Source organism: Microbacterium sp. APC 3901 (assembly GCF_030407765.1).
GTDB lineage: Bacteria > Actinomycetota > Actinomycetes > Actinomycetales > Microbacteriaceae > Microbacterium.
The window spans coordinates 54,307-244,690 of the sequence record NZ_JASDCU010000004.1 but is presented as its reverse complement, the minus strand read 5'-3'; the positions used below and the strand labels follow the sequence as shown (position 1 = coordinate 244,690).

At 67.9% G+C, this 190,384-nt stretch carries 185 protein-coding genes, 2 tRNA genes and 1 riboswitch (1 of these 188 cut by a window edge); of the genes, 66 read left to right on the top strand and 121 right to left on the bottom strand.

Features of this window, described 5'->3' with window-relative positions:
• The first annotated feature begins 413 nt into the window (after window positions 1–413).
• Window positions 414–1,742, top strand: coding sequence for a CoA transferase (locus tag QMA07_RS05690; RefSeq protein WP_290160522.1), 1,329 nt, complete (start codon window positions 414–416; stop codon window positions 1,740–1,742).
• On the opposite strand, the gene QMA07_RS05685 is transcribed toward QMA07_RS05690, so the two are convergent.
• The 4 genes from QMA07_RS05685 to QMA07_RS05670 form a co-directional block, all read right to left on the bottom strand.
• Window positions 1,727–2,524, bottom strand: coding sequence for a DUF4184 family protein (locus tag QMA07_RS05685; RefSeq protein WP_290160521.1), 798 nt, complete (start codon window positions 2,522–2,524; stop codon window positions 1,727–1,729). The two genes, QMA07_RS05690 and QMA07_RS05685, sit on opposite strands and share 16 nt — an antisense overlap.
• Before the next feature lie 93 nt (window positions 2,525–2,617).
• A complete protein-coding gene (tyrS, locus tag QMA07_RS05680) occupies window positions 2,618–3,919 on the bottom strand; it encodes a tyrosine--tRNA ligase (RefSeq protein WP_290160520.1) in 1,302 nt (433 codons plus the stop codon).
• Between the two features lie 53 nt (window positions 3,920–3,972).
• Entirely contained in the window at window positions 3,973–4,863 is an 891-nt protein-coding gene (locus QMA07_RS05675) for a hypothetical protein (protein ID WP_290160519.1), read from the bottom strand.
• The gene (locus QMA07_RS05670; RefSeq protein WP_290160518.1) at window positions 4,860–5,504 is read right to left on the bottom strand and encodes a SatD family protein; all 645 of its coding nucleotides are present in this window, start codon (window positions 5,502–5,504) and stop codon (window positions 4,860–4,862) included. The genes QMA07_RS05675 and QMA07_RS05670 overlap by 4 nt, the downstream gene beginning before the upstream one ends.
• 59 nt (window positions 5,505–5,563) lie before the next feature.
• Between QMA07_RS05670 and QMA07_RS05665 the strand changes: the two genes are divergently transcribed.
• Entirely contained in the window at window positions 5,564–6,151 is a 588-nt protein-coding gene (locus tag QMA07_RS05665) for a DUF1349 domain-containing protein (RefSeq protein ID WP_290160517.1), read from the top strand.
• Window positions 6,152–6,349: 198 nt separating this feature from the next.
• Entirely contained in the window at window positions 6,350–7,183 is an 834-nt protein-coding gene (locus QMA07_RS05660; RefSeq protein ID WP_290160516.1) for a type IV toxin-antitoxin system AbiEi family antitoxin domain-containing protein, read from the top strand.
• Window positions 7,184–7,344: 161 nt separating this feature from the next.
• Here QMA07_RS05660 and argH read toward each other — a convergent pair whose 3' ends face one another.
• The 23 genes from argH to infC form a co-directional block, all read right to left on the bottom strand.
• The gene (argH, locus tag QMA07_RS05655; protein ID WP_290160534.1) at window positions 7,345–8,775 is read right to left on the bottom strand and encodes an argininosuccinate lyase; all 1,431 of its coding nucleotides are present in this window, start codon (window positions 8,773–8,775) and stop codon (window positions 7,345–7,347) included.
• Entirely contained in the window at window positions 8,775–9,704 is a 930-nt protein-coding gene (argF, locus tag QMA07_RS05650; protein ID WP_290160514.1) for an ornithine carbamoyltransferase, read from the bottom strand. Before argF ends, argH begins: the two co-directional genes overlap by 1 nt.
• Window positions 9,701–10,912, bottom strand: coding sequence for an acetylornithine transaminase (locus tag QMA07_RS05645; protein WP_290160513.1), 1,212 nt, complete (start codon window positions 10,910–10,912; stop codon window positions 9,701–9,703). The genes argF and QMA07_RS05645 overlap by 4 nt, the downstream gene beginning before the upstream one ends.
• Window positions 10,909–11,826 (bottom strand): acetylglutamate kinase, encoded by a 918-nt coding sequence (argB, locus tag QMA07_RS05640; RefSeq protein ID WP_290160512.1) that lies wholly within the window; start codon window positions 11,824–11,826, stop codon window positions 10,909–10,911. Before argB ends, QMA07_RS05645 begins: the two co-directional genes overlap by 4 nt.
• Entirely contained in the window at window positions 11,823–12,980 is a 1,158-nt protein-coding gene (gene argJ / locus QMA07_RS05635) for a bifunctional glutamate N-acetyltransferase/amino-acid acetyltransferase ArgJ (RefSeq protein WP_290160511.1), read from the bottom strand. Before argJ ends, argB begins: the two co-directional genes overlap by 4 nt.
• A complete protein-coding gene (argC, locus tag QMA07_RS05630; protein WP_290160510.1) occupies window positions 12,977–14,029 on the bottom strand; it encodes an N-acetyl-gamma-glutamyl-phosphate reductase in 1,053 nt (350 codons plus the stop codon). Before argC ends, argJ begins: the two co-directional genes overlap by 4 nt.
• Before the next feature lie 244 nt (window positions 14,030–14,273).
• On the bottom strand, window positions 14,274–16,424 hold the full coding sequence (locus tag QMA07_RS05625; protein ID WP_290160509.1) for a bifunctional hydroxymethylpyrimidine kinase/phosphomethylpyrimidine kinase: 2,151 nt from the start codon (window positions 16,422–16,424) through the stop codon (window positions 14,274–14,276).
• Window positions 16,421–17,269 carry a hydroxyethylthiazole kinase gene (gene thiM / locus QMA07_RS05620; RefSeq protein ID WP_290160508.1) on the bottom strand — a complete coding sequence of 283 codons (849 nt, stop codon included), beginning with the start codon at window positions 17,267–17,269 and terminating at the stop codon, window positions 16,421–16,423. The genes QMA07_RS05625 and thiM overlap by 4 nt, the downstream gene beginning before the upstream one ends.
• Window positions 17,260–17,353: riboswitch (TPP riboswitch) on the bottom strand. Its footprint overlaps the gene before it by 10 nt.
• 21 nt (window positions 17,354–17,374) lie before the next feature.
• Window positions 17,375–18,340, bottom strand: a complete 966-nt coding sequence (locus QMA07_RS05615) for a reductase (RefSeq protein WP_290160507.1) — start codon at window positions 18,338–18,340, stop codon at window positions 17,375–17,377.
• Window positions 18,341–18,403: 63 nt separating this feature from the next.
• Window positions 18,404–19,120: a DUF402 domain-containing protein gene (locus QMA07_RS05610; protein WP_290160506.1), complete on the bottom strand. Its 717-nt coding sequence runs from the start codon at window positions 19,118–19,120 to the stop codon at window positions 18,404–18,406.
• A 134-nt stretch (window positions 19,121–19,254) separates the two neighbouring features.
• Window positions 19,255–21,759, bottom strand: coding sequence for a phenylalanine--tRNA ligase subunit beta (gene pheT, locus QMA07_RS05605; protein ID WP_290160505.1), 2,505 nt, complete (start codon window positions 21,757–21,759; stop codon window positions 19,255–19,257).
• Window positions 21,759–22,799 (bottom strand): phenylalanine--tRNA ligase subunit alpha, encoded by a 1,041-nt coding sequence (gene pheS / locus QMA07_RS05600; protein ID WP_290160504.1) that lies wholly within the window; start codon window positions 22,797–22,799, stop codon window positions 21,759–21,761. The genes pheT and pheS overlap by 1 nt, the downstream gene beginning before the upstream one ends.
• A gap of 72 nt (window positions 22,800–22,871) precedes the next feature.
• A complete protein-coding gene (locus tag QMA07_RS05595; RefSeq protein ID WP_290160503.1) occupies window positions 22,872–23,831 on the bottom strand; it encodes an amino acid ABC transporter permease in 960 nt (319 codons plus the stop codon).
• The gene (locus QMA07_RS05590; RefSeq protein WP_140037507.1) at window positions 23,828–24,484 is read right to left on the bottom strand and encodes an amino acid ABC transporter permease; all 657 of its coding nucleotides are present in this window, start codon (window positions 24,482–24,484) and stop codon (window positions 23,828–23,830) included. The genes QMA07_RS05595 and QMA07_RS05590 overlap by 4 nt, the downstream gene beginning before the upstream one ends.
• A gap of 59 nt (window positions 24,485–24,543) precedes the next feature.
• On the bottom strand, window positions 24,544–25,452 hold the full coding sequence (locus QMA07_RS05585; RefSeq protein WP_290160501.1) for a glutamate ABC transporter substrate-binding protein: 909 nt from the start codon (window positions 25,450–25,452) through the stop codon (window positions 24,544–24,546).
• 47 nt (window positions 25,453–25,499) lie between these two features.
• Window positions 25,500–26,246 carry an amino acid ABC transporter ATP-binding protein gene (locus tag QMA07_RS05580; RefSeq protein WP_290160533.1) on the bottom strand — a complete coding sequence of 249 codons (747 nt, stop codon included), beginning with the start codon at window positions 26,244–26,246 and terminating at the stop codon, window positions 25,500–25,502.
• A 355-nt stretch (window positions 26,247–26,601) separates the two neighbouring features.
• Entirely contained in the window at window positions 26,602–27,582 is a 981-nt protein-coding gene (locus QMA07_RS05575) for a TAXI family TRAP transporter solute-binding subunit (RefSeq protein WP_290160500.1), read from the bottom strand.
• The gene (locus QMA07_RS05570; RefSeq protein ID WP_290160499.1) at window positions 27,579–28,955 is read right to left on the bottom strand and encodes a HAMP domain-containing sensor histidine kinase; all 1,377 of its coding nucleotides are present in this window, start codon (window positions 28,953–28,955) and stop codon (window positions 27,579–27,581) included. The genes QMA07_RS05575 and QMA07_RS05570 overlap by 4 nt, the downstream gene beginning before the upstream one ends.
• 6 nt (window positions 28,956–28,961) lie before the next feature.
• Window positions 28,962–29,630: a response regulator transcription factor gene (locus tag QMA07_RS05565; protein ID WP_290160498.1), complete on the bottom strand. Its 669-nt coding sequence runs from the start codon at window positions 29,628–29,630 to the stop codon at window positions 28,962–28,964.
• Window positions 29,631–29,706: 76 nt separating this feature from the next.
• Window positions 29,707–30,519, bottom strand: coding sequence for an RNA methyltransferase (locus tag QMA07_RS05560; RefSeq protein ID WP_290160497.1), 813 nt, complete (start codon window positions 30,517–30,519; stop codon window positions 29,707–29,709).
• 102 nt (window positions 30,520–30,621) lie between these two features.
• The gene (gene rplT / locus QMA07_RS05555) at window positions 30,622–31,008 is read right to left on the bottom strand and encodes a 50S ribosomal protein L20 (RefSeq protein ID WP_029262486.1); all 387 of its coding nucleotides are present in this window, start codon (window positions 31,006–31,008) and stop codon (window positions 30,622–30,624) included.
• A gap of 32 nt (window positions 31,009–31,040) precedes the next feature.
• A complete protein-coding gene (gene rpmI, locus QMA07_RS05550) occupies window positions 31,041–31,235 on the bottom strand; it encodes a 50S ribosomal protein L35 (protein WP_036278714.1) in 195 nt (64 codons plus the stop codon).
• Window positions 31,236–31,307: 72 nt separating this feature from the next.
• Window positions 31,308–31,958, bottom strand: coding sequence for a translation initiation factor IF-3 (gene infC / locus QMA07_RS05545; RefSeq protein ID WP_079113185.1), 651 nt, complete (start codon window positions 31,956–31,958; stop codon window positions 31,308–31,310).
• A gap of 232 nt (window positions 31,959–32,190) precedes the next feature.
• On the opposite strand from infC, the gene QMA07_RS05540 reads away from it, so the two are divergent.
• Window positions 32,191–32,589 carry a DUF1844 domain-containing protein gene (locus QMA07_RS05540; protein ID WP_042536542.1) on the top strand — a complete coding sequence of 133 codons (399 nt, stop codon included), beginning with the start codon at window positions 32,191–32,193 and terminating at the stop codon, window positions 32,587–32,589.
• Window positions 32,590–32,637: 48 nt separating this feature from the next.
• Here the strand turns inward: QMA07_RS05540 and QMA07_RS05535 are convergent, their stop codons facing one another.
• Both QMA07_RS05535 and priA read right to left on the bottom strand, forming a co-directional pair.
• The gene (locus tag QMA07_RS05535; protein ID WP_290160496.1) at window positions 32,638–33,477 is read right to left on the bottom strand and encodes an SseB family protein; all 840 of its coding nucleotides are present in this window, start codon (window positions 33,475–33,477) and stop codon (window positions 32,638–32,640) included.
• Window positions 33,461–34,207, bottom strand: coding sequence for a bifunctional 1-(5-phosphoribosyl)-5-((5-phosphoribosylamino)methylideneamino)imidazole-4-carboxamide isomerase/phosphoribosylanthranilate isomerase PriA (priA, locus tag QMA07_RS05530; RefSeq protein WP_290160495.1), 747 nt, complete (start codon window positions 34,205–34,207; stop codon window positions 33,461–33,463). Before priA ends, QMA07_RS05535 begins: the two co-directional genes overlap by 17 nt.
• Window positions 34,208–34,958: 751 nt before the next feature.
• On the opposite strand from priA, the gene QMA07_RS05525 reads away from it, so the two are divergent.
• The gene (locus QMA07_RS05525; RefSeq protein WP_290160494.1) at window positions 34,959–35,876 is read left to right on the top strand and encodes an AAA family ATPase; all 918 of its coding nucleotides are present in this window, start codon (window positions 34,959–34,961) and stop codon (window positions 35,874–35,876) included.
• A gap of 13 nt (window positions 35,877–35,889) precedes the next feature.
• Here QMA07_RS05525 and hisH read toward each other — a convergent pair whose 3' ends face one another.
• From hisH to QMA07_RS05505, 4 genes are all read right to left on the bottom strand, one after another.
• Complete coding sequence (gene hisH / locus QMA07_RS05520) at window positions 35,890–36,531, bottom strand: imidazole glycerol phosphate synthase subunit HisH (protein ID WP_290160493.1); 642 nt, start codon at window positions 36,529–36,531, stop codon at window positions 35,890–35,892.
• Window positions 36,528–37,145 (bottom strand): imidazoleglycerol-phosphate dehydratase HisB, encoded by a 618-nt coding sequence (gene hisB / locus QMA07_RS05515; RefSeq protein ID WP_290160492.1) that lies wholly within the window; start codon window positions 37,143–37,145, stop codon window positions 36,528–36,530. Before hisB ends, hisH begins: the two co-directional genes overlap by 4 nt.
• The gene (locus QMA07_RS05510; RefSeq protein WP_290160491.1) at window positions 37,142–38,236 is read right to left on the bottom strand and encodes a histidinol-phosphate transaminase; all 1,095 of its coding nucleotides are present in this window, start codon (window positions 38,234–38,236) and stop codon (window positions 37,142–37,144) included. The genes hisB and QMA07_RS05510 overlap by 4 nt, the downstream gene beginning before the upstream one ends.
• 90 nt (window positions 38,237–38,326) lie before the next feature.
• Window positions 38,327–38,689, bottom strand: a complete 363-nt coding sequence (locus QMA07_RS05505) for a LysM peptidoglycan-binding domain-containing protein (protein ID WP_290160490.1) — start codon at window positions 38,687–38,689, stop codon at window positions 38,327–38,329.
• A 281-nt stretch (window positions 38,690–38,970) separates the two neighbouring features.
• Between QMA07_RS05505 and lexA the strand changes: the two genes are divergently transcribed.
• Window positions 38,971–39,657, top strand: coding sequence for a transcriptional repressor LexA (gene lexA / locus QMA07_RS05500; protein ID WP_290160489.1), 687 nt, complete (start codon window positions 38,971–38,973; stop codon window positions 39,655–39,657).
• 107 nt (window positions 39,658–39,764) lie between these two features.
• A complete protein-coding gene (locus QMA07_RS05495) occupies window positions 39,765–41,624 on the top strand; it encodes a prolyl oligopeptidase family serine peptidase (RefSeq protein WP_290160488.1) in 1,860 nt (619 codons plus the stop codon).
• Here the strand turns inward: QMA07_RS05495 and smpB are convergent, their stop codons facing one another.
• The 3 genes from smpB to ftsE form a co-directional block, all read right to left on the bottom strand.
• Window positions 41,625–42,101, bottom strand: a complete 477-nt coding sequence (gene smpB / locus QMA07_RS05490) for an SsrA-binding protein SmpB (protein WP_042536531.1) — start codon at window positions 42,099–42,101, stop codon at window positions 41,625–41,627.
• An 85-nt stretch (window positions 42,102–42,186) separates the two neighbouring features.
• On the bottom strand, window positions 42,187–43,101 hold the full coding sequence (ftsX, locus tag QMA07_RS05485; RefSeq protein ID WP_290160487.1) for a permease-like cell division protein FtsX: 915 nt from the start codon (window positions 43,099–43,101) through the stop codon (window positions 42,187–42,189).
• Entirely contained in the window at window positions 43,098–44,159 is a 1,062-nt protein-coding gene (gene ftsE, locus QMA07_RS05480; protein ID WP_290160486.1) for a cell division ATP-binding protein FtsE, read from the bottom strand. Before ftsE ends, ftsX begins: the two co-directional genes overlap by 4 nt.
• A gap of 138 nt (window positions 44,160–44,297) precedes the next feature.
• On the opposite strand from ftsE, the gene QMA07_RS05475 reads away from it, so the two are divergent.
• Window positions 44,298–45,713 (top strand): DUF2510 domain-containing protein, encoded by a 1,416-nt coding sequence (locus tag QMA07_RS05475; RefSeq protein WP_290160485.1) that lies wholly within the window; start codon window positions 44,298–44,300, stop codon window positions 45,711–45,713.
• Window positions 45,714–45,873: 160 nt separating this feature from the next.
• Here the strand turns inward: QMA07_RS05475 and prfB are convergent, their stop codons facing one another.
• Window positions 45,874–46,983, bottom strand: a complete 1,110-nt coding sequence (prfB, locus tag QMA07_RS05470; RefSeq protein WP_290160484.1) for a peptide chain release factor 2 — start codon at window positions 46,981–46,983, stop codon at window positions 45,874–45,876.
• 107 nt (window positions 46,984–47,090) lie between these two features.
• On the opposite strand from prfB, the gene QMA07_RS05465 reads away from it, so the two are divergent.
• Together QMA07_RS05465 and QMA07_RS05460 are read left to right on the top strand one after the other, a co-directional pair.
• The gene (locus tag QMA07_RS05465) at window positions 47,091–48,323 is read left to right on the top strand and encodes an MFS transporter (RefSeq protein ID WP_290160532.1); all 1,233 of its coding nucleotides are present in this window, start codon (window positions 47,091–47,093) and stop codon (window positions 48,321–48,323) included.
• Window positions 48,320–48,874, top strand: coding sequence for an NUDIX domain-containing protein (locus QMA07_RS05460; RefSeq protein ID WP_290160483.1), 555 nt, complete (start codon window positions 48,320–48,322; stop codon window positions 48,872–48,874). Before QMA07_RS05465 ends, QMA07_RS05460 begins: the two co-directional genes overlap by 4 nt.
• 24 nt (window positions 48,875–48,898) lie before the next feature.
• Here QMA07_RS05460 and QMA07_RS05455 read toward each other — a convergent pair whose 3' ends face one another.
• From QMA07_RS05455 to QMA07_RS05440, 4 genes are read right to left on the bottom strand one after another with little or no spacing between them, the layout of a single operon-like run.
• Window positions 48,899–49,309, bottom strand: a complete 411-nt coding sequence (locus QMA07_RS05455; protein ID WP_290160482.1) for a hypothetical protein — start codon at window positions 49,307–49,309, stop codon at window positions 48,899–48,901.
• Window positions 49,306–49,740: a TadE family protein gene (locus QMA07_RS05450; RefSeq protein WP_290160481.1), complete on the bottom strand. Its 435-nt coding sequence runs from the start codon at window positions 49,738–49,740 to the stop codon at window positions 49,306–49,308. Before QMA07_RS05450 ends, QMA07_RS05455 begins: the two co-directional genes overlap by 4 nt.
• Window positions 49,730–50,140, bottom strand: coding sequence for a TadE/TadG family type IV pilus assembly protein (locus tag QMA07_RS05445; RefSeq protein WP_290160480.1), 411 nt, complete (start codon window positions 50,138–50,140; stop codon window positions 49,730–49,732). Before QMA07_RS05445 ends, QMA07_RS05450 begins: the two co-directional genes overlap by 11 nt.
• Before the next feature lie 13 nt (window positions 50,141–50,153).
• Window positions 50,154–50,366, bottom strand: coding sequence for a hypothetical protein (locus QMA07_RS05440; RefSeq protein WP_290160479.1), 213 nt, complete (start codon window positions 50,364–50,366; stop codon window positions 50,154–50,156).
• A 145-nt stretch (window positions 50,367–50,511) separates the two neighbouring features.
• Here QMA07_RS05440 and QMA07_RS05435 point away from each other — a divergent pair, with 145 nt between their 5' ends.
• The 8 genes from QMA07_RS05435 (at window position 50,512) to QMA07_RS05400 (ending at window position 54,885) form a co-directional block, all read left to right on the top strand.
• Window positions 50,512–51,981 (top strand): recombinase family protein, encoded by a 1,470-nt coding sequence (locus QMA07_RS05435; protein WP_290160478.1) that lies wholly within the window; start codon window positions 50,512–50,514, stop codon window positions 51,979–51,981.
• The gene (locus QMA07_RS05430; RefSeq protein WP_290160477.1) at window positions 51,978–52,295 is read left to right on the top strand and encodes a hypothetical protein; all 318 of its coding nucleotides are present in this window, start codon (window positions 51,978–51,980) and stop codon (window positions 52,293–52,295) included. The genes QMA07_RS05435 and QMA07_RS05430 overlap by 4 nt, the downstream gene beginning before the upstream one ends.
• Window positions 52,296–52,433: 138 nt before the next feature.
• The gene (locus tag QMA07_RS05425) at window positions 52,434–52,664 is read left to right on the top strand and encodes a hypothetical protein (protein WP_290160476.1); all 231 of its coding nucleotides are present in this window, start codon (window positions 52,434–52,436) and stop codon (window positions 52,662–52,664) included.
• Between the two features lie 140 nt (window positions 52,665–52,804).
• Window positions 52,805–53,224 carry a hypothetical protein gene (locus QMA07_RS05420; RefSeq protein ID WP_290160475.1) on the top strand — a complete coding sequence of 140 codons (420 nt, stop codon included), beginning with the start codon at window positions 52,805–52,807 and terminating at the stop codon, window positions 53,222–53,224.
• Between the two features lie 535 nt (window positions 53,225–53,759).
• Window positions 53,760–54,062 (top strand): hypothetical protein, encoded by a 303-nt coding sequence (locus QMA07_RS05415; protein WP_290160474.1) that lies wholly within the window; start codon window positions 53,760–53,762, stop codon window positions 54,060–54,062.
• A gap of 156 nt (window positions 54,063–54,218) precedes the next feature.
• Window positions 54,219–54,527 carry a hypothetical protein gene (locus tag QMA07_RS05410; protein ID WP_290160473.1) on the top strand — a complete coding sequence of 103 codons (309 nt, stop codon included), beginning with the start codon at window positions 54,219–54,221 and terminating at the stop codon, window positions 54,525–54,527.
• Window positions 54,514–54,675 carry a hypothetical protein gene (locus QMA07_RS05405; protein ID WP_290160472.1) on the top strand — a complete coding sequence of 54 codons (162 nt, stop codon included), beginning with the start codon at window positions 54,514–54,516 and terminating at the stop codon, window positions 54,673–54,675. The genes QMA07_RS05410 and QMA07_RS05405 overlap by 14 nt, the downstream gene beginning before the upstream one ends.
• 42 nt (window positions 54,676–54,717) lie before the next feature.
• The gene (locus tag QMA07_RS05400) at window positions 54,718–54,885 is read left to right on the top strand and encodes a hypothetical protein (RefSeq protein WP_290160471.1); all 168 of its coding nucleotides are present in this window, start codon (window positions 54,718–54,720) and stop codon (window positions 54,883–54,885) included.
• Between the two features lie 197 nt (window positions 54,886–55,082).
• Here QMA07_RS05400 and QMA07_RS05395 read toward each other — a convergent pair whose 3' ends face one another.
• From QMA07_RS05395 to QMA07_RS05380, 4 genes are all read right to left on the bottom strand, one after another.
• Window positions 55,083–55,739 carry a DUF3800 domain-containing protein gene (locus tag QMA07_RS05395; RefSeq protein WP_290160470.1) on the bottom strand — a complete coding sequence of 219 codons (657 nt, stop codon included), beginning with the start codon at window positions 55,737–55,739 and terminating at the stop codon, window positions 55,083–55,085.
• Between the two features lie 192 nt (window positions 55,740–55,931).
• On the bottom strand, window positions 55,932–56,177 hold the full coding sequence (locus QMA07_RS05390) for a hypothetical protein (protein ID WP_290160469.1): 246 nt from the start codon (window positions 56,175–56,177) through the stop codon (window positions 55,932–55,934).
• A gap of 398 nt (window positions 56,178–56,575) precedes the next feature.
• Window positions 56,576–56,887, bottom strand: coding sequence for a hypothetical protein (locus tag QMA07_RS05385; RefSeq protein WP_290160468.1), 312 nt, complete (start codon window positions 56,885–56,887; stop codon window positions 56,576–56,578).
• A gap of 174 nt (window positions 56,888–57,061) precedes the next feature.
• Window positions 57,062–58,168 (bottom strand): phage major capsid protein, encoded by a 1,107-nt coding sequence (locus tag QMA07_RS05380; protein WP_290160467.1) that lies wholly within the window; start codon window positions 58,166–58,168, stop codon window positions 57,062–57,064.
• Window positions 58,169–58,469: 301 nt separating this feature from the next.
• Here QMA07_RS05380 and QMA07_RS05375 point away from each other — a divergent pair, with 301 nt between their 5' ends.
• Window positions 58,470–59,156 carry a hypothetical protein gene (locus QMA07_RS05375; protein ID WP_290160466.1) on the top strand — a complete coding sequence of 229 codons (687 nt, stop codon included), beginning with the start codon at window positions 58,470–58,472 and terminating at the stop codon, window positions 59,154–59,156.
• Window positions 59,157–59,164: 8 nt separating this feature from the next.
• On the opposite strand, the gene QMA07_RS05370 is transcribed toward QMA07_RS05375, so the two are convergent.
• Genes QMA07_RS05370 through QMA07_RS05360 form a run of 3 tightly spaced genes read right to left on the bottom strand, consistent with a single transcriptional unit; the run spans window position 59,165 to window position 62,084 of the window.
• On the bottom strand, window positions 59,165–60,037 hold the full coding sequence (locus QMA07_RS05370) for a type II secretion system F family protein (RefSeq protein WP_290160465.1): 873 nt from the start codon (window positions 60,035–60,037) through the stop codon (window positions 59,165–59,167).
• Window positions 60,034–60,891, bottom strand: coding sequence for a type II secretion system F family protein (locus QMA07_RS05365; protein WP_290160464.1), 858 nt, complete (start codon window positions 60,889–60,891; stop codon window positions 60,034–60,036). The genes QMA07_RS05370 and QMA07_RS05365 overlap by 4 nt, the downstream gene beginning before the upstream one ends.
• A complete protein-coding gene (locus QMA07_RS05360) occupies window positions 60,888–62,084 on the bottom strand; it encodes an ATPase, T2SS/T4P/T4SS family (RefSeq protein ID WP_290160531.1) in 1,197 nt (398 codons plus the stop codon). Before QMA07_RS05360 ends, QMA07_RS05365 begins: the two co-directional genes overlap by 4 nt.
• Window positions 62,085–62,207: 123 nt before the next feature.
• On the opposite strand from QMA07_RS05360, the gene QMA07_RS05355 reads away from it, so the two are divergent.
• Together QMA07_RS05355 and QMA07_RS05350 are read left to right on the top strand one after the other, a co-directional pair.
• Window positions 62,208–62,289: transfer RNA gene (locus tag QMA07_RS05355), tRNA-Leu, on the top strand.
• 66 nt (window positions 62,290–62,355) lie between these two features.
• The gene (locus QMA07_RS05350; RefSeq protein ID WP_290160463.1) at window positions 62,356–63,126 is read left to right on the top strand and encodes a VTT domain-containing protein; all 771 of its coding nucleotides are present in this window, start codon (window positions 62,356–62,358) and stop codon (window positions 63,124–63,126) included.
• A 32-nt stretch (window positions 63,127–63,158) separates the two neighbouring features.
• Here QMA07_RS05350 and QMA07_RS05345 read toward each other — a convergent pair whose 3' ends face one another.
• A complete protein-coding gene (locus QMA07_RS05345) occupies window positions 63,159–64,013 on the bottom strand; it encodes a Ku protein (protein WP_290160462.1) in 855 nt (284 codons plus the stop codon).
• A 58-nt stretch (window positions 64,014–64,071) separates the two neighbouring features.
• On the opposite strand from QMA07_RS05345, the gene ligD reads away from it, so the two are divergent.
• Entirely contained in the window at window positions 64,072–66,060 is a 1,989-nt protein-coding gene (ligD, locus tag QMA07_RS05340; RefSeq protein WP_290160461.1) for a non-homologous end-joining DNA ligase, read from the top strand.
• A gap of 4 nt (window positions 66,061–66,064) precedes the next feature.
• Here the strand turns inward: ligD and QMA07_RS05335 are convergent, their stop codons facing one another.
• Entirely contained in the window at window positions 66,065–66,985 is a 921-nt protein-coding gene (locus tag QMA07_RS05335) for a cation diffusion facilitator family transporter (protein WP_290160460.1), read from the bottom strand.
• A 191-nt stretch (window positions 66,986–67,176) separates the two neighbouring features.
• On the opposite strand from QMA07_RS05335, the gene QMA07_RS05330 reads away from it, so the two are divergent.
• The 4 genes from QMA07_RS05330 to QMA07_RS05315 all read left to right on the top strand — a co-directional run bounded on the left by QMA07_RS05330 (window position 67,177) and on the right by QMA07_RS05315 (window position 70,759).
• On the top strand, window positions 67,177–68,247 hold the full coding sequence (locus tag QMA07_RS05330; protein ID WP_290160459.1) for a tyrosine-type recombinase/integrase: 1,071 nt from the start codon (window positions 67,177–67,179) through the stop codon (window positions 68,245–68,247).
• Window positions 68,244–68,594, top strand: a complete 351-nt coding sequence (locus QMA07_RS05325) for a hypothetical protein (protein WP_290160458.1) — start codon at window positions 68,244–68,246, stop codon at window positions 68,592–68,594. Before QMA07_RS05330 ends, QMA07_RS05325 begins: the two co-directional genes overlap by 4 nt.
• Before the next feature lie 159 nt (window positions 68,595–68,753).
• On the top strand, window positions 68,754–69,599 hold the full coding sequence (locus QMA07_RS05320; protein ID WP_290160457.1) for a serine/threonine-protein kinase: 846 nt from the start codon (window positions 68,754–68,756) through the stop codon (window positions 69,597–69,599).
• Complete coding sequence (locus tag QMA07_RS05315; RefSeq protein WP_290160456.1) at window positions 69,596–70,759, top strand: hypothetical protein; 1,164 nt, start codon at window positions 69,596–69,598, stop codon at window positions 70,757–70,759. Before QMA07_RS05320 ends, QMA07_RS05315 begins: the two co-directional genes overlap by 4 nt.
• A 757-nt stretch (window positions 70,760–71,516) precedes the next feature.
• Here the strand turns inward: QMA07_RS05315 and QMA07_RS05310 are convergent.
• From QMA07_RS05310 to murI, 11 genes are all read right to left on the bottom strand, one after another.
• Entirely contained in the window at window positions 71,517–72,188 is a 672-nt protein-coding gene (locus QMA07_RS05310; protein ID WP_290160455.1) for a recombinase family protein, read from the bottom strand.
• Between the two features lie 51 nt (window positions 72,189–72,239).
• On the bottom strand, window positions 72,240–72,698 hold the full coding sequence (locus QMA07_RS05305) for a hypothetical protein (RefSeq protein WP_290160454.1): 459 nt from the start codon (window positions 72,696–72,698) through the stop codon (window positions 72,240–72,242).
• On the bottom strand, window positions 72,695–73,171 hold the full coding sequence (locus tag QMA07_RS05300; RefSeq protein ID WP_290160453.1) for a hypothetical protein: 477 nt from the start codon (window positions 73,169–73,171) through the stop codon (window positions 72,695–72,697). The genes QMA07_RS05305 and QMA07_RS05300 overlap by 4 nt, the downstream gene beginning before the upstream one ends.
• 381 nt (window positions 73,172–73,552) lie before the next feature.
• Entirely contained in the window at window positions 73,553–73,924 is a 372-nt protein-coding gene (locus QMA07_RS05295; RefSeq protein WP_290160452.1) for a hypothetical protein, read from the bottom strand.
• Window positions 73,921–74,529 carry a hypothetical protein gene (locus QMA07_RS05290; protein WP_290160451.1) on the bottom strand — a complete coding sequence of 203 codons (609 nt, stop codon included), beginning with the start codon at window positions 74,527–74,529 and terminating at the stop codon, window positions 73,921–73,923. Before QMA07_RS05290 ends, QMA07_RS05295 begins: the two co-directional genes overlap by 4 nt.
• The gene (locus QMA07_RS05285) at window positions 74,526–74,861 is read right to left on the bottom strand and encodes a hypothetical protein (RefSeq protein WP_290160450.1); all 336 of its coding nucleotides are present in this window, start codon (window positions 74,859–74,861) and stop codon (window positions 74,526–74,528) included. Before QMA07_RS05285 ends, QMA07_RS05290 begins: the two co-directional genes overlap by 4 nt.
• A 351-nt stretch (window positions 74,862–75,212) precedes the next feature.
• Entirely contained in the window at window positions 75,213–75,518 is a 306-nt protein-coding gene (locus tag QMA07_RS05280; RefSeq protein ID WP_290160449.1) for a hypothetical protein, read from the bottom strand.
• 865 nt (window positions 75,519–76,383) lie between these two features.
• The gene (locus QMA07_RS05275; RefSeq protein WP_290160448.1) at window positions 76,384–76,983 is read right to left on the bottom strand and encodes a dihydrofolate reductase family protein; all 600 of its coding nucleotides are present in this window, start codon (window positions 76,981–76,983) and stop codon (window positions 76,384–76,386) included.
• A 37-nt stretch (window positions 76,984–77,020) separates the two neighbouring features.
• The gene (gene rdgB / locus QMA07_RS05270) at window positions 77,021–77,614 is read right to left on the bottom strand and encodes an RdgB/HAM1 family non-canonical purine NTP pyrophosphatase (RefSeq protein WP_290160447.1); all 594 of its coding nucleotides are present in this window, start codon (window positions 77,612–77,614) and stop codon (window positions 77,021–77,023) included.
• A complete protein-coding gene (gene rph, locus QMA07_RS05265) occupies window positions 77,614–78,348 on the bottom strand; it encodes a ribonuclease PH (protein ID WP_290160446.1) in 735 nt (244 codons plus the stop codon). Before rph ends, rdgB begins: the two co-directional genes overlap by 1 nt.
• 51 nt (window positions 78,349–78,399) lie before the next feature.
• Entirely contained in the window at window positions 78,400–79,233 is an 834-nt protein-coding gene (murI, locus tag QMA07_RS05260) for a glutamate racemase (protein ID WP_140037544.1), read from the bottom strand.
• A 74-nt stretch (window positions 79,234–79,307) separates the two neighbouring features.
• Between murI and QMA07_RS05255 the strand changes: the two genes are divergently transcribed.
• The gene (locus QMA07_RS05255; protein WP_290160445.1) at window positions 79,308–80,633 is read left to right on the top strand and encodes a nicotinate phosphoribosyltransferase; all 1,326 of its coding nucleotides are present in this window, start codon (window positions 79,308–79,310) and stop codon (window positions 80,631–80,633) included.
• A 22-nt stretch (window positions 80,634–80,655) separates the two neighbouring features.
• Here the strand turns inward: QMA07_RS05255 and QMA07_RS05250 are convergent, their stop codons facing one another.
• Genes QMA07_RS05250 through QMA07_RS16945 form a run of 3 tightly spaced genes read right to left on the bottom strand, consistent with a single transcriptional unit; the run spans window position 80,656 to window position 84,318 of the window.
• Window positions 80,656–80,922, bottom strand: a complete 267-nt coding sequence (locus QMA07_RS05250; RefSeq protein ID WP_042536500.1) for a DUF3039 domain-containing protein — start codon at window positions 80,920–80,922, stop codon at window positions 80,656–80,658.
• Between the two features lie 40 nt (window positions 80,923–80,962).
• A complete protein-coding gene (locus QMA07_RS05245) occupies window positions 80,963–82,528 on the bottom strand; it encodes a hypothetical protein (protein ID WP_290160444.1) in 1,566 nt (521 codons plus the stop codon).
• Window positions 82,504–84,318 (bottom strand): ABC transporter ATP-binding protein, encoded by a 1,815-nt coding sequence (locus QMA07_RS16945; RefSeq protein ID WP_356762377.1) that lies wholly within the window; start codon window positions 84,316–84,318, stop codon window positions 82,504–82,506. Before QMA07_RS16945 ends, QMA07_RS05245 begins: the two co-directional genes overlap by 25 nt.
• 252 nt (window positions 84,319–84,570) lie before the next feature.
• On the opposite strand from QMA07_RS16945, the gene QMA07_RS05235 reads away from it, so the two are divergent.
• The 4 genes from QMA07_RS05235 to QMA07_RS05220 all read left to right on the top strand — a co-directional run bounded on the left by QMA07_RS05235 (window position 84,571) and on the right by QMA07_RS05220 (window position 88,280).
• On the top strand, window positions 84,571–85,263 hold the full coding sequence (locus QMA07_RS05235; protein ID WP_290160443.1) for an NTP transferase domain-containing protein: 693 nt from the start codon (window positions 84,571–84,573) through the stop codon (window positions 85,261–85,263).
• Window positions 85,264–85,344: 81 nt separating this feature from the next.
• Complete coding sequence (locus QMA07_RS05230) at window positions 85,345–86,331, top strand: hypothetical protein (RefSeq protein ID WP_290160442.1); 987 nt, start codon at window positions 85,345–85,347, stop codon at window positions 86,329–86,331.
• 108 nt (window positions 86,332–86,439) lie between these two features.
• Complete coding sequence (locus tag QMA07_RS05225) at window positions 86,440–88,038, top strand: acyl-CoA carboxylase subunit beta (RefSeq protein WP_290160441.1); 1,599 nt, start codon at window positions 86,440–86,442, stop codon at window positions 88,036–88,038.
• Window positions 88,039–88,040: 2 nt separating this feature from the next.
• Window positions 88,041–88,280: an acyl-CoA carboxylase subunit epsilon gene (locus QMA07_RS05220; RefSeq protein WP_290160529.1), complete on the top strand. Its 240-nt coding sequence runs from the start codon at window positions 88,041–88,043 to the stop codon at window positions 88,278–88,280.
• A 197-nt stretch (window positions 88,281–88,477) separates the two neighbouring features.
• Here QMA07_RS05220 and QMA07_RS05215 read toward each other — a convergent pair whose 3' ends face one another.
• The 5 genes from QMA07_RS05215 to QMA07_RS05195 all read right to left on the bottom strand — a co-directional run bounded on the left by QMA07_RS05215 (window position 88,478) and on the right by QMA07_RS05195 (window position 94,146).
• Window positions 88,478–89,677, bottom strand: coding sequence for an ROK family transcriptional regulator (locus QMA07_RS05215; RefSeq protein ID WP_290160440.1), 1,200 nt, complete (start codon window positions 89,675–89,677; stop codon window positions 88,478–88,480).
• Between the two features lie 306 nt (window positions 89,678–89,983).
• Complete coding sequence (locus QMA07_RS05210; RefSeq protein ID WP_290160439.1) at window positions 89,984–90,994, bottom strand: hypothetical protein; 1,011 nt, start codon at window positions 90,992–90,994, stop codon at window positions 89,984–89,986.
• Complete coding sequence (locus QMA07_RS05205) at window positions 90,991–92,223, bottom strand: ATP-binding protein (protein ID WP_290160438.1); 1,233 nt, start codon at window positions 92,221–92,223, stop codon at window positions 90,991–90,993. Before QMA07_RS05205 ends, QMA07_RS05210 begins: the two co-directional genes overlap by 4 nt.
• The gene (locus tag QMA07_RS05200; protein ID WP_290160437.1) at window positions 92,213–92,875 is read right to left on the bottom strand and encodes a response regulator transcription factor; all 663 of its coding nucleotides are present in this window, start codon (window positions 92,873–92,875) and stop codon (window positions 92,213–92,215) included. The genes QMA07_RS05205 and QMA07_RS05200 overlap by 11 nt, the downstream gene beginning before the upstream one ends.
• 41 nt (window positions 92,876–92,916) lie before the next feature.
• The gene (locus QMA07_RS05195; protein WP_290160436.1) at window positions 92,917–94,146 is read right to left on the bottom strand and encodes a TRAM domain-containing protein; all 1,230 of its coding nucleotides are present in this window, start codon (window positions 94,144–94,146) and stop codon (window positions 92,917–92,919) included.
• A 23-nt stretch (window positions 94,147–94,169) separates the two neighbouring features.
• On the opposite strand from QMA07_RS05195, the gene QMA07_RS05190 reads away from it, so the two are divergent.
• Entirely contained in the window at window positions 94,170–94,808 is a 639-nt protein-coding gene (locus QMA07_RS05190; RefSeq protein WP_290160528.1) for a nucleoside triphosphate pyrophosphatase, read from the top strand.
• A 78-nt stretch (window positions 94,809–94,886) separates the two neighbouring features.
• A complete protein-coding gene (locus tag QMA07_RS05185; protein ID WP_290160435.1) occupies window positions 94,887–96,653 on the top strand; it encodes a biotin carboxylase N-terminal domain-containing protein in 1,767 nt (588 codons plus the stop codon).
• Window positions 96,654–96,728: 75 nt separating this feature from the next.
• Here the strand turns inward: QMA07_RS05185 and QMA07_RS05180 are convergent, their stop codons facing one another.
• A complete protein-coding gene (locus QMA07_RS05180; protein WP_290160434.1) occupies window positions 96,729–98,183 on the bottom strand; it encodes an NAD(P)H-quinone dehydrogenase in 1,455 nt (484 codons plus the stop codon).
• A gap of 48 nt (window positions 98,184–98,231) precedes the next feature.
• Here QMA07_RS05180 and QMA07_RS05175 point away from each other — a divergent pair, with 48 nt between their 5' ends.
• The 3 genes from QMA07_RS05175 to QMA07_RS05165 are packed head-to-tail and all read left to right on the top strand — an operon-like array spanning window position 98,232 to window position 101,001.
• Window positions 98,232–99,065, top strand: coding sequence for a purine-nucleoside phosphorylase (locus tag QMA07_RS05175; RefSeq protein WP_290160433.1), 834 nt, complete (start codon window positions 98,232–98,234; stop codon window positions 99,063–99,065).
• A complete protein-coding gene (locus QMA07_RS05170; RefSeq protein WP_290160432.1) occupies window positions 99,062–100,732 on the top strand; it encodes a phospho-sugar mutase in 1,671 nt (556 codons plus the stop codon). The genes QMA07_RS05175 and QMA07_RS05170 overlap by 4 nt, the downstream gene beginning before the upstream one ends.
• Before the next feature lie 5 nt (window positions 100,733–100,737).
• Window positions 100,738–101,001, top strand: coding sequence for an HPr family phosphocarrier protein (locus QMA07_RS05165; RefSeq protein WP_290160431.1), 264 nt, complete (start codon window positions 100,738–100,740; stop codon window positions 100,999–101,001).
• Window positions 101,002–101,009: 8 nt separating this feature from the next.
• Here the strand turns inward: QMA07_RS05165 and QMA07_RS05160 are convergent, their stop codons facing one another.
• Window positions 101,010–102,932, bottom strand: a complete 1,923-nt coding sequence (locus tag QMA07_RS05160; protein ID WP_290160430.1) for a PRD domain-containing protein — start codon at window positions 102,930–102,932, stop codon at window positions 101,010–101,012.
• 165 nt (window positions 102,933–103,097) lie between these two features.
• Between QMA07_RS05160 and QMA07_RS05155 the strand changes: the two genes are divergently transcribed.
• From QMA07_RS05155 to QMA07_RS05120, 8 genes are all read left to right on the top strand, one after another.
• On the top strand, window positions 103,098–103,415 hold the full coding sequence (locus tag QMA07_RS05155) for a hypothetical protein (RefSeq protein ID WP_290160429.1): 318 nt from the start codon (window positions 103,098–103,100) through the stop codon (window positions 103,413–103,415).
• The gene (locus QMA07_RS05150; protein WP_290160428.1) at window positions 103,412–103,693 is read left to right on the top strand and encodes an HPr family phosphocarrier protein; all 282 of its coding nucleotides are present in this window, start codon (window positions 103,412–103,414) and stop codon (window positions 103,691–103,693) included. Before QMA07_RS05155 ends, QMA07_RS05150 begins: the two co-directional genes overlap by 4 nt.
• Complete coding sequence (ptsP, locus tag QMA07_RS05145) at window positions 103,690–105,375, top strand: phosphoenolpyruvate--protein phosphotransferase (protein ID WP_290160427.1); 1,686 nt, start codon at window positions 103,690–103,692, stop codon at window positions 105,373–105,375. Before QMA07_RS05150 ends, ptsP begins: the two co-directional genes overlap by 4 nt.
• Window positions 105,372–107,000, top strand: coding sequence for a PTS mannitol transporter subunit IICB (locus QMA07_RS05140; RefSeq protein WP_290160426.1), 1,629 nt, complete (start codon window positions 105,372–105,374; stop codon window positions 106,998–107,000). Before ptsP ends, QMA07_RS05140 begins: the two co-directional genes overlap by 4 nt.
• Before the next feature lie 67 nt (window positions 107,001–107,067).
• Window positions 107,068–107,499, top strand: coding sequence for a PTS sugar transporter subunit IIA (locus tag QMA07_RS05135; protein ID WP_140037562.1), 432 nt, complete (start codon window positions 107,068–107,070; stop codon window positions 107,497–107,499).
• A complete protein-coding gene (locus QMA07_RS05130; RefSeq protein ID WP_290160425.1) occupies window positions 107,499–108,656 on the top strand; it encodes a mannitol-1-phosphate 5-dehydrogenase in 1,158 nt (385 codons plus the stop codon). Before QMA07_RS05135 ends, QMA07_RS05130 begins: the two co-directional genes overlap by 1 nt.
• A gap of 105 nt (window positions 108,657–108,761) precedes the next feature.
• Window positions 108,762–110,066 (top strand): NAD(P)/FAD-dependent oxidoreductase, encoded by a 1,305-nt coding sequence (locus QMA07_RS05125; protein WP_290160424.1) that lies wholly within the window; start codon window positions 108,762–108,764, stop codon window positions 110,064–110,066.
• A gap of 48 nt (window positions 110,067–110,114) precedes the next feature.
• The gene (locus QMA07_RS05120) at window positions 110,115–110,864 is read left to right on the top strand and encodes an alpha/beta hydrolase (protein ID WP_290160423.1); all 750 of its coding nucleotides are present in this window, start codon (window positions 110,115–110,117) and stop codon (window positions 110,862–110,864) included.
• Here the strand turns inward: QMA07_RS05120 and QMA07_RS05115 are convergent.
• From QMA07_RS05115 to QMA07_RS05070, 10 genes are all read right to left on the bottom strand, one after another.
• Window positions 110,839–111,756 carry a carbohydrate kinase family protein gene (locus QMA07_RS05115; RefSeq protein WP_290160422.1) on the bottom strand — a complete coding sequence of 306 codons (918 nt, stop codon included), beginning with the start codon at window positions 111,754–111,756 and terminating at the stop codon, window positions 110,839–110,841. The genes QMA07_RS05120 and QMA07_RS05115 overlap by 26 nt on opposite strands.
• A gap of 30 nt (window positions 111,757–111,786) precedes the next feature.
• Entirely contained in the window at window positions 111,787–112,890 is a 1,104-nt protein-coding gene (locus QMA07_RS05110; protein ID WP_290160421.1) for a polysaccharide deacetylase family protein, read from the bottom strand.
• A 3-nt stretch (window positions 112,891–112,893) separates the two neighbouring features.
• Entirely contained in the window at window positions 112,894–114,009 is a 1,116-nt protein-coding gene (locus QMA07_RS05105) for an adenosine deaminase (protein ID WP_290160420.1), read from the bottom strand.
• 52 nt (window positions 114,010–114,061) lie between these two features.
• Window positions 114,062–115,354 carry a thymidine phosphorylase gene (locus QMA07_RS05100; protein WP_290160419.1) on the bottom strand — a complete coding sequence of 431 codons (1,293 nt, stop codon included), beginning with the start codon at window positions 115,352–115,354 and terminating at the stop codon, window positions 114,062–114,064.
• A complete protein-coding gene (locus QMA07_RS05095; protein ID WP_042536471.1) occupies window positions 115,351–115,749 on the bottom strand; it encodes a cytidine deaminase in 399 nt (132 codons plus the stop codon). Before QMA07_RS05095 ends, QMA07_RS05100 begins: the two co-directional genes overlap by 4 nt.
• A 7-nt stretch (window positions 115,750–115,756) precedes the next feature.
• Window positions 115,757–117,043, bottom strand: coding sequence for an ABC transporter permease (locus QMA07_RS05090; protein ID WP_290160418.1), 1,287 nt, complete (start codon window positions 117,041–117,043; stop codon window positions 115,757–115,759).
• On the bottom strand, window positions 117,040–118,359 hold the full coding sequence (locus QMA07_RS05085; protein ID WP_290160417.1) for an ABC transporter permease: 1,320 nt from the start codon (window positions 118,357–118,359) through the stop codon (window positions 117,040–117,042). Before QMA07_RS05085 ends, QMA07_RS05090 begins: the two co-directional genes overlap by 4 nt.
• The gene (locus tag QMA07_RS05080) at window positions 118,356–119,870 is read right to left on the bottom strand and encodes an ABC transporter ATP-binding protein (RefSeq protein ID WP_290160416.1); all 1,515 of its coding nucleotides are present in this window, start codon (window positions 119,868–119,870) and stop codon (window positions 118,356–118,358) included. Before QMA07_RS05080 ends, QMA07_RS05085 begins: the two co-directional genes overlap by 4 nt.
• A gap of 161 nt (window positions 119,871–120,031) precedes the next feature.
• Window positions 120,032–121,144: a BMP family ABC transporter substrate-binding protein gene (locus QMA07_RS05075; RefSeq protein WP_290160415.1), complete on the bottom strand. Its 1,113-nt coding sequence runs from the start codon at window positions 121,142–121,144 to the stop codon at window positions 120,032–120,034.
• A 147-nt stretch (window positions 121,145–121,291) separates the two neighbouring features.
• Window positions 121,292–122,407: a mannose-1-phosphate guanylyltransferase gene (locus QMA07_RS05070; protein WP_140037574.1), complete on the bottom strand. Its 1,116-nt coding sequence runs from the start codon at window positions 122,405–122,407 to the stop codon at window positions 121,292–121,294.
• A 179-nt stretch (window positions 122,408–122,586) separates the two neighbouring features.
• Between QMA07_RS05070 and sdhC the strand changes: the two genes are divergently transcribed.
• From sdhC to QMA07_RS05030, 8 genes are all read left to right on the top strand, one after another.
• On the top strand, window positions 122,587–123,021 hold the full coding sequence (gene sdhC / locus QMA07_RS05065; RefSeq protein WP_072591539.1) for a succinate dehydrogenase, cytochrome b556 subunit: 435 nt from the start codon (window positions 122,587–122,589) through the stop codon (window positions 123,019–123,021).
• Entirely contained in the window at window positions 123,021–123,464 is a 444-nt protein-coding gene (locus QMA07_RS05060) for a succinate dehydrogenase hydrophobic membrane anchor subunit (RefSeq protein ID WP_290160414.1), read from the top strand. The genes sdhC and QMA07_RS05060 overlap by 1 nt, the downstream gene beginning before the upstream one ends.
• A gap of 19 nt (window positions 123,465–123,483) precedes the next feature.
• The gene (sdhA, locus tag QMA07_RS05055) at window positions 123,484–125,310 is read left to right on the top strand and encodes a succinate dehydrogenase flavoprotein subunit (RefSeq protein WP_140037576.1); all 1,827 of its coding nucleotides are present in this window, start codon (window positions 123,484–123,486) and stop codon (window positions 125,308–125,310) included.
• Window positions 125,311–125,312: 2 nt separating this feature from the next.
• Window positions 125,313–126,080, top strand: a complete 768-nt coding sequence (locus tag QMA07_RS05050; RefSeq protein WP_140037577.1) for a succinate dehydrogenase iron-sulfur subunit — start codon at window positions 125,313–125,315, stop codon at window positions 126,078–126,080.
• Between the two features lie 76 nt (window positions 126,081–126,156).
• Window positions 126,157–127,362 carry a YihY/virulence factor BrkB family protein gene (locus QMA07_RS05045; RefSeq protein ID WP_290160413.1) on the top strand — a complete coding sequence of 402 codons (1,206 nt, stop codon included), beginning with the start codon at window positions 126,157–126,159 and terminating at the stop codon, window positions 127,360–127,362.
• 10 nt (window positions 127,363–127,372) lie between these two features.
• Window positions 127,373–128,215 (top strand): exodeoxyribonuclease III, encoded by an 843-nt coding sequence (locus QMA07_RS05040; protein ID WP_290160412.1) that lies wholly within the window; start codon window positions 127,373–127,375, stop codon window positions 128,213–128,215.
• 96 nt (window positions 128,216–128,311) lie between these two features.
• Window positions 128,312–129,316, top strand: coding sequence for a tryptophan--tRNA ligase (gene trpS / locus QMA07_RS05035; protein ID WP_290160411.1), 1,005 nt, complete (start codon window positions 128,312–128,314; stop codon window positions 129,314–129,316).
• A 24-nt stretch (window positions 129,317–129,340) separates the two neighbouring features.
• A complete protein-coding gene (locus tag QMA07_RS05030; RefSeq protein WP_290160410.1) occupies window positions 129,341–130,195 on the top strand; it encodes a hypothetical protein in 855 nt (284 codons plus the stop codon).
• A gap of 30 nt (window positions 130,196–130,225) precedes the next feature.
• Here the strand turns inward: QMA07_RS05030 and pth are convergent, their stop codons facing one another.
• Together pth and QMA07_RS05020 are read right to left on the bottom strand one after the other, a co-directional pair.
• Window positions 130,226–130,807, bottom strand: coding sequence for an aminoacyl-tRNA hydrolase (gene pth, locus QMA07_RS05025; RefSeq protein WP_290160409.1), 582 nt, complete (start codon window positions 130,805–130,807; stop codon window positions 130,226–130,228).
• 119 nt (window positions 130,808–130,926) lie between these two features.
• Window positions 130,927–131,535 (bottom strand): 50S ribosomal protein L25/general stress protein Ctc, encoded by a 609-nt coding sequence (locus QMA07_RS05020; RefSeq protein ID WP_290160408.1) that lies wholly within the window; start codon window positions 131,533–131,535, stop codon window positions 130,927–130,929.
• A 221-nt stretch (window positions 131,536–131,756) separates the two neighbouring features.
• Here QMA07_RS05020 and QMA07_RS05015 point away from each other — a divergent pair, with 221 nt between their 5' ends.
• Window positions 131,757–131,882 carry a hypothetical protein gene (locus tag QMA07_RS05015; protein ID WP_258184237.1) on the top strand — a complete coding sequence of 42 codons (126 nt, stop codon included), beginning with the start codon at window positions 131,757–131,759 and terminating at the stop codon, window positions 131,880–131,882.
• A 97-nt stretch (window positions 131,883–131,979) separates the two neighbouring features.
• The gene (gene gndA / locus QMA07_RS05010; protein ID WP_290160407.1) at window positions 131,980–133,428 is read left to right on the top strand and encodes an NADP-dependent phosphogluconate dehydrogenase; all 1,449 of its coding nucleotides are present in this window, start codon (window positions 131,980–131,982) and stop codon (window positions 133,426–133,428) included.
• A gap of 55 nt (window positions 133,429–133,483) precedes the next feature.
• Here the strand turns inward: gndA and QMA07_RS05005 are convergent, their stop codons facing one another.
• Together QMA07_RS05005 and QMA07_RS05000 are read right to left on the bottom strand one after the other, a co-directional pair.
• A complete protein-coding gene (locus QMA07_RS05005) occupies window positions 133,484–134,209 on the bottom strand; it encodes an ABC transporter ATP-binding protein (RefSeq protein ID WP_290160406.1) in 726 nt (241 codons plus the stop codon).
• A gap of 37 nt (window positions 134,210–134,246) precedes the next feature.
• Window positions 134,247–135,707, bottom strand: a complete 1,461-nt coding sequence (locus QMA07_RS05000; RefSeq protein WP_290160404.1) for an FtsX-like permease family protein — start codon at window positions 135,705–135,707, stop codon at window positions 134,247–134,249.
• Between the two features lie 164 nt (window positions 135,708–135,871).
• Between QMA07_RS05000 and QMA07_RS04995 the strand changes: the two genes are divergently transcribed.
• The gene (locus QMA07_RS04995) at window positions 135,872–136,600 is read left to right on the top strand and encodes a response regulator transcription factor (protein ID WP_140037585.1); all 729 of its coding nucleotides are present in this window, start codon (window positions 135,872–135,874) and stop codon (window positions 136,598–136,600) included.
• 47 nt (window positions 136,601–136,647) lie between these two features.
• On the top strand, window positions 136,648–138,093 hold the full coding sequence (locus tag QMA07_RS04990; RefSeq protein ID WP_290160401.1) for an ATP-binding protein: 1,446 nt from the start codon (window positions 136,648–136,650) through the stop codon (window positions 138,091–138,093).
• A gap of 116 nt (window positions 138,094–138,209) precedes the next feature.
• Here QMA07_RS04990 and QMA07_RS04985 read toward each other — a convergent pair whose 3' ends face one another.
• The 6 genes from QMA07_RS04985 to QMA07_RS04960 form a co-directional block, all read right to left on the bottom strand.
• Window positions 138,210–139,784, bottom strand: a complete 1,575-nt coding sequence (locus tag QMA07_RS04985; protein WP_290160399.1) for a flavodoxin reductase — start codon at window positions 139,782–139,784, stop codon at window positions 138,210–138,212.
• Window positions 139,785–139,811: 27 nt separating this feature from the next.
• Entirely contained in the window at window positions 139,812–140,669 is an 858-nt protein-coding gene (locus tag QMA07_RS04980) for an FAD:protein FMN transferase (RefSeq protein ID WP_290160397.1), read from the bottom strand.
• Window positions 140,670–140,684: 15 nt separating this feature from the next.
• Window positions 140,685–141,155, bottom strand: a complete 471-nt coding sequence (locus QMA07_RS04975) for an FMN-binding protein (protein WP_290160395.1) — start codon at window positions 141,153–141,155, stop codon at window positions 140,685–140,687.
• Window positions 141,156–141,240: 85 nt separating this feature from the next.
• Window positions 141,241–142,275 carry a ribose-phosphate diphosphokinase gene (locus QMA07_RS04970; protein ID WP_140037590.1) on the bottom strand — a complete coding sequence of 345 codons (1,035 nt, stop codon included), beginning with the start codon at window positions 142,273–142,275 and terminating at the stop codon, window positions 141,241–141,243.
• An 8-nt stretch (window positions 142,276–142,283) separates the two neighbouring features.
• A complete protein-coding gene (gene glmU / locus QMA07_RS04965; protein WP_290160392.1) occupies window positions 142,284–143,714 on the bottom strand; it encodes a bifunctional UDP-N-acetylglucosamine diphosphorylase/glucosamine-1-phosphate N-acetyltransferase GlmU in 1,431 nt (476 codons plus the stop codon).
• A 1-nt stretch (window position 143,715) separates the two neighbouring features.
• Window positions 143,716–143,787: transfer RNA gene (locus QMA07_RS04960), tRNA-Gln, on the bottom strand.
• Between the two features lie 71 nt (window positions 143,788–143,858).
• Between QMA07_RS04960 and QMA07_RS04955 the strand changes: the two genes are divergently transcribed.
• On the top strand, window positions 143,859–144,353 hold the full coding sequence (locus QMA07_RS04955) for a MarR family transcriptional regulator (RefSeq protein ID WP_042537429.1): 495 nt from the start codon (window positions 143,859–143,861) through the stop codon (window positions 144,351–144,353).
• Between the two features lie 18 nt (window positions 144,354–144,371).
• A complete protein-coding gene (locus QMA07_RS04950; protein WP_290160527.1) occupies window positions 144,372–145,295 on the top strand; it encodes a pseudouridine synthase in 924 nt (307 codons plus the stop codon).
• Here the strand turns inward: QMA07_RS04950 and QMA07_RS04945 are convergent.
• The 6 genes from QMA07_RS04945 to QMA07_RS04920 form a co-directional block, all read right to left on the bottom strand.
• A complete protein-coding gene (locus tag QMA07_RS04945) occupies window positions 145,282–145,941 on the bottom strand; it encodes a methionine ABC transporter permease (RefSeq protein WP_290160389.1) in 660 nt (219 codons plus the stop codon). The genes QMA07_RS04950 and QMA07_RS04945 overlap by 14 nt on opposite strands.
• Window positions 145,941–146,984 carry a methionine ABC transporter ATP-binding protein gene (locus QMA07_RS04940; RefSeq protein ID WP_290160387.1) on the bottom strand — a complete coding sequence of 348 codons (1,044 nt, stop codon included), beginning with the start codon at window positions 146,982–146,984 and terminating at the stop codon, window positions 145,941–145,943. Before QMA07_RS04940 ends, QMA07_RS04945 begins: the two co-directional genes overlap by 1 nt.
• A 101-nt stretch (window positions 146,985–147,085) precedes the next feature.
• Window positions 147,086–148,000: a MetQ/NlpA family ABC transporter substrate-binding protein gene (locus QMA07_RS04935; protein WP_290160385.1), complete on the bottom strand. Its 915-nt coding sequence runs from the start codon at window positions 147,998–148,000 to the stop codon at window positions 147,086–147,088.
• 91 nt (window positions 148,001–148,091) lie between these two features.
• Window positions 148,092–149,897 (bottom strand): Na+/H+ antiporter, encoded by a 1,806-nt coding sequence (locus QMA07_RS04930; protein WP_290160383.1) that lies wholly within the window; start codon window positions 149,895–149,897, stop codon window positions 148,092–148,094.
• A gap of 123 nt (window positions 149,898–150,020) precedes the next feature.
• Window positions 150,021–151,832, bottom strand: a complete 1,812-nt coding sequence (locus tag QMA07_RS04925; protein ID WP_290160381.1) for an ABC-F family ATP-binding cassette domain-containing protein — start codon at window positions 151,830–151,832, stop codon at window positions 150,021–150,023.
• 44 nt (window positions 151,833–151,876) lie between these two features.
• Complete coding sequence (locus tag QMA07_RS04920; protein WP_290160379.1) at window positions 151,877–152,659, bottom strand: alpha/beta fold hydrolase; 783 nt, start codon at window positions 152,657–152,659, stop codon at window positions 151,877–151,879.
• 103 nt (window positions 152,660–152,762) lie between these two features.
• Between QMA07_RS04920 and QMA07_RS04915 the strand changes: the two genes are divergently transcribed.
• The 4 genes from QMA07_RS04915 (at window position 152,763) to QMA07_RS04900 (ending at window position 156,581) form a co-directional block, all read left to right on the top strand.
• Entirely contained in the window at window positions 152,763–154,100 is a 1,338-nt protein-coding gene (locus QMA07_RS04915) for an HNH endonuclease signature motif containing protein (protein ID WP_290160377.1), read from the top strand.
• A gap of 138 nt (window positions 154,101–154,238) precedes the next feature.
• The gene (locus QMA07_RS04910; RefSeq protein WP_290160375.1) at window positions 154,239–154,748 is read left to right on the top strand and encodes a hypothetical protein; all 510 of its coding nucleotides are present in this window, start codon (window positions 154,239–154,241) and stop codon (window positions 154,746–154,748) included.
• 95 nt (window positions 154,749–154,843) lie between these two features.
• Window positions 154,844–155,578 (top strand): hypothetical protein, encoded by a 735-nt coding sequence (locus tag QMA07_RS04905; RefSeq protein ID WP_290160373.1) that lies wholly within the window; start codon window positions 154,844–154,846, stop codon window positions 155,576–155,578.
• Window positions 155,579–155,750: 172 nt separating this feature from the next.
• Complete coding sequence (locus tag QMA07_RS04900) at window positions 155,751–156,581, top strand: hypothetical protein (RefSeq protein WP_290160371.1); 831 nt, start codon at window positions 155,751–155,753, stop codon at window positions 156,579–156,581.
• Window positions 156,582–156,667: 86 nt separating this feature from the next.
• Here QMA07_RS04900 and QMA07_RS04895 read toward each other — a convergent pair whose 3' ends face one another.
• The 7 genes from QMA07_RS04895 to rsmA form a co-directional block, all read right to left on the bottom strand.
• A complete protein-coding gene (locus QMA07_RS04895) occupies window positions 156,668–157,789 on the bottom strand; it encodes a sugar-binding protein (protein ID WP_290160370.1) in 1,122 nt (373 codons plus the stop codon).
• 60 nt (window positions 157,790–157,849) lie between these two features.
• Entirely contained in the window at window positions 157,850–159,205 is a 1,356-nt protein-coding gene (gene mmsB, locus QMA07_RS04890; RefSeq protein WP_290160368.1) for a multiple monosaccharide ABC transporter permease, read from the bottom strand.
• Window positions 159,202–160,722: a multiple monosaccharide ABC transporter ATP-binding protein gene (mmsA, locus tag QMA07_RS04885; protein ID WP_290160526.1), complete on the bottom strand. Its 1,521-nt coding sequence runs from the start codon at window positions 160,720–160,722 to the stop codon at window positions 159,202–159,204. The genes mmsB and mmsA overlap by 4 nt, the downstream gene beginning before the upstream one ends.
• Before the next feature lie 155 nt (window positions 160,723–160,877).
• Entirely contained in the window at window positions 160,878–161,891 is a 1,014-nt protein-coding gene (locus QMA07_RS04880) for a LacI family DNA-binding transcriptional regulator (protein WP_290160366.1), read from the bottom strand.
• A 100-nt stretch (window positions 161,892–161,991) separates the two neighbouring features.
• Window positions 161,992–162,924, bottom strand: a complete 933-nt coding sequence (locus QMA07_RS04875; protein WP_290160364.1) for a 4-(cytidine 5'-diphospho)-2-C-methyl-D-erythritol kinase — start codon at window positions 162,922–162,924, stop codon at window positions 161,992–161,994.
• A gap of 13 nt (window positions 162,925–162,937) precedes the next feature.
• The gene (gene mgrA / locus QMA07_RS04870) at window positions 162,938–164,005 is read right to left on the bottom strand and encodes an L-glyceraldehyde 3-phosphate reductase (protein WP_290160362.1); all 1,068 of its coding nucleotides are present in this window, start codon (window positions 164,003–164,005) and stop codon (window positions 162,938–162,940) included.
• A 9-nt stretch (window positions 164,006–164,014) separates the two neighbouring features.
• Window positions 164,015–164,884 carry a 16S rRNA (adenine(1518)-N(6)/adenine(1519)-N(6))-dimethyltransferase RsmA gene (gene rsmA, locus QMA07_RS04865; protein WP_290160360.1) on the bottom strand — a complete coding sequence of 290 codons (870 nt, stop codon included), beginning with the start codon at window positions 164,882–164,884 and terminating at the stop codon, window positions 164,015–164,017.
• Window positions 164,885–164,939: 55 nt separating this feature from the next.
• On the opposite strand from rsmA, the gene QMA07_RS04860 reads away from it, so the two are divergent.
• Window positions 164,940–166,226, top strand: coding sequence for an MFS transporter (locus tag QMA07_RS04860; RefSeq protein WP_290160358.1), 1,287 nt, complete (start codon window positions 164,940–164,942; stop codon window positions 166,224–166,226).
• Here QMA07_RS04860 and QMA07_RS04855 read toward each other — a convergent pair.
• From QMA07_RS04855 to QMA07_RS04815, 9 genes are all read right to left on the bottom strand, one after another.
• Complete coding sequence (locus QMA07_RS04855) at window positions 166,208–167,077, bottom strand: TatD family hydrolase (RefSeq protein ID WP_290160356.1); 870 nt, start codon at window positions 167,075–167,077, stop codon at window positions 166,208–166,210. The genes QMA07_RS04860 and QMA07_RS04855 overlap by 19 nt on opposite strands.
• A gap of 2 nt (window positions 167,078–167,079) precedes the next feature.
• Entirely contained in the window at window positions 167,080–168,657 is a 1,578-nt protein-coding gene (gene metG / locus QMA07_RS04850; protein WP_290160354.1) for a methionine--tRNA ligase, read from the bottom strand.
• 38 nt (window positions 168,658–168,695) lie between these two features.
• Window positions 168,696–170,237 carry a molybdopterin-dependent oxidoreductase gene (locus QMA07_RS04845; RefSeq protein ID WP_290160352.1) on the bottom strand — a complete coding sequence of 514 codons (1,542 nt, stop codon included), beginning with the start codon at window positions 170,235–170,237 and terminating at the stop codon, window positions 168,696–168,698.
• Between the two features lie 43 nt (window positions 170,238–170,280).
• Window positions 170,281–171,450: a family 1 glycosylhydrolase gene (locus QMA07_RS04840; protein WP_290160350.1), complete on the bottom strand. Its 1,170-nt coding sequence runs from the start codon at window positions 171,448–171,450 to the stop codon at window positions 170,281–170,283.
• Window positions 171,451–171,464: 14 nt separating this feature from the next.
• On the bottom strand, window positions 171,465–173,177 hold the full coding sequence (locus QMA07_RS04835; RefSeq protein WP_290160348.1) for an ABC transporter ATP-binding protein: 1,713 nt from the start codon (window positions 173,175–173,177) through the stop codon (window positions 171,465–171,467).
• On the bottom strand, window positions 173,174–174,088 hold the full coding sequence (locus tag QMA07_RS04830; protein WP_042537384.1) for an ABC transporter permease: 915 nt from the start codon (window positions 174,086–174,088) through the stop codon (window positions 173,174–173,176). The genes QMA07_RS04835 and QMA07_RS04830 overlap by 4 nt, the downstream gene beginning before the upstream one ends.
• Window positions 174,085–175,065, bottom strand: a complete 981-nt coding sequence (locus QMA07_RS04825) for an ABC transporter permease (RefSeq protein ID WP_290160346.1) — start codon at window positions 175,063–175,065, stop codon at window positions 174,085–174,087. The genes QMA07_RS04830 and QMA07_RS04825 overlap by 4 nt, the downstream gene beginning before the upstream one ends.
• Window positions 175,062–176,726 carry an ABC transporter substrate-binding protein gene (locus tag QMA07_RS04820; RefSeq protein WP_290160344.1) on the bottom strand — a complete coding sequence of 555 codons (1,665 nt, stop codon included), beginning with the start codon at window positions 176,724–176,726 and terminating at the stop codon, window positions 175,062–175,064. Before QMA07_RS04820 ends, QMA07_RS04825 begins: the two co-directional genes overlap by 4 nt.
• Window positions 176,727–176,904: 178 nt before the next feature.
• Window positions 176,905–177,357 (bottom strand): MarR family transcriptional regulator, encoded by a 453-nt coding sequence (locus QMA07_RS04815; protein ID WP_290160342.1) that lies wholly within the window; start codon window positions 177,355–177,357, stop codon window positions 176,905–176,907.
• 62 nt (window positions 177,358–177,419) lie between these two features.
• Here QMA07_RS04815 and QMA07_RS04810 point away from each other — a divergent pair, with 62 nt between their 5' ends.
• Window positions 177,420–177,788 carry a VOC family protein gene (locus QMA07_RS04810; protein ID WP_290160340.1) on the top strand — a complete coding sequence of 123 codons (369 nt, stop codon included), beginning with the start codon at window positions 177,420–177,422 and terminating at the stop codon, window positions 177,786–177,788.
• 17 nt (window positions 177,789–177,805) lie between these two features.
• Here QMA07_RS04810 and QMA07_RS04805 read toward each other — a convergent pair whose 3' ends face one another.
• The 3 genes from QMA07_RS04805 to rsmI form a co-directional block, all read right to left on the bottom strand.
• Window positions 177,806–178,912, bottom strand: a complete 1,107-nt coding sequence (locus QMA07_RS04805) for a LacI family DNA-binding transcriptional regulator (RefSeq protein ID WP_290160339.1) — start codon at window positions 178,910–178,912, stop codon at window positions 177,806–177,808.
• A gap of 69 nt (window positions 178,913–178,981) precedes the next feature.
• A complete protein-coding gene (locus QMA07_RS04800; RefSeq protein WP_290160338.1) occupies window positions 178,982–179,599 on the bottom strand; it encodes a class I SAM-dependent methyltransferase in 618 nt (205 codons plus the stop codon).
• Entirely contained in the window at window positions 179,599–180,417 is an 819-nt protein-coding gene (rsmI, locus tag QMA07_RS04795; protein ID WP_290160336.1) for a 16S rRNA (cytidine(1402)-2'-O)-methyltransferase, read from the bottom strand. Before rsmI ends, QMA07_RS04800 begins: the two co-directional genes overlap by 1 nt.
• A 48-nt stretch (window positions 180,418–180,465) precedes the next feature.
• Here rsmI and QMA07_RS04790 point away from each other — a divergent pair, with 48 nt between their 5' ends.
• Window positions 180,466–182,019 (top strand): phospholipid carrier-dependent glycosyltransferase, encoded by a 1,554-nt coding sequence (locus tag QMA07_RS04790; protein ID WP_290160334.1) that lies wholly within the window; start codon window positions 180,466–180,468, stop codon window positions 182,017–182,019.
• A gap of 4 nt (window positions 182,020–182,023) precedes the next feature.
• On the opposite strand, the gene QMA07_RS04785 is transcribed toward QMA07_RS04790, so the two are convergent.
• The 5 genes from QMA07_RS04785 to QMA07_RS04765 all read right to left on the bottom strand — a co-directional run bounded on the left by QMA07_RS04785 (window position 182,024) and on the right by QMA07_RS04765 (window position 187,992).
• A complete protein-coding gene (locus tag QMA07_RS04785) occupies window positions 182,024–183,394 on the bottom strand; it encodes an amino acid permease (protein ID WP_290160333.1) in 1,371 nt (456 codons plus the stop codon).
• 94 nt (window positions 183,395–183,488) lie between these two features.
• A complete protein-coding gene (locus QMA07_RS04780) occupies window positions 183,489–185,288 on the bottom strand; it encodes a DUF255 domain-containing protein (RefSeq protein WP_290160332.1) in 1,800 nt (599 codons plus the stop codon).
• A gap of 37 nt (window positions 185,289–185,325) precedes the next feature.
• On the bottom strand, window positions 185,326–185,895 hold the full coding sequence (gene msuE, locus QMA07_RS04775) for an FMN reductase (protein WP_290160330.1): 570 nt from the start codon (window positions 185,893–185,895) through the stop codon (window positions 185,326–185,328).
• Between the two features lie 76 nt (window positions 185,896–185,971).
• On the bottom strand, window positions 185,972–186,808 hold the full coding sequence (locus tag QMA07_RS04770) for an aldo/keto reductase (protein WP_290160329.1): 837 nt from the start codon (window positions 186,806–186,808) through the stop codon (window positions 185,972–185,974).
• The gene (locus QMA07_RS04765; protein ID WP_290160327.1) at window positions 186,805–187,992 is read right to left on the bottom strand and encodes a heparan-alpha-glucosaminide N-acetyltransferase domain-containing protein; all 1,188 of its coding nucleotides are present in this window, start codon (window positions 187,990–187,992) and stop codon (window positions 186,805–186,807) included. The genes QMA07_RS04770 and QMA07_RS04765 overlap by 4 nt, the downstream gene beginning before the upstream one ends.
• Before the next feature lie 25 nt (window positions 187,993–188,017).
• On the opposite strand from QMA07_RS04765, the gene hrpA reads away from it, so the two are divergent.
• On the top strand, window positions 188,018–190,384 hold the 5' portion of the coding sequence (gene hrpA, locus QMA07_RS04760) for an ATP-dependent RNA helicase HrpA (RefSeq protein WP_290160326.1). Its footprint extends 1,539 nt past the window's final position; 2,367 of the gene's 3,906 nt are visible here — the first part of the coding sequence; its start codon is at window positions 188,018–188,020; its stop codon lies off the right edge, out of view.

The window sequence follows — 190,384 nt, the reverse complement described above, 5'->3', positions numbered from 1 at the left end:
TGTTGAGTTCTCAAGGATCGGATGCTCCCACGACCCAGTCATCACAACCAGGCCCGAAGGGCAACTTCTCTATCTTAGCCATCCCGCCCCGCTTGTCAAATCAGCGCGCCGTGCGGATCTTGGATCCGGTGCGCAGCCTGTGACAGCCGCAGAGGGGGTGGATCTCCCATCCTAGACGCAGGCGTCTGTTCTCACAAGTGAGTGGATTGGGAGGTGGTTCTCCGCTTGAGGGGGGTGAAGCTCTCGGCCTCTCCGCTTCCCTGTGGGGCGAACAAGTAATAAGTTACGGGGATTCTGGGTTTCTGGCAAATCGGGCCACCACCCCCGGGCGTGTCGTCGCCCCCCTCGCCGGTGCTTTTCCCAGTCCAGCGCCAATATTCATCTCGGATCGCCGCCAGGAGTACGATCGCAGCGTGAACGAGCCCTCGAATCACGGCCCTGCAGCCGCACTGCTGGACCGAGTGTGGGCAGACCTCGGCATCGACGTGCGGTTCGCCGACGACGACACTCCACCCCGTCATGCCGTGCCGCTTCCGTCACGACTTGCGACGGGTGAGCTGGCGTGGGCGAGCGTCCGAGCCGCGTGCCTGGCATCCGGTATCGGCACCCTCCCCGACCCCGACCGCGTAGCCGTCGCCTACCGGAGTGATCGTGCGCTCACCGTCGAAGGCGCCTCCCCCGATGTCTGGTCGCCGTACTCGGGTTTCTTCCGCGCATCCGACGGGTGGATCCGCACTCATGGGAACTACCCGCACCACGCGACGCGCCTGCACGCCGGACTGGATCTGGCCCCCGGCGCCGATGCCGACGATGTGCGCGAGGCGATCCTGCCGTTGAGTGCTGCCGACGCGGTCGATCGCATCACGGCGGAGCGCGGGCTTGCCGTGCGCGTCCAGCAGGAGAACCCGGAGCACGACGCAACGCTGCGCGCCACTCCCCTGCTCCACGTCGAGCGGATCGACCTCCCCTCCCGCGGTGGACGACATGACGCGGGCACTCGGGACGATCGCGCGCCACTCGCCGGCGTCCGGGTGCTCGACCTCACCAGAGTGATCGCCGGTCCCGTGTGCACTCGCACCCTCGCGCTTCTGGGCGCCGACGTGCTCCGCATCGATCCACCGCATCTGGCCGAACCCGAGTGGCAGCACCTCGACACCGGCCATGGCAAGAGGTCAGCGCTGCTCGACGCTCGTACCGATCGGTTCGAGGAACTGCTGGCGTCGGCTCATGTCGTCGTTCTGGGATATCGGCCGGAGTCCCTTGACCGTCTCGGACTGTCGGCAGCCGCACTGCTCGAACGACATCCCGGTCTGCTGGTCGCCCAGCTCAGCGCCTGGGGCATCGAGGAACCGTCCCGTGCCGGGTTCGACAGTCTCGTGCAGGCCGAGTCCGGGATATCCATGATCGAGACCCTCGACGGTGATCGCCCTGGCGTTCTGCCTGCACAGGCTCTCGACCACAGCGCGGGGTACCTTCTGGCGACCGCGGTCATCTCGCTACTCCGACGACGTCGGCGAGAGGGCGGCGGCTGGGTGGTGCGAACCTCCCTGCGCCGGGTCGCGGCCGAACTCCTCGGGATGCCGCGATCCTCCCGACCGGAAGCGGGACGGGAGCCGGCACTCGCCACCCATACGTCCGCATTCGAGGTCGCAGGGCAGACCGTCATCACCGCCGCATCGGTGCTTCCCGGCCTCGAGTTCACAGCTCCCCATCGCTGGGGATCCGATCAGCCGCGCTGGTGACGACGGCGGAACATCGGCAGCGAGAGGCAGAGCGCGAGTGTGAGGACGCCCCACAACGCGCACGCTGACGGCAGCACCCGGTAGGCCAGGTGCTGAGAGGTGAACCCGTCGGTGAACGGCCCGTATGCCGCGTATCCCGCGATCCACGCGATGATCAGCACTGCGGGAAGGGACAGCGACCACGCGAGTCGGAGGGATCCTGGCACCGAGCGCTCGACCTCTTCGCGCGGATCGGCGCGGCGCAGCCTCAGGATGGCCCAGATGCCGATGACGATGAGCCCGATCACGCTCGATCCGTGCTGCAGCCACTTGTACCCGGTCAACGGACCCCACATCGCGTCGAGCGCGGGAAGCGCATCCACTCCCCATCGACCCTCGTGCGTGAAGAGATCCCAGACGATGTGCGTCAGGACGCCCAGCACGAGCGACGCCGCGAGCATGACCGGATACAGCCGATTCCGCATCCCGATGCCGACGGCCGCTCGCGCGGCCTCGATGCCGGACTCCGACCAGTCGGCGGGCAGTCGGCGAGCCAACCAGAGCGGTGAGAGCTCGCCGACCGCCGGGCGCAGCACCACGCGCCAGAGCAGGAACAGCACGAAGGCGACCAGCGCTGTCCAGAGCACGTTGCCGAACGCATGGGTGAACGAGTACGGGAGGCCTATGCCCCGAAGGAACAGAGGAAGGTCCGGCGTCATGGCGCCGATAGCGATCGCGGCCGGCACGAGCGGGGTGCGGATGAAGGGCAGGGCGACCAGTGCGTGACTCGGCGTGAACGGCATCTGCTCTCCTGACGAGCTGGACGGTGAGACGCGTGACGGCGGTCACCCGAGGGATGCTCAGGTGACCGCCGTCACACGATCTGAGACGGATCTTCAGGCGAAGAAGACTCCTGCGAGGGTCTTCTTGCCGCGGCGGAGCACAGAGACCCCGCCCGGCAGAGTGCCCTGCACGGTGGCCGAGTCGTCCTCGACGCGCGCGCCGTCGAGCGACACCCCGCCCTGACTGATCGCGCGGCGTGCTTCGGACAGGCTGGAGACCAGCCCCGTGGCGACGAGCGCATCCACGACCGATGAACCGGCCTCGACTGTCGCGTGCGGGAGCTCTTCCAGAGCGGTGCGCAGTGTCGACGCGTCGAGAGCGGTCAGGTCCCCCTGACCGAACAGCGCTTCGGATGCCGCGATCACGGCCGCCGTCGCATCGACCCCGTGCACGGTCGCCACGACCTCGAGCGCCAGACGCTTCTGGGCAGCGCGACGGAAGGGTTCGGACTCGACGAGCGCCTCGTACTCCTCGATCTCGGCGCGGGTCAGGAACGTGAACACCTTGAGCCGCTCGATCACGTCGGCGTCCGCCGTGCTGAGCCAGAACTGGTACATCCGGTAGGGGCTGCACATCTCGGCATCGAGCCAGATCGCATTGCCCTCGCTCTTGCCGAACTTTGTCCCGTCGCTGTTGGTGATCAGCGGTGTGCCGATCGCGTGCGCGGACACCCCCTCAGCACGACGGATGAGGTCGGTGCCGCTGGTCAGGTTGCCCCACTGATCCGAGCCGCCCGTCTGCAGAACGCAGTCGTACTGCCGGTAGAGCTCGAGGAAGTCCATCCCCTGCAGGATCTGGTAGCTGAACTCGGTGTAACTGATGCCCTCATCCGAGTTCAGACGCGCGGCGACAGCATCCTTCTTGAGCATCGTGCCGACGCGGTAGTACTTGCCGATCTCGCGCAGGAAGTCGATCGCCGACAGCGGCGCCGTCCAGTCGAGGTTGTTGACGATGCGCGCGGCGTTGTCACCTTCGAAGCTCAGGTAGCGCTCGACCTGCGTCCGCAGGCGCCCTACCCACTCCTCGACCGTCTCGCGGGTGTTGAGCGTGCGCTCGGCCGTGGGCCGAGGGTCGCCGATCAGGCCGGTGGAGCCGCCGACGAGACCGAGTGGCTTGTGACCGGCGAGCTGGATGCGACGCAGCGTCAGCAACTGCACGAGATTTCCGAGGTGCAGACTGGGAGCTGTCGGGTCGAAGCCGCAGTAATACGTGATCGGATCCCCGGCGAGAAGGGCGCGCAGCGCCTCCTGGTCAGTGGACACGTGGACGAGGCCGCGCCACAGCAGTTCGTCCCACACGTTCTCGAACGTGGGGTCGATCGCCGGCGGGGCGGTCGTCAGAGCGGAATTCGACACGCGCCCCAGGCTATCAGCGGTCTGGGCACGCGAAACGCCGTGACGGCAGCCGATCAGCTGTGCGCCGCCCACCACACGAGGAAGGCCGCACCCAACCCGATGACCCAGCTCACGAGGCTGCCGACGAGGAAGTACTCCGCGCGGGCCCCGGTCTCACCGTCGCGCGAGATCTCGGGGAAGCGGACGATTCCCTTGGCGGCCAGCATCGCAGCGAGGATCGGGTACGCGGCGGCCAGGGTGAGGAGCATCACGAGGATGCGTTCGAGCGGACCGATCAGTCGCCCGCCCTTGAACCCTGCACGGGGATCACGTGCGGGTGCGGTGTCGGGTTCGTCGCTCTGCCCGGCCTGCTCCGGGGCCGCCGTGTCGGAAACACCCACGCCGACGAGCCCGATCACGCCGTCATCCGCCTGAGCGCCGGCGGCCACCGGATGCGCGGCTACGGCGTCTGACGCGCCCGGCGGCGCGTCTGCGGCGTCGAGTACCGTGGGCCGCCGCAACTCAGCGGGACGCCATGTGTGCTCGCCGTCGAGCGCGGCGCGGACCACGAGATTCGCGGACTCCAAGAGGAACACACCCGTGCCCACGGTGAGGATCGCGAGATCGAACGGAACCTCTCCGAACGGCGAGCGTATGCTCCACACGGAGCCGATCAGACCGGCATCCGCGCGGGCGCCCAGCCACACGACCGAGCCGATGCTCAGCACACCGAGCAGCGCGGCGGGCCAGAACCCGAGTGGCGCGGGCCTCTCTGACGGCATGCACCACACCCAGAGCGCGCCCACCACGAGCCCGAGCATCATGGGCAGCAGCGCGTCGCTCACGCTGCCGAGGAGAAGGAGGATCACTGCCACCGTGAGGTAGCCGACCCACCGATGCGGGGCGAACTGGCGGACGAGATCGGCCGAGCCCACGGCCAGCAGGATGAATCCGGCGACGATCATGCGCTCATCCTCCTCAGCGTGGTCACGCCTTCGATGAGGGCGGCGCTGCCGGCGTTGCGCAGCGACTTCGACACGCTGGGCTGGGAGATGCCCTCCTCGGCGGCGAGGTCATGCTGCGATCTGCCGACCAGGCGGCCATAGGTCAGCCGGCGTTCACGCTCGTTCATCGCCCCGACCAGCTCGTCGCGGACGAGGAGGTAGGCGTTCGACGCGGCGATCGTGCTGTCCATGACATCATCCTGCCCCGGGGCTCCGACAATCCACGTGCGCGTGCGCGGCACGGTGCGACTCTCCCTCGCATGCACGGTCTCGATCGCTGCACGCGCCGCGTACCACCCCGGTCCGTCGGCGAGTACGCCGTGCACGGAGTCGACAGAGCGCACGTCTCCGATACCGATCCCGAAGCGGAAGGCTATGCCGTCGGGAAGGGCGAGCTGGATCATCAGCAGCGAGACGAGAGCGTCCTCGAGTTCGAGGTAGACGCCCTGCTGCTCATCCCCTACCGTGGGCGTCAGTGCGTGGTGCGCGAGGGGCAGATGCGTCTCGACACGAGCGATGGTGTCGTCGAGGATGCGCTGCGCCGCCGAACGATCGTCGAGCTTGCGAGAGCCCACGATGTCGGCGAGTACGGCGATGACCATGTGATAACCGTATCACGAATAACTTCCTTTTATGCCCTATTTGGCTATAGTCTGGGAACATGCCTGAATCAGACATCATCCCCTGGTCCGACGGGTCCTGGACCCACGCTCCCGCTCACCTCGCCCCCGGTGACGACCATCTGGACGTGACCGCCGCAGAAGGCAGCGACGCCTGGCGGCACACCGCCTATGGGTTCGTGCACGACACCGAGCATGCGCTGCTCGCTCCCCTGGCCGTGGGCGAGGCGATGGATGTATCGTTCCGTGCCCCCTGGGACGGACAGTTCGACCAGGCCGGAGTCTTCGTGCGCATCGACGACGAGCACTGGATCAAGGCGGGCGTCGAGTACGCCGACGACCATCTCGGACTCGGCGCCGTCGTCACCGACATCCGCTCGGACTGGTCGGTCGGCCACGTCGACGACTGGCACGGCAGCGAGATCACGGTCCGCGTGAGCCGCTGGCCGGATGCCGTGATCGTGCGTGCACGTGCCGACGACGGCGAATGGCGCCTGGTGCGGGTGGCGCCGTTCGACGGTGAGGCCACAGCATCCGCCGGTCCGTTCCTCGCCGGACCCACCCGCTCCGGACTCGTCGTCCGCTTCACCCGTTGGACGCGCTCGGCCGCCGACGTCGCGCTGCACTGAGTCGCGCGGCTTCACGTGACGGTTGACGGAGGGCCGGACGAATCACGGAGGATCTGTCGAAGATCTTCCGCTCATCGTCCGGCCCTCGGTTGATCGTCACGCGGGGTTCTCGCCTCCACGACCGAGGGCGGATCGAACTCATCCACATTTCCCGCGTCACATTCGACGCACGGTCTGGCGCTGCGGCACGGTGGTCGGATGCTCTCTCCGAAAGACACCATCTCGAGCCTCGGCGGCATCGCCCGGGGCACCCGACTTCAGCAGTTCGGGATCAGCCGCCAAACGCTCGCGAATCAGGTGAGGGCCGGCGCGATCGTCAGGCTGCGTCCCGGCGTCTTCGCCGTCCCTCCGGTTGCTCCGTCGCTTCGGGAGGCGATCGCGCACGGAGGTGCTCCGACCTGCGCGAGCGTCCTCAGAGCACACGGAGTCTGGGTTCTCCCTCCGGCCGACGGACTTCACGTGTGGCTCGCCCCGGGACAGCATGCGCTCTCGCACCGTGGGTGCACCTGCACCTCCCACTACTACTCCGGCGCTCCTCCCCTCGGTGAGGCGAGCATCGAGATCGCACTGGTGCACCTGTACAAGTGCGCTGGCGCCGAGGCCTTCTTCGCCGCATTCGAGTCCGCCTGGAATCTCGGCATGCTCTCGACGCGGAGCCGAATGAGGGTGAGCGCCGCGCTGCCGAATCGGGCTCGTTGGCTCGTCGATCTCGCGCAACCGGATGCCGACAGCGGCCTGGAATCGCTGTTGCGGCTGCGGCTGCACCTACTCGGCATCCGACTCGACTGCCAGATCACGATCCACGGTGTCGGAAGAGTCGACTTCGTCATCGCCGGACGGCTGATCATCGAGGCGGACGGCAAAGGCAACCACGAGGGCGAACTCCGACACAAGGACCTCGTGCGGGATGCTGCCGCGTCACGCCTCGGCTACGAGACGCTGCGGTTCGACTATGCCCAGATCGTCCATGACTGGGCGACGGTGCAAGCCGCGATCCTCGGCGCTCTGGTCCGCCTCGAGGTGCCGTGGTGACGACGGGCGACGGACGACGGATCACGGACCCACGGACGGATCACGGAGAATCTTGCTCAGAACCTCCGCGATGCGTCCGTTCGTTCGTGAATCGTGCCCCACCCGAGGTCGGGTGTCAGAGATCCGGACGGCTGTCACCCGACATCCGCTGCGGCGTCCGGCTAGAGCCCCAGAGCGTGTGCGGCCGCCTGAGCTCTGGTGACCAGTTCAGCACGCTGCTCGGCGACCCGGACAGGCGCTGTTCCGCCGACGCCCGTGCGGGAGGCCACGGATCCTTCGATGGTGAGCACCTCGCGCACCTCGGGCACGAGATGGGTCGACACCGAGATCAGCAGCTGGTCGGATGCATCCTCGAGGCCGATGCCCTGCTCTTCGCAGGCACGCACCAGCGCGCCGGAGATCTCGTGCGCATCTCGGAACGGCACGCGGCGCTTCACGAGCCATTCGGCGACGTCGGTCGCGAGCGAGAACCCCTGGGGCGCGAGGGCGGCCATGCGCTCAGTGTCGAAGCGCAGCGTCGCGATCATCCCGGCGAAGGCCGGCAGCACGACCTCGAGGGTCTGCACCGAGTCGAAGACCGGCTCCTTGTCTTCCTGCAGGTCACGGTTGTAGGCGAGCGGAAGCCCCTTGAGCGTCGCCATCAGCCCTGACAGGTTGCCGATCAGCCGACCCGACTTGCCGCGAGCGAGTTCAGCGATGTCCGGATTCTTCTTCTGCGGCATGATGCTCGATCCCGTCGAGTACCCGTCATGCAGAGTGACGAAGCCGAACTCGCGAGTGTTCCAGAGGATGATCTCCTCGCTCAGACGCGAGATGTCGACCCCGATCATCGCCGCGATGAAGGCGAACTCGGCGACGACGTCACGGGCCGCGGTTCCATCGAGCGAGTTCTCGGCCGGACGATCGAGTCCGAGCTCGGATGCGACCAGCGCGGGGTCGAGTCCGAGCGTAGATCCCGCGAGGGCTCCCCCTCCGTAGGGCGAGACGCCGGCACGGCGGCGCCAGTCGACCAGACGCTCGAGCTCGCGCACGAGCGGCCACCCGTGGGCCTGCAGGTGGTGGGCGAGGAGCACCGGCTGCGCGTGCTGCAGATGCGTGCGCCCGGGGAGGATCGCGTCGGGGTGAGCTTCTGCCTGTGCGACGAGGGCGTCGATGACCCGCAGAAGGTCGCGCGCGATCACTCGGGCGTGGTCGATCAGATACATGCGCACGAGCGTGGCGATCTGATCGTTGCGGCTGCGGCCGGCACGAAGACGCCCGCCGAGCTCAGGACCGAGTTCGGCGATCAGCGCCTGCTCGAGAGCACCGTGCACATCCTCGTCCGAGGGGACGGGCTGCAGCGTGCCGTCGGCGACCCTGCGCGCCACGGCGTCGAGACCCTCGTGCATCCTCACCGCCTCGTCGGACTCGAGGTATCCAGCAGCCTCGAGCGCCTTCGCGTGCGCGTGCGATCCCGCGATGTCGTACGGCGCGAGGATCCAGTCGAAATGCGTCGACCTGCTCAACTCGACCAGCTCGGGAGACGGTCCGCTCGCGAAGCGGGCCCCCCACAGCGCGCCTTCGTTGGTGCCGTCGTTCTTCGCGTCGACCATCATGCGTCCTTCTTGTCGAGCAGCCAGACGAGCAGGGCCTTCTGCGCGTGGAGGCGGTTCTCCGCCTCGTCCCAGACGACGCTCTGGGGTCCGTCGATGACCTCGGAGTCGACCTCGTAGCCTCGGTCGGCGGGGAGGCAGTGGATGAAGATCGCCCCAGAGTCGGCGAGCTCCATCGTCTCGGGCGTCACCTTGTAGCCACCGAGATCGCGGATGCGCGCGAGCTTCTCCTCTTCCTTACCCATCGACACCCAGGTGTCGGTGACCACGACGTCGGCGCCGGCCGCTGCCTCGACCGCGTCGGTGAACAGCGTGATCGAGCCGCCGGTCTCCGCGGCGCGGCGGTCGGCCGCCTCGACGACGTCCGCACGAGGCGCGTAGTCGGCGGGTGAGGCGATACGCACATGCATTCCCGCGGTGACCCCGGCCAACGCGTACGAATGCGCCATGTTGCTCTGGCCGTCACCGAAGAACGTCAGGGTGAGACCCTTCAGATCGCCCTTGTGCTCGCGGATCGTGAGCAGGTCGGCGAGCAGCTGGCACGGGTGGAAGTCGTCGGAGAGAGCGTTGACGACGGGCACCGTGGTGCCGGCGGCCATCTCCTCGAGCCCTGCCTGCGCGTAGGTGCGCCAGACGATCGCCGCAACCTGTCGTTCGAGCACCCGAGCGGTGTCTGACGGGGTCTCCTTGCCGCCCAGCTGACTGCTGGCGGTCGAGATGATCAGCGGCGAGCCGCCGAGGTCGGCGATGCCGACGGCGAACGAGACGCGGGTGCGGGTGGAGGACTTGTCGAAGATCACCGCGACCGTCTGGGGACCCTCGAGGGCCTTGTTCGCCCAGCGGTCCTTCTTCAGCTCGATGGCGAGATCGAGGATCTCCGCCTGCTCAGCGGGGGTCAGATCGTCGTCGCGCAGCAGGTGGCGGGTCATGCGAGGGCCTTTCCGGATTCGGCGAGGGTTGTCTGGACGTCGGAGAGCGATGCGGCGAACAGCTCGCGGAACTCGGCGAGCTCGGCGTCTCCGATGGTGAGGGCCGGCGCGATGCGCACGGTCTCGGGGTTGGCTGCGTTCACGATGAGTCCGCGCTCCTGAGCAGCGGCGACCACCTCGTTCGCCACGGGGGCGCCCAGAGCCACCCCGATCAGGAGTCCACGGCCACGCACTCCCGTGACGAGAGGCGAGTCGATGTCGGCGATGATCGCACGGATCTCCTCGCCGCGACGCGCGGCGTTGTCGACGAGGCCCGCGCTCTCGATCTCGGTGAGCACCGCGTCGGCGACGGCCGTCGCGAGCGGGTTGCCACCGAACGTGGAGCCGTGCGAGCCGGGCGTGAAGAGCGAGCTCGCCGCGCCGTAGGTGACGAGCGCGCCGATCGGGAAGCCACCGCCGATGCCCTTCGCGAGCGTGATGGCGTCAGGCGTGATGCCTTCATGACTGAAGCCGAACCAGGCACCCGTGCGCCCCGCGCCGGTCTGGATCTCGTCGACGATGAGAAGCGCCCCGTGCGTCAGGGTGAGCGACCGAGCCGCCTGGAGGTACCCCTCAGGAAGCTCGACGACGCCGGCCTCGCCCTGGATCGGTTCGACGATCACGGCGGCGACACGGTCGTCGATCGCGGCCTCCAGCGCCTCGATCGTCGCCGGGATGTGCTCGACTCCCCCGGGCATCGGCTCGAAGGGCGCGCGCATCGCCGCTTTCGCCGTGAGTGCGAGGGATCCCATGGTGCGGCCGTGGAATCCGTTCTCGAGTGCGAGGATGCGGGGCTTCTCGGTGCCGCCGTGCAGGCGGGCGAGCTTGAACGCGGCCTCGTTCGCCTCGGCGCCGGAGTTCGAGAAGAACACGCGCCCGTCGATCCCGGCGCCGGCGAGACGCTTCATCCGTGCGGCGAGCGCGAGCTGCGACGGCGTCGCGAAGTAGTTCGACACATGCGCGAGAGTCGCGGCCTGCGTCGACACGGCTTCGACGAACACCGGATGCGCGTGCCCGAGCGAGGTCACCGCGATGCCGGCGAGGAAGTCGAGGTGGCGCTTACCCTCGGAGTCCCAGAGGTACGAGCCCTCCCCGCGGGTGAGCATCGCCAGGCGGGGCCCTGCGTTGAGGACCAGATCGCTCGCTGCGTCGTCCTGCCAGTTGCTCATGCCTTCACTCCTGTGCTTCCCATGACCACTTCTGTTCCGATTCCCTTGCTGGTGAAGAGTTCGACGAGCACCGAGTGCGGCACACGTCCGTCGATGATGGCGGCGGCGTCCACGCCGCCCTCGATCGCGTCCAGGCAGGCCTTCATCTTCGGGATCATGCCTGACTCGAGGGTCGGCAGCATCTCGATGAGGGCTTCCGACGTGAGGTGCGACACGAGAGAGTCGCGGTTGGGCCAGTCGGCGTACAGTCCGGGGACATCCGTGAGGATGACGAGCTTGCGCGCCTTGAGAGCCACTGCGAGCGCGGCCGCCGCGGCATCCGCGTTCACGTTCAGCGACTGACCGGGGTGGTCGAGGTCGGGGGCGATGCTCGAGACCACGGGAACGCGTCCCGCCGCGAGATGATCGAGAACCGGCGTCGGGTCGACCTCCACCACGTCGCCGACGCGACCGAGGTCGATCTCCTCACCGTCGATCACGACGCCGCGGCGACGCCCGCCGAACAGCCCGGCGTCCTCGCCGCTGAGCCCGGTGGCGATCGGGCCGTGCGAGTTGATCTTCGAGACGAGCTGCGGGTTCACCTGGCCGGTGAGGACCATGCGCACGACGCTGATCGCCTCGGTGTTGGTGACCCGGTAGCCGCCCTTGAACTCGCTCGGGATCTCGAGCCGCTGCAGCATGTCGGAGATCTGCGGTCCACCGCCGTGCACGACGACCGGCAGCACGCCGACGTACCTCAGGTACGCGATGTCCTGCGCGAAGGCCTCCTGCAGCTCGTCCGAGACCATCGCGTTGCCGCCGTACTTGACGACGACGATCTGGTCGCGGAACTTCTTCAGCCACGGGAGCGACTCGATGAGCGTCGCGGCCTTGACGGCGGCGACGTCAGGCGTGGTGTCCTGGATGTCGGTCATGAGGCGTAGGCGCTGTTCTCGTGCACGTAGTCGTGGGTCAGGTCGTTGGTGAGGATCGTCGCCGTGGCCTCGCCGACCTTGAGGTCGATCACGAGGTGCGTGGCGCGAGGGGCGAGGTCGACCTCTTCGCGCGGACGGTCGGGGCCGCCCTCGCTGCACACGCGGACGCCGTTCATCCAGACGTCGACGTCGTACGGGTCGAACTGCGCGCTGGTCGTGCCGATCGCTGCCAGCACCCGGCCCCAGTTGGGATCGTTGCCGAAGATCGCCGCCTTGAAGAGGTTGTTGCGCGCGACGGAGCGGCCGACCTCGACGGCCTCTCCCTCGGTCGCGGCGTTCGTCACCTCGATGGTGATGTCGTGGCTCGCACCTTCGGCGTCGCCCTGCAGCTTCACCGCGAGCACGCGGCACAGCTCCGCGAGTGCCGCCGAGAAGTCCTTGAGGTCGGGTGCCACCCCGGAGGCGCCGTTGGCGAGCAGGGTCACCTGGTCGTTGGTCGACATGCAGCCGTCTGAGTCGAGGCGGTCGAAGGTCGTGCCGGTCGCGAACCGCAGTGCTGCATCAGCCTCGAGAGGCTCCAGCGCGGCATCCGTCGTGATGACGACGAGCATCGTCGCGAGGCCCGGAGCGAGCATGCCCGCCCCCTTGGCCATGCCGCCGATCGTCCATCCGTCCCGACTCACGACTGCGGTCTTCGAGACGCTGTCCGTGGTCATGATGGCCTCGGCCGCGACCTGGCCGCCGTCCGTCGACAGCTCGGCGATCGCCTGTTCGGTGCCCGAGAGCACCTTGCCGCGGAAGACCTCATCGCCGACGCCGATGAGACCGGTGGAGCAGACGAGCACATCGCCGGCGCTGACGCCGAGCAGCTCGGCGGCCTTCTCGGCGGTCTGGTGCGTCGTCTGGAATCCGAAGCTGCCGGTGAAGCAGTTCGCTCCGCCGGAGTTCAGCACGACGGCTTCGACGACACGGTCGGCCACCGCCTGCTGCGACCAGATGATCGGGTTGGCCTTGGCGCGGTTGCTCGTGAACACGGCTGCACCGACCTTGCGGGGTCCGCGGTTGACGACGACGGCGACATCGGGCTTGCCGGTCGACTTGAGGCCGGCGGCGACTCCGGCCGCCTCGAATCCTGCGGGGGCGGTGACGCTCACGGCGCGACTCCGTTCACTGAGAGGGCGCGGGACTCTGGCAGTCCCAGCGCGAGGTTCATGGATTGGATGGCAGCGCCTGCGGTGCCCTTGACGAGATTGTCGACCGCGGTGACCACCGTCGCGCGGTTCGCCGCGCGGTCGATCGCGAGGCCGATCAGTGCGGTGTTGGCTCCGACCACGTCGGCGGTGCGAGGGAAGTGCCCGGCGGGCAGCAGTTGCACGAAGGTCTCGTCGCCATACGCGTCCTCCCAGGCGGCCCGGATCTCGGCATCGCTGACATCGCCGACGATCGGCGCCGTCGATGTCGCGAGGATGCCCCGCGACATCGGCACGATCACCGGGGTGAACGAGATGCGGATGCCGTCGGGCGCCGCTCCGGATGCCGCGGCGAGCGCCTGGCGGATCTCGGGTATATGCCGGTGGGTGCCGCCGACCGCATACGGGTTGGCGCTGCCGAGGATCTCGGCGGCGAGCAGATTGGTCTTGAGGCTCTTGCCTGCACCCGACGGGCCGACGGCGAGCACCGAGACGATGTCCCCCGCGTCGATCACTCCCGCGGCGACGCCGGGAGCGAGGCTCAGGCTCACGGTCGAGGCGTTGCACCCGGGGGCGGCGATCCGCTTCGCAGCTCGCAGCGTCTCGCGCTGCTTGATCCCGCCGACGAGCAGTTCGGGGACGCCGTAGGCCCAGGGCTCGTGGAAGTCGCCGCCGTAGAACGCGTCCCAGGAACCCCGCGAGGTGAGGCGATGATCAGCCCCTGCGTCGATCACCAGCGGAGTGTCGCCGAGCGCATCCGTGTACTGACCGGACTGGCCGTGCGGCAGAGCGAGGAAGACGATGTCATGCCCGGCGAGCGTGTCGGGCGTGGTGTCCTGCAGCGTGAGGTGTGCGAGTGACCGCAGGTGCGGCTGATGCTGCACGAGCGGCTGACCGGCGTTCGAGTGCGCCGTCACGGTGCGGATCTCGATGTCGGGGTGAGACGCGAGGAGGCGCAGGATCTCGCCGCCCGCATAGCCGGATGCGCCGGAGACGGCGACGGAGTACGTCATTCTTCTACCTTAACGGTCGGACCCCTCGTCGAACGCGGGGTGCAATGTCGGGAACCGGGGCGGCGACACCGGCACTCGACCGCCGTGCGTACGCAGGCAGAAGCGCAGGGTCGCCTAGAGTCGGCGGCCGCTGCGGCGTCGGCGCACGGCGATGACGCTCGGAGCGAGCGTCAGAGGAGCGGTGGCGGCCGAAGGCATGCCGCGACGATAGCGCGCTCGTCGCGGCATGCGCAAATCCGGTCCATCATGCAGAGACCGCGGAGCCGAACGGCGCGGCGAAGAAGGCGAGTTCGTGAGCGCTCGACGTCTCGAACGCCCGGAGCATCCGGGCATGGACTTCGGAAGACGCCGCCGCCGCTGTCGCCGTGACATAGGCGATCGCCTGATCCGTCGCCGCCTCGAACGCGGGGTCCGCGTAGGTGGCGAGCCACGAGGCGTACGGATGCCGGGGGTCGCGAGCGAACTCGCCGAACTCCCCCGCATGCAGACGGCGCCCGAGGTCGGTGTAGAGCCAGAAGCACGGCAGCACGGCCGCGATCAGCTCGGCATGGTCGCCGCCGAAGGCGACAGAGCGCAGATGGTCGAGGTAGGCGACCGTCGCCGCCGCGGGCACAGCCGCGAAGGTGCCGGCATCCACCCCCTCACCGGGCGTCAGCCAGGAGGCGTGCAGTTCGAGCTCGCCGATGATCGCGCCGTCGGCCGAATGCGCCCAGAAGGCCTGCTCGTGTGGCGTAGGAGCGAGCCGAGAGGCCTCGGCCAACACGCGGGAGTAGTCGCGGAGGTACAGCGCATCCTGCGCGAGGTAGAACAGGAACGGCTCCCTCTCGAGGGTTCCGTCGGCGAGTCCCCGGATGAAGGGCAGTCCGTCGATCGCCGACCGCACGCCTGACGTGCACTGCCACCACTCTGCGCGGATCTGCTCCGGCGTCATGCCCGTCTCGACTCCACCGCGCTGCCAGAGACCTGCGAAGTGGTTGATCGGTCCGTGACCTCGGCCGACGTGCAGGCTCTCGCTCTCGCGCAATGACTCACGCAGCCACGACCGGGTCGAGGCGACGGCATCGACGGGAGTCTCGCCGCGGGCGAGCCTGGTGGCCAGCGCGGACGACAGCGAGCAGCCGGTGCCGTGGGTGTTCGCGGTGCGGATGCGGGACCCCGGGTACTCCTCCCGCACTCCCCTGGCGGTATCGACGAGACCATCCGGCACGTCGTCTCCGTCGAGGTGTCCGCCCTTCACGAGCACGGCCGCCCCGATCCGCGATGACAGCTCCTCCGCCGCGGTGAGCGCGTCGTCCCATCCCGAGATCGAGCGTCCTGCCAGCACCGCGAGTTCTCCGAGGTTGGGCGTCACGACGTGAGCGCGTTCGAGGAGCGAGTTCAGCGCGGCCTCGGCATCCTGATCGAGCAGTCTGTCGCCGCTGGTGGCCACCATGACCGGGTCGAGCACGACGATCGGCGGGCGTACGGTGTCGAGCCAGTCTGCGACGGTGCGGATGACGTCGGCGTTCGCGAGCATCCCGATCTTCACCGCGTCGATGATGATGTCGTCCGAGATCGCGTCGAGCTGCTCCCGGAGGAATGTCGCCGGTGGCACGTGCACTCCGTGCACCCCGACGGTGTTCTGGGCGGTGAGGGCCGTGAGCACGGCCATGCCGTACCCGCCGTTGGCGGCGATCGACTTGAGATCTGCCTGGATCCCCGCACCGCCCGAGGGATCACTGCCTGCGATGCTGAGCACCCGCGGCGTGCCGGATGCCCGCCAGCGGCGTACGAAGTCGACCGCGGCGCGGGCCGGATCCTCCGCCGCGCACAGCGCCGACACGACGGCGAGTCCTGCGGCACCCGCATCGCGAAGCGACTCGGTGTCATCGATGCCGACTCCGCCGATCGCGACGCACGGGAGCGTCGTCGTCTCGGCGAGGGCACGGAAGCCCTCGACACCGAGGGCCGGCGGGTGGTCGGGCTTGGTGTGGGTGGGGCGGATCACTCCGACGCCCAGGTAATCGACCGTGCCGAGTGGCAGCGCACGCACGGCGTCGAAGTGCTCCTGGCTGTTCGCGCTCAGGCCGATGAGAGCTTCGGGCCCGAGGGCTTCGCGCGCCCGCAGCACGGAGGCGTCCCCCTGTCCGAGATGCACCCCGTCGACCTTCGCGCCCCGCTCACGCGCCGCGAGAGCAGCATCGAGGCGGTCGTTCACCACGAGCAGTGCTCGTCCGTCGATCACCTGCGACAGCTCGACGAGCTGAGCGACGATCTCGGCATCCGCCGCGGTCTTGTCGCGCAGCTGCACGATCCGCACACCGCCGTCGACGGCCTGCCGCACGGTCTCGACGATGCCCCGAGCACCGCAGAGTCCCGGGTCCGTCACGAGATACAGCGAGAGATCCGCGATCACAGTGTGCGCTCCTCGACCCGCGCGGCCGCAGTGACCTGCTCCGGTGCGACGGCGGCGAGCGCATCGAGCAGCGCGACCGCGAAGCTCCCGGGTCCGTGCGCATCCGCAGCCGCATGCTCGGCGGCGATCGTGTAGACCAGACTCGCCGAGGCCACTGCGGTGAGCGGATCGGTGCCCGACGCGCGCGCCGCTCCGAGGAAGGCCGCCATCACGGCACCCAGCGCACACCCGCCGCCGGTGACCCGGGTGAGCATCTCGTGACCGTTGGCGATGCGCACCACCCGCAGACCGTCGGTGATGAGGTCGACGGGCCCCGAGACCGCGACGACCGATCCGTGCCGGGCGGCGAGCATCAGCGCCGCCTCCTCCGCCGCATCCGTGCTGTCTGTGGCATCGACGCCTCGGCCGCCCGCGCTGAGCCCCGCCAATGCCAGTATCTCCGAGGCGTTGCCACGGATGGCTGTGGGGCGCGACCCGGCGAGCTCGTGCGCCAGCGCCGTGCGCACGGGCAGTGCTCCGATGGCGACCGGGTCGAGAACCCACGGGGTCCCCGCCGTCACCGCACCCGCGACGGCCTCGAGGCTCGCGGCCCGCTGCTCCGGCGTGGGCGTGCCGAGGTTGATCAGCACTCCGGATGCCGCCCCGGCGAAGAGGCCGGACTCACCGACGATGTCGACCATCGCCGGGGCCGCGCCGAGGGCGAGCAGCGCGTTGGCGGTGAACCCCGTGACGACGCTGTTCGTGATGCAGTGGGTCAGCGGTGGTGCCTCGCGGAGTGCGGACAGCAGCTCGGCGGCCGACGCCGCGACGGTCGATTCGGTATGTGGACGCAGACGATCGCTCAATGCGACATCCCTTCGCTAGTACGAACTAGATCAGGTTCGACGGGTCTGTTCTCAGCCGCGGATGCGGCACCCCGTGTCACTGATCGAAGTCTAGCGAGGCCGCCGTCAGCCGAGCAGGTGCAGCAGCGAGAGTTCCTCGGCCCGCGTCAGACCGGCCTTCCGCTCACGATCGACACCGCGTACCCGCTCGTCTTCGACCACCGCGGCGATCGTCTCGTCGAGCGGGCGCAGCTCGCCCCCGGCTTCCCGGTATCGCGCGTTCGACCTCGCCATGAAGCCCGTCATCTCGATCGGCAGCCACAGGGGCAACGATCGCTCCCCCGCCCAGTACTCCACGTCGTTCTCGACGAGCCAGCCATCCGTTGCCGTCACCGTGCGTCCACGATGTCCGACGTGTCTGCGCACGGCCTCGAGCACCTCGCTCAGCGGCTGCCTGTCGCCGATCGTATTGATCACACCGGTCGCCGTCGTGGTGGCGACGAACTGCGACAGATCGTCGACGTCGATGACCTGGACGTCCCGCCCCTCGGCGGGTGGGAGCAGCACGGGGCCGTCCTCTGCCCGCAGGAACGCAGCACCCCAGTAGCCGAATCGATCGCTCGGGTCGTCCGCGCCGACGATCAGGCCGGGGCGCACGATCAGCGCTCGGTCCCCGAGGGCGCGAACCGCGTTCTCGGCGGAGACCTTCTGCGCCCCGTACTCATACTCGTCTCCGAGGCCGGCGGGCCGGTGCAGCGGTGCGGACTCGTCGGCCCCGACCGTCTCATCGTCGGAGTATGCCGACATCGACGACACGTACGTCCAGCGGGCGGCTCTCTCGCCGAGCGCCTCGACCCCCGCCGCGACATGCGCCGCCGTCGAGGAGACGTCGATCACGTGGTCCCAGTCGCGGCCGCGGACCGCGTCGTAGGCATCGGCGTGGTCACGATCGGCCAGGACCAGGCTCGCCCCGTCGGGCGACGGCCGCCCTCCTCGCGCGAGGCACATCACCGTCGCCCCGTTCATGAGCAGGCGTCCGGCGATGCGGCCGGACAACCAGCCGGTTCCGCCGAGGATGAGAACGTCGGTCATGCACCCATGCCACCATCTTCGCCGGACGAGGGGAAGTGCCGTCTGCTCACGGCGGATGAGAGTTCACCGCGTGCGGAGGTCGGACAGCCCCGCCAGCTCCGGAACGGACCAGGAAGGATCAGGCCGCCAATCGCGCCATTCCGCGGCGAACGGCCAGTCTCCGTCATGGAAAGAGGCGATCGCGGCGTCCGCGTGCCGCTCGATCTGGGCTGCCTGCTCTGATGTGAGGCGGCCCTGCTCGACGGCTGCGATGAGCTCGTCCTCGTCTTTCAGATGCACCCGACCATCGGGCTCTATCTCGACGTCGAGGATGTGGTCCGACGAGTACGTGTCGCGATCGGTGCGCAGATGCGCGTTCTCGAGGTTCACGTACCAGCCGGCGAACTGCCAGTCAGAACCGTTCGCCTCGCTCCAGAAGAGCCAGACCGACCACGCAGCACCCGCGGGGGCGATGCGGAGGATGCCGTTGCCCCACCACTCCTCGACGATCCGCGACCGCGGCTCGAGCCATCGCCGCTCGAGCGGAACCGTCCGCACGCGTTCGCCTGCGGGAGTGCCCTGTCCTTCCTGCAGGGTGCCCGGAGCGAGCCAGGCGACGAGACCCCGCTCGTCATCGCGGACCACGCGCATGGGTGTGATCGTCGATGCGTCTCCGGGCTGCCACCCCGGCTTCCGGTAGTGCCAGGAGACCTGATCCCCCGGTTCGAGGAACGGCCCCTCGCCCATCGGTCGAACGCCGTCGGGCACCGCCGCAGGGGTGCTGTGGGGAAGGATGCTCATCACGACACGGTACCCCCGGGGCTCGCCGGGTTCAGGTCGGCTCGACGGTGATGCGTGCAACAGCGGCACAGACGACGCACGCGAGCTGCACATCGAGTGCAGCCCGCGTGCGAATCGGTGCGCGCCGTTCGGTGTCAGTCGCGCAGAGTCGCGCCGAATCGGGCGGTTGCGACAGCCACGCCCGCGAGCTTCGCCTCCGTGGCCTCGACAGCGGTGAGCGTGCGGTCATCGGCGCGGAAGCGCAGCGCGAACGTCAGACTCTTCTCACCCTCGTCCACTCCCTCGCCGCGATAGTCGTCGACGAGACGGATCGCCTCGAGAAGCGCACCGGCGCCCTCGGCCAGCGCGGTCTTGACCTCGCCCGCGGGGACGTCAGCCCCGAGCACGAGCGACACGTCCTGCGTGGCGGCGGGGAACGTCGACAGAGATGCGGCGACCGCTCGGCCGCCACCGAGAGCGAGGATCTGGTCCAGATCGAGCTCGAGCACCGTGGCACGACCCGGAAGGTCTGCCCCGGCGGCGACGTCGGGGTGGAGTTCGCCGACATAGCCGACCTCGACGTCACCGACCGACAGCACGCCGGTCCGCCCGGGGTGCAGCGCCGCGCGCTGACCTTGCGCCACCTCGATGTCGACCCCGGCGGCTGCCGCGATGACTCGGGCAGCGTCCAGTGCCTCCGACAGCCCTGCCGGTTCAGCCACGCGACCGGGCTGACGTGCCACGACATTTCCGGTGAACAGGGCCGCGACATGACGGTGCTGAGGCGGGATCGACGCGTTCAGCGCGGCGAGGGTCTCGTCCGAAGGGCGCACGCCGAGGGGCGGAACCTCGTCCGTGCCGTACTCGACACCCGGCTCGGGCAGGAACACGACCCCGGTCTCGAACAGCGCGAGATCCGTGAGGCCGCGCGAGATGTTGCGGTGCGCGGTCTGCAGCAGGCCGGGGATGAGCGAGCGGCGAAGGAACGGAGCCGATCCGTCGAGCGGGTTCGCGAGCCGGATGCTGGGCACGTGCTCCCCCGACGCCGATCCGTGAAGATCGTTGTCGGCCTCGGTCGTGAAGGGGAACGAGGGCGTCTCTACGAGACCGGCGGCGGCCAGCGCGTCGGACACTCGACGACGACCCTGCTGGTGCGTGGTGAGACCGCGCCCGGAGGGAGGCGTCGGCAGCACCGAGGGGATGCGGTCGAGACCGTGGATGCGGGCGACCTCTTCGGCGAGAGACCACTTGTCGGTGAGGTCGGGGCGCCAGGTCGGCGGGATGACAGTCCAGCCGGCACCCGTCTCGGTGACTTCGCCCCCGATGGTCGTGAGGGCTCCCACGATCTCGCCGTCGCTGTAGTCGACGCCGATGAGCCCCTGCACGAATCCCTTCGGCAGGTCGATGTCGGCGACGAACACCTCGGCGAACAGGGCGCCGCCCTCATCGGTGAGCGTGCCGCCCGCGAGCTCGACCATGAGGTCGGCCGCGCGCCGCGCTGCGACGAACGGCACGAGCGGGTCGACCCCGCGCTCGAAGCGCTTGGAGGCCTCGCTGGGCAGCTTGTGTCGACGAGCGGTGCGGGCGATCGTGATCGGGTCGAAGGTCGCCGCCTCGATGAGCACGTTCCGCGTGGTGTCGCTCATCTCGGTCGTGCCGCCGCCCATGACTCCGGCGAGGCCGATCGGGCCCGACTCGTCGGTGATGAGCAGATCCTCGACGTGGAGCGTGCGCTCCTGACCGTCGAGCGTCGTCATCTTCTCGCCCGGCGAGGCACGGCGTACCGTGATGCCTCCGGCGAGCTTGTCGAGGTCGTATCCGTGCAACGGCTGGCCGAGCTCGAGCATCACGTAGTTGGTGATGTCGATCAGGATCCCCAGCGAGCGCATGCCGGCGAGGGAGAGTCGGGCGATCATCCACGGCGGGGTCGGACGCGAAGGGTCCACGTCCCTGACGACCCGTGTGACGAACTCGCTCGCGCCGACACGTCCGCGCACCGGTGCCACGTCGTCGACGATCGCCGTGTGACCGCTGCCGGGCTGGAGTTCGGCGAAGTCACGATCCGCGGGGTCGCGGAACGCCGCTCCGGTGGCGTGCGAGAACTCGCGCGCCACCCCTCGGATCGAGAACGCGTAGCCGCGGTCGGGGGTGACGTTGATCTCGACGGCGACGTCGTCGAGCCCGAGGAGGCTGATCGCGTCGGTCCCGACGGGGGCGTCGATGCCGAGATCGGCGAGCACGAGGATGCCGTTGTGCTCGTCGCCCAGGCCCAGCTCGCGCGCGGAGGCGATCATGCCGTCGGACACGTGACCGTAGGTCTTGCGCGCGGCGATCGGGAACGGCCCCGGCAACACGGCACCAGGCAGTGTCACGACGACCTTGTCTCCGGCGACGAAGTTGTGCGCTCCGCAGACGATTCCGCGGATGCCGCCGTTCGCCTCGCCAACGTCGACCTGGCACCAGTTGATCGTCTTGCCGTTGGACTGCGGCTCCCCCTCGAGAGAGACGACCTGTCCGACCACGACGGGACCCGAGATCTCGAAGCGGTGGACGTCCTCTTCCTCGAAGCCGACGGTGACCATCGCCGCGAGGACGTCCTCGGGCGTCGCATCCGCTGCCAGATCGACGTACTCACGCAGCCACGAAAGCGGGACGCGCATCACACCACCATCCCGTACTGCTCGCTGAATCGGACATCGCCCTCTGCCATGTCTCGCATGTCCTGCACATCGCTGCGGAACATGAGTCCTCGCTCGACACCCATGCCGAAAGCGAAGCCGCTGTAGACGTCGGGGTCGATCCCCGCGGCGCGGAGCACGTTGGGGTTGATCATTCCGCAGCCGCCCCACTCGATCCAGCGGGCGCCTCCCTTGAAGGTCGGGTGCCACAGGTCGAGCTCGGCCGACGGCTCGGTGAAGGGGAAGAAGTTCGTGCGGAAGCGCGTCTTGGCCTCCGGCCCGAAGAGCTGACGCGCGACGTGGTCGAGCGTGCCCTTGAGGTGCGCCATCGAGATGTCCTTGTCGACGACCAGACCCTCGAACTGCGTGAACACCGGAAGGTGCGTCGCGTCGAACTCGTCGGTGCGGTACACGCGACCGGGGCACAGCACGTAGATCGGCACGTCGCGGTCGAGCATCGAGCGCACCTGCACGGGGCTCGTGTGTGTGCGCATCACGAGGTGACGCGACGGCGGGTCGACGTAGAAGGTGTCCTGCTCCTGGCGAGCGGGGTGATCGACATCGAAGTTCAGGGCGTCGAAGTTGAACCACTCGTGCTCGAGCTCAGGCCCTTCCGCGATCTCCCAGCCCATGCCGACGAAGATGTCCGAGATCTGCTCGCTGAGGAGGGTCAGCGGATGCCGCGCGCCGACGCGCGTGCGCGAGGCGACGGCGGTGATGTCGACGCGCTCGGCCTCGAGACGTGCGGCGACCTCGGCGGCGGCGAGTTCCTCCTCCTTGGCGGCGAGGGCCTTCGTGACCTGTCCCCGGCCCTGGCCGACGAGCTTGCCGAAGGCAGCTTTGTTCTCGGGGGCCACCTGACGCATCGATGCGTTCAGGACGGCCAACGGCGAACCGTCGGCGACGTGAGCGGCTCTCGCCGCCTTCAGCTCGGTGGTATCAGCGGCCGCGTCGATCGCTTCGAGCGCGGCCTCGACGGCGGCTTCGACCGCTTCCGGGGTGATTTCGGGAGACTCAGACACGAGACACGAGTCTACCGGGGGTCGCGGATCACGATCTCACGCAGACTCTTCGATCTGCGTCGCGACAGCGCCTCAGACCTTGCCCTGGTCTCCGCCGCCCTCAGGTCCATCGAGGCCGCCGATACCGCCACCACCACCGAAGCCGCTGCTTCCGCGCTGCAGGGTGATGAGCTCGGTGTCGGTGCCGTCGCCGTGCTGGCGAGGATCCTCTGCCGCGTGGATCGCCTTCACCTTGGGTGAACGCCGTGTCTGGACCTCGACCCACTTGGCGATGCCCGACAGGATGAGGCACATGACGATGTAGATTCCGCCGATGACGAAGGCCGACTGCAGGATGGGGCGTCCCTGCTGCGACGTCAGCTGCTTCGCGTAGTACAGCAGTTCCGGGTAGGTGATGATGAAGCCGAGAGCGGTGTCCTTCATCGTCACGACCAGCTGGGCGACGATGACGGGCAGCATCGCCCGGATCGCCTGCGGCAGCAGGATGAGGCGCATCACACCGCTCTTGCGGAGTCCGATCGCGTAGCCCGCCTCCTTCTGCCCGCGGGGCAGGGATTCGATACCGGCGCGCAGCACCTCGGCGAGGACGGAGCCGTTGTACGCCATGAGGGCGATCACGACGGCCCAGTACGGCTCCATCTTGATGCCGACCACGGGAAGGCCGTAGTAGAGCAGCATCATGAACACCAGCACCGGGACGGCACGGAAGAGCTCGGTGATCACGGTCACCGGGATCCGCACCCACGCATGATCGGAGAGCCGGCCGATCGCCAGCACGAAACCGAGGATGACGCTGAGGACGGCGGCCAGCGCGAAGGCGGCGAGGGTGTTGCCCAGCGCCTTGAAGATTCCCATCCACACGTTGGAGAACGTGAACACGAACCACTTCTCAGCCGAGAACTGGCCCGTCTCCACCATGCGGAAGACGATGAAGCCGACCGCCGCGAGAACGAGGACGATGGTGGCGGCCGCGAGCACCCGGTTGCGGGCGATCGCCCGGGGTCCGGGGACGTCGTACAGTACAGAACTCATCGCGCGATCCTCCAACGGTTCTCGAGATATCGCTGCAGCCAGCTCAACAGCAGCACCAGAGCGACGAACACGACGGCGACCCAGAGGAGGACCTCCATCGGGTTGCCCGGACGGTCGGCCGAGTCGTTGATCGTCGATCGCAGGGCCGCAAGCTCGGCGACCGAGAATCCGGCGGCGACGGTGGTGTTCTTGAGCAGGGCGATGAAAACGCTCATCATCGGCGGTACGACAGAGCGGAATGCCTGCGGCAGGATCACGAGGCCCATCACCTGCCCGAAGGGAAGCCCGATCGCCCGCGCGGCCTCAGCCTGACCGACGGGGACCGTGTTGATTCCCGCCCGCAGGACCTCGGCCACGTACGTCGCCGTGTAGATGCCGATGGCGAGGATGCCGAGCGTCAGGTTCGAGAGGTCGGGCAGTCCGAGCTGCGGGTACCCGAAGATGAAGAAGAAGAACACGAGGGTGAGTGGGGTGTTGCGCACGATGTTCACGTACGCCGTGCCGACGCCGCGGGCGATGGGCACCGGGGCCACACGCATCGCCCCGACTATCAGGCCCAGGACCAGCGCGATGATCCCGCCGGCGAAGAACACGATCAGTGTGTTGCCGATCGCCTGCCCCCACAGGTCGAGGTTGCCGAAGATGACGTCCACGCCACCCTCCCTTCTTCAGAATGAGTGGGCGGCCTCCCTGAGGAGGCCGCCCATGTCGATCAGTACGCGTCGACCTCGGGCTGTTCGACCTCGATGCCGCTGGAACCGAGGTTCGCGTCGAAGATCGCCTGCCAGATGTCGCCGTTGTCGGTGAAGAGCTCGTTGATGTGCGTCCGCAGGGCGTCGTCACCCTTCGTGAGGCCGACACCGTAGCGCTCCTCGGTGAAGAGTCCGCCGGTGACCTTCACGTCGTCCGGGTACTGGGCTGCGTAGCCGATCAGGATCGCCTGGTCGGTGGTCACGGCGTCGACCTTGCCGTCGATGAGGTCCTGGACGCAGGCGGAGTACAGGTCGTACTCCTGCGTCTTGATGTCGGGGAAGTTCGCCTTGATGTTCTGGATCGGCGTCGAGCCGGTCGCAGAGCAGACGGTCTTGCCGTTGAAGTCCTCGAGCGCCTCGGCCTCGTCAGCATCAGCGGCCACCAGAAGTCCCTGGCCGGTGATGAAGTACGGGCCCGCGAAATCGATGAGCTCCTTGCGCTTGTCGTTGATCGAGTAGGTGCCGACGTAGTAGTCGATGTCACCGTTCGTGATCGCCTGCTCGCGGTTGGCGGAGGCGATCGGCTTGAACTCGATCTGGTCCTCGTCGTATCCGAGCGACGCGGCGATCCAGCGCGCGATGTCGACGTCGAAGCCGGTGCGCTCACCCGTCGTCACATCGAGGTAGCCGAGACCGGGCTGGTCCTCCTTGACGCCGACGACGACCCCGTCGCGCTCCTGCATGGCGTCGAACGTCGGGCTGCCTTCGAGCTGGACGTCCTCAGCGACCTCGAACCAGGTGGAGTCCTCGCCCTCTTCGCCGCCGGTTCCGGCGCCGGGGCTGGACGGGCTGCCGCTGTTGCAGGCGGTCAGCGCGAACAGCGCTACCGTCGCGATCCCGATTCCTGCCAGTGTCCGTGTGCGTCGCATGTGCGTCTCCTTCGTGTGCTGTGTGTGCAAAGGTCTGTTGAAGCCGGTCAGTGCGTGAGGAGCTTCGAGAGGAAGTCCTTGGCGCGGTCGCTCTTCGGGTTGGTGAAGAACTCCTCGGGCGTCGCCTCTTCGACGATCTTCCCGTCCGCCATGAAGACGACGCGGTTCGCGGCCTTGCGGGCGAAGCCCATCTCGTGCGTCACGACGATCATGGTCATGCCGTCGCGGGCGAGCTCGACCATGACGTCGAGGACCTCGTTGATCATCTCGGGGTCGAGCGCACTGGTCGGCTCATCGAAGAGCATGACCTTGGGCTGCATCGCGAGGGCGCGGGCGATCGCGACACGCTGCTGCTGTCCGCCCGAGAGCTGAGCGGGAAGCTTCGTGGCCTGCTGGGCGACGCCGACGCGTTCGAGGAGCATCATCGCCTCCTTCTCGGCATCGGCCTTCTTCATGCCGCGGACCTTGATCGGGCCCAGTGTGACATTCTCGAGGATCGTGAGGTGCGCGAAGAGGTTGAACGACTGGAACACCATGCCGACGTCTGCGCGCAGGTGAGCGAGGCCCTTGCCCTCGGCCGGAAGCGCCTTGCCGTCGATGCTGATCGTGCCGCTCGTGATCGTCTCGAGGCGGTTGATCGTGCGACACAGGGTCGACTTGCCCGAGCCGGAGGGACCGATCACGACGACGACCTCGCCGGCGTTCACCGTGAGGTCGATATCCGTGAGCGCCTGGAAGTCGCCATAGTGCTTCTGGACGTTGTCGACAACGACGAGAGGCTTACCGGTGGTCATCATTTCTCCAAACTAGCCAGGTCGAACACGGGGCTCCACACAGGCGCGTCGACATTTACACGTTCGTAACCACGCAGAGAGGCCGATCCCGCCCGAGAGCCGGAGTGCCCCACGGTCCGCCCCCGCGGACCGTGGGGGCGTCCCTGCTGCTCCGTCCCTCCCCCGAGTAGAACGTCGCAGCAAGCCTCCGACCGGATCCGACCGCAGGACGCTGGCGGAGAATGACCGAAAGCGCGCCCGGGTGAAGGGCGTGGGCTCAGTGGCATCTGAATTCTCCGTCGAATCGAGTGCGATCGACCACCACATTGGCAGAGCGGCATGCCGGCATGAGACTTCTTGAGGATTTCTTGAGGCCTCAGTCGCGCTGGTCTCGGTAGTACTCGATCGCGCCCGGATGCAAGTCGACCGGCCCCGTGAAGATCGCCTGTCTGCGGTCGAGCAGAGAAGCGACCGGTACCCGCTGCGCGATCTCCGTGCGGGCGTCGAAGAGGCTCGTCAGGACATCCCGGACGACGCCGTCCGGAGTGTCGGACGAGGTGACGAGATAGTTCGGGACGGCCATCGTCGGCACCGACTCCTCCAGCCCGTAGAGCCCCACCGGGAAGTCGGACGGACGGTAGGCATCGGAGTAGCGTGTGTTGATCGCGGCGACCCAGGTCTGCTCCACGGGTACCAGTCGCACGGGGGTCGTCGTCGCCAACTCGGCGATGCCGGGCGTCGGGATGCCGCCGACCCAGAAGAATCCGTCGATCCCCGATCTCTCGAGCGCGGCGATCGACTCGCTGAGGTCGAGCTGCGGATCGGCGATCGACGCGATATCGACCGCTGCGGCATCCAGCGCTCGCGCGGCGATGACGTTCACGCCCGAGTTCTCCGCGCCCAGCGACACGGTCTTGCCCGAGAGATCGCCGAGTTCGACGATCTCCGAGTCGGCGCGCACGACCACGTGGAGGTATTCGTCGTACAGCCGCGCGACGGCCTGCACCGGCAGCGCCTCGTCGAATGCGCCGGCCCCCGCGACCGCGTCTGCCGCGGCATCCCCCTGGGCGAAGCCCAGCAGAGCCTCCCCCGAACTCACCCGCAGAAGGTTGTCGACCGACCCTGCGGTCTCGGCGACCGCCACACGGACGCCCAGCGCTTCCGACAGCTCGCGAGCGACCTCCGCACCGTAGGCGTAGTACACCCCGTTCGATCCGCCTCCGGCGATCGCGTACTGAGAGTCATCCCAGTCGGTCGATCGACTGCTGCATGCACTGCTCGCGCCCGCGATCACCACCACCGTCACCACCGCCGCGATCCTGCGCCAGCGTGCAGGGCGCACGCCCCGCGCGCTCATCTCGCAGCTCCGTCCGGCAGCAGCAAAGAGACCAGCAGTCCACCGTCCTGCGGCGTGTCGACCCTCAGCTCCCCGTCGAGCGCCTCCAGCAGATCGGTCGCGATCGCGAGACCGAGACCGGAACCGGGCACCCCTCCGCTGTCGTCGCTGCGCCAGAAGCGGTCGGCGGCGTTCTCGGCCTGCTCGCGCGTCAGCCCCGGGCCATGATCGCGCACCGTCAGCACACAATGGCCATCGCTGCGATGGGTCCCGATCTCGACGACCGAATCCGCAGGAGAGAACTTGACCGCGTTGTCGATGACCGCGTCGAGCGCGCTCTCGACGATCGTGCGATCGGTGACGCTCATCACCGGGCCGGCTCCTGTCGAGAGCGTTCGGATCCCGCGCTGAGAGGCCACCTCGCTCCAGGCGTCGGCGCGTCTGGCCGCGAGCGTCGTGAGGTCGACGACCGACATCGTGGTGTCGGAGCGTCCGCCTCGTGCGAGCCCGAGGAGCGTCTCGAGTATGCGAGCCATTCGGCGCCCCTCTTCCCTCGTCTCCTCGACATCGTCCTTCCAGTCGTCGTCGAGGCCGGTCGAGAGGTGCTCGACGCGCAGGAGCAGAGCGTTGAGGGGGTTGCGCAATTCGTGCGAGGCGTTCAGCGCGAACTCCTGCTGCCGTGTCATCACGCGCTCGATCTCATCCGCCATGCCGTTGAAGACGCGGGTCATCCGGCGCAGCTCGGGTGGGCCGGTGTCCTCCGCGACCCTGGCATCCATCTCGCCCCGCTCGATGGCGATCATCGCCTCATCGAGACGGCGCACCGGAGAGAGCACCCACCGGGCGAGCTGGAACACGAGCAGCACTCCCAGCCCGATCGACACCGTCGACACCGCCGTGAGCACGAGGATCTGCCTCAGGATCTCCGTCCTCGGCGCTTCGACGTCTGCGGAGAGCATCACGGCTCCGATGACGTCGCCATCGTCGAAGACCGGCTCGACGAGCGAGGACTCTGCGGCGATCCACGGGAACACCGGCTCAGGAGCTTCAGCCCTCCGCCCCGAGAGCGCGAGGGCGACTCGTGCGGCATCGTCGTCAGGCAGCACCTCGGTTGCGTCTTCTCCCGATGCCCACACGCCGCCGGTGAGATCGAACACGACGACGTCGATTCCGTATACCTGGTGGAAGCGCTGGACCTCGGCATCGATCACCGTCGCGCTCCCCGATCGGAGCGCCTGTCGCGCACTGGTCACGAAGTACCCGAGGTCACCGAGCTGCTCGGTGTAGAACGCCTGCTGGATGCTGCGGGTCGCGCTCCAGGCCGTCGCGCCGCCCAGCGACAGGAGGATCGCGACGAGCGGCACGAGGAACACGACGACCAGACGCCTGCGCATCGACGGCTACCCGGCCAGCCGGTAGCCGACACCACGGACGGTCTCGATCAGATGACGCTGGCCCGCCTTCTTGCGGATCGCGCCGACGTGCACCTCGAGAGAATGTCCGAAGCCTCGCCAGTCCGTGTTCCAGACCTCACGGATGAGGCGCTCTTTCGGCACGGCCACTCCGGGGTATCGCGCGAGCACCGCCACGATGTCGAACTCCTTGCGGGTGAGCTCGATCGGAGCCCGTTCGATGAGCACCTGACGAGCGACGAGGTCGATCTCCACATCGCCGTCCTGCAGCCGCACGCGCGCCTCGGACTCCGGCCGAACCGGCCGCGAACGTCGGGTGACGGCCTCGATGCGCGCCAGGAGCTCGTGCACGTCGTACGGCTTGACGACGAAGTCGTCGGCACCGGCCCGCAGCCCTCTGATGCGCTCGGTGACCTGGTTGCGCGCCGTCACGATGACGATCGGCACCTCGGAACGACCGCGGATCCGGCGGCAGAGATCGATGCCGTCGACATCGGGCAGACCGAGATCGAGAAGCACCACCTCGGTGTCCGCACCCAGCATCTCGAGGGCGGACGCGCCATCCGCTGCGCGCACGGTCGCATACCCGGATCGCGCGAGGAACGCCTCGAGGGCGGCGGCGACGCGCTCGTCGTCCTCCACGATCAGAATCTGCATCGACCCTGGATCCCCTTCTCCGCTCGAGCTGGGACAAACTTACCAGCAGCGTGAGAGACCGCCTGGCCGACCGCGGTCAGGCGGAGGATGCCGCTCGCTGCGCGAAGGCGCTCTCGTAGAGGCACACGCTCGCTGCTGTGGCCAGATTCAAAGACTCTGCCCGACCGAAGATCGGCAGCTTCAGCACCTGATCGGCCTGAGCGAGCGCTTCCTCCTCGAGCCCGCGCGCCTCGTTGCCGAACAGCCACGCGGTCGGCTTCGTGAGGACTCCATCTGCGCGTGCGCGGAGAAGATCCTCGCCCTTCACATCCGCGGCGAGGATCTGCAGACCGGCTGCGTGCGCCTTCTCGACGACATCGGCGAGCTCGGCTCCCACCGATACCGGCAGGTGGAACAGCGACCCCGTCGTGGCGCGCACGACTTTGGGGTTGTACGGGTCGACTGTGCGTCCGGTGAGCACGACCGCGTCCGCTCCCGCCGCGTCGGCGGCCCTGATGATCGTGCCGAGGTTTCCCGGGTCCCTGATCTCCTCACAGATCGCCACGAGACGCGGGGACCCCGCGAAGATGTCGCGTACCGAGGTCGGTGCCTGCCGAACGACCGCGACCAGGCCCTGAGGCGTGACCGTGTCGGCCATCGCGTTCAGCACATACTCCGTCACGTACTCGACGTCGATGCCGGCATCCGATGCCATCGCACGGATGTCCGGATGCTTCTCCCATCCGGTCGGCGTCGAGAACAGCTCGACGATCGCCTCGGGGCTGTAGGTCAACGCCTCTCGAACCGCCTGCGGTCCTTCGAGGAGGTAGAGGCCTGTCTCTGCTCGCGCGCTGCGCTTGGTCAGCTTGGCGACGGCACGGACTCGGGGCGAACGGGGGTTCTCCAGCACGTTCACAGTCTAGAGAACGGCAGAGCCGTTCCTGCGCACACGTCGCATGAACGACAGAGGACGCCCTCCCGAAGGAGAGCGTCCTCTGTGGCGAAGAGCTGCTTACGCGGCTGACTTCGGAGCGTTGACGTCAGAAGGCAGAGCCTTCTTCGCCGTCTCGACCAGCGTCGTGAAGGTCGCTGCGTCGTTGACCGCGAGGTCGGCGAGCATACGACGGTCGACAGTGACACCCGCGAGACCGAGGCCCTGGATGAAGCGGTTGTACGTGATGCCGTTCTGGCGTGCAGCTGCGTTGATGCGCTGGATCCAGAGGCGACGGAAGTCGCCCTTGCGCTTGCGACGGTCACGGTACGAGTAGACGAGCGAGTGGATGACCTGCTCTTTGGCCTTGCGGTACAGGCGCGAACGCTGACCGCGGTAACCCTTTGCGCGCTCGAGGATGACCCGACGCTTCTTGTGGGCGTTTACCGCCCGCTTGACTCTTGCCATTTTCCTGTGTTCCTATTCGTGCGTCGGGCGCGTCAGCGGCCGAGAAGCTTCTTGGCCGTCTTGGTGTCGGCCTTCGAGAGCACCTGGTCCTGGTTCAGGCGACGGGTGCGCCGGCTCGACTTGTGCTCGAGGTTGTGGCGCATACCGGCCTGCTGCTTCTTCAGCTTGCCGCTGCCGGTGATCTTGAAGCGCTTCTTAGCACCCGAGTGGGTCTTCTGCTTCGGCATCTTCTCTTCCTTCGTATGGCGCCTTCTCAGGCGACGGTGTCAACCCGCGGTGCGGGAGTCTGGGGGCGGGAGTTACTCCGCTGCGGCCTCGGCCGGTGCGTCGGTGTCGCTCTTGGCTTCGCGGGCGGCCTGCTTGTTCGCTGCGCGCTGGGCGTCGCGAACCGCGTTCTGCTCCTGCTTGGCCTCGGACTTGCTCTTGAGCGGAGCCACGATCATGACCATGTTGCGACCATCGATGGTCGGGTTCGACTCGACCGTTCCGAGCTCGGCGACATCCTCAGCGAACTTGCGGAGAAGGCGAACGCCCTGCTCGGGGCGCGACTGCTCGCGTCCGCGGAACAGGATCATGGCCTTGACCTTGTCGCCCGCCTTGAGGAAGCCCTCGGCGCGCTTGAGCTTGGTCGTGTAGTCGTGCGCCTCGATCTTCAGGCGGAAGCGGACCTCCTTGAGAATGGTGTTCGCCTGGTTGCGGCGAGCCTCCTTCTCCTTCTGGGCTGCTTCGTACTTGAACTTGCCGTAGTCCATGATCTTGACCACGGGCGGCTTCGAGTTCGGTGCGACCTCGACGAGGTCGAGGTCGGCTTCCTGCGCAAGGCGCAGCGCCGCCTCGATGCGGACGACGCCGATCTGCTCACCCGCGGGGCCGACGAGGCGGACCTCGGGGACGCGGATGCGCTCATTGGTGCGGGGATCGCTGATGCGTAACTCCTTAGACGATGGGATTCAGCCACCAGGATGCAGTCAGCATCCCGGGCGAAATCAGAATCGTCCCCCACCCACCGGCATTCAGACGCCGGCTCCGCACCCTGCCTGCCGGATGAGTCTCGTGACGCGATCCGGTGGAGTGCAAGACCCGGTAGCCTGGAACGGCAAGCGCGGGTGGGAAGTGAATCCTCTTTCGTGCCGGAGCATGACGCTCCGGAGCCCGACACAGTCTAACAGAAGGCAAGGCGAAGTGACGAACCAGGCATCGGATGAGGCTGCACGCGAGCGCGAAGAGCGCTGGGCACGGCAGGAGGAGGCGGCGTCTTCGGCCACTCGCGACATCGCAGACGTTCCGGCGGTCGAGGTCATCACGACCGCGGCCGTGCACCTCATGAGCGCGGCAGCGGTGAAGCTCGGCCTCGCCGACGACCCGCACGCGGCAGAGCAGCTCGATCTCGACGAGGCTCGCAAGCTGATCAACTCCCTGGCCGGTCTGATCACCGCCGGAGCACCGGAGATCAGTGACATGCACGCGCGCTCGCTGCGCGACGGGCTGCGCTCGTTGCAGCTCGCGTTCCGTGAGGCATCGACCATCCCGGACCCGATCGGCAAGGGCCCGGGCGAGAAGTGGACCGGGCCGGTCAACTAGCCGGCCCGCCCCGCGTGGACTGACCGGCCGGCGACATCGTCGCGCCGGTCAGGCCGAGCGGCGCAGCTTCACCGTGAGCGAGTCCACGAGCACGGCGATGCGATCGTCTGCGGCCCACCGCTGTGCGAGGCGTGCGAGCACGGCGTCGAGCACCTCACGCTCGAGGCCGTCGACGAGCTCGAGGATCACCACGATCTCGGGGCCGCGCAGGCGTGCATCGGGGTCCCCTGGCGCGACGGACACGTCTATCACTGCGAGCTCGTGCGCGACGCTCGCCTGCAACGCGCCGAACACCTCGGGCGAGAGGAAGCTCGGCTCCCACCCATGACCCTGTGCGACCGCCCACACCGCCGGACGACGCAAGACGAACTCCGTGTCGGACGTCGGATCGAGCACGATGAGGTCGGTGTCGTCCGCGGACGCCGCAAGTGCCGCGCGCGTGGCTTCCACGGGGATCGGTCGAGCGGATGCGTCCCAGCGCTGCATCGCCTCGACCGAGGAGAACACGGGCTGCACACGGCGGCCATCCGGCGCGGCCACCGTGACGATGGAGAGCTCCTGCGTCTTGTCGACTGCGAGACCGTTGGGAGCCACGCCCTCCTCGCCCTTCTCGGCGACGAGGGGGATCAGCACTCGCGCCGTGCGGAAGGCATCCACCACTTCGGCCTGAGCAGCGTCTCCCGCACGGAAGCGCAGGAGGGCATCGAGGAGAGCAGGGTCGGCGGAGCCGTCGTCGGCCGCGTGCGGGTTCGACTCGAAGCTGCGCCCCTCCCAGGGCACCCCTGCGGAGTCGCCGCGGTTCGGCAGAGCCGAGCTCGACGAGGCGCGGTCGTGTGAGTCATGACCCGGTGAGCCATGACCGCAGGCGTCGTCAGTCCCCTGCGACATCCAGAGCCTCAGCCAGCGTGAACGCTCCGGCATAGAGCGCCTTGCCGACGATGGCACCCTCGACCCCGAGCGGAACCAGTTCGCGCAGCGCGGCGATGTCATCGAGATTCGAGATGCCGCCCGATGCCACCACGGGCTTGGGAGTGCGCGATGCGACCTCGCGGAGCAGCTCGAGGTTCGGTCCCTTGAGTGTTCCGTCCTTCGTGACGTCGGTCACGACATAGCGGCTGCAGCCGGCATCCTCGAGGCGCTCGAGAACCTCCCAGAGGTCTCCGCCCTCCTTCGTCCAGCCGCGGGCGGCGAGGGTGGTGCCACGGACGTCGAGCCCCACGGCGATCGCCTCGCCGAAGCGGCCGATCACGTCAGCCGCCCACTCGGGGTTCTCGAGCGCAGCCGTACCGAGGTTGATGCGGCTCGCGCCGCTCTCGAGCGCTGCCTCGAGCGTCGCATCGTCACGGATGCCGCCCGAGAGCTCGACGTTGACGTTCTTGAACTGCTTGATGACCTTGCGCAGGATCGGGGCATTGCTGCCGCGACCGAATGCCGCATCGAGGTCGACGAGGTGAATCCACTGCGCACCCTGCGCGACCCACTCCCCCGCTGCGTCGAGCGGATCGCCGTAACTGGTCTCGGTGCCGGCCTCACCCTGAGTGAGACGGACCGCCTTGCCTCCGGCGACATCGACGGCGGGGAGCAGAGTGAGAGAAGGAGACTGCGCGAAGTCGTTCATGACGTCCTCAGGTGAGATGGATAGCCGATTCACCGGCACGAGAATCGACACTAGCCCGCGTATCCGTCCGCTCCAAAACGATGACAGCAGAGAACACCGGGTGCCAGGCGGTAGCCTCGATGACGCCCCTGTTCGGTCTGTGAGGAGATGTCGTATGGTTCGCGATGCGGAAGCGCGAGGAGGCGGACCCCTGCGACGCGGGAATGCGCTGCCTCCCGAGACTCCGGATGACGGCGCACAGCCGCCGGTCGCACCAGACGAGATCCCCGCCGGCACAGAGCAGCGGCCGCTGGCAGTCGGCTCCCCGCCGACTCCGCCTGCGCCCGGAACGCGCGCGGCCGCGGCGGCAGCATGGGCGGCGGCATCCGCCGCGACTCCGCCGACGGGCACTCCGCGAGTGGGCAGCCCCTCGAGCCCGATCGCCCGGCCGCCGGCCGCCCCGCCGACCCCCGCAGCCCCGGCGACGCCCTCGAATCCGGGACCTCCTCCCGCCTTATGGTCGGAGCCGCAGCGCCCCGTCGCTCGCCGCGCTGAGGATCATCCCGCGGCGCAGACTGCGACGCCGGCCCCGAGCACCCCGCCGACGCCGACACCTGCGCCGACGAACGCCGTGCCGCAGCCCCAGGCCCCCGGCGTACCGCCCGCGCCACCGCTGCCGCAACCGACCAGTGCTGGTCCGGCGGCCCCGAACGCGGCCGCCGCCGAGTCCGCGTCTTCGGCATCATCGCGTCGCCAGCAGCGTGAACAGGGCGTGGGGCGCCGCTCGTTCCTGCAGGAGGAGCGGCGCGAAGAGCCCGCACGTCAGGGCGGGCGTGGACTGCTCAACCGCGTCGGGTTCTCCCTCGGACCCAACGCACGCGAACGAGCGGTCCGTGACGACGAGCACGCGGTGAGCCGTCATTGGCCTGGGCCGCGCACCGTCGCGGTCGTCAACGGCAAGGGCGGAGCGGGCAAGACGCCAGCCACCGTGCTGCTGTCAGCGGTCTTCGCGCAGTACGGCGGGGCCGGGGTTCTGGCCTGGGACAACAACCAGACGCGCGGCACGCTCGGATGGCGGACCGAGACGGGAGCGCATGACCGCACGCTGCTCGAGCTGCTTCCGCAGACTCAACGCCTGCTGGGAGCCCAGGGGCAGTCTGCGGACCTCGCCCACTTCGTGCATCACCAGCCGCAGGAGAAGTACGACGTCCTGCGGTCGAAGCCGGTCCGCCTCGCGCACGAGAACCGACTCCGGCCCGCCGACGTCGACTCCATCCACGCGATCGCGGCCAAGTTCTATCGCCTGATCATCATCGACTCCGGCAACGACGAGTCCGATCCCATGTGGCTGCGGATGATCGACCTCGCCGACCAGATCGTCGTCGCGACGACGACGCGAGACGACCATGCCGAAGCGGGGGCTCTGCTGCTCGAGGCTCTCGAGGACCGCGACGAGCGCTCAGCCCGCCTCGCGCGAGAGTCGGTCGTCATCGTCAGCCAGGCGGATCCGAAGGCGTCGCCCGCCGAGGTGACAGACGTGATCGCGGGCTACCAGCCCCTCGCGCGGGAGGTCGTCGGCATCCCCTTCGACCGCGAGATGGTCGACGGCCACCTTCGTCTTCGCGCACTCGCAGCGCCGACCCAGCGATCCTGGCTGTCGGCCGCGGCAGCCGTCGCACGGGGCTTCTGAGAACCCGCGGGGCTCAGGCTCGCAGGCTGTCTACCCAGTTGCGGAGCAGCTGGATCCCGGCCTCGCCCGATTTCTCCGGGTGGAACTGTGTCGCTGAGAGCGGCCCGTTCTCGACGGCGGCGAGGAACGGATCTCCGTACGTCGACCACGTGAGCACCGGCTGCGGGAACGGCGGAATGACATCGAGCTCCCACGACTGTGCGGCGTAGGAATGCACGAAGTAGAAACGCTCGTTCTCGATGCCTTTGAACAGCACGGAGTCGGGGCCCGGCTCGACCGTGTTCCACCCCATGTGCGGCAGCACGGGCGCGTTGAGTTCGGTGACCGCTCCCGGCCACTCGCCGAGCCCCTCGGAATCGTGGCCGCGTTCGACGCCGTGCGCGAAGAGAACCTGCATGCCGACACAGATGCCGAGCACGGGGCGTCCGCCGGCGAGACGACGATCGATGATCTCGTCGCCGCCGTGAGCGTGGAGCGCGTCTCGCACGGCCTGGAAGGCACCGACACCGGGTACCACCAGACCGTCTGCCTCGAGCGCCTCCTTGCGATCGCGAGTGAGAACCGCGTCGGCGCCCGCTGCGACGAGGGCCTTCACCGCTGAGTGGACGTTGCCCGACTCGTAGTCGAAGACGGCGACTCTGGGGGCCGAGCTCACAGCGCACCCTTCGTCGAGGGGATGCCGTCGACCAGCGGGTCGAGCGCTTTGGCCTGACGGAACGCCCGAGCGAACGCCTTGTACTCGGCTTCGGCGATGTGATGCGGGTCGCGCCCTCCGAGCACGCGCACGTGCACCGTCAGGCCGGCGTTGAAGGTGATCGCCTCGAAGGAGTGCCGCACGAGCGACCCCGTGAAGTGGCCTCCGATGAGGTGGTGCTCGAAGCCGACAGGCTCCCCCGTGTGAACGAGGTACGGGCGACCTGAGATGTCGACGACCGCCTGGGCGAGCGCCTCATCGAGCGGCACGAGCGCATCACCGTAGCGGGAGATCCCCGACTTGTCGCCCAGCGCCTCGCGGATGGCCTGACCGAGGACGATCGAGATGTCCTCGACCGTGTGGTGTGCGTCGATCTGCGTGTCACCGGAGGCGCGCACCGTGAGGTCGGTGAGCGAGTGCTTGGCGAAGGCCGTCAGCATGTGATCGAAGAACGGGACCGACGTGTCGATTCGGCTCGCACCGCTGCCGTCGAGGTTCAGCTCGAGCTCGACGGTGGACTCGGACGTGCTGCGCACACGCGTCGCGGTGCGCGGGGTCTGGGCGGGGGTGCTCATGAAGCCGATCCTATCGAGGCGAGAGCATCGAGGAATGCGGTGGTCTCCACCTCGGTACCCGCAGTGACACGCAGGTGGCCGGGGATCCCGACGTCACGGATGAGGACGCCCTGAGCGTAGAGCTGTCTCCAGACCTCGCCCGGCTCTGAGACCCCGCCGAACAGCACGAAGTTCGACCAGGATTCGTGAGGCGTGTAGCCGAGGGCCTCGAGCGTCGCGGAGATGCGCTCGCGCTGCTCCACGATCTCGTCGACCATGCCCAGCATCACACCGGAGTTCCGCAGCGCCGCCACGGCCGCCGCCTGAGTGAGAGCACTGAGGTGGTACGGAAGACGCACGAGTCGCAGGGCGTCGATGAAAGCAGGATCCGCTGCGAGATAGCCGACGCGCGCACCGGCGAACGCGAACGCCTTGCTCATGGTGCGAGACACCGCGAGCCGCGGGCGTCCTTCGAGCAGGCTGAGGGCGGACGCCGCGTCTCGCGGCGCGAACTCCTGGTAGGCCTCGTCTACGACCACGACTCCTGTCGATGCTTCGTAGACCGCCTCGACGACGTCGAGGCCGAGCGGAGTCCCCGTCGGATTGTTCGGGGAGCACAGCAGGATGACATCGGGGTCGACATCCCTGACCTGCGCCGCCGCTTCGTCCGGCGTGATCGTGTAATCGGGCTCCCTCGTTCCCGCAACCCACCGGGCTCCGGTCCCCTGCGAGATCAGCGGGTACATCGAGTAGGTCGGACTGAAGCTGAACGCCGTGCGACCCGGCCCCCCGAAAGCCTGCAGGATGTGCTGAAGCACCTCGTTCGACCCGTTGCCCGCCCAGATCTGGGTGGCGTCCAGGCCGTGGCCGAGGTACTCGGCGAAGCCCTCGCGCAGCGCGGTGAACTCTCGATCCGGGTAACGGTTGACATCTCGGAGCGCCACCGCGATGTCGTCGAGGATGTCACTGGCCACGGCATCCGGAACCGGATGGGTGTTCTCATTGACGTTCAGCGCTATCGGAAGCGGCGCTTGAGGTGCTCCGTAGGGCGTGAGCCCGCGGAGGTCGTCACGAAGCGGAAGGTCGTCCAGTGATGCAGTCACCCTTCCCATGGTAGGCCGCGTTGGCCTCACGGGTGCCCGTGACGACGGAGTGTGAAGACGAACCCGCCGCTCGGCTGTATCGACCAGCGCACCCGGGGCTCACTCCGAGTACTGTGCCGGAATCGCCAGTTCCTGACCGATCTGCAGCGACCCGCCGCGCAGAAGGTTCAGACGCGTGATGTCGCCGATCACGTCACGCGGGTCGGCACCGGGTGCGATGCTCTCGGCGATCGACCAGAGAGTGTCGCCGGGCATCACGGTGACGGTCGCGAACGACGCCGTCGTGGTCTGCTCACCCGAGGCCATCGCGCTGCCGCCGCTGAGCGCCGCGAACGCGATCCCGACCGCGAGGGGCACCGCCGCGACCGCGAGCACGAGGCGTCGACCACGCACCGTCAGCCGGAGCCGCGTCGCCGGACGAGCCGGAAGGACTGCTGCGCTGCTGAAGGTGATGGTGCTCATGTCGTGCTCCTCTGCATCTACCGCGTGGGCGGTGAAGTTGGCGTAGCGTTCGCATCCGCGCCTCGGCCGGGAGCCGTGGATGCGAAGCTACGTACCGAAGTTATCTTCGAATTCGAACATCTGTCAAGCGTTCTTCGAAACAGAAGTGCGAGAATCGGCCGACACGCTCGAACAGATCTTCCACATCGACGCGTTTCTCGGATACGGTTTCGATAGGAACACCCCACCACGGGCCTCCGACATTCGAACTGAGACGCCGGAACGCACACCTGAGGAGCACCATGAGCGACAACTCCGCCCCCGAGGCCGATGCCCCGCGCACTCGTCGCCGGAAGAGCCTGAGCCCCAAGCAGATGGCGATCCTCGAAGTCATCCAGACGTCGATCAGTCAGTACGGCTACCCGCCGAGCATGCGCGAGATCGGCGACGCCGTCGGACTCAAGTCGCTGTCCAGCGTGACCCACCAGCTGGGCCAGCTCGAGCTCAGCGGCTACCTGCGCCGCGATCCGGGCAAGACCCGCGCGATGGAAGTGCTCATCGACCTGCCGGGCGCGAGCGGCGAGAATCCCGCCGATGTCGCGACTCCCGTCGGAGACGCCGCGCTGGTTCCGCTCGTAGGGCGCATCGCCGCCGGCGTTCCGATCACGGCCGACCAGCAGGTCGAGGAGATCTTCCCGCTCCCCCGTCAGCTCGTCGGCAAGGGCGACCTGTTCATGCTCAAGGTGTCGGGCGAGTCCATGATCGACGCCGCGATCTGCGACGGCGACTGGGTCGTCGTCCGCTCCCAGAGCAGCGCCGAGAACGGCGAGATCGTCGCCGCGATGCTCGACGGCGAGGCTACGGTCAAGGTGCTCCGGCGACGCGACGGCCACACTTGGCTGCTCCCCCGTAACTCCGCGTTCGAACCGATCCTCGGCGACGAGGCGGTCGTTCTGGGGAAGATCGTCGCGGTGCTGCGCTCCGTCTGACGCCGCCGCGCGGAGCTCGTGAGCCACGCGCTCGCGGAGTCCCTGAGGTCCTCCCCTTCGACCACCCTCGCGCACCGCTGCGCTCCGCTGCACCATAGGCTCGAACCATGTCGTCGCCGTTCGGTACCTGGCCCTCCCCGTTCACTCCCGACCGGATCGCCGCGTCGTCTCCGAGGATCGACGGCGCCGCCTTCGTCGGCGGTGACATCTGGTGGGGCGAGTCGGTGCCTTCCGAGGGCGGGCGCCTGACCGTGCGCAGCTCCAGCGGGGCCGAGATCCTCCCCGCCCCCTGGAGCGCTCGATCGCGGGTGCACGAGTACGGCGGCGGGGCGTGGACGGCGGACGCCGAGGGCACGCTGTTCTTCGTCGATGCCGGAGATCAGCGCGTGCATCGGATGCGGCGCGGGGGCGACCCGGTGCCCCTCACCCCCGCAGGGCCGGCGCACGGCGGCCTGCGCCTGCAGAACGGTCGCCTGTTCGCCGTCCGGGAGGACCTCTCGGTCGATCCTCACCAACGCGGGATCATCGAGATCCCGACCGACGGATCAGCCGCCGATGAGCCGGCACTGTTGACGGTCGTCGTGCAGGGCGAGTCGTTCTACGCGCATCCCGCGCTCTCTCCGGACGGGACCCGCATCGCATGGGTCGAGTGGTCCGGCGCACAGATGCCGTGGCAGCACGCTTGTCTGGTGCTCTCTGACGGCACCCGATACACCGAGATGCCCACACGGGCGGCCCTCCAGCCGGAGTGGACCCACGACGACGAGATCTTGTACTCCGATGACCCATCGGGACGCTGGGCGCTGCACCGCCAGCGCCTGGACGGGCTGCGAGCGCTCAGCCCCGCCGAGCGGATCGACCACGTGGACGCCGACACCGGATACGGGCTCTGGGTGCTCGGCAACCGCTGGTACCGACCGCTCGCCGACGGTCGCATCGTGGCTGTGCGCACGAACGGACGCGACGAGGTGGTCGTCATGGAGCGGGACGGCAGCCCCCGCCTCATCCGCGTCCCCGCCGACGGCCATGTCAGCGTCGACGATGTCGCGGGCTCCCGCGTGCTGCTATCCGGCAACAGCTCGTCGACAGCCCCCGGCGTCTGGTGCGTCGACGTCGACTCCGGCGACGTCGAGGTGATCGCGGGTGCGACGCCGGTGGATCCCCTGTGGATGCCCGCAGCATCCGAGATCCTGGTCGACGGCGCACACGGCCCCGTCCATGCCTTCGTCTACGAGCCGTTGAATCCGTCCGTGTCGGCAGCAGACGACGAGCTCCCTCCGTACATCGTGCTCGTGCACGGCGGCCCGACCGCTCACGTCACGGGCGCCGCGTCCGCGGCCATCGCCTTCTGGACGAGCCGGGGCATCGGCGTGCTCGACGTCAACTACGGCGGATCGACGGGCTACGGACGTGCGTATCGAGAACGGCTCGATGGCGGATGGGGTGTGGTCGACGTCGACGATGTCATCGCCGCGGCGCGCGGCCTCGCCGACACCGGACTCGCCGATCCCGACCGCATCGCGATCCGCGGAGGCTCGGCGGGCGGCTGGACGGTGCTCTCGTCCCTGGTGCGAGGCGGCACGTTCGCCGCGGGCATCAGCAGATACGGCGTGGCCGACCTGCGGATGCTGAGCGAGCACTCGCACGACTTCGAAGCGCACTACATCGAGGGACTGGTCGGGCCGCTGCCCGAGGCGGAGTCCGTCTACATCGACCGCTCGCCCCTCACCCACGTCGATCGAATCGACGTGCCGGTGCTGCTCATGCAGGGCGCGGAGGATCGTGTGGTGCCGCCGTCGCAGTCCGAGGCGATCCGAGACGCGCTGGCGCAGCGAGGCGTCGATCACGAGTACGTGCTCTACGCCGGTGAGGGCCACGGCTTCCGTGCGAGCGAGACCATCGTCGACGCTGTCGAGAGAGAGCTCGCTTTTCTCGGACGTGTGTTCGGCTTCACGCCCGCGCGCTGATCACTCTCCGACGCGATTGCGCAGGCGCATGGCGCGGTCGGCCTCGCGGGTGTCCTGACGCTCGCGCAGGGTCTGACGCTTGTCGTATTCCTTCTTGCCCTTCGCGAGGGCGATCTCGACCTTGGCGCGACCGTCGGAGAAGTACAGCTTCAGCGGGATCAGCGTGTACCCACCCGCGGAGACGGCATGCTGCAGCTTCGCGATCTCCTCGCGGTGCAGCAGCAGCTTGCGGACGCGCTTCGCGGAATGGTTGGTCCAGTGCCCCTGCGAGTACTCCGGAATATGCACGGAATCGAGGAAGACCTCGTTCCCCTTGACGAACGCATATCCGTCGCTCAGGTTCGCGCGCCCCTGGCGCAGCGATTTGACCTCGGTGCCGGTGAGCACCATCCCCGCCTCGTACGACTTCTCGATGTTGTAGTCGTGACGTGCGCGACGATTGGTCGCGATGACCTTCTCCCCGCGTTCCCTGGGCATGATTCTCTCCTGATCCGCGTCGCGCAGTGGTTCCAGAGCCCTGGTCGGGCGCACGACAGCCTGTCAGTCTATACCGGCGAGCCGGTCAGGTGCGAAGCCAGCGCCGGATCGCGAAGCCCGCCGAGAGCGCGGCCAGCACGACGCCGATGCCGATCAGCACCGGAACGACGACGACGGCATCCTGCATCGTCACCCACGTCGTGATGAACGGCACGCGCCCTCGCAGGTATCCGTCGACACCGAAATGCACTCCGGCGACGACCGCCGCACTCGCGAGCGCCGAGCCGAGGAAGGCCGCGAACACGCCCTCCAGCACGAACGGCGTCTGGATGAAGCGGTTGGAAGCGCCCACCAGACGCATGATCCCGATCTCCTTGCGCCTGGCATAGGCGGAGAGCCTGATGGTCGTGCCGATCAGCAGAATCGCGGCGATCAGCATCAGGGTGGCGATGCCCACCGCGATGTACGTCGCGACCGTCAACGCAGAGAAGAGCGGCTCGAGGTACTGCAGCTGGTCCTGCACCTGCTCGACGCCCGCGACGCCGTTGAACGCCTCGGAGATCACCTGCGACTGGCCAGGGTCCTTCATCGTGACGAAGAAGACCTCGAACGCCTGCTCGGGGGTGATCACGCTCGCCTGGTCCTCGCCGAGCTGTTCGACGAGCTTGGCGTAGGTGTCTTCCTTGGAGTCGAAGGTGACCTCGCTGATCAGAGGAGCGAGTCCCTCGCCCTCGAGCTGGGCCCGCACGGCGTTCACCTGCTCCTCCGACGCGCCCCCGTCCACGCAGGTGTCCTGCTCCGAGATGTCGGAGCACATGTACACGGCGACCTGCGCCCGCTCGGTCCAATAGCCGCGCATGGTGCCGATCTGCGCCTGCATGAGGATAGCGGCACCGACGAACGTCAGCGACACGAAGGTGACGAGCACGACCGAGATGACCATCGAGATGTTGCGTCGAAGACCCCCGAGGGCCTCGGTGAGGATGAGTCCGATTCTCATGACGTGGGCCCCACTTCTTCGGAGCCGTCATCGGACAAGCCGAGGCGATCGGCCACGCCGAGCTCCGCGACGTCGACCTGTGGCATCACGATGGGATGCGTCCGAGGCGCGGCCACGGCCTGGGCGTTCACCGACGGCTCATCGAGCACGGGTGGCTCGATCGGCGCAGCCTGCGCCTCCGGTGTCTCGGAAGCGGTCGGCACGGCATCCGCGGATGCTCCGGCAGCCTTGCGCTGAGCGGTGAGCTCCTCCGCGAGCGCCGCGCGAACGAGCGAGAGGTCGGCGGTCTGGCGCTGCACCTCCTGCACCGCGGTGAGGGCGGCCGCGGCTGCGGCACCGCGCACCTCCTCCGGCACCAGGCGAGGGATGTTCGACGTGTCGCCGTAGCCGCCGTGCACCTCGTCGCGCACCATCACGCCGTCGCGGAGCTCGATCACCCTGCGCTGCATCTGATCGACGAAGCCGGCCTCGTGAGTCGCCATGAGCACGGTCGTACCGCCCGCGTTGATCCTCGCGAGAAGCTGCATGATGTCGACCGACGTCGCGGGGTCGAGGTTTCCGGTCGGCTCGTCTGCGAGCAGCACCTGTGGGCGGTTGACGAGAGCCCGAGCGATCGCGACGCGCTGCTGCTCTCCGCCGGAGAGCTCGTGCGGCATGCGCTTCTGCTTGCCGTCGAGCCCGACCAGCGCGAGCGCCTCGGGGACGGCCTGCTGGATGAAGCCGCGTGATGAGCCCGTCACCTGCAGAGTGAAGGCGACGTTCTGGTAGACGGTCTTCGAGGGGAGCAGCCGGAAGTCCTGGAACACGGATCCGATGTGGCGCCGGAAATAGGGCACCTTGCGGTTGGCGAGCGAGCGCAGATCACGCCCCAGCACGGCGACACGTCCGGTCGTCGGCACGTCTTCGCGGAGGATGAGCCGCAGACAGGAGGACTTGCCCGACCCCGAAGCACCCACGAGGAAGACGAACTCCCCGCGCTGCACTTCGAAGTCGACATCGGACAGAGCGGGCCGTGAGGTCCCGCGATAGCGTTTTGTGACGTTCTCGAACCGAATCATGGCGGTTCGAGCCTAAGCGCGCCCGGTGATCTGCTCGCGAGCGACACCCCGCCCAGCCCCCCTGAGTGTCACACGGCACTGCTATACATGGAGGTGCCGATCCATGCCACCGCGTGGACGATACTCCGAGGGGGAACCATGACGACGCCTGCAGGCTGGTACGACGACGGATCCGGACGCCAGCGCTGGTGGGACGGCACCCAGTGGACCGAGCACTTCGCGCCCATCGTCGAGTCTGCGGAGCCCGCGGCAGCCGAGCACACCGGCGGTTCTGCCGGAGACCACGCTACGAGCACCGGTTCCGAGTCTGCGGAGAGCGCAGATCACGCCGCGTCCTCCGCGTTCCCGGAGTCCGCGGCCGACGCCGAGACCGCCGCGTCGATCGAGTCGGTCGCTGCCGTCGAGAGCCAGTCATGGAACGCCCCTGCGCCGTCCGACTCGGATGCCGCCGCACAGGCCCCGGTCGAGGCGCCTGCCGACGCGGTCGCAGATCATCAGCCTGAATCCTCCTGGTCGGCCTCGGAGACTCCCGTGGAAGCGCCCGGCAACGCGCCGGAACCTGAATTCACCGCTCCGGGAGGCGCGACGCCGTCCGACGGCACCGTGCCGCCGTATGCCGGGGGCGTGCCCTCCTATCCCGGTGCTGCGGCTCCCGCGCAGTCCCAGGAATACGCCGCGGCACCCGGGTATCCGGGGGCGGCGGCGCCGAGCTACCCGGGCAACGCCGCCTACGCGCCCGCAGGTCAGCAGTACGGTGCCCCCACGGGCTACCCGGCCGCGTACGGAGCGACGGCTCCCGCAGCACCGTCGGGCCCATCGATCCTCGGTCTCGTCGGACTCGGGCTCGCGGCGCTCGGCACGATCCTGTCCTGCATCCCCGTGATCTTCTGGCTCGGCTGGCTGCTGCTCGGCGTGGGCTTCATCGTCTCGCTCATCTCGCTGTTCCTCAAGGGCAAGAAGTGGCCGGGAATCTCGGGCCTCATCCTCTCGGTCGTCGGCGCGATCATCGCCGTCGTCATGTTCTTCGTCATCGTCTTCGCGACGGTGTCCGAAGCCGTCCGCGATCTGCCGACGGCACCCCCGTCGAGCGATTCGGACACCGGCACCGGAAGCGAAGACGAAGGCACCGGCACCGAAGGCGACGGCACGGGCACGCCCGAGGTCGTCGAGGGCGAGCTGGGTTCCCCCGTGCCGATCACCCAGATGACCGCCACCAGCGAGGTGACGATCCACTCGGCCACGTGGGCGACGAGCGACGGCTCGAGCATCCCGTCGACGAACGGCGGCTATGTGATCCTCGACGTCACCTTCACCGGCGTCTCGGGCACGAGCTACCTGAGCGCGTTCAACTTCGGCATCGAGACCGCTGAAGGCGTCGAAGGGACCTACGACTACTACGTCGACGGGATCGTCGCTGAAGAACTCGAGCCCGGCGACACGGTCGACGGAAAGATCACCTTCGACGTCGCGCAGAGCGAGTCCTACGACGTGATCTTCACCGACGAGCTCCTGCAGGAGGTCACCCGCATCACCGTCGTGCCCTCAGCCGGCTGAGACCGGCAGCGCGAAGACGATCATGACGAGCGTCGTGCCGGCCGGGCGGCCGGCACGACGATCAGCGGTGGCGGAACGGTTCGGCGTGGACGCAGTGATCCGCCACGCCGAGGTCACGGGCGCCCTCGACGGAGCTGCCCGCCGAGAACGGAGGGTTCGCTCAGTCCTCGTCTTTGCGCTTGCGCCAGCGGATACCGGCCGAGATGAACCCGTCGAGATCGCCATCGAAGACGGCGGCAGGGTTGCCCGACTCGTGTCCGGTGCGGAGATCCTTCACGAGCTGCTGACCGTAGAGGAAGTACGAGCGCATCTGATCGCCCCAGCTCGCCGTGATGTTGCCGGCGAGTTCCTTCTTCTTCGCGGCCTCCTCCTCCTTCTGGAGGAGCAGGAGCCGGGTCTGCAGCACGCGCATGGCCGCCGCGCGGTTCTGGATCTGCGACTTCTCGTTCTGCATCGACACGACGATGCCGGTCGGGAGGTGGGTCAGCCGCACGGCGGAGTCGGTCGTGTTGACCGACTGTCCACCGGGGCCCGACGAGCGGAAGACATCGACGCGGATGTCACTCTCGGGAATCTCGACCTCGGTCGCCTCCTCCATCAGAGGAATGACCTCGACCGCGGCGAACGACGTCTGGCGCTTGTCGGCAGAGCCGAACGGGCTGATGCGCGCGAGGCGGTGCGTTCCGGCCTCGACCGACACCGTGCCGAACGCATAGGGCGCATCGATCTCGAACGTGGCCGACTTGATGCCGGCGCCCTCGGCGTACGAGGTGTCGAGCACCTTGACGGGGTATTTGTGGCGCTCGGCCCAGCGCAGATACATGCGCATGAGCATCTCGGCGAAGTCGGTGGCGTCATCGCCGCCGGCGCCTGAGCGGATGGTGATGATGGCTGAACGCTCGTCGTACTCGCCGTCCATGAGCGTCTGGACCTCGAGCTGGTTGATGATCTCGGTGAGAGCGGTGAGCTCGGCACGTGCCTCGACGGCGGACTCCTCGTCGCCCATCTCGTTCGCGAGGCCCACCAGAACCTCGAGGTCGTCGAGCCGACGGCCGATGCCTTCGACCCTGGCGAGCGCGGACTGCCGGTGGCTCAGCGCGCTGGTGACCTTCTGTGCGCGTTCGGGGTCGTCCCAGAGGTCCGGCACGCCGGCTTCCTCACTGAGGCGCGCGATGTCGGAGCGGAGGGTCTCGACATCGATGACCTCGCGGATGTCACCGTAGGTGAGTCGCAGGGCCTGGATGTCGGCGGAGAGATCGAGTTCGAGCATGTCGCGTCCAGCCTAACGTGCCGCCTGCGCGGGCGGGTACGGCTTCGAACGGGAGTAGCGTGAAACGAGTGAGCAACGCATCCACGGTCCTGAGGCGGTTCGGGCCGATGGTGTATCTCCCCACCGTCCTCTTCTCACTAGGCGAAGGCGCTGTCATCCCGCTGATCCCCGTGATCGCGGCACGGATGGGCGCTGATATCGCGTTCGCCGCGCTCGTGGCATCCGCGCTCGTGGTCGGCCAGCTCTGCGGAAACCTCCCCGCCGGCTGGGCCGTGGGCCGCATAGGCGAGCGCTTCACGATGGTGATCGCCGGGGTGATCGCCATCGGTGCGGGCGTGGGAATGGTCTTCGCCCCCACACTCGGCGTGCTCGCGGCATCCGTCTTCCTCCTCGGCTTCTGCGCTGCAGCCTTCGGACTCGCCCGCCACGCTTTCATGACGACACGAGTGCCGATCGCGTTCCGTGCCCGCGCGCTGTCGCTGTTGGGCGGGAGCTTCCGCCTCGGGATCTTCATCGGGCCCTTCGTCGCTGCCGGTCTGCTGCAGCTGTTCGGTTCGGAGTCGGCGGCGATCTGGTTCTTCCTGGGCTGCCTCGTCGTGATGGTGCTGCTCGTGCTTCTCGGCCCGGACCCGGAGAAGACGATCGCGCCGACCACCGCCGTGCGGACCGCCGCGCTTGCGGATGATTCGGGCGAGCCCGTGACCGGTTCGATTCCCACCGCCGCACGCACGGGCATCTTCCGCACCATGTGGCAGCAGCGCAGCGTGCTCGGGCGGCTGGGGCTCGCCGCCGCCTCCCTGTCGGCCGTGCGGTCGGCCCGGCAGGTGGTGCTGCCGCTGTGGGGGCTGTCGCTGGGCCTGGACGCCTCGACGATCGCGCTGGTCGTCGGCATCTCGGGTGCGATCGACTTCGCGCTGTTCTATGCGAGCGGCCAGGTGATGGACCGGTTCGGTCGCCTCTGGGCGGCGATGCCCGCGATGGTGCTGATGGGCGCGGGGTTCCTCGCTCTCTCGTTCACCCATGATCTGGATGCGGCCGTGCTGTGGTTCGGCATGTTCGCCGCAGTGCTCGGAGTCGGCAACGGGCTCTCGAGCGGCATTCTGCTGACGCTGGGCGCCGACGTCGCCCCGAAGAGCGAGCCTGCAGCGTTTCTCGGTTCGTGGCGCACACTGACGGATGCCGGAGGAGCCGTCGCTCCCCTGCTGGTCTCGGCGATCGTCGCGATCGCCTCACTCCCGATCGCCGCAGCGGCCATGGGAGTGATCGGCCTCGTCGGTGCGGGTGGGTTCATCCGCTGGATCCCACGCTTCGTGCCGCGCGCCAAAGAGGAGGACTCATGACCACCGCCCTCGGCGCCGACATGCGTCGCCTGGTCGTCGGAGCAGCGTCGTCGACGGATCATGAGCGGGATGCTGTCGCGGACTTCGCGACCTTCTTCCGCGATGATCATGGTCCGGTATCTCGTGATGACGGGCCGGACCACGCCACGGCATCCGCACTCGTTTTCGATCAGACGCACACCCGCACGCTGCTGGTCTTCCACACCAAGGGACGGTTCTGGGTACAGCCAGGCGGGCACCTCGAGCCCGAAGACGCCTCGATCGCAGAGGCCGCTCTGCGCGAGCTGCGTGAGGAGACCGGTGTCGACGTGCCCGCTCTCGTCGAGCCCCTCGTCTACGACCTCGATCATCACCGGCTGTCTTCCGCCTTCGGTCGCTGCGCGTCACACCTCGACATCGGGATGGCTGTCGTCGTCGACGACGACCTCGAGCTCTTCGTGAGCAACGAGTCGGAGGACGTGCGCTGGTGGCCGATCGAGGCACTGCCGGCACAGGTGCCCGACGGGTTTCACGAGCGGGTGCGCAGGCTGCGCGATCGTCTGATGCGCTGACGCCGACGAGCTCGCGAACGACTGTCAGCGCAACGCCGTGCGACTCGTCCCTGTCGCCTCCAGCCGCACCGCGTCGGAGACGAACAGCGACACGAGCGGCGGACTCCACATGATCGCGACGGTCACCCGTGAAGAGTGGCCGTCGGGGCTCGACGCCGATTCCAGAGTCACTGCCGCAGGGAGTGCCGCAAGCAGCTCCTCGGCCTGATCTCTGACGCCCTGGTCGGTGAGATCGGCGCGAGCAGTCTCGCCGTCGACTGCCAGGGTGAAACCGTCCGCCCCGGCGAGCGCTGCCGCGTCGGCGATCGCATCGAGTCTCTTCTGCGAGATGTAGAGGTCTGTCGCGCAGATGCTCACGAAGATGAGGGCGAGGGCGAGCATCGCGTAACCGAGAGTCAGGAGCAGGACGCTCCCGTCGTCCTCCGCCCGCCTCACCCTCCGCCCCACAGACGAGACATCTTCTGCACCGCCGATCCCTCGACCCTGACGGACGCGGCCTCGTCCATTCCGAAGACCGCAGGGATGAGGGGCAGGGACACCGACGTCGCGACCGTGACGGTCACGGTCGCGCCGGCCGATGGGCATGTTCCCTCTGCGGGCACGCAGGTCACAGACACGTCGATCGATTCCGCGTCGATGCCGTACTGATCGGAGATGCTGGCGAGCACTCGCTCGCTCCGTACGGCTGCTGCGGCGGCATCCGGTGCGAGCGCGATCGCTCGTGCCGTGTGCCGTGCGGCGGCCTCGACGCCCAGCGTCTGCTCCTGGACTGCACCGAGAGCGATGATCAAGTACACCAGCGGCACGAGCAGGATGACGCCGACGGCGATGAACTCGAGCGCCGCTGAGCCGTCGTCATCGCTCATCGAACGACTCCTCCGGTGCATGCGCCTGCACCTCCAACGCGAACGGCACACCGAGAAGCCCGATCACGGGAAGCGTGGTGCGGATGCGCACCTCGATCGTCGGCTGAGCCAGCGCCATCGACCGAACCGCCGTCACGTCTTCGGCGTATGCCTCACCGATCGCCCGGGTGACGATCTCCCGTGCGCGCTCGGCTCCCTGATCTGTCGTGGTGTCGGCGAGCGCGGCGTGATAGGCGCCGTCGACCGCCGCGTCGTGCACGACGTTGCGGACGTAGACGGCGAGCGCCAGTTGCATCACGCCGAGGGTGAGGAGGGTGAGCAGCGTCCCCACGAGCACGAACTCGACCGGGCTCGATCCGCGGTCGTCCGCGACCGAGCGCCGTGACGGCCCGACGCACATCGGGTGAGCCGCCTCAGAGCCCCGAGACACGCTGAATGGCCTGCTCGAACAGCGCACTGAGCGCCGGGCCGGCAACCGCCCAGATCAGCACAACGAGACCCGCCGTCATCAGGGTGACGAGCACCCATCCGGGGACGTCTCCGGTTTCGTCGTCGATGAGATCCTGGAGGAGAGCCTGCGGGCGGGAGTCCGCGAAACGCGTCCTCCCGAGTCGAGAAATGTTCATGTCGTCCTTTCGTGATCACTCAGCCGATGCCGAGTCGCAGAATGAAGAGGCCCGGGTAGATGGCGAAGAGAACGGAGAGCGGGAGGATCAGGAACACGAGCGGGCTTATACAGCAGCTAATATCCTTGTAAGGAAAGGGTCATCCATGCGCGCAGCGATCTATACCCGCATCAGCGAGGACAAGGACGGCGACGAGCTCGGCGTGGAGCGTCAGGAGCAAGACTGCCGACGCCTCGCAGCGGCTAAGGGCTGGGAGGTGGTCCAGGTGTTCGAGGAGAACGACACGAGCGCCTACCGCTCGAAGGTGCGCCCGAAGTACCAAGCGATGACCGAGGCTGTGCGGGCCGGAGATGTCCAAGCGATTGTAGTTTGGGACGTAGACCGGCTGAGTCGAACGCCTCGCGAGCTCGAAGACGTGATCGATTTCGCGGACTCGCATGGACTCGCTCTGGCGTCGGTGGGCGGTGAGGTGGATCTTGCCACGCCGCAGGGTCGCCTCACGGCGCGGATCAAGGGGTCGGTCGCTCGGCATGAGTCGGAGCAGATGGCGCGGCGACTCCGGAGGCGGCTGGAGCAGAAGGCAGAGAGCGGAGAGCCCCACGGGCGCGTCCCCTACGGATTCGTGCGAATTCCGGCTGACAAGGCCAGAAAGCGTGCCGCGCGCGATGTGGTCAATCCGGACGAAGCCGCTGTTCTCCGCGAGGTGGCGAACGGGCTCCTGTCGGGTGGGTCGCTTCGACGCATCGCCGCTGCCCTGAACGAGAGCGGCGTGCCTTCTCCTGAGTCGGCACGCCTCGCGCGCGTCGCAGCTCGCTCCGGCGGTGGAGAGGTACGGGTTGTGCCGTGGTCTGCCGCCTCACTGCGCCAAGCAGTTCGCCGCCCTCAGAACGCGGGAAAGCGAGAGTTCCGGGGGCGAATTATCGGGGATACAAACGGCGAGCGCATCTTCGATGACGCGACCTGGGAGCGCCTGTGCGCGCTTCTGGACGACCCCGCGCGGCGCTCGAGCAAGGGCGGAGCAGAATTCCGCCACCTTCTGTCCGGTGTCGCGAAGTGCGGTCGCTGCGACGGAACGATGCGTCGACAGACGGGAAGCGTGCGAACGCTCGCGAATGGTGAGAAGCGACGGCAGGACGCCACATACTTCTGCGTCGAGTGCTACCGAGTCCGCCGACGCCAAGCTCCCGTAGACGCGATGGTCGAGACGATGGTGCTCGCTCTGCTGCAAGACCCTCGGACAATCCAGCTACACGCCCTCGGGGACGCCGACGCTGCCGATGAGGCTCGGGCGGACATCGAGCGCATCGATGCGAAGCTCGCGATCGCCGCGGATCAGTTCGCGGACGACACGATCACCGGGGAGCAGCTGCAGCGCATCACCGGTCGCCTCCGCAGCGACCGAGAGCGCCTTGCAAGGAGGATACGGGACGCAACCCCGACCCCGCTGCAAGGATTCCTTGCCGCGGGGGACGTAGCCGAGCGGTGGCATGCTGCGCCGGTCGAAGTGAGGCGCGAGCTCGTGGACATGCTGGTAACGGTCACCATCATGCCGTCCGGGTCGGGCCGCAAGTTCGACCCCGAGCTGGTTCGCGTCGAGCGCCGAGTCGCAGCATGACTGGTGAACTCGTGATCGCTCGCTGCGAGAAGCGGCATCCGCTCATCTCTGCGGAGGGAGGGATACCGCTGGCTTTGTCGCCGCTACGCGCCCCGCTGGGATGGATGGGTGCTCGCTGCGAGCGCTGCAAGAGGGACTACATGGTGGTGGAGTCGGCCGCGAGGCGCTCCGCCGTGGGCGACAGGAATGAGGTGCGTGCGGACCATGTGCAGTCTCGAGACGGTCTCGTCACGCAGAACCCCGAGCTCCACGAGGCGATGATTGAAGCGTGGTCCACCCCGATCGGGGATCCCGACGACACCGCGCCGCGCTGAGTTCCCCCATACGTCCAACGCGCGTATGCTGGGCCTCGTAGTTCAGCCCTTGCGGATGCGGCTCAGCCAGCGGACGCGTAGATCACGAACCAGCCTGGCATCTGGTCACGCTCACCACATTCAGTGGAGCCGTGACCCATGCCCATCGACTCTGTCACCCGACGCCTCAACGCTCAGAAGGCCATCCACACGCGGTGGCACGGCGAACTCCCGCCCCAACTGCAGGCCGAACTAGACGACAACCAGCGCCGGACCCTCGAGGAACGCATCGCGCAGCTCCTCGAGGACGGCCCCACACTCACTCCTGAACAAGCAGCTCGGATCGGCACGCGACTCGGGCTCCGGGCGAGTTCGGGTGATGCCGGATGAGGGCAGAGGGAGGGGCCGGTGCTGCGCGCTCCCGGCCCCTCATGCACCAGGTCCCCAGCCAAGGACGCCCGATTGCTGCGGCCACGGTACCACCCGTCGCGGACATTGCTGCGCTCGACTTCGGAGGGCGGTGATGCACGGTGAGCCTTACCCGCGAGTCTATCGAGTCGTTCATCCTGCGCCTCGTCCGCGAGCCGAGCATCGAACTGCGGACGTTCGACCTGCGCGTTCTCTCGACCGTGCTCGAGCACATCGGACCGGCGGGTTTCGCGTGGATCGATCAGGAGAGCATTGCAACGCGCATCGACGCGAGCAGCGATGCGGTGCAGCGGGCGCTCAGGAAGCTCAGCACCGAACCGAACCGGCAGCACCCGCTACTGATCCTGCAGCGCATGGAAGCTCGCGCTGGAGCACGACGCGAGAAGCGACACAGCCTCACCTACTGCCCCACCCTTACCGGTGTGCGAGCTCCGGGTATAAGCGCCGACATCGAATGGGGCGAGGACGGCAAGCCACGGATCCTGACAGTCAAGCCCGTCCCCTGGCAGAGCCTCCCATGAACGTCGATTTCTACGTCCCGCGGTTTCCGCGTCACGCCGAATTCCGCGGAAGTCTCCCAGACCCCAGTTACCCGGAATCTCCCGTGACGCGGAAATCGCGTCACGCGGAATCTGGCGTGACGCGGAAACCGCGCCGTACTAAGGCATCCTCGCTTCGCTCCGCTGCCTCTCCGCGCCCGCGAGTTGCAGAGGCGGGCGCATCCGCCACTCCGCTGCGCTCGGCTCCGCCTCACTCCGGCTACGGGCGGATGAAGCTAGGCGCGGGTCAGGTTCTTGAACGCTCGCCGCTGGGCCGACACCTCCGCTGCGCTCCGGTATCGATGAGTGATTCTCTTCGAACGGAACACGCGAGGCGGAATCACCCACCTCATCACCGGCTCGTCATCAGCCATGCCCAGGCCACGGCAGACCTCCCGCGTGACATGCGAGGTGGTCGAGTCCTGAGGCAGTCACCGGTGGCTCCTCCTTCGCTTCGCTCAGTCGTCACCACCTCGGGACGCGCACGCGAATTCAGCAACGACGAGAGGAGCCGAGGATGACCAATCGACAGGACACCGGATCGCAGGTCCGCAGCATGCGGGAGCGCGCGCAGGACGCCGCCCTCGACGCGCTCCCCCGGATCGCGATGCATCAGATCGTGCGCCAGCGGGTGGATTCGCATATCCCGCTCGAGTTCGAACCGTCGCAACTGCGGGAGGTCGCCGCACAAGCAGCTGCCGCAGCGATCGAGGACGCGTACTCGCCCGGTGCGGAGCGCGAGGAGCGCCTCGCAGCTGCGCGGCAGAACCTCGAACGGTTGTGGCTCGGCTCGGTTGCGAAGAAGGGCTTCAAACCGTGACCGCCCGCGGCGAGCGCAAGTGCAGCCGACGCATGCAGCAGTTCTACGCGGCACAAGCCGCAATGGCCGCAATGCGGCATCAAGGACGAACCGAACCCGAGCAACCTACATTGTTCGACCTTGCAGAACTCGATCACGACACCAAGGAGCCAGACCATGACCACGAGTAACACGCACCGCCGGGAGGTCCTCGCGGCCTACACCGCGGGGCTGCTGACCTTGGACGCGGCCGAGCAGGATGACAAGACCGCCCGAGCCCACATCGCGGCGTTCATCTCTGAGGGCGGTGACGGCCTCGACCTGATCCTCCACCTCGCTCACGAGGCTGCGACCGCCTATGGGGCGCTCGCAGCGATCGGGGCGGGCGATGACGACTGGCGGGCAACGGTCCGGGCTGGGCTGCTCGCGCTCGAGGCGGACGCGGCCCTCGCAGAAGTCGGAGGGGCGTCCGATGACCAGGGATGACGACCCGCTCGTGAACGTCGGGCACAAGCCGCCCCGCGGGACGGTCTGGGTGCCGACCGGGTGGGACGACGAGCTAGGTGAACCCACCGACTGGCGGTACGTGCCCCGCGAGCACGCCGAGCAATGGGACTCCCGCAACTGGCGGTAGATCGCGTGCGCGACTGGGGCGGATCGAGGAGACCGTGGAGCCATGAGCCCCGCAGCCCCCTCCTCAATCCGCCTCCCCTACGTCACCGACGAGCCCGGCCATCGCCTTCGCTTCGAGTCTCTGCTCGCCGCACGCATCTACGCGGAAGCCCGGACTGGACCCGTCCCGATCCATGACGCGATGACGGGCGAGCCCCTCGAGACACGCTGAGCGCTATCCACGCAGCCCCGGACACCACCGTCCGGGGCTGCGCAGCGCCAGTAGCCGCGAGACTCAGCCAGGGCGTGTTGCGCTCGTGTCACACCATGGTGTTACGTTGGGAGTACCGAGACCCGCCGTCCGAATAGTCGCCCCCTGGGTGTGTGCGTGCCTCACGAATAGGCTCAGGGCGGCGGGTCGCCCTTCCCTCAGTCCTCGAGGATGGGATCACGTCCGCGGAAGTGCCAGTAGGTGCCATGCGGCTGATAGGTCCTCCGCACGAAAGTACCGAGGTGCGCCGCGGAGCTCGGGCGGTCTGTGCGGACGCGTCGGTTGATTGCTCCGGCGATCATGTCAGCCAGTTGGATCGGACGGCTGGCGCTCGAGTCCACATGTCGAACATCGGTCAGCGTGCCTGGCGACTCGCGGTTCACCATGCGCAGGAGATAGGCGCTGTCCTGCATGCCGAATGCGCGTGTGTCCTGGCCGTCGATGAAGAGCTTCGCCTGTCGGATGTAACCGTGATTTTTCGTCATCAGCATGCGGATCGCGAAGCTCTTTAGCGCCGACGGATTATCTCGCAGATGGTCGCTGTAGATCGTGCGCTTGTCGATGATGATGGCGCGAACGTCGAAGGATGCGGGCGCGATGCAACGGAAGAAGCAGTCCTTCACTCGATCCTTAGTCTTCGAGTACTTGAACTCGCGCGTCTGCCGGTTGTGCCTCGAGCACTCCTCGATGAGCTCCGCGGCCGCGGTGATGTGGGCCGGGTCACGGAACACGCAGGCCGCCATGACGAGGTGGCTGGTCGACCCCTGGCCGAACTTGAACCCACCGTCGCCGGAGTCATCTAGGTAAACGTGCACCCTATGAGCCTAAGCGCGCGCGCCGACGTCGCAGCGGTCAGCCTGTGGATAACTCGCGCTCGAAGGCATTCGGTGGTACGTGGCTAGCCGGACTGTTGTCCGATACGGAGGCAATCGACAAGCTCTCGCAGGTCGTCGGCTACGACTTTCCACCGCCTGACGAGTGGTGACGCTCGCGTCCATGGGAGGGGCCTACGTGATCAGGTTCTCTGCTCGATATCGCACCAGCCTGGCCTCGAATGCCTCGCGTCGAGCGCGCTGGTAGGGCGTCCAGAGCTCGGGCCGATCGGTCACGTCCTCCCCGTTGAGGCTCGGTCGCTCCCACGGCGGATCCCAGCCCGCCCGGAGGTGGGATATCTCCGCACTCTCGTTCACGTTCGCGTCGAGGTACTCCCACGCTCGCGCGTCGAGGTCGCGCGCGGCTCGGCGGTTGCTCATGCCCGGTCCTTCCTGAGACTCGGACCGGCCCCGAGAGCGACCAGTCTAAGCACCGCCCCAGACAGCCAGCAGCGGCGAGGAGCGCTCAGAACGCCTCGGGACGACCGCACACCTGTAGCCGCCCGTTCCAACGCGTCCTGCGGGCGCTCACTTCCTCGCATGCGTTCCGCGAACTTTGGCTTGATCGTTCGGCTACCCGGAGCGAAGAAGGCCAGATCCCGGGTCGAAACAACCTCGTTCGCTTGAACGAAACTTTCGAATCACGTTTTCGGCGGGGGGTGACAGAAAGCTTGCCGGGCGCTCGCTTTCGGGCGACGCCTTGTTCAGACTGCGACCCCCCTCCCCCTGTGAGTGTTCGTATCGACGTGGCGAAGGGGTGCTGCGTGCGGAGTGTCGGTCTAGTGGTCCGCGCCGCCGGGTGGGTGGCAGGTGGTGCAGCGGAAGTGGAGGCCGTCGAGCTCGTGCGGGGCCGCAGCGAAGTGCTCGAGCGGGAGTGTGCGTCCGCAGCCTGGGCACGGCTTGGTGCCGTCTGGGTGGGCGCGGTGGCAATCGCGGGCGATGTGCTGCGGGTCGCGGGTCGCTCGCCATGCGCGCTGCTCGCGGCGGCGGATGCGAGTGCGGGTGTTGCTCTCCTCGGCGGTGAGGTGCTGCCCCGCCTTGTAGGCGCGCATCACTCGTTCTTCGTCGGGGGTTCGGGTGGGTGTGGTCATGGTGGGGCTCCTCGAGCCGTCGTGTGTTGGTGGGGGCCGGGCCCATGGACTGACCCGACCCCCGGGAGCAGTCGCAGCGTCCGTGAGGAGGCTCGCTGCGACCGCGTGTGTGCACCGGGGGCGGCTCAAGGTGTGAGCCTGTGCCGAAAGGAGCGTCGCCGCCCCCGGTGGGTCTTACGGCGTCGGGACGATTTCGCCCTTGACGATGCCGCTCGGGGTGCGCACGTCGGAGTTGACGCGAGTCTCGACGCGAAGGCGGACCAGGTTGCGGGCGAAGTCGTCGGACATGGAGTCCGACCAGCGCGCATCGACCTTGCCGTCCGTGCTGAGCGAGTTCGCCCCTTCCGCGAGGGTCCACACGGTCCCGGCGGTGACTGCCGGGGACTCGATCACGTCCACGCCCCACAGCTTCATCTCGGCTTCGTTCACCGGTGTGGTGGGTCCGAAGTCGAAGTTGCCCGACGTGTTCCGCGTGGTGAGCGCGGTCGTCCAGTCGGCGGGTGCCACGGCGATGAACGACGGGGTGCGCCCGTTCGCCGTGAGCCGCTCGATCGCCTTCCGCGCCGTGGTGATGAGGTCCACACCGGTCACGGTGAGGATCCCGGACGCGTTGAGCCAGCCGAGGAGGTTCTCCCCCATCCCCGAGCCACTGACGAGCTGCGCCTGGATCGCCAGGTCGAGACCGCTCACAAACTCGGACTCGATGAACCGCTGCACCTCGTCGTTGTCCTCGAGGATGTACTTCGGGATCGGCTCACTGATGTGAGCGAACACCTTGAGCTTCGCCTCGACGGGCTCCATGGTCACGATCGAGGTGGGCTTGAGCGCACCCTCCGCGACCGGGGCCGCGTTCATCGTGCGGACCGTCTGACGCAGGTACTCGTAGACGGGGCTGCTGCGACGGATCGCGGGGATCGCCTGCAGCAGCGAGGTACGCGGGCGGTCGATCGGAACGATGCCGCGAATGAACTCGACACCCACGAGGTCCGACGAGGTGCCGATGGCCTTCTGAGCGACCGAGCGGGCGGTGGCCTTGACGTTGAGGAACGAGGCCTTCGCGCTGCTGCCCTCCCCGTCGTCGTCGCCCTGCTTGAACTGGTTGAGGATCGCCGTGCCGCGATCCATCATGTCGATCGACTTCTGCAGTCGAGCGGCCTCCTCGGCCTTCTGCTCGAGGGAGGCGAGCTCCGCCTCGGTGATATCGCGGCCTGCGGCCTTCGCGCCGTTCACAACTGCCGCCATTGCGGCCTTGATCTGAGCGAGCTGCTTCTTGGGATCCATGATTGTGGTCCTTCCATGCGTGATGAGCACGGGCGCGGGGATCGCGCCAGACGTGCGGGTCGCATGCAACGGTCCTCGAACCACCCCGAGGTTACTCAGCTGCGTTGGGGCTCACGCCCTCCTCCGCAGCGCTCCCGAGGGGGAGGCTGGCTGCACTGCTCGCAGGTCGACCGCTGGCGGCTCCTCCGAGTTGACCCCTCGCGGGGTTCCTCCTCGTTGGCCACGGACGATCGCGCCCTGCTACGGACAGGTTAACACCGGGCTCCGACAGAGGGAACGCCGCGTCGATAAGGTTGGGCTCATGCCAATGTCGCGAAACCCGGTCGTCAAGCCGAAACTGCCCTACAGAAACGTCCGGTCCGTTGGCCCCGTGACGCTCTACCTGAGCGACATCGACGCGATAATCGCGAGACTCTCCAAGGACGTCGGAGAAGTACGGATCCTGGCAGGAACTTCTACCGCCACCGTGGCTGACGATCTGCGGGACTCGACGGAGAGAGAACGATCCGGGCTCGTCCTGCAGGCCAGCAACCCGGGGGTGAACATATTCCTGTACCCCAAGAAGTGCGTGGTCGAAACGACGGATAGCGACCCATTCGCTCAAGCTGTTGTCGAGGATGCGGTCTCCCTTCTTGAGCAACACCGCCGGAGCCTTGCTCCACGATTCTTCGCCCAGCTCGCGTTGACGGCCGCGCCTCTCGGCATCCTGGCGTGGTCCTTCACGAGGATGGGGGTTGAGAACATCCCACAGCTGGTGATCCTCATCGCTCTCTCGCTGGTTGCCCTGGGCACTGCAGTATTCGTTAACGTCGTGAGTTGGCGCGATTACAAGAGGCTCGGACGGACGAAGCTCGTTCTCCGGAATCGGCAGGAGGCGAAGGACCGGCAGGTCTCGTTGGCCACCACGATCTGGGTGGGTCTCGGCGGCACGATCTTCGGTGGGGCGGTGAGCGGTGTCGCCACAGCCCTGCTCAGCAATCCCAAGTAAAAGAGTAATTACCCGCTTGTGAGGGGGAGGAGCATCAGTATCTCCTTGCGCCCGGCCTGTTCGATGAGCACCCGCTTGGCGTCCTCGCGCGCGTCGCCGGCCTGGGCATGCAGGACGGCCGAGAGCGGGGCACCGTGCTCGAGCGCGGCGATCACCTGGTCGATCGAGCGCGAGAGCCCCGGAAGCTGCAGTCGAGCGGCCATCTCGGAGAGGGCATCTGCGAGCGGAGATCCCGTGCCGACGGCAAGGACCACACGGCGGAATTCGCTGGTGAGCTCTCCGGATCCGACCGCGGCCACCCTCCGAATCGAGTCGAGGAACCCTTCCCCCGCCGACAGACACAGAGCGAGGAACTCAAGTGTCGTCGGCAGTTCGTCGGTCAGTCGAGCTCGGCGGCGTGAGACACGGGCCGTCAGTTGCATGTCGTAGCCGAACCCCGCGGCGGCGCCCAGGATGCCGGGCAGTAGCGCGACCGGCGGACTCATGCGCCCCGCGAGCGCGAGCACGATGACAGCGATCGCACCGGTCACGATGCCGGCAACAACCCAGCCGAGCTGACGTCCGCGGAAAGCGCCGTGCTCCAGCGCGAGCCCTGCTTGCTCGATCCTGCGACGAAGGGCTTCTCCCCCACCGAGAAGGCGCTCGAAGACCGCCAGCGATCGACGCCACACTGTCCGGTCACCTACAGACAGCACTCCGACTCGTGGGAGCGCTCCGTCGGGCAGGTCGCCGTCGGGGACCACGTCTCGCACGTACGGCGCGATGCGCAGTGTCAGCGGGGATGCCGACCAATGCGGCAGCGCTGCGAGGATGCAGAGCACCCCGGACCCGATCGCGACACCGCCGAGGAGCGCGACCGCCGCCGCGGACACCGGGTTCATCCGAACCACCTGCCCGGCTCGGGCAGACGGCCGATACGGGTCATGAGGCGGTACGCGATCACCGACACGGCCGCACCGACGAAGATCACCACCATCCCCTCCGCGGTGCCGTAGGCGGCAGCGCCCTCGGGGCGCAGCACGAGCAGACCGAGGATCACCCAGGGCGCGACCGCCCCGAGCACTGCGGCGCCGCGGATCCACGACTGCCGGGCTTCGACCTCGCCGCGCAACACGGCGTCTGCACGAACCGACGACGACAGCGCGCGCAGAACTCCGGAGAGTTCTGTCCCGCCGACCTGTCTCGCCATACGCAGCGTCTCGATGATCCGGTCGGCGACGGGATCGGCCAGCACGGACTTCAGCCGGTCGAGACTCGTCTCGAACCGACCGGTGGCGCGCAGATCTCTGGCGAACACGACGAAGGCCGGCCGGATCATCGCGGGCGATGACTCAGCCAGGCTCGCGACGGCATCGGGCAACGACAGCCCCACACGGATCGATGCGATCAGGAGGTCGCACACGTCTGGCCACAGCTGTCGCCGCAGCTTGCGCAACCGCGTGCGTCGCGATCGCACGAAGATGATCGGTGCCACACCTGCGGCCGCTCCTGCCAGACCGGCGAGGACCGGAATCGCCGTCAGGAGCCAGATGAGGGAGGCTGCGGCGAGCGCCACCGTCGCGATCACCAGCAGAAGTGTGCGTGGTCTGACGGAGGCGAGGCCGCCTTCTTCGAGCAACCGAGACAGACGTCCGGGGCGTCTGGCTTTCTCCTCCTCCGGACGCGGAGGCCAGAGCCACGGCGACGCGCACAGCAGCACGCCGGCGGCGAGCATCGCCCCCAGCAGCACCGTCATCGCATGCCTCCTGCAGACTGCAGCGCGCCGCGTCGCCACGCCGCGCCGCCGGCGACGGCTCCCCCGCCGTGGATGTAGACCTCTCGTGCGACGATCCGTCCGTCGATCACCTCGCCGGTCGGCGCGATGACCTCGTGCACCCGTCGGATTCCGTCGTCGCCACGCACGCAGTGCACGACGAGATCCACCGCTCCCGCGAGTGCAGGCACGATGAACGCTCTGTCGATGTTCCGCCCGGCGAGCAACGGGAGCAGCGTGAGCTTGTCGAGCGCCTCGGCAGCGGAGTTCGCGTGAACGGTCGCGGCGCCAGGCACACCGGTGTTCAGTGCGAGGACGAGGTCGAGCGCCTCCGCGTCTCGGACCTCGCCCACCACCAGGCGATCGGGCCGCATCCTGAGCGCCTCTTTCACCAGCCTTCGCAGCGTGATCTCTCCCGTACCCTCGAGGCTCGCCTGACGGCCCTGCAAGGAGACGACGTCGGGGCCCTGCACAGCGAGCTCGAAGGTCTCCTCGACGGTGACGATCCGTTGACGGTCGGCGCACGAGGCGAGCAGCGCTCCGAGGAACGTGGTCTTGCCCGCGTGGGTGGCGCCGGACACGACGACGCTCTTGCCCGCACGCATCGCCTCGCGCAGCGCGTCACCGAGCTCCGCGGGCAGAGCTCCGTGCTGGATCAGCGCGTCCAGGGTGCGGAAGCGGGGCAGGAACTTGCGGATGTTGACCGACCATGATCCGCGTACGACATCCGCGATCGCGACGTGCAAGCGGGACCCGTCGGGAAGAGACGCATCCACGAACGGCTGGCTGATGTCGACACGGCGGCCTGTCGACTGCAGCATCCGTTCGACGAGATCGCGCAGGGCCGACTCGGTGAGACGCAGCTCGAGGCGTTCGGCGACTCCGCCGCGTGCGATATGGACGCTCTCGGGTCCGTTGAGCCAGATCTCCTCGATCTCCGGGTCGTCGAGGAGCGGCTGCAGTGCCCCGAAGCCGCTCACGGCTGCGAGCACGTCGCGCACGCATGCGGCTTCGTCGTCGATCATCGCCGCGCCCCGTGCGAGCGCCAGATCGTTGAACCTGCGCACCTCCGCCAGCGTGACCGTGCGCGCGGCCGCCGAATCGAAGGTCGGATCCGTGCCCTCAGCACGGAGTCGCTGCCTGACGCGCTCTGCGACGAGGACGGAAGGCTGGATCACCCGAGCATCTCCGCAAGGATCGAGCGCCGCCCGTCGGAGTTATCCACAGCTGCGGGGCCCGGGCTGCGGGCGGATCCTCAGCCACGCGCGATCCCCCGATCAGTAGACTGATTTCACCGCGCGGGAGTGGTGAAATTGGCAGACACGCAGGATTTAGGTTCCTGTGCCCTAGGGCGTGTGGGTTCAAGTCCCACCTTCCGCACCGATCTGTCGCATCCCCCGCGACCGACGACTTGACCGCCGCACAGCGCACGACGACGGGAAATCCATGCATCACGCCGCTCTCATCCCCTGGCTCGACCCCGCCACCATCATCGGTTCGGCCGGCCCCTGGGCGCTTCTCGTGGTGTGCTTCATCGTCTTCGCCGAGACGGGCCTGCTGGTCGGCTTCCTGCTGCCTGGTGACACGCTGCTCGTGATCTCCGGCCTGCTGTCACATCCGATCGCCGGGTCCGAGCACGGCGTCTTCGGCATCAACGTCTGGATCGTGGCGCTGCTCATCGGACTCGCCGCCTTCGTCGGAGGTGAAGTCGGCTATCTCATCGGCCACAAGGGCGGTCCTGCGGTCTTCGAGCGCAAGGAATCGGGCCTCTTCAGCAAGAAGAACGTCGAACGCACGAACGCGTTCTTCGAGCGGTTCGGCGGCATCACCGTCATCCTCGCCCGCTTCGTGCCGATCGTGCGCACGTTCGCGCCCGTCGCCGCCGGTGTCGGCCACATGCCGTGGCGTCGCTACACGCTGTACAACCTGATCGGCGCGATCCTCTGGGGCTTCGGACTCACCATGTTCGGCTACGCGATCGGCTTCATCCCGCCCGTCGCGCACTTCGTCGAGAGCTACATCGACCTGATCCTGCTCGCGGCCGTCGGCGGCACCGCGCTGATCACTCTGTGGCACTACCTCTCAGAGCGCCACAAGGCCAAGAAGGAGGCGGCGGCCGGCGAGGGTGAGACCGACGCCGCCGAGGCGGAAGAGCTCGCGCTCGACCCCGAGGTCTTCGACCGCGCTCCCGACTTCGACGGCGACGGCAAGCACTGATCTCGAACGACTGAGAGAGGCGGGCTGCGGACTCAGCCCGCCTTCTTCTTGCTCGCGCTCTTCTTGGTGCTCGTCTTCTCGTCGGACGAATCCGATCGCGCCGCCTTCGTGCGCGCGACGCTGGCACGCAGAGCCTCCATCAGGTCGATGACCTCGCCGCTCTTCGCCTCGTCCTCGGCGTCACCGAAGGTCTCCGAGACGTCGAATGTGTCGCCCGCCTCGATCTTCGCGTCGATCAGCGTGCGCAGCTCCTTCTGGTACTCGTCGACGAACGATTCGGGGTCGAAGTCCGCCGAGTAGCTGTCGACCAGGGATGCCGAGAGCTCGAGCTCCTTCTTCGAGATCCGCACGTCTTCATCCAGCGCCGGGAACTCGGCCTCGCGCACCTCGTCGGCCCACAGCAGTGTCTGCAGCACGAGCACCTTTCCGCGCACTCTGAGGGCGGCGAGGCGGGTCTTCTGACGCAGCGTGAACCGCACGATCGCGGTGCGGTCGGTCTGCTCGAGCGTCCTGCGCAGCAGCACGTAGGCCTTCGGGGACTTCGAGTCGGGCTCGAGGTAGTAGGGCTTGTCGAGGGTCAGCAGGTCGACCTGGTCGGAGGGCACGAACTCGACGACGTCGATCTCACGGCTCTTCTCAGCCGGCAGCGCGGCCAGATCGTCTTTCGTGAGCACGACCGTCTGCCCCTCGTCGACGTACGCCCGATCGATGTCGGCGTAGGCCACGGTCTCGCCGCACACCTCGCACGTGCGCTGATAGCGGATGCGACCGCCGTCCTTGTCGTGCACCTGATGCAGTGAGACATCGTGGTCTTCGGTCGCGGAATACACCTTGACCGGCACGTTCACGAGGCCGAAGGTCAGCGCGCCCTTCCAGATCGTTCTCATGCCCCCAGTGAACACCAGCCGCCCCGGTGGGGGCCAGTACCTTGACTACGCTGGCGTCATGGTCGCAGAGGCGCAGAACGTGCAGATCGACGGTCGTCGACTGCGCATCACGAACCTCGACAAGGTCGTCTACCCCGAGACCGGCACCACCAAGGGCGAGATCATCGCCTACTACACGGCGATCGCGCCCCGCATCCTGCCGCTGCTCGCCGGACGTCCGGTCACCCGTAAGCGCTGGGTCGAGGGGGTCGGAACCGCGGATGCTCCCGCCGACGCCTTCTTCACGAAGCAGCTCGAACCGGGCGCTCCGAGCTGGATCCCCCGCCATGCGATCCAGCATTCCGACGGGCCCAAGGACTATCCGCTCGTCGCCGATGTGCCGACGCTCGTCTGGCTCGCGCAGGTCGCCGCGATCGAGCTCCACGTGCCGCAGTGGCGCTTCGCCGCGGATGGGCTGCCCGGCAGACCAGACCGCCTCGTGCTCGACCTCGACCCCGGACCCGACGTCGAGCTCGCGCAGTGCGCCGAGGTGGCCCGCATCGCGCGCGGTCTGCTCACCGACATGGGGCTCGACCCCGTGCCCGTGACCAGCGGCAGCAAGGGCATCCACCTCTACGCTCACCTGCCAGGGCAGCAGACGAGCGACGAGATCTCGCTGGTCGTGAAGGAGATCGCCCGGCTCATCGAGGCGGAGCACCCCGACCTCGCCACCAGCACCATGGCCAAAGCCGCGCGCGGGGGCAAGGTCTTCCTCGACTGGAGCCAGAACAACGGCAAGAAGACCACGATCTCGCCGTACTCGATGCGCGGCCGTGCACAGCCGTGGGTCGCTGCGCCCCGCACGTGGGAGGAACTCGACGATCCTGACCTGGCGCAGCTCGACTTCACGACCGTGCTCGAACGTGCGGAATCGGGGCTGGATCCGCTCGCACCTCTGCGCACCGAGCCCCCTGACGAGCGCCCGCGCTCGGTAGCAGAGAAGTCGGAGCAGACACTCGAAGCCGCCACCATCACGCGACCCGGCGCCTCGCGTCACCGCCCGCGAATCGCCGCGGCCTCGAGTGCATCCGCACCCGTCTCCCCGGCATCCCTCTCCCCCATGCTCGCCGAGAACGGCACCCCTGCCATCGCGCGCATCCTCAGCTCGCCCTCGTGGGTCGAGGTCAAGTGGGACGGCATTCGCGCGATCGGCACCTGGGCCGACGGCCGGATGCTGCTGCACGCCCGCAGCGGCACCGACATCACTGCCCGCTACCCCGAGCTGACCGCTGACGGAGCGCCGTTCCTCCCCGTGACCGACGCGATCATCGACGGCGAGATCGTGGCATTCGATGCACGAGGCAGACCGAGCTTCTCGATGCTCCAGAACCGCATGCACCTGACCCGGCCGCGTGAGATCGAACGCGAGGTCGTGCGCACTCCGATCGTCTACATGGTCTTCGATCTGCTGCGCCTCGACGGCCACGACCTCAGCTCGATGCCGCTCGCACAGCGACGCACCCTGCTCGAGGAGGTCATCTCCGACATCGATGCGCCTGTGCAGGTGCCGCCCGTGTTCGACGACCTCGACGCGGCCCTCGCCGCGAGCGACGAGTTCGGCCTCGAGGGTGTCGTGGTGAAGGATCCGTCATCGCGCTATCGCCCGGGTCAGCGCTCACCCTCGTGGCTCAAGATCAAGCACACCCGGATGCAGGAGGTCGTGATCGTCGGCATCCGTCCCGGAAAGGGCGACCGCGAGGGCACGTTCGGCTCGCTGCTGCTCGCGGTGCCCGATGGCGGCCAGTTGCGGTACGTCGGCCGTGTGGGGACGGGCTTCACCGATCGCATGCTGCGCGACCTGCTCGCGCGCCTCGTGCCCCTGCGCGTCGACACGGCACCGCTCGACGGCGTCCCGGCGCTCGATGCCTCGGACGCGCTGTGGGTGGAACCCGAGCTCGTCGGCGAGGTCGAGTTCGCGAACTGGACTCCGGACGGCGTGCTGCGACACTCGCGCTGGCGGGGCCTTCGCCCCGACAAGACGCCCGAAGACGTCGTCGTCGAAGCCTGACACCTCAGGCGTGATGCGGCTCGCAGTCCGACTGCTCTGCCGGCTCGATCTGGAAGGTCGAATGCGCGACGTCGAAGTGGTGTGCGAGGCACGACTGGAGGTCGTTCAGCAGCTTGGTCGAGCGTCCGTCGGCGAGCAGTGCCGGCTCCACGCTGACGTGTGCGCTGAACACGGGGGCTCCACGGGTGAGCTGCCACACGTGCACGTCGTGCACCCCCACCACGCCGTCGTAGTCGAGCAGGTGCTGACGGATGTCGCTGACCGCGGTTCCGGCGGGCGCCGACTCGGAGAGCACCGAGAACACCTCGCGCAACAGCGAGATGGCCCGCGGGATGATCAGCACGGCGATCATCATCGATGCGATCGCATCGGCCGGCATCCACCCGGTCGTCACGATGATAATCGCGGCGATGATGACCATAGCCGAGCCGATCAGGTCGCCCATCACCTCGAGGTAGGCTCCCCGGACGTTGATGCTGGTGCGCTGAGCTCGGCTGAGCAGCCACATCGAGATCGCATTGGCGACGAGTCCCACGACGGCGACGATGAGCATCAGCCCGCCCGCGACCTCGGTGTCACCGGGATTCAGCAGCCGTCCGACGGCCTCGAACGCGACCCACCCCGCGAGCAGGATCAGGATGATCGCATTGATCAGGGCTCCGAACACCTCGGCCCTCTGGTACCCGAACGTGCGCCGGTCATCTGCCGGGCGCGCGGCGACCGCCGCGGCGATGAGGGCGATCACGAGAGCCGACGCATCGGTGAACATGTGAGCCGCATCCGCCAGCAGCGCGAGCGACCCGGTGAGGATCGCACCCACGACCTGCACGATCATGATGGTCGCGGTCAGGGTCAGCGAGATCGTCAGAAGGCGACGATGGCTGGCCGAGCGGATGCCGCCGGCGGCGGGTGCATGATCGTGCATGCCTCCAGGCTAGACCGGCTCTCACGCCCGTCGGCGGGGATCGGCCCAGTCGGGAATGGTGATGAGAATCAGGGTCAACAGTCGGGAGTAGGGCAAGGTCGGCGCGTGTCCATCGCGTGTCCAGAACTACTTCACGGCTGAGGGTGTACGGGACGTCTTCCTGCGGCGTATCAACCACAGGAGGACACATCATGGAGAAGCCGCAGAAGTTGGCAAGCGGGAACTGGCGTCAGAGATACAAAGGGCCGGATGGCAAGCGCTACAGCGCCACAGACACCACCCCGAAGAAGGCTCGGGATAAGGCCCTGTTGGAACTGGCTCGAATGCTCGCGGACCACGCCGACGGAACGATCCAGGCGAAGACCCGCACCCGGTTCGATACTTTCGCGGAGGACTGGCTCCAGACGCGGCGTCCCGGGTCCCCTGGAGGCTATGCGCCCAGCTCCTACCGAAAACGACTGAGCCACTTGTCGGAGCTGAACCGCACTTTCGGAGCGCAGTTCATCGAGGACATTACGCCCGCCGACGTCCGCGCATGGTGGAACACCAGAGCATCCACACCGTCGTATCGGAACACCCTGTTCTGGTTCCTTCACGCCATCTTCGAGGTGGCCATGGACGACGAACTGATTCAGCGGAATCCCGTCCGCGTGCGCGGCGCGAGCGAGAAGACGCACAGGAAGCGTCCGACCTTCACCGACCGCGACGTGGAGAATATCCTCGACGCCGCCGAAGGCGACATGAAGATCATGGTGACCGTGCTCTCTTGGTCGGCCTTGAGGATCGGGGAGCTGCTGGCGTTGGACTGGTCTGACGTCGAGTTCCTGGAATCCAGGCTGGACGTCGTCAAGCACCTCACACCACACGGCATCCAGCCGGGCACTAAGACGGGCGAAGAGCACACGAGAACCATCGATCTCGCCCCGTGGGCTCTCGCGGCGTTGGAGGGCCTGTACGCGGACTCTGAAGGGCAGGGTGCGATCTTCCGTAACGTCAGGGGCGGACGCCTCTCGGTCGATTCGGCGGAGCGTCGATTCCGGGCCATCCGCGAAAAGGCAGGCCTGGAGCAGATGCACCTTCATGATCTCCGCCACGTCGCGCTCAGCGCATATGCCCGTCAGCCTGGCGTCACGCTGACCGACCTCATGGCATTCGGCGGACACCTCAGCGAGCGGGTCGCCATGGGGTATCAGCATGCCGACGACGAGCGATCCAAGCGGTTTGCTGCTGAGGCTGTTACTCCTCGCTGGGTGAAGTCGTGAGGAGACAGAGCGCGCACCGCCTCGACGAGACCTCGCCCCAGGACCTCGACCGGATGACCGCGGACGGTCAGATCCCCGGCGATGCCGTCATGGCCCAGCGTCGCCGGAGGGAGGCGGCGCTCGAACGTGAGTTCATCTCCGCACTGAGAGCTGATCCCGAGATGCTGATCGGGATCGCGCGCGATGCCGCACTGGCAAACGAGCGCGCTGTCGGGCACGCTAAGGACGAACGCGTCGCGCTCGACCCCGCCACAGATCCGAAGGTGGCCGCTCGCCTGACGGCTGCTGCCGAGCGTCGGCGTCAGGCGCGCGCGAAGGCGCTGGACGCTGCGGCAGACGAGGCGTAACCGCTAGGACTGTGCTGCGGCCAGAGCCCGCCGAACCCGCCCCACATGCCTCCAACGGCCACGTGGACGGGCCGTGTTCATCGCAACAGCATTGCGACACTCCGTCAATCGAATTGAGATATTTCGTGATGACGAAGCCCGCGCCGATATGTTCGACACATGACAGTCGCCGACCAGCACTTGATCGATGAGGCCCTCGTTGCGCTCCAGGCGATAGACAAAGGTGTGATTGGCGCGCAGGGCGGTCAGAAGGCCGTGAGGCTAGTCGAGCATAACGGCGGGGACTGTGTGCTGAAGGTGGTCGCCATTGGCGGCACCTCTGACGACACGCTGAAGCGAGCTTCGCGCGAAGTCGAACTGCTGGCGAGCATCGACAATCCGAACGTGGTCCGCGTTGTATCCAGTCTTGTAACGCTGGGCGAACCAGTTCACGGAGCCGCGTGGATTGAGGAGTACCTGGACGGGGAAGATCTCGGGCCGCTGCTCGGGGGTCGCCAGTGGACGTGGGATGAAGCCCGCGCAATGGGAATAGACGTGGCTAATGGCCTTGCGGCAGGGCACGAGCGAAAGGTGATCCACCGGGATCTGAGCGCGAACAACGTTCGTCGCCTGTCGAACGGTACCTACAAGGTGCTCGACTTCGGTTTCGCTCGACACACTCTGCTTTCGCAGGTGACGTTCGCTGGGCAACCGGGCACGTTCGGCTACCTGTCACCCGAACACCTCAACTCTCACAGTGGTGGGCCGATGCAGATGTCAGATGTTTTCCAGGTCGGCAATTTGATGTACAACGCACTCACTGGACAGCTTCCGTACCCGTGGACTGGGGATCAGCAAGATTACGCAGACAGGCTTCGCAGTGGAGCCATGGTCCCCGTCACATCGCACAGGGCCGATCTAACCCAGGCGCAAGCGGAGATCATCGCAAAGGCCCTGCATCCTCAACCCGCACGTCGATTCATTAACGCCGCTGCTCTGCGGAAGGCACTGGAGGCCACACCGTGACGACATTCATCGAAGACAGCCCCCGCTCCTTCCAGGCTCAGTGGATGAAGGAAGCGTGCGATCTCGGCGATGCCGAAGCGGTCGTGCTGAGTCCCTGGTTGTCGCCTTACCCGCATCGCGGGGGTAGCGGTTTGAAGCCAGGGCTCATCGAACGAACGGACGAGCTCCGCGGTTACGGGGTCGAGTTCTGGTTCGACCCCATGACACACGTACACGACATGCCCGGCACGCGAGACTACAACTACTACTCGGGGTACGACCTTTGGGGTGGCACAGTCGCTGACCTCACGGATGGTGCGCTACGAAGCGAGCACGTGCGGAAGGTGTTCGCCGTGCAGGATGAGATCGGTGCGCGTCACCTCGCGCCCGCACCGTTACTTCCCACTGGCCTCAGCACGCTGAGTACTATCTCTCTGGATCTCGCGCGTCTCGCCCTCGACATCGATCCCGACGCCTGGCTGACTATCTCGGGACTCGGTCCTTTCTGGGCGGACGGTGCCGATCTCGACGCGCACATCGGATCGCTGGCAGCGCTCACGCCTGGCGGTTGGTTCCTCTCCTTCGCGCAACCCACAAATGATCAGCCTGCACCATTGACGGCGGATCAGGTGTTCGGAATCTGCCGTACCGTGCGAGCACTGAGCGAGCATGCGCCGGTCTACATCTCGCATGGTGACTTTGCGGGACTCCCCGCCGTTGCTGCTGGAGCGTTCGCTGTCGGAACTGGATGGGACAAACGTCAACGCGTTCTCTCCTTCCAGGATTACACCCTGCGCGAGACGGAGGGCCAGGGCAGGTGGTTTACGAGACCGACCCTCGGCGGTCTGACTGCGCACATCCCCGACCGCGACGGCGAGCTGCTCCGCGCCAGGGACGCTGTCTTGGCGGCTAGCTTGGGGGGCCTCCCGGCGGCCCCGGGCGCTCGCGCGGCGTTCTCGCACCATGTCAACGCGCTCAGCGGCATCGTCGCGCGAGTGGTCGGTGCGAATCAAAGCTACGAGGCAAGAGCCCGTACATTGGACGCGATCTACACAGACGCTCGTACGAATTGGGGAAGCCTGCGTTCGTCCATTGGCGTACGAGACGATGCTGGGCCTTGGATCTCGCCCTTCCAAGAGGGCCTTCGTAGGTACGCGACCTCAGAAGGCTGGACGCTGTAGTCCAGCTCGTGTCGCTGCGGCGAACATCTCAGCGGCCTGTAGGCGGCGGTTTGCAGCAACCGGTGCAAGTCGTGGCCGCGCAACCCACCTTCCGTCTACGACCAGGCCCCCGCGGTCGCGACGCACCTCTGCGAGCAAACTTTCTTGTGTGCGCGCGGATAGTCCCGTCATGACGATCACGTATGCATCTGCCCACACTTGGTATGTTCTTGCCTGTCGCAGAGCGGCTCGCCAGTCTTCCACTTTGGCCTCGACGGCGTAAAGACGCCCCTGCGGCTGTACATCTGGATGCCGTACGTATCGATGTCGATCCACCTCGGTGAGAGCCCCCGACGCAACGAGTCTCTTCATGCGGGGGACGATGGTGGTCGATGGCCATCCGAGTGCACCTGCGAGATCCGCAACGCTGCTAGCGCGGCGTACGTGCGCTGCCGCGACGATCCCCGCGTCGATCTCATTAATGACCGCTGCGACAGCAAGATTCTGCCGTGATCGGAGCGCCGCAACATTGCCCACGAACGCCGTGAAATCTGGGATGCCGATTGGACCCGCGAACTCCGGCACAACAACCAGGCCGCGTGATGCACCGGGGATGCCCTCTGCGGCAGACAGAGCGTCGGCGTGCAGTTCCCTCTCCCGTATCGGCTCGAACCTCCGCCCGGCTCGCGCCACGGAAGTCTCTACATGAAGCGCGTACATCCGACGTCCACCTCCATCTGCTCGACTCTAGACCAGTGCAACAATTGTCGCCTCCGGTTCATGCCACGAGCGCCTTCGCGGTCTCGCTGGTGACGATGGCGCGAACGGTCGAGGGGTACCACTTGCCGCCCTTGGCGGTGGGCACGTCCTCGCTGTTCAGCATGCGAGCAATAGCGTTCAGGCTCTCGCCGTCCGCATGGAGGGACAGCACGCGCTGGTACGTAGGCAAGAAGGCCTTGTCCACACTGCGTCCCATGTGCTTGCCCTCGGCCTTACGCTGCGCCATGCCCTCCCGAGTTCGGACCCCGATCATCCCGCGCTCTCGCTGAGCGAGTGCAGCATCGAGGTGCGTCCGAAACTCACCGTCCGGCGTGGTGTCGATGCGCTCGCCGGAGAGAATGATCCCCCAGCCCCTCCGCTTGCTGCGGCGCATGAGCGCGGCGACGTCGCCTACGTCGCGGGAGAGGCGATCCATGCGGACAGCCATCAGTACGTCAGCCTTGTGCTTGTCGAGAAGGTCCAGCGCCTCCACGAGCTTGTCGCGGCCTTGAATGCTCTTCGCGCTCTTGCCCTCCTCGCGCACGACCTCGAAGTCGTAGCCGCGCCGCACGGCCTCGACCATGAGGGCCTGTTCCTGCGCCTCCAGCGAAGCGCCCTTATCGGCCTGCTCTTCCGTGCTCACTCGAACGTAGAGGAGTGCTTTTGTGGTGCGCTCGGATGCGGGGCTCATGAGTCGATCATACATAAAGGGGTCCCTTTATGTACAGACACTCATCGCGCGTCAGTGACGGATGGCCACAAACTCGGTCGGCGCGTGGGTTCTGCCGAATCGGCACCGGAAGGATGCGATGACATCGAGCTGTTCTCGCTCGGCGGTCCACATGCTCGGATCGGTGTGTCGCCCCGAGCCCTCGCGCCAGGCGTCGAATCGAGATCCTGACCACCACACGCCATCCCCGGTCTCACCCCAGCGGAACAAGATCTCGGGAAGGTCGTCCGGCGTCAGGGGTCGGTAATCTTCAACCCCGTAGTGCAACCGCGGGTGACCATCGATCCACTCCGAGCTGACGGCCACGAGATCGGCATGCACAGGACCGACGTCTCGGAGTGCTGCGAGGAGGTCAGGCGGCGGTGTGCCGTACTGCGACTTGACGGCGAGGACGGCATCGACCACGGCGTCTCTTCCCAGCGTTCGTGCGTCGGCGGTCGCGAGCTTGCGACCAATCGGGATGAGCGTCACCGCTTGAACCTCGGGAACCTCCAGCGGAAGAGATCCGCGATCAGCTCGGGTGAGAGCCCCGCCAGTTCACGTAGGCGTCCCTGAGCGTCGAGCGTCAGCACGTGCAGCGTGCCATTGGGCTCCAGCGCGTAGAGCGTGTCCTTGCCTTTGTGGGAGCTGAACGCAATCTGCCAATCTGCGGGGATCGACACCTTCGCCCCGTCGATGAATACGTCGGTGGTCGTGGCCGATGCTGGTACCCGCGGCGGGTCCACGAGGCGCGTGTCCTTCACGGCGTCAAGGTGGGCCTGCGCGCGAGCTGAGGGCCTTCCCGGCCCGATGGTCACGACTACCGGCTTCGCTCGCTGCTGCGGCTGCTGCGGCTGCTGAGGGGCCTGCTGGGCCTGCTGAGGTGCTGCCCTGCTATAGCCGGGCGCGTTCACGCCACTCGTGCGGAACGGATGAATCGTTCGTGCGGCCCTGCTGGTCTTCATGGTGTCCTCCTGGTGCTGATGTGGACCGGCCCTCCGCCGTGTGCGTATCCAGTGGCCCCGGTTAGTTAGGGGCGGAGGGCCGGGGTATTGCCCGACCGGCCCGCGGGCAGTCCCGTGCCATGGCGCTACGGGCCGGTCGGAGTGTGTGGGCGTGACCCACCGAGAAGATCAACTCTCGGTGGGCCACGTGGTCACAGGGGTCACGCGCGAGCGTGCCCTTTGCCCCTGAAACCGTGCCGCCGTCGCTCACGGGCTCGGGCGGCGGGACCCGTGCAGACGCGAAACCAAGGAAGGGGCGAACGCCTGCACGGGAGCTGTGTTGAGTTATGGGCCGCGTCGCCTGGGCTCGAAGTAGGGGCTACCCTCCAGGCGACGCGGGGTCTATGGGGCTGGAGCTGCTGACCTGGCCAGCTTGACGAGGTCTCCCAGGGTCAGGACGGCGTAGGCCTCATCGATGCCGCGTCCACCTCTCGACTGCACGAGGGCTGTCACGGGATAACCGGCCAGCGCTGCGGTCGCACGAGCGGAATCGAGATCCACCGAGAGGCGATGGTTGCCGCGGGCGCTGACGTCTACCCACACGCCGGGAATACCGGTCACGTCGGGCACGAGCCCCGCATCTAGGGCCGTGCTGATCTTCGAGTGAATCGGGCTTGGCTCGGCGTCGAAGCCTTCCGAACTGAGGTAGTAGGCAGTCAAGCTGCGAAGACTCTCATTCAGGCGGCGGGACTGGTTGCCTGTCGGGGTGGTCATCGTCGGTCACCGGCCTGCCCGGGCTCCCGGGCCTCATACGCCCATGCCAGCCGAGTCCCGCCCTCATCCAGCGCCTTCCGCTGCGCCTCGGCTGCGGCGATGGACGGATCGGGCGAGGTCGAGATGATCGTGCTGGTGGGTGCTGCGGGGCCGAACTTCTTCTCGACCGCGGCGAGCGCATCGGCGCGGGCCTCTGCGGTCGGCTGCGCCCAAGCCTCTTTTCTTGCCTGCTCTCGGAGTTCGCTCCACTGACCATCGCCCCATTCGTTCCATCGCTGGATGTCCTCGGGTGCCCGACCCGGGCGGAACCGGATCTCGCCCCAGCGGTCGAACTGTGCGGCGTCGTCTCCGATGATCGACATCCAGGATCTGCCGCTTGCCGAGAAGGACGCTGCGATCATCTCAGCCGTCGCGATGATCGTCTCGCCCGCCGTCGTCTGGTGCGCGGCGGAGAGGAGGCCGCGCCCGGTGGCGATGCTGATGCCGGTTCGCAGGACGTGGAACTCATCGCCCGGTCGGATCGACAAGGCGGCATCCTTCCGGTCGGCCACCTCGGCACGCAGTCGCTCCAGTCGGTCCCGCGGGCTCTCAATAGTGTTCGTCATGCGCTAACTCCAATTTCTCGATTTGCGTTGTCAGCCATCTGCCGGATGTGGTCGGCCCAATCGCGCCGGTTGCGGCTCTCCAAGACGTCGATGATCGCCGTTGCTACCTCGGGGTGCTCGCGCACGGTCGTGCCCAGAACTTTGAGCGCGTCGTTGGCGTCCTGGATGTTCTCTGCGATGTCTGCGCCCAGAGTGTCGAGAGGTGCGAGAGAGGCGAGGACACGGGCCTCCGCCTGACCGGCGCTCAGGGCGAGCTTGTGATCGCCCCTGGCTTCCGCTGCGGCACGGGTGTCTCGCGCATGATCTGCGACCTCCAAGAGGCGGGAAGCCATCGTGAGGCCAGGTGCTCCCTCTACCTCCGCCAGTGCGGCCTGTGCGGCTGCGCTGAGGTGGTCTCGCACGTGTCTGCGCACAGACTCGGGGGCGAGCCCGAACCGCCCCGCAACGCCCCGAATGGATGACGAGCCCGCGGTTAGCGCGAACTCCACTTCTGCCCTGTCCGGGTGCGAGCACAGCACACAGCGACGGCCCGGTCGGGCTGTCGTGGTGGCGAGCTGCTGCGGCATGTCGGGCGTCTCCGTCTCGGGGGTCAGGAAGGATATCGACCGCTTCGAGATTCACGTTCGAGATGCGCCCCGATGGAACTTTGTCTCGGTTCGCGCTAACGGGCTCGCCGCATGCAGTCAGACGGCTCCAGCGCGGAGAAGGTCATCGAAGTCCAGGAGAGGACGGCAGACGCCGGTCGTCGTCCATGCCCTGCGCCGGTAGGCGGCACCCTCCAGCTCGTGCACCATGGCCAGCGCCTCGGCGTCGCCCTGCTCCACTGCGGCCCACAGGCGGGAGAGTGAGTCGGTGCCGTTAGCGCGTACGCCCATCTTGGTGATGTATCGCACGACGCGAGGGAGCGACCTCACGAGGGAGACGTCCTGGCCATCCGCGCTCGCCGCGATACCCAGCCGGTCGGCCTCCGCGAGATAGCGCGAACGCATAGTTAGTGCGAACTGACGGAATCTCTCGGCGTCGATCTGAGATCTGAAAACGAGAAGTGTGTGGGCGTGGACGTGCGCGCCTCCAGGGGTGATCTCGGGCTCTATGGCGCGAGCGGAACCGGCTATGCCCTGCCGCTGTAGCCATCCGCCCCGGGTTGTCGCCTGGAGCACACTCAGGAGGTCTGCCCACGCCTGCCTGATGCCCTTCTCGGGCGTTGTGGCGATGGTTGCGGTCCAGAACACGGCGGTGCCGTTCTGATGGCGTAGAGCGGCTGTGAGGTCACGGCGGTGCTGGGCGGACCGGCTAGTCGAGCATCGGGCGCAGAGCGCCGAACCGCACCGGTGGCCCGCCTGCCCACAGCGCCGGATCTTTGAGCGGAGGGAGTACACGCGCTGGGTTTCAGTTAGTGCGGACGCGCTGTAATGATCGGGGGTGCCGCCTATAGTTACCGGGTCATAGATATGTGAACATCCACCACGGGCTGCTGCGGCATCTGGACGCTCGAATCGGGCACGGGTATCCGACGTGATCGGCGCTCGCCGCAGTGGTCGCGGGCGGGGTGGGTCGAGTAGAATCGACACGAGATCTCAAATCTTCCGCCGCCTCAATCCCTGCCAGGATGGGGCGGCTTCTCTCTGCCCCGGACGGTCAGGAAGGATATCGGCCCATCAGGATCTGACCCTGAGGTATGACCTAACAGCGTTACGGTCACTCAGGACTCAGTCGTGACTCCGTGTCCAATTCGTGTCCAAAGTCATGACCACGGGATAGCCTGTGTCTCGCAGGAAGACGATCTCGTTTCTCGATTTAGAGCCAATCCAGACCCCATGTCGGGAATGGTGATGATTCTCAGTAGGCGATTCGTCAGCGGGAACGGGAGTACTCGAGCATGACGCAGCCGTTGTCGAACGACCGCACCTGGTCGAGGGCGAACGGGGTCGGCGAGAACTCCTGCCTCGCCATCGGGATTCCGGAGCCGGCGATCACCGGGTACTTCTTGACGATCAGCCGATCGATCTCGTCGAGGAGGACGCCCGCGAGCGAGGCTCCGCCCGCCAGGTAGATGCCCAGACCGTCCTCCGCCTTGAGCTCCCGCACCCGCGCGATGGGATCGGTGCGGACGACCTCGACGTTGGCCTCACCCGGGTCTTGGAGCGAGCGGCTGAACACGATCGTGCGCAGGTGCGAGTACGGGTCGGTGATGCCGACCTGAAGCGCGGGCTCGTACGTGCGGCGGCCCATCACGACCGTGTCGAACCGGGTCAGCGGCTCGTCCGCGCCTCCGCGCGCCGCGCGAACGTGTGCCGGCTGGAGGTCGGCGAGCTCGGTGCCGAGCGTCTCGGCGAAGGCCGGAGTCACGGGATAGAAGTCGACCTCGTCATCAGGGCCGGCGATGAACCCGTCGAGAGTGACTCCGATGTAGTAAGTGAGTCTCGCATGCCGACCACGATAACCACTACGCATGAAGTACGTCAAGCGTAGTGGTTGTCGTGGAAGTGGTTCAGAGTCCTGCGAGCAGCGGCACCAGTTCGGCGAACGCACGCGCTCGATGCGACTGGGCCTGCTTCTCCGCGTCGGAGAAGTCGCCGACCGTGCGCTCCTCACCTTCGAGCTGGCCGTCGGGGATGAAGATCGGGTCGTAGCCGAACCCGCCGCCGCCCGATGCCTCCCGCGCCAGACGACCGGGCCAGTTCCCTACGACCACATGCTCACGTCCATTCGGGACGACCATCGCGATCGTCGAGTTGAAGTGCGCGGTGCGGTGCGGATCCGCGATGTCGTGCAGCTGGTCGAGCAGCAGCTCGAGGTTGGCCGCGGCATCCTTCTTCTGCCCCGCCCAGTAGGCCGAGAACACTCCGGGCGACCCGCCCAGCACGTCGACGCAGATACCCGAGTCGTCGGCCAGAGCCACGAGTCCCGTGTGGTGCGCGGCAGCGCGCGCTTTGATGAGGGCGTTCTCCGCGAACGTGACGCCGTCTTCGACCGGCTCCGGGCCGTCGTACGCGACGATCTCGAGATCCGGACGCGTCGCCGCGACGATCTGCTGGAACTCCGCGACCTTGTGCGCGTTGTGCGTGGCGAGGACGACCTTCATCAGCCGGCGAGAGCCTTCAGCTGGTGGCCCTTCAGGTCGGCGCATCCGGCGACACCCAGATCGAGCAGGGCGTCGAGCTCGCGCTTGTCGAAAGGCGCCCCCTCTGCGGTCCCCTGCACCTCGACGAAGAGCCCACGACCGGTGACGACGATGTTCATGTCTGTCTCGGCGCGGACGTCCTCGACGTATGCCAGATCGAGCATGGGCTCGCCGTCGATGATGCCGACAGAGATCGCGGCCACAGAATCGAGCAGCGGCGTCGCGTTCTTGCCGATGAACTTCTTCTCGCGGCCCCATTCGATGGCGTCCGCCAGCGCGACGTAGGCTCCGGTGATCGCGGCGGTGCGCGTCCCTCCGTCTGCCTGCAGCACGTCGCAGTCGATGACGATCGTGTTCTCGCCGAGAGCCTTGGTGTCGACCACGGCGCGAAGAGCACGTCCGATCAGACGGGAGATCTCGTGCGTGCGCCCGCCGATGCGCCCCTTGACGCTCTCACGGTCGTTGCGGCTGTTGGTCGCGCGAGGAAGCATCGAGTACTCGGCCGTGACCCACCCCTTGCCCTTGCCGGTGAGCCAGCGAGGCACGCCGTTCGTGAACGACGCGGTGCACAGCACCTTCGTGCCGCCGAAGCTGATCAGTGCCGATCCCTCAGCGTGGCTGCTCCATCCGCGCTCGATCGTGATCTCGCGGAGCTGGTCGGTGGAACGGCCGTCGGCGCGGACGATGCTGGTCATGGGGTTCCTTCGGGTGGAGGGGCGGTGGATGAAGCGGGTGCTGCGGGAGAGCTATGAGCCGGGGGCCGTAGCAGGGAGCGTGATGACGCCGGTCTGCACGAGCTGGACGTCGCGCACCTCTCGGCCCATCAGACGGTTGGCGAGGGCGGTGAACTCGGTCGTCGAATCACCGGTCGCCTCGTAGACATACGACGCCGTGGCGTCGGAGGATGCGAGCAGGTCGCCGCGCACGAGCTGACGGTATACATCGCCCGCGGTCTCGTCGTCGCTGGAGACGAGCGTGACGCCCTCCCCCATCACGTAGCTGATCGCACCGCGGAGGAACGGGTAGTGCGTGCAGCCGAGCACCAGGGTGTCGACGCCGGCGTCGCGCAGTGGGGCAAGGTACTCCTCGGCGGTGGCGAGCACTTCCGGCGTGCCGGTGATGCCGCCCTCGACGAACTCCACGAAACGAGGGCACGCAGCGGTGAACACCTCGAGGCGCTCATTCACCTCGAGCATGTCCTGATAGGCACGTGAGCCGATCGTCCCGACTGTGCCGATGACGCCCACACGTCCGTTGCGAGTGGTCGAGACGGCTCGGCGCACTGCCGGACCGATCACCTCGACGACAGGGATGTCATACCGCTCCCGCGCGTCGCGGAGCATGGCTGCAGATGCGGTGTTGCAGGCGATCACGAGCATCTTGACGCCCTGATCGACCAGCGTGTCGAGGACCTCGAGACTGTAGCGCCGCACGTCCGCGATGGGCTTCGGGCCGTACGGGGAATGGGCCGTGTCGCCGATGTAGACGAACGATTCCCGGGGCAGCTGGGCTCGGATGGCACGAGCCACCGTGAGTCCGCCGACACCGGAGTCGAAGATTCCGATCGGGGCGTCGTTCATGACTACCCAGCCTACCTGCGTGCGACCGCGTCATGCTCAGCGACCCGTGCGGGTGTCGTCACTAAGCTGAGCGGATGACGACGTCCACGGCGCTTCTGACCGATCGTTACGAACTCACCATGCTCGCCGCCGCGCTTCGCGACGGCACGGCATCGCGACCGAGTGTGTTCGAACTGTTCTCCCGTCGACTGTCCGGGGGCCGCCGCTTCGGCGTCGTGGCCGGCACCGGGCGTCTTCTCACGCTGTTGCGCGGGTTCCGCTTCGGAGACGACGAGCTGCGGTTCCTCCGCGACAACCACGTGGTGGATGGCGAGTCGCTCAGCTATCTCGAGAACTACCGCTTCACCGGATCGATCCGGGGCTACCGTGAGGGCGAGCTCTACTTTCCCGGATCTCCGATCCTCACGGTCGAGGGCAGCTTCGCCGACGCCGTCGTGCTCGAGACGCTGGCCCTCAGCGTCCTCAACCATGATTCGGCCGTCGCCACCGCCGCGTCGCGCATGAGCATCGCGGCGGGCGAGCGTCCGCTGGCCGAGATGGGGTCCCGTCGCGCCGCCGAGCAGTCCGCCGTTGCAGCCGCACGCGCCGCCTACATCGCGGGTTTCCGTGCGACGAGCAACCTCGAGGCCGGACGCCGGTGGGGCATCCCGACGATGGGCACCGCCGCGCACTCGTGGACCCTGCTGCACGAGACCGAGGAAGAGGCCTTCCGGTCGCAGATCGCCAGCCTGGGCACCGACACGACCCTGCTCGTCGATACCTACGACATCCGCACCGGCGTCGATACGGCCATCCGCGTCGCCGGCACGGGCCTGGGCGGTGTGCGCATCGATTCCGGCGACCTGCCCATCGTCGCCGCAGAAGTGCGGGCGCAGCTCGACGAGCTCGGTGCGACGAGCACTCGCATCACGGTCACGAGCGATCTCGACGAGTACGCGATCGCCGCTCTGGCGGCGTCACCGGTCGATGCGTACGGCGTCGGCACCTCGGTGGTCACAGGATCCGGATACCCCACCGCGAGCATGGTCTACAAGCTCGTGGCTCGTCAGGACCCGAGCGGATCGTGGATCGGAGTGGCGAAGGCCTCGACCGACAAGGCGTCGCACGGCGGGCGCAAAGCCGCATTCCGCACCCTCGTCGACGGGGTCGCCGAGTCCGAGACCGTCGTGGTCTCAGATGGCTTCGAAGAGCTCGACACCCCGGCGGAGCACGCGGACGGACGCGCGCTGCAGACGACGTTCGTCGAGCGTGGCGAAATCGACACCGCGTTCGAGGGGCCCGAGGGAACCGCCTCCGCGCGCGCACACCACCTTCGGGTGCGGGAGGAGCTTCCGGTGCGGGCGCTCGCGCTCAGCAAGTCGGATCCGGCGATCCCCACCGTCTTCGTAGACGCGAGCTGAGTGCGGCTGAGCGCGCGAACGCTCAGCCGACCATCGTCTCGTAGATCTCCTTGCACGTGGGGCAGATCGGGAACTTCTCCGGGTCGCGACCCGGCGTCCACTTCTTGCCGCACAGCGCACGCACCGGCTTGCCGGTGATCGCCGACTCGAGGATCTTGTCCTTCTTGACGTAGTGGGAGAAGCGCTCGTGATCGCCCGGCTCGAGGTTCTCCTCGCGGAGGAGTTCTTCCAGTTCGCGATCAAGCGTTGCCACGCCGCCCTGATCGGGGCTGTCCAGCGGAGTACTCATGCCGAGAGTCTAGCCGCGGAAGCGCCCGCTTGGGCGGCTGTCACGCGGTCTCGACGAACTCCATCAGCCGCTCGCCCTCGCGCTCGAAGATCCGTCCGCCCACGCCGACACCGATCGCGAAGACGGCGATGCCGGTCGCAAGTCCGGCCCAGAATGTCGCGGGGGCGAACTGCGACCCCTCGAGCATCGTGAGCACGAGAAGCCAGATGGTCGGCACGCTCACCACGATCGCACCGAGGAATGCCGCGGCGGGGCCGTATGCACCGCGCGAAGTCGGCCGCTGCGGCTGCTGGAACGGGCTGTCGCCGGGGCGCGACACGGCGTAGGGCGCGATCACCGAGACGATGCTCGAGAACCCGAGCGCTGAGAGCAGCAGGCTGGCACCGAGGCCGGTGAGCGGAAGAAGCAGACGCCAGTCGTCGATCCACAGCAGAGTGAGCGGAACGGCGATCGCGAGCACCGGAACAGCCACCAGAACGACCGGGACGAGTCGTCCCAGACGATCGGGGATGCCTCGCACGCCACTGGCCACGTGAGTCCAGAGTGCCGTGGAATCATAGGCGACATCGTTGTGCGGGAGCCACCCGAAGAACAGAGCCATCACCGGGACCGGAACGAGCGCGGCGATCTCGAGCGGCACTCCGGCCACCAGGAGAGGCAGCACGGTGAGCGCGCCGGCCACAGGGACGACGATGAGGTTCATGATGTACCTGCGGTCGCGCAGCCAGTAGACCAGGCTGCGCGACGCGATCGCACCGAAGGCGTTCGACGGGAGCAGACCGAACCAGCCGAGGCCCGAGCGCTCCCGCGAGGCCACGGGACGCTCCGTGGTGGTGAGCAGTCTGCGCACGAGCCACGACCACAGCGCCGAGAGCGCCACTGCGGTGCCGAGCGCCACGATGCCGCTGATCCAGTTTCCGGCGACATCCTCCGTCGCGAACGAGAAGAGGAACCGCGACGACGCGGCCAAAGGGGTGAAGCCGATGGTCGCCGTCAGCGACGCGACGGCCGCGGGAACCTGCCCGTCCCACTTGAGCGAGGCGAGGAACACGGCGACGGGGAACGCGATCACGATCACGGCCAGTGCGAAGAGGGCGGTGAGCTCGCGCGACCGACGCTCGGGCAGCAGCAGTGCGTTCACGGCCATTCCGATGCGTGCCGAGAGGATCGTCGACAGCAGGCTGACCACGCTCATCAGCACTGCGATGAACCAGGGCGCCCCCAGCCTGACGGCCACGATGCACACGCTGACATTCACGGCGACCAGAGCGAGGCTCGGAACGCTGATGAAAGAGGCGAGTGCGAGGATCCACGGCATCTGCCGTTCGTCGACTCCGAACACCGCGAAGCGGCGGGGATCGAGCTGGTCGACGGCCCCCACGAGGATCGGGCCCACCAGGAAACCCAGGAGCAGAGCGGCGCTGCCGAGCACGATGACCGTGCGTGCGACAGCGACGGGGGCGTCGTCGAGGCTGAGAACCGCAGCGCAGACCACAGCCGTCAGTATCACCACGAGAGTGAGCATGGCGAGGGTGCGCACCCGACGCTCGTCGCGAAGCGATCCGATCAGGAGCGCCGCCCTCAGTCGGAGAACGTGTGCAGCCACTCGAGCCCCTCCACCTCGCCGATACCGCCGGAGAGCTCGACGAACCGCGCCTCGAGCGTCTGCCCTGCGCGCACTTCGTCGATCGTGCCTTCGGCGAGAACCTCTCCCCCGACGATGATCGCGACCCGCGAGCAGACGCGCTCGACGAGATCCATGCCATGGCTCGACAGAACCACGGTCCCTCCGTGCGAGACATAGGCGCGCAGGATGTCCAGGATCACCGCGGAGGACACCGGATCCACGGACTCGAACGGCTCATCGAGCACGAGGACCCGCGGCGAGTGGATCATCGCGCCCGCGAGCATGATCTTCTTGGTCATGCCGGCCGAGTAGTCGGAGACGACGCGGTTCAGGGCCTCCCCGAGGTCGAAGGCTCGGGCGAGATCGGCGACGCGCTTCTCGATCACCGCCGATGCAAGCCCCCGGAGGAGCCCGTAGTAGTAGAGGAGCTGCCGCCCCGTGAGCCGATCGAACGTGCGGAGGCGATCGGGCAGCACGCCCATCATGCGCTTCGCGGCGAGCGGCTTCGCCGACTGATCGATGCCGCAGATCGCGATGTCGCCCGCGTCTGCGCGCAGAAGGCCCGCGACGATCGAGAGGGTCGTCGTCTTGCCCGCCCCGTTGGGACCGACGATGCCATAGAACGACCCCGCGGGCACGGTGAGATCGATGCCGTTGACCGCGGTGTGGTCGCCGAAGGTCTTCACGAGTCCGCGGATGCGGATGGCCTCGGATCCGGATGCCGCGCCGGCTCCGCTCACGGCCTCGTCTGTCTCATCTGCCTCGGTCACGGGATCGACGACCCCGGATGAGGCGTGCTCCTCGACGGACGGCTCCTCGGTGGGCTCGGCGACAGTCGCGGCTTCGGCCGTGGCGTCTTCGACCGGTGCCGTCTCGAGAGCGGGATCGGAGGGTGCTTCTTCGCTGTCGACGGCCAGCACGGCCGAGGATGCCTCCCGCTCGGTCGTCAGCGGCTGCCGCTCGGACTCGGGGCGCGTCTCCGCTGCGACCTCGACCTGCTCTTCGACGGCCGCACCCGTCGAGCCCGACGCGTCGACGTCGAACTCACGGACATCCGCCGCGGTGTCCGCTTCCGCTTCTGCTCGGTCGACAGCGACGCCCTCGACCGTCACGGCCTCGGCTTCCTCAGCCTCGGCTTCCTCAGCCTCGGCCGCGGAACTCTTCGCCGCAGCAGCCTTCGCCGCGGCCGTCTTCGCCGCAGCAGCCTTGGCCGCCGTCGTCCTCGCGGCCGACGCCCGCGCCGTGGCCTTCGCCGCAGCGCTCTTCTCCGCGGCGGCCTTGGCTGCCGCGGTCTTCGCCGAAGCCGTCTTCGCCGAAGCCGTCTTCGCTGCCGATGCGCTCGAGTCCGACCCCGCTGCAGCAGTGCTCTGTGCAGCCGTTGTCTTGGCAGCAGCAGCCTTGGCTGCCACCGTCCTGGCCGCAGCCGTCTTGATCGGCGTGGATCGCGCCGAAGCGGTCTTGGTCGCAGCCGCGCGGGCCGTCGTGTCGCGCGAGGAGTTCTTCGCTGCGGCCGCGCGCGCCGTGGCAGACGTGGTCCTCTTCGGCGCCGCAGATCGCGCACCGGCGCTCTCAGGGCTCCGGTCGATCTTCAGCGCCGGCTCGGCGACCACCTCGACAGTCGCTGCCGCCTTGTCGGCCGCGGCCTTGGACGGGGCACGCTTGGCGGGCGTCTTCTTGGCGGACGTCTTGCGGGCGGGGGTCTTCTTCGGGGCGGCGGGCGCGGCGTCAGCCACCTGATCGGGGCGGTCGTCGGAGGAAGAAGCAGTCACCGTCCTACGGTATCAACGGGTGCCGACTTTCTTCGGGTCACCGCAACAAATCGCCCATAGGATCGTCTCACCGACCTCTCGTCGACCGGATATGGACGAATCTGAGTGTTGGGTGTGTACTGGATCACGAATTGGCAACAGCGACGTCAACCCCCGGGGCCTCCCAGGCTTGATCGCTAGCATGACTCTCGGCACGACGAAGTGTCCGGTCGGTGAACCGACCATGAACACATACTTCATTTAGGAGCACTCGTGACTCTTCAGACCGTCATCCTCGCAGCAGGAATGGGCTCTCGCCTGGGCCGCGCGCTGCCGAAGCCGCTCACCGAACTGAGCGACGGCCGCACGATCATGCGCCAGCAGCACGACAACATCCGCGCCGCGTTCGGCTCGGACGCCCGCATCACCGCCGTCGTGGGATACCGCGCCGAGACCATCATCGAGGCGTTCCCGAACGTCAACTACGTGCACAACGAGCGCTACGACGAGACCAACACCTCGAAGAGCCTGCTGCGTGCTCTCGGTGCCACGGGCCGGTCCGGAGTGCTCTGGATGAACGGCGACGTCGTCTTCGACCCGATGATCCTCGGTCGGGCGGCCGCGTACATCGAGCGCGACCAGTCGTTCGTCACCGTCAACACCTCCAAGGTCAGCGATGAAGAGGTCAAGTACACGGTCACGGCCGAGGGCTTCATCAACGAACTCTCCAAGACCGTCAAGGGCGGCCTCGGCGAGGCCGTGGGCATCAACTACATCTCGTCGGCCAATAAGAAGGCGTTCATGCGCCAGCTGCAGCGCGTCGAGGACCAGGACTACTTCGAGCGCGGCCTCGAGCTCGCGATCGCCGAAGACGGCCTTCTGCTCGAGCCGATGGATGTCTCAGACCTGTACGCGGTCGAGGTCGACTTCGCCGAGGACCTCGAGCGGGCGAACCTGTTCGTCTGATCGTCTTTCACGAAAGCCCGGCTCCGTCAAGGGGAGCCGGGCTTTCGGCGTTTTCGCGGCCTGGGTTCCTAGGATCGTTCCATGGCCCCCAAGGTGCACAAGATCCACTCCCTCCCCGACGACGCCGCGTGGGACAGGGGGGTGCCGCCGGTGGGTTCGACGGAGCACCCGTTGATGGTTCGAGGGCTCGATCGTGTCCTCGCCATCCAGCGCCCTCTCGTCCTGGCGCACATCCGCAGCATCCGCCTGAGGAACCCGCACGCGTCACCTGAGCAGATCATCCGCATCCTCGAGCGTCGCTACCTCGCGGCTGTCACGACCGGCGGCGCAGCCGTCGGCGCGACCGCCGTCGTTCCCGGCATCGGCACAGGCATCACCCTCGCACTGTCGGGAGTGGAGACTGTGGGGTTCGTCGAATCGACCGCGCTGTTCGCGCAGTCAGTCGCCGAGGTCCATGGGATCGCCGTCTCCAACCCCGACAGGGCCAGAGCGCTCGTCATGACCCTGATGCTCGGCAAAGAGGGCGTGGCGCTCGTCGGACAGTTGGCAGGGCAGGCGACGGGTCGCGGAGGCACGAGATCCTCGTACTGGGGCGAGATGGTCACGAAGTCGCTTCCCCGCGCGGCCGTAGGGCCTCTCGTCGACCGGCTCAAGAGCATGTTCATCAAGCAGTTCGCCGCGAAGGGCGGGGCCTCCGTCATCGGCAAGGCGCTTCCCTTCGGCGTGGGGGCCGCAGTCGGCGGCGCGGGAAACCACATTCTCGGGCGCCGCGTGCTCATCACGTCGCATCATGCTTTCGGCGTACCTCCGATGGATCTGCCACTCGAGCTCGAGCCCGTCGACGGAGCAGAGAAGCTCGAACTGCGGATGCTGCACGGCGCGCAGTTCGTCGGGGGTGCCGTTGCGGGTGCGGCCGGTTCGGCAGCACGTGGCGTCGGCTGGGCGGGGCGGAAGATCGCATCCGTCGGACGGGGACGCAGGAGCGGGCTCGACGAGATCGACCCGCCGGGAACGCACGATCTTCCCGGCGAGCTCGGATCCGGCCCGTCGAACGGCGCCGAGGACTGACGCCGTCCGACACCGGCAGCCGCCAGCGCCGACTGCACCAGAGCCGCCAAAGGATCCGGCGACCCGTTGTGGCGAGCATCCAACGGACGGAGCCGACCCGACGATAGGGTGGAATCCGTGACGGACAAGCCCGAACTCTCGACCACCGCCGGCAGGATCGCAGACCTCCGCGCTCGCTACAACGAAGCCGTTGTCGACGCTGAGAAGGTCGCGCAGGAGAAGCAGCACGCCAAAGGCAAGATGACCGCCCGCGAGCGCATCGAACTGCTCGTCGATCCGGGGAGCTTCGTCGAATTCGACGAGTACGTGCGGCACCGCACCACCTCGTTCGGCATGGACCGCAACCGCCCCTACGGCGACTCGGTCGTGACCGGCGTCGGAACCATCCACGGACGCACGGTGGCGGTGTACTCCCAGGATTTCACCACGTTCGGTGGATCGCTGGGCGAGGTCTCGGGCGACAAGATCATCAAGATCATGGAGTTCGCACTGGCCGGCGGCATGCCGATCATCGGCATCCTGGATTCGGGCGGAGCCCGCATCCAGGAGGGAGTGCTCGCGCTCAGCAAGTACGGCGAGATCTTCCGACTGAACACGCGTTCGTCCGGCGTCATCCCGCAGATCTCACTCATCATGGGCCCGGCAGCCGGTGGCGCCGTGTACGGCCCGGCACTGACGGACTTCGTGATCATGGTCGACAAGACCAGCCAGATGTTCGTCACCGGCCCCGACGTCATCAAGACGGTCACCGGCGAGGACGTCGGCATGGAGGAGCTCGGAGGAGCGCTCACGCACAACACCCGCTCGGGCGTCGCACACTACCTCGCTGAAGACGAGGACGACGCGATCGACTACGCCCGCACGCTGCTCGGGTTCCTCCCCGACAACAACATGGCGGAGATCCCGGCCTACGAGAGCGGCTTCGAGTGGGAGACGACGGATGCCGACCGCTCGCTGAACACGATCATCCCCGACTCCGCGAACCAGCCGTACGACATCCACACCGTCATCGAGCACGTCGTCGATGCGGGGGACTTCATCGAGGTCCAGCCGCTCTTCGCGCCGAACATCGTGATCGGCTTCGGCCGTGTCGAGGGCCGCTCCGTCGGCATCATCGCCAACCAGCCGTCGCAGATGGCGGGAACCCTGAACATCGAGGCGGGTGAGAAGGCCAGCCGTTTCGTGCGGTTCTGCGATGCCTTCTCGATTCCGATCGTGACGCTCGTCGACGTGCCCGGGTATCTGCCAGGCACCGACCAGGAGTGGACGGGTGTGATCCGGCGCGGTGCGAAGCTCATCTACGCTTACGCCGAGGCGACGGTTCCGCTGGTCACCGTCATCCTCCGCAAGGCCTACGGCGGGGCCTACATCGTGATGGGCTCCAAGCAGCTCGGTGCGGATGTCAACCTCGCCTGGCCCACAGCGGAGATCGCCGTGATGGGCGGTCAGGGTGCGGTCAACATCCTCTACCGCGGCGAGATCAAGCGCGCGGAAGAGGCCGGCGAGGACGTCGCCGCCGTGCGCACCCGCCTCGCCAACGAGTACACCTACAGTGTGACCTCGCCATTCCTCGCAGCCGAGCGCGGCGAGATCGACGGCATCATCGAACCGGCGAACACCCGGGTGTCGATCGCCAAGGCTCTGCGCGCCCTTCGCGGCAAGCGCGCAGAGCTGCCCCCCAAGAAGCACGGGAACATCCCGCTGTGACCATGCGGGCGACGCAGGACGCGACATCGGAGGAGCAACAGCTGCCGACGATGGAGATCACTCGCGGTGCCGCGACCGAGGAGGAGCTCGCGGCTCTCATCGCGGTCGTGAGCGACGCCTACACTCAGGAGGCCTCTGAGGCTGTGGCCGACGAGCCTCGTGTCTCGGCGTGGGCTCGTACGCAGCGACCTCTGCGGCGTACGCTGCGGCGAGACATCCCGTGGGGCCGCTTCGCGCGCTGATCGCAGCGACCACGGAGTGCCTGCGGGGCCCGGAGCCCCCCAGCTACCGGGCCACGCAGACGACCCTCCGATTGATGCGGGGCCGTCGCCCCTGGCACCTTGTCACCCCAGACGGCGCATCTCCTCGATATTACATCGATTGGAGATATCCCTCCCGGGGTGTAGCCGATATACCGGTATGCAAACTGACGGGCCGTTCAGTCTTCGAGGTACAGGTCCGATGCCCGGGGCGTGAGAACGGCGTCGAGCACAACACAGGCTGCCCCCACCGCGCCGACGTCGTCCCCCACCACAGCGCTGTCGACGGTCAGCGTGCGCACCGCCCGAGTCGCGCTCCTCCGGTGCAACGGCTCCGGGATCTCACTCAGGTAGATGTCGGCGAGCGGCCCCCAGAACGGGCCGCCGAGAACGACCCGATCGACGTCGAGAACGTTCGTGAGCACCGAGATCAGCACCGCGAGATGGCCGGCAGAACGACGCAGCACCCCGAGTGCAGTCGTCTCGCCCGCCGACGCCCGCTCACACAGACGCAGGAATCGCTTCTCCACCTCGTTCACGGCGCCAGCCTCAGGGTCGTCGTCGAACACCCCGGCCGCCTCGGCCTGTTCGACGATCGCCTGCGGCGTGCACATCACCTCGACGCATCCCCGCGAGCCGCACGCGCACGCCGGCCCCTCCGGATCGACCATGATGTGGCCGATCTCACCGAAGTTGTGTGTGCTGCCGGAGACCACGCCACCGTCTCGCGCCGCGGCTGCCCCCAGCCCCGTTCCGAGGTACACGAACAGGAAAGCCCCCTCGGCCGTCACATCGCCGGTCCACAGCTCCCCCACCGCGGCTGCCGTGGTGTCCTTCTCCAGCGTGACCTCGAGACCGGTCGCCGCGGCGAGCACCGAACGCAGCGGAACTCGATGCCATCCGTCGAGCTTCGGAGGGTCGATCACGGTGCCCTTCTCAGCGTCGAGTGGACCGGGCGCCGCGACGCCGACCCCGGCGACGCGATTCCGATCGATGCCTGCTTCTTCGATCAGGACGTCGATGGTCTGCGCCATCGTCTCGACGATGCGACTCGGGTCCGGGTCCTGCGTGCGCACGACCCGCCGGCGCACGACCTCACCGGTCATGTTCAGCAGCACGAACGTGATCACGGCCGGATCGAGATGCACGCCGACCGAGAAACGGCTCTCCGCCACCAGGCGCAGCGTGACCCTCGGCTTGCCCGGCCCGTTGATGGTCCGCCCGGCTTCGGCGATGAGCCCCTCGTCGAGCAGACGGCGGGTGATGTTCGTCACCGTCTGCGCGGAGAGCCCGATCGCCTCGACGAGTTCGATCCGGCTGAGTCCCTCACCGGACCGGCGGATGGCCTCGAGGATGACCGACTGATTGAAGTCGCCCATACGGGGGAGGTTTGTTCCTCGACGCATTCCCATGCCCCATCTTCTCGCACCGGGTCGGATCCGTGTCCCCCAAAATACCTACAGACAACGACTTGAATAACCGTGAAACTGAGTAAGACGCTCAGCGTTCGGCCGGTCTCTCTGTTCCAGGGTAGATAGACGCGGACCGGCCACCAGCGGACGGTTTTCGGGTAACTTGTCCGCTTGGCGAGGGGCTGGCGGATTCGCCGCCCCTCGCCCACTCTGTCTGACCTCGACTCTGACCTCCTCCCCCGGCCAGAGCCGAGGGCAGGGTCCGGCAAGGAGTCAGGCCCCTGGCGCGTCTCTCGGGATCTCGTGCCACACGTCGACGGCGTCGTCGTCGCTCTGCCCGCCTGCACCTGCTCGCCCCACCACCGTCACGGCAGTGAGCGGGTCCTGGGCCGCACGGATGATCCACCGCTCCGCATCAGCGTCTCGCAGCACTCGCGCGAGCTCGTCACGGATCGTCGCGCGTCTCTCCTCGTCGACATCGGCCAGGCCGCCCTCATCGAAGACCGTGACCACGGCACCCCTGCGACGTGCGTCCTCGATCGCATCCCGCACCGCGTCGTTGAGCAGATCAGCGCCGCGAAGCTCATCCCGGAGGCGCCCCTCGGCCAGGCGAGCCTGCAGACGTTCCTCTTCGTTCAGAGAACCGCGAGATGCGACGGTGCGACTGAGCACGGGCCCGGCGACCGCGAGCGCGAACTGCGTGCGCAGACGACGTTCCTTCTGGCGCACCTGCTGGGTCGCGTGCCACGCCGAGACCGCCTGTTGGATCCCCGCGAGACGCTCGGTGTCGCGAACGGCCCTGTCCCAGAAGATCACCAGCAGGTGAGCGATCACGACCCACATGAGCGAGCCGACGAGACCGAGCGAGAGCGCGACGAAGAAGCCCAGGTACGCCGACGACGTGGCGACGAGGACCGCCACAACCAGCCACCCGATCACGAACCGACGTCGCACGATGCACACCACGCCCATCAGACCGATGGCGCCGATGTACCAGGTCGCGAACGGCGCCGTGCGTGTGAGCGGATCGAGGGACAGTGTCGCGAGCACCGGAATCAGGACGCTGGAGACCAGGGTTGCCAGCGCCGCCCAGAGAGGCATCCGCACGGAGATCGCAGAGTCCCAGAGGATCGCGACGTTGACGACGACGAGATAAAGGGCGATCGCCGCGACCATCAGCAGCGGCGCGGAGGGCTGCTCGATCCACCAGACGCCTCTGGCGGCGAAGTACATGGCGAAGCCGACGGCGAGCGAGGTCGCGACACTGCGCACCGAGCGGTTCACGGAAGCTCCCACCCCAGAGTCACCGCGGTGCCGAACTCGCTCGAGTCGATCTCCGCAGTACCGGCCACCCCGGCCATGCGCGCGAAGATCGATGCTCTGATTCCGAGGCGGTCGGCACCGATGGCCTGAAGATCGAACCCGGGACCGGTGTCCGAGATCGTCACGGTGATGCCCTCTTCACCTCGGCCCTCCACGACGATGTGCAAGCCGCGCCCGCCCGCGTGTGTGACGGCATTGCCGAGCGCCTGTCGGGCGGCGAGCACGAGTGCTCTCGCGGCGCGTCCGGGGATCAGCCCGATCCCGCCTCGCTCCTCGACGATCGCATCCGCCCCGAGCTCCGAGAGCGCCCGCCGGAGCTCGACGACGATCTGCGCCGCACCGACGGGTTCGTCGCTCCCTTCCTGCGCGACAGCGGCCTCGGTGTTCGCAAGGCGGGTGAGAGCCTCGCGGGCCATGCCGACGGCGAGGTCCTGCGCTCGCTCGCCTTCCGCACGCTCCGCGGCGATCAGTGCCGCGAGAACGCTGTCGTGCATGAGCGCCGACATGGCCGCGCGCTCCTCTTCGGCAGCGGCTGCGGCCGCTGCCCCGGCGTACGAGGCGACCGCCCGTGCCCGGGCCTCGTCGACCCCCGCTGCGACAGAACGGAACATCCACCCGAGCGCGATGATGACGAAGCCGAGGATCAGGGTGAACGACACGTCGAAGGCCGTCGTGACCCAGAAGTCACGCGAGAAGTCACCCTCGACGAGACGGACATAGCCGTAGACGAACGGCAGGCACAGCGCCCACGAGAACTGGAGCCAGAGTGGAAATGCGAGCATGGCGGCCACGACCCCGACATTGACGAGGAAGAAGATCCACGGCTGGTCAGCAGCCTCGCCCACCGGGTCGACCAAACTCGGCCAGGCACCGAGCGCGAGGGTGTAGACGATCGCGAACGCTCCCGAGGCCGTCCTGACGCCACGACCGATGATGCACGCGATGAGCATCACGATCAGCGGCACGAAGACCACGAACAGCATCGCGATGCGTCCGGCATCCGACCCCGATGTGGTCGTGATGCCCGCGATCAGGGCCTGTGCTCCGAGAACGCCCGACCCGATCGCGACGACAGTGGCGAGGATGCGTTCCATGCGCTTGCCCGTGAAGCGCTCGAACTCGGTCTCCACGCTGCCAGGAGACGGGATCTTGCTCCAGGCCTCGCGGATGCTGAGCGGATCAGCGGCCACTCGGTGCCCCGTCTGCGGCGACGATCCCATCCTCCATCGCGCGACGCAGAAGGTCGACCTTCGTCGGAGCCGGTCGCCCGACCTCCACGTACTTGACCCGGATGCGAGTGATGTTCTCCTTCGCGGTCGAGTACGCGACGCCGAGTCGCTCGGCCACCGCCTTCAACGGCAGACCTGCGGCATACAACCGCAGAACCTCACGCTCACGGGTCGACAGCTGGGCATCAGCGAAGTCGCGATCGCCGTCGACTGCACTCGCCCACTCGACGTTGTTGAGCGCCTCCCCCTGAGCGACGGTGCGGATCGCGTCCAGCACGTCGCCGAGCGCCGAGGATTTGCTCACGACGCCCGCGGCTCCCGCGGCGAGCGCCTCGCGCACGGCTGCCGGTCGATCGGCGACGCTGTGGATCACGACGCTCGCGCCGTCTGCGACGAGCGAGCGGACGTTCTCGGTCACCGTGGTGCCGTCGCCGAGGGTCAGGTCGAGCACCACCACATCGGCCGGCTGCGCTGACGTCGCGGACCTCCACTCGAGATACGACACGACGGTGCTGCCGGAGAAGACGACGGTCTGCGCTCCGTCTCGAGCGCACGCCGCCTCGAGACCGAGGCGGACGGATTCGTGATCGTCGATGAGTGCGACCCTGCTCATCCGCCCAGCCTACTGAGTAGTCAGCGTTCCCCGATCATCGGTCACCGCGTGAGCAGTGCGACGACCTCGAAGTGATGCGAGTGCGGGAACAGATCGAACCCGCGCAGGGTCCCGACGCTCCACCCGTGCTCACGGAACGTGCCGAGGTCGCGGGCGAGGGCGACGGGGTCGCACGCGACGTAGGCGATTGCTTCAGGGGCGAGCGTGTCGAGCGCGTCGACGACTGCACGGCCGGCACCCGCGCGTGGCGGGTCGAGGACGACGGCTCCTGCGCGCGTTCCTCCCGGGACACCGGTGAGATAGCGGTCGACTCTCGCCGTGACGGCGTTCACGCCCAGCGATGCGAGGTTCTGCTGTGCGTGCAGGGTCGCTCGCCGGCTCGACTCGACCGTGACGATGTCGGTACCACCGAGATCTGCGAGGGACGCGGCGAAGAGCCCGACTCCCCCGTAGAGATCGAAGTGCGTCTTCTCAGGGTCGACGTGACCGTCGAGGACGCCGTACACGGCGCCGTCGAGCACCGAGGCGGCACGCGGGTGCACCTGCCAGAATCCCCCGGCATCGACCTGGAATCGGCGATCGCCGACCTGCTCGTACACGACCTCGGGAGCAGGCCGACGGTGCTGGCCCCGTGCCGGACGCTCGTCGAGGCGATCTCGGCGGATGATCCGCACCTCGCCGTCGCCGGGTTCGACGAGGTCGACGCTTCCGGCCTCGCCGCCGGCGAGGCGCAGCGCCGCCCGCGCGACCGCCGGGCGGGCGAGCGGGTGGGAGCTCACCGGGATCACCCTGTGGCTGCGTGCGGCGTAGGGCCCGACCCGGCCCTCGTCGTCGACGTGCAGGGTGACCCGCGTGCGCCACCCGGTGCCGTCGGTCGAATCGACGGCCTCGATCTCGGGGGCCTCGAGTCCGGGGCCGGCGAAGCGATCGAGCGCCTCGGTCAGCACCTGACGCTTCAGCACGCGCTGCTGGGCGAGGTCGATATGCCCGAGGTCGGCGCCTCCCGGCCGGTCCTCCGGGGAGCGCGAGACGTCGGCCTCCGCCCAGATGTGCGGCCGGCGGTGCGGCGAGGCCTCGAGGACCTCGACCGTCTCGGCGCGCCAGAAGCTCTTCGACTCACCGGTCGAATCCTCGGTCAGGCGCGCGCGGACCCGCTCACCGGGGATGGCGTCGGAGACGAACACGACCCGACCTTCGTGTCGGGCGATGAAGGTGCCGCCGTGCGGGATGCCGGTGATGTCCAGATCGAGCAGGGCTGGGGAGGAAGTCATCCTTCGAGGATACGGTGGTGAACATGCGCGTCTGCCTCGCCTCCACCTCTCCCGCCCGTCTGATGCTGCTGCGTCAGGCCGGCATCGAACCGCTGACCCAGTCGCCGGGGGTCGACGAGGACGCCGTGACCGCGGCCGCCGCGGCCGAGCGAGGCGCCGAGCTCGCACCGGCCGAACTCGTGCTGCTGCTCGCTCGCGCCAAGGCCGCGGATGTCGCTCAGCGACTCGCAGAAGGCGGGTCGTTCGACGGCATCGTGATCGGCGGAGACTCCATGTTCGAGCTCGGCGGCCGCGTGTACGGCAAGCCCTACACGGCCGAGGAGGCGACGAGGCGCTGGAAGGAGATGCGCGGAGCCACCGGCATCCTGCACTCGGGACACTCGGTCTTCCGCGTCGCACCTGGTGCCGCACCGGTCGAGGCCACCGCGACCGCCGAGGCTTCCGTGACGTTCGCCGAGGACATCACGGATGCCGAGATCACCGCGTACGTCGCCTCCGGCGAGCCCCTGCTCGTCGCCGGAGCGTTCACGGTCGACAGCCTGGGCGGCGCGTTCATCACGCGCGTCGACGGAGACCCATCGACCGTGGTCGGGATGTCGCTGTCGACCGTGCGGCGCCTCGCTGCGGATCTCGGCGTGACATGGACCGATCTCTGGTCGTAGAGTCTCGTCGACGTTTGTCCTACTTTCTTGTGGAGAGTCGTCAAAGAGAACGCCACCCTTCTCGCTAGGCTGGCAAGCATGCCTGATATCGCCAAGGTGCTCATCGCCAACCGCGGCGAGATCGCCGTCCGCATCATCCGTGCCGCACGCGACTCGGGGATCGCCTCGGTCGCCGTGTACGCCGACCAGGATCGCGACGCTCTGCACACCCGCCTCGCCGACGAGGCCTACGCCCTCGGCGGAGCCACGAGCGCCGAGACCTACTTGCAGATCGAGAAGATCCTCTCGATCGCACGCCGCGCCGGCGCAGATGCCGTGCACCCCGGGTACGGCTTCCTCGCGGAGAACGCCGAGTTCGCCCGCGCCGTCATCGGCGCAGGCATGACTTGGATCGGCCCCTCCCCCGAGGCCATCGAGGCGCTCGGCGACAAGGTCACCGCCCGTCACGTCGCCGAGAAGGTGGGCGCGCCGCTCGCCCCGGGCACGCCCGGCCCGGTCGCCGGAGCGGACGAGGTCATCGCGTTCGCCCAGGAGTTCGGTCTGCCGATCGCGATCAAGGCCGCGTACGGCGGTGGAGGCCGAGGCCTCAAGGTCGCCCGCGAGCTCGACGAGGTCGCTGAGCTGTTCGAGTCCGCCACCCGCGAGGCCGTTGCCGCGTTCGGTCGCGGCGAGTGCTTCGTCGAGAAGTACCTCGACAAGCCCCGACACGTCGAGACCCAGTGCCTGGCCGATGCCGAGGGCAACGTCGTCGTGATCTCGACGCGTGACTGCTCGTTGCAGCGCCGTCACCAGAAGCTCGTCGAGGAGGCACCGGCTCCGTTCCTCACCGACGAGCAGAACGACCTGCTCTACTCGGCTTCCAAGGCCATCCTCAAGGAGGTCGGCTACGTCGGTGCGGGAACCTGCGAGTTCCTGATCGGCGCCGACGGAACGGTGTCGTTCCTGGAGGTCAACACCCGCCTGCAGGTCGAGCACCCCGTCTCCGAAGAGGTCACCGGCATCGACCTCGTGCGGGAGCAGTTCCGCATCGCCGCCGGCGGCACCATCGACTACGACGATCCGAAGCCGACCGGACACTCGATCGAGTTCCGGATCAACGGCGAAGACCCCGGTCGCGGGTTCCTCCCCCAGCCTGGCCCCATCCACGTCTTCAAGACCTTCGGCGGACCCGGCGTCCGCCTGGACTCCGGCGTCACCGCCGGAGACTCGGTCTCGGGTGCGTTCGACTCGCTGCTCGCGAAGATCATCGTCACGGGCAAGGACCGCGCCGAGGCTCTGGAGCGGTCGCGCCGTGCTCTGGACGAGTTCGAGGTCGCCGGCCTGCCGACCGTGATCCCCTTCCACCGCAAGGTCGTGAACGACCCGGCCTTCACCGCCGAGAACGGCGAGTTCGGCGTCTTCACGCGGTGGATCGAGACCGAGTTCGAGAATGACATCCCCGCGTGGGATGGCGAACTGGAGTCGCCCACGGCATCAGAGAACCGGCACACCGTGGTCGTCGAGGTCGGTGGCAAGCGACTCGAGGTCAGTCTTCCCGACCGCGTCGCGGTGGCTGCAGGCACCGCCGGGCGACCGGCCGCCGTGCCCCCGTCCCGTCGCAGCCACGCCACCTCCGTCAGCGCCGGCGCTTCCGGCGATGCGGTGAAGTCGCCCATGCAGGCCACCGTCGTCAAGGTCGCCGTCGAGGAGGGTCAGCAGGTCGTCAAGGGCGACCTGGTCGTCATCCTCGAGGCGATGAAGATGGAGCAGCCGTTGCAGGCGCACAAGGACGGCGTCATCGCCAACATCGGCGCGGTCGCCGGGGCGACCGTCTCAGCCGGCCACCAGCTGCTCACGATCAGCTGACGCCAGCTCGGATACGAGAGAGGCGCCCCGCTTGCCGCGGGGCGCCTCTCTCGTATCGTCCGGGGTTCCGGAAGGTCAGGAGATCTTGGCGTTGACGAGGTGCATCGCCCGACTCGCATCCGTGATGCTGCTCGACAGGGACGGATACGCCGCGAACACGCGCGAGACCTGGTCTACCGTGAGACGGCGCTCGACCGCGACGGCGATCGGGTAGATCAGCTCGGAGGCCTTGGGCCCGACGATCACACCGCCGATCACGGTGCCGGAGCCCTTGCGGGCGATCAGCTTCACGAAACCGTCCTTGATGCCCATCATCTTCGCCCGGGGGTTCGCGGCGAGCGGCAGCTTGTAGACGAGTCCATCGGCCACACCGTCCTCGACGTCCTTCTCGGAGTAGCCGACCGTCGCGATCTCGGGCGCGGTGAAGATGTTGGATGTGATCTTGATGAGCTCGAGAGGGATCACGATGTCCCCCAGCGCATGGAACACGGCCGTGCGGCCCTGCATCGACGCGACCGAGGCGAGTGGGAAGAAGTTCGTGCAGTCTCCCACGGCGTAGACGTTGGGGACCGAGGTGCGAGCCACGCGATTGACGCGGACGTGCCCGGTCTCGTCGAGTTCGACACCCGCATCCTCGAGGCCGATGCCTGCCGTGTTGGGGATCGATCCGACGGCCATGAGGCAGTGGCTGCCGTCGACCGTCCGTCCGTCCGACAGCGTCGCGGTCACGCCGTCCTTCGTGACCTCGACCTTCTCGGCGCGGGCCTTGGAGAGCACCGTCATGCCGCCGCGCTTGAAGACCTTCTCGAGCACGCGCGCGGCATCCTGGTCCTCCCCCGGCAGCACCTGGTCACGGCTGGAGACCAGGGTGACCTTGGCGCCGAGGTTCATGTAGGCGGAGGCGAACTCGGCACCGGTCACACCGGATCCGACGACGATGAGGTGTTCGGGAAGAGCCTTCATGTCGTACAACTGCGTCCAGGTGAGGATGCGCTTGCCGTCGGGTTTGGCCGAGTCCAGCTCGCGCGGCGACGCTCCGACGGCGACGATGATCGTGTCGGCCTCGATGCGGTCGAAATCCGTGCCGCCGTGACCGGTCGAGACGATGATCGCGTTCGGCCCCTCGAGGCGCCCGTGCCCGGACAGGATGCGCACGCCGGCTTCGAGCAGCGCCGATCGCATGTCCTCGGACTGCTGGCCGGCGAGAGCGATGAGGCGCTTGTTCACGGCAGCGAGGTTGATGGCGATCTCGGGCTTCAACGGCTTGCCGTGCTCGCCCTTCGCGTAGAACTGCACACCGAGGTCGGATGCCTCCGAAATCGCGATGGCCGCATCGGCCGTGGCGATCAGGCTCTTCGAGGGCACGACGTCGGTGAGGACCGCCGCACCGCCGACGCCCACGCGTTCGACAAGGGTCACCTCGGCTCCGAGCTGGGCCGCGGCGAGTGCCGCCTCGTAGCCGCCGGGACCGCCGCCGAGGACGGCGACACGCTGAGTGCGCTCAAAAGGGGTAGAAGACATGATCTCCATTCTTCCGCAATCCTGGCCCCCGAGCCTGCACCTTCCTAGAGTGGATCCATGTCCGAAACACACAGCAACCCGCTCGACGACCCGAATGCGAACCCGTTCGAGGTCGCAGCCGACGCAGCCGCAGACATCGCGCGCCTGACCGGAGTCGAGAAGCACGACATCGCCCTCACCCTCGGCAGCGGCTGGGGCAAGGCCGCCGACATCATCGGCGAGACCACAGCGACCATCCCCGCCACCGAGGTCACCGGCTTCTCGAAGCCCGCTCTCGAGGGGCACGTGGGCACGCTGCGCAGCATCCGCACCCCCGATGGCAAGAACGTGCTCGTCATCGGCGCCCGCACCCACTACTACGAGGGCCACGGCGTGCGCCGGGTCGTGCATTCGGTGCGCACCGCCGCGGCGACAGGCGCCGAGATCATGGTGCTCACGAACGGCGCAGGAGGCGTCCGCGAGACCTGGACCCCCGGCCAGCCGGTGCTGATCAGCGACCACATCAACCTCACCGCCGACTCGCCTCTCGAAGGCGCGACCTTCATCGACCTCACCGACCTCTACTCGCAGCGTCTGCGTGACATCGCCCGCGGCGTCGATCCCTCCCTCGATGAGGGCGTGTACACGCAGTTCCGCGGCCCGCACTACGAGACGCCCGCCGAGGTGCAGATGGCGAAGCACATCGGCGGCCACATCGTCGGCATGTCCACGGCCCTCGAGGCGATCGCCGCACGCGAGGCAGGCATGGAGATCCTCGGGTTCTCGCTCATCACCAACCTCGCGGCCGGCATCCAGAAGACACCGCTCAGCCACGCCGAGGTCATCGAGGCGGGCCGCGAGGCGGAGCCGGTGATCTCGGCCCTGCTGGCACGAGTGGTCGAGGCGCTGTGAACGACGAGCGCCTCGCGCAGGCGCGCGCCTGGATGAGACAGGACCCCGATCACGAGACCCGCGACGAACTGGCCGCGGTCATCACGAGAGCGGCGGCCGGTGACGAGTCGGCGGCATCCGACCTCGACGACCGGTTCAGCACGAGGCTCGCGTTCGGCACGGCAGGGCTTCGCGGGGCGCTCGGCGCCGGCAGCAACCGTATGAACCGCGTGCTCGTCGCGCAGGCGGCCGCAGGCTTCGCCTCCTACCTGCGCGAGAAGTCGCACGGAGGCACGCCGACGGTCGTCATCGGCTATGACGGACGCCGCAACTCCCGGGTGTTCGCGACCGACTCCGCCGAGCTGTTCGCCGGAGCCGGACTCCGCGCGATCCTGCTTCCGAGACTGCTGCCGACGCCGGTGTTGGCCTTCGCTGTGCGCCACCTGGGCGCGGATGCCGGTGTGATGGTCACGGCGTCGCACAACCCGCCGAACGACAACGGCTACAAGGTCTACCTGGGCGGGGCCGACCAGGGCTCGCAGATCGTCGCACCCGCCGATGCGGAGATCGCTGCGCACATCCAGCGGGTCGCCGACGCGGGGGACGTCTCAGCTCTGCCTCGTTCCGCCGACTACGAGACGGCGGGTGAGGACGTCGTCGAGGCGTACGTGGGCGCGACAGCCGCGATCGCCCCGGCGCCCGCCGGCGCCTCGGACCTGCGATGGGTCTACACCGCCATGCACGGGGTCGGCTGGGAGACGCTGTCGAAGATCGTGTCGGCCGCCGGATATCCGCAGCCGATGGTCGTCGAGGAGCAGCTGAAGCCCGACGCGACGTTCCGCACCGTGTCGTTCCCCAACCCGGAGGAGCCCGGGGCGATGGACCTGTCGTTCGCTCGGGCACGTCGGGTGCAGGCGGACTTCATCATCGCGAACGATCCGGACGCCGATCGCCTCGCCGTGGCCATACCGGATGCGTCTGCGGGGAACGGATGGCGACGCCTCACCGGCAACGAGGTCGGGCTGCTGCTCGGCGCTCGAGCCGCCAGGGCTGCTGCGGGCACCCCTGGCGCGTCGCTGGCGTGCTCGCTCGTCTCGTCGCCCGGCCTCGGTGCCGTCGCCGCGCACCACGGGCTCCACTTCCACGAGACGCTCACGGGCTTCAAGTGGATCTCCCGGGCGCCCGGGATCGTGTTCGGCTTCGAGGAGGCCCTCGGCTACCTCGTGAACCCCGAGACCGTGCGCGACAAGGACGGCATCTCGGCCGCCGTGGCGGTGCTCGGTCTCGCGGCCGAAGCCCACGAGCGCGGGAAGTCGCTCGCCGATCTGCTGTCCGAACTGGGCGACACATACGGCCACTTCGCCAGCGGACAGGTATCGGTTCGCGTCGACGACCTCTCGATCATCGGTCGTGTGATGATGTCGCTGCGCACCCTCCCGCCGCAGCAGCTCGGTGGTCACGTCATCGCCTCGGCGGAGGATCTGCTGCACGCCGACGCGGGAAGGCCGTCGGGCGATGTGCTGCGCTACAGGCTCGCGGACGGCTCCCGCATCATCGTTCGTCCGAGCGGCACCGAGCCGAAGCTCAAGGTCTACATCGACGCCACCGCCGACTCCGCGGAGCGGGCCAGTGCGACGGTCGGCGAGCTCGAGGCCGCGGTGCGTGTGCTCCTGGAAGAACGCTCGTAGGCCGCATGCCGAGAAGACATGTCGTGATCAGCGCCCACAACGGGGTGCACGCGCGTCCTGTCGCCGAGCTCGTCAGGCTCGTGCAGGCGCACCCGCACGCCGTGACTCTGCGCACGTCGTCGGGCGCGGTCGTGGACCTCAGCAGCGTTCTCGCGCTGATGGACCTCGCACTCGCGCCCGGCGACGCAGTGGTGCTCGAGACCGCGGAGTCGGCGGACGCCGAATCCGTCCTCGACACGCTGGCCGGCGTGCTGGATCCCCGGGGCTGACGCAGTCGTCAGCCGTCGATGACGGCGACGAGCTCGTCGAGGAACGCCTCGAAGGTCGTTCCTCGACGGACGATGCGCTGCACGCTGTCTCGTTCGCTGAACACCTCGACGAGCTGCTCGAACACCGTCTGGAACGCGGCGCGGTCGCTCTCGCTGAATGCGGCGAGCGCGACCACCTGCACTCGCCCCTCCCCCCAGGCCGCCGATCCGTCGGCGACGCCGATCGCGATCGCGGTGCGCGTCGCGGTCATCTGGAGCGCGTGCGGCACAGCGAGGGCATCGGTGAACGCCGTCGACGACATCCGTTCGCGGAGGATCGTGTTGTCGACGTAGTCGTCGCCGATGAGACCGGCATCCACGAGCAGTCCGCCCAGTCGCCGGATGATCGCCTCCTCACCCTCATCGGGCAGCGGGTAGACGAAAGCATCGGCGACGAAGTAGCGCGCGAGCTCGGCGCGGAGCCTGGTCAGGCGTCTGCCGCGTCTGACGCGCGCGGCGGCCTGCTGGATCCGGTCCACATCGGCATCCGTGAGGAACGGCTGTATGCGCACGAAGCGATCGCCCGCCGCCCCCGGTTCGATCGTGCTGAGCACCAGGTCGGTGTCGAACGATGCCCAGTCCGGGTCGACCTTGGTGATGACGCTGGTCACCTCGATCGCCGATCCCAGCGACCGGTCGACGCTCGAGCGCAGCAGCTCGTGCAGCTCGTAGTAGCCGGGACACACGATGGTCGCCGTGAGGATCGACTCCGCCTTGCGGCTGCGCTCGAGTCGGCCGCCGACGTGCATGGCGATGTAGGCGATCTCGTCGTCGTGGATCGGCGTGCCGAGGCGGTCGTGCAGTCCGCTGGCTATCGAGACGGCGACCTCGAAGATCATCGGATACGAGGTCTTGAGCGAGCGGGTGAGCGGGTTGCGGGTCAGCGCGCTCTCTTCGGCTCGACGCATCAGATTCTGCACGTGCAGAGCCAGGCGCAGCACGAACGTCTCGTCGACGAGGTCGACCTGGAAGTCCTCCGCCGCCCTCGCGATCTCGGCGCGGACGGCGGTCTCGACCCGCGGGTCCACACCGCTGCGGGCGACATCACCCGCGGCGTCCTCTCCCGGGGCCACGATGCGGGTGAGCACCAGGGAGGCGAGATGGCCGCTGTCGCCGTCTCCGAGCGTCACCGAGAAGTGCTGCTGGGCGAGGCGGGCGATCACGGCGCCGACCCGCGGGATCTCCTCACGTGCACCGGCGGGCCCCGACTCAAGCGCATGCCCTGCGGCGACCCGCTCGGCGGCGATGGCGATGTGCAGAAGGACGTCGGAGATCGCGAGCTCGTTGACGTAGTAGCCCTGCTCGCCGAGCTCGCGCACCAGCTCGGATTTGAAGGGTCCGACGGCATCCGCGGCGATGACCCCTCCGGCGAGCGCGCGGCGGAACGTCTCGGGGTGGAAGGACGCGGCATCCATCTCGTCGTGCGCCAGCCGCGACAGCAGGCGCCGCTGTGCGGCCTCGTTGCCGCGCAGCCGCACGATCTCCCGGTCTCTCTCGAGGGTGAGATCAGTGCCGTCGAGCAGCGTGCGCACGCGGGCGAGGTCGGCCTCGAGAGTCGCTTCGCTCACGTGCAGCGCATCGGCCGTCGCGAAGACGTCGACGCCGTCCGGCAGATCGAGCAGGGTGCGCACGAGACCGTGCAGGCGGTCGCGCGGAGCGGACTCGCCGCTCTGCCGGGCACGCAGTGCGTTCCGAGCGCCCGGTCCGGCTCGATAGCCGGCGGGACCCGATTCGACGGCATCCGCGGCTCCGGTCCTGGCGTTCAGGGCGGCCACGTACGAGCGGATACTGCGCGGCGTGACGCCGAGCTGATCGGCGAGATTCGCCGCCGTCACCCACTTCTCCTGTCGGAGCAGGGATGACAGGAGCTGGTCCTGACGCTGTCGCGACATGATGCTCCCTCCTCCGTGCCGACTGCACTGTCCTGACGTGACTTCCATGATGTCAGGTAGGAGGGGGCCTCGCTCCGACACCGAGGTTCCGCAGGGGCGGAAGGGAACCTGTTGGCGACCGCACCCCGACTCTTCTCAGACTGTTCTCAGGAAAGGTGAGCATCGATGAAGATCCTCGTGGTGTGCGGCGCCGGTGCGTCGAGCACGTTCGTCGCGCAACGACTCCGCCGGGCGGCCTCCGAGGCCGGCCTCGACTGGGACGCCTCGGCCGGCATGGAGCAGTCCGTCGCCGGCAGCGACCACGACCTGATCCTCGTCGGCCCTCATCTCGCCGATCGCCTCGAGGCGATCCGGCAGGCCGCACCCGCTCAGGTGGCGGTGCTTCCCGACGACGTCTTCGCCGACAGGGACGGCACCCGCACGCTGGCGTTGGCGCGGTCGATCGTCGCCGACGCCAGGAACACCCCGAAAGGAACATCATGACCGTCTCCCGCACCGTCCGCATCGGCTCATCCCATGGACTCCACGCCCGCCCCGCGAAGCTGTTCGCACAGGCGGCCAAGGACGCAGGGATCCCCGTGACCATCGCGAAGGACTCGGGCAAGGCGGTCAACGCGGCCAGCATCCTCGGCGTCATCGCGCTCGCGATCGAGCACGGCGACTACGTCACGCTGACGGCCGAGGGTGACAGCGCCGAAGGCGTGCTCGACACGCTCACCGAGCTGCTCACCACCGACCATGACCAGGACGCCGGCGCGTGAGCGAGCTCAGAGGAGTCGGGATCGGTCTCGGGGTCGCCCAGGGCGTCGTCGTCCGGATGACCGAGGCGCTGCCCGCTCCCGAGAACATCCCCAGCGCCCAGGGCGCCGACGCCGAGCGCGCGCGGGTGCGTGAGGCCGTGGCCGCAGTCGCCCAGGAGCTCACCGCACGCGGCGAGGCCGCGGGCGGATCGGCGCAGGAGGTGCTCGAGGCGCAGGCGATGATCGCCGAGGACCCGACACTGCAGGACGAGGTCGACACCCGCATCGACGACGGAGCGACGGCCGAATGGGCGGTGCACGACGCGTTCGCGGGCTTCCGTGCGACGCTCGAGGCCGTCGGCGGCTACCTCGGAGAGCGCGCAGCCGACCTCGATGACATCGCCCAGCGGGTGCTCGCGCGTCTTCGCGGCGTCGATGCGCCGGGAGTCCCCGATCCGGGGCACCCCTTCGTCCTGGTCGCCCGAGACCTCGCCCCGGCGGACACGGCGCTGCTGAACCTCGATCAGGTGCTCGCCCTGGTCACGTTCGACGGCGGACCCACCTCGCACACGGCGATCCTCGCCCGCGAGAAGGGCATCGTCGCGATCGTCGGCGCGGCATCCGCATCCGAGCTCGTGACCGGCAGCCCGGTCATCGTCGATGCCGCCGCCGGGATCGTGACCGTCGATCCTTCCGACGATGAGAAGTCGCGCGCCGAGCAGCGCGCAGCCGCCCGCCGCTCGGCGGACGCCGCACCACTGACCCCCGGCGCCCTCGCCGACGGCACGCGGATCCCGCTGCTGGCGAATCTGGGGAAACCTGCAGACGCATCAGATGCCGTCGAACGTGGGGCTGAGGGCGTCGGGCTGTTCCGCACCGAGTTCCTGTTCCTCTCCTCGGCGCAGGCACCGACGGTGCAGCAGCAGCGCGAGTCGTATCGGCAGCTGCTCGAGGCCTTTCCGGGTCAGAAGGTCGTCGTGAGGATGCTGGACGCGGGGGCCGACAAGCCGCTGGCGTTCCTCAACGACGCGCACGAGGAGAATCCCGCGCTCGGACTCCGCGGGCTGCGTGCGCTCCGCGCGAGCGAGGACATCCTGCGCGAGCAGCTCACGGCGCTGGCCGAGGCGGATGCCGCCACCGAGGCCGACCTCTGGGTCATGGCCCCTATGGTCGCCACCGTCGAGGAGACCCAGTACTTCACTTCGCTCGCCCGAGAACACGGCCTGAAGACCGCCGGTGTGATGGTGGAGATCCCGGCGAGCGCCCTGCTCGCCGACCGTGTGCTCGCGCACGCGGACTTCGCCTCGATCGGCACTAACGATCTCACGCAGTACACGATGGCCGCAGACCGGATGCTCGGCTCCGTCGCCGGATTCCAGGATCCGTGGCACCCGGCCGTCCTGCGCCTCGTGCGCGAGGTCGGTGCAGCCGGAGCCCGCCTCGGCAAGCCCGTCGGCATCTGCGGCGAGGCCGCCGCCGATCCGATGCTCGCGGTCGTGCTCGTCGGCCTCGGCGCGACGAGCCTGTCGATGGCACCATCGGCCCTCGCAGACGTGCGCCACACTCTGTCGCAACACACTCTCGATGAGGCACGCAGCCTCGCCGAACTGGCGCTGGCGGCAGACGACGCCGCCGGAGCCCGCCTCGCCGTGGCCGATGCCACAGCACCCATCCCCCTTCACCAGAAAGAGACGACATCATGACGACGACGTCACCGGCCGCCACGAAGGCAGGCGGCCTCCGAACGGGCGTGCAGCGCTTCGGCACGTTCCTCTCGGGCATGATCATGCCCAACATCGCCGCGTTCATCGCGTGGGGATTCATCACGATGCTGTTCATCCCCGCCGGGTTCTTCGGCGTGGACAGCCCATTCGGCTGGCACTGGTACCCGGTGGCCGAGCTGATCGGTGGAGGCGGAGACTCGGCCGTCATCGGCTGGCAGGGCGCCATGACCGCCGTGGCCGAAGGCGCTGACGGCAACTTCTTCGGCTATGTGGGCCTGGTCGGCCCGATGGTCACCTACCTGCTGCCGCTCCTGATCGCCAACACCGCCGGCCGCATGGTCTACGGCGAGCGCGGCGGCGTCGTGGCCACGATCGCGACGATGGGTGTCATCGTCGGCACGAACATCCCGATGTTCCTCGGCGCGATGATCATGGGACCGCTCGCGGCCTACGTCACCAAGCAGATGGACCGGCTGTGGGACGGCAAGATCCGCCCCGGCTTCGAGATGCTGGTCAACAACTTCTCCGCCGGAATCCTCGGCATGCTCCTCGCGATCTTCGGCTTCTTCGCCTTCGGTCCTGTGATGCTCGGCATCAGTGCGGTCCTCGGCGGCGCGGTCGACTGGCTGGTCGCGCTGAACCTGCTCCCGCTCGTGTCGATCATCGTCGAGCCGGCGAAGGTGCTGTTCCTCAACAACGCCATCAACCACGGTGTGTTCACCCCGCTCGGCATCGAGCAGGCCACAGAGACCGGCAAGTCGATCCTGTTCCTGATCGAGGCGAACCCCGGACCCGGTCTCGGCCTGCTGCTCGCGTTCACCTTCTTCGGTGTCGGCGCGGCGAAGGCATCCGCACCCGGTGCGGCGATCATCCAGTTCTTCGGTGGCATCCACGAGATCTACTTCCCGTACGCCCTCAGCAAGCCGACCACGATCCTCGCCCTGATCGCGGGTGGCGCAGCGGGTGTCACGACGAACATGGTCCTCGGTGGCGGTCTCGCCTTCCCGGCAGCCCCCGGCAGCATCATCGCCGTGACCGCCGCAGCCGTGGGCCCCGGCATCGGCAACCTGCTGGTCGTGTACCTGTCGGTCGTCATCGCCGCCGTCGTCACGTTCCTCATCACCGGAGTCATCCTGCGCGCCTCGCGCAAGCGCGACCTCGAGGCCGAGGGAGACAGCTTCGGCGACGCGATCGCACAGACCGAGGCGAACAAGGGCAAGTCCTCGGCCGCGATGGACGCTCTGCGCGCGTCCTCGGGTGCGGCCGCAGGCTCAGCCGCCGCGGGCGCGGCAGTCACCACCGACCGCCGCATCGAGAACATCGTGTTCGCCTGCGACGCCGGCATGGGCTCGTCGGCCATGGGCGCGAGCGTGCTGCGCAACAAGTTCAAGAAGGCAGGGGTCGAGGGCGTCACCGTCACCAACCAGGCCATCGCGAACCTCGACGGCACCGCCGACCTCGTGATCACGCAGCAGCAGCTGACGGATCGCGCGAAGGCGCAGTCGCCGAACTCCGTCCATGTGTCCGTCGACAACTTCATGAACTCTCCGAAGTACGAAGAGGTCGTCGAAATGGTGCGCGAGCAGCGCGACTCCGACGCGTGACAGACCGGGCGGGGTGGATGCCACGGCATCCGCCCCGCCCCCACATTCTCAGAAAGAAGGAATCACCATGAGCGTTCTCACCCTCGACCAGGTCCGCATCCACGCAGGCTCCAGCACCCAGCAGGAGGCACTGCAGGAGGCCACGGACATCCTCGTGTCCGTCGGCGCCGTCACTCCCGCCTACGTCGACGCGATGCGTCAGCGCGAGGAGACCGTGTCGACCTACATGGGCAACGGTCTGGCGATTCCGCACGGCACGAACGACACCAAGGATGCGATCCTCGCCTCGGGTCTCTCGGTCGTGCGCTACGACGGCGGCGTCGACTGGGCCGGTGAGCCCGCCACTTTCGTGATCGGCATCGCCGGACGCGGCGACGAGCACCTCGAGATCCTCTCGCAGATCGCGATCCTGTTCTCGGATGACGACGACGTCGCGAAGCTCAACGCCGCACAGACCCCCGACGAGCTGTTCGCCCTGCTCTCGGCGGTGAACGACTGATGAAGGCGGTCCACTTCGGCGCCGGCAACATCGGCCGAGGCTTCGTCGGACTGCTGCTGCACGAGGGCGGCTACGAGGTCGTGTTCTCCGACGTCGCCGACGCCCTGGTCGACGCGATCAACGCCGTCGACTCCTACACCGTGCACGAGGCGGGCCCCGGCGGCACCGACCACGTGGTCACGGGCTTCCGCGCGGTGAACAGCAAGACCGATCCGGATGCCGTCGCCGACGAGGTCGCGACCGCCGACGTGGTCACGACGGCCGTCGGGCCGACGGTGCTGCGCTTCGTTGCTCCGACGATCGTCGCGGGTCTCGCCCGCCGCGCCGCCGGCGCCGCCCCGCTGCAGGTGATGGCCTGCGAGAACGCGATCGGCGCGACCGACACGCTCCGTGCGGAGATCGAGAAGGCGGCAGGAGTGGATGCGGAGGAGCTGCTCTCCCGTGCGGTCTTCGCGAACACCGCGGTCGACCGCATCGTGCCCGGGCAGCCTGCCGACGGCGGAGTGGACGTCACCGTCGAGCCGTACTTCGAGTGGGCGATCGAGTCGGAGGCCTTCGGTGGCGCACTGCCGAAGATCCCCGGAGCGCACTTCGTCGAGAACCTCGCGCCCTACATCGAGCGCAAGCTCTTCACGGTGAACACCGGGCACGCCGCGACGGCGTACTTCGGCGCTCGTGCCGGGATCGAGCGCATCTCGGATGCGCTGGCGGATCCCGACATCGCCGCTCGGGTATCAGCCACCCTCGAGGAGACCTCCGCGGTCCTGGTCGCCGAACACGGCCTCGACCCCGCCGAGCTCGCGCAGTATCGCTCGACGATCCTCGAGCGATTCCGCAACCCCGCACTCGTCGACACCGTGCAGCGCGTCGGGCGACAGCCGCTGCGAAAGATCTCGCGGCACGAGCGGTTCATCGGGCCGGCGGCGATGGCCGCCGAGCGTGGGCTGTCGACCATCGCGCTGGTCGGCGCCGTCACCGCCGCGCTGGAGTTCGACGCGCCCGACGACGAGCAGTCGGTCGAGATGCAGGAGGCCCTGCGCACCGAAGACGCTCTCGCCTTCACCGTGCGCACGACGGGGCTGGATCCCGAGCATCCGCTGTTCCCTGCGGTGCGCGACGCTGTGCTCTCGCGTCAGACGGCTCTGAACGCCTCCTGAGCACCGCTGCGCGCATCACCCGCGCCCTCTGCGCCGTACCCGCGCCCTCTGCCGATACGATCGGCGGAGGGCGCGGGTGCGCGCACAGCGAGGTGCGGGAGCAGCATGAACAGATACGCCGTGATCGGCGCAGGGCCGTCAGGACTCGCTGCCGCCCGCGCGCTCACGCGGCGCGGGATCGGTGTCGACGGATACGAGGCATCCACAGGCGTCGGGGGTCTCTGGGACATCGACAATCCGCGCAGCACCATGTACGAGTCGGCGCATCTGATCTCGTCGCGCACCACCACCGAGTTCACCGAGTTCCCCCTGCGATCGACGGTCGACTACCCGGGGCACCGTGTGCTGCGGCAGTACTTCCGGGACTACGCCGACCATTTCGGGCTCACCGGCCACTTCCGATTCGAGACGAGGGTCACCCGCCTCGCACCGCAGAGCGGCGGCTGGGACCTCACCAGCGACGGCCCCGAGGGCGAGCACACCAGGTGGTACGCCGGCGTCGTGCTCGCGAACGGCACTCTGGCCGAACCCAACGTCCCCGCCTTCGCCGGTGCCTTCACGGGTGAGCTGATGCATACGAGCGCCTACCGGTCACCCTCCCAGCTCGTCGGCAAGCGCGTGCTCCTGGTCGGCGCGGGCAACTCGGGCTGCGACATCGCGGTGGATGCCGTGCATCACGCCGCGTCGGTCGACATGAGTGTGCGTCGCGGCTACTACTTCGTCCCGCGCTATCTCTTCGGGCGACCCAGCGACACGCTCAACCAGGGTCGTCCGCTGCCCGCGCGCATCAAGCAGGCCGTCGACAGTCGCGTGTTGCGGGCGTTCACCGGCGATCCGGCGCGGTTCGGATTCCCGAAGCCCGACTATCGCATCTACGAATCCCATCCGATCGTGAACACGATGATCCTCAACCACCTCGGCCAGGGTGACCTGCGCATCCGCCCGGATGTCGATCGCTTCGACGGGTCGACCGTACGGTTCCGAGACGGTACGGCCGACGACTACGACCTCGTGCTGCTCGCGACCGGCTACACGCTCGACTATCCGTTCGTCGACCGCACGCACCTGCACTGGCGCGGCGCTGCTCCTCGGCTGTTCCTGAACATCTTCCCCGCTTCGTTCAACGGACTCTACGTGATGGGCATGATCGAGGCGTCCGGGATCGGATGGCAGGGACGATACGAGCAGGCCGACCTGCTGGCGGCCTATCTCGACGCCGTCGAGCACGCTCCGGCCACCGCGACACGGTTCCGCGACCGGGTGACCTCGGAGCCGTGGCCCGATCTGACCGGTGGCTATCGCTACCTCGGACTCGACCGCATGGCGTACTACGTCAACAAGGACGCCTACCGCAGCGCCGTCCGCCGAGAGAAGAGCGCGCTGGACGACCCGACGGGGCGGCACACGTGATGTCCGGTGCCGGGGTCGTTCACATGCGCGGGCTCTAACCTTGATCCCGTGCAGAAGAAGCGTGGACGTCGTGTCCTGAAAGTGGTCGTCTGGGGACTCGTCGCCGTCCTCGTGCTCGGAATCGCCGGCATCGTCGCCTGGAGCCAGATCGGGGTGATGCCCGCCGAGAAGGCACCGCTGGCGAGCGTCCGGGAGAACCCGGCGATCCACGTCGAAGACGCCGATCAGGGAATCGTCCTCACCCCCGCAGACGGCGAGTCAGAGACGGGCCTGGTGTTCATCCCCGGGGCGAAGGTCGACCCGTGGGCGTACGCCGCGATCCTGCAGAGCCTCGCCGAGGAGGGCGTGACGGTCGTGATCACCCGCCCGTGGCTGAACCTCGCGTTCTTCGACCTGCGCGGCCTGGACTCCTTCACCTCCGCGGCCCCCGAGATCGACGAGTGGGCGGTCGGCGGTCACTCGCTGGGCGGTGTGCGCGCGTGCCAGCTCGCCGCAGACGCCGAGGCGCTCGTGCTGTTCGGGTCTTACTGCTCGAACGATGTCTCCGACACCGACCTCGCCGTGCTGAGCATCTCGGGCAGCGAGGACGGACTCTCGACGCCCGAGAAGATCGACGCGGCCCGCGATCTGCTTCCGGCCGACGCCGAGATGATCGAGATCGAGGGCGCATCCCACGCGTCGTTCGGCGACTACGGGCCCCAGGCCGGAGACGGGACGCCGACGATCACGGACGAAGAGATGCACGCCGAGGTCTCGGAGGTCCTGATTCCCTTCATGGCCGCGCTCCCCCAGGGCTGATCTGCTCTTCGCCCTGCGTCTCAGCGCCCAGGTCTCCGACGATGACGGGATCGAGCAGCGGATGCAGGTGCCGCGTGCCGAGCACCCCGGATGCCGTCCGCGCACCCGCGCGGAGTGCAGACGGCACGTCCGCGCCGGAGAGCCGGGCATCGAGCACACCCGCGAGGAAGGCATCGCCGGCCCCGTTCGTGTCGACGACGTCGACGGGCACCGCCGCCACGCGATGCTCCACGCCGGCTGCGTCGATCGCCACAGCGCCCTCCGCACCGAGCGTGCACACCGCGAGTGAGGCTCCTGCCGAGATGCGCGACTGCAGGAAGGCCACGGGATCCGCGAGGCGGTCGGCATTGCAGAACACGGCGTCGGCCGCGTCGAGGAACGGCCGGTGGAAGTCGGCCTCGCCGTCGTAGTCGTGCACGTCGACCCAGATCGGGCGCCCTGCGGCACTGGCCGCGGGAAGAAGACGGAGGGGCTCCGCCGCGAGGTCGAGCACGATCGCATCGGCCTCTCGCATCGCTCCGACCAGGGCGGCGTCATCGACACCGTCCGTCGCCGAGGGCGAGGCGAGATAGAGCGACACCCGCCCGCCGAGACGCGTCATGAGATTCAGGTGGCGCTCCGTGACGTCGCCGTGGCCCCACCGAGTGTTCACCCCGGCCCGGCCGAGGGCACCGCGCACGCGCTCCCCCGGCTCGTCCGCCGCGCACAGCGCATACAGCAGCGTGGGGCGCCCGAGCGCGGTGAGGCTGAGCGCCTTGCCTGCACTCGTGCCGCCGACCGTCTCCCAGGAATCCTCGGCGAACTGCATGTGGGGCACGGGCTCAGGCAGGCGATCGAGCACGACGATCGAGTTCCAGGAAGCCGGCCCCGCGATGAAGACGGATGCGCTCATGGCTCCATCCTGCCCGGTGCGACCGCCGGATCAGCCGATCCGCTTGATCAGCGAGTCGAGGCCCATTCCGTAGTCGATGCGCACGACCGGGAGCGCGAGCTTGTCGGTGCCGATCTCGACGTATCCGGGTTCGATGGTCCGCGCCATCTCGAAGCCGGCCTGCGCGACGCCCTGCTTCGCGGTGTCGTTGTAGTGTCCGAACGGATACGCGATCACCTCGCGCACCCCCAGCACGTCCCCTGACACGTTCAGGTCGGCCGCGATCTCGTCGGCCGTCCAGTTCGTCATCCGGCCCTTGCCGTTCTCTCCGGCCTGGTGCATGTCATGGGTGTGCGAACGGCGCAGCACGTAGATCGACGGCGGTGGGTCCTGCCGGTAGGCCGTGATCATGAACGACGTCGACAGGAGCCTGTTCCGCTCGATCACCGGAACCGCCAGGTCGAACCAGGTCTGGTCGGCGTCGTCGTCGGTGATGATCACCGAGCGGGAGGGCAGCGAGAGGCGGCCGTCGATGAACGCGCTGAGCTCGTCCCAGGTCGGAAGATAGAAGCCCGTCGTCGCGATGTGGGTCATCTGCGCGTCGAAGTCGCCGATGTACGCGTAGTTGCCGCGCAGCCACCCGGACTCGCCGTCCGGGTTCGCCGTGAACTGGTGGTACATGAGGATCGGCACCTGCACCTCGGCAGCGGCGTTCGCCTCAGGGGTCGTCCACCCGGCGAACAGCTCGGTCTGCTGATCGACGCAGACCACGGGGTCCGCGCCGTTCACGCGTGCGGCGACCGTGTACGCGGCGGCATCCGCCTCGGTCGTGTACCACCCCGCGAACACGCGCCCGTCCTGCGCCGGTATCGGAAGGGCTGCGTAGAGCGCGTCCTGCCGCTGGAGCATGGGCTCGGCCGGGGCGCCGTCACCGAAGAAGCTCACCGCGCACGCGAGCGGGTCGTCGGCGTCCGCGAGGAGCTGCTGAACCGGTGTGAGCGGACGCTCGATGACGGCGGCGCCGGCGCGTGGATCAGACCCTTCCGGCGGGATGGTCGACCAGGCGTACGCCGCCGCCGCGCCTGCCCCGATCACGACGACGGTGCCGATGATCAGTGCGGCGCCGATGCGGCGTCGCTTCCTCCCGGACGCCATGGACTAGATGTCGAATCCGTCGGCGATCATCTCCACGAGCTCCTCGCGCTCCTCGACAGGCAGGAAGGCTCCGGCCGCGGCGTTGAACTGGAAGGTCTCGAGGTCGTCGAGGTCGTACTCGAACGTCTCGACGAGGTTGGCGAGCTCACGCGTGAGAGACGTGGCGCTCATCGTGCGGTTGTCGACGTTGACGGTGACGGCGAATCCGAGCTGGTAGAGCAGATCGAACGGGTGGTCTGCGAGCGTGTCGCCCCATGCCGCGATCGCTCCGGTCTGCAGGTTCGATGACGGAGAGAGTTCGAGCGGGATCTCGCGGTCGCGCACCCAGCGGGCGAGGTCGCCGAACTGCACCTGCACCTCGTCGCCCTCTTGGGTGATCACGTGCAGATCCTCGGCGATGCGCACGCCGTGACCGAGTCGCAGGGCTCGCCCGTCGATGAGCGCCGAACGGATCGAGGCCGCGCCCGCAGCCTCCCCCGCGTGCACCGTGACGGGGAAGAAGCTCTCCGCGAGGTAGTCGAACGCGGCCCGGTGATTCGAAGCCGGGAAGCCGTCTTCGGGCCCGGCGATGTCGAAGCCGACTGCCCCGCGTCCACGGAACCCGACCGCGAGCTCTGCGATCTCGCGAGAGCGGTCGGTGTGACGCATCGCGGTGATCAGCTGTCCGACGCGGATGCTGTGGCCATCGCGGTCCGCGGCGTCCTCGCCCTCTTCGATGCCCTGCTGCACGGCCTCGACGGCCTGCTCGAGCGAGAGACCGCGGGTGAGGTGCTGCTCCGGTGCCCAGCGAACCTCGCCGTAGATCACTCCGTCGTGCGCGAGGTCCTGCACGAACTCGCGTGCGACGCGGGTCAGGCCCTCCGTCGTCTGCATGACGGCGGTCGTCAGATCGAACGTCGTGAGGTACTCGACCAGAGAACCGGAGTCGCTCTTCTTGGCGATCCATCGGCCGAGGGCGGCCGGGTTCGACTCCGGCACATCGACGCCGATCGCATCCGCCAGTTCGATGATGGTCGACGGACGCACTGCGCCGTCGAGGTGGTCGTGCAGCGATACCTTGGGCAGGCCTCGCAGAGACGCCCCCTGGATGGTGACATCGCCGTTCGCGTCGATCGACATGGGGATTCCTCTCGGTCGCGGATTCGCTGTGTTCAGGCTAGCGGTCTGCGGATCAGGCCGTGATGCGCTCACGCACGATCGGGCCCGCAGCCGGAGCCTCGTCGCCGATCGCCCAGGCGCCCTCGAGCGCCTCGATCGCGCGCGGGAACCTGGCCTCATCGGCGGCGGAGAGGGTGAACAGCGGCTGGCCCGCCACGACTCGGTCACCGGGCTTGGCATGCAGATCGATGCCTGCTTCGAAGATCACCGGATCCTCCGCCCGCGCGCGTCCGGCACCGAGACGCCACGCCGCGATGCCGAACGGCAGCGCGTCCAACTGAGACACCACACCGTCGGCAGGGGCGGTGATCACGTGCGTCTCCCGTGCCGTCGGCAGCGGTGCGTCCGGGTCGCCGTCTTGCGCACGGATCATGGCCTTCCAGCCGTCCATCGCACGTCCGTCGTCGAGAGCGGCTTCGACATCGGCATCCGGCTGTCCGGCGAGCGCGAGCATCTCGCGTGCGAGGGCGATCGTCAGCTCGCGGACGTCCGCGGGGCCTCCACCTGCCAGCACCTCGACGGACTCGCGGACCTCGTTGGCATTGCCGATCGCGCGGCCGAGGGGCACGTTCATATCCGTGAGCAGTGCGGTCGTGGCGACGCCGGAGTCGGTGCCGAGGGCGACCATCGTGCGCGCGAGTTCGCGAGCCCGGTCGATGTCCTGCATGAACGCCCCTGAGCCGAACTTCACGTCGAGCACCAGCGCGTCCGTGCCCTCGGCGATCTTCTTCGACATGATGCTCGAAGCGATCAGCGGGATCGCCTCGACCGTGCCGGTGACGTCACGCAGCGCGTAGAGCTTCTTGTCGGCAGGGGCGAGACCTGAGCCCGCGGCGCAGATCACCGCGCCCACGTCGCCCTGCATCTGAGCGAACATCTCTTCGTTGCTGAGCGCCGCGCGCCAGCCGGGGATCGACTCGAGCTTGTCGAGCGTGCCGCCGGTGTGGCCGAGTCCGCGGCCGGAGAGCTGCGGCACAGCGACGCCGAACACGGCGACCAGCGGTGCGAGCGGCAGGGTGATCTTGTCGCCCACCCCTCCGGTCGAGTGCTTGTCGACGGTCTTCTTGCCGAGGGTCGCGAAGCTCATCCGCTCCCCCGAGGCGATCATCGCGTCGGTGAGCACGCGGATCTCGTCGCGCTCCATGCCGCGCTGGAAGACGGCCATCGCGAACGATGCCATCTGCGCGTCCGACACGTAGCCGCGCGTATAGGCGTCGACCATCCAGCGCAGAGCCTTCTCGGGCACGACACCTCCGTCGCGCTTGGCACGGATCACATCGACGGCGTCGAAGGGCTCAACGCTCATCGGGCGTCCTCCAGGTCTCGGGGGCCGAACGCATCCGGCAGTACTTCGTCGATGGTCCGGATCCCGGAGACGGTCTCCAGCAGCATCCCGGGCATCGCGTGCTCGTAGAGCAGTTGGCGGCAGCGGCCGCAGGGCATGATCGTCTGTCCGTCGTTGTTCACGCACACGAAGGCGACGAGCTGGCCACCGCCGGACATGTGCAGGTCACCCACCAGAGCGCATTCAGCGCACAGGGTCACTCCGTACGACGCGTTCTCGACGTTGCAGCCGGCGACGATGCGACCGTCGCCGACCAGGGCGGCGGCTCCGACCCGGTACCGCGAATACGGCGCGTAGGCCTTGGTCATGGCGTCGGTCGCGACCTGGCGAAGCTCGTCCCAGTCGATGTCAGTCATGTCTCTCCTAGGACTTTATGTACGGCTTGCCGCTGGCCGCCGGCCCGCGGATCTGACCGGCGAAACCGGCGACCGCGAGCAGCGTCACGACATACGGGAGCATCAGCATGAACTCGCCGGGGATCGGTGTCTTGAGGATGGACAGCAGGTTCTGCAGGTTCGTCGCGAAGCCGAACAGCAGCGCCGCCAGAGTCGCGCGAATCGGATCCCAGCGTCCGAAGATCACCGCGGCGAGGGCGATGAAGCCGAGACCGGCCGTCATGTCCTTCCCGAACTGCGGCACCGACACCAGCGTGAAGTACGCGCCTCCGATGCCGGCGATCGCGCCCGCGAGCAGCACGTTCCAGAAGCGCGTCGAGTTGACCTTGATGCCGACCGTGTCTGCGGCCTGCGGGTGCTCACCGACGGCGCGGACGCGCAGTCCCCACTTCGTGCGGTACAGGCCCCACGCGACGATGGCCACGGTGATGAACATCAGGTAGACGATGAACGTCTGGTTGAAGAGCACCGGACCGATGATCGGGATGTCGCTGAGCAGCGGGATCTCGATGCGGCTGAAGCGCACCGGGGTGTTGAGCTCCGCCTCGTTCGGTGCGAGCAGCGCGCCGTAGAGGAAACCGGTGAGACCGCTGACGAGCACGTTGAGCACCACACCGACGATCACCTGCTCGACGAGGTACTTGATCGCGAACGCGGCCAGCACTGCGGCGACGAGCACGCCGCCGAGCATGGCGCCGAGCAGTCCGATGAACGGACTGCCGGTGATGCTCGAGAGCAGCGCGGCCGAGAAGGCTCCGAGGAGCAGCTGGCCTTCGATGGCGACGTTGACCACGCCCGCCCGCTCGCCGATGACCCCGCCGAGAGCGCCGAACACGAGGGGGACGGAGAGGGAGACGGCTCCGAACAGCAGGCTGCTGACGGGAACGAGACCTCCCGCGCCCGCCCACACGAGGAACCCGAAGACGGCGATGACGCTGAACGCGATCACCAGCCAGATCGATGGCTTGCGGTACGTCCACGCCCGCAGGAAAGCGAGCGCTGACAGCAGCACGAGGAGCACGACGACGACCCAGCTGGTCGGCCCCGTCGGCAGAGCGACATCCGGCAGTGCGATAGGGGACGCCGGGTCGTTGAGCCGGAAGGTGCTGGTGCCGCTGCGCGGAACGAGCAGGATCAGGAGCGCCAGCAGCACGGTGGCCGCGGCGAGGACGATCGGTGCCTTCAGGTGCCGCTCGCGCACGGTGGCGAGCTGCACGGTTCCGTCGGCGGCTTCACTCTGGACGAGGGAGGTCATGCGGTCACCGCCTTCTTCGAGGCCTTGGCTCTCGCCTTGGCCGCCTTCTCGAGGTCGGACTTCGGCAGGAAGAACACGGCGCGAAGCAGCGGCGGAGCGGCGATGAACAGCACGACGAGCGACTGCACGACGAGCACGATGTCGACGGGGATGTCCTGCGCCTGCATCGAGAACGATCCGGCCTTGAGCGCGCCGAACAGGATGCCGGCGGCGAAGGTGCCCCACGCGCGGCTGCGGCCGAGCAGGGCCACGGTGATCGCGTCGAAGCCGATCCCGGCGTCGATCGTCTCGGTGATACCGGTCGTGACCGCACCCTGAACCTGGTTCATGCCCGCGAGACCGGCGAGAGCGCCGGCGAGCAGCATGGCGTAGACGTAGACGCGCTGCACGCTGATCCCGGCCGCGCGCGCGGCGTGCGGGTTCTCGCCCACGGCGCGCATCCGCATTCCGAGCGAGGAGCGCTCGATCAGCCACCAGACGAAGAGGGTCGCGATGATCACGATCACGAACCCGAGATCGAGCAGCGGGAACTGGGGCCCGAGGAGCTCGGGGAACTGCGCGCTCTCAGGGGTGGCGTAGCCGAGTGCCTGGTTCGTGCCCGGCTTCTGCAGCAGTCCGGGGGTGCGGATCATCCACAGCAGCAGGTAGTACGCCACGTAGTTGAGCATGATCGTGAGGATGACCTCGTGGGCGCCCGTGCGTGCCTTCAGCAGACCGGCGATCGCACCCCACAGCGCGCCGCCGGCGATGCCGGCGATCAGGGTGACCGGGATGTGCAGCCAGAAAGGCAGGTCGAGCTGGAACGTGAGCAGCCCGGCGGCGGCGACGCCGATGAGCATCTGACCGCGTGCACCGATGTTGAACAGGCCGACGCGGAAGGCGAGCGCGACGCCGAGGCCGGCGGCGATCAGCGGAGCTGCGAAGCCCAGCGTGTTGGTCAGTGGGCGGATCTGCGCGGCGAAGTCCGCGCCGCGTGCGTTGAAGATCGCTCCGCGGACGAGCGCCTCGTAGCCGTTGTAGACCGCGTTCCAGATCGCGGCGAAGGTGTCGCTCGGACGCTGGAAGAAGTAGCCGGAGGCCTCCAGCACGTCCTCGTTGGTGACGGCGATCAGGATGCCGCCGACGACGAGCGCGAGGAAGATCGCGAGGATGGTCGTGACGGCGCTGCCGCGCAGCATCTCCTTCAGGATCACGTTGCCGCGAGGGGGCGGCGGAACCTCACCCGAATCACGCATCGTCGTGGTCGTGTTCACCGAGAGCTGATCGGCGGATCCCTGGCCCGCCGAGCTGCTCCCCTGTGGCGTCGTACCGCTCATGCGGCCACCTCTCCCTCGGCGGCGCCCGCCATCATCAGTCCCAGCGTCTCGCGCGGGGTGTCACCGGGAACGATCCCGACGATCGTGCCTCTGTACATGACCGCGATGCGGTCGGCGAGAGCAGCCACCTCGTCGAGCTCGGTCGAGACCACCACGACGGGGATGCCCGCGTCCCTCGTCTCGATGATCCTCTTGTGGATGAACTCGATGGAGCCGACGTCGACTCCACGGGTCGGCTGCGCCGCGACGAGCAGCTTGAGCTCGCGGCTCATCTCCCGGGCGATCACGACCTTCTGCTGGTTTCCTCCTGAGAGGGTGCCTGCCGGGGTGTGCGGCCCCTGGGTACGGATGTCGTACTCGCTGATCCGTGCGCGGGCGAAGTCCTCGAGCGCGGACCGACGGATGGTCCCTCCTCGGCTGAACTCGTCATCGCCGGTGCGGTCGAGGATCAGGTTCTCCGCCACGGAGAAGCCCGCGACGAGTCCATCCTCGGTGCGGTCCTCCGGCACGAAGCCGACGCCGGCGTCGAGGATCGCTCGCACGCTCTTGCCGACCAGTTCGGTTCCCCCGAGTGTGATCGATCCTTCGACCCTGGCCGCCAGGCCGACGATGGCCTCGACGAGCTCTGTCTGCCCGTTGCCCTGCACTCCTGCCACGGCGAGCACTTCGCCGGGGCGCACGGAGAAGTCGATGCCGTCGACGACGATCGCCCCCGCGGGGGTGAGCACCCGCAGTCCCTTGACGTCGAGACCGCCCTCGCCGAGTCGCGGCGGATCCTTGTGCACTGTGAGCTCGACCGCACGACCGACCATCAGAGAGGCCAGCTCCGCGTTGGTCGCGGTGGGTGATGCCTGGCCGACGATGCGCCCGAGGCGGACGATCGTGATCGTGTCCGCGACCTCGCGGACCTCACGCAGCTTGTGGGTGATGAAGACGATCGCCGTGCCCTCGTCGCGGAGCTGGCGCATGATGCCCATCAGCTCGTCGGTCTCCTGCGGCGTGAGGACAGCGGTGGGCTCGTCGAACACCAGGACCTTGGCGTCTCGCGAGAGCGCCTTGATGATCTCGACCCGCTGCTGCACACCGACGGGGAGGTCGCCGACGATCGCGTCAGGGTCGATGTCGAAGCCGAAGCGAGCGGCGACGGCGCGGACGTGCTCACGCGCCTTCGTGATGTCGAGGGTGCCCAGACCCTTGGTCTGCTCGTGGCCGAGCATGACGTTCTCGGCGACCGTGAACACGGGGACGAGCATGAAGTGCTGGTGCACCATGCCGATGCCGGCGTTCATCGCGTCGCCGGGGCCGCGGAACCGCTGGACGACGTCGTCCAGGAGGATCTCGCCCTCATCGGCCTGATACAGCCCGTAGAGGACGTTCATCAGAGTGGACTTGCCTGCACCGTTCTCGCCGAGCAGCGCATGGATCTGCCCCGGCTCGACGACCAGGTCGATGTGGTCGTTGGCCACCAGGGTTCCGAACCGCTTGGTGATACCGCGAAGTTCGAGCTTCATATCTGCACCTTATCCAGAAGTGTCATCCAGAAGAGTCCGAAGAATCTTCGGCGCATCGTACGGGGATCGCCCGGATGCGCCGCGAACAGTCGTCATCGTCCGTCCACGGCGCGGGGCGAGTGGCCGCTTGCACCACTCGCCCCGCCATGGATGTGAACTGCTTACGGGGAGTTCTCCGACTCCACCGTGATGTCACCCGAGATGATCTGCTCCTGCAGAGCCGCGATCTCGTCGAGCAGCCCGTCGGGCAGGTCGCCCTCGAAGGCACCGAAGCCCGAGAGCTTGACGCCCTCGTTCTCGAGCGTGCCGATGTAGGGAGCCGGGTCGAAGTCGCCCTCGGATGCGGCGACGGTCGCGTCCTCGACGGCCACGTCGATGGCCTTCATGATCGAGAAGAGGGTGACGTCGGCCACGCTCTCATCGGCCACGGCGAGGTCGCTGTCGACGCCGACCAGCAGCGTGTCCTTGCCGCTGTCGGCGATGGCAGCCGCAGCGCTCTGGTAGATCGGTCCACCGACCGGGAGGATCACGTCGACGCCCTGGTCGAGCACGCCCTGGGCGGTCTGCTTGGCGGTGTCGTTCGCGTCGAAGCCTCCGGTGAAGGAGCCGTTCTGCGTGGCGACGTCCCAGCCGAAGACCTCGACGGCGCCCGACTTGTCCTCGTTGTACTTCTCGACGCCGAGCTGGAAGCCGTCCATGAACACGGCGACCGACGGGATCTGCATTCCGCCGAAGGTGCCGACCTTGTTCACGCCCGATGCAGCAGACCAGCCGGCCGCGGCGTAGCCACCGAGGTAGGCGGCCTGAGCCGTGTCGAAGACGAGGGGCTTGATGTTGGGAGCATCGGTGGTGCCGTCGAAGTCGTTGTCGGCGTAGTCGTCGATGATCGCGTAGTCGATCTCGGGGTTGGCGAGAGCGGACTCGACGGTCGCGGCCGAGAGCTTGAAGCCGACGGCGACGATGAGCGAGCACCCCTCAGAGACAGCGGTCTCGAGGTTCGGCGCGTAGTCGTTGTCGTTGGCCGACTCGAACTCGATCGGCTCGACGCCGAGGGTCTCCGCTGCGCGGTCCATGCCCTCCTTGGCCGACTGGTTGAACGACTTGTCGTTCCAGCCGCCCGCGTCCGAGACGAGGCAGGGGATGAAGTCGGAGTCCGCCTCGCCGCCGCCGGAGCCGCCCGATTCGGTGGGAGCCTGGCCGCAGCCGGCGAGTGCGAAGACGACGCCAGCGGCGATGGTCGCGCCGAGCAGCTTCTTGGTGGTGGAGATGGTCAACTCATGCCTCCTGAACGGTGCCGCGGCCCTCGCGGATCGCTCAAAGTTACCTACTGTTTCGACTTTTGTGCACATGCGAGGGCGAGGCGCTGGCGAATGGTTACAAACCTGAAACCAAGACAGCCGATGAGCGACCGTGCGTGCTCATCAGAGCACGTCGCTCCGCCCGGTCAGCTTGAGGGACTCCACGACGCCCTTCACCCGCTGCGCATGTTCGACCGTCGTGACGAGCAGGGCGTCGGGGGTGTCCACCACCACGATGTCCTTGACGCCGATCAGGCTGATCACGCGAGAGGTCTGACTGACCAGGATGCCGCTGGCCGCATCCGACAGCACGCGTGCTTTCGGTCCGAGCACGGCGAGGTCGTTCTTCCGACCGTTGTTGATGAGCTTGGTGAGGGACGCGAAGTCCCCCACGTCGTCCCAGTCGAAGTGACCGGGCACGACCGCGAGACGTCCGCGTCGCGCAGCAGGCTCGGCCACCGCGTAGTCGATCGCGATCTTCTTCAGCCCGGGCCAGATCCGATCCACTGCGGGGCCGCGGCGCTCGCGGTCGTCCCACGCCTCGGCGAGCTCGAGCAGCCCGGCGTGCAGGGCGGGTTCGTTCGCGGCGAGCTCGTCGAGCAGCACGCTCGCCTTGGCGATGAACATGCCGGCGTTCCAGAGGTATCCGCGGTCGGCGAAGTAGGCCTTGGCCGTGTCGAGGTCGGGCTTCTCTACGAAGCTCTCGACCAGAGCGGCCTCCCGCGCCCCCTCGACGACGAGCTCCGCGCCCCTCTTGATGTACCCGAAGCCGATCGCCGGCTCGGTCGGAGAGATGCCGATCGTGCAGATGTATCCCTCCCGCGCGACCTCGACGGCGTCACGCACGGCGAACTCGAACACGCGGGTGCTGCGGATGACGTGGTCGGCGCTGAACGATCCGATGATCACATCGGGGTCGCGCCGATGCAGGATCGCGGCTGCCAACCCGATCGCCGCCGCGGACTCGCGCGGCTCCGACTCCAGGAACACGTTCAGATCCGGTATTCCGGGCAGCTCGGCCTCCACGGCCGCGCGGTGGGCCCGCCCGGTGACCACGGCGATGCGGTCGGCCCCGGCCAACGGCTCCAGCCTGTCCCACGTGTCACGCAGCAGCGAGTGTCCCGAGCCCGTGAGGTCGTGCAGGAACTTCGGCGCGTCCGCGCGGGAGAGAGGCCAGAGTCGGCTGCCGATTCCGCCGGCAGGGATCACGGCGTAGAAGTTCTCGATGGGTTGGCTCACCCCGCAAGGGTAGCGCCCCGCGAAGTCTCGACATCGAGACACTTAGGCTCCCCTTCGTCGCCCACGGTCGCCACACGGGAATAGGATGGTGTCCGATCGGCCGTGCCTGATGACAGCAGGCTCACGCTTGGAAGACGCACCGCACGCGACCGAGTCACTTCGATCCAGGGAGGACGACCGTGTCCACAAGCGCTCGCTTGACACCGTCGATTTCGGAAACCACTTCCAAGACGCCCCGCGGCACCCTCTACCGGGGTCGCGAAGGCATGTGGTCGTGGGTGCTTCACCGCATCACCGGAGTCGCCATCTTCTTCTTCCTGTTGGTGCATGTGCTCGACACTGCACTCATCAGGGTCTCCCCCGAGGCGTACAACGCCGTCATCGGCACGTACAAGAACCCGATCATGGCGCTCGGCGAGGTCGTGCTGGTGGCCGGCATCGTGTTCCACGCGATGAACGGTCTCCGCATCATCGCCGTCGACTTCTGGTCGAAGGGCGCGAAGTACCAGCGTCAGCTCTTCTGGGGCGTGCTTCTCGTCTGGGGCATCATCATGGCCGGCTTCGTGCCTCGCCACCTGATGCTCGCTTTCGCCGGCTTCGGAGGAGGACACTGATGACCGCTCAGACCGTCGCAGCCCCGGTCCGCCGTCAGCGCGGATTCAACCTCGAGAAGTGGGGCTGGCTCTTCATGCGCGCCTCCGGCGTCGTGCTCGTCGTGCTCATCTTCGGCCACCTGTTCATCAACCTGATGGTCGGCGAGGGCATCCACGCTCTGGACTTCGCGTTCATCGCCGGCAAGTTCGCCACGCCGTTCTGGCAGTGGTGGGACGTCATCATGCTCTGGCTCGCGCTGATCCACGGCGCCAACGGCATGCGCACGATCGTCAACGACTACGTGACGAACAACACCGCTCGCAAGGCGCTGATCTGGGCCCTGGGCCTGGCCGCAGCCCTGCTCATCATCCTCGGCACCCTGGTCGTCTTCACCTTCGACCCGTGCCTCGGCGTGACCGAGTCGAGCACACTGTGGGAACAGTGCCAGACGCTGGTCAAGTAGAAGAGAAGGCATACGAGAAGTGACTACCGAGACCCAGGATTCCGTCGTGCGCGACGGCGTGCACTACCACCAGTTCGACATCGTCATCGTGGGCGCCGGCGGCGCCGGCATGCGAGCAGCCATCGAGGCGGGCTCCGGCGCGAAGACCGCGGTCATCTCCAAGCTCTACCCGACGCGGTCGCACACAGGTGCGGCTCAGGGCGGCATGGCGGCTGCACTCGCGAACGTCGAGGAGGACAGCTGGGAGTGGCACACCTTCGACACCGTCAAGGGCGGCGACTATCTGGTCGACCAGGATGCTGCGGAGATCCTCGCCAAGGAGGCGATCGACGCTGTCATCGACCTCGAGAACATGGGTCTGCCCTTCAACCGCACTCCCGAGGGAAAGATCGACCAGCGGCGATTCGGCGGCCACACCGCCGAACACGGCAAGACCCCGGTGCGCCGTGCATGCTACGCCGCCGACCGCACCGGCCACATGATCCTTCAGACGCTCTTCCAGAACTGCGTCAAGCTCGGCATCAACTTCTTCAACGAGTTCTACGTGCTCGATCTGCTCACGGTGAAGGATGCCGACGGCAAGACGCAGGTCTCGGGCGTCGTCGCCTACGACCTCTCGACGGGCGAGCTGCACGTGTTCCAGGCGAAGGCCGTGATCTTCGCGACCGGCGGCTTCGGCAAGATCTTCAAGACGACCTCGAACGCCCACACCCTCACGGGTGACGGTGTCGGCATCGTCTGGCGCAAGGGTCTCCCCCTCGAAGACCTCGAGTTCTTCCAGTTCCACCCGACCGGCCTCGCCGGTCTCGGCATCCTCCTCACCGAGGGCGCCCGCGGCGAGGGAGCGATCCTGCGCAACGCCTCGGGTGAGCGCTTCATGGAGCGCTACGCCCCGACCATCAAGGACCTCGCACCTCGCGACATCGTCGCCCGTTGCATGGTGCAGGAGGTGGCCGAAGGCCGCGGCGCCGGTCCGCACAAGGACTACGTGCTGCTGGACTGCACGCACCTGGGTGCCGAGGTGCTCGAGACCAAGCTTCCGGACATCACCGAGTTCGCACGCACGTACCTGGGCGTCGACCCGGTCGTCGAGCCCGTGCCGGTGATGCCGACCGCGCACTACGCGATGGGCGGCATCCCCACGAACAACGACGCAGAGGTCCTCGCCGACAACACCACGGTGGTCCCGGGTCTCTACGCCGCCGGCGAGTGCGCGTGCGTCTCTGTGCACGGTGCCAACCGTCTGGGCACCAACTCGCTGCTCGACATCAACGTGTTCGGCAAGCGCGCAGGGCGCAACGCGGTGGAGTACGTCAAGACCGCCGAGTTCGTGCCGCTCCCCGAGAACCCGGCCGGGTTCGTCTCCGACATGCTCGAGGGCCTGCGCAACAACCAGGGCACCGAGCGCATCGCCGTGCTCCGCAAGGCGCTGCAGGACGAGATGGACAAGGGCGCGCAGGTCTTCCGCACGCACGAGTCGCTGGAGCACGTGCTCGGTGTGATCAAGGAACTGCGCGACCGTTACATGAACGTGCACGTCGACGACAAGGGCAAGCGGTTCAACACCGACCTGCTCGAGGCCGTCGAGCTCGGGTTCCTGCTCGACATCGCCGAGGTCGTCGTCTACGCCGCGCAGAACCGCGAGGAGAGCCGCGGCGGTCACATGCGCGACGACTTCCCCACCCGCAACGACGAGAAGTACATGCAGCACACGATGGCCTATCTGACGGGCGATCCGCACTCCTCCACCCCGAGCGATCACATCAAGCTCGACTGGAAGCCGGTCGTGTTCACGAAGAACGAGCAGGGCGAGTTGAACTACCCGCCGATGGAGAGGAAGTATTGAGCATGTCGAACGCCATCGCAGAAGCTCCGGCCGACACGACGCAGGAGACGGGCATCCAGTCGTTCATCGTCACGTTCAACATCCGCCGGTTCGACCCCGAGGTCGACTCCGAGCCGCACTGGGTCGACTACGACGTGGAGCTCTACTCGACGGACCGTGTGCTCGACGCGCTGCACAAGATCAAGTGGGAGGTCGACGGCTCGCTGACCTTCCGCCGCTCGTGCGCCCACGGCATCTGCGGCTCTGACGCCATGCGCATCAACGGCCGCAACCGCCTCGCCTGCAAGACGCTGATCAAGGACCTCGACATCTCGAAGCCGATCTACGTCGAGGCGATCAAGGGCCTGCCCCTCGAGAAGGACCTCGTCGTCGACATGGAGCCGTTCTTCGCGTCGTACCGCGAGGTGCAGCCGTTCCTCGTCGCGAACTCCGTGCCGGAGAAGGGCAAGGAGCGGGTCCAGTCGATCGCCGATCGCGAGATCTTCGACGACACGACCAAGTGCATCCTGTGCGCCGCGTGCACCTCGTCGTGCCCCGTCTTCTGGACCGACGGACAGTACTTCGGCCCGGCGGCGATCGTGAACGCGCACCGCTTCATCTTCGACTCCCGCGATGACAACGCCGCGGTTCGCCTCGACATCCTCAACGACAAGGAAGGCGTCTGGCGCTGCCGCACGACCTTCAACTGCTCTGAGGCGTGCCCCCGCGGCATCGAGGTCACCAAGGCGATCGCCGAGGTCAAGCAGGCCGTGCTGCGCGGTCGTCCCTGACTCTCTCGCGCTGACGACGACGGGCGGACTCCTTCACGGAGCCCGCCCGTTCTCTCTGTGTCGATAGGGTGAGGAGGTGTCCGATCCCGCTGACGCTGAGAGCGAGCCCCGCCGTCTCGACACGGCCGTAGAACGGGCCACCGCGTTGACGCAGCGCACGCTCGGACTGTTCCCCGTGCGAGTGTGGCGCCACTTCCTGCAGCACAACGGGTTCCTCCTCGCAGCGGGCGTGAGCTACCAGGCGCTGTTCGCGATCTTCGCGGCGATCTATCTCGCCTTCGCCATCGCCGGCCTCTGGCTCGGAGGCAGCACCGAAGCGGTCGACGGCATGATCGACATCATCAACAGCTACATCCCCAACCTGATCCAGGACGAGGGCGGGGTGTTCACCCCGCAGCAGGTGCAGGAGATCGCGGTCAGCACGACCGGGCTCCTCAGCATCACCGGTCTGATCGCGCTCGGAACCGTGATCTGGACGGCCATAGGCTGGGTGACGTTCTCGCGACGCGCGACGCGCGACATCTTCGGCCTGCCGCCCGACCGCCGCAGCTACGTCATCCTGAAGGCACGGGATCTGCTCGCCGCTCTGATCTTCGGAGCGTCGCTGATCGCCGGTTCCCTGCTCAGCTCAGCCAGCGCGGTCGCGATGAGCTGGATCCTGAGCCTGCTGGGGTGGGGATCCGCGCTCGACGGCCTGACCAGCATCCGGATCGGCACGGTGCTGGTGTCCTTCGCGCTGCTGTCGGGCGCGCTGGCGGCGATGGTGCGCTTCCTCACCGGCACATCACTGCATTGGAGCACGATCTGGCCGGGCGCGCTCCTCGGCGGCGGCGCCATGACGATCCTCCAGTTCGGTGTGGGGTTCCTGCTGAGCTACACGCCGACGAATCCCCTGCTCGCCACGTTCGCGATCTTCATCGGGCTCCTGCTGTGGTTCCGCGTCAACGGCGTGGTGATGCTGGTCGCCTCCTCGTGGATCGCCGTCGCTGCGAAGGACCGCGACCTGCCGCTTCTGGCTCAGTCCGACGCGGAGCGGCGGGCGGCCGAGCACCGGACCCTGGTGGCCGCGGCCCGCATTCGCGTGCGCGAGGCGCGAGAGGCTCGCGAGACGGCCCCCTGGTACCGCGCCTGGGCCGCTGCCAGAGCCGTGCGCGCGACGGAGCAGGAGCTCGCCGACCTGGAGGCCTCCGCTCCCCCGCCCGTCGACGCGAGCACACCGCTCGCCCAGCGGCTGCTGGCCGAGCTGCAGCGTCCGTCGAAGGATGTCGGCGGCTCTCGTTAGGCTGGTGAGCATGCCCCATCTGCGTATCGCCTCGGTCAATGTCAACGGAATCCGAGCGGCGGCTCGCAACGGCATGAGCGGCTGGCTCGACGCGGCAGACGTCGACATCCTGACGCTGCAGGAGGTCCGCGGGCAGGACGAGCATCTCGAGGCCGCGCTACCCGGCTGGACGTTCGTGCACGATGAGGCCACGGCCAAGGGCCGCGCGGGCGTGGCGATCGCGAGCCGCATCCCGGCCCTCGCCTCGCGCACCGACTTCGGCGACGATGACTTCGACTCGAAGGGGCGCTGGATCGAAGCCGACTTCCTGATCGGAGACCGCCCGCTCACGGTGGTCAGTGCCTACGTGCACAGCGGCGAAGCCGACACACCGAAGCAGGAGGAGAAGTGGAAGTTCCTCGACGCGTTCGGCGTGCGGCTCGCAGAGCTCGGCGACACTGACGGCGCTCTCGCCCTGGTCACCGGCGATCTGAACGTCGGGCACCGCGAACTCGACATCAAGAACTGGCGCGGCAACCGCAAGAAGGCCGGGTTCCTGCCCCGCGAACGCGCCTACTTCGACCGGTTCCTCGGAGCAGCCGGCGAGACGGTCGAAGGTGCCGACGGCTCGACCGGCACCGGTCTCGGCTGGGTCGACGTCGGACGCGCCTTCCACGGCGAGGTCGACGGCCCGTACACCTGGTGGTCGATGCGCGGCCAGGCGTTCGACAACGACTCCGGATGGCGGATCGATTACCACCTGGCGACCCCGGCTCTCGCGGAACGAGCCACCGCCTACCACGTCGCCCGCGCGGCCGCATACGACCAGCGCTGGAGCGACCACGCTCCGGTCGTGGTCGACTACACGTACTGACCTCGCACGCGTCGACTTCTCGCGACGTCAGGGCGATCACACCGACGCGAGAGCGACGCACAGCCCGCGGACCACCACCCCCGTAGGATTGATACCGTGACGAAGCCTCGCCTCTACTCAGGAATGCAGCCCTCCGCCGACTCTCTGCAGATCGGCAACTACATCGGAGCGCTCCTGCAGTGGCGTGATCTGCAGAGTTCCTACGACGCGTACTTCTCCGTGGTCGACCTGCACGCGCTCACGGTCGCGCAGGACCCGGCAGAACTGCGGGAGAAGACCCGTCGCACCGCCGCCCAGTACATCGCCGCGGGCATCGAGCCCTCGCTGTCGACGCTGTATGTGCAGTCGCACGTCCGTGCCCACGCGGAGCTCGCGTGGATCCTCTCGACGATCACCGGTTTCGGTGAGGCCGGCCGCATGACCCAGTTCAAAGACAAGTCGGCGCGATACGGTGCCGATGCCACGAGCGTGGGCCTGTTCACCTACCCGGTGCTGATGGCCGCCGACATCCTGCTCTACCAGACCGATGTCGTGCCGGTCGGCGACGACCAGAAGCAGCACGTCGAGCTGACGCGCGACCTCGCCGAGCGCTTCAACTCGCGCTTCGGAGAGACGTTCGTCGTGCCCCGGCCGGTGATCCAGAAGGACACCGCCCGCATCTACGACCTGCAGAACCCGACGTCGAAGATGTCGAAGTCGGCGGAGAGCGACGCGGGCGTGCTGTGGATGCTCGACGAGCCTGCGAAGTCGGCGAAGAAGATCATGCGAGCGGTGACCGACAACGAAGGCTCGGTGCGCTTCGATCGCGAGAACAAGCCCGGCGTCTCCAACCTGCTGACCATCTACGCAGCCCTCTCGGGACGACAGGTTCCCGCGATCGAAGACGAATACGCGGGCCGCGGCTACGGTGACTTCAAGAAGGGGCTCGCCGAAGTCGTCGTGAACGAGTTCGAGCCCGTGCGCGCCCGTGCACTCGAGCTTCTCGACGACCCCGCCGAGCTCGACCGCATCCTCGCGCAGAACGCCGCCCGCGCGGATGCCGTCGCCGACGCCACTCTCGGAGCGGTCTATGACCGGGTCGGGCTGCTTCGTCGCGTCTGACCTCGACAGCCATAGGATGGGGGCGTGACTGATCCGCAGCAGCCCCCGTCCGGTGCCGTGCCTCCTGTGCCTCCTGCCCCTCGCGCGGACGACGAGCAGCCGCAGTTCGCTCCGCCCGTGTCGTCACCGCCCGCACCTCCGGCTCCGCCCGCACCGCCTTCGTACGCGACGCCCCCGGCACCTCCCGCATACCAGGGCGCACCTCCCGCATACCAGGGCGCACCTCCCGCATACCAGGGCGCACCTCCCGCATACCAGGGCGCACCTCCCGCCGCGAGCAGCGAGCCGGCCTTCCCCGCTCCGGCCGCGCCTCATGAGGCGTTCCCTGCCGGACAGCCCGCACCCGCATACCCGGCGCCGACGGGAGCTCCCGTGTACCCGCATCTCGCGGGTCAGCAGCCCGGCGCGCCCACCTATCAGGCAGCTCCTCCCGGCGCCTATCAGGTTCCCGTCGGCGGCTACACGGCGCCCGCCGGCGCCTACCAGGCGCCGGTCGCCGGAGAGAAGAAGTCCGGGCTGCTCGGCATCCTGGCGCTGATCCTGGCGATCGTGGCCGCGGTAGTCACGCCGATCGTCGCCGGAGTGGCGGGATTCGAGATCGGCCGGCGTCTTCCGGGCGGTCTCGACACGACCGATCCCGACTTCCTGTCGATCCTCGCTCCGGCGCGGGATCAGGTGCTGTGGGCGGAGCTCTCGTTCTGGACGGGAACCATCCTCGGCATCGCCGCCATCGTCATCGGGATCATCGCGATTCGCAAGAAGCAGGCGCGCGGCGCGGGAATCACGGCGCTCGTCGTCGCAGTGCTCGGCCCCATCATCTTCTGGGTCGTGTTGCTGGTGACCCTGTCGACCGGGACCGCGACCGGCTTCCTGCCGTAGCAGGGCCGCGAGGTCCGCACCGCGTCCCGGTCAGCGCGGAGCGTGGTGCTTCTGCTGGGCGGCGAGCAGCCCGTCTTCGACGAGCGTCTCGACCGCGTCCGCCGCGTCCGACACGAGGATGGGCAGGTTCGCTCGCTCGTCCTTGCCGAACGGCGACAGCACCCAGTCGGCGGGATCCTGACGACCCACGGGACGGCCGATGCCGACGCGCACCCGGGGGAACTCCGCAGTGGTGAGGGCGCGGGCGATGTCACGCACCCCGTTGTGTCCGCCGTGCCCGCCGCCGATCTTGAGCTTGACGGTGTCGAAGGGGATGTCGAGTTCGTCGTGGACGACGATGATGTGCTCCGACGGCACGGAGTAGAAGCGAGCGAGAGCGGCGACCGGCGTACCGGAGACGTTCATGAACGTGTTCGGCTTGGCGAGCACGAGCTTGTCACCGCCGGCGCGCAACCAGGTCTCGACGACACGCGCCCCGCCCTTGTGCTCGCGAAAGCTCTCACCTCGGCGCGAGGCGAGCTCGTCCACGACCATCTGGCCGATGTTGTGGCGGGTGTCCGCGTACCGCGGTCCGGGGTTGCCGAGCCCCACCACGAGCCAGGTGGATGCCATGTGGTCGTCCTCTCGCATGCGGGCCCTTCGCGGTGCCCGGCTCAGAATACGACAGAGGGGGCGCGATCTGCTCGCGCCCCCTCTGTGATGCAGTCAGCTGTGCGCTGCTCCTGCGCGGATCACTCCGCGGCGGGAGCCTCCTCGGCGGCAGCCTCGTCGGCGTCGTCCTCGTCCTCTCCGAGCGACTCCTCGGCCGGGATCGCGATCGCGACGACGAGCACCTCGGGGTCGGTCAGCAGCGTCGAGCCCTTGGGCAGCTTGACGTCGGCAGCGGTGATGTGCGCGCCCTCTTCGAGTCCCTCGACCGAGACCTCGACGTTCTGCGGCAGGTGCGTGGCCTCTGCCTCGATCGAGATCGTGTTCGCGTCCTGGTTGACGATCGTGCCGGGAGCCGGCTCGCCGGTGACGATGACGGGAACGTCGATCGTGACCTTCTCGCCCTTGCGGACGACGAGCAGGTCGATGTGCTCGATGATCTGGTGCACCGGGTCGCGCTGGACGTCCTTGACGAGGGCGAGCTGGTCCTTGCCGTCGATGTCGAGCTCGAGCAGCGCGTTCGCGCGGCGGATGATGAGCGAGACCTGGTGGCCCGGCAGTGCGACGTGCACGGGGTCGGTGCCGTGACCGTAGATGACGGCGGGGATCTTGCCTGCGGCGCGCAGACGACGGGCGAAGCCCTTGCCGAAGCTCTCGCGGAGCTCGGCCTTGACCTTGGTGTCTTCAGACATGGGGTTCTCCTTCGGGGCACGCAGCGACAGCTACGCGGTGGTCTTGGAATTGTTCTCGAACGCAGACACGTGAGGAAAGCCACCGGCTTGCTTCGCCGCGTCGATAACGGATGCCAGCGCACGCGCAGAAGCATCCCTCGCCGAGGTACTCCTCTCATGGTACCGGATGAGCCGGTAGGCTGAGAACACCGATCCCTCTCTGCAGAACATGGAGTTCCCTCATGCTCGACGGCGTCTTCTTCTCCCACGCGATCGCCTGGCTCATCGGCGCGATGACCGTGTGCGCCGCCGGCCTCACCTTCGCGGCCCTGTTCTCGCTCGGACGCTCCGGTTATCGCAAGGACTGACCTCCTCACGTCCGACATCGCCCGTCACGCGGGAGCACCACCCCGGACGCCGCGATAATCTGAGAGCATCCCCTTCTTCTCGATCTAGGAGCCATCTGTGCCCGAAGCATCAGCGAACATCGGAGTCGTCGGACTCGCCGTCATGGGTTCGAACCTCGCCCGCAACCTCGCCAGCCGCGAGGGCAACACGGTGGCGATCTTCAACCGCAGCTACGAGAAGACCGAGACGCTCGTCTCCGAGCACCCTGAGGCAGGCTTCATTCCTGCCAAGACCTACCAGGAGTTCGCCGACTCGCTGCAGAAGCCGCGCACCGCGATCATCATGGTCAAGGCCGGTGGACCGACCGATGCCGTGATCGACTCGCTCGTCGAGGTCTTCGAACCGGGCGACATCATCGTCGACGGTGGCAACGCGTACTTCCCCGACACGATCCGCCGTGAGAAGGCCGTCCGCGAAACAGGCATCAACTTCGTCGGCGCCGGCATCTCCGGCGGCGAAGAAGGCGCGCTCACGGGCCCGTCGATCATGCCGGGCGGCTCGGACGAGTCGTGGATCACCCTCGGCCCGATCCTGAAGTCGATCGCCGCGATCGCCGAGGGCGAGGCCTGCGTGACGCACGTCGGCCACGACGGTGCAGGACACTTCGTGAAGATGGTGCACAACGGCATCGAGTACGCCGACATGCAGCTGATCGCCGAGGCCTATGACCTCATCCGCCGCGGCACGGGCAAGTCCCCCTCCGAGATCGCCGAGATCTTCGCCGAGTGGAACAAGGGCGAGCTCGAGTCTTACCTGATCGAGATCACCGCAGAGGTGCTGCGTCAGGTGGATGCCGAGACCGGCAAGCCGCTCGTCGACGTGATTCTCGACCAGGCCGGCGCCAAGGGCACCGGCGCCTGGACCGTGCAGACCGCCCTCTCGCTCGGCGTGCCGGTGTCGGGCATCGCCGAGGCGACGTTCGCCCGCTCGCTGTCGTCGCACCCCGAGCAGCGTGCCGTCGCCGGCGCCCTTCCCGGCCCTGACGACGAGTTCGTCGTCGCCGACGAGGCTGCCTTCATCGAGGACGTCCGTCTCGCACTGTACGCATCGAAGATCGTCGCGTATTCGCAGGGCTTCGACGAGATCCGCGCGGGCGCGGCCGATTACGGCTGGAACATCGATCTCGGCGCCATCAGCAAGATCTGGCGCGGCGGCTGCATCATCCGCGCGCAGTTCCTCAACCGCATCGCCGACGCCTACGCCGAGACCCCCGACCTGCCCGTGCTGATGACGGCTCCGTACTTCGCCGAGGCACTCACCCGCGGCCAGGCCTCGTGGCGCCGTGTCGTCGTGAGCGCCGCTCAGGCAGGCATCCCCGCCCCGGCGTTCTCGTCGTCGCTGTCGTACTACGACGGCATCCGCGCCGATCGCCTCCCGGCTGCACTCGTGCAGGGGCAGCGCGATTTCTTCGGTGCGCACACCTACAAGCGCATCGACAAGCCGGGCACGTTCCACACGCAGTGGTCCGGTGACCGCACCGAGATCGAAGCCGAAGACACGCACTGAGCGCAGTCTGAGACGCGAAGAGGGCCCCGGCAGCAGCCGGGGCCCTCTTCGCATCTCACCTGGTGATGTCCTGCACCGTCCCCTTCGCGAGTCGCAGACGCCTGGTCGCCCTGCGAGCCACCGCCGAGTCGTGGGTGACGACGACCATCGTGATGCCCTCGGCGCACAGACCCTCGAGCAGGGTGAGGATCTCGTCCCGCATGCTCTCATCGAGGTTGCCGGTCGGCTCATCGGCCAGCAGCACCCGGGGCCGCTTCACGATCGCCCTGGCGATCGCCACTCGCTGCTGCTGGCCGCCCGAGAGCTCGGTCGGCAGATGGTCGCCGCGGTCGTCGAGGCCGACGTGGGCGAGAGCCTGAGCGACGCGGGTCGCCCGCTCGGCGCGAGTCAGCGAGGTCGGTTCGAGCGCCATGTTCACGTTCTCGGCGGCAGTGAGGGTCGGGATCAGATTGAACCCCTGGAAGACGAAGCCGATCTCCTCGGCCCGGATGCGAGTGAGCTCACGAGCGGATGCGGAGGACAGCTCGATGTCGCCGAGCGTCAGCGACCCCGTCGACGGCTTGTCGAGCGCGCCGAGCAGCTGCAGCAGTGTCGACTTGCCTCCCCCGGTCGGTCCCTGGATCGTGACGAACTCGCCGGGGTCGATCGTGAGATCGACGCCGGTCAGCGCCGTCACCGTTCGCCCCTTCTGCCGGTAGGTGCGAGTGACGCCCCGTGCGCGGTATATCGGTGTCGTGGCATCCGTGCCGTCCGCCGTGGGGGCGATGTCTGCGATGGTCATGATGGTGTCTCTCCTGTCTGTGGTGTCTGGTGAAGGGTCAGGCGACGGAACGCAGCGCCTCGGCCGGGCTGAGTCGCGCGGCGCGCCAGCCGCCGAACGCTCCGGCCACGAGGCCTCCGAGTATGGCCAGGCCGACCGCGGCGATGAGCACCCACGGCGTGAACGGCGCCTGCAGGACGATGTCGGCCGTCTGCTGCGTCTGGAACATGCCGCCGCCGGCGGGGCCGCCGTCCATGCCTCCTGGGCCCGCGTCCGTGCCGCCCGCTTCCACCGCAGCGACCGTCGGCTTCACGAGGTTGATGACGATGATGCCTGCGATGCCGAGAACGAGTCCGATCGCTCCCCCGATCAGCCCCTGCACCATCGACTCGCCTGCGACCTGACGCACGACCCGCCCGTCGGACCAGCCGATCGCCTTGAGGGTGCCGAACTCGCGGGTGCGACGAGCGACCCCCGAGAGTGTGAGCAGCACCGAGAGCAGCACCGCGACCGCCAGCACGATGATCGACAGCCACGTGCCGAGGTTCGTGACCAGCGAGGTCGCGGTCGACAGCGACCCTGAGACGGTCGATGCGAGCTCGGACTGCGACGTGATCGTGGCATCGGGAAGCTCATCGGCGAGCGCGGTCTGCACGGCGTCGATCGACGCCGCCGACTCGGCCTGCACGTAGACGGTGGAGACGACGTCGCCGGCCCCCGAGAGCTCCTGGGCCGTGTCGAGGGGCAGGTAGACGTTGGCCGCGGTGTCGGCGGAATCCGAGGTGGATGCCACGACGCCGATGACCTCGACGCCGGAACCGGCGACGTCGATCGTGTCGCCGACGGCGATCTCGTTCGTGCCGGCGTAGGTGGCGTCGACGAGCGCGACCAGCGCGCCCGCGTCGTCGCCGTCGAACGCGCGGCCGTCGTCGATCGCGACCGAGGCGAGCGGACCCACTGATGTCACGGCCGGATCGACGCCGAGCACTGTGAACGAGTCGACGCCGAATGAGCCTCCGCCGGCGCCTCCCTGGGGCGGCGCGTCGCCCTCGGTGGGAGCGGCGCCCTCGGGGCTCCCGTCCTGCCCGCCGAAGCCGCCGCTCGGCAACTCGCCCGAGAAGGTCGAGTTCGTGAGGCTGAGAGCAGCGGATGCCGTCGTCACGCCGTCCGTCGCCGTCACCGTGTCGAGCACCGACGCGTCGAGCGTTCCGCGCATGAAGTCCGTCATCAGGGTCGATTGGCTCAGCGTCGTCGTATCGCCCTCGGTCGCTCCGTCCTCCGAGCCGAAGTCGAAGCGCTGACCTCCGCCCTCCCCCGGCTCTGCCGCGGCACCGGTGACCGTGAGGTCGGTGCCGACCCCGTAGACCGACTCCAGAGCCTGAGCCTGCGCGTCGCGCACTCCCGCTGTGAGCGCAGTGACGATGATGACCAGCGCGATCGCGATGGCGAGCCCGACCGCGACGATCATGGTCTGTCTCTTGCGGCCGGCCAACTCGCGCCGCAGATATGTCCCGTACATGTGTCTCCTTCCGCCGCGCCGTTCGCGGGCCGATGATGACGCTAGGGACGGGACTTTTGCGAGATCGAGGGAGGAGTGATGAGAAGACTATTGCCGGCAGATCTCACAGCCCACGCATAGCGATCTCCATAGAAACCCCATAGGTGATTCCGCAGAATGGACTCATGAGCTCCGATCTCCCCGAACTGCGCCGTCCCGACGGCTCTCCTCTGCGCATCCTCGCCGTCGACGACGAGCAGATGCTCACCGATCTGCTCGCGATGGCTCTGCGCATGGAGGGCTGGGAGGTGCGCACCGCATCGTCCGGCCTCGAGGCGCTGCAGGTCGCGCGCGAGTTCGAGCCCGACGCACTCGTGCTCGACATCATGATGCCCGACCTCGACGGCATGGCCGTGCTGCGCCGGCTCCGCGAGTCCGGCAGTCTCGTTCCCGTCCTCTTCCTGACGGCGAAGGATGCCGTGGGCGACCGGGTCGCCGGCCTCACTGCCGGGGGCGACGACTACGTCACGAAGCCCTTCAGCCTCGAAGAGGTGATCGCTCGGCTGCGGGCGATCATCCGTCGCACCGGTCACGCGACCGCCGACGACGGTCAGTCGATCCTCCGCGTCGCCGACCTCACGCTCAATGAGGACAGCCACGAGGTGATGCGCGACGGCACCGAGATCGAGTTGACCGCGACCGAGTTCGAGCTGCTCCGCTACCTGATGCGCAACGAGCGACGGGTGCTGTCGAAGGCGCAGATCCTCGACCGGGTCTGGAGCTACGACTTCGGCGGCAAGTCTTCGGTCGTCGAGCTCTACATCTCGTACCTGCGCAAGAAGATCGACGCCGGACGCACCCCGCTGCTGCACACGGTGCGCGGTGTCGGCTACATGATCAAGGCGCCTCAGTGAGTCCGACGGGGATGACTCGGCGACCGATGAGCCTGCAGACACGGCTGATGACAGCCGTGATCGGGTTCGTCTCGCTCATCCTCGTGATCGTCGCGGTGATCACCAGCGCGACACTCGGAGCGACTCTGGAACGCCAGCTGGAGGACCGGCTGAAGGTCTATTCGGGCCAGATCACCCAACTGGTGAACACCTTCCCCGAAGGGCTGGCAAGCGTCGACAACATCTCGGTCAGGCTGAAACCCGTTCCCGGGCTCTTGCTCGCAGTCTCGAGTACCGAAGGTGGGACGAGCGGCGTCGTCTACGATGACACCGCCGGCGACCTCGGCGGCTCCGAGGCTCTCAGCACCCGCGAGCTCGCGCAGATCAACGCTTCCCTCGCCGGTCGCCCGACCGGCACGGTGTCCTTGGAGGACTTCGGTTCGTACCTCGTCGTCGTTCAGAGCGCGCACAATGGCGTCAATGTCGTGACCGGCCTCCCCCGCACCGAGATCCAGAACCAGCTCGCGACGCTGCTCACGGTGATCGCTCTCGCGACGATCGGCGGCCTGATCCTGCTCGCTCTCACGACGGCGATCACGATCCGCGTGGGGCTGAGACCGCTGCGCGCCGTCGCGGCCACGGCCACACGCGTCGCGAATCAGCCGCTCGACCGAGGCGAGGTGCAGATCACCGAGCGAGTTCCGGCGTCCGAGGCAGATCCGCGCACCGAGACCGGCCTGGTCGGCTCGTCGCTGAACAAGCTGCTCGACCACGTGAACGACTCTCTCGCGTCGAGGCAGAAGAACGAGGAGCGCATGCGCCGATTCGTCGCCGATGCGAGCCATGAGCTGCGCACCCCGCTCTCGTCGATCCGCGGGTACTCCGAGCTCTCGCTGCGCGCGCTGAAGCAGCAGGGCGGCGAGGCGGCGGTCGAGAGCACCACGACGTCGCTCGAGCGCATCCAGGCCCAGTCGCTGCGCATGACGCGCCTCGTCGAGGACCTGCTGCTGCTCGCTCGTCTCGACGAGGGACGCGAGCTGGTCTACGGCACCGTCGATCTGACGCAGCTCGCGCTCGAGGGCCTCTCCGACGCGCGCCCCACCGCGGCCGATCACCACTGGAACATCGAGGCTCCTGACGAGCCGATCGTCATCGTCGGCGACGCGGGGCGGATGCATCAGGTCGTCGCGAACCTCCTCGCGAATGCGCGGACGCACACGCCCGCGGGCACCTCGATCACGCTCAGCGTGGCGCGCGAGGGCGATGAGGCGGTGCTGCGGGTGCACGACGACGGGCCCGGGATCGACCCCGGCGTGCGCGATGAGCTCTTCGCGCGGTTCGCCCGCGGCGACAGCTCGCGCGCCCGTCAGACCGGCGGCACCGGCCTCGGACTCGCCATCGCGAAGGCGATCGTCGAGGGTCACGGCGGCCACCTCACCGTCGCCAGCGAACCAGGCGACACGACCTTCACGGTGCGGCTCCCCCTGAGCCCGGCCACCGCATCAGCCGAGTGACGTCCCGGCCTCAGAGGGCTGTGGGGTCAAAAGCGCACCGGAGACAGGCGATTCCGGTGCGTCTTTGACCCCGCAGAACGTGCCTCAGGTGGTCCGCATACCGAGCAGAGCCCGACTCAGTACCCGGCGAAGGCGTCCGTCGTGAGCGAGCGGGCCTTCTGCAGTGCGGGGGCGAGGTCGGCGATGAGCCGCGGAGGGCCGGAGATGTACGAGTGCCGTTCGCCGATGTCGGGAACGTGACGCTCGAGGCCGGCGGCGTCGAGGCGTGCGCCCTGCGCCCAGGTCCAGTGCGCAGGAAGGTCGGCGGGCTCATCGCGCGTGAAGACGATGACGCGTGCGCCGGTCGCGGCCAGCTCGTCGCGGAAGGCCAGCTCCGAGCTGTCGGATGCCACGTAGACGAGCACGACGTCACGCCGCTGGTCCGTGAGCTGGAGCTGCCGCAGCTGCGACACGAACGGCGTGACGCCGATCCCGGCGGCGACCATGAGCACGGGGGTCTCCGAACGCGGCAGGAGGAAGTCGCCCCATGTGCCCGTCACAGCGAGAGCTGAGCCGGGCTCGGCTGCAGCCAGTGCGCGCTTGTAGCTCGACGGATGCGTCTGGTCACCGTCCTTGTAGGCGATGCGGAGTGTCGGCAGGTCTGCCGGCGCCGAGACGATGCTGAACTCGCGGCGGGTTCCACGGGCGTCGGGGCGAGTGTGCGGGACGTCGAGTTCGAGGTACTGCCCCGGCAGGAACTTCAGCTTTCCCTTCGCTCGGAACGTCAGCTCCTGAGCGGTCGGTGTGATGAACTGACGCCTCTCGAGCACGAGCCGCACCGACCCTCGCACTGCGAAGGCGAACGCGAGCAGGTTGCCGATGAGCAGCGCGCGCTCCTGTCCCAGGGTGAAGAGTCCACCGATCGCGATCGGCCAGCCGGCGAGCACTCCGACGAGAACGGCCACAGAGAACTGCTGCCACCGGCGCGGCGGCAGGGTCAAGGGCTCGGAGAGCATGAATGCTCCGAGGAACAGGAACGGTGACTGCAGGATCGCGAACGACAGGGCAGCGCCAGGATCGAAGGCCATGTCGAACTCCTGCGCCTGCACGACCTGCCGCAGCATCGAGACCGCGATCGCGACGATGAGGAAGACGACGACGATGCGCACCTTCTCGGTGCGCCAGAGGACCGCGAGTCCGAGGATCAGCACCGGGATGAAGAGCGACGGCGTGCCGACCCACCACGACGACGATGTCCCGAGCCATTCGAAGGCGCCGAAGGATCCGAGGATCGACACGACGGCCGCGCCGAAGGCAGCGGGGTTGAGGATGTGCCGGCCCCGCCACGCGATCAGGTACTTCGACAGGCTCGCGACGGCTCCGGCGATCGCCAGTCCGAGCAGGGCGTTCGGCTCGATGCCGGGGCGGAGCACGAAGAGCAGGATCAGTGCTGTGACGAGCGACGACTCGATGCGCCACGGCAGCCGCAGGATGCGTTGCGCCGCGGCATCCACCAGCGATATCACCACCGCCAGCACGACGAAGGACGCGAGTATCTCGAGCGGTGTCGGCGACACGATCACGCCGAGGGCCGACAGCGCCATGGCGATGAGCGCGAGCGTCAACAGGGCGAACAGCACGAGACGGTACATCGAGATGCCGCCGAGCAACGCGAGGACTCGTTGCCGCAGCGCGGTGATGGAGGTGTTCACAGGTCTACTCTTCCCTACTTCGACGCCTCATCGGCGGGTGGTGAACAGCTGGGCGGGGCAGCCGGGTGAGCGCTCCGCGCGTCCGTCCGTCGTCATCCGCACCCACTCGACGCCCCATGATGCGGCGAGCTCGGGGCCGCCCTCGAAGAACAGGGCGGTCGCGACGGCATCCGCTCGCATCGCCTCGGGGGCGATCGCCCACGTTGCCGCCCAGGTGCGCACGGGCACCCCGGTGCGAGCGTCGAGCACATGGTGGAGTCCGTCACCCCACGCTCGGCGATTGATCGCCGAGGCGCAGAGCGCGGCATCCTGCAGCTCGATCACGCCGATGGCCTTCGTCGGATCGTAGGGATGCTCGAGGCCGACGCGCACCACGTCTCCGCGGACCCTCATGTCTCCCCCGGCGTCCACGACGAGATCACCCGACACATCGTCGAGGACCGCGGCCACGAGATCGACCAGACGCCCTTTGCCGAGAGCTCCGACATCGAGGAGCGCGGGAGCGGACGCCGAGGCCTCCGCCGCCGTCCAGCGCACAAGATCGGTCCACTCAGTCGGGGCGGCGATCGGCGGGCGCGCGATGAAGGAGTACGACGCGTCGTAGCCGAGGGCGTCCAGGCTGTCGGCGACGAGAGGGTTCACCGCACCGGAGGTCGCCCTCGACAGGTCGCGGTAGGCATCGAGCATCGCGCCCGCATCGGCAGACGAGATCGAACCGCCGTCTCGACCGACACGGGTGACCGACGAGTCCTCGCGGAACCGCGACCACTCCCGGTCGAACCTCTCGATCTCGGCGCCGACGCGTGCACGGTGATCCGTGTCGAGCTCGTGCGATGTCTCGATCTCCCAGACTGTGCCGATCGCGTCGAAACGCCAGATCGTCATGCCGTGATCAGGCGCCTAGGCGGCGGCCTGCTCCTTGATCGACTCGACGGCCTCGTTGAATCCGCCACTGGTGAGAGACGAGCCCGCCACGCGACTGACCTCGATCTCGTCGAGCGACTTGCCCACGACCTCGTCCGCGATGCCGCCGATGAACTCACCCTGGTACTGCTCGCTCTCGCGGGCCTGCGGATCGCCGGTCACCTCGACATCCGTGACCAGGCCGTCGGCGACGGTGAGAGTCACGCTGATCGTCTCGACCGTCTCAGGGGTCTGGTACGAACCGTCGGCGGTGTAAGTGCCGTCGGTGTAGTCGCCGCCGGCCGCCGCGCCCGAGTCGGAGGATTCGGTGCTCGTGTCGGTTCCGGTGTCGGTGGACTGGTCTTCGGCGTCAGCCGTGCCGGAGCATCCGGCGAGGACGAGGAGCCCTGCGACCCCGGCCAGGGCTGCGCCCTTGCGAACAGAAGTCGGTACAGTCGTGCGGATCATGATGGTCCTCCCGGCCTTGATCGGTGTGTTGATTCGACCGTAGGGACAGCATCTATGCGCGGGCTGTGTCCGAAGTATGCGTAGCCTACGCGTCTCCGCCGAACATGCTCGTGACGGATCCGTCTTCGAAGACCTCGTGGATCGCGCGTGCGAGCAGCGGGGCGATCGGGAGGATCGTGAGCTTGTCCCACCGGCGCGACTCCGTCAGCGGGATCGTGTCGGTGATCACGACCTCGTCGATCGACGCGTCCTGCAGACGCTCGGACGCTGGGTCGCTGAAGATCGCATGGGTCGCGGCGACGATCACGCGGTGCGCGCCGCTCGCCTTGAGTGCCTGCGCCGCCTTCACGATCGTGCCGCCGGTGTCGATCATGTCGTCGACGAGCAGGCAGGTGCGTCCCTCGACGGCGCCGACGATCTCGTGCACGGAGACCTGGTTGGCGACCTTCGGGTCGCGACGCTTGTGGATGATGGCCAGCGGTGCCCCGAGGCTGTCCGACCAGGTGTCGGCGACGCGGACGCGCCCCATGTCGGGCGAGACGACGGTGAGGATCTCACGGTCCTCGGCGCTCAGCGTGCTCTTGAAGTAGTCCATCAGCACGGGCTTGGCGAACAGGTGGTCGACGGGACCGTCGAAGAAGCCCTGGATCTGCGCGGCGTGCAGGTCGACGCTCATGACGCGGTCGGCACCGGCCGTCTTCAGCAGATCGGCGACGAGGCGGGCGCTGATCGGCTCACGGCCGCGACCCTTCTTGTCCTGGCGCGAGTACGGATAGTACGGTGCGACGACGGTGATGCGCTTCGCTGAGGCGCGCTTCGCGGCATCGATCATGATGAGAGTCTCCATGAGCCACTCGTTGACCGGCTCGCCGAAGGTCTGGATCAGGAACAGATCGCAGCCTCGGATCGACACCTCGAACCGCGCGTAGATCTCACCGGATGCGAAGGTGCGGTGCTCGGTCGGCACGACCTCGGTACCGAGCGACGCGGCGACCGCTGCGGTCAGCTCGGGGTGCGATCGACCACCGGCGACCACGAGTCGCTTCTTGGTCTTGGCTACGAGACCCGGAGCGATGCCGTTGTCCCTGTCCAGATCGACCGTCTTCTTCTTGCGCGCCATCGTTCTGCCTACTCCGCCACTCGGGTTCGGGCTGCGGCATCTGCCGCGCCCGTGCCTGCCCTGTTCTTCTCGACCCAACCCTCGATGTTGCGCTGAGGGGCGACGCTCATGGCAAGGGAGCCGGCAGGGACGTCCTTGCGGACGACAGCGCCAGCACCTGTCTTGGCGCCAGCACCCAGCCTAACGGGCGCGACGAGGGTCGTGTGCGAGCCGGTGTGCACCTCGTCTTCGACGACCGTGCGGTGCTTGTTCACGTCGTCGTAGTTCGCCGTGATCGTGCTGGCACCGAGGTTGACGCCTCGGCCGATGGTCGCGTCTCCGACGTACGACAGGTGCGGGACCTTGCTGCCCTCGCCGATCTCGGCGTTCTTCGTCTCGACGTACGCGCCGATCTTGCCTCGGGCTCCGAGGACGGTGCCGGGCCGCAGGAACGAGAAGGGGCCGACGGTGGCCTCCGCGCCGATCACCGCGAGCGTGGCATCGGTGCGGCGCACGATCGCGTCTGCCCCCACCTCGCAGTCGACGAGCGTCGTGTCGGGTCCGATGATCGCCCCTTCGGCGATCGTCGTCGCCCGCAGGATGTGCGTGTTCGGAAGGATGGTGACGTCGGGCGACAGCGTGGCGTCATCGTCGATCCAGGTCGTCGCCGGGTCGATCACCGTGACACCCTCGAGCTGCCAGCGGCGCACGATGCGTCGGTTGAGCAGTCGGCCGACCTCGGCGAGCTGAGCACGGTCGTTGACGCCGTAGGTGACGGTGACGTCGGAGACGACGGATGCCGCCACGCGGCTGCCGTCGCGGCGCAGGAGCCCGGGAACGTCGGTCAGGTACATCTCGCCCTGCGCGTTGTCGACGCCCACCGCGGGGAGGTACTTGCGCAGCGTCGCGATGCGGAAGACGTACATGCCCGCGTTGATCTCGCTGACAGCGGCTTCGTCTGCTGTGGCGTCCTTCTGCTCGACCACGCGGTCGACGCCGCCGTCGGCATCGCGGATGACGCGGCCGTAGCCGGTCGGGTCGTCGACGACCGCCGTCATCAGAGTGACCTCCGCCTCGGCGGCGCGGTGCGCGTCGAGGAACGAACGCAGCGTGTCCGCGTCGGCGAGGGGGCAGTCTCCCGAGAGCACGAGCACGTCGCCGTCGAAGTCCGCGGGGAGCGCGTCGACAGCGACCTGCACCGCGCGACCGGTGCCCGGCACCTCGTCCTGGTCGACGAACACGGCGCCCGGGTAGTCCTCGGCGAGGGCCGCGACCACCTGATCGCGCTCGTGCCGGACGACGACCTCGACGTGGTCGGCATCGAGGCGACCGGCCGTCGTCAGGACGTGCCCGACCAGCGGGCGCCCGCCGATCTGATGCAGCACCTTCGGCAGGCGCGAGCGCATGCGGGTCCCCTGGCCTGCGGCGAGGATGATGATCGCGAGATTGTTCCCAGTCATGCTCCGCCGCCAGGACTCGAACCTAGACCTAACAGCTCCAAAGGCTGTCGTGCTGCCATTACACCACGGCGGACCGCGGCCCCCGAGAGCGCCGCGGATCAAGTCTGCCACGTCCGCCTGCGTGCTACCGGCGATAATGGACGGATGACTGAGGCGGATGAGGTTGATCGGATCGTCGGCGCCTGGAACACCCAGCGCCCCGACCTCGACTTCTCACCCCTCGAGGTGCTGTCGCGGATGGACCGACTGACGCGGCTGCTCGACCGAGCCCGCAGAGATGTGTTCCGGCGCAGCGATCTGGAGGCCTGGGAATGGGACGTGCTGTCGGCGCTGCGCCGTGCCGGGGCGCCCTTCCAGCTCTCCCCCAAGCAGCTGCTCCAGCAGACGCTGGTGTCGAGCGGCACGATGACGAATCGCATCGATCGCCTCGTCGGGCGTCGCTTCGTGCGACGCGAGGGCGATCCGGCCGATGGCCGCAGCGTCCTCGTGACGCTCACCGACGACGGGCGCATCAGAGTGGATGCCGCGATCACCCGTCTGGTCGATGTCGAAGACGATCTGCTCCGGGCGCTGTCGCGTGGCGACCGCGATCGGCTGGCCGCACTGCTGCGCAAACTCAGCCTCAGCTTCGACGCGTGAGGTTCTGACGTCATGGCCATGCTCTCCCCTCTTCCTGTGCGCGACGGCGTCGGTGCCACTCGTCTGCACGTGCCGATGAGCGGTGAATGGCCGACCGTCGGCGCCTACATGATCGAGCGCTTCTTCCACCTCGACCCCGAAGGCCTGCTCAGCCGCTTCGACCGTGGCGAGATCGTGGCCCGCGACGGCAGGCCCCTCACACGGGACACGCCTCTCGGCGTCGAGGAGTTCATCTGGTACTACCGTGATCCACCGGTCGAGACCCGGCTCCCCGTCGAGATCGACGTCATCCATCAGGACGACGACCTGGTGGTCATCGACAAACCGCACTTCCTGCCGACGATCCCCGGCGGCAAGTTCCTGCAGAACTCCGCCCTGATCCGGCTGCGCAACCTGCTCGGCAACGACGAACTCGCGCCCATCCACCGCCTCGACCGGGCGACCGCAGGCGTTCTCATGTTCTCGGCGCGACCGGCCACCCGAGGGCCGTACCAGCTGCTCTTCGAGACCCGGCAGGTGCAGAAGGTCTACGAGGCGGTGTCGGCGCGACCGGCCGACTGGGATGCGTCGCGCTTCCCCCTCGTGTACCGCAACCACATCGTGAAGCTCCGCAACGAACTGAAGGTGCAGGTCGACGACGAGCGGGAGCCGAACGCCGAGACGCTGATCGAGGTGCTCGATGTCGACGAGCACGTCGTGCACACGCTGCTGCGCCCGCACAGCGGCAAGATGCACCAGCTGCGCGTGCACCTCGCGGCGCTGGGCCTCGGCATCCTGAACGATCCGTTCTACCCCGAACTCCGCGGTGAGAAGCCCGACGACTTCGACCGGCCGATGCAGCTGCTCGCGCGCGAACTGCACTTCGTGGATCCGCTGAGCGGCGCGCCGAGGGTCTTCACCACGACGCGCACGCTGCAGGAGGCTCCGATCAGCGGCGCATGATCTTGCGGGCGAGCCACGTGCCGAGCATCTGCACGAGGTGCACGAACACGACGATGAGCACGATCGCCGTCCACATGACGACCGGCTCGAACTGCCGGAAGCCGTAGATCTGGGCGAATGCGCCGAGGCCACCGCCGCCGATGAGCCCGGCCATCGCGGTCATGTCGATCAGTGCCACGACGATGAAGGTGTACCCGAGGATCAGGGGTCCGAGCGACTCCGGGATGGCGACTGTGAACAGGATCCGCACGGGGCCGGCGCCCATGGCCCGCGCCGCCTCGATCACCCCTGGTGAGACCGACACGAGATGCTGCTCGACGATGCGGCCGATCGCGAAGGCCGCGGCCAGACCGATCATGAACGCGCCGGCGGTGGTACCGATGCCGGTGCCGACCACCGCGCGGGCGAACGGCTGCGCGACGGCCACGAACAGCACGAACGGGATCGGGCGGAAGAAGTTGACGCCGAGGTTCGCGATGACGGAGACGGCTCGGTTCTCGGCGAGACCGCCGGGGCGGGTGACGTACAGGATGACGCCGATCGCAAGGCCGAGGATGCCGCCGAGCACGAGCGCGAACGACGTCATGTAGAGGGTCTCGAGCGCGGCCTTCCAGAGGTCGGGCCACAGTTCGTTCAGACGATCCATCAGCGTGCCTCCTCTTCTGCGAGCTCGGTGACTTCGACCCTTCGGCCGACATCGGCGAGAGTGCGGTCGATCACCGAGTCCTCGCCGCGGATCGCGAGCGTGAGGTGGCCGAAGGCTCGTCCACGGATGTCGTTGATGCCGCCGTATACGAGCTCGAAGTCGAGTCCCGCACCGGCGAGGTCGAGGAAGACCTGCGCCTGAGACGAGTCGCCGTCGCGGAACGAGAAGGTGACGAGGCGCCCCTGGTGCCGGTCGCGCAGCACGGCGCGCTCCGACGGCGAGGGCAGGCCCTTCACGACCGTGCCGACGAACCTCTGCGATGCCGGGTTCTGCGGGGCGGAGAAGACGTCGAACACATCGCCCTGCTCGATGACGCGACCTTTCTCCATGACCGCGACCTTGGTGGCGATCGTCTGGATGACGTCCATCTCGTGAGTGATCACGACGATCGTGACGCCCTGCTCCTGGTTGACCCGCTTGAGCAGGTCGAGCACCTCATGCGTGGTCTGCGGGTCGAGGGCGCTGGTCGCCTCATCGGCGAGCAGTATCGCCGGGCCGGTGGCGAGAGCGCGCGCGATCCCGACGCGCTGCTTCTGGCCCCCGGAGAGCTGCTCGGGATAGGCCTTCGCCTTGTCGGCCAGGCCGACGAAGCTCAGCAGCTCGGCGACGCGGGCCTCGATGTCGGGCTTCGACCAGCCGGCGAGCTTGAGGGGGTAGGCGATGTTCGCTTTGACGCTGCGCGAGGCGAACAGATTGAACTGCTGGAAGATCATGCCGATGCCGCCGCGGACCTTGCGCAGTTCGCTCTCCTTGAGAGCGGTGATGTCGACGCCGTCGACGGTGATCGTTCCGCTCGTCGCCGGCTCGAGAGCGTTGATCAACCGCACGAGGGTCGACTTGCCGGCGCCGGAGTATCCGATGATCCCGAAGACGTCGCCCTTCTCGATCGAGAGGGTCACGTCGTCCACGGCCACGATCTCGGACTCGTCACGGGTGCGGGATGGATAGGTCTTCGAGACATTCGTCAGGGTGACGATCGGCATGTGGTGCTCCGGTCTGCTTCGGGAACGAAGAATCGGGTGACGCACGAAGCGCCACCCGATTCTCCCTCATCGGACGGGGGGTGTCGTTCACCCCGGTCGTCTTACTTGTTGGCCTCGGTGTCTTCCTGGACCTTCTCGAGCGAGGCGACGAGGTCCTCGACCGGGGTCTGGAGCGGCACCGCGGTGTCACCCGACGACTCGATCAGACCCGCCTGCACGTCTTCGTTCGTCTGGAAGATCTCGACGAGCTTGAGGTACGTCTCGTTGTCGGCGTCTTCAGCGCGTGCCGCGAAGATGTTCACGTACGGCAGCGCGTTCGCGTCCTCGGGGTCGTCCTGCGCGATGGCGTCGTCGAAGCTGAGTCCGGCGTCTTCCACGAAGTCGTTGTTGATGATCGCCGCGGCCACATCGGGCAGCGAGGTGGGGATCAGCGCAGCCTCGAGGGCGGTGACCTCGACCTTGGACTTCTCGGTGTCGACGTCGGCGAGATCCGAGAAGATCGTGCCGCCGCTCTTGAGCTCGATGAGTCCGGCCGACTGCAGCACGAGCAGCGCGCGGGCCTGGTTCGACGCGTCGTCCGGAACGGCGACGGTCTCGCCCTCGGGGATGTCGTCGACATCGTCGTACTTCTGCGAGTACAGGCCGAGCGGGTAGATCGCGGTCGATCCGATCGGGGTCAGGTCGGAGCCTGAGGCGCTGTTGTACTCGGCGAGGTACACGATGTGCTGGAACTGGTTGAGGTCGATCTCGCCCTCGGTGAGTGCGGGGTTCGGCTGCTCGTACGAGCCGAAGTCGACGAGCTCGACCGTGATGCCCTCTTCAGCGGCTGCCTCGACGAAGGGAGCCCACTGCGCGTCTCCCTTGCCGACGACACCGATCTTGACGGTCTCGTCTCCACCGTCGCCGGAACCGGCCTCGGAGGATGCCGTCGCGCAGCCTGCGAGTGCGACGAAGAGCGGGACCGCGGCGAGCGCGGCGATGACGGATGTGGTCCGACGGGATGCTGTGATGGACATGAGTGTTCGGGTTCCTCTCTTGGGGGACTCGAATACGTTAGGCAGGGCGACACGGTGCGCGACAATCGAGCGTCACAGAGCGTCACAGCCGTCAGTCGTAATCCTCGATGCCCTGCAGCCTCACCTGTTCGAGGTCGAGTCTGGCCGAGATGCGACGGAACACGAGGTCGTCGACCGTGCGGTCTCTGCGCAGCCCGAGCAGCACCTCGCGCTTGCGGTCGAGGAGGGCGAGCTTGAGGCGCGTGTGCTCTTCGTGACGCAGCAGAGGCGACCGCTGCATGACGTCGACGTCGACCGAGGTCGCGAGCATCTGCAGGGTCCTGACCTCGCCGTCGGTGCTGTCTTCGTCATCGACGATGCGCGTCGAGTCCGGCATCCGCACCGGCGTCTGCACGGCATCCGCTCGGCTTTCCTCCCCTGTCTCGGGCACCGAGCCGCCGTTTCCGAGCGGGTCGGGCTCATCGAGCATCACGTCGAGCGCCTGCGCCTCGGCGTCGACGATGGCCTGCTCGCGGGCCAGGGCGCGTGCGTTCGAGAACTCGAGCATCTGATAGCCCTCGGCGCGCACCCTGTCTCGGATCTCCTGCCCGACACCGTGCTCGGCCGCGAGATCGTCGAGGGCAGCGAGGGCGGCACCCGAGATCGTGCGTTCGGCCAGCTCGTACTCCTCGTCTTCGGCGTGGTCGACGGGGAAACGGGCCCAGCGGACGACGGCGGGCAGGAGCGGCCCCTGCACGAGCAGGCTCAACAGGATCACCCCGGCGGTGACGAACACGGTCTCATCACGTCCGGCGATCTCGCCCTCGGTCGCGCTGGAGACCGGCACCGACAGCGCGATCGCGAGCGACACCGCGCCTCTCATGCCGGCCACGGTCGAGACCGCCATCGACCGCGCCCGCGCACCGCGCGACGGACGCGCGGGGTTGCGTCGCTGGAACGGGGCGTTCATCACCTGGAAGAGATAGCGCACGACGAGCAGCGTCATCCACACCGCCAGCGTGATCAGCACCAGACGGCCGATCGCCGCCGCCGAGATCTCATGCGCGACGAACTGCACCTCGAGACCGATCAGGACGAAGAGCGCGCCGTTGAGCAGGAAGACGCCGAAGGGCCAGGCTGCGGCCACCTGACGGCGGGACGACGCTGTCGTGACACGAGGCGACACGTAGGCGACGATGAGCCCTGCGACCACGACGGCGAGGACACCGGACGCATGCACGATCTCGGCGAGCAGGAACGACGAGAACGGAATCAGCAGAAGAGTGACGTTGATCACGATCGTCGAGGACGTGCGACGCAGCAGCAGGTAGGCGAGCGCGGCGATGACCACGCCGGCGGCGATGCCTCCGAGGTACGAGACGAGCACCGACATCGTCACCGACAGCGGCGTCACGTTGCCGCCGAGGGCCAGCGAGATCGCGATCGCGTAGAGCACCAGTGCCGTGCCGTCGTTCGTCAGGCTCTCGGCCTTGAGCTTCATGAACATGCGGGTGGGCAGCAGACGTCCGAGGGCCGCGACGGCCGTGGCGTCGGGTGGGGCGACCGCCGCGCCGAGGATGAGGGCCGTCTCCCACGGCATCCCGAACAGCAGTCCGATGCCGGCGACCGCGAAAGCCGATGCCACGACGAGCAGAGTGCTCATCGGCAGGATGTAGCGGAAGTCGCGGCGGATCGAGCGCAGCGAGGTGGTCAGGCTCTCCCAGAACAGCATCACCGGCAGGAACAGCAGCAGGACGGTCTCGGGCGGCAGCTGGATCTCACGAAGCTCGGGGACGAAACCGAGCAGCAGCCCCAGGATGACCAGAACGAGCGGCAGGGCGAGCCGCACACGAGGTGCCAGCATCGTTCCCACGAGGATCGTGAGTCCGATCAGGACGGTGACCTCGAGTCCTTCCATCTGAGCCTCCCGGGTACCGCAGGATCAAGCTGTGCGATCCCTGATGGCATCGAACCCCGCCCAGAGCACAGCGCATCGCACTGCCACCGTATTCCCGCTACGGCCGAATGGCGAGACCCCGCGTCAGTCGAGCTCTTCGGTCAGCTCGAACCAGCGGAGCTCGAGCTCCTCGATCTCCGCCTGCTGATCGCTGATCGCCTTCATCTTGTCGCCCAGGCCCGCGAAGTCCGACTGGTCGTGCTCGGCCAGCGCGGTCTTCGCCCTGTCGACCTGCTGCGTGAGCTTCTGGATGCGACGCTCGAGCGACGAGACCTCCTTCTGCGCTGAGCGCAGGGCGGCGCCGTCGAGGCTGGACCCCTTCTTCTCGGTGTTGACGGCCGTCTGCGACTTGCCGGGCGCCGAGGTCTGCAGCTGACGCAGTCGCAGATACTCGTCGACGCCTCCGGGCAGATGCCGCAGGTGTCCGTCGAGGATCGCGAACTGCTGGTCGGTGACGCGCTCGAGGAAGTACCGGTCGTGGCTGACCACGAGCAGGGTTCCCGACCACGAGTCGAGCAGGTCCTCGATCGCCGCGAGCATGTCGGTGTCGAGGTCGTTGGTCGGCTCGTCGAGGATCAGCACGTTGGGCTGGTCGAGCAGCACGAGCAGCAACTGGAGACGACGCTGCTGGCCACCCGACAGGTCCTTGACCGGGGTGGAGAGCTGCGCGGAGTCGAACCCGAGGCGTTCGAGCAGCTGGCCGGGAGTGAGCTCCTGAGCCTTCGAGCCGGAGCCCATCGTGTACGAGGTGCGCAGCCGGGAGATCACGACCCGCACCGGCTCGCGGCGCACGTCCTCGAGCTCATCGAGGCGCTGGGTGAGCGTCTTGACCTTCACGGTCGTGCCGCGCTTCACGCGGCCCACGGTCGGCTCGACGGTGCCTGCGATGAGACCGAGCAGCGTCGACTTGCCGGCGCCGTTGACGCCGAGGATGCCGGTGCGCTCCCCCGGCGCGATGCGCCACTCGACGTCGCGCAGCACCTCCCGTGTGGTTCCGTCTTCCTTCGGGTACGAGACGCCTACGTCGAGCAGGTCGACGACGTCCTTGCCCAGACGCGATACCGCGAGAGACTGCAGCGAGATCTTGTCGCGGATCTCCGGCACGTCGGCGATGAGCTCGTTGGCGGCGTCGATGCGGAACTTCGGCTTCGCGGTGCGAGCGGGCGCGCCTCGGCGGAGCCAGGCGAGCTCCTTCTTGGCGAGGTTCTGACGCTTGGCCTCGGTGGCCGCCGACATGCGATCGCGTTCGACGCGCTGCAGGATGTATGCCGCGTAGCCGCCCTCGAAGGGCTCGACGATGCGGTCGTGCACCTCCCATGTCTCGGTCGAGATCTCGTCGAGGAACCACCGGTCGTGGGTGACGACCATGAGCGCTCCGGAGTTCGGACTCCACCGCTTCTTGAGGTGCCCGGCCAGCCAGGTGATGGCTTCGACGTCGAGATGGTTCGTGGGCTCATCGAGGGCGATGACATCCCAGTCACCCGTCAGCAGCTTGGCGAGCGAGACGCGACGGCGCTGGCCACCGCTGAGGGAGCCGATCTGGGCATCCCACGGCAGATCCTTCAGCAGCCCCTCGATCACGTCGCGGATGCGGGGGTCGCCCGCCCACTCGTACTCAGGCGTGTCGCCGACGACCGCTGCACTGATGGTCAGGTCGTCGCTGAGGGTGTCGGCCTGATCGAGCACGCCGATGGTCGTGCCACCGCGCACCGTGACGCGGCCCGAGCTCGGCTCCTTGAGGCCCGCGAGCATGCCCAGGAGGCTCGACTTGCCGTCGCCGTTGCGGCCGACGATGCCGATGCGGTCACCTTCTTCGATGCCGAGGGTCACGGAGTCGAAGACGACCCTCGTCGGATATTCGAGATGAAGGGCTTCTGCCCCGAGAAGATGTGCCATATCACTCCCCAGGGTAGTCGGGCACGCTGGGTGGGTCGGTCAGCTCAGGGCTGCGGTGACGGCGGGAGCGTGGGGTCCGGTCGAAGAGGCTCTGACAGCGTGCGTGACGCCGGTGGCCCGAAGAGTTCGGGCAGGGATGCGACGAACTCGTCGAAGTGGCTGTACCAGATGGTGTGCGCGGCCCCGGGGATGCAGCGGACATCGGCGCCGTTCGCCGCGAATCTGCGGACGTCGTCTTCGCTGACCCACGAACTCGGTTCAGCTTTGACGACGATCGAACCGGCATCGGGGAGCCAGGCGTGATCGGTGTCGCAGGAGATGGATGCTGTCGTGGCCGGGTCGAAGAGTGCGGCGGCGCGCGCCTCCACCTCGGCATCCTGCACGGAGTAGAAGGGGCGTGATGCGAGCAGATCCTCCGGAGTCAGGCGCGCTCCACGATCGCGCGCGTATTGCGCTGTGAGAGCCGCGCGGTCGTGTCCTCCGGTGAGGGCGAGCGCCGCATCGACGTACACAGACAGGTCGGGCTGCAGCATCTCGGCGGCCGCGGCCAGGACTGTCGCCCCATAGGAATGGCCGACAGCTGCGAGCGGACGCCCTGGTCCGAGGTGCCGGACCGTCTCGACCACGGAGGCCGCGGCCTGCTCGATCGTGAGCTGCGGATCGCGCTCCGACAGGCCGTGGCCGGGGAGGTCGAGGGCGATCACGCGGTGGCCGTTGGCTGTGAGCAGCAGGATGAGGCGCCGCCAGCTGTCGGACGACCCCATCATCCCGTGGAGCAGGAGCACTGTGCGTGGGCCCGCCCCGGTGTCGATCGCACGGAGAAGCATGCCGCCAGTGTCGCACGCTTTCGTTACCTTTCCGTGATCATGTCACGATCGGAATGTCTCGTATTTATCTTCGAATGTCGGTGGTCCCTGATCTACTTAGGGCATGACAGCACTGCTCGACGCGACGGACACGCAGATGGCGAATCTCGCCGATCTCGTCGCCGCGCTAGAGGTCGCGGAGGCGACGCTCAGCAGCATGAGCGCCGCGCGTGACGGGTTGCTGGCGATCGCCGGGTTGCTGGCGATCGACATCGCCAGGCAGGGCGATCACCCTGATCGAGGAGACCACTCGATCAGGACGATCGCGGCCGAGATCGGTGCAGTGCAGCACGTCAGCGACCGCACGATCGAGCGGCGGATGGCGGCCGCAGAGCTGCTGGTCGATCAGTTTCCGAGCGTCTGGGCCGCGCAGGGGGCGGGGCGGATCAGCCCGGCGCACTCCCGGGTGATCGTCGACGCGGGGTCGGGCATCGAGTCGCCCAGCGATCGCGAGAAGTACTCCGCGGCCATCCTCCCGATCGCCGAGGCGGAGTCGCCCAACCGTCTGCGCGCGTTGGCACGGCGAGTCGCCGAGCGGTTCGCCCCGACGACAGTGTCCGAGCGCCACAGGCGAGCCAGGTCTCAACGACGCGTATGGGTGACGGACGGCGAAGACGGGATGGCGGCGCTGCACACGCATGCGCCCGCTGCGCTCGTACACGGCATGTTCGACCGTCTCTCGCAGATGGCGCACGCACTGCGCGACGAGAACCTTCGCGCGAAGCGACAAGCGGCTCGTGACGGCAGCGAGTGCGAGGCGGATGATCGAACGGTCGATGAGATCCGTGCCGACCTGCTCGCCGATCTCGTGCTCAGCGGGCAGCCGACCGGTCATGACAGCGAAGACGGGCTGCTCGGAGCGATCAGTGCGCGGATCGAGATCACGGTTCCGGTGACGACCCTGATGCATGATGATGCGGGCGAGGCGTCGGATGCCGATGCGGAGCCACCCGCCGAGCTCGACGGGCGAACGCCGATCGATGTGGACACCGCACGCACCATGGCCGGCCAGACGAAGGGGTGGGATCGGGTGCTGACGCATCCGATCAGCGGTCGAGTGCTCGCGGTCGACCGCTATCGACCGAGTCGCCACCTGCGCAGGCACCTGCGTGCTCGCGATCAACGATGCCGATTCCCCACCTGCGGGATTGCCGCTCGCAAATGCGATATCGACCACAACCACGCGGCGTCGACGGGTGGCGCGACCTGCGAGACGAACCTCGCGTCCTTCTGTCGACGACATCACGTTCTGAAGCACCACTCCCCCTGGCACGTCGAGCAGAAACCCGGCGGGCTCGTCGAGTGGATCAGCCCCACCGGCCGAACCTACGTCGATACCCCTCCTGCACCGAACACGGTGACCTTCACCGCGGCAGAGGGAGTTGCACGCGCGCCGTTCTGAGCGGCCTCGCTCGTCACTGCTTGATGCTGTGGATAACTGCAGCGGCGCCGGCCACGCTTTGACTACGGTGGCGCGGTGACCCTTCCTCGCTCGCGGCCCTCGCCAACTCCCCGACCGATGACGGCGCGCACAAGAAGCGTGGCTGCCGCGACGATCGCGATCGCTCTCAGCTCAGTGCTCGGGTGCGCACCGGAGCCGGCACCGGTCCCCACGCCGACGCCTGCATTCGCCAGCGAGGAAGAGGCGTTCGCGGCGGCGGAAGAGGTGTACCGGGCATACAACGATGCGCTGAATGAGTCACGAATCACCGACAACGCAGTGACGAACCCACGAAAGTACCTAGCTGGCCCCGCTCTCGAAAGCGACATCGACGCGACGCGGTACCTCCAGGAGCAGGGCCTCAAAATTGTCGGCGAGGGACAAATCGTGGACTTTGCCGGTACGACAGCAGGCCTGACATCTGGCGGGGTCGAGGTCACCGCCAAGGTGTGTCTTGACGTCAGCCGCACTCAGGTACTCGACGCGAGCGGCCGGGATGTCACCCCACATGACCGCCCGACGCGGTTGCCTTTGGACGTTGCCTTTGTGCGCTCAGACGGAGCGTTGCTGATCTCAAGCTCGAATCTGCTCGATGGCGACCCATGCTAGCCGTCACTTTTTTGCTCAGCTTGGGGCTTGCTCTCCTGCCGCTCAGTCAGCCCGCCACAGCCTCGGACTGCAACGGCCAATGGGCGGCGGCTGGCATGTGCGGACTAGTCGATGGCTCGTCCCTCATCATCACCGGCACGCAACAGCAGCAGGGCACCGACCCGAGCACCGACACGCGTCGAAGCGACGGAGGACCGAGTGGCCCATCCGGCCCGGGCGCACCGTCGGGACCGAGCCAGGAGGCGATCGATCTCGCGGCATGCATGGACGACTCGGGCACCACGCGATGCGCGCCCCGTCCGAACCGGCCCGCGGCCCCCGCGACGACCCCATCGGAGGCGAGCACCCCGACGATCGTCATCTCCGACCTCGCACGGTTCGCCCCGGCATCCGTCCTCGCCACCGCCGAACCCGGAAACGTCGGGATCGCCGGCATGCCGACCAACTTCACCGCTGCCGCGGCAGCGCAGATCGTCGGCGGCGAGCTGTTCGGAGTGCCGCTGCGCGTGCGCTTCGTCCCGGCCGGATACGACTACACGTACGGCGACGGCGGCTCGGCGACGGTGACGACGCCGGGACAGACATGGGAGGCGCTCGGCCAGGCGCAGTTCACACCGACTCCGACCAGCCATGTCTACAGCGAACCCGGCGTGTACCCGGCCCGGGTGGACACCCGATACACCGCGCAGGTGGACCTAGGAACGGGGTGGATCGACGTTCCCGGACAGCTCACGACGCCCGGTGCCGTCCAGGAGATCCGCATCCTCGAGGCCCGCACCGCGCTCGTCGCCCACACGTGCGACGAGAACCCGGCCGGCATCGGCTGCTGAAGAACGCGCTCGCCTGCGGCGCTCTGCTCCTCGAGAGGCAGCCGCCGACCGATCCCCTCCGGCCTAAACTAGACAGGTGCCATGGAGTCGCCGGGTGTTCTCGCTCTCACTAGCCGACCGCAAGGCAAAGCTGGTGCAGTCGAGAAGGCGACCCGGCCGCTTCGAGCTCAGCGTGGATGGAATTGCGCAGTCCGTCGTCTCGATCACCGAACCCACCTCCCTCGAGTACAGCTACACCCAACACATCGCCCGCGCAATGGATGCCGCCGCCGAGCCTGATGCGCCGCTGTTCACCGTGCATCTGGGGGCCGGAGCACTCACGCTGGCGCGCTACGTCCAGGCGACGCGCGCCGGATCACCTCAGCTGGTGGTGGAGTTCGAACCCGAGCTCTACGCCGCCGTCATCGACGCGCTGCCGTTGCCTCCCGGGTCTGACGTACGAGTCATCCTCGGTGACGCTCGGACGGTCGCGGACGCCACTCTTCCGAATGAGAAGACATCGCCATTACCGTCATCTCCGTCCCCCGGACTTGACGACGCCGCGAGTTATCGCACCGCGATCGACACCGATTGGGTGGAGGCGTGCTTCACCGTCGTCGATCTCTGGGATGCCGCCGTCATCCGGCATCGTGTGGCCAGCCAGGAGTTCTATCGCCGAGTCGCCGCGCGCTCCGCAGCAGCGGGCGTGGTCGCCGTGAACCTGCTCGACGGGCATCCGTTCGAATACTCACGACGACAGGCCGCGACCCTGAGCACCGTGTTCGATCACGTCGCTGTCGTGCTCGACGCAGAGCCGGAAGATGCGGAAGGGCCACTCGGCAACGTCGTCATTTTCGCGAGCGATGCGCCGCTGGACAAGGTGGCCGCCTCGGCTCTGCTCGACACACCGCGACCTCATCTCCTCCGCGATGGCCCTCTGACGTCGTGGATCGCTGACGCGCGCATCATGACAGATGCCGACGGCACAGACTCTCCCGATCCCGACGACCCCCACTGGGGCTAGCGCACCGTGTGCCCGACATGGCAAAGAGCCGCCCGGGCCGCATGACCCGGACGGCTCCTCGTTCGCCCTCGACGAGGACTCGACGCTTACTGGTACGACTGCACGATCTCGAGGAGGCTCGGCACGTTGGCGTACGCCTCAGCAGCGTTCTCCTTCGTGACGATGATCGGGTCGAGCAGGTATGCCGGAACGATCTTCGCGCCGTTGTCGTACGACTCTTCGTCGTTGACATCGACGGTCTCGCCCGCCTGCAGCTGGCCGACCATCTTGATCGACTGCTCGACGAGCAGCGCGGTGTCCTTATTGATCGTGGAGTACTGGATGCCCTCCATGATCGACTTCACCGACTCGACCTCGGAGTCCTGACCCGTGACGACCGGAACCGGCTTGCCTGCCTGCTGCACCGAGGTGATGATGGCGCGAGCAAGGGTGTCGTTTGGCGACAGCACACCGTCGACCACGGTGTCACCGCTGTACGACGAGGTCAGCAGCGTGTCCATACGGTTCTGCGCGTTCTCCGGAAGCCATCCCTCGGTCGCGGTCTGCGCGATCTCGGTCTGACCCGACACGACGACCAGGTTGCCGTTGTCGATCTCGGGCTGGAGCACGTCCATCGCGCCATCGAAGAAGACCTTCGAGTTGGCGTCGTCGGGCGAGCCCGAGAACAGCTCGATGTTGTACGGAGCCTCGTGGCCGGCACGCTCGGCGAGGCCGTCGAGCAGAGCCTGGCCCTGCAGCTGGCCCACCTTGAAGTTGTCGAACGCAACGTAGTAGTCGACAGCCTCGGTGTTCTCGATCAGACGGTCGTAGGCGATCACGTAGGCGCCTGCGTCCTTGGCGGCCTGCACCTGGGTGGCTAGCTGCTTGCCATCCTTCGCGCCGATGATGATGACCTTGGCGCCGTTGGTGACCATGGCCTGGATCTGGTTCTGCTGCTCGGCGACCGTGTTGCTCGCCGGAGCGTACTGCACGTCGGCCTTGAAGCCGGCCTCTTCGAGGCCGTCCGTGAAGAGCTGGCCCGCGAGGACCCAGTTCTCACTGGTCTTGTCGGGAAGCGCGACGCCGATCGGCGAGCCTGCTTCGAAGCCTGCTTCGGCCTCTTCGCCGGATCCCGTGTCGGTTCCGCCGCCGCGCTCACCGGAGCAACCCGTGAGTGCGAAGGCAGCCGTCGCGACGAGCGCTGTCGCTGTGACGATGATCTTCTTCATGTGATCTCTTTCTGTGTGATGTGACGGATTCTGCGTGCGAGCACTGCGCGGAGAATCCGCTTACTCGGCCCTCGTCTTGTCGACGGGAGGGGCTTGGTAAGTCCTGTTGGGTTCGAACGTCTCGGTGGCCGGATCCTGCTGACGGTTCGAGCGACGCATCATGAAGCCGATGAGCGACGGGCGGCCCTGCTGCTTGTTCCAGACGTCGATGCCGACGGCGAGCAGGAGCACGAGGCCCTTGATCATCGAGACGACGTCGGCGCCCTGGCCGAGCAGCGCGAGACCGTTGTTGAGGAAGGCCATGACCAGACCACCGATGATCGACCCGATCACGGTGCCGATACCACCGGCGACGGCGGCGCCACCGATGAACACCGATGCGATGGCGTCGAGCTCCCAGCCCGTGCCGTCGTTCGGTCCGGATGCCTGCGAACGGGCGACGAAGATCATGCCGGCGAGTGCGGCCATCATCGACATGTTCATCATGACGAAGAAGTCGACCCAGCGGTCCTTGACACCCGAGAGGCGTGCAGCCTGGCGGTTGCCACCCACGGCGTAGATGTGACGGCCGAACACGGTGTTGCGCGTGATGAAGGAGTAGATGATGACCAGGGCGAGCAGGATCAGCCCGGGAACCGGGAAGCTCGTGCCGGGGCGACCGGTCGCGAACATCCACGCAGCGGCGAGGACGACGACCGAGAGCAGCACGACCTTGACCACGCTGACCCACAGAGGTGCGCTGTCGGAGCCCATCTTGTGCTGCTGACGACGGGTGCGGATCTCCCAGAAGACCAGCCACGCCACGGCGAGCAGGGCGAGAAGCATGGTCGGAACGTTGAAATCGAGCGGAAGCCCGACCTCAGGCAGATAGCCGGTGCCGATCACCTGGAAGCCCTTGGGCACCGGAATCGTCTGAGCGTCGCCGATCCACTGCTGCGCGCCACGGAAGAAGAGCATGCCGGCGAGCGTCACGATGAACGCGGGCACCCCGACATACGCCACCCAGAATCCCTGCCAGGCACCCACGAGTGCACCCACACCGAGACCGAGCAGGATCGCCGCCGGCCAAGGGAGGTTCCAGTCGGCCATCGACTTCGCGACGATGATGCCGGTGAAGGCCGCCACCGAGCCGACCGACAGGTCGATGTGCCCCATGATGATGACCATCACCATGCCGATCGCGAGGATCAGGATGAACGAGTACTGGTTGATGACGTTGATCAGGTTGCCCGAGGTCAGCGTCGCACCGTTCGGTCCGTTGCGCAGCAGCGTCAGGATCTCGAACAGGGCGATGATGACGATGAGGCTGCCCAGGATGCCGAACTGGCGCAGTGACGAGGTGCCGTTGCTTCCGAACATCTTGCGGATGTCGCCGAAGTGGAAGCCACGCTTCGTTGTCGTGAGGTCGGTGGTCATGCTGATGCTTTCTGAGTCGCGGAGGTCATGCTGCGCATGAGGGCCTCGGGTGTCGCCTGGTCGGCCGGGATGCAGTCGGTGACCCGACCTTCGAAGACTGTGTAGATGCGGTCGGAGATGCCGAGCAGTTCGGGCAGTTCGCTGGAGATGACGATGACGCCCTTGCCCTGGGAGGCGAGCTCGTTGATGATCGCGTAGATCTCGTACTTCGCACCCACGTCGATGCCGCGGGTGGGCTCGTCGAGGATCAGCAGGTCGGGGTCGGTGAACATCCACCGCGCCAGCACGACCTTCTGCTGGTTTCCTCCCGAGAGCTTGCCGACGCCCTCTTCGACGCTGGGCGTCTTGATGCGCAGCGCCTTGCGGTAGCGCTCGGCGACCGAGTACTCCTCGCGCTCGTCGACGACGCCGCGCTTCGAGATCTTCGACAGCTTGGCCGCCACGACCGACCGCTTGATCGTGTCGAGCAGGTTGAGCCCGAGCACCTTGCGGTCTTCGCTGACGTAGGCGAGTCCGTGCTTGATGGCGGAGGAGACATCCGGGATCGAGATCTCGCGGCCGTCCTTGACGATCTGTCCGCCCTGGAAGTTGCCGTACGAGCGTCCGAAGATGCTCATCATGAACTCGGTGCGCCCCGCGCCCATCAGCCCGGCGATGCCGACGACCTCACCGCGGCGGACGTTGAGGTTCGAGCCCTTGACGACCATGCGCTCGGAGACCGTGGGGTGCTGCACCCACCAGTCCTTGACCTCGAAGAACACCTCGCCGATCTCGGGGGTGCGGTCGGGGTAGCGGCTCTCGAGCGAGCGTCCGACCATCCCGCGGATGATCCTGTCCTCGTTGATCTCACCGCGCGCGATGTCCAGCGTCTCGACCGTGCGACCGTCACGGATGATCGTGATCTCGTCGGCGATCTGCTCGATCTCGTTGAGCTTGTGGCTGATCATGATCGACGCGATGCCCTTGGCCTTGAGACCCAGGATCAGATCGAGCAGGTGCTGCGAGTCGTTCTCGTTGAGGGCGGCGGTGGGCTCATCGAGGATGAGGAGCTTGACGTCCTTGTTGAGGGCCTTGGCGATCTCGATCAGCTGCTGCTTGCCGACGCCGAGAGTCTTGACCGCGACGTCGGGGTCTTCGCGCAGGCCGACGCGAGCCAGCAGCTCGACGGTGCGCTGCCGCTGAGCGCGCCAGTCGATCTTGCCGAAGCGGCGGATCTCATTGCCGAGGAAGATGTTCTCGGTGATCGAGAGCTCGGGGATCAGCGCGAGCTCCTGATGGATGATCGCGATCCCCGCCTGCTCGCTCGCCGCGATGTCGCGGTAGCGCTGCTCCTCGCCGTAGAGCAGGATCTCCCCCTCATACGTGCCGTAGGGGTACACGCCGGAGAGGACCTTCATCAGGGTCGACTTCCCGGCACCGTTCTCGCCGCAGATCGCATGGATCTCTCCTGCGCGGACGGTGATGGACACGTCGGACAGCGCCTTGACACCCGGGAACTCCTTGGTGATGCTGCGCATCTCCAGGATGGGGCCTGACACGACCGGCAACGTTGCTGTGGTGCTCACAAGATCTTCCTCGCGACGGGCGGTCACCTTCGATGTGACCGTTCACATTGGATTACATAGTCTACGCTCGCTGAGACGCTGTCAAGACCACGAGCCAAATTGTGGCTCTATCGAGGTGCCGACGACTCTCTCGTGCGCAGAGTGGTCTGGAGCGGCCCGAACTGGGGCACCTGCTCCCCCCGGATCTGCGCAAGCAGAATCCGCACCGCCCGGCGGCCGAGCTCAGGGAAGTCCTGGTGCACGGTGCTCAGCGTCGGCGCGACATGCGCGGCCACGGGGATGTCGTCGAAGCCGACGACGCTCACATCCTCGGGCACGCGGACGCCGGCATCCCGGAAACCGTGCAGCAGACCGATCGCCATCTGATCGTTCGCGACGAACACGGCCGTGAAATCGCGGCGTCGTGACAGCTCCTGCCCCGCGAAATAGCCGAAGTCCGCCGTCCAGTCACCGCGGATCGGCGGGAAGGTCGGAAGGTCGGCTTCGCGCAGGGCATCGAGATATCCGCGCATGCGCGACTCGGCCTCGATCCAGTCCTGCGGTCCGGCGATGTGGATGATGTCGCTGTGCCCGAGTCCGATCAGATGCTCAGTGGCGGTGCGAGCGCCCGCGACCTGGTCGGCCGACAGCGTCACCCCGTCGGAACCCGACGCGGTCTGCAGCGACACGAACGGCATCTCGACCGCCATGCCCTTGAGCACATGGAACGCTCGGACCTGCGGCGCCAGCACCACGATGCCGTCGACCTGCTCGCGCGCCAGCTGCCGCAGGGCGTTGCCGATCGCCTCCGGCGTCGTGGCCGAGAGGTTGAGCGTCGAGACCGAGTACCCCTCTTCGCGAGCGGCCTCCTCGATTCCGACGATCGAGGAGGTGGGGCCGAACTCCCCCACGGTCGCCGCGAGGATGCCCAGCATGTTGGATTTGCTGGTGACCAGCGCCCGCGCTGCGAGATTGGGGCGATAGTCGAGCACCGCGATGGCGTCGAGGACCTTGGCCTTGGTCTCGGGGCGGATGCTGGGGTGATCGTTCAGCACCCGCGAGACGGTCTGGTGCGACACCCCCGCGAGTCGGGCGACATCGCGGATGCTCGGCATCCGGGCACGCTCGGAGGTGGTCGACATCACAGACCTCCTTGTATGTGCACGGTCACATCGTCACTTCATTATGTATGCCACGCGCGCCGAGCGCACCTCGCTGATGCGAGGATGCGGGCGGCGCGCGTCAGGCGAGGATGCGCGCGCCCGGCACCGGGCCGTGCACGTGCAGCGACTCGAGCCCGTGCTCTCGCAGCAGCGACTGGACCTCCTGCGCGCCCTCGGGGCTCGCACAGAGAAGTGCGACGGTGGGTCCTGAGCCGGAGACGATCCCCTGCAGGGCACCCGCATGGATGCCGCGCAGGATCGTGGTCTCGAGTTCCGGCCGCTCATGCAGAGCGGCCTCCTGAAGGTCGTTGTAGATGCTCTCGGAGAGCAGTTCAGGGTCTCCCGAGCGCAGCGCCTGCAGCACGGGCGCCGGAACCTCGAGCGAGAGCGGCGGGTCGTCGGCGAGCGCACCCTCGGCTTCACGCAGAGCGTCGAGCCGCGCGTAGACGACCGGCGTGGACAGGCCCTCGTCGCTCGGGACGAGCACCCAGTCGAATCGCCCCCGTGCCAGTGCCGGGTTGAGCTGATCTCCCCGCCCCGTGCCCACGGCGGTTCCGCCGTGCAGCGCGAACGGCACATCAGCGCCGAGTCGGGCCGCGAGCTCGTGCAGGCGTGCCGTCGAGAACCCGGTGCCCCACAGCGCATCGCAGGCCACGAGGGCGGCGGCGGCATCCGCCGATCCGCCTCCCATGCCCCCGGCGACGGGCACGCTCTTGCGGATCTCCAGCGCCACCCCGCCGTCGTACTCTGCTGCGGTCGCGAGCAGCTTGGCCGCCCGCATCGCGAGGTTGCGATCATCCAACGGCACCGTGTCGGGGTCGTCGACCCCGGACACCGTGATCGAGAAGTCGTCGGCGTGCCGCGCGATCACATCCTCATAGAGCGACACCGCCTGAAACACGGTCGCCAGCGCGTGGTACCCGTCGTCATGACGGCCGCCCACGCCGAGGTAGACGTTGATCTTGCCCGGCGCGCGGACATGCACGGAGTCGACGGGGGCGGCGAAGCTCATCTCGGTGCTCCCGTCACAGCTCCGTGGACGACGCCCACAGGTCGACGTCGATGGCGCCGGCCGCCTCATCGATACGACTGAGCTCGTCAGCGGTGAACGCGGGGCCGTTGACGGCGGCGATGTTCTCATCGAGCTGCTCGGGGCGGGACGCCCCGACCAGCGCGGAGGCGACCACCGGATTGCGCAGCGTCCACTGGATCGCCATCTGCGCCAGCGACTGCCCGCGCTGCTCGGCGATGGCATTGAGCGACCGGAGCGTCTGGAGCGCAGCCTCGGACAGCGGAGCGTCCGGCAGCGACCCGCGCTTCTGCGCGCGCGCGGCGGTGCCGTCTCCGAGGTACTTGTCGGTGAGGAGCCCCTGCGCGAGCGGGGTGAAGGCGATCGCGCCGACGCCGGACTGCTCGAGCTTCTCGGTGAGCCCGTCTTCGACCCAGCGGTTGAGGATCGAATAGGCGGGCTGATGGATGACCAGCGGGGTGCCGAGTTCGGCGGCGACGGCGACGGCCTCCGCCGTGCGCTCGGCGCTGTATGACGAGATGCCCACATAGAGCGCTTTGCCCTGACGCACGAGGGTGTCGAGCGCGCCGATGGTCTCGGCCACCGGTGTCACCGGGTCTGCTCGGTGCGAGTAGAAGATGTCGACGTGGTCGAGGCCCATGCGCGTCAGCGACTGCTCGGCGCTCGCGAGGATGTACTTGCGGCTTCCGAGGTCGCCGTACGGCCCCGGCCACATGTCCCAGCCCGCCTTCGACGAGATGATCAGCTCGTCGCGGTAGGGGCGGAAGTCCTCGGCGAAGATGCGGCCGAAGTTCTTCTCGGCCGAGCCGTAGGGCGGACCGTAGTTGTTCGCGAGGTCGAAGTGCGTGATGCCGCGGTCGAACGCATGGCGCAGCAGAGCACGCTGGTTGTCGAGCGGGATGTTGTCGCCGAAGTTCCACCACAGGCCCAGCGAGATGGGCGGCAGGTAGAGCCCCGAGGTACCGACCTGGCGGTACTCGAACTGCTGATAGCGGCTCTCATCGGCGGCGTACGGCCGGTGGAGCTCAGGGACGTTCGGACGGAAGCGGGGGGACTCGGTCACCGTGCCAGATTAGCCGGTGATGGCGGCGTCTTCGATCTGGGCGACGTGCCGCGCGACACGGTGATAGTCGTCGACCGTGAGATCTTCGCCACGAGCGGTCGGCGCGACTCCCGCCGCGACCAGGATGTCGGATGCTGCGGCCGAGCTGCCGAAGAGGCCTGACAGCGCCTGACGCAGCATCTTGCGCCGCTGGTTGAAGGCGGCATCCACGATCTTGAAGGTGAGTCGACGTTCGTCCTCCGTGCCACGCTCGCCCTCTGAGCGGTCGAAGCCGACCAGGAGGCTGTCGACGTTCGGCACCGGCCAGAAGACCTGACGGGACACCGTGCCCGAGAGCCTCCACTCGCCGTACCAGGCCGCCTTGACACTCGGGGAGCCGTAGATCTTCGACCCCGGCTTGGCCGCGATGCGCTCGGCGACCTCGGCCTGCACCATCACGACACCGCGCTGCAGGTACGAGAAGTTCTCGAGGAAGTGCAGCAGCACGGGGACGGAGACGTTGTACGGGAGATTGGCGACGAGCACGGTGGGCTCACCGGGCAGCTCGGTGATGCGCAGTGCATCGGCATCGACGACCGTGAGCATGTCGGCCGGAACACCGTGCTCTTCGGCCGTCCGGGGCAGACGGGCCGCGAGCCGGTGATCGATCTCGACGGCGGTGACGGATGCCCCGGTCTCGAGGATCGCGAGCGTGAGCGAACCGAGCCCAGGCCCCACCTCGACGACGCGCTCGCCCGGCTGCACACGGGCCGCGTGCACGATCTTGCGCACGGTGTTCGCGTCGACGACGAAGTTCTGTCCGAGCTTCTTGGTCGGGGTGACGTCGAGCTCGGCGGCGAGGCGGCGGATCTCGGTGGCGCCGAGCAGGGTGACTGTCATTGCTCCATTGTCCCCCACCTCCACCGGTGTCCGAACCCGCAAGTAGTCTTCTCTGGTGCCCTCCCTCGGTGAACTGATCGCGCCTCGTCGGATGGGCAGGGATTTCCGCTGGCTGCTCGCATCGTCGTGGACGAGCAACGTCGGAGACGGCGTCGCTCTCGCCGCCGCTCCGCTGCTCATCGCCTCGATGACGTCATCGCCGATCCTCGTCGCGGCCGGCGCCATCCTGCAGTTCCTCCCGTGGCTGCTGTTCGGCCTGCATGCCGGAGCGATCGCCGACCGCTTCGACCGCCGGCGGCTGGTGATGGTCGCCAATGCCGCGCGAGCCGTCGTGCTCGCGGGTCTCTGCGCATTCCTGCTGACAGGCACGGCGAACATCTGGATCGTGCTCGCGGTGGCCTTCCTCTACGGCACGGCGGAGGTGTTCGTCGACACGGCGGGCAGCACACTGCTGCCGATGCTCGTGAAGCCTGCGGATCTCGGCCTCGGCAACGCTCGTCTGCAGGCCGGATATCTGGTCGCCAACCAGTTCGCGGGTCCACCCCTCGGTGCCTTCCTCTTCGCCGCGGGCACGGCGTGGCCCTTCCTGCTCGAGATCCTCTGCGTGCTCCTCGCGGTCGTCCTGATCTCGCGCATGGCCCGCACGCCCGTGCCTCCTCGCACGTCGACAGGCTCAGGGACCCACGAGAAGCCCCACGTGCACACCGACATCGCCGAGGGCCTGCGGTGGCTCTGGCAGAATCCCCCGGTGCGGATGCTGGTGCTCATCATCCTGGTCTTCAACGTCACGTGGGCGGCCCCGTGGGGCGTGCTGGTGCTCTATGCCACAGAGCATCTGAACATGGGCGCCGTCGGCTATGGAGCACTGACGACCGCCTCAGCGGCGGGCGGCATCCTCGCCACGCTGTGCTTCGGCTGGCTCGAGAGGCATGTGTCGTTCGCCACGCTCATGCGCGTCGTGCTGTCCCTCGAAGTGCTGATGCACCTCGCCTTCGCGCTCACCAGCACCGGGTGGGTCGCGCTCGTGATCATGTTCGTCTTCGGCGCCTACGCGTTCATCTGGGGCACGATCTCGACGACGGTCCGTCAGCGCCTCGTGCCACCAGAGCTGCAGGGGCGGGTCGCCTCGGTCAACATGGTCGGCGTGTTCGGCGGCATGGTCATCGGTCAGGCCCTGGGCGGCGTGATCGCGCAGTTCTGGGGGCTCACCGCACCGTGGTGGTTCGCGTTCGTCGGTGCGGCGCTCACCCTGCTGCTCGTGTGGAAGCCGATCTCGCAGATCGTGTCGGCGAAGCCGGTCTCCGACACCCAGGCGATCGAGATTCAGTCGAACGAGCCGTAGACCCGCAGGGTGTTGGCGGCGAGCCGGGCAGAGAGCTCGTCGACCTCGATGCCGAGCTCGGCGGCCATGAACCGCACCGTGATCGGCACCAGATACGGGGCGTTCGGCCGACCGCGCAGCGGCGTGGGGGTGAGGAACGGCGCATCGGTCTCGACCAGGATGCGATCGAGCGGCGTGACCTTCAGTGCATCGCGCAGGTTCTGCGCGTTCTTGAACGTGACGTTGCCCGCGAAGGACAGGTGATAGCCGGCATCCGTGCAGATCCGCGCCATCGCGTCGTCACCGGAGAAGCAGTGGAAGACGGTGCGCTCGGGCGCTCCGACGCGGGAGAGCGTCTCGAGCACCGCGTCATGCGCGTCGCGATCATGGATCTGCATCGCGATGCCGTGCTTCTTGGCGAGGGCGATGTGCGCCTCGAAGGACTCGAACTGCGGTGCTCGGCGTTCGGGTTCGGTGCGGAAGAAGTCGAGTCCCGTCTCGCCGATCGCCCGCGTGCGGGGGTGCGCGGCGAGCTCGTCGATCACCGCGATGGCCTCTTCGAGGCGCCCCTCTTCGGCGTACGCGGGAGCATCGTTCGGGTGGATCGCGACAGCAGCGAGCACACGGGAGTCCGACTCCGCGGCCTCGACCGCCCAGCGAGACGACTCGATGTCGCCCGACGCCTGCACCACGCCGGCGATGCCCACCGCCGCGGCGCGATCGAGCTGTTCGGTCAGCGACAGAGGCTCATCGCCGTCGAGGATCTCGAGATGCGCGTGGTTGTCGTAGACGGGCACGGCGAGCGGCTCGGGAGCCGCCGGATACCGCAGATTCCTGCGCCCCTCGCCGTCTCGCTGCTGCACGTAGGTCATGCTCAGGCGGCGGACTCCACCCGCGGGAACAGCGGGCTGAGTCCGTTGACGCCGGTTCCGGGGCGCAGCACGCCCCAGGCTCCCGCCTCGCGGATCGGCTGGTCCTGCAGACGCCCGAGGCTCTCGGCTGCGCCGAGGGCGACCCAGAGCTTCTCGGTCGACTGCGGCATCACCGGCGAGAGCAGCACCGCGAGGGCACGAAGACCCTCGGCACACGTGTAGAGCACGGTGCCCAGACGGCCGCGCTGAGCCTCGTCGCGGGCCAGTGCCCACGGCTCGTTCTCGGTGATGTAGCCGTTGAGCGCATCGACGATCGTCCAGATCGACGAGATGGCCTCGTCGATGCGGAACTGCTCGATCGCGGCATCCGCGTTCGAGGCGGCATCCGCGACGATCTTCTGGATCTCGAGATCCTTCTCGGAATACTCGGCGGGGGGCGGCACGATGCCCTCGAAGTACTTCTCGATCATCGCCGTGGTGCGTGACGCGAGGTTGCCGAAGCCGTTCGCGAGCTCGGCCTGGTAGCGGGCCGACAGGTCTTCCCACGAGAACGAGCCGTCCTGGCCGAACGCGATCGCTGAGAGGAAGTAGTAGCGGTAGGCGTCGGAGCCGAAGACGTCGGTGATCTCGGTCGGTGCGATGCCGGTGAGCTTCGACTTCGACATCTTCTCGCCGCCGACCAGCAGCCACCCGTGCGCGAACACACCCTTGGGCACGTCGAGACCGGCGGCCATCAGCAGCGCGGGCCAGATCACCGCGTGGAAGCGCAGGATGTCCTTGCCGACCACGTGATACGCGGGCCAGCGGCGGTCGAACGTCTCCTGGTCGGAGCCGTAGCCGACCGCGGTGGCGTAGTTGAGCAGCGCGTCGACCCACACGTAGATGACGTGCGACTCGTCCCAGGGCAGCGGGATGCCCCAGTCGAAGGTCGACCGCGAGATCGAGAGGTCCTTGAGTCCCTGGCTCACGAAGGAGACGACCTCGTTGCGCGCCGAGTCGGGGCGCACGAAGTCGGGCTGGGTCTTGTAGAGCTCGAGCAGACGGTCCTGGAACTCGCTGAGCTTGAAGAAGTAGTTCTTCTCCTGCAGCAGTTCGAGGGGCTTCGAGTGGATCGCGCACACCTTGAGGCCCTCGAACGGACCCGTGCCGTCGACGATCTCGGATTCGGGCTTGAACTCCTCGCAGCCGACGCAGTACAGCGCCTCGTACTCGCCCGCGTAGATGTATCCGCGGTCGTAGAGACGCTGGAAGAACGTCTGCACGTTGGTCTCGTGGCGCTCCTGCGTCGTGCGGATGAAGTCGTCGTTGGCGACGTCGAGCGTCTCGAGCAGCGGGAACCACGCCTCGGTGACGAGCTTGTCGACCCACTCCTGGGGGGTGACGTCGTTCGCCGCCGCCGCGCGGAGCATCTTCTGGCCGTGCTCGTCGGTGCCCGTCAGCATCCACGTGTCATCGCCGCCCTGACGGTGCCAGCGCGCGAGCGCGTCGACCGCCACCGAGGTGTACCCGTGGCCGATGTGAGGCACATCGGAGGGGTAGTAGATGGGCGTGGTGATGTAGAACGATTCGCCTGCGGGCATGGGGACAATTCTAGGCGGGATGCAGGCGGTCGTTACGCTCAGGCGACCGACACCTGGATGCGGTGCCACCCCTGCGCTCCGTCGGGCACGACGTCGGCCGGGTCGGAGGTCTGGGTCTCGCCGTCCGCGCTGATCGCGCGGCACTCGATCGTGTGCGCTCCGCTCTCGGCCGTCCAGTCGAGGCGCCACTGCGCCCAGGTGTCGTCCGAGATGGCGGTGGCGAGTTCCGCCCGACGCCATGGGCCGTCGTCGATCCGCACCTCGACACCCTCGACGCCGACGTGCTGCTGCCAGGCCATGCCCGCGATGACGGCATCGCCCGCCTCGATCCGGGTGCCTCGGCGCGGCACATCGATGCGCGACTGCAGCTTGATCGGGCCCCGCTCCGACCATCCGCGATCCGTCCAGTACGCGGTCGCACGGTCGAACCGGGTGACCTCGAGATCGGTCACCCACTTGGTCGCCGACACATAGCCGTAGAGCCCCGGCACGACCATGCGCACCGGGAAACCGTGCTCGATGGGCAGCGGATCGCCGTTCATGCCGACGGCGAGCAGAGCGTCGCGGTCGTCGGTCAGCGCCTCGATCGGGGTCGAGGCCGTGAAACCGTCGGACGAGGTCGACAGCACCATGTCTGCCTCGGGGTCGACGCCCGCCCGCGAGAGGAGGTCTCGGACCGGATGCCCGAGCCACAGCGCATTGCCGATCAGGTCTCCGCCCACCTCGTTCGACACGCACGCGAGCGTCACATGCGACTCCTTCATCGGCAGGGCGAGCAACTCGTCCCACGTGATGACGATCTCACGGTCGACCATCCCGTGGATCCGCAGCGACCAGTCGGCGGGGTCGATCCGCGGCACGATCAGCGCGGTGTCGATGCGGTAGAACTGCGCGTTCGGGGTGACGACCGGCGCAAGCCCCACGATGTCGAGTTCGGCTCCGGCCGCGACCGCCGGCGCGGGGTCGGCCGCCTTCGGCAGCCGAAGCGCACCGCGCACCGCCTCGATCGACCGGGTCACACCACGGGCGGCGTTGCCGATCGCGAGCGCCACGACGCCGGTGGCGGCGACGCCGACGGTCCACAGCAGGAACTGCCGCCGCTCGTCATGCTCGGCGCGGAGGTACGGCACCGGATGCACCCTGCGCATGAGAAGCCGCAGCGCGACGACCGCGACCGCTCCCGCCACGAGGCCGGGGAGCCAGGCGAACGGCCCCGCCCCCGGACGGATCATCGCGGCCACGAGGGCGAGCACGCCGAGAGCGGCGAGGATCGCGGATCCCACACCCGACCGGCGGGACTCGAGGATGCCTGCGAGCGCCGCCACGCCTGCCAGCACGATGGCGATCCCGGTGAGGAGGGCGACCTTGTCGCCGGTGCCGAACAGCGCGATCGCCGCATCCTTCGCCCAGCTGGGTGCCAGGTCGATGAGCCCGCTGCCGATCACGGCGAACGGGCTCGCGCCGGGTTCGACGACAGCGGCGACCAGCTCAGCCAGGCCGACCGCGACGACCGCTGCGCTCAGCCCGGCGGCCGCCGATCGGAGCCTGTCACCGCGCTTCGCGCGGACTGCGTGGGTCATGATCCGAGAGTAGCCCCGGGGCATGACCCCGGGGCCGTTCGGCTCAGAGCCCGTTGCGGCGTGCGACCTCGCCCAGCCATGCGAGAGACGGCTTCGGCGCGCGCTCGAACGTCTCGTGGTCGAAGCCGATCAGCCCGAAGGTCGGACGGAATCCGCTGGCCCACTCGTAGTTGTCGAGCGCGCTCCAGTGCTGGTACGCCTTCACCTCGATGCCATCCGAGATCGCACGGTGCAGCCCCTCGAGCGCACCCTGCGTGTACGCGATGCGACGGGTGTCGTCGGCGGTCGCGATGCCGTTCTCGGTCACGAGCACCGGCACTCCGCCGCTGCGCTCCCAGGCGCTGCGCACGCCCATCTCGAGCGCCTCGGGGAAGAACTCCCACCCGGTGAGCGTCGTCTCGACATCATCGGCGACCGGCCGCGGCCCCTCGGGCCCGATGAAGGTGCGGGTGTAGGCCTGCACGCCGACGAAGTCGTCGCCGGCCGACTGGTCGAGGTACCAGTGATCGCGCGGATCGCCGTACTCGGCGAGCATCTCGTCGGCACCGGGCTCCCCGGTGGAGTGGAAAGCCTGCGTGGCGATCGTCCATCCGGCCTGCACGCCCGAGACGGAGTGCAGGATCTCTGTCGCACGGTGGTGCGCGTCGAGCAGTGTGTCGGCGACCGCGAGGTCGGGGTTCGGCAGTCCGAACGCGACGAGGTTCGCTGCATCCTCTCCCCCGGCGAGCATCGCCGCGATGTTCGGCTCGTTGATCGTGCAGACGTACTTCACGCCCTCGAGGATCGGGAGCACCGTCTCGACGTAGCGAGAGAACAGGTCGACCGCGTCGTCCGCACGCCAGAAGCCGTCCTTCTGGAACCACTGCGGCACCGTGAAGTGCATCAGCGTCACCGTGGGGTCGAGCCCGTTCTCGCGCGCCGTGTCGATCATGCGGCGGTAGTGGTCGAGCATCGCCCGCGAGACGAACCCGCGCTCGGGCTCGATGCGGGCCCACTCCATCGAGAAGCGGTATGAGTTCAGACCGGCATCCGCCAGCAGCCGCATGTCCTCCGGGTACCGGTGGAAGTGGTCGGCGGCGTCGCCCGAGGGCTCCACCATGGGCGAGCCCGGAGCATGCTCCATGGCCCACCAGTTGCTGGTCGTATTGTTCCCCTCCACCTGATGGGCTGCGGTCGCAGCACCCCAGAGAAAGCCGTCAGGGAATGTGAGCACGAGTGCTCTCCTCTCTATTTCGAGATACGGGATGGATTCGGCACGGCATCCAACAGCTGGACCGTGTAAGGGTCCTCCGGATGCTGAAGGACCTGAGAGGTCTCGCCGCGTTCGACGACGCGACCGCTGTTGAGCACGAGGATGTTCTCGGTCACGAGACGCGCGCTGAGCAGATCGTGCGTGATGTAGAGCATGCTGATGCCCCACCGCTCCCGCAGGTCTTCGAGCAGCGCGAGCACACCGGCTCGCAGCGACACGTCGAGCATCGAGACGGGCTCGTCGGCGATCAGCACCTGCGGATCGCTGGCGAGCGCCCGGGCGATGACGACACGCTGGCGCTGCCCGCCCGAGAGCTGATGCGGCAGCTTCGCCGCGAACTGCTCGACCGGCGTCAGGCCCACCGTCTCGAGCAGCTCGAGCACGCGAGCTCTCGCCTCCTGCCCTCGAAGCGGCGTGTAGTTGCGGATCGGCCGGCTGAGCGCGTACTCGACCGTGTGCAGCGGGTTCAGCGCGGCATAGGGGTCTTGGAACACCATCTGCACGTCCTTGCGCAGATCGCGGAGTCCCTTGCGACCCAGCGTCGCGACGTCGACGTCGCCGAAGCGCACGGTGCCCTCGGTCTGCTTCTCGACGCCCGTGATGAGCTTCGCGATCGTCGACTTGCCCGAACCGGAGGCGCCGACGAGCGCGAGCGCCTCACCCGGCTCCAGACGGAATGACACGTCGTCGACGGCGGTCACCGGCTGCTCGCCCCGACGCGGCGCCGGGTAGCGCTTCGACACGCCCTCGACCACGATCGCGGCATCCGCCCGGCGAGTGTCGCGCTGCGACACCGTCGGCAGGGTCTCGGTCAGGTCGGTGCGCGAGCGCCCCTCCCGACGGCGGGTGCCGAGGTCGACGAACCCGGGGATCGAGATCGACTCGGCCCGAGGATCGGCGTAGTGGCTCAGCAGCATCCGCGTGTACTCGTCCTGGGGGCGGTGCAGGACGTCGAGGCTCGGCGCGTCCTCGACGATCCGGCCCTCGTGCATGACCATCACACGGTCGGTGGCCTCGAGCACGATGCCGAGGTCGTGACTGATGAGGATCGCGGTGAAGTGCTCGGAGCGCTGGAGATCCTTGATCGTGTCCATGACGGCGTGCTGCACGAGCACGTCGAGCGCGGTGGTCGGCTCGTCGAACACCATCAGCTGCGGTTCGAGCGACAGCGCCAGCGCGATGGAGGCACGCTGGCGCATGCCGCCCGACAGCTCACCCGGATACCGCGACAGCACGAGGGGGTCGAGTCCGACCTTGCCGACCAGCTCCCTCGCTCTCGCATCGCGGGCGTCGCGGGCCACATGCCCGTGCGCGGTGAAGATGTCGCGGAAGTGGTTGCCGATCGTGCGGACGGGATTCAGCGCGTTCATGCCCGACTGCAGCACCATCGCGAAACCGCCCTGACGCTGCCGACGCAGCTCATCGGCGTCGAGCTCGCGGATGTCGCGGCCGTCGAACAGGATCCGCCCGTCGCTGATGCGAGCCGGCGGCTTCTGCAGCCGCGTCAGGGCGAAGCCGAGCGTCGACTTGCCCGAGCCGGACTCGCCGACGAGGCCGACGAACTCGCCACGACGCAGCGTGAATGAGACGTTCTCGACCGCGGTGACCGGCGTCGTACCCGGCGAGGCGTACTCGACGGACAGGCCTTGCACGTCGAGCAGGACGTCGTTGGGTTCCATGGCGCTCATCGGCCCTTCCCCTCTCGCAGGCGCGGATTGGAGATGCCGTCCACGCCGAAGTTGATCAGTGTCAGGCTCAGAGCGAGCAGGGCGATGCAGAGACCGGGGGCGAACAGCAGCAGCCACTGCCCGGTGAGCAGGGAGTTGGAGTTCTGCGCCCAGTAGAGCATCGTTCCCCAGCTGACGATGCTGGAGTCGCCGAGACCGAGGAACTCGAGTCCGGCCTCGGCGAGGATCGCCGCGGTCGCCGCACCGAAGAGCGTGCCGGCGATGATCGACGTCATGTTCGGCAGGATCTCGCGGAACACGATGCGCGCCCGGCTGTCACCCGAGAACTGCGCCGAGGTGACGAAGTCGTTGCCCCGCAGCGACTGGGTCTGGCTGCGCAGCACGCGCGCACCCCAGGCCCATCCGGTGACGACGATGACCGCGATGATCATCAGGATGCCGCCGTTCTGCAGGTAGGCGGCGATCACGATCATGAGCGGGAGACCCGGGATCACGAGGAAGAGGTTGACGATGAAGCCGACCACCTCGCCCAGGAAGCCGCGCATGTAGCCCCAGCTGAGACCGATCAGCACGGCGACGATCGTCGAGAGGATGCCGGCGGCCATGCCGACCAGCAGGCTCACCTGCGAGCCGTAGATCAGCTGGCTCAGCACGTCCTCACCCGCGGCGGTGGTGCCGAGCCAGTGCGCGGCCGACGCATCGGCGTTGCGCTCGAACGTGTTGACCTTCGGGCCGTACGGGGCGAGCAGCGGCGCGAACACCGCCACCACCACGAACAGCCCGAGGATGATGAGGCCCAATCTGGCCTTGCCGTTGGACCAGAGCGTGCCCACCATGCGGGCGAACGAGCGCCACGGGCTGGGAGCCGCGATCCGGTCGGAGGGAACCTTGACATTCATGGTGGAGGTCATCGGCGGGTCCTTGGATCCAGCACGCCGTACAGGATGTCGACGAGGAAGTTGGCGATGAGCACGCTCACGGTGATCATCAGGAAGAGCGCCTGCATGAGCGGGTAGTCCTGCCCGATCACGGCGTTGAAGAGGAGATAGCCGATGCCCGGATATCCGAACACCTGCTCCACGAGGATCGATCCGCCGACCACACCGCCGAGCGTGAGCCCGAAGCCGGTGAGGTTCGGCAGGATCGCGTTGCGTGCGGCGTATCGCAGGGCGATCGTGCGGCCGTGCAGACCGTTCGCCTCGGCGAAGGTCACGTAGTCCTCACCCAGCGTGTTGATCATCGCGTTGCGCATGCCGATGATCCATCCGCCGAGCGAGGTCAGCAGGATCGTCAGCGCGGGAAGGACCGCATGCTGCGCCAGGTCGACGATGAAGTCCCACGTGAATCCTGGCGTGGTCGTGGCCGCATACGCTCCCGTCGTCGGGAACCAGTGCAGCACATACCCGAAGAAGAACAGAAGCAGCAGTGCCGTCCAGAAATACGGGAAGGTGCTGAGGAACGATCCGGTCAGCGTCGGCAGGCTGTCGAGCCAGGTGCCGCGGCGCCACGCTGCGGCGGTGCCGATCAGTGTGCCGATCACGAACGCGAGGATCGTGACGATGCCGACGAGCCCGATCGTGTAGGGCAGTGCGGTCGAGACCATGCTCGAGACGCTCTGCGGATAGAACGTGTACGAGACGCCGAAGTCGAGCCGTGCCACCTGGCCGAGATAGGCCACGTACTGATCCCAGATCGATCCGGTGGGAACTCCGAGCTGGGCCTCGATCGCGGCGCGCGTCGCATCAGACACCGGACCGTTCTGCGAGAGCTTCGCGATCGCGGCGTCGGCCGGCGAACCCGGCATCAGACGCGGCAGGAAGAAGTTGAGGGTGATGGCCGCCCACAGTGTGAGGACGAACAGCCCGACCTTCTGGAGGATGTACTTCATCGGTCATCCTCCGTGACGCGCTCGAGCCGGGTGAAGATGCCCAGCGGTGCCGAGTCGTAGTTCTGCGGAATCATGTACGGGTCGTCCTCTGTGGGCCAGCCGGTGAACTTGGAGTCGTTGAAGAGGCCCCAGATCCCGCCGTAGTAGAGGCCGATGACGGGCAGGTCGTCGTAGACGATGCCCTGCAGCTCCTCCACGATCTCGGTCTGACGGGCAGGGTCCACGGTCTCTCGGTACTCCGCGAGCAACGCGTCAGCCTCATCCGAGCGGTACCGCTGGAAGTTGTTGGCGGTCGGTTCGCCGGACGGCACGTAGAACTCGCTCGAGAGCAGATTGTTGAACGCCTGGTAGACGTTGCCGTTGCCCATGCCGCCGATGGCCATCTCGAAGTCACCGTTGCTGATGGCGCTCTGATACCCCGCCGGCTGCGGGAGCTTGAGAGTCACCTTGACGCCGACGTCTGCGAGCTGGCTCTGCACCGTCTGCGCCGCGCGGGTCCAGTCCGAGAAGCCGTTGGCGGTGGTCAGGGCGAACTCGAGCTGCGTCCCGTCTGCGCTCACGAGCCGGTCGCCGTCGAGTGTGTACCCCGCCTCGGCGAACGCGGCGAGTGCGGCGTCCGCGTCCTGGGTGATCATGCCCTGATCGGGGATGTTCGGGTCGAGGTACTCCTCCTGGTTGGGGAGGATGAGCCCGGTCTGCCCCGCGGGTTCCATGTACCCCTCGGAGGCGGTCTCGGCGATCTCCTCGCGGTCGAGCGACAGGGCGATGCCGCGGCGCACGTTCACATCGTCGAACGGGGCGACTTCGAGGTTCGGCATGAGGGCGATGACCCCACCGGGCGGGAACCACCAGGCGTTGTGCTCGCTGGCGGCGCCCCACGTGCCCTCGACGTCGGAGATGAACGAGTAGGCCCAGTCGTATCCGCGGGTGACGGTGTCGAGCTGCGAGTTCGTGGACGGCAGGATGATGTGCTCGATCTCGATCTTGTCGGCCTGCCAGTAGTCGGGGTTCTTGTCGACCGAGTACTGCTGGTCGTTGTAGTTGCCGAGCACGAACGGCCCGGTTCCGACCGGGTTCTCGTTGCGATAGGTGCCGGGATCCTCGACGTCGGCCCAGAGGTGCTCCGGCACGATCATGGTCTGACCGAGGATCGGCAGCGACGGGGCGTCGTCGGTCTGCAGGTGCATGATCACGTCGTCACCGTCGACCTCGACGGTCTCGAGGTGCTGCCAGGCACCCTTGATGTCGAGCGAGGGGTTGTCCTTGAGCAGCTGGAACGTGAACGCCACGTCATCGGGCGTCAGCTTCTCACCGTCGCTCCACTCGACGTCGTCGCGGATCGTCATCACGACCGTGCGGGCGTCGGGCTGCGACCATTCGCTCGCCAGCCAGGGGTTCTCGGTTCCGTCGAGCGGGTTCACCAGGATCAGAGGCTCGTAGATCCACCGCGACGCGGTGCGCGTGTTGGTCAGATACGGGTTGAAGTTCCGCGTGAAGAACGGGTTCCCCTTGTCCGCATTGATGAGCATCGTGTCGTCGCCGATCGATGGATCGGGCTGTGAACTGATCTGGATGCTGCAACCGCTGAGCACGACGGCTGCTGCCGCCAGTCCCACGATCGCGGCTCTCCGCCAGCGCCGGAGCATGTGCGTCTTCGCCACACTGCCACCTCATGTCGTCTGTGTCATGAAGGGGGTCCCACGGGTCGGGGCGCCCCACGGCCAAGGCCGCATGAGTGATTGTAAGCGCATACATTTTGCGAGCGCAACCCCCTGGCAGCCATGGGGCAGGGGCGGATTGCCCGCCATCACGGGGATGGGAGCGGTGCCAAACCTGTCTTCATCGCGGCGAATCGCGAAGGGAGCGCACCATGCTCCGCAGTGCCCGGAGCGCAGCACCCTGCTCGTCGTCGGTCATGCCCGCGAGCATCCGCACCTCGACGGACCGCACTGCGGCCGTCGCCTGCGCCAGACTGCTCCTCCCCCGAGGAGTGAGCGTCGTCGGCAGCGCCTTGCCCACCGGAGCCGCGGGCGGTCTCGAGACGAATCCATCCCGCTCGAGCGCCTGCAGCAGCACGTTCATCGACTGCCGCGTCACGAATGCACCGCGGGCCAGCTCGGAGTTCGAGAGGCCGGGCCGCTGGGCGAGCAGTTCGAGACACGAGTAGTGCGTGATGGTCATGCCGAGCGGACGCAGCACCTCCTCCATCGCCGAACGCAGCGCGCTGGAGGCCTCCTTCAGGAGGTATCCGAGCGATGTGTCGAGGTCGATGCCGCCGGCTTCTTGACTCATGTCAGTATTCTGACATACATTGATCTGTGTCAGATAACTGACATCAAAGGAAAGAGCACATCATGCCCGTCACCGGACCCGACTTCATCTCCCTCCAGACTCGCGACCTGGCTGCGTCGCAGGCTTTCTACGAGCAGTACCTCGGCCTCGTCCGCTCGCCCACGGGCCCGCCGCATGCCGTCGTCTTCGAGACCACACCCATCGCGTTCGCACTCCGCGACATCGCCCCTGGCACCGACCTCGAGGGCGTCGACCAGCCGGGGATCGGTACCGCGATCTGGCTGCATGCCAGCGACGTGCAGGCGATCCACGACGCTCTCGCCGCCGCAGGGCATCCGATCGTCACGGCCCCGATCGACGGTCCGTTCGGCCGCACGTTCACGTTCGCCGACCCCGACGGCTACCGCATCACGCTGCACGATCGCGCCTGAGCGGGCGGTCAGGTCGCTCAGGCGGGGCGCTGCGAGCTCTCGCGGACGAGGATCTGCAGGGGCAGGCGCACAGTCATCGGATCGGCGTCCGGCTTCTCGAGGCGGCGTGCGAGCAGCTGCACGGCGGCGCGACCGAGATCGATCATCGGCTGGCGGACGGTCGTGAGCGTGGGGCGCGAGAGCGCGGCCGCCTCGAGCCCGTCGAAACCGGTGACCCTCACGTCATCGGGCACGCGGATGCCCGCGGAGCCGAATGCGTCGATCGCTCCGAGGGCCATCTGATCGTTGGCCGCGACGAGCACCGACGGCGCGCCTCGGGCGATGAGCTGCTCTGCGGCGGAATACCCCGATGCGCGGGTGAAGTCGCCGCGCAGCACCGTCACGTCATCCGTCGCGATGCCCGCCTCGGCCATGGCGGCGGCGAAGCCCTCCCACCGCTGCGCACCGTCTGGCGAGTCCTCCGGACCCGCCAGGAACGCGATGCCCCCGGGGTCGGCCTGTGCGAGCACGAGTCGGGTGAGCTCGGTCATCGCCTCGGCGTTGCTGACCGTCACGTGATCGTACCTGTCTCCCCGCGCGGGGCCCGAGAGCACGACCACCGGAATCCGCTGGGCGAGTCGGGCGAGCACATCGTCCGGCACACTCTGCGCCAGCACCATCAGCCCGTCGACCCTGCCGGCGATGTCACGCACGGTCTCCCTGGCGGGGTCGCCTCGGCCGACGCCGATCATGAGCACGAAGCCCTGCTTCCACGCCTCCAGCTCGGCACCGCGCAGCACCTCGTCGAGGAACAGCATGGTCGGATGCGGTGCGTCCGCGTCGGCAGAGGCCTGCTCGACCGTGAACGGCGGAACCTCGGCCTGATCTCCGGCGAGCACATCGAGCACGGGAGCGTCCTCTGAGGCGTCGAAACCCGGGAAGTACAGCCCCAGCACGCCGGTACGACGTTCGGCCAGGCCGCGCGCGCTGCCGCTGGGCACATAGCCGAGGGCAGCGACCGAGTCGAGCACGCGCTCCCGCGTCGCAGGGCGCACCGCATCCGGCTGCCGCAGCACGCGCGAGACCGTCGCGATCGACACTCCGGCGCGCTCTGCGACGTCGTAGACGGTCGCCTTCTTGGTCACGCTCGGTCCTCCTCGGGTCGCGTGTGCACCAGGGTACCCGGGAAGCGAGGCTCCGCCTGCGCGCAGGGTTCAGCGAACGGCGACGAGCGAGCCGTGGGGCCGTGCGCTGATCTCGCCCTGCTCCCGGCCGCGGGTCTCGGTCGAGACGACCGTGAATCCCGCATCGGAGAGAAGCTCGGCGAGCGCCGCCGCCGACCAGAAGAAGGCGGGGGCGACGGCGTGCGCGAAGCGCTTGCGCGGTTCTCCGTCGAAGAACCCGATGAGTATGCTGCCGCCGGCAGCGAGCGCGCGGGCGAACTCGGCGAGGATCTCCGGGAGCTCGGCCGGAGGCGTGTGGATCAGCGAGTACCAGGCGAGGATGCCGCCGACGGAGCCGTCGTCGAGCGGCAGCTCGCGGAACGAACCCAGCTCGAATGCCATGCCGGGATGCCGGCTCTTCGCGGTCGCGATGAACTCCGCCGACAGATCCACCCCCTGAGCGTCACGGCCGCCCCTGCCGAGGAACTCGGTCCAGTGACCGGGCCCGCAACCGGCATCCAGCAGCCGCCCCGGGGTCACGTCACGCCAGGCTCCGATGACCGCCGCATCACGGGCGTCCATCTGCTCGATCGCACCGGCCAGCTCGACGTACTCCGCCGCCCGCGCGTCGTAGGCGGAGCCGATCGCGGCGTCAGCGCCCTGCACCATCAGCGGCGAGCGGCGAGCGCTGCCTGATACAGGTCGCGCGACGACAGGCCCGTGGCCGCGGCGACCTCGGCACAGGCCTCCTTCAGACGCACGCCGGATGCCACGAGACTCTGCACCTGCGCGAGCGCGTCGTCCGCAGACGCCTCACGATGCGGCGCGCCCTCGACCACGACGACGATCTCGCCCTTGACGCCCGCCGTGGCCCACTCGACGAGCTCGGCTGAGGTGCCTCGGCGCACCTCCTCGTAGAACTTGGTCAGCTCGCGGCATACGGCGATGCGGCGGTCGTCACCGAATGCGGCACCCATGTCGGCGAGCGAAGGAGCCAGCCGGGCGGGAGATTCGAAGAAGACCATGGTGCGAGGCTCGGCGGCGAGCGCCCTCAGCGTCGACCGCCGGTCCCCCGGCTTGCGCGGCAGGAACCCCTCGAACGTGAAGCGATCGGTCGGCAGCCCTGAGATCGAGAGGGCCATCAGCACGGCACTGGGGCCGGGGATCGCCGTGACCGTCACGCCCTGGGCGACGGCTTCGGCGACGAGGCCGTAGCCGGGATCGCTGATCGCCGGCATCCCCGCGTCGCTCACGACGACGACGTCGGTCTCGATGGCGAGGGTCGCGAGCTCCGCCGCCTTCTGCTTCTCGTTGTGGTCGTGCAGTGCGATCAGCCGCGGACGGTTGGAGATCTGCAGAGCCTGCAACAGCTTCTGCGTGGTGCGGGTGTCCTCGGCGACGACGACCTCTGCGTTCTCCAGCACTTCGACGAGGCGACGCGAGACATCCCCCAGGTTTCCGATCGGTGTTGCGGCGAGGATGATCACCCGCCCAGCTTAGGCGGGACCCATCGGCGGAGTGTCTAGGCTGGTGCGGTGACCGCGCCCCTGCCCCTGCTGCCTCCGCCCGAGCAGCGACTGACGCGCTACGGGCGACTGCGCGACCGCGTGCTGCAGGACCCTGACTGGGGGCGCATGATCCGCTGGTTCGCGCCGCTCGTCGTGACCGCCTTCGCTGCGGTGCTGCGTCTGGTCAACCTCGGGCACCCGCACCAGCTCGCCTTCGACGAGACCTACTACGTCAAGGACGCCTGGTCGCTGTGGACTCTCGGGTACGAGGGCACCTGGGGCAAGGATGCGAATGAGGCGTTCATCACGCTGCAGCAGCTGCCTCTGTCTGACGCAGGGTCGTTCATCGTGCATCCGCCCCTCGGCAAGTGGCTGATCGCCCTGGGAATGGCCGTCGGCGGACCCGACAATACGGTGGGCTGGCGCATCGCGACGGCTCTTCTCGGCGCGGCCACGGTGCTGCTCACCTACCTGGTCGCCCGCAGGCTGACCGGCTCGATCGTGGTCGCGACCGTCGCCGGCACTCTGCTCGCCGTCGACGGCCTGAGCATCGTGATGAGTCGTACTGCGCTGCTCGACGGGCCGCTGACGTTCTTCCTGATGCTCGGCGCCCTGTTCATCCTGATCGACCGCGACCGGTCGATCACTCTGCTCGAACGCACCGCACCGGACTCCCCCGAGCCGATGTGGGGTCCTGTGCTCTGGCGACGCCCCTGGCTGATCGCGGCGGGTGTCGCCCTCGGCGCGGCGTGCGCGGTGAAGTGGTCCGGCCTGTACGCGCTGGCCGCCTTCGGTCTCTACGTGGTGGTCACGGATGCTCTGGCGAGACGCCGCGCCGGCGTCGTCCTCTGGCCCACTGCGGCGGCGTTCCGCCAGGGGCCCGTCTCGTTCGTGCTGCTGGTGCTGCCGGCGTTGGCCACCTACCTCGTCAGCTGGACGGGGTGGCTCGTCACCGCAGGCGGCTATGCCCGTCAGAGCGACCCGAACCCCTTGATCGCCCTGTGGAACTATCACGAGGCGATCCTGAACTTCCACGTCGGTCTCAGCAAGGGGCACCCGTACGCGAGCCCCGCCTGGGAGTGGCCGTTGCTGCTGCGGCCCACGGCGGTCTGGGTGGGCAGCGATCCCGGGCCCTGCGGCGTCGATCACTGCATCGCGGTGATCTCGACGATCCCCAACCCGATCATCTGGTACGCCGGTGTCGCCGCGGCCCTCTACCTGATCAACCGGCTCGTGCGTGGGTGGATCCACCGCACGCCGGTCGGCCCCGCGTTCACGTTCCCGCTCGTCGGACTCGCGGCGACCTACGTCCCCTGGCTGATGTTCCCCGAGCGGACGATCTTCCAGTTCTACACGGTCGCGATGGCACCGTTCCTGGTGATCGCGCTCGCGGTCGTTCTGCGTCAGATCGCCGGGCGACGAGAGGACACGCTGCATCGCCGCCAGTCAGGTGAGCGCACGGTGATGATCTTCCTCGCCGTCGTGCTGCTGGTCTCCGCGTTCTTCTACCCGGTCTGGACCGGCATGAGCGTGCCCTACGACTTCTGGCTGCTCCACAACTGGCTGCCCGGCTGGATCTGACCTCTCACACGGTGCCGCGGGTCAGACGGGCGACGACCAGCAGCACGGCGGTGAGTCCGATGGTCAGCAGGAGCTGCACGCGTGCTGCCTCGTCGGTCATCGAAAGTGCGATCACACCGGCGAGCAGCGCCAGGCACAGCCACGACAGCCAGGGGAAGCCCCACATCCGCATCGGCATCTCGACCCCCGTTCGATCGGCACGACGGCGCAGGATGATCTGCGAGACCGCTGTAGCCGTCCAGATGACGAGGATCGTGGACCCCACGACGTTCAGGAGCGCCGGGAGCACCACGTCGGGGAACGCCCAGTTCAGTCCGACCGTGATGAAGCCGAACGAGACCGAGGCGAGCACGGCCACGACCGGCACGCCCTTGAGCGTGGTGCGGGTCGCTGCCAGCGGCGCGAGGCCGCGCTCGCCCAGCGAATAGGCCATGCGCGATGCACCGTAGATGTTGGCGTTCATCGCCGAGAGCAGCGCGATCACGACGATGAGGTCCATCACGAGCCCGACGCCCGGCACCCGCAGTGTGTCGAGCACGGCCGAGAACGGACCATCCTCGACGGCCGGATCGTTCCACGGCAGCACCGACACGATCACGAAGATCGAGCCGACGTAGAAGATCAGGATGCGCACGAGCACCTCGCGGACGATCCGGCGGATGTTGCGCGACGGGTCGTCGGACTCGGCCGCGGCGATCGCGACGACCTCGGTGCCACCGAACGCGAAGACCACGATGAGGAGAGCGGCAGCGATGCCGCTGAGGCCGTTCGGCGCGAACCCGCCGTTGTCGACGAGGTTGCCGATACCGCTGCCCGTCACCCCGGGGATCAGACCGAGGATCGCGCACACTCCGACGACCAGGAAGACGATGATCGCCGCGACCTTGATCGCCGCGAACCAGAACTCGAACGTGCCGTAGTTGCGCACCCCGAAGAGGTTCACCGCGGTCAGCGCGACGACGAAGACGAGCACCCACACCCACGCAGGGATGCCGGGGATCCACGCCGCCACGATCGCGCCGGCACCGGTGGCCTCAGCCGCGATCACCACGACGAGCTGGATCCAGTAGAGCCAGCCCACCGCGCTGCCGGCGCTGCGGCCCATCGCCTTCTGCGCGTAAGAGCTGAAGGCGCCCGAACTCGGACGGGCGGCGACCATCTCGGCGAGCATCGCCATGATCAGCACCACGATCGCACCGGCGACGAGATACGAGATCAGCACGGCGGGGCCGGCGATGCTGATCGCCTGACCCGAGCCGACGAAGAGACCGGCGCCGATCGCGCCGCCGAGCCCCATCATCGAGATCTGCCTGCGGGTGAGCCCCGGGTGCAGCCCCTTGGTCGTGGTCGTGGTGGGGGGAACCTCGGTGGTCATGCGCGCCTCCTGAAGCGGGGCGCGAGGTGGCGCCTGCCATCGCGCAACATTAGACCGGATGCCGGACGGCAGCCAATCGGCACCCACCGAGCTCTCAGCGCTCGAGCACCATCTCGGAGGGGTCGCTCACCGGCAGTCTGCACACGAAGGCTCGACAGTCGAAAGCCTGCTCGACCGCGCTTCCCTTGCCCTCGAACAGCTCGAACCCGGCATCCGCGAATGCCCGCGCCTGCGAAGGAGTGACGACCGCGATCACATCCGCATCGGCCGTGCGCGCCCTCGAGGCGAGGGCACCCCCCGGCTCCCCCGTGACGACGACGAGCTGCCTCGGCGCATCGACCAGCCCCGCGGCGACCCGCAGCAGGCTGCCGTGTGCGAACGGCTGACCGATCGCCGACCCGGAGTGCTCGCGCACCCGCACCGCGGCAGCTTCGCGATAGCGGTCCCCCGCCCCGAGCCGCCAGGCGGTGAGCGATGCGGCGGCGACCGCGGCCGCATCCGAAGGCAGGTCGCCGTCGGTCTGATCGGGAGAGACCGCGATGCCGTGCTCGGCGAGCAGCGGGTCGCCCTGGATGCCCGCGAGCGCCACGTCGAGCAGAGTGCGCCCCTCGACCGCCCAGCCTGCCTCGCCCGTGGCGACTGCGAGCACGAACAGGCCGTCGGCGAGCAGGGCGACGTCGGCCACGGTCGCGACGGCCTCGGATGCTGAGCCGTCGAGCGAGGCACGCACGAGCGCTCCCGAGGGCCCACGGTTGACCCGCAGCACATACTCCGCGGCGTCGATCGCCGCCTGCACCCAGGCGGTCTCGCCGTAGGTCGCACCGGCACGCGCGAGGGCCGCGACCGCGAGACCGTTCCATCCGGTGATGACCTTGCCGTCGACGGCGGGAGGTTCGAGGCCTGCCCGCTCCGACACCGGCCGCAGGTAGTACCCGCCCTCGCTGCGCTCGCCGTCGATCCACGATTCCGAGTCCTGAGCGGCGCCGAACCCGCCGCCCTCTCGGCGCAGCGTCCCCACGAGGAAGTCCGCGATGCCTCGCGCCGTCGTCTCATCTCCCGCGTCGAGAGCGATGTCGAGCAGTTGAGCGTTATCGGTCAGCATCCGCTCGTAGTGCGGCACGGTCCAGTCGCGCCGGGTCGCGTAGCGGAAGAATCCTCCGTCGGCGTCGCACAGGGCCGACGCCGACATCGCCGCGAGCGCCCGGTCGGCGGAGGCCGCGGCATCCGGAGCCTCCCGCCGCACCAGCGGCGTCTGCAGCAGGCTCAGGGTCGTCGCGACGGGGAACTTCGGGGCGCCGCCGAACCCGCCGAACTGGCGATCCTCACGCGCGGCGATCGCCTCGGCCGCCCCGGCGAGCGCCGCAGCGTCTGGCAGCTCCGAGGGCATGGCCGCCCCCGCCCTGGCGAGCGCATCGGTCACGGCATCCGCCGACTCCTCGGCCTGCGCCCGGCGCAGGGTCCAGGCCTCATGAACCGCGGCGAGGACGTCGCGGAACGCGGGCATCGGCTGTCGCGCCTCGGGCGGCCAGTAGGTGCCCGCGTAGAACGTGCGACCCCGCGGGGTCGTGAAGACTGTCAGCGGCCACCCCAGGTTCTGCGTGAACGCCGACGCTGCGGCCATGTAGGCGCCGTCGACATCGGGATGCTCTTCACGGTCGACCTTGATCGCCACGAAGTCACGGTTGATCAGGGCGGCCGTGTCGGGGTCGGCGAATGACTCCCTCGCCATCACGTGGCACCAGTGGCAGGTCGAATAGCCGATCGAGATCAGCAGCGGCACGTCACGGCGCTGTGCCTCCGCGAACGCCTCCGACCCCCAGGGATACCAGTCGACGGGGTTGTCGGCATGTGCGCGGAGGTAGGGGCTGAGCGTGTCGGCGAGCCGGTTCGTCATACGCCCACGCTACGCCGATCAGCGCACGACGAGCCCGTCAGGAGACGAGCAGCTCCGCCGGTCGGGAGGCGGCGTAGCCGACGAGCGGCAGCGCACGGTCTGCAGCGAGGTCGATGCGCGCGCGGAGCACGTCGGACGCGATCACGTAGCCGTCGAAGTCGGTGTCGCTGGCGTAGACGCCGAGCGGCAGCGTCAGCGCCTGGAAGAAGGCGAACAGCGGCCGCAGCTGGTGCTCGATGATCAGCGCGTGGCGCTCGCCGCCTCCGGTAGCCGCGAGCAGTACCGGCTTGCCGACGAGCTCGTACTGGCCGACGAAGTCGAACAGATGCTTGAACAGACCGGTGAAGGACGCGCGGTACACGGGGCTGCCCACGATCAGCAGGTCGGACGCCTCGATGGCCACGAGCTTCTCCTCGACGCTCGCCGGCAGCTGGTCACGACGGAGTGCCCCTGCGAGCGACGGGCCGATGTCGGTGAGCTCGATGACCTCGATCTCGACCTCGGCGCGCTCGGCCATCGCCCCGGCGATCGCACGGACGAGTGCCGTGGTCTTGCTGGGCTCGTGCAGAGAACCGGAGACGGCGACGACGCGATAGGGAGCAGTCATGCCGTTGACGCTACTCACGACGACGCCCCGTGTCGCGGAAAGCGACACGGGGCGTCATCTGTCGAAACGCGGCGCCTCAGTTCACGTCGTCGGGGTGCGAACCAACGCGGCCGGAGCCGTCGAGCGGGTCGAGCGCGTCGATCTTCGCCATCTCCGCATCCGTCAGCTCGAAGCCGAACACGTCGAGGTTCTCGCGCAGACGCTCGGCCCGCACCGACTTCGGGAAGACGATGAACCCCTTCTGCAGGTGCCAGCGCAGCACCGCCTGAGCGGGGGTCACGTCGTGAGCGGCTGCGGCCTCGGCGATCGCCGGCGTGCCGAACAGGTCGTACTTGCCCTGGCCGAGCGGCCCCCACGACTCGATGCGGATGCCGTGCTCGGTCGCCCAGTCGACGACGTCGCGCTGCTGGTAGGCCGGGTGCAGCTCGATCTGGTTGACCGCCGGGGTCACGCCGGTCTCGGCCACGACGCGCTCGAGGTGCGGCACGAGGAAGTTCGAGACGCCGATGCTGCGCGTGAGACCGGCGTCGCGCAGCTCGATGAGCTTGGCGAACGCGTGCACGTAGTCGTCCTTGGCCGGGGTGGGCCAGTGCACGAGGTAGAGGTCGACGTTCTCGAGCCCGAGCTTCTCGAGGCTCTCGGCGATGGCCGCGTTCGGCTCGTCGCCGTGGTGACGGTCGTTCCAGAGCTTGGTGGTGATGAACAGCTCGTCGCGGGGGATGCCGGAGGCCGCGATGGCCGCGCCGACGCCCTCCTCGTTGCCGTAGATGGCGGCCGTGTCGATGTGGCGGTAGCCGATCTCGAGCGCCTGGCTCACGGCGCGCTCGGTCTCGTCGGCCGGGACCTTGAACACCCCGTAGCCGAGCTGCGGGATGGAATGGCCGTCGTTCAGTTCGAGTGCAGGAATCGTCATGGTTCCACCCTACGACCTGTGATGACAGGTGGCCCCGGGGGGACGGCGGCCATCCTCGCCGCAGCCCACCCGACGAGTCGTTCGAGGGGCCCCCGCCCGAACAGGATCGACCAGAGCGACGCGACGAGAAGGAGCACGACCGCGGTGGCGGCCCAGAAGGCGTTGCTCGAGAAGAAGCCTCCGGGCCCTGCGATCAGCGCTACCGACACGACGTGCACGCTGTATGCCGACAGCGGCATCGACCCCAACGACCCCAGCGGAAGGAGCACGGCGCGCAGCGGCCCACTGAGCAGCAGGCACAGCGCGATGACAGACAGGGCGAACCCGCCTGAACCCAGGATCTCGGCCGTCCCGCCGGAGTGCGGATCGACGGCGAAGATCGCGCGGACGACGGCGCCACCGGGGTCCGCCGCGGCCAGAGCATCCGGATACGTGTTCCACCCCGAGGCCCCCTCTCCGTCTGTCATCCACGAGGAGGACCTGATGCCGGCCACAGCCCCGACGAGGCCGAGCCCGTAGCCGACGAGCATGAGCCCGACACCGATGCCGAACGTGACCGCCGCGGTCTCGAGCTTCTCGACGTGCAGGCGTCCGAGAGCCATGCCGGCGAAGACGAAGGCGAGCCACGCCGTGATCGGGTACGAGCCGTAGAGCACCAGACTGATGCCCGCGCCAGAGGGGTCGAGCGTGAGCGCGGCCAGCAGTGCGAGCACGGCCGGCGCCGCGAGCGCCAGGATGCCGGCGGCGATCAGCAGCTTCCACGGCTGCCACCGGACGAACGGGATGACGGCCACGTAGAGAAGCCCGTAGACGGTGAGGATCACGGCGATCGGCGTGTTGAGCATCTCGAGGGCCAGACCGATCATGAAGATCACCGCGCCGCGACCGACGAGCTGCAGGCGGATGCTCGGCATCCGCTCCGGCTCCGGGATCGCGCTGCGTCCCGTCATCAGGGCGATGGAGATGCCGGCGAGCACGGCGAACAGGATCGACGAGCGACCGTGCACCAGGTCGGTCCATGTCGACAGGTCTGACGGATCGAATGCCTCGGTCTCGCCGATGTGCGCGCCGGCCATGCCGAGGATCGCGAGCCCTCGCGCGACGTCGAGCCCGAGGATGCGGGGAGCGCGCCCGAACTCTCGGAACCACCGCGTTGCGGGGAGGGGCTTCGACACAGTGCTCACGGATGAATCGTACGATGGGAGTTCTATGCCTTCCCCCGTGATCTTCTATCCTCCCGAGCTGCCGGTCAGCGCTGCACGGGAGGAGATCGCCGATGCCATCCGCGACAATCAGGTCGTCATCGTCGCGGGTGCCACGGGCTCGGGCAAGACGACCCAGCTTCCGAAGATCTGCCTCGACCTCGGGCGTGAGCGCATCGCCCACACGCAACCCCGACGACTCGCCGCCCGCACGATCGCCGAGCGGGTCGCCGAAGAGCTCCAGGTCGAGCTCGGCTCCCTCGTCGGCTACAAGGTGCGCTTCACCGACAAGGTGTCGGACGAGACGCGCATCGCACTGATGACCGACGGCATCCTGCTCAACGAGATCCACCGAGACAGGCTGCTGCGCCGCTACGACACGATCATCATCGATGAGGCGCACGAGCGCTCTCTCAACGTCGACTTCCTGCTCGGCTACCTCGTGCGGATCCTTCCCGAACGCCCCGACCTCAAGGTCATCATCACCTCGGCGACGATCGACCCCGAGAGCTTCGCCCGTCACTTCGCCTCGCCTGACGGCGTGCCTGCGCCGGTCATCGAGGTGTCAGGGCGCACGTTCCCGGTGGAGATCCGCTATCGCGCCCAGACCGAGGATGCTCCGGCAGGCTCAGCAGCCCAGGAGGCGGAGGCCGACGAGGTGACCGCGATCGTCATGGCGCTGCGCGAGCTCGACCGCGAGGAACCCGGTGATGTGCTGGTGTTCCTCCCCGGCGAGGCCGAGATCAGGGATGCGGCGGACGCCGTGCGCGGCGCCTACTCGAAGGACCGCTCCCCCACCGAGGTGCTGCCTCTGTACGGCCGGCTGTCGGCCGCCGAGCAGCACCGGGTGTTCGAGAAGAGCCGTGTCGCGGGGGTGCGGCGGCGGGTCGTGCTCGCCACCAACGTCGCCGAGACCAGCCTCACTGTTCCCGGCATCCGCTATGTGATCGACACCGGCACCGCCCGCATCTCGCGGTACAGCAACCGCTCCAAGGTGCAGCGGCTGCCCATCGAGGCGATCTCGCAGGCATCCGCGAACCAGCGCTCCGGGCGTGCCGGGCGCACGAGTGATGGCATCGCGATCCGCCTGTACAGCGAAGAGGACTTCGAGAGTCGGGCGGAGTTCACCGAGCCCGAGATCCTGCGCACGTCGCTCGCCTCGGTCATCCTGCAGATGCTGTCGCTCGGGTTCGGCGACATCACGGCCTTCCCGTTCCTCACCCCGCCGGACTCCCGCGGCGTGAAGGCCGCCGTCGATCTGCTCACCGAGCTGGGCGCCGTGACCGGAAGCGGCGACACCCCGCGCCTCACCCGCATCGGTCGCGACATCTCGCGCATCCCGATCGATCCCCGCTTCGCCCGCATGCTGATCGAGGCGGGCCGCCCCGGCGCGGCCGACGTCACGCGAGACGTGCTCGCGATCGTCGCCGGCATGTCGATCCAGGACGTGCGCGAGCGCCCCTCGCAGGAGGCGCCGCAGAGCGTGCGCGACGAGGCCGACCGCATGCACGCGCGGTTCGCCGACCCGACGAGCGACTTCCTCTCGATCCTGAACCTCTGGAACCACCTCAGAGAGCAGCAGCGCGAACTCGGCTCGAGCGCCTTCCGTCGGCTCTGCCGGTCGGAACACCTGAACTACGTCCGCGTGCGCGAGTGGTTCGACGTGCACCGCCAGCTGCGCTCGCTGGTGAAGGAGAAGGACTCCCGAGGCACCGGCACCGCTGATCCGGATGCGATCCACCGCGCCTTGCTCGCCGGTCTGCTGTCGCAGATCGGCATCCTCGACGAGCGCAACACCGGCAAGGGCCTCGACCCCAAGAAGAAGAGGATGGCGGAGTACCGCGGCGCCCGCGGCATCCGCTTCTCGATCTTCCCCGGCTCGGCGCTGCGCAAGAAGGCCCCGCAGGCGGTCATGGCCGCCGAGATCGTCGAGACCTCCCGCACCTATGCGCGCACGGTCGCCGCGATCGATCCGGCCTGGGCCGAGGCGCTCGCCGGCGACCTCGCGAAGCGTCAGGTCACGGAGCCGCACTGGTCGAAGGATGCGGGGGCCGCTGTCGCCTACGAGAAGGTGACGCTCTTCGGGGTCGAGATCATCCCGCGCCGCCGCGTGCAGTTCGCCCGCATCGACCGCGCCGCCTCACGCGAGATGTTCGTGCGGCATGCGCTCGTCGAGGGCGAGTGGGACCCGACGCGCATCGACAAGCGGGTCAGCGCGTTCTGGCGCAGCAATGCCGAGCTGCGCAAGCGCCTCGAGAAGCTCGAAGAGCGCGAACGCCGCCGCGACATCCTCGCCGGCGACGAGTCGGTCTTCCGCTTCTACGACGAGCGGATCCCTGCCGACGTCTTCGACGTGCGCTCGTTCGAGAAGTGG

Coding starts and splice junctions, on each gene's coding strand:
- QMA07_RS05685 (WP_290160521.1), bottom strand. CDS start 2,524: ATGCCGTTCACGCCGAGTCACGCACTGGTCGCCCTGCCCTTCATCCGC.
- QMA07_RS05675 (WP_290160519.1), bottom strand. CDS start 4,863: ATGATCGTCGCCGGATTCATCCTGCTGGCCGTGGGCTCGGCCGATCTC.
- QMA07_RS05670 (WP_290160518.1), bottom strand. CDS start 5,504: ATGGTCATCGCCGTACTCGCCGACATCGTGGGCTCTCGCAAGCTCGAC.
- QMA07_RS05665 (WP_290160517.1), top strand. CDS start 5,564: ATGCCTGAATCAGACATCATCCCCTGGTCCGACGGGTCCTGGACCCAC.
- QMA07_RS05660 (WP_290160516.1), top strand. CDS start 6,350: ATGCTCTCTCCGAAAGACACCATCTCGAGCCTCGGCGGCATCGCCCGG.
- argH (WP_290160534.1), bottom strand. CDS start 8,775: ATGGTCGACGCGAAGAACGACGGCACCAACGAAGGCGCGCTGTGGGGG.
- argF (WP_290160514.1), bottom strand. CDS start 9,704: ATGACCCGCCACCTGCTGCGCGACGACGATCTGACCCCCGCTGAGCAG.
- QMA07_RS05645 (WP_290160513.1), bottom strand. CDS start 10,912: ATGAGCAACTGGCAGGACGACGCAGCGAGCGATCTGGTCCTCAACGCA.
- argB (WP_290160512.1), bottom strand. CDS start 11,826: ATGACCGACATCCAGGACACCACGCCTGACGTCGCCGCCGTCAAGGCC.
- argC (WP_290160510.1), bottom strand. CDS start 14,029: ATGACGTACTCCGTCGCCGTCTCCGGCGCATCCGGCTATGCGGGCGGC.
- QMA07_RS05615 (WP_290160507.1), bottom strand. CDS start 18,340: ATGACCGACGTTCTCATCCTCGGCGGAACCGGCTGGTTGTCCGGCCGC.
- QMA07_RS05610 (WP_290160506.1), bottom strand. CDS start 19,120: ATGAGCATCCTTCCCCACAGCACCCCTGCGGCGGTGCCCGACGGCGTT.
- pheT (WP_290160505.1), bottom strand. CDS start 21,759: ATGCGCGTCCCGCTTTCGTGGCTGCGTGAGTACGTCGATCTGGCAGCG.
- QMA07_RS05595 (WP_290160503.1), bottom strand. CDS start 23,831: ATGAGTTCTGTACTGTACGACGTCCCCGGACCCCGGGCGATCGCCCGC.
- QMA07_RS05585 (WP_290160501.1), bottom strand. CDS start 25,452: ATGCGACGCACACGGACACTGGCAGGAATCGGGATCGCGACGGTAGCG.
- QMA07_RS05580 (WP_290160533.1), bottom strand. CDS start 26,246: ATGACCACCGGTAAGCCTCTCGTCGTTGTCGACAACGTCCAGAAGCAC.
- QMA07_RS05575 (WP_290160500.1), bottom strand. CDS start 27,582: ATGAGCGCGCGGGGCGTGCGCCCTGCACGCTGGCGCAGGATCGCGGCG.
- QMA07_RS05570 (WP_290160499.1), bottom strand. CDS start 28,955: ATGCGCAGGCGTCTGGTCGTCGTGTTCCTCGTGCCGCTCGTCGCGATC.
- QMA07_RS05565 (WP_290160498.1), bottom strand. CDS start 29,630: ATGCAGATTCTGATCGTGGAGGACGACGAGCGCGTCGCCGCCGCCCTC.
- rplT (WP_029262486.1), bottom strand. CDS start 31,008: ATGGCAAGAGTCAAGCGGGCGGTAAACGCCCACAAGAAGCGTCGGGTC.
- rpmI (WP_036278714.1), bottom strand. CDS start 31,235: ATGCCGAAGCAGAAGACCCACTCGGGTGCTAAGAAGCGCTTCAAGATC.
- QMA07_RS05535 (WP_290160496.1), bottom strand. CDS start 33,477: ATGTCGCAGGGGACTGACGACGCCTGCGGTCATGGCTCACCGGGTCAT.
- priA (WP_290160495.1), bottom strand. CDS start 34,207: ATGAACGACTTCGCGCAGTCTCCTTCTCTCACTCTGCTCCCCGCCGTC.
- hisB (WP_290160492.1), bottom strand. CDS start 37,145: ATGAGCACCCCCGCCCAGACCCCGCGCACCGCGACGCGTGTGCGCAGC.
- QMA07_RS05510 (WP_290160491.1), bottom strand. CDS start 38,236: ATGGGAAGGGTGACTGCATCACTGGACGACCTTCCGCTTCGTGACGAC.
- QMA07_RS05505 (WP_290160490.1), bottom strand. CDS start 38,689: ATGAGCACCATCACCTTCAGCAGCGCAGCAGTCCTTCCGGCTCGTCCG.
- lexA (WP_290160489.1), top strand. CDS start 38,971: ATGAGCGACAACTCCGCCCCCGAGGCCGATGCCCCGCGCACTCGTCGC.
- QMA07_RS05495 (WP_290160488.1), top strand. CDS start 39,765: ATGTCGTCGCCGTTCGGTACCTGGCCCTCCCCGTTCACTCCCGACCGG.
- smpB (WP_042536531.1), bottom strand. CDS start 42,101: ATGCCCAGGGAACGCGGGGAGAAGGTCATCGCGACCAATCGTCGCGCA.
- ftsX (WP_290160487.1), bottom strand. CDS start 43,101: ATGAGAATCGGACTCATCCTCACCGAGGCCCTCGGGGGTCTTCGACGC.
- ftsE (WP_290160486.1), bottom strand. CDS start 44,159: ATGATTCGGTTCGAGAACGTCACAAAACGCTATCGCGGGACCTCACGG.
- QMA07_RS05475 (WP_290160485.1), top strand. CDS start 44,298: ATGACGACGCCTGCAGGCTGGTACGACGACGGATCCGGACGCCAGCGC.
- prfB (WP_290160484.1), bottom strand. CDS start 46,983: ATGCTCGAACTCGATCTCTCCGCCGACATCCAGGCCCTGCGACTCACC.
- QMA07_RS05465 (WP_290160532.1), top strand. CDS start 47,091: ATGGTGTATCTCCCCACCGTCCTCTTCTCACTAGGCGAAGGCGCTGTC.
- QMA07_RS05460 (WP_290160483.1), top strand. CDS start 48,320: ATGACCACCGCCCTCGGCGCCGACATGCGTCGCCTGGTCGTCGGAGCA.
- QMA07_RS05450 (WP_290160481.1), bottom strand. CDS start 49,740: ATGAGCGATGACGACGGCTCAGCGGCGCTCGAGTTCATCGCCGTCGGC.
- QMA07_RS05445 (WP_290160480.1), bottom strand. CDS start 50,140: ATGTGCGTCGGGCCGTCACGGCGCTCGGTCGCGGACGACCGCGGATCG.
- QMA07_RS05440 (WP_290160479.1), bottom strand. CDS start 50,366: ATGAACATTTCTCGACTCGGGAGGACGCGTTTCGCGGACTCCCGCCCG.
- QMA07_RS05435 (WP_290160478.1), top strand. CDS start 50,512: ATGCGCGCAGCGATCTATACCCGCATCAGCGAGGACAAGGACGGCGAC.
- QMA07_RS05430 (WP_290160477.1), top strand. CDS start 51,978: ATGACTGGTGAACTCGTGATCGCTCGCTGCGAGAAGCGGCATCCGCTC.
- QMA07_RS05425 (WP_290160476.1), top strand. CDS start 52,434: ATGCCCATCGACTCTGTCACCCGACGCCTCAACGCTCAGAAGGCCATC.
- QMA07_RS05415 (WP_290160474.1), top strand. CDS start 53,760: ATGACCAATCGACAGGACACCGGATCGCAGGTCCGCAGCATGCGGGAG.
- QMA07_RS05410 (WP_290160473.1), top strand. CDS start 54,219: ATGACCACGAGTAACACGCACCGCCGGGAGGTCCTCGCGGCCTACACC.
- QMA07_RS05405 (WP_290160472.1), top strand. CDS start 54,514: ATGACCAGGGATGACGACCCGCTCGTGAACGTCGGGCACAAGCCGCCC.
- QMA07_RS05400 (WP_290160471.1), top strand. CDS start 54,718: ATGAGCCCCGCAGCCCCCTCCTCAATCCGCCTCCCCTACGTCACCGAC.
- QMA07_RS05390 (WP_290160469.1), bottom strand. CDS start 56,177: ATGAGCAACCGCCGAGCCGCGCGCGACCTCGACGCGCGAGCGTGGGAG.
- QMA07_RS05385 (WP_290160468.1), bottom strand. CDS start 56,887: ATGACCACACCCACCCGAACCCCCGACGAAGAACGAGTGATGCGCGCC.
- QMA07_RS05380 (WP_290160467.1), bottom strand. CDS start 58,168: ATGGATCCCAAGAAGCAGCTCGCTCAGATCAAGGCCGCAATGGCGGCA.
- QMA07_RS05375 (WP_290160466.1), top strand. CDS start 58,470: ATGCCAATGTCGCGAAACCCGGTCGTCAAGCCGAAACTGCCCTACAGA.
- QMA07_RS05370 (WP_290160465.1), bottom strand. CDS start 60,037: ATGAACCCGGTGTCCGCGGCGGCGGTCGCGCTCCTCGGCGGTGTCGCG.
- QMA07_RS05365 (WP_290160464.1), bottom strand. CDS start 60,891: ATGACGGTGCTGCTGGGGGCGATGCTCGCCGCCGGCGTGCTGCTGTGC.
- QMA07_RS05350 (WP_290160463.1), top strand. CDS start 62,356: ATGCATCACGCCGCTCTCATCCCCTGGCTCGACCCCGCCACCATCATC.
- QMA07_RS05345 (WP_290160462.1), bottom strand. CDS start 64,013: ATGAGAACGATCTGGAAGGGCGCGCTGACCTTCGGCCTCGTGAACGTG.
- ligD (WP_290160461.1), top strand. CDS start 64,072: ATGGTCGCAGAGGCGCAGAACGTGCAGATCGACGGTCGTCGACTGCGC.
- QMA07_RS05335 (WP_290160460.1), bottom strand. CDS start 66,985: ATGCACGATCATGCACCCGCCGCCGGCGGCATCCGCTCGGCCAGCCAT.
- QMA07_RS05330 (WP_290160459.1), top strand. CDS start 67,177: ATGGAGAAGCCGCAGAAGTTGGCAAGCGGGAACTGGCGTCAGAGATAC.
- QMA07_RS05320 (WP_290160457.1), top strand. CDS start 68,754: ATGACAGTCGCCGACCAGCACTTGATCGATGAGGCCCTCGTTGCGCTC.
- QMA07_RS05310 (WP_290160455.1), bottom strand. CDS start 72,188: ATGAGCCCCGCATCCGAGCGCACCACAAAAGCACTCCTCTACGTTCGA.
- QMA07_RS05300 (WP_290160453.1), bottom strand. CDS start 73,171: ATGAAGACCAGCAGGGCCGCACGAACGATTCATCCGTTCCGCACGAGT.
- QMA07_RS05295 (WP_290160452.1), bottom strand. CDS start 73,924: ATGACCACCCCGACAGGCAACCAGTCCCGCCGCCTGAATGAGAGTCTT.
- QMA07_RS05290 (WP_290160451.1), bottom strand. CDS start 74,529: ATGACGAACACTATTGAGAGCCCGCGGGACCGACTGGAGCGACTGCGT.
- QMA07_RS05285 (WP_290160450.1), bottom strand. CDS start 74,861: ATGGCTTCCCGCCTCTTGGAGGTCGCAGATCATGCGCGAGACACCCGT.
- QMA07_RS05280 (WP_290160449.1), bottom strand. CDS start 75,518: ATGCGTTCGCGCTATCTCGCGGAGGCCGACCGGCTGGGTATCGCGGCG.
- QMA07_RS05275 (WP_290160448.1), bottom strand. CDS start 76,983: ATGCGTAGTGGTTATCGTGGTCGGCATGCGAGACTCACTTACTACATC.
- rdgB (WP_290160447.1), bottom strand. CDS start 77,614: ATGAAGGTCGTCCTCGCCACGCACAACGCGCACAAGGTCGCGGAGTTC.
- rph (WP_290160446.1), bottom strand. CDS start 78,348: ATGACCAGCATCGTCCGCGCCGACGGCCGTTCCACCGACCAGCTCCGC.
- murI (WP_140037544.1), bottom strand. CDS start 79,233: ATGAACGACGCCCCGATCGGAATCTTCGACTCCGGTGTCGGCGGACTC.
- QMA07_RS05255 (WP_290160445.1), top strand. CDS start 79,308: ATGACGACGTCCACGGCGCTTCTGACCGATCGTTACGAACTCACCATG.
- QMA07_RS05250 (WP_042536500.1), bottom strand. CDS start 80,922: ATGAGTACTCCGCTGGACAGCCCCGATCAGGGCGGCGTGGCAACGCTT.
- QMA07_RS05230 (WP_290160442.1), top strand. CDS start 85,345: ATGGCCCCCAAGGTGCACAAGATCCACTCCCTCCCCGACGACGCCGCG.
- QMA07_RS05220 (WP_290160529.1), top strand. CDS start 88,041: ATGCGGGCGACGCAGGACGCGACATCGGAGGAGCAACAGCTGCCGACG.
- QMA07_RS05215 (WP_290160440.1), bottom strand. CDS start 89,677: ATGGGCGACTTCAATCAGTCGGTCATCCTCGAGGCCATCCGCCGGTCC.
- QMA07_RS05200 (WP_290160437.1), bottom strand. CDS start 92,875: ATGAGCAGGGTCGCACTCATCGACGATCACGAATCCGTCCGCCTCGGT.
- QMA07_RS05195 (WP_290160436.1), bottom strand. CDS start 94,146: ATGACTTCCTCCCCAGCCCTGCTCGATCTGGACATCACCGGCATCCCG.
- QMA07_RS05190 (WP_290160528.1), top strand. CDS start 94,170: ATGCGCGTCTGCCTCGCCTCCACCTCTCCCGCCCGTCTGATGCTGCTG.
- QMA07_RS05185 (WP_290160435.1), top strand. CDS start 94,887: ATGCCTGATATCGCCAAGGTGCTCATCGCCAACCGCGGCGAGATCGCC.
- QMA07_RS05180 (WP_290160434.1), bottom strand. CDS start 98,183: ATGGAGATCATGTCTTCTACCCCTTTTGAGCGCACTCAGCGTGTCGCC.
- QMA07_RS05175 (WP_290160433.1), top strand. CDS start 98,232: ATGTCCGAAACACACAGCAACCCGCTCGACGACCCGAATGCGAACCCG.
- QMA07_RS05165 (WP_290160431.1), top strand. CDS start 100,738: ATGCCGAGAAGACATGTCGTGATCAGCGCCCACAACGGGGTGCACGCG.
- QMA07_RS05160 (WP_290160430.1), bottom strand. CDS start 102,932: ATGTCGCGACAGCGTCAGGACCAGCTCCTGTCATCCCTGCTCCGACAG.
- QMA07_RS05155 (WP_290160429.1), top strand. CDS start 103,098: ATGAAGATCCTCGTGGTGTGCGGCGCCGGTGCGTCGAGCACGTTCGTC.
- QMA07_RS05150 (WP_290160428.1), top strand. CDS start 103,412: ATGACCGTCTCCCGCACCGTCCGCATCGGCTCATCCCATGGACTCCAC.
- QMA07_RS05140 (WP_290160426.1), top strand. CDS start 105,372: ATGACGACGACGTCACCGGCCGCCACGAAGGCAGGCGGCCTCCGAACG.
- QMA07_RS05135 (WP_140037562.1), top strand. CDS start 107,068: ATGAGCGTTCTCACCCTCGACCAGGTCCGCATCCACGCAGGCTCCAGC.
- QMA07_RS05130 (WP_290160425.1), top strand. CDS start 107,499: ATGAAGGCGGTCCACTTCGGCGCCGGCAACATCGGCCGAGGCTTCGTC.
- QMA07_RS05125 (WP_290160424.1), top strand. CDS start 108,762: ATGAACAGATACGCCGTGATCGGCGCAGGGCCGTCAGGACTCGCTGCC.
- QMA07_RS05115 (WP_290160422.1), bottom strand. CDS start 111,756: ATGAGCGCATCCGTCTTCATCGCGGGGCCGGCTTCCTGGAACTCGATC.
- QMA07_RS05110 (WP_290160421.1), bottom strand. CDS start 112,890: ATGGCGTCCGGGAGGAAGCGACGCCGCATCGGCGCCGCACTGATCATC.
- QMA07_RS05105 (WP_290160420.1), bottom strand. CDS start 114,009: ATGTCGATCGACGCGAACGGCGATGTCACCATCCAGGGGGCGTCTCTG.
- QMA07_RS05100 (WP_290160419.1), bottom strand. CDS start 115,354: ATGAGCGTTGAGCCCTTCGACGCCGTCGATGTGATCCGTGCCAAGCGC.
- QMA07_RS05095 (WP_042536471.1), bottom strand. CDS start 115,749: ATGACTGACATCGACTGGGACGAGCTTCGCCAGGTCGCGACCGACGCC.
- QMA07_RS05090 (WP_290160418.1), bottom strand. CDS start 117,043: ATGACCTCCCTCGTCCAGAGTGAAGCCGCCGACGGAACCGTGCAGCTC.
- QMA07_RS05085 (WP_290160417.1), bottom strand. CDS start 118,359: ATGAGCGGTACGACGCCACAGGGGAGCAGCTCGGCGGGCCAGGGATCC.
- QMA07_RS05080 (WP_290160416.1), bottom strand. CDS start 119,870: ATGAAGCTCGAACTTCGCGGTATCACCAAGCGGTTCGGAACCCTGGTG.
- QMA07_RS05060 (WP_290160414.1), top strand. CDS start 123,021: ATGACCGCTCAGACCGTCGCAGCCCCGGTCCGCCGTCAGCGCGGATTC.
- QMA07_RS05050 (WP_140037577.1), top strand. CDS start 125,313: ATGTCGAACGCCATCGCAGAAGCTCCGGCCGACACGACGCAGGAGACG.
- QMA07_RS05040 (WP_290160412.1), top strand. CDS start 127,373: ATGCCCCATCTGCGTATCGCCTCGGTCAATGTCAACGGAATCCGAGCG.
- pth (WP_290160409.1), bottom strand. CDS start 130,807: ATGGCATCCACCTGGCTCGTGGTGGGGCTCGGCAACCCCGGACCGCGG.
- QMA07_RS05020 (WP_290160408.1), bottom strand. CDS start 131,535: ATGTCTGAAGACACCAAGGTCAAGGCCGAGCTCCGCGAGAGCTTCGGC.
- QMA07_RS05015 (WP_258184237.1), top strand. CDS start 131,757: ATGCTCGACGGCGTCTTCTTCTCCCACGCGATCGCCTGGCTCATCGGC.
- QMA07_RS05005 (WP_290160406.1), bottom strand. CDS start 134,209: ATGACCATCGCAGACATCGCCCCCACGGCGGACGGCACGGATGCCACG.
- QMA07_RS05000 (WP_290160404.1), bottom strand. CDS start 135,707: ATGTACGGGACATATCTGCGGCGCGAGTTGGCCGGCCGCAAGAGACAG.
- QMA07_RS04995 (WP_140037585.1), top strand. CDS start 135,872: ATGAGCTCCGATCTCCCCGAACTGCGCCGTCCCGACGGCTCTCCTCTG.
- QMA07_RS04990 (WP_290160401.1), top strand. CDS start 136,648: ATGACAGCCGTGATCGGGTTCGTCTCGCTCATCCTCGTGATCGTCGCG.
- QMA07_RS04980 (WP_290160397.1), bottom strand. CDS start 140,669: ATGACGATCTGGCGTTTCGACGCGATCGGCACAGTCTGGGAGATCGAG.
- QMA07_RS04975 (WP_290160395.1), bottom strand. CDS start 141,155: ATGATCCGCACGACTGTACCGACTTCTGTTCGCAAGGGCGCAGCCCTG.
- QMA07_RS04970 (WP_140037590.1), bottom strand. CDS start 142,275: ATGGCGCGCAAGAAGAAGACGGTCGATCTGGACAGGGACAACGGCATC.
- glmU (WP_290160392.1), bottom strand. CDS start 143,714: ATGACTGGGAACAATCTCGCGATCATCATCCTCGCCGCAGGCCAGGGG.
- QMA07_RS04955 (WP_042537429.1), top strand. CDS start 143,859: ATGACTGAGGCGGATGAGGTTGATCGGATCGTCGGCGCCTGGAACACC.
- QMA07_RS04950 (WP_290160527.1), top strand. CDS start 144,372: ATGCTCTCCCCTCTTCCTGTGCGCGACGGCGTCGGTGCCACTCGTCTG.
- QMA07_RS04945 (WP_290160389.1), bottom strand. CDS start 145,941: ATGGATCGTCTGAACGAACTGTGGCCCGACCTCTGGAAGGCCGCGCTC.
- QMA07_RS04940 (WP_290160387.1), bottom strand. CDS start 146,984: ATGCCGATCGTCACCCTGACGAATGTCTCGAAGACCTATCCATCCCGC.
- QMA07_RS04935 (WP_290160385.1), bottom strand. CDS start 148,000: ATGTCCATCACAGCATCCCGTCGGACCACATCCGTCATCGCCGCGCTC.
- QMA07_RS04930 (WP_290160383.1), bottom strand. CDS start 149,897: ATGGAAGGACTCGAGGTCACCGTCCTGATCGGACTCACGATCCTCGTG.
- QMA07_RS04925 (WP_290160381.1), bottom strand. CDS start 151,832: ATGGCACATCTTCTCGGGGCAGAAGCCCTTCATCTCGAATATCCGACG.
- QMA07_RS04920 (WP_290160379.1), bottom strand. CDS start 152,659: ATGCTTCTCCGTGCGATCGACACCGGGGCGGGCCCACGCACAGTGCTC.
- QMA07_RS04915 (WP_290160377.1), top strand. CDS start 152,763: ATGACAGCACTGCTCGACGCGACGGACACGCAGATGGCGAATCTCGCC.
- QMA07_RS04905 (WP_290160373.1), top strand. CDS start 154,844: ATGTGCGGACTAGTCGATGGCTCGTCCCTCATCATCACCGGCACGCAA.
- QMA07_RS04895 (WP_290160370.1), bottom strand. CDS start 157,789: ATGAAGAAGATCATCGTCACAGCGACAGCGCTCGTCGCGACGGCTGCC.
- mmsB (WP_290160368.1), bottom strand. CDS start 159,205: ATGACCACCGACCTCACGACAACGAAGCGTGGCTTCCACTTCGGCGAC.
- mmsA (WP_290160526.1), bottom strand. CDS start 160,722: ATGCGCAGCATCACCAAGGAGTTCCCGGGTGTCAAGGCGCTGTCCGAC.
- QMA07_RS04880 (WP_290160366.1), bottom strand. CDS start 161,891: ATGTCGACCACCTCCGAGCGTGCCCGGATGCCGAGCATCCGCGATGTC.
- QMA07_RS04875 (WP_290160364.1), bottom strand. CDS start 162,924: ATGAGCTTCGCCGCCCCCGTCGACTCCGTGCATGTCCGCGCGCCGGGC.
- rsmA (WP_290160360.1), bottom strand. CDS start 164,884: ATGACAGTCACCCTGCTCGGCGCCACCGAGATCCGCCGCCTCGCCGCC.
- QMA07_RS04855 (WP_290160356.1), bottom strand. CDS start 167,077: ATGACCTACGTGCAGCAGCGAGACGGCGAGGGGCGCAGGAATCTGCGG.
- metG (WP_290160354.1), bottom strand. CDS start 168,657: ATGCCCGCAGGCGAATCGTTCTACATCACCACGCCCATCTACTACCCC.
- QMA07_RS04845 (WP_290160352.1), bottom strand. CDS start 170,237: ATGACCCACGCAGTCCGCGCGAAGCGCGGTGACAGGCTCCGATCGGCG.
- QMA07_RS04835 (WP_290160348.1), bottom strand. CDS start 173,177: ATGAGCGCCATGGAACCCAACGACGTCCTGCTCGACGTGCAAGGCCTG.
- QMA07_RS04830 (WP_042537384.1), bottom strand. CDS start 174,088: ATGACCTCCACCATGAATGTCAAGGTTCCCTCCGACCGGATCGCGGCT.
- QMA07_RS04825 (WP_290160346.1), bottom strand. CDS start 175,065: ATGAAGTACATCCTCCAGAAGGTCGGGCTGTTCGTCCTCACACTGTGG.
- QMA07_RS04815 (WP_290160342.1), bottom strand. CDS start 177,357: ATGAGTCAAGAAGCCGGCGGCATCGACCTCGACACATCGCTCGGATAC.
- QMA07_RS04810 (WP_290160340.1), top strand. CDS start 177,420: ATGCCCGTCACCGGACCCGACTTCATCTCCCTCCAGACTCGCGACCTG.
- QMA07_RS04800 (WP_290160338.1), bottom strand. CDS start 179,599: ATGGTGCAGGGCGCTGACGCCGCGATCGGCTCCGCCTACGACGCGCGG.
- QMA07_RS04785 (WP_290160333.1), bottom strand. CDS start 183,394: ATGACCACCGAGGTTCCCCCCACCACGACCACGACCAAGGGGCTGCAC.
- QMA07_RS04780 (WP_290160332.1), bottom strand. CDS start 185,288: ATGACGAACCGGCTCGCCGACACGCTCAGCCCCTACCTCCGCGCACAT.
- msuE (WP_290160330.1), bottom strand. CDS start 185,895: ATGACTGCTCCCTATCGCGTCGTCGCCGTCTCCGGTTCTCTGCACGAG.
- QMA07_RS04770 (WP_290160329.1), bottom strand. CDS start 186,808: ATGACGATTCCTGCACTCGAACTGAACGACGGCCATTCCATCCCGCAG.